The sequence below is a fragment of the Luteibacter yeojuensis genome, assembly GCF_011742875.1.
Lineage (GTDB): Bacteria > Pseudomonadota > Gammaproteobacteria > Xanthomonadales > Rhodanobacteraceae > Luteibacter > Luteibacter yeojuensis.
In genome coordinates, this window is the sequence record NZ_JAAQTL010000001.1 from 228,686 (window position 1) to 459,371 (window position 230,686).

178 protein-coding genes, 1 tRNA gene and 1 riboswitch (2 of these 180 cut by a window edge) are annotated in these 230,686 nt (G+C 66.1%); of the genes, 108 read left to right on the plus strand and 71 right to left on the minus strand.

Features of this window, described 5'->3' with window-relative positions; translation table 11 throughout:
- On the plus strand, positions 1 to 89 hold the final stretch of the coding sequence (locus tag HBF32_RS01030; protein ID WP_166697781.1) for an RluA family pseudouridine synthase. It extends 859 nt beyond the left edge of the window; the window shows 89 of its 948 coding nt (coding positions 860-948); its start codon lies beyond the left edge, outside the window; it ends in the stop codon at positions 87 to 89.
- Positions 90 to 119: 30 nt separating this feature from the next.
- Here the strand turns inward: HBF32_RS01030 and HBF32_RS01035 are convergent, their stop codons facing one another.
- Positions 120 to 1,535: a CPBP family glutamic-type intramembrane protease gene (locus HBF32_RS01035; protein ID WP_166697782.1), complete on the minus strand. Its 1,416-nt coding sequence runs from the start codon at positions 1,533 to 1,535 to the stop codon at positions 120 to 122.
- A 1-nt stretch (position 1,536) separates the two neighbouring features.
- On the minus strand, positions 1,537 to 1,878 hold the full coding sequence (locus HBF32_RS01040) for a 4a-hydroxytetrahydrobiopterin dehydratase (protein ID WP_166697783.1): 342 nt from the start codon (positions 1,876 to 1,878) through the stop codon (positions 1,537 to 1,539).
- 139 nt (positions 1,879 to 2,017) lie between these two features.
- Between HBF32_RS01040 and HBF32_RS01045 the strand changes: the two genes are divergently transcribed.
- Positions 2,018 to 2,608 carry an NfuA family Fe-S biogenesis protein gene (locus tag HBF32_RS01045; protein ID WP_166697784.1) on the plus strand — a complete coding sequence of 197 codons (591 nt, stop codon included), beginning with the start codon at positions 2,018 to 2,020 and terminating at the stop codon, positions 2,606 to 2,608.
- A 108-nt stretch (positions 2,609 to 2,716) separates the two neighbouring features.
- Here the strand turns inward: HBF32_RS01045 and HBF32_RS01050 are convergent, their stop codons facing one another.
- The 6 genes from HBF32_RS01050 to HBF32_RS01075 form a co-directional block, all read right to left on the minus strand.
- Positions 2,717 to 3,067: a c-type cytochrome gene (locus HBF32_RS01050; protein ID WP_166697785.1), complete on the minus strand. Its 351-nt coding sequence runs from the start codon at positions 3,065 to 3,067 to the stop codon at positions 2,717 to 2,719.
- 17 nt (positions 3,068 to 3,084) lie between these two features.
- Positions 3,085 to 3,405 carry a c-type cytochrome gene (locus tag HBF32_RS01055; RefSeq protein WP_166697786.1) on the minus strand — a complete coding sequence of 107 codons (321 nt, stop codon included), beginning with the start codon at positions 3,403 to 3,405 and terminating at the stop codon, positions 3,085 to 3,087.
- A gap of 86 nt (positions 3,406 to 3,491) precedes the next feature.
- Positions 3,492 to 4,724 (minus strand): TraB/GumN family protein, encoded by a 1,233-nt coding sequence (locus HBF32_RS01060; protein ID WP_166697787.1) that lies wholly within the window; start codon positions 4,722 to 4,724, stop codon positions 3,492 to 3,494.
- 22 nt (positions 4,725 to 4,746) lie between these two features.
- Positions 4,747 to 5,637 carry a carbon-nitrogen hydrolase gene (locus tag HBF32_RS01065; protein ID WP_166697788.1) on the minus strand — a complete coding sequence of 297 codons (891 nt, stop codon included), beginning with the start codon at positions 5,635 to 5,637 and terminating at the stop codon, positions 4,747 to 4,749.
- A 16-nt stretch (positions 5,638 to 5,653) separates the two neighbouring features.
- Positions 5,654 to 6,691: an agmatine deiminase family protein gene (locus tag HBF32_RS01070; RefSeq protein WP_166697789.1), complete on the minus strand. Its 1,038-nt coding sequence runs from the start codon at positions 6,689 to 6,691 to the stop codon at positions 5,654 to 5,656.
- 189 nt (positions 6,692 to 6,880) lie between these two features.
- Positions 6,881 to 7,222: a hypothetical protein gene (locus tag HBF32_RS01075; RefSeq protein WP_166697790.1), complete on the minus strand. Its 342-nt coding sequence runs from the start codon at positions 7,220 to 7,222 to the stop codon at positions 6,881 to 6,883.
- Positions 7,223 to 7,397: 175 nt separating this feature from the next.
- On the opposite strand from HBF32_RS01075, the gene HBF32_RS01080 reads away from it, so the two are divergent.
- The 6 genes from HBF32_RS01080 (at position 7,398) to HBF32_RS01105 (ending at position 16,963) form a co-directional block, all read left to right on the plus strand.
- A complete protein-coding gene (locus tag HBF32_RS01080) occupies positions 7,398 to 9,287 on the plus strand; it encodes an ATP-binding cassette domain-containing protein (protein ID WP_166700392.1) in 1,890 nt (629 codons plus the stop codon).
- A gap of 2 nt (positions 9,288 to 9,289) precedes the next feature.
- Positions 9,290 to 10,246: a phosphoglycerate mutase gene (locus HBF32_RS01085; protein WP_166697791.1), complete on the plus strand. Its 957-nt coding sequence runs from the start codon at positions 9,290 to 9,292 to the stop codon at positions 10,244 to 10,246.
- Positions 10,243 to 11,952, plus strand: coding sequence for a single-stranded-DNA-specific exonuclease RecJ (recJ, locus tag HBF32_RS01090; protein WP_166697792.1), 1,710 nt, complete (start codon positions 10,243 to 10,245; stop codon positions 11,950 to 11,952). Before HBF32_RS01085 ends, recJ begins: the two co-directional genes overlap by 4 nt.
- A 122-nt stretch (positions 11,953 to 12,074) precedes the next feature.
- Positions 12,075 to 12,530: a hypothetical protein gene (locus HBF32_RS01095; protein WP_166697793.1), complete on the plus strand. Its 456-nt coding sequence runs from the start codon at positions 12,075 to 12,077 to the stop codon at positions 12,528 to 12,530.
- A gap of 161 nt (positions 12,531 to 12,691) precedes the next feature.
- Positions 12,692 to 15,628 (plus strand): dermonecrotic toxin domain-containing protein, encoded by a 2,937-nt coding sequence (locus tag HBF32_RS01100; RefSeq protein ID WP_166697794.1) that lies wholly within the window; start codon positions 12,692 to 12,694, stop codon positions 15,626 to 15,628.
- Between the two features lie 78 nt (positions 15,629 to 15,706).
- Entirely contained in the window at positions 15,707 to 16,963 is a 1,257-nt protein-coding gene (locus tag HBF32_RS01105) for an MFS transporter (RefSeq protein ID WP_166697795.1), read from the plus strand.
- On the opposite strand, the gene HBF32_RS01110 is transcribed toward HBF32_RS01105, so the two are convergent.
- Genes HBF32_RS01110 through HBF32_RS01120 form a run of 3 tightly spaced genes read right to left on the minus strand, consistent with a single transcriptional unit; the run spans position 16,938 to position 19,298 of the window.
- Positions 16,938 to 17,825, minus strand: coding sequence for a LysR family transcriptional regulator (locus HBF32_RS01110; RefSeq protein ID WP_166697796.1), 888 nt, complete (start codon positions 17,823 to 17,825; stop codon positions 16,938 to 16,940). The genes HBF32_RS01105 and HBF32_RS01110 overlap by 26 nt on opposite strands.
- Positions 17,826 to 17,829: 4 nt before the next feature.
- Complete coding sequence (locus HBF32_RS01115; RefSeq protein ID WP_166697797.1) at positions 17,830 to 18,696, minus strand: acyl-CoA thioesterase; 867 nt, start codon at positions 18,694 to 18,696, stop codon at positions 17,830 to 17,832.
- Between the two features lie 47 nt (positions 18,697 to 18,743).
- On the minus strand, positions 18,744 to 19,298 hold the full coding sequence (locus tag HBF32_RS01120) for an N-acetylmuramoyl-L-alanine amidase (RefSeq protein ID WP_166697798.1): 555 nt from the start codon (positions 19,296 to 19,298) through the stop codon (positions 18,744 to 18,746).
- 45 nt (positions 19,299 to 19,343) lie between these two features.
- Between HBF32_RS01120 and HBF32_RS01125 the strand changes: the two genes are divergently transcribed.
- The 3 genes from HBF32_RS01125 to HBF32_RS01135 all read left to right on the plus strand — a co-directional run bounded on the left by HBF32_RS01125 (position 19,344) and on the right by HBF32_RS01135 (position 22,500).
- Complete coding sequence (locus tag HBF32_RS01125) at positions 19,344 to 19,862, plus strand: alpha/beta hydrolase (protein ID WP_166697799.1); 519 nt, start codon at positions 19,344 to 19,346, stop codon at positions 19,860 to 19,862.
- Positions 19,859 to 22,003, plus strand: a complete 2,145-nt coding sequence (gene rlmKL, locus HBF32_RS01130; RefSeq protein ID WP_166697800.1) for a bifunctional 23S rRNA (guanine(2069)-N(7))-methyltransferase RlmK/23S rRNA (guanine(2445)-N(2))-methyltransferase RlmL — start codon at positions 19,859 to 19,861, stop codon at positions 22,001 to 22,003. The genes HBF32_RS01125 and rlmKL overlap by 4 nt, the downstream gene beginning before the upstream one ends.
- Positions 22,004 to 22,080: 77 nt before the next feature.
- Complete coding sequence (locus HBF32_RS01135; RefSeq protein ID WP_166697801.1) at positions 22,081 to 22,500, plus strand: hypothetical protein; 420 nt, start codon at positions 22,081 to 22,083, stop codon at positions 22,498 to 22,500.
- Positions 22,501 to 22,584: 84 nt separating this feature from the next.
- On the opposite strand, the gene pdxR is transcribed toward HBF32_RS01135, so the two are convergent.
- On the minus strand, positions 22,585 to 24,015 hold the full coding sequence (gene pdxR / locus HBF32_RS01140) for a MocR-like pyridoxine biosynthesis transcription factor PdxR (protein WP_166697802.1): 1,431 nt from the start codon (positions 24,013 to 24,015) through the stop codon (positions 22,585 to 22,587).
- Positions 24,016 to 24,100: 85 nt separating this feature from the next.
- On the opposite strand from pdxR, the gene HBF32_RS01145 reads away from it, so the two are divergent.
- Both HBF32_RS01145 and HBF32_RS01150 read left to right on the plus strand, forming a co-directional pair.
- Complete coding sequence (locus HBF32_RS01145) at positions 24,101 to 24,754, plus strand: pyridoxamine 5'-phosphate oxidase family protein (RefSeq protein WP_205287676.1); 654 nt, start codon at positions 24,101 to 24,103, stop codon at positions 24,752 to 24,754.
- Positions 24,751 to 25,296 (plus strand): hypothetical protein, encoded by a 546-nt coding sequence (locus HBF32_RS01150; protein WP_166697804.1) that lies wholly within the window; start codon positions 24,751 to 24,753, stop codon positions 25,294 to 25,296. Before HBF32_RS01145 ends, HBF32_RS01150 begins: the two co-directional genes overlap by 4 nt.
- 61 nt (positions 25,297 to 25,357) lie before the next feature.
- Here the strand turns inward: HBF32_RS01150 and HBF32_RS01155 are convergent, their stop codons facing one another.
- The gene (locus HBF32_RS01155; RefSeq protein ID WP_166697805.1) at positions 25,358 to 25,795 is read right to left on the minus strand and encodes a DUF6491 family protein; all 438 of its coding nucleotides are present in this window, start codon (positions 25,793 to 25,795) and stop codon (positions 25,358 to 25,360) included.
- A gap of 181 nt (positions 25,796 to 25,976) precedes the next feature.
- Between HBF32_RS01155 and egtB the strand changes: the two genes are divergently transcribed.
- On the plus strand, positions 25,977 to 27,245 hold the full coding sequence (egtB, locus tag HBF32_RS01160) for an ergothioneine biosynthesis protein EgtB (RefSeq protein WP_166697806.1): 1,269 nt from the start codon (positions 25,977 to 25,979) through the stop codon (positions 27,243 to 27,245).
- Entirely contained in the window at positions 27,242 to 28,222 is a 981-nt protein-coding gene (gene egtD, locus HBF32_RS01165) for an L-histidine N(alpha)-methyltransferase (protein WP_166697807.1), read from the plus strand. The genes egtB and egtD overlap by 4 nt, the downstream gene beginning before the upstream one ends.
- 132 nt (positions 28,223 to 28,354) lie before the next feature.
- Here the strand turns inward: egtD and mfd are convergent, their stop codons facing one another.
- The 5 genes from mfd to HBF32_RS01190 form a co-directional block, all read right to left on the minus strand.
- Positions 28,355 to 31,804, minus strand: a complete 3,450-nt coding sequence (gene mfd, locus HBF32_RS01170; RefSeq protein ID WP_166700393.1) for a transcription-repair coupling factor — start codon at positions 31,802 to 31,804, stop codon at positions 28,355 to 28,357.
- A gap of 149 nt (positions 31,805 to 31,953) precedes the next feature.
- On the minus strand, positions 31,954 to 32,862 hold the full coding sequence (locus tag HBF32_RS01175) for a cation diffusion facilitator family transporter (RefSeq protein WP_166697808.1): 909 nt from the start codon (positions 32,860 to 32,862) through the stop codon (positions 31,954 to 31,956).
- A gap of 148 nt (positions 32,863 to 33,010) precedes the next feature.
- A complete protein-coding gene (locus tag HBF32_RS01180) occupies positions 33,011 to 33,517 on the minus strand; it encodes a Slp family lipoprotein (RefSeq protein ID WP_166697809.1) in 507 nt (168 codons plus the stop codon).
- A 28-nt stretch (positions 33,518 to 33,545) separates the two neighbouring features.
- Complete coding sequence (locus tag HBF32_RS01185; RefSeq protein ID WP_166697810.1) at positions 33,546 to 34,448, minus strand: 23S rRNA (adenine(2030)-N(6))-methyltransferase RlmJ; 903 nt, start codon at positions 34,446 to 34,448, stop codon at positions 33,546 to 33,548.
- Positions 34,449 to 34,462: 14 nt separating this feature from the next.
- Positions 34,463 to 34,993 carry a DUF6630 family protein gene (locus tag HBF32_RS01190; RefSeq protein ID WP_166697811.1) on the minus strand — a complete coding sequence of 177 codons (531 nt, stop codon included), beginning with the start codon at positions 34,991 to 34,993 and terminating at the stop codon, positions 34,463 to 34,465.
- A 193-nt stretch (positions 34,994 to 35,186) separates the two neighbouring features.
- Between HBF32_RS01190 and HBF32_RS01195 the strand changes: the two genes are divergently transcribed.
- The 11 genes from HBF32_RS01195 (at position 35,187) to HBF32_RS01245 (ending at position 50,428) form a co-directional block, all read left to right on the plus strand.
- The gene (locus HBF32_RS01195; protein WP_166697812.1) at positions 35,187 to 35,606 is read left to right on the plus strand and encodes a hypothetical protein; all 420 of its coding nucleotides are present in this window, start codon (positions 35,187 to 35,189) and stop codon (positions 35,604 to 35,606) included.
- A 126-nt stretch (positions 35,607 to 35,732) separates the two neighbouring features.
- Positions 35,733 to 37,010, plus strand: coding sequence for a Vi polysaccharide biosynthesis UDP-N-acetylglucosamine C-6 dehydrogenase TviB (gene tviB, locus HBF32_RS01200; protein WP_166697813.1), 1,278 nt, complete (start codon positions 35,733 to 35,735; stop codon positions 37,008 to 37,010).
- A 10-nt stretch (positions 37,011 to 37,020) separates the two neighbouring features.
- Entirely contained in the window at positions 37,021 to 38,031 is a 1,011-nt protein-coding gene (locus tag HBF32_RS01205; protein ID WP_166697814.1) for an NAD-dependent epimerase, read from the plus strand.
- 42 nt (positions 38,032 to 38,073) lie between these two features.
- Positions 38,074 to 38,253, plus strand: a complete 180-nt coding sequence (locus HBF32_RS01210; protein ID WP_166697815.1) for an SRPBCC family protein — start codon at positions 38,074 to 38,076, stop codon at positions 38,251 to 38,253.
- A gap of 402 nt (positions 38,254 to 38,655) precedes the next feature.
- Positions 38,656 to 40,809: a CHAT domain-containing protein gene (locus HBF32_RS01215; RefSeq protein ID WP_166697816.1), complete on the plus strand. Its 2,154-nt coding sequence runs from the start codon at positions 38,656 to 38,658 to the stop codon at positions 40,807 to 40,809.
- Positions 40,806 to 44,498 carry a WD40 repeat domain-containing protein gene (locus tag HBF32_RS01220; protein WP_166697817.1) on the plus strand — a complete coding sequence of 1,231 codons (3,693 nt, stop codon included), beginning with the start codon at positions 40,806 to 40,808 and terminating at the stop codon, positions 44,496 to 44,498. The genes HBF32_RS01215 and HBF32_RS01220 overlap by 4 nt, the downstream gene beginning before the upstream one ends.
- Positions 44,495 to 45,895, plus strand: a complete 1,401-nt coding sequence (locus HBF32_RS01225; RefSeq protein ID WP_166697818.1) for a C25 family cysteine peptidase — start codon at positions 44,495 to 44,497, stop codon at positions 45,893 to 45,895. Before HBF32_RS01220 ends, HBF32_RS01225 begins: the two co-directional genes overlap by 4 nt.
- A 23-nt stretch (positions 45,896 to 45,918) precedes the next feature.
- Positions 45,919 to 47,223, plus strand: coding sequence for an alpha/beta hydrolase (locus HBF32_RS01230; protein WP_166697819.1), 1,305 nt, complete (start codon positions 45,919 to 45,921; stop codon positions 47,221 to 47,223).
- A 190-nt stretch (positions 47,224 to 47,413) separates the two neighbouring features.
- The gene (locus HBF32_RS01235) at positions 47,414 to 48,259 is read left to right on the plus strand and encodes an SAM-dependent methyltransferase (protein WP_193570311.1); all 846 of its coding nucleotides are present in this window, start codon (positions 47,414 to 47,416) and stop codon (positions 48,257 to 48,259) included.
- 71 nt (positions 48,260 to 48,330) lie between these two features.
- Complete coding sequence (locus tag HBF32_RS01240) at positions 48,331 to 48,618, plus strand: hypothetical protein (protein WP_166697820.1); 288 nt, start codon at positions 48,331 to 48,333, stop codon at positions 48,616 to 48,618.
- Between the two features lie 10 nt (positions 48,619 to 48,628).
- Complete coding sequence (locus HBF32_RS01245; RefSeq protein ID WP_166697821.1) at positions 48,629 to 50,428, plus strand: GGDEF domain-containing protein; 1,800 nt, start codon at positions 48,629 to 48,631, stop codon at positions 50,426 to 50,428.
- Here HBF32_RS01245 and HBF32_RS01250 read toward each other — a convergent pair.
- From HBF32_RS01250 to HBF32_RS01260, 3 genes are all read right to left on the minus strand, one after another.
- On the minus strand, positions 50,394 to 52,235 hold the full coding sequence (locus HBF32_RS01250; protein ID WP_166697822.1) for a glycoside hydrolase family 2 protein: 1,842 nt from the start codon (positions 52,233 to 52,235) through the stop codon (positions 50,394 to 50,396). The genes HBF32_RS01245 and HBF32_RS01250 overlap by 35 nt on opposite strands.
- Positions 52,236 to 52,238: 3 nt before the next feature.
- Positions 52,239 to 54,602, minus strand: coding sequence for a GH92 family glycosyl hydrolase (locus tag HBF32_RS01255; protein WP_166697823.1), 2,364 nt, complete (start codon positions 54,600 to 54,602; stop codon positions 52,239 to 52,241).
- A gap of 63 nt (positions 54,603 to 54,665) precedes the next feature.
- On the minus strand, positions 54,666 to 57,839 hold the full coding sequence (locus tag HBF32_RS01260; protein WP_166697824.1) for a TonB-dependent receptor: 3,174 nt from the start codon (positions 57,837 to 57,839) through the stop codon (positions 54,666 to 54,668).
- A 623-nt stretch (positions 57,840 to 58,462) separates the two neighbouring features.
- Here HBF32_RS01260 and HBF32_RS01265 point away from each other — a divergent pair.
- The 5 genes from HBF32_RS01265 (at position 58,463) to HBF32_RS01285 (ending at position 72,205) form a co-directional block, all read left to right on the plus strand.
- Positions 58,463 to 60,652, plus strand: a complete 2,190-nt coding sequence (locus HBF32_RS01265; protein WP_166697825.1) for a type I secretion system permease/ATPase — start codon at positions 58,463 to 58,465, stop codon at positions 60,650 to 60,652.
- 4 nt (positions 60,653 to 60,656) lie between these two features.
- Positions 60,657 to 62,078 (plus strand): HlyD family type I secretion periplasmic adaptor subunit, encoded by a 1,422-nt coding sequence (locus tag HBF32_RS01270; protein ID WP_166697826.1) that lies wholly within the window; start codon positions 60,657 to 60,659, stop codon positions 62,076 to 62,078.
- A 51-nt stretch (positions 62,079 to 62,129) separates the two neighbouring features.
- Positions 62,130 to 62,483: a hypothetical protein gene (locus HBF32_RS01275; protein ID WP_166697827.1), complete on the plus strand. Its 354-nt coding sequence runs from the start codon at positions 62,130 to 62,132 to the stop codon at positions 62,481 to 62,483.
- Positions 62,484 to 62,596: 113 nt separating this feature from the next.
- A complete protein-coding gene (locus HBF32_RS01280; protein ID WP_166697828.1) occupies positions 62,597 to 71,275 on the plus strand; it encodes a beta strand repeat-containing protein in 8,679 nt (2,892 codons plus the stop codon).
- Between the two features lie 258 nt (positions 71,276 to 71,533).
- Positions 71,534 to 72,205: a hypothetical protein gene (locus tag HBF32_RS01285; protein ID WP_166697829.1), complete on the plus strand. Its 672-nt coding sequence runs from the start codon at positions 71,534 to 71,536 to the stop codon at positions 72,203 to 72,205.
- A 42-nt stretch (positions 72,206 to 72,247) separates the two neighbouring features.
- Here HBF32_RS01285 and HBF32_RS01290 read toward each other — a convergent pair whose 3' ends face one another.
- Entirely contained in the window at positions 72,248 to 72,928 is a 681-nt protein-coding gene (locus HBF32_RS01290) for a YoaK family protein (protein ID WP_240147773.1), read from the minus strand.
- A 136-nt stretch (positions 72,929 to 73,064) separates the two neighbouring features.
- On the opposite strand from HBF32_RS01290, the gene HBF32_RS01295 reads away from it, so the two are divergent.
- Together HBF32_RS01295 and HBF32_RS01300 are read left to right on the plus strand one after the other, a co-directional pair.
- The gene (locus HBF32_RS01295) at positions 73,065 to 73,481 is read left to right on the plus strand and encodes a heavy metal-responsive transcriptional regulator (protein WP_166697831.1); all 417 of its coding nucleotides are present in this window, start codon (positions 73,065 to 73,067) and stop codon (positions 73,479 to 73,481) included.
- Positions 73,478 to 75,646, plus strand: coding sequence for a copper-transporting P-type ATPase (locus HBF32_RS01300; RefSeq protein ID WP_166697832.1), 2,169 nt, complete (start codon positions 73,478 to 73,480; stop codon positions 75,644 to 75,646). Before HBF32_RS01295 ends, HBF32_RS01300 begins: the two co-directional genes overlap by 4 nt.
- Positions 75,647 to 75,830: 184 nt before the next feature.
- Here the strand turns inward: HBF32_RS01300 and HBF32_RS01305 are convergent, their stop codons facing one another.
- The 4 genes from HBF32_RS01305 to gcvP form a co-directional block, all read right to left on the minus strand.
- The gene (locus HBF32_RS01305; RefSeq protein ID WP_166697833.1) at positions 75,831 to 78,236 is read right to left on the minus strand and encodes a GH92 family glycosyl hydrolase; all 2,406 of its coding nucleotides are present in this window, start codon (positions 78,234 to 78,236) and stop codon (positions 75,831 to 75,833) included.
- 82 nt (positions 78,237 to 78,318) lie between these two features.
- Positions 78,319 to 79,194: a bestrophin family protein gene (locus HBF32_RS01310; RefSeq protein ID WP_166697834.1), complete on the minus strand. Its 876-nt coding sequence runs from the start codon at positions 79,192 to 79,194 to the stop codon at positions 78,319 to 78,321.
- A complete protein-coding gene (locus tag HBF32_RS01315) occupies positions 79,191 to 79,856 on the minus strand; it encodes a carbonic anhydrase (protein WP_166697835.1) in 666 nt (221 codons plus the stop codon). The genes HBF32_RS01310 and HBF32_RS01315 overlap by 4 nt, the downstream gene beginning before the upstream one ends.
- 223 nt (positions 79,857 to 80,079) lie before the next feature.
- Positions 80,080 to 82,944 (minus strand): aminomethyl-transferring glycine dehydrogenase, encoded by a 2,865-nt coding sequence (gene gcvP, locus HBF32_RS01320; protein ID WP_166697836.1) that lies wholly within the window; start codon positions 82,942 to 82,944, stop codon positions 80,080 to 80,082.
- A 43-nt stretch (positions 82,945 to 82,987) separates the two neighbouring features.
- Positions 82,988 to 83,082, minus strand: a riboswitch (glycine riboswitch).
- Between the two features lie 520 nt (positions 83,083 to 83,602).
- Between gcvP and HBF32_RS01325 the strand changes: the two genes are divergently transcribed.
- Positions 83,603 to 83,869: a hypothetical protein gene (locus HBF32_RS01325; RefSeq protein WP_166697837.1), complete on the plus strand. Its 267-nt coding sequence runs from the start codon at positions 83,603 to 83,605 to the stop codon at positions 83,867 to 83,869.
- A 135-nt stretch (positions 83,870 to 84,004) separates the two neighbouring features.
- The gene (locus HBF32_RS01330) at positions 84,005 to 84,547 is read left to right on the plus strand and encodes a hypothetical protein (RefSeq protein WP_166697838.1); all 543 of its coding nucleotides are present in this window, start codon (positions 84,005 to 84,007) and stop codon (positions 84,545 to 84,547) included.
- 258 nt (positions 84,548 to 84,805) lie between these two features.
- On the opposite strand, the gene HBF32_RS01335 is transcribed toward HBF32_RS01330, so the two are convergent.
- A complete protein-coding gene (locus HBF32_RS01335; protein ID WP_166697839.1) occupies positions 84,806 to 85,162 on the minus strand; it encodes a hypothetical protein in 357 nt (118 codons plus the stop codon).
- Between the two features lie 187 nt (positions 85,163 to 85,349).
- Here HBF32_RS01335 and HBF32_RS01340 point away from each other — a divergent pair, with 187 nt between their 5' ends.
- From HBF32_RS01340 to HBF32_RS01360, 5 genes are all read left to right on the plus strand, one after another.
- On the plus strand, positions 85,350 to 86,456 hold the full coding sequence (locus HBF32_RS01340) for a hypothetical protein (RefSeq protein WP_166697840.1): 1,107 nt from the start codon (positions 85,350 to 85,352) through the stop codon (positions 86,454 to 86,456).
- 77 nt (positions 86,457 to 86,533) lie between these two features.
- Positions 86,534 to 86,725 (plus strand): hypothetical protein, encoded by a 192-nt coding sequence (locus HBF32_RS01345; protein ID WP_166697841.1) that lies wholly within the window; start codon positions 86,534 to 86,536, stop codon positions 86,723 to 86,725.
- 157 nt (positions 86,726 to 86,882) lie between these two features.
- Positions 86,883 to 88,262 (plus strand): AAA family ATPase, encoded by a 1,380-nt coding sequence (locus HBF32_RS01350; protein WP_166697842.1) that lies wholly within the window; start codon positions 86,883 to 86,885, stop codon positions 88,260 to 88,262.
- On the plus strand, positions 88,259 to 89,098 hold the full coding sequence (locus HBF32_RS01355) for a hypothetical protein (RefSeq protein WP_166697843.1): 840 nt from the start codon (positions 88,259 to 88,261) through the stop codon (positions 89,096 to 89,098). Before HBF32_RS01350 ends, HBF32_RS01355 begins: the two co-directional genes overlap by 4 nt.
- Positions 89,099 to 89,167: 69 nt before the next feature.
- Positions 89,168 to 89,851: a recombinase family protein gene (locus tag HBF32_RS01360; protein ID WP_166697844.1), complete on the plus strand. Its 684-nt coding sequence runs from the start codon at positions 89,168 to 89,170 to the stop codon at positions 89,849 to 89,851.
- 1,198 nt (positions 89,852 to 91,049) lie between these two features.
- Here HBF32_RS01360 and HBF32_RS01365 read toward each other — a convergent pair.
- Both HBF32_RS01365 and HBF32_RS01370 read right to left on the minus strand, forming a co-directional pair.
- Entirely contained in the window at positions 91,050 to 92,972 is a 1,923-nt protein-coding gene (locus tag HBF32_RS01365) for a DUF6538 domain-containing protein (protein ID WP_205287677.1), read from the minus strand.
- A 94-nt stretch (positions 92,973 to 93,066) separates the two neighbouring features.
- Positions 93,067 to 93,151 (minus strand) — tRNA-Leu (locus HBF32_RS01370).
- 123 nt (positions 93,152 to 93,274) lie between these two features.
- Here HBF32_RS01370 and rnr point away from each other — a divergent pair.
- The 4 genes from rnr to sugE all read left to right on the plus strand — a co-directional run bounded on the left by rnr (position 93,275) and on the right by sugE (position 97,622).
- Positions 93,275 to 95,989, plus strand: coding sequence for a ribonuclease R (rnr, locus tag HBF32_RS01375; protein WP_425482167.1), 2,715 nt, complete (start codon positions 93,275 to 93,277; stop codon positions 95,987 to 95,989).
- Positions 95,986 to 96,732 (plus strand): 23S rRNA (guanosine(2251)-2'-O)-methyltransferase RlmB, encoded by a 747-nt coding sequence (gene rlmB, locus HBF32_RS01380; RefSeq protein WP_166697846.1) that lies wholly within the window; start codon positions 95,986 to 95,988, stop codon positions 96,730 to 96,732. Before rnr ends, rlmB begins: the two co-directional genes overlap by 4 nt.
- On the plus strand, positions 96,729 to 97,001 hold the full coding sequence (locus HBF32_RS01385) for a CBU_0592 family membrane protein (RefSeq protein WP_166697847.1): 273 nt from the start codon (positions 96,729 to 96,731) through the stop codon (positions 96,999 to 97,001). The genes rlmB and HBF32_RS01385 overlap by 4 nt, the downstream gene beginning before the upstream one ends.
- 306 nt (positions 97,002 to 97,307) lie before the next feature.
- Positions 97,308 to 97,622: a quaternary ammonium compound efflux SMR transporter SugE gene (gene sugE / locus HBF32_RS01390; protein WP_166697848.1), complete on the plus strand. Its 315-nt coding sequence runs from the start codon at positions 97,308 to 97,310 to the stop codon at positions 97,620 to 97,622.
- 86 nt (positions 97,623 to 97,708) lie between these two features.
- On the opposite strand, the gene phoU is transcribed toward sugE, so the two are convergent.
- The 6 genes from phoU to rnt form a co-directional block, all read right to left on the minus strand.
- Entirely contained in the window at positions 97,709 to 98,422 is a 714-nt protein-coding gene (gene phoU, locus HBF32_RS01395; protein WP_166697849.1) for a phosphate signaling complex protein PhoU, read from the minus strand.
- A gap of 22 nt (positions 98,423 to 98,444) precedes the next feature.
- Positions 98,445 to 99,188 (minus strand): phosphate ABC transporter ATP-binding protein PstB, encoded by a 744-nt coding sequence (gene pstB / locus HBF32_RS01400; protein ID WP_240147865.1) that lies wholly within the window; start codon positions 99,186 to 99,188, stop codon positions 98,445 to 98,447.
- Between the two features lie 82 nt (positions 99,189 to 99,270).
- Entirely contained in the window at positions 99,271 to 100,137 is an 867-nt protein-coding gene (gene pstA, locus HBF32_RS01405; protein WP_166697851.1) for a phosphate ABC transporter permease PstA, read from the minus strand.
- Positions 100,137 to 101,168 (minus strand): phosphate ABC transporter permease subunit PstC, encoded by a 1,032-nt coding sequence (pstC, locus tag HBF32_RS01410; RefSeq protein ID WP_166697852.1) that lies wholly within the window; start codon positions 101,166 to 101,168, stop codon positions 100,137 to 100,139. Before pstC ends, pstA begins: the two co-directional genes overlap by 1 nt.
- Before the next feature lie 119 nt (positions 101,169 to 101,287).
- Positions 101,288 to 102,307 carry a phosphate ABC transporter substrate-binding protein PstS gene (pstS, locus tag HBF32_RS01415; RefSeq protein WP_338039721.1) on the minus strand — a complete coding sequence of 340 codons (1,020 nt, stop codon included), beginning with the start codon at positions 102,305 to 102,307 and terminating at the stop codon, positions 101,288 to 101,290.
- 147 nt (positions 102,308 to 102,454) lie between these two features.
- A complete protein-coding gene (gene rnt, locus HBF32_RS01420; RefSeq protein ID WP_166697854.1) occupies positions 102,455 to 103,114 on the minus strand; it encodes a ribonuclease T in 660 nt (219 codons plus the stop codon).
- Positions 103,115 to 103,347: 233 nt separating this feature from the next.
- On the opposite strand from rnt, the gene HBF32_RS01425 reads away from it, so the two are divergent.
- From HBF32_RS01425 to HBF32_RS01440, 4 genes are all read left to right on the plus strand, one after another.
- Positions 103,348 to 104,721 (plus strand): carbohydrate porin, encoded by a 1,374-nt coding sequence (locus HBF32_RS01425; RefSeq protein ID WP_166697855.1) that lies wholly within the window; start codon positions 103,348 to 103,350, stop codon positions 104,719 to 104,721.
- A gap of 264 nt (positions 104,722 to 104,985) precedes the next feature.
- On the plus strand, positions 104,986 to 105,333 hold the full coding sequence (locus HBF32_RS01430) for a hypothetical protein (protein WP_166697856.1): 348 nt from the start codon (positions 104,986 to 104,988) through the stop codon (positions 105,331 to 105,333).
- 129 nt (positions 105,334 to 105,462) lie between these two features.
- Positions 105,463 to 106,152 (plus strand): carbonic anhydrase, encoded by a 690-nt coding sequence (locus HBF32_RS01435; protein WP_166697857.1) that lies wholly within the window; start codon positions 105,463 to 105,465, stop codon positions 106,150 to 106,152.
- A gap of 9 nt (positions 106,153 to 106,161) precedes the next feature.
- Positions 106,162 to 107,679: a SulP family inorganic anion transporter gene (locus tag HBF32_RS01440; RefSeq protein WP_166697858.1), complete on the plus strand. Its 1,518-nt coding sequence runs from the start codon at positions 106,162 to 106,164 to the stop codon at positions 107,677 to 107,679.
- 178 nt (positions 107,680 to 107,857) lie between these two features.
- On the opposite strand, the gene nth is transcribed toward HBF32_RS01440, so the two are convergent.
- From nth to HBF32_RS01460, 4 genes are all read right to left on the minus strand, one after another.
- Entirely contained in the window at positions 107,858 to 108,472 is a 615-nt protein-coding gene (gene nth, locus HBF32_RS01445) for an endonuclease III (RefSeq protein WP_166700396.1), read from the minus strand.
- 20 nt (positions 108,473 to 108,492) lie between these two features.
- Positions 108,493 to 109,101: an electron transport complex subunit RsxB gene (rsxB, locus tag HBF32_RS01450; RefSeq protein WP_166697859.1), complete on the minus strand. Its 609-nt coding sequence runs from the start codon at positions 109,099 to 109,101 to the stop codon at positions 108,493 to 108,495.
- Positions 109,102 to 109,125: 24 nt separating this feature from the next.
- Complete coding sequence (metG, locus tag HBF32_RS01455) at positions 109,126 to 111,225, minus strand: methionine--tRNA ligase (RefSeq protein WP_166697860.1); 2,100 nt, start codon at positions 111,223 to 111,225, stop codon at positions 109,126 to 109,128.
- A 97-nt stretch (positions 111,226 to 111,322) separates the two neighbouring features.
- Complete coding sequence (locus tag HBF32_RS01460) at positions 111,323 to 111,769, minus strand: DUF2147 domain-containing protein (protein WP_166697861.1); 447 nt, start codon at positions 111,767 to 111,769, stop codon at positions 111,323 to 111,325.
- 236 nt (positions 111,770 to 112,005) lie between these two features.
- Here HBF32_RS01460 and apbC point away from each other — a divergent pair, with 236 nt between their 5' ends.
- The 3 genes from apbC (at position 112,006) to HBF32_RS01475 (ending at position 114,441) form a co-directional block, all read left to right on the plus strand.
- Positions 112,006 to 113,091, plus strand: coding sequence for an iron-sulfur cluster carrier protein ApbC (gene apbC, locus HBF32_RS01465; RefSeq protein WP_166697862.1), 1,086 nt, complete (start codon positions 112,006 to 112,008; stop codon positions 113,089 to 113,091).
- A gap of 67 nt (positions 113,092 to 113,158) precedes the next feature.
- A complete protein-coding gene (gene dcd, locus HBF32_RS01470; protein WP_089973877.1) occupies positions 113,159 to 113,725 on the plus strand; it encodes a dCTP deaminase in 567 nt (188 codons plus the stop codon).
- 224 nt (positions 113,726 to 113,949) lie between these two features.
- The gene (locus HBF32_RS01475; protein ID WP_166697863.1) at positions 113,950 to 114,441 is read left to right on the plus strand and encodes a hypothetical protein; all 492 of its coding nucleotides are present in this window, start codon (positions 113,950 to 113,952) and stop codon (positions 114,439 to 114,441) included.
- A gap of 138 nt (positions 114,442 to 114,579) precedes the next feature.
- Here the strand turns inward: HBF32_RS01475 and HBF32_RS01480 are convergent, their stop codons facing one another.
- Together HBF32_RS01480 and HBF32_RS01485 are read right to left on the minus strand one after the other, a co-directional pair.
- Positions 114,580 to 114,993, minus strand: a complete 414-nt coding sequence (locus tag HBF32_RS01480; protein WP_166697864.1) for an HIT domain-containing protein — start codon at positions 114,991 to 114,993, stop codon at positions 114,580 to 114,582.
- On the minus strand, positions 114,990 to 115,661 hold the full coding sequence (locus HBF32_RS01485) for a dienelactone hydrolase family protein (RefSeq protein ID WP_166697865.1): 672 nt from the start codon (positions 115,659 to 115,661) through the stop codon (positions 114,990 to 114,992). Before HBF32_RS01485 ends, HBF32_RS01480 begins: the two co-directional genes overlap by 4 nt.
- Positions 115,662 to 115,798: 137 nt before the next feature.
- On the opposite strand from HBF32_RS01485, the gene rimO reads away from it, so the two are divergent.
- A complete protein-coding gene (gene rimO / locus HBF32_RS01490) occupies positions 115,799 to 117,121 on the plus strand; it encodes a 30S ribosomal protein S12 methylthiotransferase RimO (protein WP_166697866.1) in 1,323 nt (440 codons plus the stop codon).
- A 4-nt stretch (positions 117,122 to 117,125) separates the two neighbouring features.
- Positions 117,126 to 117,914, plus strand: coding sequence for a DUF3025 domain-containing protein (locus tag HBF32_RS01495; RefSeq protein ID WP_166697867.1), 789 nt, complete (start codon positions 117,126 to 117,128; stop codon positions 117,912 to 117,914).
- A 34-nt stretch (positions 117,915 to 117,948) separates the two neighbouring features.
- On the opposite strand, the gene HBF32_RS01500 is transcribed toward HBF32_RS01495, so the two are convergent.
- The gene (locus tag HBF32_RS01500) at positions 117,949 to 118,584 is read right to left on the minus strand and encodes a response regulator (RefSeq protein ID WP_166697868.1); all 636 of its coding nucleotides are present in this window, start codon (positions 118,582 to 118,584) and stop codon (positions 117,949 to 117,951) included.
- Positions 118,585 to 118,668: 84 nt separating this feature from the next.
- On the opposite strand from HBF32_RS01500, the gene HBF32_RS01505 reads away from it, so the two are divergent.
- Entirely contained in the window at positions 118,669 to 122,217 is a 3,549-nt protein-coding gene (locus tag HBF32_RS01505) for an ATP-binding protein (protein WP_166697869.1), read from the plus strand.
- Here HBF32_RS01505 and greB read toward each other — a convergent pair.
- From greB to HBF32_RS01520, 3 genes are read right to left on the minus strand one after another with little or no spacing between them, the layout of a single operon-like run.
- On the minus strand, positions 122,208 to 122,708 hold the full coding sequence (gene greB / locus HBF32_RS01510; protein WP_166697870.1) for a transcription elongation factor GreB: 501 nt from the start codon (positions 122,706 to 122,708) through the stop codon (positions 122,208 to 122,210). The two genes, HBF32_RS01505 and greB, sit on opposite strands and share 10 nt — an antisense overlap.
- Positions 122,705 to 123,967: a hypothetical protein gene (locus HBF32_RS01515; protein ID WP_166697871.1), complete on the minus strand. Its 1,263-nt coding sequence runs from the start codon at positions 123,965 to 123,967 to the stop codon at positions 122,705 to 122,707. Before HBF32_RS01515 ends, greB begins: the two co-directional genes overlap by 4 nt.
- A gap of 2 nt (positions 123,968 to 123,969) precedes the next feature.
- Positions 123,970 to 125,469: a helicase HerA-like domain-containing protein gene (locus HBF32_RS01520; protein ID WP_166697872.1), complete on the minus strand. Its 1,500-nt coding sequence runs from the start codon at positions 125,467 to 125,469 to the stop codon at positions 123,970 to 123,972.
- A 149-nt stretch (positions 125,470 to 125,618) separates the two neighbouring features.
- Between HBF32_RS01520 and HBF32_RS01525 the strand changes: the two genes are divergently transcribed.
- The gene (locus HBF32_RS01525) at positions 125,619 to 127,145 is read left to right on the plus strand and encodes a transglycosylase SLT domain-containing protein (protein ID WP_166697873.1); all 1,527 of its coding nucleotides are present in this window, start codon (positions 125,619 to 125,621) and stop codon (positions 127,143 to 127,145) included.
- A 51-nt stretch (positions 127,146 to 127,196) separates the two neighbouring features.
- Here the strand turns inward: HBF32_RS01525 and HBF32_RS01530 are convergent, their stop codons facing one another.
- The 3 genes from HBF32_RS01530 to HBF32_RS01540 all read right to left on the minus strand — a co-directional run bounded on the left by HBF32_RS01530 (position 127,197) and on the right by HBF32_RS01540 (position 129,567).
- The gene (locus HBF32_RS01530) at positions 127,197 to 127,643 is read right to left on the minus strand and encodes a hypothetical protein (RefSeq protein ID WP_193570313.1); all 447 of its coding nucleotides are present in this window, start codon (positions 127,641 to 127,643) and stop codon (positions 127,197 to 127,199) included.
- Between the two features lie 131 nt (positions 127,644 to 127,774).
- A complete protein-coding gene (gene asd / locus HBF32_RS01535; RefSeq protein ID WP_166697874.1) occupies positions 127,775 to 128,632 on the minus strand; it encodes an archaetidylserine decarboxylase in 858 nt (285 codons plus the stop codon).
- Positions 128,629 to 129,567, minus strand: a complete 939-nt coding sequence (locus tag HBF32_RS01540; protein ID WP_166697875.1) for a LysR family transcriptional regulator — start codon at positions 129,565 to 129,567, stop codon at positions 128,629 to 128,631. The genes asd and HBF32_RS01540 overlap by 4 nt, the downstream gene beginning before the upstream one ends.
- A 121-nt stretch (positions 129,568 to 129,688) precedes the next feature.
- On the opposite strand from HBF32_RS01540, the gene HBF32_RS01545 reads away from it, so the two are divergent.
- The 4 genes from HBF32_RS01545 (at position 129,689) to HBF32_RS01560 (ending at position 136,911) form a co-directional block, all read left to right on the plus strand.
- On the plus strand, positions 129,689 to 130,423 hold the full coding sequence (locus HBF32_RS01545) for an SDR family NAD(P)-dependent oxidoreductase (RefSeq protein ID WP_166697876.1): 735 nt from the start codon (positions 129,689 to 129,691) through the stop codon (positions 130,421 to 130,423).
- 7 nt (positions 130,424 to 130,430) lie between these two features.
- The gene (locus HBF32_RS01550; RefSeq protein WP_166697877.1) at positions 130,431 to 130,643 is read left to right on the plus strand and encodes a tautomerase family protein; all 213 of its coding nucleotides are present in this window, start codon (positions 130,431 to 130,433) and stop codon (positions 130,641 to 130,643) included.
- Between the two features lie 219 nt (positions 130,644 to 130,862).
- On the plus strand, positions 130,863 to 136,346 hold the full coding sequence (locus tag HBF32_RS01555; protein ID WP_205287678.1) for an autotransporter outer membrane beta-barrel domain-containing protein: 5,484 nt from the start codon (positions 130,863 to 130,865) through the stop codon (positions 136,344 to 136,346).
- A 4-nt stretch (positions 136,347 to 136,350) separates the two neighbouring features.
- Entirely contained in the window at positions 136,351 to 136,911 is a 561-nt protein-coding gene (locus tag HBF32_RS01560; RefSeq protein WP_166697878.1) for a hypothetical protein, read from the plus strand.
- A 94-nt stretch (positions 136,912 to 137,005) separates the two neighbouring features.
- Here the strand turns inward: HBF32_RS01560 and HBF32_RS01565 are convergent, their stop codons facing one another.
- From HBF32_RS01565 to HBF32_RS01590, 6 genes are all read right to left on the minus strand, one after another.
- Positions 137,006 to 138,940: a CocE/NonD family hydrolase gene (locus HBF32_RS01565; RefSeq protein WP_425482229.1), complete on the minus strand. Its 1,935-nt coding sequence runs from the start codon at positions 138,938 to 138,940 to the stop codon at positions 137,006 to 137,008.
- 19 nt (positions 138,941 to 138,959) lie between these two features.
- A complete protein-coding gene (locus HBF32_RS01570) occupies positions 138,960 to 141,971 on the minus strand; it encodes a TonB-dependent receptor (protein ID WP_166697880.1) in 3,012 nt (1,003 codons plus the stop codon).
- Between the two features lie 89 nt (positions 141,972 to 142,060).
- A complete protein-coding gene (locus tag HBF32_RS01575; protein ID WP_166697881.1) occupies positions 142,061 to 142,816 on the minus strand; it encodes a DeoR/GlpR family DNA-binding transcription regulator in 756 nt (251 codons plus the stop codon).
- Positions 142,806 to 144,437: an ABC transporter permease subunit gene (locus tag HBF32_RS01580; protein ID WP_166697882.1), complete on the minus strand. Its 1,632-nt coding sequence runs from the start codon at positions 144,435 to 144,437 to the stop codon at positions 142,806 to 142,808. Before HBF32_RS01580 ends, HBF32_RS01575 begins: the two co-directional genes overlap by 11 nt.
- Complete coding sequence (locus HBF32_RS01585; protein ID WP_166697883.1) at positions 144,434 to 145,435, minus strand: ABC transporter ATP-binding protein; 1,002 nt, start codon at positions 145,433 to 145,435, stop codon at positions 144,434 to 144,436. Before HBF32_RS01585 ends, HBF32_RS01580 begins: the two co-directional genes overlap by 4 nt.
- A gap of 27 nt (positions 145,436 to 145,462) precedes the next feature.
- Entirely contained in the window at positions 145,463 to 146,464 is a 1,002-nt protein-coding gene (locus HBF32_RS01590; protein WP_166697884.1) for an ABC transporter substrate-binding protein, read from the minus strand.
- Between the two features lie 152 nt (positions 146,465 to 146,616).
- Here HBF32_RS01590 and hisN point away from each other — a divergent pair, with 152 nt between their 5' ends.
- From hisN to accD, 14 genes are all read left to right on the plus strand, one after another.
- On the plus strand, positions 146,617 to 147,408 hold the full coding sequence (gene hisN / locus HBF32_RS01595) for a histidinol-phosphatase (protein WP_166697885.1): 792 nt from the start codon (positions 146,617 to 146,619) through the stop codon (positions 147,406 to 147,408).
- Positions 147,409 to 147,415: 7 nt separating this feature from the next.
- Positions 147,416 to 149,551, plus strand: a complete 2,136-nt coding sequence (locus tag HBF32_RS01600; RefSeq protein WP_166697886.1) for a phosphocholine-specific phospholipase C — start codon at positions 147,416 to 147,418, stop codon at positions 149,549 to 149,551.
- Positions 149,552 to 149,651: 100 nt separating this feature from the next.
- A complete protein-coding gene (gene prmB / locus HBF32_RS01605; protein WP_166697887.1) occupies positions 149,652 to 150,572 on the plus strand; it encodes a 50S ribosomal protein L3 N(5)-glutamine methyltransferase in 921 nt (306 codons plus the stop codon).
- Between the two features lie 13 nt (positions 150,573 to 150,585).
- The gene (aroC, locus tag HBF32_RS01610) at positions 150,586 to 151,689 is read left to right on the plus strand and encodes a chorismate synthase (protein ID WP_166697888.1); all 1,104 of its coding nucleotides are present in this window, start codon (positions 150,586 to 150,588) and stop codon (positions 151,687 to 151,689) included.
- Between the two features lie 4 nt (positions 151,690 to 151,693).
- Positions 151,694 to 152,713 carry a 2-hydroxyacid dehydrogenase gene (locus HBF32_RS01615; RefSeq protein ID WP_166697889.1) on the plus strand — a complete coding sequence of 340 codons (1,020 nt, stop codon included), beginning with the start codon at positions 151,694 to 151,696 and terminating at the stop codon, positions 152,711 to 152,713.
- 11 nt (positions 152,714 to 152,724) lie between these two features.
- A complete protein-coding gene (locus tag HBF32_RS01620; protein ID WP_166697890.1) occupies positions 152,725 to 153,753 on the plus strand; it encodes an aspartate-semialdehyde dehydrogenase in 1,029 nt (342 codons plus the stop codon).
- Positions 153,753 to 154,043, plus strand: coding sequence for a hypothetical protein (locus tag HBF32_RS01625; RefSeq protein ID WP_166697891.1), 291 nt, complete (start codon positions 153,753 to 153,755; stop codon positions 154,041 to 154,043). Before HBF32_RS01620 ends, HBF32_RS01625 begins: the two co-directional genes overlap by 1 nt.
- Before the next feature lie 186 nt (positions 154,044 to 154,229).
- Entirely contained in the window at positions 154,230 to 156,602 is a 2,373-nt protein-coding gene (locus HBF32_RS01630; protein ID WP_166697892.1) for a motility hub landmark protein FimV, read from the plus strand.
- A 35-nt stretch (positions 156,603 to 156,637) separates the two neighbouring features.
- A complete protein-coding gene (gene aqpZ, locus HBF32_RS01635) occupies positions 156,638 to 157,348 on the plus strand; it encodes an aquaporin Z (RefSeq protein ID WP_166697893.1) in 711 nt (236 codons plus the stop codon).
- Between the two features lie 89 nt (positions 157,349 to 157,437).
- On the plus strand, positions 157,438 to 158,205 hold the full coding sequence (gene truA, locus HBF32_RS01640; protein ID WP_166697894.1) for a tRNA pseudouridine(38-40) synthase TruA: 768 nt from the start codon (positions 157,438 to 157,440) through the stop codon (positions 158,203 to 158,205).
- The gene (locus HBF32_RS01645; RefSeq protein ID WP_166697895.1) at positions 158,202 to 158,825 is read left to right on the plus strand and encodes a phosphoribosylanthranilate isomerase; all 624 of its coding nucleotides are present in this window, start codon (positions 158,202 to 158,204) and stop codon (positions 158,823 to 158,825) included. Before truA ends, HBF32_RS01645 begins: the two co-directional genes overlap by 4 nt.
- Before the next feature lie 23 nt (positions 158,826 to 158,848).
- Positions 158,849 to 160,060, plus strand: coding sequence for a tryptophan synthase subunit beta (gene trpB, locus HBF32_RS01650; protein ID WP_166697896.1), 1,212 nt, complete (start codon positions 158,849 to 158,851; stop codon positions 160,058 to 160,060).
- On the plus strand, positions 160,060 to 160,884 hold the full coding sequence (gene trpA / locus HBF32_RS01655; protein WP_166697897.1) for a tryptophan synthase subunit alpha: 825 nt from the start codon (positions 160,060 to 160,062) through the stop codon (positions 160,882 to 160,884). Before trpB ends, trpA begins: the two co-directional genes overlap by 1 nt.
- 18 nt (positions 160,885 to 160,902) lie before the next feature.
- On the plus strand, positions 160,903 to 161,775 hold the full coding sequence (accD, locus tag HBF32_RS01660; RefSeq protein ID WP_166697898.1) for an acetyl-CoA carboxylase, carboxyltransferase subunit beta: 873 nt from the start codon (positions 160,903 to 160,905) through the stop codon (positions 161,773 to 161,775).
- 139 nt (positions 161,776 to 161,914) lie between these two features.
- Here accD and HBF32_RS01665 read toward each other — a convergent pair whose 3' ends face one another.
- The gene (locus tag HBF32_RS01665; protein WP_240147774.1) at positions 161,915 to 162,457 is read right to left on the minus strand and encodes a phosphatase PAP2 family protein; all 543 of its coding nucleotides are present in this window, start codon (positions 162,455 to 162,457) and stop codon (positions 161,915 to 161,917) included.
- Positions 162,429 to 163,589: a glycosyltransferase family 4 protein gene (locus tag HBF32_RS01670; RefSeq protein ID WP_166697900.1), complete on the minus strand. Its 1,161-nt coding sequence runs from the start codon at positions 163,587 to 163,589 to the stop codon at positions 162,429 to 162,431. The genes HBF32_RS01665 and HBF32_RS01670 overlap by 29 nt, the downstream gene beginning before the upstream one ends.
- 218 nt (positions 163,590 to 163,807) lie before the next feature.
- On the opposite strand from HBF32_RS01670, the gene gltX reads away from it, so the two are divergent.
- The 3 genes from gltX to HBF32_RS01685 are packed head-to-tail and all read left to right on the plus strand — an operon-like array spanning position 163,808 to position 166,077.
- The gene (gltX, locus tag HBF32_RS01675; RefSeq protein ID WP_166697901.1) at positions 163,808 to 165,211 is read left to right on the plus strand and encodes a glutamate--tRNA ligase; all 1,404 of its coding nucleotides are present in this window, start codon (positions 163,808 to 163,810) and stop codon (positions 165,209 to 165,211) included.
- A 28-nt stretch (positions 165,212 to 165,239) separates the two neighbouring features.
- A complete protein-coding gene (locus HBF32_RS01680; protein ID WP_166697902.1) occupies positions 165,240 to 165,560 on the plus strand; it encodes a hypothetical protein in 321 nt (106 codons plus the stop codon).
- 40 nt (positions 165,561 to 165,600) lie between these two features.
- Positions 165,601 to 166,077: a transcriptional repressor gene (locus tag HBF32_RS01685; protein WP_166697903.1), complete on the plus strand. Its 477-nt coding sequence runs from the start codon at positions 165,601 to 165,603 to the stop codon at positions 166,075 to 166,077.
- 96 nt (positions 166,078 to 166,173) lie between these two features.
- On the opposite strand, the gene HBF32_RS01690 is transcribed toward HBF32_RS01685, so the two are convergent.
- The gene (locus HBF32_RS01690) at positions 166,174 to 168,189 is read right to left on the minus strand and encodes a TonB-dependent receptor (RefSeq protein ID WP_166697904.1); all 2,016 of its coding nucleotides are present in this window, start codon (positions 168,187 to 168,189) and stop codon (positions 166,174 to 166,176) included.
- An 87-nt stretch (positions 168,190 to 168,276) separates the two neighbouring features.
- Here HBF32_RS01690 and HBF32_RS01695 point away from each other — a divergent pair, with 87 nt between their 5' ends.
- The 3 genes from HBF32_RS01695 to HBF32_RS01705 all read left to right on the plus strand — a co-directional run bounded on the left by HBF32_RS01695 (position 168,277) and on the right by HBF32_RS01705 (position 169,963).
- Entirely contained in the window at positions 168,277 to 168,723 is a 447-nt protein-coding gene (locus tag HBF32_RS01695) for a MerC domain-containing protein (RefSeq protein ID WP_166697905.1), read from the plus strand.
- Between the two features lie 37 nt (positions 168,724 to 168,760).
- A complete protein-coding gene (locus tag HBF32_RS01700; RefSeq protein ID WP_166697906.1) occupies positions 168,761 to 169,720 on the plus strand; it encodes a cation diffusion facilitator family transporter in 960 nt (319 codons plus the stop codon).
- Between the two features lie 81 nt (positions 169,721 to 169,801).
- Positions 169,802 to 169,963: a 30S ribosomal protein THX gene (locus HBF32_RS01705; RefSeq protein WP_166697907.1), complete on the plus strand. Its 162-nt coding sequence runs from the start codon at positions 169,802 to 169,804 to the stop codon at positions 169,961 to 169,963.
- A gap of 826 nt (positions 169,964 to 170,789) precedes the next feature.
- Here the strand turns inward: HBF32_RS01705 and HBF32_RS01710 are convergent.
- The 5 genes from HBF32_RS01710 to HBF32_RS01730 form a co-directional block, all read right to left on the minus strand.
- Entirely contained in the window at positions 170,790 to 171,536 is a 747-nt protein-coding gene (locus HBF32_RS01710; protein ID WP_166697908.1) for a class I SAM-dependent methyltransferase, read from the minus strand.
- A gap of 23 nt (positions 171,537 to 171,559) precedes the next feature.
- Positions 171,560 to 172,960, minus strand: coding sequence for a hypothetical protein (locus HBF32_RS01715; protein ID WP_166697909.1), 1,401 nt, complete (start codon positions 172,958 to 172,960; stop codon positions 171,560 to 171,562).
- Between the two features lie 95 nt (positions 172,961 to 173,055).
- The gene (hutI, locus tag HBF32_RS01720; protein ID WP_166697910.1) at positions 173,056 to 174,300 is read right to left on the minus strand and encodes an imidazolonepropionase; all 1,245 of its coding nucleotides are present in this window, start codon (positions 174,298 to 174,300) and stop codon (positions 173,056 to 173,058) included.
- Complete coding sequence (locus HBF32_RS01725; protein WP_166697911.1) at positions 174,297 to 175,676, minus strand: chloride channel protein; 1,380 nt, start codon at positions 175,674 to 175,676, stop codon at positions 174,297 to 174,299. Before HBF32_RS01725 ends, hutI begins: the two co-directional genes overlap by 4 nt.
- Positions 175,673 to 177,244 carry a bifunctional GNAT family N-acetyltransferase/carbon-nitrogen hydrolase family protein gene (locus HBF32_RS01730; RefSeq protein WP_166697912.1) on the minus strand — a complete coding sequence of 524 codons (1,572 nt, stop codon included), beginning with the start codon at positions 177,242 to 177,244 and terminating at the stop codon, positions 175,673 to 175,675. Before HBF32_RS01730 ends, HBF32_RS01725 begins: the two co-directional genes overlap by 4 nt.
- Positions 177,245 to 177,378: 134 nt before the next feature.
- Here HBF32_RS01730 and HBF32_RS01735 point away from each other — a divergent pair, with 134 nt between their 5' ends.
- From HBF32_RS01735 to HBF32_RS01775, 9 genes are all read left to right on the plus strand, one after another.
- Complete coding sequence (locus HBF32_RS01735) at positions 177,379 to 178,734, plus strand: formimidoylglutamate deiminase (protein WP_166697913.1); 1,356 nt, start codon at positions 177,379 to 177,381, stop codon at positions 178,732 to 178,734.
- A 274-nt stretch (positions 178,735 to 179,008) separates the two neighbouring features.
- Positions 179,009 to 180,679, plus strand: coding sequence for an asparagine synthase B (gene asnB / locus HBF32_RS01740; protein WP_166697914.1), 1,671 nt, complete (start codon positions 179,009 to 179,011; stop codon positions 180,677 to 180,679).
- A 103-nt stretch (positions 180,680 to 180,782) separates the two neighbouring features.
- Positions 180,783 to 181,908, plus strand: a protein-coding gene (gene prfB, locus HBF32_RS01745) for a peptide chain release factor 2 (protein ID WP_166697915.1) whose coding sequence is annotated in 2 segments (ribosomal slippage) — positions 180,783 to 180,857 and positions 180,859 to 181,908 — 1,125 coding nt in all. Because the reading frame shifts where the segments join, the coding sequence is not laid out codon by codon here.
- A gap of 57 nt (positions 181,909 to 181,965) precedes the next feature.
- Positions 181,966 to 183,498, plus strand: coding sequence for a lysine--tRNA ligase (gene lysS, locus HBF32_RS01750; RefSeq protein ID WP_166697916.1), 1,533 nt, complete (start codon positions 181,966 to 181,968; stop codon positions 183,496 to 183,498).
- A gap of 26 nt (positions 183,499 to 183,524) precedes the next feature.
- On the plus strand, positions 183,525 to 183,824 hold the full coding sequence (locus tag HBF32_RS01755) for a YciI family protein (RefSeq protein WP_166697917.1): 300 nt from the start codon (positions 183,525 to 183,527) through the stop codon (positions 183,822 to 183,824).
- Positions 183,821 to 184,084 carry a BolA/IbaG family iron-sulfur metabolism protein gene (locus tag HBF32_RS01760; protein ID WP_166697918.1) on the plus strand — a complete coding sequence of 88 codons (264 nt, stop codon included), beginning with the start codon at positions 183,821 to 183,823 and terminating at the stop codon, positions 184,082 to 184,084. The genes HBF32_RS01755 and HBF32_RS01760 overlap by 4 nt, the downstream gene beginning before the upstream one ends.
- Positions 184,085 to 184,217: 133 nt before the next feature.
- A complete protein-coding gene (smc, locus tag HBF32_RS01765) occupies positions 184,218 to 187,718 on the plus strand; it encodes a chromosome segregation protein SMC (RefSeq protein WP_166697919.1) in 3,501 nt (1,166 codons plus the stop codon).
- Positions 187,719 to 187,740: 22 nt separating this feature from the next.
- Complete coding sequence (gene zipA, locus HBF32_RS01770; protein ID WP_166697920.1) at positions 187,741 to 188,736, plus strand: cell division protein ZipA; 996 nt, start codon at positions 187,741 to 187,743, stop codon at positions 188,734 to 188,736.
- Between the two features lie 4 nt (positions 188,737 to 188,740).
- Entirely contained in the window at positions 188,741 to 189,370 is a 630-nt protein-coding gene (locus tag HBF32_RS01775) for an FMN-binding negative transcriptional regulator (RefSeq protein WP_166697921.1), read from the plus strand.
- A 1,069-nt stretch (positions 189,371 to 190,439) separates the two neighbouring features.
- Here the strand turns inward: HBF32_RS01775 and HBF32_RS01780 are convergent.
- Entirely contained in the window at positions 190,440 to 190,601 is a 162-nt protein-coding gene (locus tag HBF32_RS01780) for a hypothetical protein (RefSeq protein WP_166697922.1), read from the minus strand.
- A 702-nt stretch (positions 190,602 to 191,303) separates the two neighbouring features.
- On the opposite strand from HBF32_RS01780, the gene HBF32_RS01785 reads away from it, so the two are divergent.
- The 7 genes from HBF32_RS01785 to treY are packed head-to-tail and all read left to right on the plus strand — an operon-like array spanning position 191,304 to position 208,631.
- The gene (locus HBF32_RS01785; RefSeq protein ID WP_166697923.1) at positions 191,304 to 194,573 is read left to right on the plus strand and encodes a maltotransferase domain-containing protein; all 3,270 of its coding nucleotides are present in this window, start codon (positions 191,304 to 191,306) and stop codon (positions 194,571 to 194,573) included.
- A gap of 3 nt (positions 194,574 to 194,576) precedes the next feature.
- On the plus strand, positions 194,577 to 197,888 hold the full coding sequence (gene treS, locus HBF32_RS01790) for a maltose alpha-D-glucosyltransferase (RefSeq protein ID WP_166697924.1): 3,312 nt from the start codon (positions 194,577 to 194,579) through the stop codon (positions 197,886 to 197,888).
- Entirely contained in the window at positions 197,885 to 200,071 is a 2,187-nt protein-coding gene (gene glgB, locus HBF32_RS01795; RefSeq protein ID WP_425482168.1) for a 1,4-alpha-glucan branching protein GlgB, read from the plus strand. The genes treS and glgB overlap by 4 nt, the downstream gene beginning before the upstream one ends.
- A gap of 12 nt (positions 200,072 to 200,083) precedes the next feature.
- On the plus strand, positions 200,084 to 202,192 hold the full coding sequence (gene glgX, locus HBF32_RS01800) for a glycogen debranching protein GlgX (RefSeq protein ID WP_166697925.1): 2,109 nt from the start codon (positions 200,084 to 200,086) through the stop codon (positions 202,190 to 202,192).
- Positions 202,189 to 203,937 carry a malto-oligosyltrehalose trehalohydrolase gene (treZ, locus tag HBF32_RS01805; RefSeq protein WP_166697926.1) on the plus strand — a complete coding sequence of 583 codons (1,749 nt, stop codon included), beginning with the start codon at positions 202,189 to 202,191 and terminating at the stop codon, positions 203,935 to 203,937. The genes glgX and treZ overlap by 4 nt, the downstream gene beginning before the upstream one ends.
- Before the next feature lie 3 nt (positions 203,938 to 203,940).
- On the plus strand, positions 203,941 to 206,022 hold the full coding sequence (malQ, locus tag HBF32_RS01810; protein WP_205287679.1) for a 4-alpha-glucanotransferase: 2,082 nt from the start codon (positions 203,941 to 203,943) through the stop codon (positions 206,020 to 206,022).
- On the plus strand, positions 206,019 to 208,631 hold the full coding sequence (treY, locus tag HBF32_RS01815; protein WP_166697927.1) for a malto-oligosyltrehalose synthase: 2,613 nt from the start codon (positions 206,019 to 206,021) through the stop codon (positions 208,629 to 208,631). The genes malQ and treY overlap by 4 nt, the downstream gene beginning before the upstream one ends.
- Before the next feature lie 62 nt (positions 208,632 to 208,693).
- Here treY and HBF32_RS01820 read toward each other — a convergent pair whose 3' ends face one another.
- On the minus strand, positions 208,694 to 208,954 hold the full coding sequence (locus tag HBF32_RS01820; protein ID WP_166697928.1) for an acyl-CoA-binding protein: 261 nt from the start codon (positions 208,952 to 208,954) through the stop codon (positions 208,694 to 208,696).
- Positions 208,955 to 209,077: 123 nt separating this feature from the next.
- Between HBF32_RS01820 and cmk the strand changes: the two genes are divergently transcribed.
- From cmk to galU, 8 genes are all read left to right on the plus strand, one after another.
- Positions 209,078 to 209,758 carry a (d)CMP kinase gene (gene cmk / locus HBF32_RS01825; protein WP_166697929.1) on the plus strand — a complete coding sequence of 227 codons (681 nt, stop codon included), beginning with the start codon at positions 209,078 to 209,080 and terminating at the stop codon, positions 209,756 to 209,758.
- A 169-nt stretch (positions 209,759 to 209,927) separates the two neighbouring features.
- Positions 209,928 to 211,601, plus strand: coding sequence for a 30S ribosomal protein S1 (gene rpsA / locus HBF32_RS01830; protein WP_166697930.1), 1,674 nt, complete (start codon positions 209,928 to 209,930; stop codon positions 211,599 to 211,601).
- 83 nt (positions 211,602 to 211,684) lie between these two features.
- Entirely contained in the window at positions 211,685 to 211,987 is a 303-nt protein-coding gene (locus HBF32_RS01835) for an integration host factor subunit beta (RefSeq protein ID WP_166697931.1), read from the plus strand.
- A gap of 308 nt (positions 211,988 to 212,295) precedes the next feature.
- Positions 212,296 to 212,547, plus strand: a complete 252-nt coding sequence (locus tag HBF32_RS01840; RefSeq protein WP_166697932.1) for a lipopolysaccharide assembly protein LapA domain-containing protein — start codon at positions 212,296 to 212,298, stop codon at positions 212,545 to 212,547.
- A complete protein-coding gene (gene lapB, locus HBF32_RS01845) occupies positions 212,544 to 213,716 on the plus strand; it encodes a lipopolysaccharide assembly protein LapB (RefSeq protein ID WP_166697933.1) in 1,173 nt (390 codons plus the stop codon). The genes HBF32_RS01840 and lapB overlap by 4 nt, the downstream gene beginning before the upstream one ends.
- The gene (locus HBF32_RS01850) at positions 213,713 to 214,750 is read left to right on the plus strand and encodes an MraY family glycosyltransferase (protein WP_240147775.1); all 1,038 of its coding nucleotides are present in this window, start codon (positions 213,713 to 213,715) and stop codon (positions 214,748 to 214,750) included. Before lapB ends, HBF32_RS01850 begins: the two co-directional genes overlap by 4 nt.
- The gene (locus HBF32_RS01855) at positions 214,737 to 216,635 is read left to right on the plus strand and encodes a polysaccharide biosynthesis protein (protein ID WP_166697934.1); all 1,899 of its coding nucleotides are present in this window, start codon (positions 214,737 to 214,739) and stop codon (positions 216,633 to 216,635) included. Before HBF32_RS01850 ends, HBF32_RS01855 begins: the two co-directional genes overlap by 14 nt.
- Positions 216,632 to 217,519, plus strand: coding sequence for a UTP--glucose-1-phosphate uridylyltransferase GalU (galU, locus tag HBF32_RS01860; protein WP_166697935.1), 888 nt, complete (start codon positions 216,632 to 216,634; stop codon positions 217,517 to 217,519). Before HBF32_RS01855 ends, galU begins: the two co-directional genes overlap by 4 nt.
- Before the next feature lie 98 nt (positions 217,520 to 217,617).
- Here galU and HBF32_RS01865 read toward each other — a convergent pair whose 3' ends face one another.
- Entirely contained in the window at positions 217,618 to 218,487 is an 870-nt protein-coding gene (locus tag HBF32_RS01865) for an amidase family protein (protein WP_338039722.1), read from the minus strand.
- A gap of 19 nt (positions 218,488 to 218,506) precedes the next feature.
- Entirely contained in the window at positions 218,507 to 218,632 is a 126-nt protein-coding gene (locus tag HBF32_RS19440; protein WP_275690407.1) for a hypothetical protein, read from the minus strand.
- Positions 218,633 to 218,794: 162 nt separating this feature from the next.
- On the opposite strand from HBF32_RS19440, the gene HBF32_RS01870 reads away from it, so the two are divergent.
- From HBF32_RS01870 to HBF32_RS01880, 3 genes are all read left to right on the plus strand, one after another.
- The gene (locus HBF32_RS01870; protein ID WP_166697937.1) at positions 218,795 to 220,009 is read left to right on the plus strand and encodes an HlyD family secretion protein; all 1,215 of its coding nucleotides are present in this window, start codon (positions 218,795 to 218,797) and stop codon (positions 220,007 to 220,009) included.
- An 8-nt stretch (positions 220,010 to 220,017) separates the two neighbouring features.
- A complete protein-coding gene (locus tag HBF32_RS01875; RefSeq protein ID WP_166697938.1) occupies positions 220,018 to 221,172 on the plus strand; it encodes a cupin domain-containing protein in 1,155 nt (384 codons plus the stop codon).
- Positions 221,173 to 221,780: 608 nt separating this feature from the next.
- Positions 221,781 to 223,844 (plus strand): peptidase domain-containing ABC transporter, encoded by a 2,064-nt coding sequence (locus HBF32_RS01880; RefSeq protein WP_425482230.1) that lies wholly within the window; start codon positions 221,781 to 221,783, stop codon positions 223,842 to 223,844.
- A gap of 55 nt (positions 223,845 to 223,899) precedes the next feature.
- Here the strand turns inward: HBF32_RS01880 and HBF32_RS01885 are convergent, their stop codons facing one another.
- A complete protein-coding gene (locus HBF32_RS01885) occupies positions 223,900 to 225,486 on the minus strand; it encodes an amidase (protein WP_240147776.1) in 1,587 nt (528 codons plus the stop codon).
- 133 nt (positions 225,487 to 225,619) lie between these two features.
- Between HBF32_RS01885 and HBF32_RS01890 the strand changes: the two genes are divergently transcribed.
- Complete coding sequence (locus HBF32_RS01890; protein ID WP_166697940.1) at positions 225,620 to 226,324, plus strand: c-type cytochrome; 705 nt, start codon at positions 225,620 to 225,622, stop codon at positions 226,322 to 226,324.
- A gap of 3 nt (positions 226,325 to 226,327) precedes the next feature.
- A complete protein-coding gene (locus HBF32_RS01895; protein ID WP_166697941.1) occupies positions 226,328 to 227,548 on the plus strand; it encodes a cytochrome c in 1,221 nt (406 codons plus the stop codon).
- On the opposite strand, the gene HBF32_RS01900 is transcribed toward HBF32_RS01895, so the two are convergent.
- From HBF32_RS01900 to HBF32_RS01915, 4 genes are all read right to left on the minus strand, one after another.
- Complete coding sequence (locus HBF32_RS01900) at positions 227,524 to 228,084, minus strand: Fic family protein (protein ID WP_166697942.1); 561 nt, start codon at positions 228,082 to 228,084, stop codon at positions 227,524 to 227,526. The genes HBF32_RS01895 and HBF32_RS01900 overlap by 25 nt on opposite strands.
- A gap of 290 nt (positions 228,085 to 228,374) precedes the next feature.
- Entirely contained in the window at positions 228,375 to 228,869 is a 495-nt protein-coding gene (locus HBF32_RS01905) for a hypothetical protein (protein ID WP_166697943.1), read from the minus strand.
- Complete coding sequence (locus tag HBF32_RS01910) at positions 228,869 to 229,585, minus strand: hypothetical protein (RefSeq protein ID WP_166697944.1); 717 nt, start codon at positions 229,583 to 229,585, stop codon at positions 228,869 to 228,871. Before HBF32_RS01910 ends, HBF32_RS01905 begins: the two co-directional genes overlap by 1 nt.
- Positions 229,586 to 229,632: 47 nt before the next feature.
- Positions 229,633 to 230,686, minus strand: partial view of a peptidase domain-containing ABC transporter gene (locus tag HBF32_RS01915; protein WP_338039723.1) — the 3' portion only. The gene runs 1,079 nt beyond the window's last position; 1,054 of the gene's 2,133 nt are visible here — the last part of the coding sequence; its start codon lies off the right edge, out of view; it ends in the stop codon at positions 229,633 to 229,635.

Sequence of the window (230,686 nt, forward strand, 5' to 3'; positions counted from 1 at the left end):
TGAGTTTCGACCTTGGCGGCCGGAACTACGATTTTTCCGTCCCGTTGCCGGACGATCTCAAGGTATTCCTCGACAATCTCCGCGGTTGACCCCTGGCGGTCGTAGCCAGGCCGCCACGGTCATTGCAGGAACCGAGCGCTGACTTCCAGCGAACGCAGCAGCCCGCCGGCGAGTCCGGCCTGCAGCAGCACCGCGCTCGCCGCATGCGCTACCGCCACGGGGAGCAGCGCGCGTCGATGGAAATACCACCATGCCCAGCCCAGTTCGGCCACGAAGCAAAGCTGCATCAGCAGTCCGTTGGGCGTGTGCAGCAGGGCGAAGGCCAGTGCCGTGAACAGGGCGGCCCATGAGCGGGGGAGCACCCTTGCCAGCAAGGCGCCCACGACGGCCAGGACGAGCCATTGCTGAAAGAAGGCCCAGCCGACGTAAAGCAGGATGCGCCCAGGGGATGGCCATAGCGGTGCATGGCCGAGCGTGAGGACGATGGCGAAGGCCACCGGGACGGCGAGCAGGGGCCAGGCGGCAGCCCGCCAGGTGCCGAGCCAATGCCAGCCGGGGAGGATTCGGCGCGAGGCGAGGAGGAACGCGTAGGCCGTGCCGGCCACGAACATCGCGATGCCCGCGGTAGCGGGATTGGGGCCGAGGCCGAGACCGGCGATGAACCAGAGGGGGCCGGTCAGGACGAGGACGGCGTCGATGGGGTCGGACAGGCTGCGGCCGGAGCCGCTGGGTCCCTTCCTGCGCCGGGACGAGGACAGCGCCAGGAGCGCGAGGTAGACGACGGGGGGAATCCAGCTCGACCGGGGTGGAACGGCACGCGTCGGCGTGGCCGTTCCGAAGGTAACGAGCGGATCGGCGGCGCGCTGGGTGTCGCGCCAGGCCAGGAGACCCTCGGCCGAAAGACCCGGGGGGAGGGACAGGGAGCGTGGTGCGACCGGGCTTCCATCGGCACGCAGTGCGGCCTGATCGAGCACAAGGGTGGCCCCGGCCGGGAGGGTCGCACGGAGGCGCAACATCGCGGCACGCGTGGGCGGGCTCGCCCTGTGGCCCATGTCGTCGGTCCAGGCCAGTCGTCGCAGGGAAATCGGCCGTGACAGGTCTTTGGGCCCCAGCTTGCCCAGAGGGGCCTGCAGCAAGGGCCCGTCGAGCGTCTCGCGTACGGCCAGTCCGTAGACCCCCGTGGCGGAAGCGCGGGCTCGCCATTCCAGGCTGTCGAGCCGGACGAGATCCGGCACCCGGGCCAGCGGAAGGCCGACCTCCATGGGCCTGCCGTCCGTGGCACGAAGGATCAGGCCCGCCTGGGATGCGCCGAGCGACCCGCCGCCGAAGGCGCGACCGGCGACGACGTCGTCCGCTTCACGGAAACGCCAGGACCAGGGTGAGCCGCCCGTCGCATACGCGGCGCGATCGGCCGCGCTTCGCGACTCGATGGCGGCGCGCACGACGGCCGCCGCCAGATACGGCAGCGCGACCAGCAGCGCGAGTCCCAGGAGGACCGTCGCCGGTGTCGTCCATCGGAATCCTCCGGAGGGCACCTCAGCGATTCAGCAGGGCCTCGACGCGCGCCGCGCAGATGAAATCGTTCAGCGAGAGGCCGCCCACGTCATGGGTCGACCAAAGGACCTGGCAATGCCCGTAGCCGGCCTCGAGGTCCGGATGGTGGTCCTCCTGGTTGGCCATGAAGCCCACCGCATTGATGAAGCCCAGCGTGTGGTGAAAATCCGGGAATCGGAAATCCTTGACGATGGCCTTGCCGTCATCGCTCAGCTTCCAGCCGGGCAGGCCGGCGAGGTATCCATCGACGGCGGCGCGGTCGAGGGCATGTTCCGGGCCCTTGCGCGGCTGGGAGTGCTGGGTGGCGAGCGGGGAAAGAGTCATCGTGGGGTGTCCGTCCGGGAAAGCGGGAAGCGTGGCGCGCGGCTGGTTGAATTGTCAAAAGGCGGCGCCCACGTCGAAAGCGTACTAAAATGGTGCTGTTTTCCGGCGTCCCCGGGCCAGACCCATCTTCGGAGCCATCATGATCGATATCTCGGAGCGTGCGCAGGCGCATTTCCTGCGCCTCCTCGCACAGCAGGGCGAAGACGGCCTCGGCATCCGCCTGCGCGTCGTCGCCGCGGGCACGCCGTCCGCCCAATGCGAGCTGGAGTTCTGCTCCGTTTCGGAATTGCAGGGCGACGAATGGACGGTGGAGTGCGAAGGCTTCCGTCTTTACGTCGATTCCGAAAGCATGCGTTGGCTCGATCCGGCGAACATCGACTACGAGACCACGCCCACCGGCAGCCAGCTCAACATCCGCGCCCCGCGCATCAAGGGCGACGCGCCCGGTGAGGGAGCCGGTCTCGTCGAGCGCGTGCAGTTCGTTCTCGAGACGGAAATCGGTCCGCAGATCGCATCGCACGGCGGACGCATCTCGCTGGTCGAGGTGACGGCCGATGGCATCGTGGTGCTGCGTTTCGGCGGCGGCTGCCACGGCTGTGGCATGGTCGACGTCACCCTGAAGAATGGCGTGGAAAAAACCTTGCGCGAGCGTATTCCGGAGGTCACCGAGGTGCGCGACGCCACGGACCACGAAACGGGCGAGAAGCCGTATTTCGCACGGGCTGGCTGAGCGGAATGCTGTTGTAGGAGCCGCTATGGCGGCGAGAGGACTCTACCTCGCCGCATCGTCGCTCTGTCGGCTTCTCGCCGCTATAGCGGCTCCTACAGCGACGGGCGGTTACTCGCCCTGGATATGGTTCTCGAGACCCTGCAGCTTCGTCGGCATCGTGGCGAAATACGCCGAGATATCGTTGATGTCCTGGTCCGACAAGGTAGCGGCGAAGCCTTTCATCACGAGGTTGCTGCGGCGGCCGTCCTTGTATTCGTGCAGGGCCTGCGCGAGGTAATCGGCATACTGGCCGGCAAGGCGCGGGTACTGCGGATCGACGGCGTTGCCGTCCTTGCCGTGGCAGGCCACGCAGGTGGCGGTCTTGGTCTTGCCGCGCGCCGGATCGCCGGCGGCGAAGGTCTGGGTGGCGGTCAGCGCGAGGAGCGCGCCGATGGCAATCAGGGAAAACCCACGGGTCATCGTTCGTCCTCGGCGGCTTACTTGGCGATGCTGGAAAGGTAGGCGGCGATATCCGAGATGTCCTGGTCGGACAGGCTCTGTGCCTGGGCGCTCATCGTCGGATGCTTGCGTTCGCCGCTCTTATAGGCCTTCAGCGCGTTGACGATGTATTGCTCGTTCTGGCCGACGATATGCGGCACGTGGTAGTCGGGATACACGTTGGAGTAACCCGGCACGCCATGGCAGCCGTTGCAGGTGTAGACGAGTTCCCGCCCCCTGGCTTTATCCCCTTCGGCATGCGCGGCGGACGCGGCGCACAGAGCTACAGCAATCAGACCAACCAGTTGCAGACGCTTCATTAAGAGTTCCCTGGGTGCCGGGCGGGGCCGGGGTTGAATAGCCCCGGAAGTATAGATGCCTGCCGCGACGAGGGACAACTCGGGTATCAGAACAGGCTGCGGATGATGTGGATGCCCGCGATGTATTCGCCCGCGATGGTGCCGATGCTCACCAGGAAAAAATTGAGCAGGGTGCGCGCCACGCGGTTCTTCCACCAGCCGGTCCAGTGGGTGATGTCGTCGCGCAGCCGCTCGAAATCCATCACGCGGGGTTTGCGTACCCAGGCCTCGGCCATGGCGCTGACGGCACCGGAGGGGATGCCCGGTCGGAAGGGTTTCAGGGGCGCGGCGACGAAGGCGGCCACGATGGACAGCGGGTGCGCACCGGCCAGCAGGGCGCCGAGCGCGGACAGGCCGCCGGTGAGCAGGATCCAGTTCTTCAGCGCGTCGGCGCCGAGGCTGGGGTTGCGGTAGAAGGCGAAGCCGATGGCGGCGAAGATCGCCAGCACCAGGCCCACCGCAAGAAGTTTCGGCCACTTCGCCGCCGGTGGCGTCACCGCCAGCTCGTCGGCGATGGCACCCGCGTCGCCATGCTGTTCGGCGAGCTGCGCGGTCATGCCCTTCAGGTGGCCGGCGCCGATGACCACGAGTACCTTGCGGCTGGGTGCGGATGCGTCCATCGCCGCGCCGTTCTCACGCAGTTTCGCGGCCATGAATTCGTCGCGTTCGGCGATCAGCGCGCGGTAGAGCGGCGCGGAGCCGGCCGCGAATTCGCTGAAAGCGCTCTCGAGCAGGTCGGACTGCTTCAGCTTCTCGATGTCTTCCTCGGCGATGTCCTCACGCTCGAAGACGCTGCCGAGCATGCCGGCCATGAGGCCGAAACGCTGGAAGAAGCCCACGCTGCGCCACGCCCGCTTGAGGGTGGTGCCCACTTCGCGGTCCACCAGCCAGACCGGGATGCCGCGGGCATCGGCGCCGTCCATCGCCGCCTTCATTTCCGCGCCCGGCTCGATGCCGTACTGCGCGGCGAGGCGCTTCTGGAACGAGCCGAGTACCAGGCTCGCCGCGACCATGCCGGCCTTGCCCTGGCGGATGACCTGGAACAGGTCCATCTGCTTGAACGCTTCCGGGTCGCGGATGCCGTGCGCGCGGCTCGGGCAGAGTTCGACGGCCACGGCGTCGAAGCGCTCGGTTTCCAGCAACGCGTCCACCGCCTGCACGCTGGCGCGCGATACGTGCGCCGTGCCGAGGATCGTGTATTCGACACCGTCGCGCATCATGCGCTCGATGGGCTGGCCTTCCAGGGCGGCGGGTGTGGCGACGTTCTCGGCGGGAATCATGCGGCGGGAGGTCCTTCGGGAATCAGTCGCGGAAACGCTTGGTCAGGTCGCCGTAGGCGTCGATGCGGCGGTCGCGGAGGAACGGCCAGATGCGGCGCACGTGTTCGCTGCGCTCCATGTCCACCTCGCAAACCAGCAGTTCGCGGCCATCCGTACCCGCCTGCGCAAGGAATTCGCCCTGCGGACCGGCCACGAAGCTCGAGCCCCAGAACTGGATGCCGCTGCCCACGTTGGACGGATCGGCCTCGTAGCCGGTGCGGTTGCACGAGAGCAGCGGAAGGCCGTTGGCGACGGCATGGCCGCGCTGGACGGTGATCCAGGCCTCGCGCTGGCGCGCCTTCTCCTCGTCGGAGTCGTTGGGGTCCCAGCCGATCGCCGTGGGATAGAACAGCAGGTCGGCGCCCGCCAGCGCCATCAGGCGCGCGGCTTCCGGATACCACTGGTCCCAGCACACGAGCACGCCGAGCTTGCCCACCGAGGTAGGAATCGGCTCGAAGCCGAGGTCGCCCGGCGTGAAGTAGAACTTCTCGTAGAAGGCCGGATCGTCGGGGATGTGCATCTTGCGATACTTGCCCGCGATTTCGCGCGAGCGGTCGAAGACCACCGCCGTGTTGTGATACAGGCCGGTGGCGCGCTTCTCGAAAATCGAGGCGACCACGACGAGCTTCAGTTCCTCGGCGAGCTTGCCGATGCGATCCGTGCCCGGGCCGGGGATCGTCTCGGCGAGGTCGAACACGTCGACGCTCTCGCGCTGGCAGAAATAGGGGCCGTTGTGCAGCTCCTGGAGCAGCACGAGCTCCACGCCGGCCTTCGCGGCCTCGCGCAGCCCGGCCTCGATGGCATCGAGGTTGGCGTCGCGGTTGCCACGGTCGGTTTCCTGGAGGAGGGCGACCTTGAGGGTCTTGCGGGTCATGGATGTTCCTCGAGTGTCAGGCGGCAATCGCCGCCGGCAGCTGCATGGTGATGCAGTGCAGGCTGCCGTTCTGCCAGATCAGCGGACGGCAGGGCACCTGGACCACCTCGCGGCCCGGATGGGCCATGCCGATGATCCGCGCGGCTTCCGCATCCGCTCGGTCGCCGTAGGCCGGCACCAGCACCGCGCCGTTGACGATCAGGTAGTTCGCGTAGGACGCGGCGAGCCGGCGGCCTTCGTCCAGGATCGGCCGGGCCCACGGCAGCGGATGCAGGACATAGGGTTTGCCTCCCGGCGAACGCAGCTCGGCGAGTTCCGAAGCCATCCGGCCGAGTTCCTCGAAATGCGGATCGCCGGCGTCGTCGCAGGCCTGGTACACGATGCCGCCGTCCTCGGAGAAGCGCGCCAGCGTATCGATATGGGCGTCGGTGTCGTCACCTTCAAGATAGCCGTGCTCCAGCCACAGCACGCGGTCGGCGTGCAGGGTGGTGGCCAGCGTGTCGGTCATCGTCTCGCGGGAGAGATCCGGGTGGCGCTGGTTCAGGCACTTCCAGGTGGTGAGGATGGTGCCGCGGCCGTCGCTCTCGATGCCGCCGCCTTCCAGTGCCCAGTCGATGCGCCGGTGCGGCAGCCCCGCCAGCACGCCGCGCTCGAGCAGTCCCGCGATCAGCGCGTCGTCCTGCTCGGCGCCGAACTTGCCACCCCAGCCGGTGAACCGGTAGTCGTTGAGCAAGACCCCGTCGGGGCCGGTGAGGGTGATCGGGCCGGAGTCGCGCAGCCAGGTGTCGTCATACGGCAGCTCGATGAAGTGCACGCGCGACATGTCCGCGCCGGCCCGTTCGATCGCCAGGCGCGCGTGCTCGCGCAGCTCGGTGCCGGCCACGACGATGTACAGCGGCTCGAAACGGGTCACGGCGGCGGCGAGCGCCACGTAGGTGGTTTCGACCTCGGCCAGTCGCTCGGCCCAGTCGGTGCCCGCGTGCGGCCAGGCGATCAGCACGCCGGCCTGTGGTTCCCATTCGGCGGGCAGGCGGTAGGAGGAGCGGTCGGTCATGGCGGGCGAGGGCGGCAAAGGGGAGCCCGCTATTCTAGCCGACCTTGGTACACTGAACGGAGCCCGCCTGCGCGAGCCGCAGGAAGCCTTGTAGGAGCCGCTATAGCGGCGAGGGGAACTTGCCTCGCGGCTTCATTGCTCCGTGGGCTTCTCGCCGCTATAGCGGCTCCTACAGTTTCGGCTGGCGGGTTACTTCGGATTCGCGGGATTCGTATTGTTCCCGGCCGGCGTGTTCAGCACCGTGTGGATCACGTGGCTGCGCTCGAAGTAGACGATGTAACCGGGGTACATCCAGCGGTTGATCACCGGCTGCTTGCGGCTGCCGCCGCCGCGGGCGTCGAGCTTGGAGGTGGGCGCGCCGAAGCGGCGCTCCACTTCGGCCATGCTCATGCCTTTCTTCGGCAGGTTCATCGACTGCTCCTGCTTCACGCGTTGCATGAGCAGGGTGTCGCCGGCGCGCGCGGACGGGGCCACGGAGGCCGAGACGACAGCCAGTGCGATGGCGGTGAAAACAGGCTTGAAAGTATTCATGACGGCTCCGTCGCGCTCCCCATGCGGCGCAGGACGCCGTTGTAACAGATCGCCCCGGGGCACGCCATGGGCGGCGCGTGGCGGATCGCGCGGCTGTGTGCTGCGTCGCGTTTCGGGGGACGGCAAGGCCGTAGACCGCTATCATGCGCAGTCGTCTTTCGCCCGCGTGCCCGCCATGATCTCGTTCCGCAATCTCGCCCTGCGCCGGGGCAGCCGCACCCTCCTGTCGCGGATGGACCTCACCATCCAGACCGGCTGGAGCCTCGGCGTCATCGGCCGCAACGGTTGCGGCAAGTCCACGCTGTTCGCCGCCCTGAAGGGCGAGCTGGAGCCGGAGGTGGGCGACCTCGACATGCCGTCGAAGGTGCGCCAGGCCTCGGTCGCGCAGGAAACTCCCGCCTTGCCCGATCCGGCGATCGACTATGTCCTCGGCGGCGACGTCGAGGTGGCCGCCGCGCTGAAGGCCGAGGCGGATGCGCTGGAAGCGGGCGACCTGGAAGCCGTGGCCGCCGCGCACCTGCGTATCGAGGAAGTCAGCGGATACGACGCCCGTGCCCGGGCGGGGCGGCTCATGCATGGGCTCGGCTTCGCGCCGGAGACGCACGAGCAGCCGGTGGCGTCGTTCTCGGGCGGCTGGCGCGTGCGCCTCAACCTGGCCCGTGCGCTGATGGCACCGTCGGACCTGCTGCTCCTCGACGAGCCCACCAATCACCTCGACCTCGATGCCGTGCTCTGGCTGGAAGAATGGCTGCGCCGTTACCAGGGGACGCTGCTGATCATCTCGCACGACCGCGAATTCCTCGATGGCGTGATCTCGCACACGCTGCACCTGCACGACGGTACGGCGAAGCTCTATACCGGCAACTACACCGCCTTCGAGCGGCAACGCGCCGAGCACCTGCGCCAGCAGCAGATCGCGCACGAGCGCGAGCAGACCGAGCGTGCGCACCTGCAATCCTTCATCGACCGCTTCAAGGCGAAGGCCAGCAAGGCCAAGCAGGCGCAGTCGCGTATGAAGCGCCTGGAAAAGATGGCCGGCACCGAAGCCGTGCGCGCCGAGCGGTCCTTCAGCTTTTCGTTCCCCGCCCCGGAGCGTCTGCCCACATCGATGCTCCAGCTCGATCATGTCGACGCGGGTTACGGCGATCACGTCGTCCTGCGCGACGTCGCCTTCGGCCTCGAGGCGGGCGACCGCATCGGCCTGCTCGGCCCCAACGGCGCCGGCAAATCCACGATGGTGAAATCCCTCGTCGGTGAACTCGCGCCCCTGCGCGGCGAGCGCGGGTTCCACAAGGACACGCGCATCGGCTACTTCGCCCAGCACACGGTCGAAAGCCTGCGCGAGGGTGCCAGTCCGTTCGACCACCTGCAGGAAAAGGCGCCGAATACCGGCGCGCAGGTGTTGCGCGATTACCTCGGCACCTGGAATTTTCCCGCCGAGCGGGCTTTCGAGCCGGTCGACGCGTTCTCGGGCGGCGAGCGCGCGCGCCTTGCGCTGGCGCTGATCGCCTGGGACAAGCCCAACCTCCTGCTGCTCGACGAACCGACCAACCATCTGGACCTGGATATGCGCGAGGCACTGGCCGACGCTCTCGCGGCGTTCGACGGTGCGTTGGTGCTCGTCTCGCACGATCGCCACCTCCTCGGCATGGTCTGCGACGAGTTCTGGCGTGTGGCCGATGGCAAGGTGGAACCGTTCGATGGCGACCTCGACGATTACGCGAAGTGGCTGCGCAGCCGCGCCACGACGCGCAAGACGGCGGCGGTAGCCTCCGCGCCGGCCGATGCGCCGGTGCAGGAATCCGCGAAGGAGCGCCGCCGGTCGAGCGCCGGGGAGCGGGAGAAGGAAAAGCCGCTGCGCGCCCGGGTGAAGAAGATCGAATCGCTCATCGAAAACATGGACAAGGAACTCGTGGCGATCGAGGGCAAACTCGCCGATCCCGCGGTTTACGACGGCCCGACGGCGGAACTCATGAAGCTCGGCCAGCGCCAGGCGGAACTGCGCGGCGAGAAGGAAAACCTCGAGCTGGAATGGCTTGGGATTCTTGAGCAGATCGAGGCCTGAGCGTGGGCACGCTCCTTCATGTGCTGCTGCCGGGTCGCGAAAAGCTGGCCGGCGTCCCAGGGTTTTCCGAATGGCTCGCACGCGGCAGCACGGTCCCTGCGTCCAGGCCGGGTTACCTCCTGGCGCTCGCCGAGCACTTTCGCTGGCCGCACGGCCCGTTGCCCGCCGCCGCGCTGATTCGCCAGTCCGTGGCGGGGGACGCCGGCGACGCGCTCTGGCTTTCGGTGGACCCGGCATGGGTGCAGCCCGAACTCAACGGCGCGCGCCTGCTCGCCTGTGGGAACCTCGGGCTGAGCGTGGACGACGCGCAGGGTCTCGTGGCCGCGCTGGCCGGCACGTTCGAGGCGGAAAGCATGGAACTCCGCGTCGGCGACGCGCAGCACTGGCAGTTGCGTCTGCCGCCCTATGTCGAGCTTCCGCCGTTTCCCGAGCCCGAGGAAGCCCTCGGCGCCGACCTTTTCGAGCAACTGCCGAAGGGTGGCGAAGGACGCCGCTGGCGCGCGCTGATCAACGAGGCGCAGGTGGTGCTGCACAACCATCCGGTAAACCGCAAGCGCGCCGCAGAGGGGCTGCCGCCGGTGAACAGCGTGTGGTTGTGGGGGCCGGGCACGCTGCCCGATTGGGTCGAAAGCGGGCTGACCCGCATCTATAGCGACGATCTGCTCGCGTGGGCCCTGGCTCACCGCGCCAACGTCGATATCCAGCCGCGTAGCGCCTTTGTGGGAGCCGCTTCAGCGGCGATGGGTGCTCGAGGCAACCTGGCCATCGCCGCTGAAGCGGCTCCCACATTTGGGCTGCTAGACCTTCAGGACGTTCAGCCATCGGTCTTCGCGCGCGAATGGTGGCCCGCCATCGAAGCCCGGCTGCTCGCGGGCACCGAGGTGCGCCTCGCTTTTGCCGACGGCACGCGCACGGTCCTGCGCAAGCGGCATCGCCTGCGCTTCTGGCGCAAGGCATGAGCAAGGTCTGGCGCCAGCGCGTCGTCGGCGTCGCGCCGAGCGGCTGGCCCGCCCACGTGCATCCGGTGATCCAGCGCGTGTACGCCGCGCGCGGCGTCTATACGCCGGACGGCGCGGAGCATCGCCTGGCCCGCATGCTGGCGCCCGCGTTGCTCGGTGGCATGGATCGCGCCGTGGCCCTGCTGATGCGCGCGATCCTGGACGACCGCCGCATCGTGATCGCCGGCGACTACGACTGCGACGGCGCCACGGGCACAGCGGTGGCCGAGCGCGGCCTGCGTCTGCTCGGCGCACGCCAGGTCAGCCATGTGGTACCGAACCGCTTCGTCCACGGCTACGGCCTCAGCGAGGCCCTGGTGGCTTCGCTCGATCCGGCGCCGGACCTCATCGTCACCGTCGACAACGGCGTGGCGAGCGTCGCCGGCGTCGCGGCCGCGAAGGCACGCGGCATCGGCGTGCTCGTCACCGACCACCATCTGCCTGGCGACGTCCTGCCCGATGCGGACGCGATCGTGAACCCCAATCTCGCCGGCGACGGGTTCCCGAGCAAGGCGCTGGCCGGTGTGGGCGTGATGTTCTACCTGCTGCTGGGCCTGCGCGCGGCCATGCGCGATGCGGGACATTTCCCGGATGGCGAACCCGACCTGGGGTCGCTGCTCGATCTGGTCGCCCTCGGCACGGTCGCCGACCTCGTGCCGCTGGACTTCAACAACCGCGTGCTGGTCGAAGCCGGCCTGAAGCGCATGCGCGCGGGAAAGGCTTGCGCGGGCATCGCTGCGCTCGTCGAAGCGAGCGGCCGTTCGCTGTCCACCGTCGGCGCCACGGACCTCGCCTTCGCCATCGGTCCGCGCCTCAACGCGGCAGGCCGGCTGGAGGACATGTCCCTCGGCGTCGCCTGCCTGCTCACCGACGATGCCGGTCTCGCGCGGCGTTACGCCGAGCAGCTTTCCGCCATCAACCACGAACGCCGCGAGATGCAGGCGGGCATGGTGGAGGAGGCCGAGGCGATGGTCGCGCGTGCGGCTCACGTCGACGCGGTGGGCGTGGCGTTGTTCGATCCAGGCTGGCACGCGGGCATCGTCGGGCTGGTCGCATCGAAGCTGAAGGAGAAGCTGCATCGTCCGGTGCTGGCGTTCGCCCCCGCGGGCGACGAGACCGACGAACTGCGTGGCTCCGCGCGCTCGATTCCCGGCTTCCATATTCGCGACGCGCTCGCCACGATCGATGCGCGACATCCCGGTCTCATCCTGCGTTTCGGCGGCCATGCGATGGCCGCAGGCCTGAGCTTGCGGGCTGCCGACTTCGAACGTTTCGCGATTGCCTTCGACGAGGCGGCGCGAAGGCAACTCGACGACGACCGCCTGCAGGCGGTCGTCCAGACCGACGGTGAACTCGACTACCGCGACCACACGCTCGACCTGGCGAGGCAGCTTCGCTTCGCGGGACCATGGGGGCAGGGCTTTCCGCCGCCGGTCTTCGAGGCGCGCTTCGAATGCGCGTCCTGGAAACCCATGGGCAGTCGCCACCTGCGCCTGCAACTGCGTCATGCGCAGGGCGGCGCGCCCCTGGATGCGGTGATGTTCAACGCCTTCGACGGCACACCGCCGCCATCGCGCATGCGCGTCGCCTACGAGCTTTCGGTTAACGACTGGCAGGGCAGGGAGAGCCTCCGCCTCCTGCTGGTCCATATGGAAGCCGTCTCCTGAACGCGTTCAAGCCAGGGCACGTCGCTGTCTTGAGGTGCCGACGGATCGGCGGCGACGAGGAGTTTGACGTCGTCGCGACGCCACAGGCGTAGGCTTGACGGGCGTTCAATGGAGGCCCGGCCATGAAAACCGTCGTCCTTGCCCTGATCCTGGGCCTGCCTGTCACCCCGCAGGCCACGCCGCCTCCCGGCGTTCACCGCGAAGCCGCGCCCGCCCGGGAGCCCATGAAACGCTTCTCGTGGCGCGACGAGGCGGCGGGCTACACCTTCGTGGCACCGCCGCGCTGGGCGGGCAAGGTTCGCGCCGAACCATTGAAATCCGAGGAGCTCGCGACATCCGGCGCGACCGGTGGCGTGCGATTCCTGGAAGGGTCGAAGACCCTGCTCGTGTTGTTGTCGACGGACGAGACGCGGCTGCAGGCGCTCACGCGTACGGGCGCATCGGAACTGTCGCGGAAGGGTGATCACGTCGTGGCGGTGAAGATGGCGTCCGACGTGGGCGAACTTGCCTTGACCAACGAAGAACTGGCGTCCGCCATTCAATGGGATGATGGAGCGAAGGGCACCGCCGAGCGTTGACGCCGGGCCTGTGTCGATGGTGACCTGACACGTCGCGTCGGGCGCGGCGCACGTCGCCATGTGTCGAGCGCGGGGCATATTTGGTCTCGTGGCGACAGCGTGCCCGCAGGGAGGCGAGCTACCGTGACGGCTTCTTCGCCGAACGGACAACGGGACGATATATGCACGACTTGCCTTCCATGGTGCGACGCGGGCTCGCGGCAGCTTTGTTTGCGACTGCGCCTTCACTGCCCGTCGGCGCGACGACGCAGACGAGCATGCTCGCGCAGGATGACCACAACACGCAGGTCAATGCGGTAAAGCCGGTGACGACATCCGGCAGCGACCCGGTTCCCGTCGAACCTGCGTCGTCATTCGACACACCCGCGATGCTGACGTCCCCCGCTTTCGCGCCCCTGTTCGTCACGCCGGAAGAAGCCCAGGCTTATTGGGATATGCTCGTTCGGAGCTACGGATGGTCGCCCCCCGATCCGAGAAGCGTGGCGGGGTCATTCATCAAGGAGCGGCTTGGCATCGATGGCGACGAGTACGTCGTCGCTCACTTCGCGACGACGCAGAAACGCATGGAGGGCAGTGCGGACAAGGTCATCGTGCTTACCGATGCGCTCATGAACGCGTTTCCCGAGCACTCGAGGCACACCTTTTTCGGCGCGTTCTCGGACGCCGTGGATGGCTTGAACACGGGCGGCGCGAAGAGTCCCACGGCGCTCGGGTTCCTCGGAAGCCTCTTCACCTGCGCGAATGCCGGAGAGTGCTTCTCGAGGACCGGCAGGTTCCTCTGGAGCAGGACGGGGCCGGGGTATATCTACAACACCTTCGTTGGCGAGGGGAACGTCGTCGATACCTTACGCGAGGATGCGCGCCCTCTCGACCTGGCCTTCGGCATCTATCCGAAATCCTCCACGTTCCTCCCGGAACACTGCAGCACTTTGTTGCTGTCGCAGGTCCTGGCCAAGTTCAAGGAAGAGGGGCCTTTTTCCGAACTCCCCTATATCCGGCGTCTGCAAGCGGAATTCGACAGGTACTGGGAAACGGCGAAGACCGAATGGCCACTCCTGGCCCGATATCAGTTCGTCCATGAGGCGCGGCGTGCGCTGGCCCGCGGCGTGCTCACGCAGAAACAGTACGAACTGGTCATGAAAGGTGGTGCGCCGCAGGTGCCATTGCATGGGCCGATTGCATTATCGCAATTGCGGAATACTCCCGCAGATATCTCCGTTGACGTCAGGCGCCTCGACGTCAACGGTTATGCAGCCAGCGACATACTCCGTTTTGTCGCGAAGGATTTCAGCGAGGTAGTGTACATCCCCGGCGCCCGGTCGCCCTTCGTCGCCTTCCGCAACGGACGCGTCCTTCGCGCGTGGGTAGTCCGGCAGGCGAGGAGCCGCGGAACGCTGGACGATCTGCTGTCGCATTTCTCGATCTACAACCTCCAGGACGGCACGTTCCGGACGGGCGTTGCGCAGGGATTGGCCCATCTTGCCGATGGGCGCTGGGCTCCCAACGGCCGGACGATCGACGCGAGGAATTTAAGGATCCGCGGCGACGTCTTCGAGGACATGCGGATTCAGGTCGAAGCACGACTGCGCGACGACGCACGCATGCGGACCAGCACGGCGTGGGACGCGTGGCGTACCACGCTCCAACGGACCGCTGCCGTGCTCGGTCCCGTGGGCTATGTGCCGCCATTGGCCATCCCCGTGCAGACGGGCAGCGCGCTCTTTGCGCTTGGTACGGGAATCGACGAGGGCATCAACGGAAGGACGACTGGCGAGAGGCGGAATGCCCTCGAGAATGCCGTCATGACGGTCATTACCAGTGTTGCCGCAGGCGGGGCCCTGGGCGACTTCGCCTCGGATTTGCCGGCGGCGAAGTCATCGCCATGGACTCTCGTGCCAGAGATCGAGGTCGTTCCTCCTTCCCCCTCCGTGAGTGCGATGTCGTCCGCCTCGGAGGGGGCCGGCCAGCTGACGACCGGCGGTGTGCCTTTGTCGCCTTCCTTGCGGACGACGCCTCTATCGGAGACGCCGCCCGCACCATCAACACCGACGCCGGTCAAACGGGTGTCCGCGCCAGTGCCACCGGATCCGGGTCAGGATTCGGGTCAGGATCCGGCTGAGACGCGGATCGCCCATTCGATGGGATCGATATCGTCCGATCGCCTGTCCTCGGCGGTACCCGGCATCCCGTCGCCGCCCGAGTCCAGCACGTCGGCAAGTGAAAGCATGCAAGTGCCGTCGACATCGGGGGGCGCCGGATTCCAGCCGCGCCGCGCCTTCAGTCCACAAGGCGTCGGCTTCAGGCAGCCGTTCAACCGGATCGCCGCGGAAAGACAGGCGGGCAGGCTCGGCTACCTTGTCCAGCGCGTGCCGACCGATGCCGCTGGGTGGGTCCGCAGGACGATCGATCTCAAGAAATCCGAGATCGACGAGGCGCGTTATCGCCTTGAAGATTTCAGGGCTGACTCGCTGACGACGAACCTGGCGGGGTACCAGCTTTCCTTCGATCATTCGCTCGTGTTTCGGGTGGATTCCCGCAGGCCGCGGGAGTTGTTGCGGGGCGAAGGGTTCGGGCGCTCCTCGGAGTTCAACGATCTGACGCCGATGCTCATGCAGCCCTCCACCATCGGCAGCGCGTCGCTGCGGGCGAGCAACCTGGTGTTCACCAGCTGGCAGGAAGGCTTTTCCTGCCTGCCGTGCCGGCCGAACTTCCATCAGTACGCGGTATGGACCGAGCGGCGTCCCGTGGCGACCGCATCCGACAATCACGATCCGCAGCTTTACGATTCGATCCTCGACGAGGTTCACTTTCCGGCCAATGTTTCGGCGGAGAACATCTACATCGTCGATTCGTTCGATCCGGCCTATGCGCGGGCACTGGCCGACATCTACCAGTCGCCGTACGTCTCGACGCCCTATGGCGTCCCCCTGGATGCCTTCGAGGAATACATCGCCGGCCGGCTGGATATCCGTGCCGCGAACAGGTTCACTGAACGGCGCTTGCCCGGTTCCCAGCGGTCGTCGCCATTGCCGTCGAACGGATCCCCCCCCACGCCCGCAACGATTCCGTCTTCCGACACGCCGGCAACCTTGCCCTAGACGATCATGCGTGAAACATATCGAAGATGACGTCCAGGCTTATCGATCCGACCCAATTCAGGGACTAGCCTTTCCGGCATGGTTCATTCCCTGGAGGTTCTTGTGGACGGCTCGTCGCCCGTCGCGCCGGCGGTTGTCGACCGGCGTATCCGGCATGGTACCGCCGCGTTCCGGCGTACCAACCTGGCATTGTTTTCGTCCGGTTTCGCCACCTTCGGACTGCTGTATTGCGTGCAGCCGCTCATGCCCGATTTTTCGCGCGCGTTCGGCGTGGACGCCGCGACCAGCAGTCTGTCACTGTCGCTCACCACGGGCGTCCTGGCGGTGGCCATGCTGTTCGCCGGGGCCATCTCCGACGCGTGGGGGCGGAAGCCCGTGATGCTGGCATCGCTCCTGGGTTCGTCGGTGCTGGTGCTGCTCACCGCCACGGTGCACGGTTGGTGGACGCTCCTGGTCCTGCGCACCTTGCTCGGTGTCACGCTGGCAGGCCTGCCCGCCGTGGCGATGACCTACCTGAGCGAGGAAGTCCATGGCGAATCGCTGGGTTTCGCCATGGGCCTGTACATCGGCGGTAACGCGATCGGCGGCATGGGCGGGCGGCTCATTTCCGGCTTCGCCGCCGACCACGGCTCCTGGCGGTTCGCCCTGGCACTGATCGGCATGCTGGGGCTGCTCGCAGCCGCCCTCGTCGCCAAGGGCCTGCCTCCGTCGCTGCACTTCGTGAAGCGCCGCGCGCATCCGCGGGCCTTGCTGTCGTCGTTCGGTTCGCTCTGGAAAGACAAAGGCCTGCCCTGGTTGTTCGCCGAAGGTTTCCTGTTGATGGGTGCCTTCGTCACCATCTACAACTACGTGTCGTTCCGCCTGCTGGCGCCGCCGTATTCCCTTTCGCAGTCGCACGTCGGCGCGATCTTCATGGTCTACCTTGTCGGCGTCGTCGGCTCCGCATGGATCGGGTCGATCGCGGACAGACTGGGGCGCCGTCGCGTACTTTGGGCGACACTGACGATCATGCTGGCGGGCGTGATACTCACGGCCAGTACGTCGTTGTGGGTGATCGTGGGCGGCATCGCCGTGCTCACTTTCGGCTTCTTCGGCGGGCATTCGATCGCGAGCAGTTGGGTGGGCAAGCGCGCGGCGTTCGCCCGAGCGCACGCCTCGTCGTTCTACCTGTTCTCGTACTACATGGGTTCGAGCGTCGCCGGCTCGCTGGGCGGACTGGCATGGACGCACGGGGGCTGGAATGGCGTGGTCTGCTACGCCGCCGCGCTGGTCGTCGCCGGCCTCGCGATCGCGCTGCGGCTGCGCGGGCTCACGCCTTCAGCATCAGCTTCGTGAAGGCCTTCACGAGCGGCGAATCGTCGTCGCGGCGGTGCGCGACGTAGAGCGCGCTCGCCGCGTCGGGCGAGGCGATGCCGACATAGGCTACGCCGTCCACCTGCACCTGGCGCAGGGAACGCGGAAGGATGGCGACGCCCATGCCGGCGGCGACGAGCCCGATCATGGTGGAGGATTCGCCGGCTTCCTGCGCGATGCGCGGCACGAAGCCGGCATTGCGGCACATGGTCAGCAACTGGTCGTGGATGCCGGTGCCCGCGGCACGGGTGAACACGATGAAGCTTTCTTCCGCCAGTTCCTCCATGTGGAGCGGGCGCTTGCGCCGGGCCAGCGGATGATCGGCGCGCAGCACGGCTACCAGTGGATCGTCGACCAGCTTGTGCGTGACGAGCGTGGGTGGAAGCGCGGTACCGCGCACCAGGCCAACCTGCTGGCGCCCATCGAGCAGGTATTCCAGTTGCTGCAGCGTGTTGCGCTCGAGCAGTTCGAGGCGCACGGCGGGATATGCTTCGCGGAACGCGCGTATCGCACGCGGGAAGCCCTCGCTCAGCGGGGTGCTACGGGTAAAGGCCACGCGCAATTCGCCGATCTCGCCGCGCTCGGCGCGACGCGCCATGTCGCCGGCATCGTCCACCTTCGCCACGATGTCCCTCGCCGCGTCGAGGTACACCTGTCCCGCGGCGGTGAGTGCGACACGGCGGTTGGTACGGCGCAGGAGGCGCACGCCGAGCGTGCTTTCGAGGTCGCGGATCTGCTGGCTGAGCGGGGGTTGGGAAATGCCCAGCCGTTCCGCGGCGCGACTGAAATGGAGCTCTTCGGCCACGGCGATGAAATAACGCAGGTGCCGGAGTTCGACGCTCATGGTTTCAGCCTGGGCGGACGCGGATCAGGCCTTCCTGCGCCGTGGACGCGACGAGGACGCCGTCGCGGGTGTAGATGGTGCCGCGCGCAAGGCCGCGCGAACCCTGCGAGGTGGGGCTGTCGAAGGAGTACAGCAGCCACTCGTCGATGCGGAACGGCCGGTGGAACCAGAGCGCGTGGTCCAGGCTCGCCATCTGCATGTTCCGCGTGAGATAGGAAATCCCGTGCGGCAGCGTGGCCGTGCCGATCAGGTGGAAATCGGACGCATAGGCCAGCAAGGCCTGATGCAGCGACAAAGTGTCCTCGATGGGCGCGGTGAGGCGGAACCATATGTGCTGGTAGGGCGGCCGCTTCGCCGGGCGCAGTTCGTCGCGCGGCCAGACATGGCGGAACTCGAACGGACCGTCGACACCGAGCCAGCGCTGCGTCTTCTCGGGCAGGCGGCCCAGCTGTTCGGCGGACACCGAGGGCATCGGCTCCACGTCTTCCGGTGCGGGGACCTCGGGCATGGAGATCTGGTGCTCGTAGCCGGTTTCCGGTTCCTGGAACGAGATGGAACTGTTGAGGATCGGCTGGCCGTGCTGGATCGCCACGACGCGGCGCGAGGAGAACGAACCGCCGTCGCGCGTGCGCTCGACGCTGTAGACGATGGGCGCGTCGATGTCGCCGGCGCGCAGGAAGTAGGCGTGCAGGGAATGCGCTTCGCGGCGCGGATCGACCGTGAGCTGCGCGGCCGACAGCGCCTGGCCGAGCACCTGGCCGCCGAAGACGAAGCGCGTGCCGATGTCGCGGCTCTGGCCGCGGAAGAAGTTGTCTTCCAGGCGTTCGAGTTCGAGCAGTTCGACGAGTTCGCCGACGTGGGTGTCCGACATGGTGTCCCTGGATGAGTGGTGGTGCCGAGGGCGGCAGTATACCGGGGCTACCCGGCGAGCCGGCCGAGCCGCCCCGCATCGTAGGCACGGGCCCAGGGAAACTGCGGGCCCGGATCCCGTTTGCGCGCTACCTCGTTCTCCGGATCGTCGCTGGACGGCACCATCGCCGTGTCGAGGTCCTCGTGGCCGGCGATGTGGCGCAGGGAGGGGAAACGTTCCACGAGGTGGTCGAGCAGGGCGCGCAGCCCTTCGATCTGCCGCTCGGGGTAAGGCTCGGTCATCGTCTGCCGCGCGGAGTGGAACCAGTCCGGGTAGCGGCCGGTATTCACCAGCTCGATGCCGATCGAGCGGGGGTTGTATCCGCGGGTGTGGTGAGCGACGCGCAGCGGATCGATGTAGCAGAGCACCGAACCGTCCCGGTCGATGTAGTAATGGCCGCTGTTGCCTGCGCCCGAATCGTAGAGCACGCGCTCGCCGTATTCGCGGGCCATGGCGAGGTCGGGCAGCTCGGTGCAGTGGATCACGACGAGGTCGATCTCGTCCGGCTTGCGGCCGGGCAGGAGCGATTCGTAGGGCAGGGGGGCGTCGAGGATGTCGATCATGCCGCTTTGATAACATAGGCGGTCATCCCGCGTACGGAGACCGCCATGCGCGGCCATATCATTCTTTCCCACGGTTCCGATTCCGGCCCCGACGCCACCAAGGTGAGCGCGCTCGCCGCCCTGGCCGAATCGCTCGGCTGGAGCACGGTGCGACCGGACTACCGCGAGGACGATGCCCGTGGCCACGCGGGTTCCATCGATCCCCGCCTGGCGCGGCTGTCGGCCGCCATCGCGGCCTCGCCGATGCCCCCCGTCCTCGTGGGCTCCAGCATGGGCGCCTTCGTTTCCGGCCTGGCCTCTCTGGACGCCCCCGTCGCCGGCCTGTTCCTGCTCGCGCTGCCGGCGCGCATCCCCGGTTACCCGCGGGCGTTCGCCGTCCGCCCCGATGTGCCCGCGTTCCTCGTCCACGGCTACGAGGATGACGTGTGCCCCCTGGACGAGGCGCTGGGCTTCGCCCGTCGCCACGCCATCCCCGCCCTCCTGGTGCGGGACGACCATCGCCTGGGCTCGACCCTGCCCGATATCGAGGCGGAGTTCCGCCGCTTCCTTGGCGGCCTGGCATGAGCGCCTTCTTCGCCACCTGCCCGAAAGGGCTGGAATACCTGCTGAAGGACGAACTGACCGCCCTCGGTGCCGGCGAGGTGCGCGAGGCGCTGGCCGGCGTATCGTTCACCGGCACCATGGATACGGCTTACCGGGCCTGCCTCTGGTCGCGCATGGCCAGTCGCGTGCTGCTGCCGCTGGCGGAGTTCGATGCCGCCGACCCGGAGGCGCTCTATGCCGGCGTACAGGGGATCGACTGGGCCGAGCACCTCGCGGCGCACGGCACGCTGGCCGTGGACGCCAACACCGCGCAGAGCAAGCTCACGCACAGCCAGTTCATCGCGCTGAAAACGAAGGACGGCATCGTCGACCAGTTCCGCGCCGCCAGCGGCGCGCGTCCCGATGTCGATCCCGAGGAGCCCGACCTGCGGGTGAACGTGCGCCTCCGCCGCGACCGGGCCACGGTGTCGATCGACCTGTCCGGTTCGCCCCTGCATCGCCGGGGCTGGCGCGAGCAGCAGGGCGAGGCGCCGCTGAAGGAAAACCTCGCCGCCGCCATGCTCGTCCGCGCGCAGTGGCCGCGCATCTATGCCGAAGGCGGCGCGCTGGTCGATCCGATGTGCGGCTCCGGCACGCTGCTGATCGAAGGCGCGCTCATGGCCGCCGACGTGGCGCCGGGCCTGCGCCGCGATTACTACGGCTTCCTCGGCTGGCTGAAGCACGACTACGCGCTCTGGCGCTCGATCTACGACGAGGCGAAGGCACGCGCCGACGAGGGTCTGCGTGCCCTGCGCCCCGTGTTCTTTGGCAGCGACTCCGATCCGCACATGGTGCAGACCGCCAAACGCAACGCGCAGAGCGCGGGTGTCGCGGGTTTCGTCCACCTCGACCGGCGCGACGCCGTTCATGTCGAGCCGCCGCCAGGGACGCCGCTGGGCCTCGTCATCACCAATCCGCCGTATGGCGAGCGCCTCGGCGACCGCGCCGAGCTGCCGCTGCTTTACCGCGACCTCGGCCAGGCGCTGAAAGACCGCTTCGCGGGCTGGCGCGCCGCCGTGCTGGCCGGCGACGAGGAACTGGGTCGGGCCCTGCGCCTCAGCCCGGACAAGCGCTACGCGCTGTACAACGGTGCCCTGGAAACCCCGCTGCTCACGTTCTCGCTGCGCGCCCGCGACGAGGCGCCGCGCGAGGCGAAGCCGCTTTCGGCCGGGGCGCAGATGCTGAAGAACCGGCTGGAGAAGAACGTCCGCCACTTGCGCAAGCGCCTGGCCCGCGAGGGCATCACCTGCTGGCGCGCCTACGACCAGGACCTTCCGGAATACGCCGCGGCCATCGACGTGTACGAAGACTGGCTGCACGTCCAGGAATACAAGGCCCCGCAGGATGTCCCGGCCGACGTTGCACGCATCCGCGTCCGCGAGATCGTGCGGGTGGCGGGGGAGGTCTTCGGGGTGCCGCGCGAGCGGATCGCGGTGAAGACCCGCGAACGCGGCAAGGGCGGCTCCAAGTACGGCCAGTTCGACCAGAGGGGAGAATTCGTGGAGGTCCACGAGGGCGGCCTGTCCTTCCTCATCAACCCCACCGATTACCTGGACACCGGCCTGTTCCTCGACCATCGCCTGGTGCGGGCACGGATTCGCGAACTCGCGGCAGGCAAGCACTTCCTGAACCTGTTCGCCTACACCGGCACCGCCAGCGTCTATGCGGCGGCCGGCGGCGCGCGGGACACCACCACGGTGGATCTTTCCGGTACTTACCTGGATTGGGCCTCGCGCAACCTCGCCCTGAACGGCTTCACCGGCAACCGCCACCGCCTGGTCCAGGAGGATGCGTTCACCTTCCTGCGCAATCGCTCCATGCAGTACGGGCTGATCTACGTGGATCCACCGACCTTCTCCAACTCGAAGAAGGCCGACGATTTCGACGTCCAGCGCGATCACGCCGAACTCCTGCTGCTCTGCGCGGAGCGCCTGCTGCCGGATGGGGTGATCGTCTTCTCGAACAACTTCCGCCGCTTCCAGCTTGATCGGGCGGCCCTGGAGCCCCATCTTTCCATCGAAGACTGGAGCGCACCGAGTATCCCGTTCGACTTTACCCGGCGCCACGACATCCACGGCTGCTGGCTGCTTCGGAAGCCGTTCGTGAATCCGTGGAAAACGTGAAGGAACGGTCGAGAAAACTTCAGTCCGGATTCAGCGCCGGAGCGCGAATCTGCGCTCGACACCTGGAGGTAACTGTCATGAAAGGTAAGTTCGTCAAGTCGGGTCTCGCCCTTGCCGCCGCAGGTCTGATGGCTTTCGCCCCGGGCGCGTTCGCGCGCGGCCACGGCTACTACGGCGGCTACCATGGCGGTTACCATGGTGGTTACCACGGCGGGTACGGCTATCACGGCGGCTACCACGGCGGTTACTACCGCGGTGGTCATTACGACCACGCCGGTCGCTGGATCGCCGGTGCGATCGTCGCTGGCGCGGTGGTCGGTCTCGTCGCCAATGCCACGGCGCCGCGCACCGTGGTCTACGATCGCCCGGTCTATTACAGCCGTCCGGCAACCGTCGTCTATGAGGACGCGCCGGTCGTCACCCGCCGCGTAACCACCACCACGACATACGTGGATGACGGTTATGGCACGCGTTACGTCCGTGACGACGGGTATTGATCCGTCGCTCGGGAACAGGAAGAAGAAGCCCGGCCCTCTGGCCGGGCTTTTTTGTGGTTGACCCCTCCTGACGACGGATAGGCGTCAGCGCCGCGCGTGGAGCGCGCCCGCGAGCCTGCGGATGCCTTCGCGGATATCGGCCGCGCTCATCTGCGAGTAGCCGAGGAGGAGCCCGGGTTTCCCCGGGCCCACGAAGTAACCCGACAGCGGATAGACGCCCACGTCGTTGGCGGCCGCGGTGTCGATGGCCCGCTCTTCGTCGAAGTCGCCGGCCGGCCATAACACGACGTGTGCGCCCGAAGCGGCGCCGGTCATTCGCATCGTGCCTCCAAAGGCGTCTTCGACCGCGTCGACGAGCGCGTCGCGGCGCAGGGAAAGGCTTCGGCGCACGCGGCGAAGGTAACGCTCGTAGGCTCCCGAACCGATGAATTCGGCAAGTACGCGCTGCTCGAGTCCCGCCGTATGCCGGTCGGCAAGCCACTTGGCCGTCGCGAAGGCATCGACGAGCGACTTCGGCACGATGAGGTAGCCGACGCGGAGCGCGGCGAAGATCGTGCGCGAGAACGTCCCGACATAGATGACCCGTCCGGCGGTATCCAGGCCCTGGAGGGATTGCAGTGGTTGCCCGTCGTAGCGGAACTCGCCATCGTAATCGTCCTCCACCACGACCGCATTGGATCGCCTGGCCCAGTCGAGGATCGCCAGCCGGCGCGGGATGGTCAGGACGGTTCCGGTCGGGAACTGGTGGGACGGCGTGAGGAAGAGCGCCCGCGCGGAGGAGGGCAGGTGCTCCGGATCGAGTCCCGCGTCGTCGACGTCCACGGCATGCAGGCGCGCGCCGGACATGGCGAGGACCGCGCGCGTGCCCTGGTAGTGCGGGTCCTCGATGGCGACCGTGTCGCCGGCGTCGACCAGCACGCGGACGATCAGGTCGATGGCCTGTTGGGATCCGCTGACGACCACGATCTGCGAAGGATCGCAGGCAACGCCTCGAGAGCGTGCCACGTGATCGCAGATGGCTTCCCGGAGCGCGAGGTTCCCTGCCGGTACGCCATAGTCCAGATCGCGAACCGACATCTTCCTCGCGTGCTTTGCCAGGAGTTGTCGCCACTGCGCGAATGGGAAGTCCGTCACGTCGCCCCGGCCATAGGCGAAATCGTACCGCCGGGGTCTTGCGACGGCGGCCGGAACGATGGCCGCGCTGGCTGCTTGGGCGCGCCTGCCATACGCCGAAAGGGCGATCGTTTCCTCGCGGCGATCGACAATCCGCGCAGCGATGCCAGGCAGCACGTATGTCCCCGAGCCGCGGCGGCTCCCGACATAACCTTCGGCCAGCAACTGCTCGAACGCGATCACGACGATGGTCCGCGAGACTCCCCATTGCTCGGCGAGGTCGCGCGTCGAAGGCAGTCGGTCGCCGGCGCGCAACCGGCCCGACAGGATCGCCTCGCGAAGGCCCTCGAAAATCTGGCGGCCGAGGGGGCCGTTGTCATCGAGTGGTATGGTCAGTTTCATAAAAATTGGAGCTTCTATAAGGCCACTATAGCGCGCCAGCATGGAGCCGACCAAAGCCGGTCGTCGGCCGAAGGGGAGCAGCGTCTTGGAACCGAAGGCACGAACCGAATTGCGGCAGCTGGCTGCCCGGGGCACGCACGAGTGGGAGGCGATCGCGGCCATCCTCGATGCGGGCCTCCTGGCGAGCGTGGGATTCTCGGTCGACGGCCAGCCCTTCGTCCTTCCCATGCTTTACGGGCGCGCCGGGAGGACGCTCTACCTGCACGGCGCGGCGAGCGCCCGCATCATGACGGTGCTGGGAGGCGCGATTCCTGTGTGCGTGTCGGTCACGCTGGTGGATGGCATGGTGCTGGCGCGGTCCGCGTTCAATCATTCGATGAACTACCGGTCCGTCGTCGCCTTCGGCACCGCGCGCACGATCGAGGATCCGCGGGCCAAGCTCAGCGCGCTCCGCGCCCTGTCGGAGCACATGTTGGCGGGGCGGTGGGACGACGTGCGCGGCCCGAACCGTTCCGAGCTGGCGCAGACGGCGGTGCTGGCAATGGACATCGAGGAAGCTTCCGCCAAGGTCCGGAATGGGCCGCCGATCGACGACGAGGCCGATCTTCCGCGTCCGACATGGGCGGGCGTGCTGCCGCTTTCCACGGTGGCGGCTGCGCCGGTCGCCGATCCGCAGCTGAGGCCGGGGATAGCGCTTCCTTCGTACCTCGAGAACGCTGGGGAGGCGGGGCGGTCATGAACACCCTTCTCGCAACCGTGGCCATGGCGGCCATCGGTGTTGTCGCGGTCGCGCCCGTGGCTGCGCGGGACGGCCAGCAGGATTTCGATTGGGAACGGGGGCGATGGACGACGAAGGTCCGTGTCTTACGCAACCCGCTGTCGGGCGAAGCGCCTCGCTGGGCAACGTATGAGGGCAGCAGCGTCGTCGTGCCATTGCTCGACGGCAAGGCGAATTTCGCCGAACTGTCGGTGGCCGGCAGCGCCGGGAAGATCGAGGGCGGCGCCTTGCGCCTGTACAACCCCGTCTCCCGTCAATGGAGCCTCAACTTCGCCAATCTGCGGAACGGCATGTTGACGGCGCCCGTGTTCGGTGGATTCGACGGACATGGCAAAGGCACGTTCGTCGGCTCCGACCTGCTCGACGGCAAGGCCATCCTCGTGCGCTTCGTCATCACGCAGGCATCCGCATCGTCCGCCCGGTTCGAGCAGGCTTATTCGGCCGACGGCGGCGCGACCTGGGAAACGAACTGGATCGCGACGGACACCGCCGAAACCCCGTGACAGCGAGCGCCATGTGCAGGAGCCGCTATCGCGGCTCCTGCCAAGGAAGCGCCCCCCCGATTCAACGCACCATGCCGTTGGGCTCGGCGCCCGAGCCCTTGCGCTTGGCGTTCTTCTCGAGCTTCTTGTAAGTCGCCTTGTCGATCTTCTCGACCGACGTGATCTGGCACGGCGGATCGTCGCGACGCACGATCTGCTCGTTGATGCTTCCGCAGATGCGCATGGGCGCTACCGCCTTGATGTTCTCGGCGCCACGGAAGCGAATGCCGCCGCCGAGATCCATGCGCGGACAGTCGACGTCGGTGGTGATCTTGAAGAAGTTCGGTCCATTCGCCACGACCACCGTGCGGTCGTCGACCATGGCCCAGTTGCTGATGCGATCGGTACGCATGCAATCGTTTACGGGCAGTTCGTGACGCGCCTGGGGACGGGCATCCTGTGCCTGAACGGTGGCGCAGGTGACGATTAACGAAGCTGCGAGCAGGTAACGGACGTTCATGGCACATCCTCCGTGGGTGGTATCCAACGTTAAGCCTGTTCGTGTCGAAAAACGAGGCGACCGTTGCCCCAGGTCCATCGCTCGTTAAGGTAGTGGCAGGTCCCGCTCACATTTGGTGAACGTTTGCTGAGGCATCGTCCCCCGGTGGCGCCGTCCCCACCGGCATTACCGGAAACTTCGCATGACCGTCCGCCCGCTCGGCATCCCATCCATCCCGCCTGCCGGCGTAGACATCGCACGACGCTTCCTCAGCATACGTCACCGTACCCGGGAACTGGCCGCCCCGCTGCGTCCCGAGGACACCGTGATCCAGTCCATGCCGGACGCCAGTCCCACCAAGTGGCACCTGGCCCATACGACATGGTTCTTCGAGCATTTCGTGCTCGGACGCGACGCCGCTCACGTGCCGGCGAATCCCGAGTGGCATTACCTGTTCAATTCCTACTACCAGTCGGTGGGCCCCATGCATGCGCGGCCGCGCCGCGGTCTCATCACGCGTCCCGCGCTCGACGAAGTGCTCGATTACCGCGCCCGTGTGGACGATGCGGTCGCCGAACGTATCGCGCGGGGCAGCGATGACGCGCTGCCCGCGCTCGTCGAGCTGGGACTCCAGCACGAGCAGCAACACCAGGAACTGCTGCTCACCGACATCAAGCACGCGTTCGCGCAGAACCCGCTGGAGCCCGCTTATCTCGCCGACGCTCCGCGCCCGCTCCCGGTCGCCGCGCAGCCGCTGCGTTACGTGCCCTTCGACGAAGGCGTGGTCGAGATCGGTCATGCAGGCGACGGCTTCGCCTTCGACAACGAAGGGCCGCGTCATCGCGCGTACAGGCAGGCCGGATCGCTCGCGAACCGGCCCGTGACGAATGCGGAGTACATGGCCTTCATCAACGACGGAGGTTACCGCGACCCCATGCTATGGCTTTCCGACGGATGGGCGACGGTGCAGGCGGAAGGCTGGGAGCGTCCGCTGTACTGGGACGAGGCGCTTGAAACCGAATTCACGCTGCACGGCCGCCGCACGATCGATCCGCATGCACCGGTATGCCATATCAGCTATTACGAGGCCGACGCCTTCGCGCGCTGGGCGGGCGCGCGCCTTCCGACGGAAGTCGAGTGGGAAACCCTGGCGGCGGACGTCCCGGTGCGTGGGAACCTTCAGGACGAAGGCGTGTTCCAACCCATGGCCATATCGTTCGAGGCCCCGCTCGGGCAGATGTATGGCGATGTTTGGGAATGGACGATGAGCCCCTATATCAGCTATCCGGGTTTTCGACCGCTGGTCGGCGCGCTCGGCGAGTACAACGGAAAATTCATGAACGGGCAGTGGATCCTTCGCGGTGGATCCTGCGCCACGCCCGCCGACCATATTCGTGCAACGTACCGCAACTTCTTTCCTCCCCATGCCCGTTGGCAGTTTTCGGGGATACGACTGGGAACCGATCGATGAGCGCTCAACCGAAAGACATCCGCGTGGATGACCGTCACCCGGATGTCGAGGACACCCTGGAAATCGTGCGACGCGGGCTTGCCGCGAAAACCAAGAAACTTCCCTCCCGGCTCTTCTACGACGAACGTGGTTCCGCCTTGTTCGAAGCCATCTGCGAACAGCCGGAGTATTACCTCACGCGCACCGAGATCGCGATCATGCGCGACCACGCCGCGGACATCGCGGCCACGCTCGGCCCCGATGTGCGCCTTGTGGAATACGGCAGCGGCAGCGGCATCAAGACCCGCATGCTCCTCGAACACCTCGAAACCCCGGCGGCGTACGTGCCAGTGGAGATTTCGCGCAGCGCGCTGATGGAAAGCGTGGCCGAACTCGCATCGCGCTTTCCCGATGTGCCGATGCAGCCGGTGTGCGCCGACTTCACCCTGCCGCTCAGGCTGCCGGTGGCGATACGTCCCCCGCGGCGCACGGTCATCTACTTCCCGGGTTCCACCATCGGCAACTTCGAGACGAAGGAAGCCATCCGCATCCTGCGCCAGATGCGCGCCGAAATGAGTGACGGCGGCGGCGTCCTCGTCGGCGTCGACCTGAAGAAGGATCCCGCCCGGATCGAAGCCGCCTACAACGACGCCGCGGGCGTCACGCGCGACTTCACCCTGAACATGCTGGTGCGGCTGAACCGCGAGGTGGGTGCGGATTTCGACGTGTCCGCCTTTCGTCACCGGGCGCGCTACAACGCGCTGGCCGGCCGCATCGAGACCGACCTGGTCAGCACGAAGCGGCAGGACGTGCATGTGGGTGGCGACACCTTCGCATTCCGCGAAGACGAGGCCATGCACGTGGAATACAGCTGCAAGTACTCGCTGGAAGATTTCGCCCAGATGGCCGCCAAGGCCGGCTTGTCGGTCGCCCAGGTGTGGATGGACGACGAGCGCCGCTTCAGCGTGCAATACCTCGTGCGCGCCACGCCGGCTTGAAACTGTCTCTTGTGGGAGCCGCTTCAGCGGCGATGGGTGCTCGCGGCAAGCTGGCCCGCTGCGGCGGGATCGCCGGCGTAGCCGGCTCCCACAGAGTGCGGTGAAACCGGGAACTCCGCTTCGGCCTGATCTTCAGGCCGGCCTCGGGGCCCCCAGCGAAACCAGCAGGTCCTGGGCCGTGCGGATGCGCTCCGACGAGCCGGGCAGCTCCATGATGACGCGCAGCTTGTCCTGACCGTCCATCTTGAACACGCGCGGCTGTTGCTGGATCAGCCGGATCAGCGCCATCGGGTCGATGTCCGGCTTCTCGCGGAACGTGACGCGGCCCCCGTTGGGGCCGAAATCGAGCTTGCGGATGCCTAGCGGTGTGGCCATCAGCTTCAGCTGGGCCACGGCGAAGAGGCACTTGGTCTGGTCCGGAAGCAGGCCGAAGCGGTCGATCATCTCCACCTGCAGCTCGCGCAGCCCGTCGTCGTTGCGCGCGCTGGCGATGCGCTTGTACAGCGTCAGGCGCGTATGCACGTCGGGCAGGTAATCTTCGGGAATCAGCGCCGGCAGGTGCAGCTCCACCTCGGTCTCGTGTTCGGAGGTGAGATCGAAGTCCGGCACCTTGCCCGACTTCAGCGCGCGCACGGCACGGTCCAGCAGTTCGGTGTACAGCCCGAAGCCGATTTCCTGGATCTGGCCCGACTGCTCCTCGCCCAGCATCTCGCCGGCACCTCGGATCTCGAGGTCGTGCGTGGCCAGCGTGAATCCCGCGCCGAGTTCTTCCAGGGAGGCCAGCGCTTCGAGGCGCTTCTCCGCGTCCGCGGTCATGGCCTTGCGATCGGGCACGATCAGGTAGGCGTAGGCGCGATGGTGCGAACGCCCCACGCGGCCACGCAACTGGTGGAGCTGGGCGAGGCCGAAGCGGTCGGCGCGGTTGACGACGATGGTATTCGCCGTCGGGATGTCGATGCCGGATTCGATGATGGTCGTCGACACGAGCACGTTGAAACGCTGGCGGTGGAAATCGGCCATCACTTCCTCGAGCTCGCGTTCCGGCATCTGGCCGTGGGCGATGCGGATGCGGGCCTCGGGCACCAGTTCGGCGAGTTCGCGCGCGGTGCGCTCGATCGACTGCACCTCGTTGTGCAGGAAGTAAACCTGTCCGCCGCGGGCCAGTTCGCGCTGGATCGCTTCGCGGACGAGGGCAGGCTGGTAGGTGGAGATCAGCGTACGCACCGCCGTGCGGTGTGCGGGTGGGGTCGCGATGATGGAGAGATCGCGCAGGCCGCTCATCGCCATGTTGAGCGTGCGCGGAATCGGCGTGGCGGTCAGCGTGAGCAGGTCCACTTCCGCGCGAAGCTTCTTCAGCTGCTCCTTCTGCCGAACGCCGAAGCGTTGTTCCTCGTCGACGATGACGAGGCCGAGGTTCTTGAAGCGGATGTCCGCCTGCAGCAGCTTGTGCGTGCCGACCATCACGTCGATCTGGCCGTCCGCCAGGCGTTCCAGGGCGGCGTCCACTTCCTTCTTCGACTTGAAGCGCGAAAGCACGTCGACGCGCACGGGCCAGTCGGCGAACCGGTCGGCGAAGTTGCGGTAGTGCTGCTGGGCGAGCAGGGTGGTGGGCACGAGCACGGCCACCTGCTTGCCGGCGGTGGCGGCGGCGAACGCCGCGCGCAGCGCCACCTCGGTCTTGCCGAAGCCCACGTCGCCACAGACCACGCGGTCCATCGCGCGCGGCGCGGCGAGGTCCACGATCACCGCGTCGATCGCCGCTTGCTGGTCGGCCGTTTCCTCGAAGGGGAACGTGGCGGCGAATTCCTCGATCATCTGCCGGTCGACGGGGAGCGACTCGCCCTGGCGGGCCTCGCGCTGCGCATAGATAGCCAGCAGCTCGGCGGCCACGTCGCGGACCTTCTCGGCCGCCTTCTTCCGCGCGCGCTCCCATGCATCGCCGCCCAGGGAATGCAGGGGAGCCAGTTCGGGCGCCGTTCCCGTATAGCGGCTGACAAGGCCCAACTGGGCCACGGGTACGTAGAGCTTGTCGCCCTTGGCGTATTCGATGGTCAGGAACTCGCCGGGCATGTCGCCGACATCGAGCGAAACGAGACCCTGGTAACGGCCCACGCCATGGTCGATGTGCACGATCGGCGAACCGATCGACAGTTCGGTGAGATCCTTGATGATGCTTTCGGGATCGCGCGCCGCACCCGCGCGGCGCTTGCGGTCGGTGCGGACGCGCTCGCCGAACAGCTCGCGTTCGGTGAGCACCGTGAGCGCCGGTTGCGTGAGCGCGAAGCCTTGTTCCAGCGAGGCGACGGTGATGGCCAGCGATTCCCCGCGGCCGAGGAAGTCCTTCCATCCCTCGATGTTGACGGGCTTGAGTCCGGCGGCCGCCAGCTGCTCGATCAGCGCTTCGCGGCGACCTGCCGAATCGGCGGCGATCAGCACGCGCCCGGGATAGCTCTTGAGGAAGTGCCGCAGTGCCGTCCCCGGCTCCTCGCCCTTGCGGTTGAGCGGCACCTCGGGGGCGGGCTGGGTGCCGAGGTCCACCGCGTGCTCGTGGCCTTTCGCGACCACGTCGACGCGCACCTGGCGGTTCAGCCGTTCGCGCAGCTGGTCGGGGGGGAGGTAGATCTCGGCCGGCGGCAGCACGGGCCGCTCGATGTCGTGCGCGCGCTGCTCGTAGCGTTCGGCCGTCTGTGTCCAGAACTGCTCTGAGGATTCCAGTGCGCCCTCGCCAAGCACGAACAGCGCGTCGCCGGCGATGTAGTCGAACAGCGTTTCGGTGGTCTTGAAGAAGAGGGGCAGGTAGTACTCGATGCCGCCCGGGGTCACGCCTTCCTTCATGTCCTGGTAGAGCGGGCAGCGCCGGATGTCGATCGGGAATCGTTCGCGCAGGTTGGCGCGGAAATCCTTGGCGGCGTCTTCCGTCAGCGGGAATTCGCGGGCGGGCAGCAGGTCCACGCTTTCCACCTGGTGCTGCGAACGCTGGGTCTCCGTATCGAAGGTGCGGATCGATTCCACTTCGTCGTCGAACAGCTCCACGCGGTAAGGCTCGCCGGCGCCCATGGCGTAGATGTCGATCAGCGCGCCGCGTACCGCGAAATCGCCCGGCTCGCTCACCTGCGGCACGTTGCGGTAACCGGCGGCTTCCAGGCGCCGCTGTTCCGAGGCAAGGTCGAGTTTCTGCCCCTTGCGCAGGACGAGGCCCGAGCCGGCGATATGCGTGCGCGGGGATATCCGCTGCATCAGCGTGGCCACAGGCACCACCAACACGCCACGTCGCGTGGCGGGCAGGCGGTAAAGGGTGGCGATGCGCTGCGAGACGACCTCGGGGTGCGGGCTGAAGACGTCGTAGGGCAGGGTTTCCCAGTCGGGGAAATGCAGCACGGGCAATTCGCCGGCGAACACGGCCAGTTCGCTTTCGAGGTTGTCCGCGCTGCGCGTGTCGCGCACGACGACCACCAGCAGTCCGGCGTGGGCCCGGGCCGCCTCGGCGATCTCCAGCGCCCAGGACGACCCATGCGGAACGGTCCAGTAACGGCGGGTCTTCGCGTTGACGGGGAGGGGCGGGCTGGGAAGCGCTACGGGCATGGAATCGAGGCTGGACCTGGCGGACAAGCGGCCAATTGTACTACCCCGGTGATCCTCTCTCCGTAGGAGCCGCTACAGCGGCGAGAAGCCTACGAAGCGATGACGCGGCGACGCAGGTTCCCCTCGCCGCTATAGCGGCTCCTACAGCCCTAGTCGGCGTGGTCGGGTTCGAAGAAGCTCCAGCGTACGTCCTTGAATTCGGCACGGAAATCCGCCTCGACCGCGTTGATGGCATCGATCATGGCCCGAGCCCCCGGCACGGGAGCCATCTTCGCCTTGATGGCCACCATCACGTCGGTGCCCATCTGGAGGGTGAGGACGTTGTAGACGAGTTCGATCTCGGGACGTGCCTCCAGGAAGGCGACCATCGCGGCTCGCTGCTTCGGCTCGACGCCCTGGCCAATCAGCAGGGCCTTCACTTCCCGCGCGACGGCGACGGCGACCACGATCAGCAGCACGCCGATGGCGATGGTGCCGATGGCGTCGAAGATCAGGTTGCCGGTGAACATGGTCAGCAGCACGGCCAGCAGGGCGAGGGACAGGCCGATGAGCGCGGCGAGGTCCTCGCCGAAGATCACGAGCAGCTCGCTCGCACGTGTCTCGCGGAACCACTGCCAGAGCGGACGGCCTTCGCGCGCCTTGTTCACCTCCTGCATGCAGCCATGCAGGGAAACGCCTTCGGTGACGATCGAGAACGCCAGCACTCCCACCGCCAGCCACGGCCAGCGCAGCGGTTCCGGATCGGCCAGTTTGTGCACGCCTTCGTAGACCGAGAACATGCCGCCCACGCTGAACAGCAGGATCGCGACGAGGAACGACCAGAAATACAGCGCTCGGCCCCAGCCGAGCGGATAGTCGGGGGAAGGGGGACGCTTCGCCTGGCGCATGCCCAGCAGCAGGAGGCCCTGGTTGCCGCAGTCGGCCAGCGAGTGCACGGCCTCGGCCAGCATCGCGCCGGAACCGGTGAAGGTCGCCGCGACGAGCTTGGCGATGAAGATGGCGAAGTTGGCGCCGAGCGCGAGGAAGATCGCGCGCTTCGAATCGGCATGTCCCGACATGTGGTCCCCGTCCCTAAAGGCAATCGCAAGATCTTAGCAAAGCGCAGGCAGCCAACGTCGGATCGCGTGCGCCACGACCGCATGGCCCGGATGCTCTACACGGCGACCGCGGAGGCGGACGAGCAGGTTTCGGCGTGGACCAGGACCGTTAGCGGATGACGCCGACACCCACGCCGAAGCTCACGTTCGGATGGCCGCCGGACATTTCCTTGGCCGTCCATACGTGGGACTGGTTCACCGAGACCAGCGGGAAGGTGTACTGCGCCTCGCCGACGTTGCCGGTGCGCGTGCCGTTGAGGCGTCCCGCAATGGTCACCAGCCCGCCCGAGGGGAAGTCCAGGCTTTCGACGTAGCCGGGCATGGCGGCGATGAAGCGGCCGTTACCGGTGTCGTTGGACTGCGGACGCTGCGAGCCGTCCAGCGGATAGGCGAGGATCTCGATTTCGCTGTGGTCGGCGAAGTTGCGCACGTTCACGATGCGGCCGCCCCAGATCACGTCGGCCGTGCCGTAACGTTCCGGCTCGCGCGCGACCTGCGCGGGCGGCACGGCGATGTTGTTCGCCGTTGGCTTGTAGATCGGCGCGGGCGCGCAGCCGGCGAGGGCAATGGCGAGGAAGGCGGCAGGGACGGCTAGACGGGCGATGGACGGGCGCATGGGTCGGCTCCTGGCGTATGCGGCGACTTTAACGCCGCCGCACTGAACGAAACGGCTGCGTCGCGTTGGTTGGCGTTTCATCCGGCGTGTCCTCGACGAGCCAGGTCAGCCGGTATTCGGATTCGCCGGGCGTCCCCAGCAACCTGGGCAGCAGGCGAAGCGAGTCGCGCAGTGCTTCATCCAGTTTCCACGGCGCGTTCACGATGGCCACGCCCGTGCCGTTGAGGCGCAACGGCGAGTCGTCCGGGCGCAGGAGGAGCTCGGCCACGAGGACACGCTTCGCGCCGCATTTCGTCAACCAGCGATGAAACGGTTGCACGTGGCTGCGCAGCTTGATCGGGTACCAGATCGCATAGACGCCGCCCGGCCATTTCTCCAGCGCGGCCTTCAGCGATTTCTCGATCAGGCGGAATTCGGCTTCCTGCGCCTCGAACGGTGGATCGATCAGTACCAGGCCGCGCTTTTCCTTCGGCGGCACGAGGGCCTTCATCGCCTCGTAGCCGTCGCGCTGGTGCACGTGCACCCGGGGATCGCGATGGAACAGCTGGCGCAGCGCGCCGGCTTCCTCCGCCCGCAATTCGCACAGCTGCGCGGTATCGCTTTCGCGCATCAGGTGCGCGGCGATCCACGGCGAGCCGGGATAGTGGCGCATCGCCTCGTCGCCTTCGTTGCAGGCGCGGACGGTTTCGAGCCATTTCCAGAGCAGGGGCGGCAGGCCGGTGGCGGTCTTCAGGACGCCGAAGCCCTCGTCGGATTCGGCGGTCTTCCGGGCTTCCGGCCCGCGCAGGTCGTACCGGCCGCGGCCGGCGTGCGTGTCGATGTAGCAGAAGGGCGAGGCCTTCTGCTCCAGGGCGTCGATCAGGGCCACGAGCACCATGTGCTTGAGGACATCGGCGAAGTTGCCGGCATGGTAGGCGTGGCGATAATTCATCCAGGCATTATGCCTCAGGTTACCTGGTTCCCCAGCCGCAGATTGATACCCAGCTCCGTGGCGACGATCCGCATGGACTCGTCGTCGCGCGACCGCGTGATCCACCCGGCATAGACGTCGTCGTCGGCTTCGCGCGCCCACAGGGTATACCCGTGCTGGTTCAGCTGGTCGAAGGCGCGGGAGAAGAGCTCCGGCCCGTCGACGTCCTCGTGGAATTCGTCGTCGTCGGGGTCGCCGTCCCAGTCGATGCTGAGGTTCCACCGCGCCACGAGTTCGTTGATCGCCTCGACAAAGGTCCGGGTATCGTCCGCGTCCACCTCGAAGCCCGAGCGCCAGTCGGTCACCTGGCCGACGATGCGCACCGGGTCGTCGTCGCCTTCCTCCTCGACCGCCTCCCGGTAGGCCGCGAACTGCTGCATCGCGCTGTCCTCGTCGCCCGGGTTGATGAGGGTCAGCAGGTGCCAGACCTGGGACTCGACCGAATCGTCGCCGTCCTCGTCGTCGTGCTCGTTCTCGTGGTCGTAATCGTCGTCGTAGGAAGCCATGGGGAGGGCCTTCGGGGCGGGGACGACAGTATCGCCGATCGCTTTGAGCGGGTGTCATCCAGCTGATTTGCAAGGGTGTTTTTCCCGATATGCCGAATTTTCTTATTGACCTGGGACGGCAAACGCGGTGTGCTCCATTTAGCCGTCCGCTTCGGCTCGGCCCGTCTGGGCCGGTATCAAAGGGGGAAAACCTATGAACGCGGTCACTTTCGTTCGGGCGACGGGGGTCGCCCTCAGCCTGTTACTCGCCGCCGGCACTGCCGCGGCCCGGTCCGACGATCCGCCGCCGGACACCATCTGCACGGTCCTCGGCACCGCGGCCCGCTACCTGGACACGACGGTCACCGTACGCGGCGTCGCCGCCACGGAAGGCAAGGTCACCACGCTCACCGACACGCAGTGCAAGGGCACGGTGAGCCTGAGCATGGACGACGACCTGGGACGCAAGCGCGACGTGGCCTCTTTCCGTCGTACCGTGACGGAGAAGGGCGTCCGCGCCGATGCCACGGTGTTCGGCCGCTTCAAGGCGACCGGCGACGCGCACGCGCCGTATGCGATCGATGTCTACAGCGTCCGCGACGTGAACGAGCTTCCGGCGGCCGAAGGCGGCTAGCAGCTGGCTTTTTGCGGGAGCTTGCCCGATGGCGGGCCTCTGGCGCCCTGCACCGGCGATCCGTTAGGCTTCACGGCTACCTCCGGGCTGGCCCGGACCATGCCGCACACTGTCGACGGAAGCCCGATGCAGCAGTTGGACAAGGTAAGGATCGGCATCGTCGGTCTCGGTTACGTAGGCCTTCCCTTGGCCGTCGAATTCGGCAGGACATTCCCGACTGTCGGATTCGATATCGATGCGTCGCGCATCGGGGAGCTGCGGGCTGGCACCGACCGCACGCTGGAAGTCGATGCCGACGAGCTGGCCGGGGCCCGCCGGCTCGTCTACAGCGACAGGGTCGAGGACCTTGGCGCCTGCACCGTCTTCATCGTGACCGTGCCCACGCCGATCGACAGCGCGAAGCGTCCGGACCTCACACCCTTGCTGCGCGCAAGCGAAACGCTTGGCAAGGTGCTCAAGCGCGGCGACGTCGTGGTGTACGAATCCACCGTCTATCCCGGTTGCACCGAGGAAGTGTGCGTGCCCATCCTGGAGCGCACGTCGGGCCTGGTCTTCAACGAAGACTTCTTCGCCGGATACAGCCCCGAACGGATCAACCCGGGCGACAAGCAGCACCGCGTCAACACTATCCGCAAGGTCACCTCCGGCTCGACGCCGGAAACGGCCGATTTCGTCGATGCCCTCTACGCCCGCATCATCGACGCGGGAACGTACAAGGCAAGCGCCATCAAGGTGGCGGAGGCCGCCAAGGTCATCGAGAACACCCAGCGCGACCTCAACATCGCCCTCGTCAACGACCTCGCTATCCTGTTCAACAAGCTCGGCATCGACACGCTCGAAGTACTCGAGGCCGCCGGCACCAAGTGGAACTTCCTGCCGTTCCGGCCCGGCCTCGTCGGCGGGCACTGCATCGGGGTGGATCCGTATTACCTCACCCATAAGGCGCAGGAAGTCGGGCACCACCCGGACGTCATCCTGGCGGGTCGCCGCACCAACGACGGCATGGGACCGTATATCGCGGGCGAGCTGATCCGGCTGATGGTCTGCAAGGGACTCAACCCGGTCGGCGCGCGCGTGCTGATGCTCGGTCTCGCCTTCAAGGAAAACTGTCCCGATCTGCGCAACACCCGCGTCGTCGACATCATCGCCGCACTGAAAACCTATAACGCGACGATCGACGTCTACGATCCCTGGGTCGATGCCGCGGAGGCGGAGCACGCCTACGGGTTGCACCCGGTCGAGCAGCCGGAACCCGGTGCCTACGACGCCATCGTCGTCGCCGTGGCGCATCGCCAGTTCCACGAGCTGGGGGCCGCGGGCATCCGTGCCTTCGGCAAGCCGGATGCCGTGGTTTACGACGTGAAATACGTCTTGCCGCGCGAAGCGGTGGACGGACGGCTCTGAGGGAACGGACATGAAGGTACTGGTCACGGGCACGGCCGGATTCATCGGATCGCATGTGGCGATACGGTTGCTGGAGCGCGGCGACGAGGTCGTCGGCGTGGACAACCTCAACGACTATTACGACGTGGGTCTGAAGCAGGCGCGCCTCGATCGCTTCCGGCACGATCCGCGCTACACCCATGTGCATGCCGACCTCGCCGACCGCGAAGCCATGGCGTCGTTGTTCGCCACCCATGCCCCGCGGCGCGTCGTGCATCTCGCTGCCCAGGCCGGGGTGCGCTACGCCGCGGAGAACCCGCATGTGTACGTGTCCAGCAACGTCACCGGTTTCCTCCATGTGCTCGAGGGTTGCCGCAACCATGCGGTGGAACACCTCGTCTTCGCTTCCACCAGCTCGGTATACGGCGCGAATCGTGCCATGCCGTTCTCGGAACACGATTCGGCCGAACATCCGTTGACCCTCTATGCGGCGACGAAGAAGGCCAACGAGCAGATGGCGCACAGCTACGCGCACCTCTACGGCATTCCGAGCACGGGCCTGCGTTTCTTCACCGTCTACGGGCCCTGGGGCAGGCCGGACATGGCGTTGTTCCTGTTCACCCGCGCCATCCTGCGCGGCGAGCCGATCAAGGTGTTCAACCACGGACGTCACCGGCGCAGCTTCACCTATATCGACGACATCGTCGAAGGCGTGATCCGCTGCCTCGATCGTCCGCCTGCGGCGGATGCCGCATGGGACGCCGGCGAGCCCGATCCGTCCTCGAGCGGCGTGGCACCGTTCCGCCTGTACAACATCGGCAACGAACAGCCGGTGGAGCTTCTGGACTACATCCGGCGCCTCGAACAGTGCCTCGGTCGCGAGGCGATCATGGAACTCCTGCCCTTGCAGGCCGGCGACGTGCCGGACACGGAAGCCGATGTCGGCGAACTGCGCCGCGCCGTGGGGTACGTTCCACGGATATCGGTGGAAGAGGGCGTGGTGCGATTCGTCCGCTGGTATCGCGAGTACTACCAGGCCTAAATTCAACCAAAGGGTTGACTATTAAAGACGAAGGGCGGGAACGTGCTGCTCACCCTGACCCACCACCGCATCCTCGACCGCAGCACACGGCTCAACGTCAGCGCCGGCTGGCATGCGCACCTGGATGTTCTGGTCGCGCGCATGGAAGGTACGAAGCCTGGGCCGTTCTGGGACGAATGGCTGCAACGGAAGGCCGAATACGAGAAGCGGCTGCCTGTCTGAGCCTGTCGCGGCCAGGTCCGCTTCTACAGATCTCGGTCGATCTGGTAGCGAGTACGGCGGCCAGGGCACGGGTCAGGCGGCCGTTACCGTCGCGTTCATCGACCGCCATGAGGGATGTGAGCCGATGATTCGTTCTATTCGGCTCAAGAGCCAATCATCGGCACGGGAGATGCCCTTGCCCGCATTTTCGGCACATTTCCCGCGAATCATTGCGCCGACAGGGACTCGATAGCGTGAAGCAGCTTCTCCCAAGGTCGCGCCGAGGCGGGCGAGCCGGGATCCAGGGCGCGAAACCGGCCGAACCAATGGGTTAGATCGTTAGGCGTATTGCCGGTGCGGTGCCGGGATTGGACCCTCGGGCGTCGATCGGCCGCCGGCCGCTCGCTCGGGGAGGCATCGCGCATGTCCGTTCGCGAGATCGAGATCCGTATCGAACGCGCAGACGATACGCTGTGGCGTCTCGGCATGCGCCTCACCGACCCCGACAGCGATCTCGAGAACGTCCTGGTGGACCGGGCGGAGATCGCGATCGATGTGGACGGGCTGGCGCGCGAAACGGATCGCGACGCTTATGGCCGACGGTTGTCGGACATGCTTTTCGGCGGCGCGGATGCCGATCCGGTGCGCGCGGCATTCCGCGGCGCGCGCAGCGCGGCCGGTCGCGACGAGGCGTTGCGCGTGCGGCTTTCCATCGCCGCCGATGCGTCGGCGCTGCATGCCCTTCGCTGGGAGACACTGCGCGATCCCGGCGATGGTTCGCGTCTGCTGGTACAGGACAATTTCTGGTTTTCCCGCTTCCTCGCCGCGCAGGATGTCCGTTACCGGCCGGCGACGAGGCATCGCGGTTTCGACGCTCTGGTAGTCGTGGCGAATCCGACGGATATCGAGAGCAAGTGGCGCCTTCCGGCGATCCCGCGCGACGGCGTCGTCGCGCGGGCCCGCGCCGCGGTGGCGAGCGCCGCGCGAGACTCGTCGATCGAGATGCGTTGCCATGTCCTCGAGGGGCAGGCGTCGCTGGCGAACCTTCGCGATGCGCTGACCCGGCTGGACATCGACATCCTCTACCTGGTGTGCCACGGCGCGTTCGCGCAGGGCATGCCGCGCCTCCTGCTGGAAGGAAGCGACGGCACCGGGCAGTCCGTGTCCGGTGCGACGTTCGTGGAATGCGTGCGCGATATCGAGCGTCGCCCACGGCTGGTGCTGCTCGCGTCATGCGAAGGTGCCGGCGCGATGGACGACGAGGAGCACGAGGGTGCGTTGGCCGCCGTGGGGCCCAGTCTCGCCGCCGCGGGCATTCCCGCGGTCGTCGCCATGCAGGGGGCGATCAGCATGACGTCGTCCGATCGCTTCATGCCTCGGCTTCTCGCGGAGCTTTCGCGTTCGGGCCGTATCGATCGGGCGATGTCGGTGGCACGGTCGTCGATCCGCGAGGCAAACGACTGGTGGATGCCCGTGTTGTTCATGCGCCTGAAAAGCGGACGCCTCTGGCAGGGCATGCGCAGCGACGCGGAAGACCTGGACGTCGTGGAGGCGGTGGCCGCGGACATGGAGGTCGGGCAGTGCGTGCCGGTCCTCGGCCCTGGATTGATCGAACCGTTGTTCGGCTCGTCGCGGGACATTGCCCAGCGCTGGGCCGAGCGCTACGCGTTTCCGCTCGCACCCGGCGATCGGGACGACCTGGCCCAGGTGGCCCAGTACCTCACCTATCGGCAGAACAGGAACGTCGCGCTGAGCGAGTTGCGCAGGGAGCTCGTGGCGCGCATCCGCGAGACCTATGCGGACGACCTGCGCCGCATCGAGGCCGCGACCGGCGAAAGCCTGCTCGGCGCCCCGGTGCTGCCGGGTCTCCTCGACAGCCTGGTGCGTCACGTGGGAAAGCTGGAGCGCGAACGGAATCCGCACGACCCGCACCGATTGCTCGCCTCGATGCCTTTTTCGGTGTTCATCAATGCCAACCGCGACAACCTTCTTCGCGATGCGCTCGAAGAGAAGGGCAAGAAACCACGCGTCGCCATCTGCACCTGGGTCAAGGAACGCGCCAGGGGCAACCAGGACACCCTTCGCTACGTCAGGTTCGGCGAGCCGTTGCCGCCCGACTTCGAACCCAGCGAGCAGACGCCGCTGATCTTCCACGTCTTCGGCAACCTCGCCGATCAGAACAGCATCGTGCTCACCGAGGACGATTACTTCGACTTCCTCATCGCCGTGACGGCCACCCGGGCGGTGTCGGGTCTTCGCGTTCCTTCGGTGGTCACGAACGCCTTGTCCGGCTCGGGTCTGATGCTGCTCGGGTTCCAACCCGACGACTGGGGGCTCCGCGTGCTCCTGCGTGGCGTGCTGATCCGTTCGGGCGCCCCAGCCAGCCAGGGCAGCGTACGTGTCGCCGTGCAGATGGCCTTCGACGAGGGCGTCAGCCTGGATCCCGAGCGTGCCGCGCAGTACGTAGCCACGTACTTCGACAAGAATTTCGATACCCGCGTCTTCTGGGGGTCGGCGAGCGATTTCGTCGACCGGCTCGCGGGGGTGTGGGCGAATCGCATGGCGGCCGTCGCATGAACGCGCAGGCCGGGCTGGCGATCGAGGCGGAGGTCGCCGTCGGCAATCCCTTCGTAGGGCCGATGCCCATACGCGAAGGCCAGCCCATCTATGGGCGATCCCGCGAAATACGCGAACTCGCGGAACTGCTGGTCAGCGAGCGCGTGGTGGTGCTGATGTCGCAGTCGGGCGCGGGGAAGACCTCGTTGATCCATGCCGGTCTCCTGCCGCTGTTGCGGTCGCGTCCACGGAACCGGTTTCGTCCGCTTCCCACCGTTCGCCTTGCGCATGCCGCCGCAACGGGCGAAGGAAACATCTACGTCCACACGGTGCTCCGGCAGCTCGAGGCGGAACGGCCGCCGGAGGAGCAGTGGCCCGTCCAGCGCCTTGCCAAGCACAGCCTCACCTCGTATGTCTCGGAGCGCTATGCAGGGGAGAAGGACCTGCTCCTGCTGGTGCTCGACCAGTTCGAGGAACTCTTCACGCTGCACCGGTCGGACGTCGAAGCCAAGCACGCCTTCATCCGCCAGCTGAGCGACCTTCTGGCGGGCGTGGACGACGAGGACGAACCTGCGGGAGACGAGCAGGGTGGCCCTTCGGTGCCGGTCGTCTGGACATTGATCTCGATGCGCGAGGACTTCCTTGCCGAACTCGAGCCGTTGCGCGCGCACATGCCTACCGGTCTCGCGTTTCGCTACCGTCTCCTGCCGCTGGATCGCGACGCCGCCGCCCAGGCCATCTGCGGGCCGGCCGCCGGACGCATCACCCAGACCGCGGCATATCGGCTGGCGGACGACCTGCGCGCGATGGGCGCCGGTGGCACCGCCGACGGGGCCGACACGGTACGGCGGCTCGGCCGCTACGTGGAACCGATGCTCCTGCAGGTCAGTTGCCTGCGCCTGTGGGAAAAAGTCGTCATCGGCGAATCCCGTGCCGTGGAAGTCGGGGACATCGGCGGCGACGGTGAGCAGAGCGGAAAGAGCGGCCAGGTGGATGCGGCACTCGGCACCTTCTATGCGGCAACCGTCGAGACCGCTGCGCGGATGAGCGGGGCCAGCGAGCGCACGCTGCGCGATTTCGTCGAAAGTACGCTGATCACGCCATCCGGGCTGCGTGCGCGGCCGCGGCGCGACCCCTACCTGCCGCCGGCGACGAACGCGGCGATCGACGTCCTGGAAGCACGGCACCTGCTGCGGATCGAAACGGACGAAGGCGGCCAGATCGTCGAACTCGTGCACGATCGATTGATCGCCCCCATCCGTGCCGATAACGCCGCATGGCGGGGCGAGCATCTTTCGGTCATGCAGAAAGCGGCCGCGCTCTGGAACGATGCCGGTCGCCCCCGCGAGATGCTGCTTTACGGCGACAACCTCGATCGGGGCATCGCTCAGGCGCAGGCCAGTCCCGACGGATTGAGCACGACCGAGCATGCCTTCGTCAGGGCGTCGATCGAGGAAAGGAACCGGTTGCGCCGCGACAGGGTCATGAGGCGCGCCCTGATCGGCGTTTGCGTCGCCCTTACCGCGCTATGCCTCGTGATCGCCTGGTTCTACCGGGAAGTGCAGATGGTCCGGCTCAATCACATCGCTTCCGAGCTGCGCGCTTACGGTCGCGTGGATGCCAACGACGCGCTGCTGGACATCGGAAGGAAGGGTGCGTCCGACCTGGTCGACGGCACGATGATCGAGGTGCTTGGCGGGCAGGCGCCTGCCTTGTCCACGCTGGCAAGACACGGCGGCATCGTGCGGGCCGTGGCGTTCGCTCCTGATGGCGGACAGGTGCTTTCCGGCGGGTGGGACGGGATGCTGCGGGTCGCCTCCTTCCCATATCGCGCGGGCGAACCGGGCCTCATCGCCAACAAGGCCGGCATCAATGCCATTGCGGTTCAGCCAAAGGGAAACATCGTGGTGCTCGGCGACAATGCCGGCACGGTTTCATTCTGGCGCAAGGACGGAAACACCATCTCTCTGCTCCGTCGCAATCCGTTGGCGAGCCGGGCGGTCACCGCCGTGGCGTTCAACGACGATGGTTCGATCCTCGCAACGGCGACGGGCGACAAGCGCCTCGTCATGCAGCCGGTGTCGCCCGACGGTACGCCCGGGCAGCAGGTAAGCGTCGATACGAAGGGAATGCACGATTCGGCGATCTACCGCATCGCGTTCGTTCCCGGGACGCGCGACACACTGATTTCAGGGGACTGGAACGGGCATCTCGTCGTGTGGTCGCGGGATGCGGAAACGGGAAAGGCGGTGCCGGTGCGAAGGCTTGAGATCGCGCCCGGGCAGAGAGTCGCCACGCGCTCGATGGCCATCAGTCCGGATGGTCGATGGCTGGCGGTGGGCGACGACAAGGGAACGCTACGGTTGTGGGATCTGCTCGACGCCTCGCAGGTGGAGGGCAGGCGGCCGGACAAGACGACGGACCATGTGGGCTGGATCAACGCCCTGGCGTTCTCTCCGGATGGACGAGTGCTCGTGTCGGTCGGCCTCGACGAAGTGCTCAAGCGGTACGACTTCGATGCCGCCGCCGCCACCGTCGATGCTGCCGTGGTCTCGCGGACGGATGTCGAAGGATGGGGCGAAAAGCTCTATAGCGTGGCCTTCGGTCCACGGGATGCCCGGGAGCTTGCCGTTGGCGGGAGTCGTTACGTACGCTCGGTCGCCATCGACGGCCTGAACGCCCTCGCCACGCGGATCGACATGTCCGCCATGGCTCCGCCACGCGATGTCGCGTCGTCGAAAGACTGGATCGTCGCCTTGCGTGCCGATGGCAACGCGGTGGACGTGTGGCGCCGGGACGGTGGCCTCGGTCCCGTGGCCGAGCCGGAGTGGCCGCTGGCGTCCCCGGCGCGCCGCATCGCGCTGAGCCCCGACGGGAAGCACCTCGCCATCCTTCGCGCATCGCACGACCAGGTCGACCTTGTTGCATGGCCTGCCGGCGCCGATACTGCATCCGCGCCCCCGGCACCGCCGGCACGTTGTGGAACGATGGGAAAAGGGGCAGGCACGGCGCTCGCCTTCGATCCGGCGAGCACTCATCTCGTCGCCCTCGACGGCGGGACGGTCACCGTCCGTTCCGTGAGCGACGGCAAGCCCAAGGTCTCTACCTTGTGTGGCGTCAGGGCCCTGGCCGTGGGCAACGAATGGCTGGCTTATGGCGGCACCTCGGCCGATCCGGACGCCGTCGGGCTTGCATCGCTCGCGGACCCCGAGCGGCGGTCGGAATGGACCCTCGCCAGCGATGCGCAGGTGAATGCACTGGCCTTCAGCCCGGGAGGCAAATGGCTGATCGCCGGTGCGGACGACGGCACCGTATGGGGCTGGCCACGCAAGGACCGGGGATACGCCGGCGCTGCCTATCCCGTGTCCTCGCTCCACCATAACGGCATCACCCAGCTGGCTTATCTGCCGGCCCCCGGCGGTCGATCGCTCCCCCTCATCCTGACCGCCGATCGCGACGGCGTGCTCGGCATATGCCGGGGAAATTTCGCCGGTGGAAGATCGGAGGCATCGAGGCCGCAGTGCGGCAGCGTCATGAAGCTACCGGCGGGCGTAGGTCGCCTCGACAGCGCAGGCGATCAGGTGGCCGTGAGCGCCGACCACGTCTACGCCATGGACCTGAGTCATGGGGCGATGGTCGGTCGTGTCGATCGACTGTCGTGGTGCAAAGGCAGCAACCACGGCCATTGCAGCGAGGACGACAGTCCATGACGAGTCTCTCGGTCAACGGCATCGATGGCAGCAACGGCGACTATCTCCTGCCGGACGCCACCGTGGACAGCGTCGCACGCCTTGCTCGCGGCGAACCGTCCGCGATGCCCACAGACGATCGCACCATGGCGTCGTTGCGTATGACGACGCCGCACCTCGGCCTGTCCCTGGACTTGCAGAACCTGGCCGAAGCCGGCTGGGGCGTGGTCTTCCATCGCGAGGCGGATCCGGCGGTACGCGATGCGCTGTCACCGCTGCTCGCCCTGCGGCGGTCGCAGGCCGGCGACCGATACAAGGAATACGCGGGGGACGCCGGGTTCTGGGGCGACGAAAAGGTGTCGACATGGCTGGGTCACCCTCCGCGTCAGAAAGGCCTGGGTCCGGTCGATCCCAGGAAGGTGCCTTACTACCTCCTGATCGTCGGCGGACCCGCCGCGATTCCCTTCGACTTCCAGTACGTGCTCAACCTGACCTACGCGGTCGGCAGGCTCGCCTTCGACACGCCGGCCGAGTACGCGCGCTATGCCGCGGCAGTCCTCGCGCACGAAACGGTACGTGCGCCGTCGCGTCGGCGCATGGCCTTCTTCGGAACGAGCCACCCGTTCGACACGGCCACCGAACTCAGTTCCGGCAACCTCGTCGAGCCCCTGCTCGCCGAGCTGAAAACCGATGGCGGGAAGGACTGGAACTTCGACGCCATGCTCCGCGAGGATGCGACGAAGGCCAACCTTGCGTCCTTGCTGAAAGCGGGGACCGCTCCGTCGCTGCTGTTCACCGCCACGCACGGCATGGGCTATCCCAACGGGCATGCGAACCAGCGTGCCTGGCAAGGTGCGCTGCTGTGCCAGGACTGGCCGGGCATGCTCCGATCGCGCGGCCAGGTCGATCCCGCGATGTTCTATTCCGGCGACGACGTTGGCGAGACGACCTCCGTCGAGGGCGGCGTTGTCTTCAGTTTCGCCTGCTACGGCGGTGGCACGCCGCGCATGGACGACTATCCGGCGCCGGAGGGCGTCGTGAAGCAGATCGCACCGGTGCCTTTCGTCGCCCGGCTTCCCCAGCGACTGCTCGCCGCGGCAGGCGGCCCGGCGCTTGCCATGGTGGCGCATGTCGAGAGGGCATGGAGCTGCTCGTTCACGACGACGGATGCCGGCGCGGACGTGACCGCGTTTCGCACGACGTTCGACGAGCTGATGACCGGCGCGACCCTGGGCAGCGCGATGGAAGCGTTCCGGCAACGCTTTGCCCAGGAGTCGGGCATGTTGGCGTCGCGGCTGGACGATATCCGGCTCGACGCCCACGTGCCGGACGACGACCTCGCGTCCAACTGGACGGCACAACGCGACGCCAGGAGCTTCGTCGTGTTCGGCGACCCTGCCGTCCGCCTGTATGTCTGACTTCAACCGTGGAGTACGCGGCGATGCCCATCGAGCAGGTACCGGGACACGAGGACAGCGGCTATGACCTTGTCTGCTTCGACAAACGCGGCGACGAGCGCAAGGAAAACGGACGGTTCTTCAGCGAGGAGGTCCTTCGCGCCGTCCAGCATGATGGCATCACCGACGTCTTCGTCCTGTCCCATGGCTGGAAGGGCGACGTTCCCGCGGCGCGCGACCAGTATGGCCGCTGGATCGGCGCCATGCTCGCCAATGCGGACGACATCGCGGCGATGGCGGCGAACCGGCCCGGTTTCAAACCCCTGTTCGTTGGCGTCCACTGGCCGAGCCTGCCCTGGGGTGCCGAGGACATTGCCGGGCCTGTCTCGTTCGCCTTGGGCGACGACGGCGGGCGGAGCATCATCGACGATGCGGCGGACGCTCTCGTGGATACACCGAAGGCACGCGAGGCGCTCGCGACGATCTTCGAATACGCGGCCAAACCCGGCGATCCTCCCGATATCCCGGATACGGTCCGGCAGGCCTATCTTCAGTTGAACCGCGAACTCGAACTGGGCTCCGGCGACCTGGGCGACAAGCCCGACGACGACCGTGCGCCTTTCGACCCGGACAGGGCCTATTGCCAGGCGAAGAACGATATCGTCAGTTTCGGTGCCGGCGGCGGAGTCGGAAAGGCCATTCTCAGTCCGCTGGTGCAGCTGTCGTTCTGGACCATGAAAAAGCGCGCGCGCGAGGTCGGGGAAAGCGGTGTCGCGACCTTCGTCCGCGCGATCATGAAAGCCTCGCCGCCGCAGACGAGGCTGCACCTCATGGGACACAGTTTCGGCTGCATCGTCGTGGCCGCCGCCGCCGTCGGCCGCGGCACCGACCTGCCCAGGCCGGTCAGTTCCATGGTGCTGGTGCAGGGCGCGCTGTCCTTGTGGTCTTTCGCACCGAAGATCGCCCTCGACGGAGGCCGGCCCGGATATTTCAGCGCGTTATCCGGGAAAGTGGCGGGTCCCATCGTGACGACCCAATCGAGCCACGACTCGGCGGTCGGCCGCCTTTATCCCCTCGCCGCGGGCATCGCGGACCAGGTTGCCCTTGATCTCCCCGACTTTCCCCGGTACGGCGCGGTCGGGACCTTTGGGGCCCAGGGCCTGAGCCCCGATGCCACAGGCATGGCCATGCCGACGCTCGGACAGGCCCACGACTACCGGCCGAGGTGCGTCTACAACCTCGATGCTTCCACCTACATATGCGAAGGCGACGGGCTGGGAGGCGCGCACAACGACATCGCGAAACCCGAGGTGGCCCACGCCGTCTGGCGCGCCGCCGCCGCGGGATGACGGTCCGGCACTTGCGAGGGCGGATACCGTAAGGTGTTGCTACCGAAGCGGCCTTCCGCCCAGAATGTGAAATGCGTCACATGAATTTGAAGAGGATCCGGGGGCATTGGCCGGCCATCGTTCGGGATCCGCAGGATCCCCGTCAGGGTGCGCCCTGTCCGGTCACGATCGTCCTGGCTGCTACACGCCCATGAGCACATCTATTTCGACATCCACCGACTCCCGCCGTGGCAGCATCGCCTGCGTGGGCATGGGCATCACCCTTGGCTCGCACCTGACACCCCTGGCGCGCAATTGCATCGAGACCGCCGACGTCGTCTTCGCGGCGCTTTCCGACCACGTGGTCGAACTCTGGCTGCGCCGCATGAATCCGGGCGTGCGCAGCCTCCAGCCGTACTACCGGCCAGGCAAGTCGCGGATGAAGACCTATCGCGAATGGGTCGAGTTGATGATCGCGGAAGTGCGGGCAGGCAAGCGGGTCTGCGCCGTCTTTTACGGACATCCCGGCATCTTCGCCTGGTCGCCGCACAAGGTGCTGCAGCTGGCCCGTGCCGAAGGCTACCAGGCATACATGGAGCCCGGCGTATCCGCCGAAGACTGCCTGTATGCCGACCTGGGCATCGATCCCGGTCAGGTCGGCTGCCAGCATCTCGAAGCGAGCCAGCTGCTCTTCTTCGAGCGCTACCTGGACACGACCAGCCACGTGATCCTGTGGCAGCTCGGCGTCGTCGGCGACCGCTCGCTAGGCCGCTTCCGCACGCCCGACGCCTACCGGGAACTGCTGACCGAGCGTCTGTGCGAGGACTACCCGGCCGACCATGAGGTCATCGTCTATCGTGCACCTACGCTGCCGGTCGAAAGGCCGCACATCCAGCGCATGGCGCTGCGCGATTTTCCGGCGGCGGGGTTCATCGGCCAGGAAACGCTCGTGCTGCCGCCGGCACGCGCATTGAAGCCGAACATTGTCATGCGCGCACGCCTCGATGCACTCGACGCGGTCTACGGTACGGGCAGGGAACCGACCGTCTCGGCGTAGGAACTAAAGAAGTCGGCTGGCCTGCCGTTAGGGCGTCAGCTGGTAACGTCATTACGAACCAGGGGAACAACATGCGCGATACCGTTGAATTGCTGGAAGCCATCGGCCGTGACGCAAGCCTGCGGCATGCCTCGCCGGAAGCGCTGGCGCGGGCTCTCGAAGCCGCCGACGCATCGGCCGGTTTGCTCGAACTCGCCGCGAACGGCGACGGGACGGCCCTGACGCAGGAGCTGGGCCTGACCAAGATGCAGACCGAGCACATGAGCCAGACGGGCGCGCACGAGGATGAAGAGCCCGAAGAGGGAGGCGAGGAGCCGAGCGAGCGTACCGACGAACCGGACGACGCACCCTCCGCCTGAGGGTATCGGCATGGCCTCCGGCTGCCTCGGCTACATGCGGTGCTGGACGCTCCTGGTGGGGCTCGGCTTCTGCGCGTTTGTGCCGGGCGGCCGTGCCACTCCGGCACAAACGGCGGAAGGTGCGATGGACCGCTTCAGGCAGGTCGATGCGATACGCACGAAGGACCATGCGGGCTTCGTCGACGGGCTGGGGGGGCTCCATCGCGACGAGGATGGCCTGAAGGCGGACGAAAAGCGCTACCTCCGTTTCCTCGACGGATGGGAAGCGAATTACGAAGGGCGATATGCGCAGGCCGAGGCCGCGTTCCGCGACGTGATGGCGATCGCGGACGACGACATGCTGGGCACGCGCGCCACCGCCATGTTGATGAACAACCTGACCGGGCAGGGCAAGTACGCGGAGGCGTACGCCATGGCCAGCCGCGCCGTGGACACATTGCCTGTCGTGACCGATCCCGAGGCCCGGTTCTCGCTGCTGGCCAACCTGTCGCAGATGCTCACGTTCGCAGGCCAGCCGGAGCTGGGCCTGAAGTATGCCGAGATGATGCTGAAAGCCACGCCCGCGGGCCAGTCGCCTTGCCAGGCAATGGTGCAGAAGGTCACCGCCCTCGAAGGTGCCCGCGAGCTGACGGATCGCAGTCCGGAGCTGCTCAACACGATCGATATCTGCAAGGCGGACCGCCAGCCGATCTTCGCCGACACGATGTCGCTGATCCTCGTGGATCGCCTGTTCGCGGAGCACAAGCTGGACCAGGCCCTTGCGACCGTCGAGCGCATCGAGCCCGCCATCCAGACAAGTCGCTACTTCCCGCACATCATCGACCTGGCCAGCCAGCGCGCGCGCATCTACGAGGCGATGGGCAAGCCGGAAGAGGCGCGAAAAGCCGCGCTCCAGACCGTCGCGCTGAATCATCCCGGCGACGTGAACGAAGCGCTGCGCATCGCCTACCGCGTGCTGTACTCGATCGACAAGGCGCAGGGGAACGATGCCGGCGCGCTGGACTACTACGAGCGTTACGTCATCCAGGACCAGGGCTACCTGCGCGACGCGAACGTGAGGAACGCCGCCTACGAGGCCGCCAGCCAGCATTTTCGCGCCGAGAAGCTGGAGACCGAGGGCCTCAGCAAAGAGAACCGCATCCTGCGTCTCCAGCAGGCGCTGGATGCCAAGGCGGTGGAGACGAGCCGTCTCTACATGGTGGTGATGTCGCTGGTGCTGCTCTCGATCGTCTTCTGGATGGTGCGCATCAAGCGCTCCCAGCTGCGTTTCAAGTGGTTGTCTTCCTGCGACGGACTGACGGGGATCTTCCACCACCAGCACTTCGTGGGCGAAGCCGAGCGTGCGTTGCGGGTTCTCGAGAAGCGCGGCGGCGAAGGCTGCCTGGTCTTCCTCGACCTGGATCATTTCAAGCAGGTCAACGACGCGCACGGTCATGCCGTGGGCGACGCCGTGCTGAAACACGCCGTCGCTGTCTTCAAAGGCCAGTTGCGCAAGGCCGACCTCCTCGGCCGGCTCGGTGGCGAGGAGTTCGGCATGTTGCTGATGGATACGCCACGGTTGCAGGGTTCGGTCGTGGCCGAGCGCGTCCGGCAGGCGCTCGAGTCGTCGCCGCTGGTCGTCGAGGGCGTCGTGGTGGCCTTTTCCGTCAGTATCGGCCTGGCCTGCACCGATACGACGGGTTATGGCCTGCAGGACCTGTGTCGCGCGGCGGACGCCGCGCTATACCAGGCCAAGCACCTCGGACGGAACCGCGTCGTCGTCGACGGCGACGAAATTAGTGGCCGCCTGCGCGTATCGTCGCCTCATTGATCGCGCGTACCCTGGTTTCGTCCACCTTTTCGACCTTGCGATCGTAGGTGAACAAGCCGTTGTGCTCGCCTTCGACATCGGTGATCTGGGTATAGACGCTGCCCGACACGCCCTTGGCCGGGCCCTTGTCGCGAAGCACCGCCGTGTTGGCAACATAGCCGTCGTTCAGGGCCGCGCGATCCTTCACGTCGCCGTAGGGATTGATGGCCGTGTTGGGCCACATGTGGCCGGGAACGCCGAGGGTCAGTCCGCCGTGTTCGCCATCCATGGAAGCGCGCGTGGCGTCGGGACTGGGCAGGCCCGGACCCTGGTAGTCGTGCACGTCGATGACGTCGCCGGCTTGCGGATCGCCTTTCGTGTCGCAGCAATTCAGGCCGCTGCGCGCATTGACCAGGCGGGACGGATCGAGTTGCTTGATCTGTGCCGCCAGTTCCGCGGCGGCCGGGATGCTCCACTGACCCCAGCCCTCGTTGAAGGGGATCCAGCCGATGATCGATGTCTCGCCCGCGAGCTGCTGGACGATGGCCGTGACATCGGCACGGAAACCGGCCTTGTCGGCGTCGCTGAGCTTCTCGTTGTGTCCGTTCGGCAGGGCCGGCATATCCTGCCAGACCATCAGGCCGATGCGGTCGGCCCAGTAATACCAGCGCGCCGGCTCCACCTTGATGTGTTTGCGGATGGTGTTGAAACCCAGGTCGCGGGTCTTCTGTATGTCGAATTTCAGCGCCGCATCGGTGGGTGCGGTGTAAATGCCGTCCGGCCAGTAGCCCTGGTCGAGCGTGGCAAGGAGGAACGTCGGCTTGCCATTGAGCAGGATACGGTTGACGCCTCCCGCTTTCCCGATGGCGATGCTGCGCAGACCGGCATAGCTGGTTACCTCGTCGCGTTGCCCGTCCTGCGCCAGCGTGGCCTTGAAGGTGTAAAGGAACGGGTCCTGCGGACTCCAAAGGCGTGGATGCGCGATGGGCAGGTGCAGCGGCTTGCCAGCCGGTCCGCTCGCTTCGCCCACGGCCTTGCCGTCCGCGTACGCGGTGACGTGCAGCGTGGCTCCCGCGCCGCCGCCTTGCAGTGTCGGCGTCACCGTGAAGGCATCCAGGCTTCGGGCAGGCGTGAAATCCAGCTGCGCGAGACTGCTGGCCGGCACCGGTTCCAGCCACACCGTCTGCCAGATGCCCGAAGCGGCGGTGTAGAAGATACCTTCGGGCTTCAGGCGCTGCTTGCCGACCATCACGTTCGCACCGTCCACCGGCGCGTGCACGGCGACGACGATTTCCTGGGGACCCTGCGGTCGAAGTGCCGGGGTGATGTCCGCGCCGAAGGAGGTGTAGCCGCCGGTATGCTTCGCCACCTGCTTGCCGTTGACGTAGACCGTGGCATCCTGCGCCACCGCGCCGAAGTTCAGCCGCACATGCCGGCCATGCGCGGTGAAGTCGGCGGGAACGTTCACGGTCCGTCGGTAGAACATGAAATCCGAATGCTTTTGCACGCCCGAAAGCACCGATTCGATCGGATAGGGCACGAGCACCTTGTCCTTCAACGTCTTGCCGAACGGCGGCGGCGCCTTGCCGTCGGCCGCCGCGGCGTATTGCCATAGCCCGTTGAGGTTCATCCATCGCGGGTGCTCCAGCGACGGGCGCGCCAGTTGCGGTCGCGGGTAGTCGGGCAATGCGTTGCCCGGAGATACCTCGGCTGTCCAAGGCGTCGCCAGGGGTGCGGTCTTGCCGTTCCAGACGGCCGCCTTGTCCGTCGCCGACATCGCCACCGGCACGAAGCCCATGGCCAGGGCCACGCAGATCCAGTTTCTCATCCGTTATTTCCCATCCGACATGGAAGAGGGCGCATCGTGCGGATCGCTGCCCCAGTGCTTGTTCGGCTCCGGCCCCATCGTGAGCACGAGCGTGGCGCCGTTGGCGATGTCGGCATGACTGAACCAGGGCTTGGTCCAGGGTTTGCCGTCGAGCGTGGCGGACTGGATGTACTTGTTCCGCTCCGAATTGTTGCGCGCGTCGATCTCGAAGACCTTTCCGTTCCCGAGGCGCAGGCGGACGCGATCGAAGATCGGGCTGCCGATGATGTAGTCGGGCGTGGAAGGATCGACCGGATAAAAGCCCATGGCGCTGAGTACGTACCAGGACGAGGTCGAGCCCTGGTCGTCCATGCCCGGATACCCGTAGCCGGTAGCGTCGCTGCCGTACAGTTCGGCGAGGATGCGCCGCGTCAGCGCCTGGGTCTTCCACGGCTGGCCGCTCCAGGCGTAGAGGTAGGCGGCCTGCTGGTCCGGCTGGTTGCCCTGCACGTATTGCCCGATCAGGCCGGTGCAATCGCGGCAGATGCCCTTGGCCGTGTATGGCGTGGAGAAGAAGGCGTCGAGCTTGGCGTTGAACGCATCGCGTCCGCCGAGCAGGGTCATCAGGCCGTGCACGTCGTGCGGTACCAGCCACAGCGTGGACCAGCCCGAGCCTTCCTTCATCATGAAGTTGTAATAAGGCTCGCCCGGGTCGAATGGCGAAATCCACTTGCCGTCCGCAGTACGGCCACGGAAGAAGCCCACTGACGGGTCGAAGACGTTGCGGTAGTTCGCCGCACGGCGCAGGAACATCTCGGCGTCATCGTTCTTGCCGAGCCGGCGGGCGACGTCGGCGAGCGCGTGGTCGTCCCAGGCATATTCGAGCGTGGTGGCCACACCTGCCTTGCCGCCCGCATAGGGAGGACTCGGATTGCCATCGGGAACGATGTCGGAGATCCAGCCCTGTTTGTCGTACTCGGCAAGGTAACCGCGCGGGCCTTTGGGGTCGGTGGCGTTCTTGCGCAGGTACTCGTAGACCGCGGCGTAGTCGAAATCGATGCCTCGCTGCCACGCGCCGTCGTAGAGGAACACGGCATGGTCGCCGTGGAACGACGTATTCATGTAGCCGCGTTCCCGGGCGCGGTCCAGCTCGGAGCGCATGATGTCCTGCACGACCTTCGGCTGGAGCAACATCAGCAGCGCGATCTGGTTGCGTCCCGTGTCCCAGAACGGCACCGGGCCGTAATGATCGTAGTCGGCGACCTTGTCGTGGCCCTCGGCGTCCGTGTAGTGCTCCCCCTTGCGGGCGATCATGCGCGGGCTGGCGAAGGAATGGTAAAGCGTGGAGTAGAACAGCATGCGCTGCTTCGGCGTGCCGCCGGTCACCTCCACGCGGTCGAACAGTTCCGCCCATTTCGCGCGGGCTTTTGCATGGACGCGGTCGAAGTCCGCGTCGCTGTCCTGGGCATGCAGGCGCTGGTCGGCTTCCTCGGCGCTGTGCCCGTGGGCGATGCGCACGACCACCTGGTCGCCCGCCTTGGTGTCGTAGGTGACGTAGGCGCCGGCGTAGTCGCCCGAGACCTTGCGGCGGCCGGCCTGCACGTCTTCGTGGCCCAGTCCTTCGCCCTTGTTGGTCACTTCGGAATGGAACGTGCCGAACGTCGTGAACGGCCGCGAGAACTCGGCGACGAAGTAGGGGCCATCGGTATCCCTGTCCCGGCGTCCGGTGCTGGCGACGCCGCGAATCGTGTGGTTATCCACGACCTCCACCTCGCCGCCGGCGCGCCGAAGGTTGAGGACCACGTTCGATCGGTGGCTCGCCGGGAAAGTGAAGCGTATCAGGCTCGTCCACTGCGTGGCCGTCAGCTCGGCCTTCGTGTGGAAGGTGGCCAGGTCCACGGCGTAGTAGCCGGGCGACGCTTTTTCGGTGGCCTTGTCGTAGTACGACGACATGTAATCCGGCGGTACCGTCCAGTCGCCCACCACGGGCATGACGATGGGCGCGCCGCGGGCGCCATAGGTCGAACCGCCGCCGCTGAAACCGAACATGGCGGGGCGCCGGTAGTCGTATGCCACGGGCACGCCGGTGGCGAAACCCAGGTCGGCGTTGATATTGACCGGTGCGGCTTCGGTGGCGCTCTGCGGCAGGCTGGCGCCCGGCGTGGTCATGCCGGTGTAGGTGGCCTCGCCGGGCGGCGGCGCGTTACCGAGCAGGGCCTGGTCATCGAGTGGCGCGGTGCCCACGAGGGGGTTCGCGATGTCCAGCGCTGCCGTGGCAGTCGCCGGTTTCTTGTCTTTCGCCAGCACGGTCGTCGCGGACGTCACGGCGAGCATCGACAGCGCGAGGGCGGCGGCACGATGGGGTAGGCATGCCTTGGATAGCTTCATTGGGGGCTTCCTTTGCGTGAAACGAAGACGGGGCCGGGCGATGTGCCCGGCCCCGTCGTTTTGTTACCTGTCGCTTTCACCACCGAACTTGTAGGTCACTCCCAGGTAGTACTGGCGGCCCGGGTACATCAACTGGACCAGGCGGGAGCGCGTATCGCCACCCAGGTAGGTGTGCGGCCTCGCCTTGTTGAAGTTGATGATCGATGCCGTGACCATGAAGTGCTTGTTGAACTCGTAATCGCCGTTCAGGTCGAGCTGATGGTACGGCTGAGCATAGATCGGCAGGCCCGCGGCGAGGCCTTCCATCGTGCGGCCGGTCCAGTTGTCGCTCGCACGCAGCAGCAGGCCGTTCTTTTCATAGAACAGCGAGACGTTGGCGGCGTACTTCGCGCTGCCGATCAGCTCGGCCTTGCCCACCTGCGTATCGCCCAGCGACACCGCCGTTTCGTTGGTGTGATTGAGCGTGTAGTTGGCGATGTAACCGAAGCCCGAGTTCCACGTATGCTGGGCATAGATCTCGATGCCCTTCGACGTGCCGGAGCGGCCGTTGGCGTTGGTGCTGTACTGACGGAAGTTCGTCTGGGTACCGCCGACGTTCACGTCGATGTTGTTGACGGTGACCGGGACGACGAAGTTCTTCACCTTCTTCTGGAACAGATCGATACCGACGACGCCGTGGGTCGCGTAGTACCACTCGCCCGCGAGGTCGAACTGGGTGGCCGTGAACGGCTTCAGCTCCGCGTTGGCGCCCGACCCGTACCAGCCGGGAAGCGGTGCACCGAACTGCTTGCGATCGTTGTAGTACTCCTGCGTGTTGTTGGTCAGCTGGCCCAGCTGGGCGAGATCGGTGTAGTTCGCACGGGCCATCGCCTGCGAGCCGGCGGCACGCAGCACGAAGTCGTCGGCGATCGTCCACGCGACGTTGAAGCTGGGCAGGAACTTGTTGTAACGCTTGTTGGTCGTGGAGTTGTTGAAGTTCTCGACCACCGACACTTCGCGCGGAAGGTACTGGAAGTCGCCCGGGGCACAGGCACCGCCGCCCGCGTTCACGCCCGAGGCGGGGCAGATCAGGATGTTGCCGGCCGGGTCGTGGTAGTACACCGCGTTATTGGTGGTGACCTGGTTGGCGACGGTGAGGTCCTGCTTCGTGGTGACGAAGCGCAGGCCGACGTTGCCGCGTACGGTGCCCGTGTCGAAGTTCGCCTGCACATAGGCCGCCGCGACCTTCTCGCCGATCGACGACTTGTTCTGCGGCTTGTTGTAGATCACCCGGTCGTACGTGTCGTTCAGGTGGTTGTAGTAAGCCGGGAAGTTGATGGCCGGGAAGATGCTGTCGCCATAGGCATGGTTCACGCCGTCGAGGTAATTCGGCAGCAGGAAACCGGCCGGCAGCTGGCCCGCGTTTGGATCGCAGGTCTGGAACTGCGAGGTGGTGCCTTTGCAGTACCAGCGCACTTCGTTGCTCTGCTGCTCGGCCTTGGCGTTGGTGTACTTCGCGCCGAACTGCAGCGACTGCATCCACGAGGAGTCGAACGCCCAGGTGAAGTCCGCCTGTGCGAAGTTCTGCGAGTTACGGGTGTTCACCATGTTGGAGCCGGTCGAACCGAGGTCGACCTGGCCGGCGCCGGCAAGCATGTTCTGCAGCACGGACTGGTCGGCGGTGATACCTGGCTTGCCGCTGAGGTTCCAGGCGGCGCCGGTGCTGCCGTCCACCCACTGGCCGTTCACGAAGTTGCGCGGCTTGGCGGCCATGCCCAGTTCGATCGAAGGGCCACCCTTCGCCCAGGTGCGGCCGACGTTGAACGAGCCGCTCAGGTCGCCGCCGTTATCCCACTCGCCTTCCAGGTTGAGGGTTTGCGAGGTGGCCTTCTCGACGGAGTAGTTGCCGTTGAGCCACGGAATTTCCGTGGAGCACACATCCACCGCCTGGCGGGTGGCGCCGGTAACCGGGTTCACCGTGGAATTACAGCCGACGCCGGCGGGCGGCAGCACGTAGTTCGCGCCCGTGACGATGGTGCCCGACTTGTCGAAGGTCAGGCCGTTCGGTGCAAGCAGGCGGCCGTTCTGGTCGGCGTAGTTGGTGTTGTTCGGCAGGCCCCACTCGGGAATCTCGAGGGTGTTGGTGATCTGGGTCTGCTCGCGCTGGAAGCGGAAGTAGTTACCGGTCAGCAGGAAGTGGTCGCTCGGCTTGAACTGCATCGTGGCCTGTGCGCCCTTCGTCTTCAGGCTCAGGTCGTTGCGGCTCGTCGCGAACTGCTGCGGCATCCAGAAGCCGTTGGAAACGTTCCCGGCCTGGTCGACGACGCCGTTGCCCCAGAGGTCGATGTTGTTGTTGACCGCCGAGTTGTAGGGGTTGCCGTGGATATCCACCGGCGGCTGGGTACAGGTTTCATGGTCCTTGCAGGCGTCCGACCACCAGTGCCAGCTCGAGCCATCGGCCTGGTACGTGGTGGCCTGGCGCTTCTGGTAGGCACCGGCGATGAGGACGCCGAACGTCTCGTCCTTGTTTTTCCACGACCACAGCGCGGCGCCTTGCGGTTCCGTCTTCGCGCTGGTGTCGGAGCTCGCGGCGGTGCCGGTGACGAACCCTTCGTTGGCCGCCATCTCCAGCGGACGGCGCGTGCGCAGGTCGACGTTGCCGCCGATGCCGCCTTCGTCCAGGCGCGCTTCCAGGCTCTTGTAGAGCTTGATGTCCGAGAACATGTTCGCCGGGAACAGCGTGTAGTTGAACGAACGCGTCAGGCCCGCCGAGGTGTCGGCCGAGGCGACGTAGTTACCGTTGAGCTCGGTATAGGTCAGTTCGGGCGCGAGGCCGCGGATGCTGACCGTCTTGCCTTCGCCCGACTCGCGGCTGATGACCACGCCCGGCACGTGAGCCAGTGCGTCCGCGATGTTCTTCGCGGGGAACTGCGCGATGTTCTGCGCGTTGATCACTTCGACGATCGAATTGGCGTCGCGCTTGTCCAGTACGTTCTGGTCGATCGACTGGCGATAGCTGGTGACCACGACCGTATCCAGTTTCGTGGCGTTCTTGGCGGTATTGCCCTGCCGGTCCTTGCCCGCCTTGGTGGCGGGGGGTGTCTGGGCGGGTGCCGGCGCCGTCGAAGCAGAGGCGGGCGCGGCGTCCTGCGCGAAGGCGGTCGTGGGCATTCCCACGAATCCGGCGAGCGACAGGGTCGCGGTGGCGATGGCGGCGTAGAGCGGCTTTCGCGTGAGCATGTGCGGCAAATAAGACATTGTTTTGTGATTCCCTCAGTGATGCGCGCCCATGTGTGGTTGGCGCGGTACTCCCCCATTCACTGCTGCAGATGTGCGATCTATGACTGCACGCGTCCTCCTACACCTTTGCTTGGATCGATCCAAAATTCAGGCCGCCAGCAAGCCCCCCGGCTAGCAGGCGATGGAAGCTTCAACTCTGGGAATGCGTCAGGACGACACGGGTGCCGATCGTCGATAAACCGCAGGTCGTTCTAGGTTTCATGCGCTGGCTCCCCGACTTCGAATCCCAGTCCGGCTGGTCCGTGACGGCCGCGGCACGGCGGTCTTGACCATTCTTGACTTGGATCGATCTAAATCCCCGGCGTCAAGTTAAGACGGTGTCGCGGCGGCTGTCACGCTGCACCGCAAAAACGGCAGATCGCCCCGCCGGGCGCCAATCGCGATTGTGTGACCTACATCTCCCGTCCCGTCTTGCGGTAGGCCCGCCCGGCAGGCAGACTGGCCGCAAGAAGTGGCAGTCCGGCGCAAGCATCTGCGCCTCAAGGGGGCGGTCAGGACGGTAATCGCATGGCCCGGGGTTTCAGGCCCGGCCGATGACGGCTGTCCGGCCGGGACAATCGAATAGCGGCAGGGGCTTGGGCATGGATGTGCTGGCGGAAGAGGAGACGGGGACGAATCCTGCGGCGAACGAGGACGTGTCCGTCGCCCCCGATGAGGTGTCCCCGGTATCCGATCAGCCTCTGCGCGGCCTCGTTCTGCTTGCCCAGTACCACGGCGTGGCCGCCGATGCCGAACAGATCCGTCACGAAAGCGGCCTGGGCAGCGAACCGTTCGACGATCCCGCACTGCTCCTCGCCGCGCGCAAGCTGGGCCTGAAGGCCCGGTTGCTGCGCCAGCCCGCCGAGCGCATCGGCAAACTCGCCTTGCCGGCTTTGGCGATCAACGACGACGGTACGGCCTTCGTGATCGCGCGGGTACAGGGCGAGCAATACCTCGTCCACGATATCGCCGCCGGTCGTCCGGCCGTGTGGACGTCCCAGGAGTTCATGACGCGCTACGAAGGCCGCGTGCTCGCCGTCGCGTCGCGCGCTTCACTGGTGGCGGGACTGGCCAAGTTCGACTTCACCTGGTTTATCCCGGCGGTGGTGAAGTACCGCAAGCTGCTGCTGGAAGTGCTGGCGGTCTCGCTCTTCCTGCAGTTGTTCGCGCTGGTGACGCCGTTGTTCTTCCAGGTGGTGATGGACAAGGTGCTGGTGCACCACGCCATGACCACGCTCAACGTGATCACCATTGGCCTGGTCTTCATCACGTTGTTCAATGTGGTGCTTTCGGGTCTGCGGACCTTCGTGTTCGCCCATACGACCAGTCGCATCGACGTGGAGCTGGGCGCGAAGCTGTTCCGGCATATTCTTTCTTTGCCGCTTGCTTATTTCGAAGCGCGCCGCGTGGGCGACACCGTGGCACGTGTACGCGAGCTGGAGAACATCCGCAACTTCCTTACCGGGCAGACGCTGACCTCGGTACTGGACCTGATGTTCACTTTCGTCTTCCTCGCCGTGATGTGCTTTTACAGCGGCTGGCTCACGCTGATCGTGGCAGTCTCGCTGCCGCTCTATGCCCTGTGGTCCGCCGCCATCACTCCGGTCCTTCGCCGCCGGCTCAACGAGAAGTTCACCCGCAGCGCCGACAACCAGTCGTTCCTTGTGGAGACGATCTCCGGCATCGGCACGGTGAAGGCCATGGCTGTGGCGCCACGCATGACCCGCACCTGGGACAACCAGCTCGCGGGTTACGTCGCGTCGAGCTTCCGCGTCACGCGCCTGGCCAACATTGGCCAGCAGGGTGTGCAGTTCCTGCAGAAGCTGGTGAGCGTCGCTACCTTGTACTGGGGCGCCCAGATGGTGATCGACGGCAAGCTCTCGGTCGGTCAGCTCATCGCCTTCAACATGCTGGCCGGCCAGGTGTCCACGCCGATCCTGCGCCTGGCCCAGCTATGGCAGGACTTCCAGCAGGTCGGCATCTCGGTCGAGCGCCTGGGCGACATCTTCAATACCCGTACCGAGCCGGGCGACAGCAGCGCCATCGCGCTGCCGCCGATCCGCGGCCGGGTCACCTTCGAGAAGATCGGTTTCCGCTACCGGCCCGACATGGCCGAAGTACTGTCGGACATCGACCTGGACGTGCGGCCGGGTGAAGTGATCGGCATCGTGGGCCGGTCGGGCTCGGGCAAGAGCACGCTGACCAAGCTGGTGCAGCGGCTGTATGTGCCTGAGCGCGGGCGCGTGCTGGTCGACGGCCACGACCTGGCCCTGGTCGATCCGGCATGGCTGCGACGGCAGCTTGGCGTGGTGCTCCAGGAAAACTTCCTGTTCAACCGCAGCGTGCGCGAGAACATAGCGATCGGCGATCCGGGCATGCCGATGGAACGCGTCATCCATGCCGCCAAGCTGGCCGGCGCGCACGATTTCATCGTCGACCTGCCGCAGGGCTACGACACCGTCGTCGGCGAACACGGCGCCAGCCTGTCCGGCGGGCAGAGGCAGCGCATCGCTATCGCGCGCGCCCTGGTGCTGGATCCGCGCATCCTGATCTTCGACGAAGCCACCAGCGCGCTCGACTACGAGTCCGAGCGTGCGGTGATGGACAACATGCGCGCGATCTGCCGGGACCGCACCGTGCTGATCATCGCGCACCGGCTGACCACCGTGCGCGAGGCGAACCGCATCGTCGTGATCGACAAGGGCCGGATCGTGGAAAGCGGTGCGCCGGCCGAACTGCTGGGCAGGGAAGACGGTCACTTTCGCCAGCTTCACCGGTTGCAGCAGGGCTGAGGAGATGAACTCACGCATGGAAGCGCTCGCCGCCATGGTCAACCGCTACCGCGATGTGTTCCGCGCGGCATGGTCCGAACGCCGCGCGATGGATCCGCCGCGGCGCACCGCCGATGAACTGGCGTTCCTGCCGGCGCACCTGGAACTGATCGACGCGCCGCTTTCGCCGGTGCCACGCTGGAGCATGCGCATCATCATGGCGCTGTTCGCCGTGGCGCTGGCCTGGGCCTGCTTCGGCAAGCTCGATGTGGTGGCCGTCGGTGCGGGCAAGACCGTGACCAGCGGCCGCACGCGGGTCCTGCAACCGGCCGAGACGGCGGTGGTGCGGCGCATCCTTGTGCAGGATGGGCAGCACGTGTACCAGGGTGAACTGCTGATCGAACTGGATGCCACCGGGGCCTCGGCAGACGTCGAAAAGGCACGTGAAGCCCTGCTCGCCGCGCGCCTCAACGCCATCCGTTCGAACGCAATCGCCGCCGCCATGGATCACGGCACCCTGCCGACGCTGACCAGCGACGGCAGCTTCCCGCCCGAACGCTTCGAGGCCATGCGTACGCTCGCCGCCAGCCAATGGTCTGCATTCCAGGCCCGCAAGCAGGGCATGGAAGCGATGGTGCAACAGAAGACCGCCGAACTGAACACGGTCGAGTCCGCCATCGTGCCGCTCGAGCAGTACCTTGCCATCTCCCGCGCCCGCGTCGCCGATTACGAGGCATTGCTGGAAAAGAACTACGTGCCCCGCCAGGAATACATGCTGCGCAAGCAGGAACGGATCAACGCCGAGCGCGATCTCGCCGGTCAGCGCAGCAAAGCCCAGGAGTTGCGCTCGGCCATCGCCGGGGCCCGGGAGGAGCTGGCGCTGTCGGTCACGGACCTGCGTCGCCAGACGCTCGACGAACTGCGCCAGGCGCGCGAGCAGATCGCCCAGTACGAGCCGGAGGTCGCCAAGGCGTCCCAGCGCAATGCCCAGATGGAACTGCGCTCGCCGGCCACGGGCACCGTGCAGCAACTGGCGGTGCATACCGTCGGCGGCGTCGTCACGCCCGCGCAGCCGCTGCTGTCCGTGGTGCCGGAGGACGAGTCGCTGGAAGTGGAGGTGACCATCCTCAACAAGGACATCGGCTTCATCCGCAGCGGACAGGACGCTGTCGTGAAGGTCGACAGCTTTCCCTATACCCGCTACGGACACATCGAAGGCCGCGTGGAAAACGTATCGCACGACGCGATCCAGGACGAGAAGCTAGGGCTGGTCTACCAGGGGCGCGTCGCTCTGGCGAAGAACTCGCTGCTGGTGGACGGGACGAAGGTGAAGCTGACGCCGGGCATGTCGTTGTCGGTGGAGATCAAGACCGACCAGCGGCGGGTGATCGACTACCTGTTGTCACCGTTGCAGCAGGAAACCCAGGAGGCGATGCGCGAGCGTTGATCGGCTGCCCGCAACCGTCCAACCGTATGAACCCTAGAGGCAAATCATCCCATGGCGTTATCGACAATGAGTCTTGTCGCGTTCGGCTCCTTCTGCGGCAGCATCATGATCACCATTTTCAATAAAGGCATCACCGGTGGGGCCAGGAATGGAGCGGCCCGATTGGCATGGCTTCTGATGGGAGTGGCCATCGGACTGTATGCCTACGGTGCTATGGGCGGCTTGTTGTATGCCTTCAACACGGGCGATGTCTCGGCACGAAGCAGTCGAGGCGGTAGCGTTCGATTCCATCGTGCTGAGCACCCGTTGTGGTTCTGGTTCACGTTTGTCGAGCTAAGCATCGCGACGGGATGTATTGCTTGTTTGTCGCTGGCGTGTTTTTGGAAAGCCTTCAAAAGAGGCTGATGGCTCAATCACTTCATTGGAGCTTCATGATGAATATCGGATTTGGTAGTGATCGCATTGGTTTCCAGATCGCCGAGCTTTCCACGGCACTCGTAGAATTTTACAAGCGGTCGATGGATGGGATTCAGGCCAAGGCGAAGAGCGGTGAACTGACGCCGCAGGGGTTCGCGGCAGAGCAAGCCTCGCTCTACCAGCAGTGCGCCGAGCTATCACACCTGTTTGAGGAAAAATTCCGCGATTCCGGAGACACGGGTTGGGCCGATCTTTGCAAAGCCTGGGCAGAGGGTTTCGAGCAGAAGTCGTTGACCGCGAAATCGGCCGTCGAGGACGAGAACGCGGCGATCGAGTTCGTCAAGGATACCGTAGGCGTGCTTTCGATATTTGACGACGATGCCGTGTTGTCCAGCAGCATTGGCAAGGGCGCCGGCGGCGCGCTTGGCAAGGCCCTGGGCTTGGGCGATAAAGCCTTCAATGCCTGGGACGAATGGCAGGCCTGGCTGAAGGGCGACGCCACCGACATGGCCGGCATTGCGACCGCCTTTGTGATCGGTGACCTGCTGACCGGGCTCGCGGCAGGCATCGTGATCGGGCTCGGCGGTCCCGCCTTGGTCACGGCGATCACGCTTGGCGCCGTCGGCGCAGGAATCCTGGTCGCAGGCAACGCTATTCGCAAAGGCGTCAACGATTTCCTCGAGATTTTTGGCGGCGAGGACGAGGCGGATGCCGCGGATCGCATCAAGGCGATACTCTCCTACAGCGATTCCGTCACGCTGCCTCATGTCGGCGATAAGCTGTTTTTCGGCACCTCGGGCAACGATACCTTCGTCGGCACCTCCGGCATCGCCAACGACATGGTTGGCGGACTCGGCGCGGATATCATGTACGGCGCCGACAAGAATGATTTTCTCAGTGGCGGCGCCGACAGCGATAATCTGCATGGCGACGTGGGCGACGACACGCTCAGGGGCGGCGAGGGTGATGACACCCTGGATGGCGGCGCTGGCAACGACAGGCTTGAAGGTGGCCTGGGCTTCGACACTTACAAGTTCACCACTGCCGACCTCACCGATGCCGTCACTGACGACGTGATCGTCGACGAGGACGGCCAGGGCAGGATCCTGTTCAACGACCTGGACATCAGCGGTACGGGCATCGGCTTCGACACCATCAAGCACGCTTCGCTGAGCGACTGGGAAACCTCTGACGGCAAGTTCCGCCTGTCGTGGCGCGAAGCCGAGCACACACTGGTGATCATCTACCGCCAGAACGGCGCACGCATTCTCGTCCAGAACTGGAAAAACGGCGATCTGGGCATCACCATCCCCGGTTTCGACGAAACCCATCCGAACGATTCCGCGCCACTGACCGGCGACGACGACGTGTTCGGTCACAACGGCAACAATGCCGGCGATAACCATCTCAACGCGCTGGACGGCAGCGACGGCATCTCCGTCGGTGCCGGCAACGATATCGTCGACGGCGGTGTGGGCGACGATCTGATTTTCGGAGGTGACGGCGACGATCAGCTTACCGGCGGTGACGGCAACGACTTCCTCATCGATGGCTCGGAACTAGTGGACCTCGAGGATTGGAGCGATACGATCGAGTCCGACGGTAAGAGCCAGCGCCAGCGCATCGAGGAGGAGATCGCGAACCTGGGCGCCGCCGTGCTGAGCAAGGGCAAAGGCTGGTACATCCGGACGAATGGGGACGGTTTCACCATCGTCACGTCGCAAACCGCCATCTTCCGGGACCCGAATGCATTCCGCAGCGGCGACGACTATTTCGACGGCGGTGCCGGCGATGACAATATCACCGCTGGCGAAGGCAACGATACGATTCTCGGCGGCACCGGCAGCGATGTGATCACCGGTGGTGCCGGCGACGACGTCATCAACGGAGGTGACGACAACGACTTTATCTACGGCGACGTCAGCGACAGCATCATCCCCGGCGTGCACTTCGGCGGGCTGATCTCCGACCAGGCAAAGAAGAACGGCAACGATCTCATTGACGGTGGTGCAGGGGACGACCAGATCATGGGTGGTGGCGGCAACGACATCATCTACGGCGGCCTGGGCGACGACAGCATCGGCGGACGTGGGAGCCTGCTGGCGGTGGACACAGACGATACGGACAGCGACTACATCGACGGTGGTGCCGGTAGCGACTCCATTTCGGGTGACGACGGCGACGACACGATCTTCGGCGGCGACGGCGACGACATCATGCGTGGCGACAACGAGCGCACCGATACCCGTAGCGGCAATGACGCCCTCGACGGCGGAGCGGGCAACGACTTCCTCGCTGGCGACGCGGGCAACGACATACTGCGCGGCGGCGACGGCGACGACGAACTGGACGGCGATGCATTCGACATCGATCCGGCAAAGAATGGCCGCGACTACCTCGATGGCGGCGCGGGCAACGATCAGCTCTTCGGCGGTGGCGACGACGACACGTTGCTCGGTGGCGATGGCGACGACATCCTGCTCGGCGACGCTATCGAATCTCAGGTCCCGGCCGGGTACCACGGCAACGATTACCTGTCCGGCGGTGCCGGCGCCGACGAGTTGCAGGGCAACGGCGGCAACGACGTGCTGGACGGGGGTAGCGGCAACGACCGTCTGTTCGGCGGCACCGGCGACGACGTGCTCTCCGGCGCTGCCGACAACGACATGCTGAGCGGCGAAGCCGGCAACGACGTGCTGGACGGGGGCGACGGCGACGACGAGATCTATGGTGGGGATGGCGACGACAGCCTGGGCGGCGGTAACGGTATCGATACGATGTGGGGAGGTGCCGGCAAGGACGTCCTCAATGGCGGCAAGGGCGACGACCAGCTTGCCGGCGAGGAGGGTGACGACACGCTCGATGGTGGCGCGGGCAGGAACCAGATGTGGGGTGGCGCCGGCAACGACCGGCTCACCGGCGGCGCCGACGACGACTACCTGGATGGCGACGACTCGCAGGTCGCCGCAGCCCTGCATGGCAACGACACCATCGACGCGGGCGCCGGCAACGACATCGTTCACGGCCTTGGCGGCGACGACGACATCACCGGTGGCGACGGCGACGACAACCTGTACGGCGACGACTACGAGAAGATTTTCACCGGCAACGACAAGGTCTCCGGCGGAAAGGGCAACGACTATGTCGACGGGGGCGCCGGCAACGATATACTGTCCGGCGACGAGGGCGACGATACCCTGGTAGGTGGCGACGGCGACGATCGCCTCACCGGCGGTGTGGGCGACGACGTTCTACTCGGCGGCGCCGGCAACGACACCTTCGTGTTCGAGCGTGGCTTCGGCACCGACCGCATCTTCGCTGCCATGGGGGATGACGAAGGCCAGGACATCATCCTGTTCGGTGAATCCATCGCGGCGTCCGAGCTGACCTACCAGTTGCAGGGCGACGACCTGATCATCCGCAACACCGCCACGGGCGACATACTGGGCGTGCGCGATTTCTTCAATCCCGCCGCTGCTATCGACATCCATTTCGCCAACGGCGGCGTGCTGACGCATGACCAGCTCCGTCAGCAGTTGGGCGTGATGGTGCCCACCACGGGTACCCCGGGCGACGACGTCATCGAAGGTACGGACGGCAAGGACAGCCTTTATGGCGGGGCCGGAAACGACACCCTGCGCGGCCTGGGCGGCGACGACTACCTCAACGGTGGCGACGGCGACGACCAGCTCTTCGGCGGCCTCGGTAGCAACGTGTTGGAAGGCGGCGCGGGCAACGATACCTATACCATCGGCATGACCAGCGTCGACCGGGTGGTTGGGCTGGCCGATGCCGACGCCGGCAGCGATACCATTCGCTTCGGTGTCGGCCTCTCGCCTGCCATGGTCACCAACTACCAGATCAGCGGTCCCGATCTGATGGTGTTCTTCCTGATCAACGGCAACATCACCGCCGCCATACTTGAGGGCTTTCTTGCCAAGACCAATGGCACCCATGTCATCGAGTTCAGCGATGGCACGCGCCTCACGGTGGACAACTTCCTCTCCGGCGACAACCACTGGACCGGTACCGAGGCGGACGACGTCCACGTGGGTTCGGAGGCCAACGACACGCTGGATGGCGGCGCGGGCAACGACACGTTGTCGGGCATGGGCGGTAACGACACCGTTCTGGGCAACGCAGGCGATGACGTCCTGAATGGCGACGATGGCAACGACGTGTTGCGTGGCGGTGTGGGCACCGACATAGCGAACGGCGGTGCGGGCAACGACCAGCTTTATGGCGACGGCCACGACACGCTGTCCGGCGGTGCGGGCGACGACCGTTACTACATCGTGTCCAACTCGCCCAACCACTACTACAACGGCGGTGCCGACCAGGTGGTCGAGAATGCCGACGAGGGCGTCGACACCGTTTATGTCGACAGTTACTCGTACACGCTGACCGCCAACGTCGAGAATCTGGTGGCGATCTACGACGCCAACGAGTGGGTCTTCACCAATCCGTTCTACCCCGGCTGGCTCGAGGTCATTCCCCGTACGTTCTGGGGCAACGCGCTGGACAATACTATCACCATCGACGCCGCCTCGGGCTGGCAGAGCCATAGCGGCCATACCTACGTGCTGGACGGTGGCGCCGGTGCCGATACATTGATCGGCAGCGAGGCCAACGAGACCTACGTGGTCGACCAGACGGGCGACCGTATCGTCGAATCCGGCACGAACTCGATCGACACGGTCCAGGCGAGCATTTCCTGGTCGATTGCCGACGACCTCAAGCTGGAAAACATCGTGTTGACCGGCAGCGCCGATACCTCTGCCTGGGGCAATACGCTCAACAACACGCTCGATGGCTCCCAGTCGTCGGGTGCGAACACGCTGTACGGCGGTGCGGGCAACGATCGCTACGTCGTCGATGCGCTGGATCACGTCGTGGAAGCCGCGGGCGAGGGCAGCGACACGGTCGTCATCGGCAGCTCGGCGGCGGCTATCAACGGCGATAGCACGTTCAGCCTGGACGGCTATGCCAACGTCGAGGACCTCGCGCTGGGCTCGCTGCTGCACAATTCCATCTGGGGTGGCAACCTGGTCGGCAACGACGGCGACAACACGCTCACCGGCAACGGCTACATCAATGTCCTCCATGGCGGTGGCGGCAATGACACGATCATGGGCGGCGAGGCGGATGTCCACAGCCTGGACCGCGTCAACCACGACGAACTGTACGGCGATGCCGGCGACGACAACCTCTACGCCAGCTCCGGCGGTGCCGATCTTTACGGCGGTACCGGCGACGACGGGCTTCACGGCTCGAGCGGCCTCGACGATTTCCACTACGGTCTGGGCGATGGCACCGATACGGTCTATTCGCCGCCAGGATCGGGCCTGGACCGCGTGGTGTTCTCCGCCGAGGTCACCACCGACATGGTCAGCTTCAGCCGTGAAGGCGCGACGCTGATCGTCCAGGTAGGGAGCGATCCGCACGACCAGCTGCGTATCGCCAACTACTGGACCGATGCGACGGGCGATGTGCTGAGCGGCGCCATCGACCAGTTCGTATTCGCCGACGGCACCATCCGCAAGGGTGGTCTCGATCACCTTCCTTACACCAATAATCCGCCGGTGGTGCTGATCGATAACGTCGCGCTGGAGGCAACTGGAGAGGAACCGCTCAGCTTCGCCTTGCCCAATGGCATGTTCTCCGATGCGGCCGACGACACGCTGCTGCTCAGCCTGGGCGAGGGCGCACCAAGCTGGCTCAGCATCGATCCGCATACCGGCCTGCTTACCGGCACGCCGCCCAACGGCGGCCTGGAGACCACGCTGGAGATCATCGCTACGGACAGCTGGGGCCAAACGGCCACTTCGACCGTGCGGCTGAGCGTTACCAATGTGATCCATGGCGGTACCGGCGACGACAGCCTCACCGGTACGACCTTCCGCGACGATATCTACGCGGGGGCAGGCAACGATACGCTCCAGGGCGGCGGCAACACCGACCACCTCTACGGCGGCGCGGGTGACGACACCTTCCTCATCGGCGACAGCTCCGCCGAGGTCATCGAGTTCGACGGGGAGGGCACGGATACCGTGCGCTCGACCGTCGACTACGCGCTGGGCGGCAATATCGAGCGCCTGGTGCTGGAAGCGGGTTCGCAGGCGGTCGAGGGTATCGGCAACTGGCAGGACAACGAGATCGTCGGCAACGAGAACGACAACCTGCTCGATGGCGACGCGGGCGCGGACACGCTCACCGGCGGGTTGGGCGACGACACATATGTCGTGGGCGACGCGGGCGACCTCATCGTCGAGGCGGCCGGGGAAGGCACGGATACCGTGGAGTCCTTTGTCAGCTGGCAGCTCGGCGACAACCTCGAAAACCTCTCGCTGGTTGGCGAGGCGGACGTCGACGGCACCGGCAACGCACAGGACAACGTGATCGTGGGCAACGACGGCGCCAACCGTCTCGAAGGCGGTGCGGGCAACGACAGGCTCTATGGCGGCCTGGGTGACGATTACCTCGTGCTGGAGTCGTCCGGCGACCGTGCGTTCGAATCCGATAACGAGGGCGTCGACACCATCGAGCGCCGGTACGACACCAACCTCGTGCTCAACGACAACGTCGAGAATCTCGTGCTCGGCGGTAGTGTGGTCACCGGCAACGGTAACGGACTGGACAACACCGTCACCGGCAACGCGGCCGGCAACAAGCTGGCCGGCCTGGACGGCGACGATACGCTGTATGGCCTGGACGGCGACGACCAGATGTGGGGCGGTAACGGTGACGACGCGCTGTACGGTGGTGCCGGCAACGACTACATGGACGGCGAAGCCGGTATCGACCGCCTGGAAGGTGGCGCGGGCGACGACGTCTACACGGTGGGCGATAGCGACGACGTCGTGGTCGAAGCCAGCGGCGGCGGCACCGACCAGGTGCAGGCATCCGCCTCATACGTGCTCTCGGCCAACATCGAGAACCTGTTCCTGATGGGCGCCGCCAATATCGACGGCACGGGCAACGCACTGTCCAACTACCTGGCCGGCAGCGACGGCGACAATGTGCTCAACGGCATGGGTGGCAACGACACCATCGTCGGTGGCGCGGGTAACGACAGCCTGATCGGTGGTACTGGCGACGACAGCTACGTGTGGGACGAAACCTCCGGCAGCGACACCATCGACAACACCGGCGGCGGCTTCGACGGTGTGTTCCTCGACGGCGTCGCGCGCGAACGCGTCACTTTCGCCCGCGACGGGAACGATCTGCTGATCTTCGTCGACGCCGGTAGCGAACCCGCCCTGCGTGTCGCCAACCACTTCCTGGGTGGCGACTCGGCCATCGACTTCGTGCAGCCGGACGGCGGCTCGATGCTGACCACCGCGCAGATCAACCAGATCGTGGCCGGCGGTTCCAGCGGTTACGACCAGGTGGTCGAAGGTACGTCGGCTGGCGAGCAGCTGGTCGGCGGCGGCGGCAAGGACCTGCTCAAGGGCTTGGGCGGCGACGATACGCTGTTCGGCCTTGGCGGCAACGACACGCTGCAAGGCGGCGACGGCGACGACTATCTCGCGGGCGGCAACGGCTCCGGTACCGGCTCGGGCGACGACCGCCTGGAAGGCGGCATCGGAAACGACACGCTGTCGGGCGAGGACGGTAACGACACGATGTTGGGCGGCGCGGGCAACGACCAGTACGTTTATGGTGGCGGCAACGACGTGATCGACAACACCGGCGGCGGCACCGACGGGATCTTCTTCGACGACGGCATCACCGCTTCCCAGCTCGCGTTCGCCCGCGACGGCGACGACCTGCTCATCACGGTGAATGGCAACGCCAGCAAGACCGTGCGCGTGCTCGGCCACTTCCAGGGCGGCGATGCGGCGATCGACTTCGTGCAGCCGGCCAGCGGCTCGATGCTCGACACCGCGGCGATCAACGCGCTGGCCGGCCAGGGCACGTCGCCCGGTGGCGGCGATCCGACCGAGCCCGGCAACGATGCCGACTACACCAAGACGATCACGGGCACGAGCGCGGGCGAGCAGCTTGTCGGCACCAGCGGTCGCGACCTGATTCGCGGTGTGGGAGGCAACGACACGCTGTTCGGCATGGGCGGCGACGACAAACTGGTCGGTGGCGACGGCGACGATTATCTCTCCGGCGGCAATGGCTCGTTCAGCGGCTCGGGCAACGACATCCTGGTCGGTGGGGCGGGTGTCGACACGCTGGTCGGCGAAGACGGCAACGATCTCTTGCAGGGTGGCGCGGGCGACGACAAGTACCTGTACAAGGCCGGTAACGGCAAGGACGTCATCGACAACACCGGCGGCGGCACCGACTGGCTGTTCTTCAACGACGTCGACCGCACCCGCCTCAGCTTCCACCGCAGCGGGGACGACCTGATCGTTCTCGTCGACGGCGACAGCAACCAGCAGGTGCGGGTGCAGAATCACTTCCTCGGAGGCGATCAGGCGATCAGCTACGTGCAGCCCAGCAGCGGCTTTGCGATTCCGGCCTCGCAGTTCGAGAGCTTGCTGACACCGCTGCCCGCGGGCTTCACGCCGGCAGCGATCATCGATGCGATGAATTTCAACTGGATGGATGCCGGCAGGACGCAGGCAGACGACACTATCGGGATGCCGGCACAGGCGCCCGCGAGTGCCGAGTTGCAGCAACTGATCCAGGCGATGTCGCAATTCGGTACGACCTCGACGGAGCTGGAGTTATCAGCCGATCACACCTACGACCTGGGCAACGCCTCGTTGGCAATGCCTGCCGTGGTGCCGTTGAAAGCACATGGTGGGTTGCACCCCAGCATGTAAGCCGTTGATCTCAACGAAGGGGCGGGCATCATGCCCGCCTTCTTCGCAAAACCCGAGAGAGGCCTCCTTCCTTAGACGGTCGCCGTCGATCTCGGCGCGGCTCCTGAGCCGATGGAACGCTGACCCCAAGCTAGCGCCGCACATTCAGGAAGGGACCGCCATCCGCGCGCCGCGCGCCTCGATGCCATCATGCTGACCATTCGCTAGACTCCGAGAGGGATGTTTTTTGGCGTTTCCGTCGTATCCGGAGGCCCGCCGATGCTCTTTCACCGCGCACTCATCCCGATCCTGGTCGGAATGCTGTCCCTGTACGCCTCGCAGGCGCGCGGCGGCGCCAGTCTTTTCGTCGACGACGCCGGCCTGACCCCTGCCGGGCGCTGCCAGGTCGAATCCTGGGTGCGTCTTTATCGGCCTGCCTACGAACTGGACGCCGTCCCCGCCTGCACGGTCCATGGCATCGAATGGAGTCTGGGCGTGACCCGGTCCGGCAATCCATCCCAGGGCACGAGCCTGGGTCCGGGCATCAAACGTGTGTTTCGCGACTTCGACACGCATGACTGGGGTGTCGCCATGTCCTTGGGCGCGAACTGGGACAGTCGTGGCAGGGGACTGGATGGGTGGAATGCCAACGTGCCCGCGAGCTTTGCCCTGGACGCCGGTCGTCGCGTCATCCTCAACACGAACCTTGGCTGGACGAAGACGCCTGGCAGGCGCGGCACCGTGACCGGGGGCGCAGGTCTCGAGGTGGCGCTCGGCGAGCGGTGGATCGTGCTGGCCGAGGCCTATCGCGCGAACCGGTTCGCGGGGCAGGTCGGGATACGGCGTAACCTGGGCGAGAATGTCAGCTTCGACATGCTGGCGGGAACCGGGCGCGGAACGGGACGCCCGTCGTGGATAACGTTCGGACTCAACATCCTCCTGCCCGACTGACACGCGGCCCCTGGGCTGTGAGGGCGGCGGCCTGGATGCTGTCTAGGCCCCGGCCGTGGCGTCCCGCCGCGTCCGAAGGCTCAAGCCAAGCGTCAGTGCTGCCGCCAGGGCGGCCATGGCCGAGCTGAACAGCAGGGACCGTCCTTGCCACGCGCCATACAGCATCGTTCCCACGGTCGCTCCGGCGACAAAGCACAGGACGACCGTAAGGCAGATCGTGACGCGCCTGCGATCGACAGGTCCTCCCCAGCTACGTTGGCCGAAGGCGATACCCAGATCGGTGAACATCCCGGTGAGATGCGATGTACGGATGACTGCCCCGGATGTCAGCGATGTCGATCCGTTTTGCAGCCCCATGGCGAAGGCGCAAAGCATGATGCCGACGGACGGTCTGGCGGTCATGAGCCAACTCGCCATGCAAAGCACCCCCGCGACAGCGAAGAGCAACGCCGCAGACTGGGCCGTGGGAGTCCACCGCGGGCCGCGCGAAACCAGCGCGCTGATCGCGCATCCTCCGGTGAACAGCGCTACCACGCCCATGGCATGAATGAGCAGGGAATAATCGCCCGATCCCAGTCCGATGGCTGCTTCGGTGGATATGCCCGTGAGGTGTGTGACGCCGCCATGCCGCAGCGAGAGCAAGGCGACGGCGTTCACGCTTCCCGCCACGACGGGCAACAGGGCGGCCCAGGACCATATCCAGCGGGGCAATGATGGGACCATGGTTCTCGGGATCAGGTTGGCGGTGGGCCACGAGCATACGTGGAAGTCGTTGCCTGGGCAGGGTGTGGGGCCGTTCCCGCAAGGATCGGCTCGGCCTCTTGACTCTAGACCTATATCAAGGGTCTAGACTTTGTCCATGACCACGCCATCCGCCCTCACCATCGGCCGCGTCGCGCAGAGCGCAGGCGTCGCCATCGATACGATCCGGTTCTACGAGCGGGAAGGGTTGCTTCCCGAGCCGAGGCGCCGGCCTTCCGGATACCGCGAATACGATATGGGCACCGTCGCCCGGCTCCGCTTCATCCGCCGCGCGAAGGAGCTGGGGTTCACCCTCGAGGAGATCCGCGAGCTGCTGGCGCTTTCCGCCGACCGGCACGGTGGCGTGGAAGGTGTGCGCGAACGCGCTGCCGCGCGTTTGCGGGCCATCGAGGAACGCATCGCCGAGCTCCAGCGCGTGCGCGACGGTCTCTCGGAACTCGTCGAGGCCTGTCCTGGGCACGGCGATCCGGAAGACTGCCCGATCCTGAAGGCCCTCGTGGAGCCGCGCGCATGAGCCACTCCTGCTGCTCGCATGGCGCGAGCGAACCCGTCGCGCCCGCGGCGCCGGCTCCTGCCGGCACGGTTTACACCTGCCCGATGCACCCGGAGATCCGCCAGGACGGACCGGGCTCGTGCCCGAAGTGCGGCATGGCCCTGGAGCCCGCGCTGCCTTCCCTGGACGACGACGATGGCGAAGTCCGCGCGCTCGGCCGGCGGCTGGCGCTGCTGCTCGTCCTGACCTTGCCGGTGGTCGCCGTCGCCATGGGGCCGCACCTGTTCGGATGGATGTGGCCGGAACCCTGGTCGTCCATCGCCCGCTGGGGCGAGGCACTGCTTGCCACGGGGGGGGTGCTGTGGGGCGGCGCGCCGTTCTTCGCGCGCGGTTGGCGCTCGCTCATTCCCTGGTCGCCGAACATGTACACCCTCATCGCGCTCGGTACCGGCGTGGCCTGGCTCTACAGCGCCATCGCGTTCGCGTGGCCTTCGCTGTTTCCGGCGGCGATGCGCGACATGCATGGACACGTGGCTGTCTATTTCGAGTCGGCGGCCGTGATCGTCACCCTGGTGACGCTCGGCGACTTCCTCGAGCTGCGTGCACGCCGGCGTACGGGCGAGGCGCTTCGCGGCCTGCTCGGCCTGGTGCCGAAGACCGCGCGGCGGATCGCGGAGGACGGTGCCGAGGAAGACGTTCCGCTGGAGCAGCTTCATGCCGGCGACCGCCTGCGCGTGAGGCCCGGAGAAAAAGTGCCGGCGGACGGCAGCGTGCTGGAAGGCGAAAGCCATGTGGACGAGTCGATGCTCACCGGCGAGGCCATGCCCGTGGCGAAGCGCCCCGGCGATGCGCTCACCGGCGGTACGCAGAACCAGCATGGTGCGTTGACGATGCGCGTGGAGCACGTGGGTACCGACACGGTGCTGTCGCGCATCGTGGCGATGGTCGCCGAGGCGCAGCGTACGCGTGCGCCGTTGCAGCGCATGGCCGATAAGGTCGCGGCATGGTTCGTTCCCACCGTCGTTGCGGTGGCGGCGCTAGCCTTCGCCGCCTGGTGGGTTGCCGGTCCGCAGCCTGCGTTCGCGCATGCGCTGGTCGCCGCGGTGAGCGTGCTGATCGTCGCCTGTCCCTGCGCCCTCGGCCTGGCGACGCCCATGTCGATCATGGTGGCGAGCGGGCGTGGCGCCCGCGCGGGCGTCCTGTTCCGCGACGCGGCAGCCATCGAGCGGCTGCGCGACGTCGATACGCTGGTGTTCGACAAGACGGGCACGCTTACCGAGGGGAAGCCCGTGCTGGTCGACGTCCGCACCTTCGGCTACGAACGCGCGAAGGCGCTGGCGTTCGCCGCGGCGGTGGAACGACCGAGCGAACATCCGCTGGCGGCGGCGATCGTCGCCGCGGCGGAAGCGGAGGGCATCGCGATACCGGCGGTGTCCGGCTTCCAGGTGGTCGTCGGCAGCGGTGTGAGCGGCACCGTCGACGGACACGACGTGGCCCTGGGTAACGCCCGGCTCATGGAAGCCGAGCGTGTGGAAGCCGGTGCCGCGCACGATGTCGCGGAGAAGCCGCGATCGAAGGGTGCGACGGCGATGTACCTTGCGGTCGACGGGCGGCTCGCCGCGATGCTGTCGTTGGCCGATGAGGTGAAGCCGTCGACGAAGCCGGCGCTGGACGCTCTCCATGCGGCGGGCGTGCGCTTGGTGATGGCGACCGGCGACAACGAGGCGACCGCCAGGGCACTGGCGTCGTCGCTGCCGATCGACGAGGTGCACGCTGGCGTCTCGCCGGAGGACAAGGCGCGCCTGGTCGCGGCGCTGAAGACGAAGGGCGCGACGGTGGCCATGGCCGGCGATGGCGTGAACGATGCGCCGGCCCTTGCGGCGGCGGATATCGGCATCGGCATGGGCAACGGCAGCGACATCGCCATCCAGAGCGCCTCGGTCACCTTGCTGAAAGGCGATCTCGCCGGCATCGCGCGGGCACGGGCGCTCTCCGAGGCGACAGTGCGGAACATCCGGCAGAACCTGTTCTTCGCCTTCGTCTACAACGCGGTGGGCGTGCCCGTGGCGGCCGGGGTGCTGTATCCGTTCTTCGGCATCGTGCTGTCGCCGATGCTGGCGGCTTTCGCGATGAGCCTCAGCTCCGTGTCGGTGGTAGGGAACGCGCTGAGGCTGAGGCAACCTTGAGACCGTATCGCTCGACAACCTGCTGGCCCGCTGCCGCGGGATCGCCGGCATAGCCGGCTCCCCCAAGGTTCCTTCCGGGCCTGCTCTTGTGTAGGAGCCGCTATAGCGGCGAGGGCAATCTTGCGAGGATGTCGCGAGGCTTCCTCGCCGCTATAGCGGCTCCTACAACCGGCATGACGGATCGTCAGCGCTTTACGTCGAACGAGGGCGGGGCGTCGGCTTCCTTCGTCGCCCAACCCTTGTTGGGCTTGTCCGACAGGTCGAATTCCAGTTTGCCGCCCTTCAGGGCGAACGACTCGGGCAGCCAGGCGCGGGAAGTCGTCTTGTCGTCCACTTTCAGCGCCGCGACATATGGCTTGCCGTCGCCGGCGTTGGGCGCGTCGATGACGATGTCGCCGTTTTCACGATGCACCACGGCGCGCGTGAAGAGGGGGCTGCCGACGACCATCTCGGCACGACCGGGGATCGACGGGTAGATGCCCAGCGCCGCGAACACGTACCAGGACGACATTTCGCCGAGATCGTCGTTGCCCGGAATGCCGTTCGGCGCGTTGACCCAGAGGGTATCCAGTACCCGACGGACGAGTTCCTGCGTCTTCCACGGCTGGCCCGCGTAGTTGTAAAGCCAGGGCGTGCCGATGGACGGCTCGTTGTCCAGTTCGGCGTGCAGCGGGCCGGACTTCGTGACGGCGAAGCTGCCATCCGGCTGGTAGAAGAACGCGTCCAGGCGTTTGCGTGCCTTGTCCCGGCCGCCCATGGCCTCGAACAGGCCGCCGACGTTGAACGGGACCATCCACACGTACTGCGCCGCGCTGCCCTCGACGAAACCGTCCCCGGTCGACGGCGTGAAAGCGTGCGGCGCTTCCTTGTCGTCGTCCTTCACGAGCGCCCAGCTGCCGTCCGCGTTGCGGTTGCGGATGTAGCCGCCTTCCGGCGTGGCCTTGGGATCGAACAGGTTGCGCCAGTACTGCGCGCGTTCGAGGAAGCGCGCGGAGGTGGCCTTGTCGCCGAGGCGATCGGCGAGCGAGCTGATGCCGAACTCCGCCGCGACGGTTTCCAGCGTATCCGCCGCCGGGCCCCAGGCCGGCGCACCGACCGGGATGTAATGCAGCTTCAGCCACGCATCCAGGCCGGGACGCTGGCCGACGCATTCCACCTCGCAACCGTCGTGCGAGGTATCCAGTGCCGTCGGGTTATCGGCCGCGTGGACCAGGGAGGCGAGGGCACCCTTCGCGTCGAAGTCGCGGGCACCGAAGGCGTACACGCCCGCGACGGCCGCTGCGGCCGGATCGCCGTTCATCACGTGCGTGCCGCCGTTGTTGTGCGTCCAGCGGTCCCACACACCGTTGTTCTGCTGCGCCTGGTTGTGCAGGCTCTGCGCGATGTCGCTGGCTGTCTTCGGTTCCAGCCACGCCACCAGCGGCAGCTGCGACCGGTACACGTCCCAGCCGGAGAAGTTCGCATACTGCGCCTTCTGGTTGCCGGAGACGCGGTGCACCTTGTTGTCGAAGCCGCGGTATTCGCCGTTGACGTCGCTGAAGACATTGGGATGCATCAGGGAGTGGTAGAGCGCCGTGTAGAACACGGTGCGCTGGTCCGCCGTGCCACCTTCCACGTCGATGTGCGAGAGGCGGGCGTTCCACGCCGCCACGGCCTTGTCGCGCAGCGCTTCGAACGTCGTGCCCTTGGGATTCTCGGCGTCCAGGTTGGCCTGGGCGTTCGCGGCGCTCACATAGGAAATACCGACGCGCACGTTGACCGTGCGCGTGCCCTTCGCGAAGCCCACCCACGCGCCGGAACCCTTACCTGCCTCGGGGAAGCCCTTGGGGCCGTACCCGGTGCCGCCTTCCGCCTGCGTGCCGCCCTTGTTCACAGTGGTGTCGTGCCATGCGCCGGTGGACGCGAACGGCTGGTCGAACTCGGCGACGAAGTAGAGCGTGTAATAGCTGCGGCGGTCGGCTTCGTTGATGTAACCGCAGAAGTTGCCGCTGGTGACTTCGCCCGAGATCCGGCCATGGGCCTTGTCGACGCTCACCTTCGCGCTTTCGGAGCCCACTTCGGAATCGGATGCGCGAACCAGCACGTTCACCGGCTTGCCGGCAGGGAAGGCGAAGCGTGCCGCCCCGCTGTGCAGTGCGGCGGTCAGATCGACGGCCACGCCATTGTCCAGCGCCACCCTGTAGTGCCCGGCCTTGGCGGTTTCGTTCGCGTGCGAGAACTTCGAGGCATATGCGTGGCGGAAATCCGTGGACGGCGACACGGTCACGTCCTCGGTGACCGGCATGATCGGCACGTCGCCCGAGGCGCCCCCGCAACCCCAGCCTTCGACATTGGTCAGGCTGAAACCGCGGATGGCGTCGGCGCGGTATTCGTAACCGCCCGGCGCGGCGATGGGCGCCTTCTTGCCGGGCAGCGGCGACGCCTCGGGGCTGAACTGGAGCATGCCGAACGGCACCACGGCCCCGGGGAAGACGTTGCCTCCGTTGGTGGTCCCGATCAGCGGGTTCACCAGGTCGGCGGGAGCCGTGGCAGCGGCCGCGAGGGCGGGAACAAGGGCGGCGGCGAGGGCGATCGGATGCAGGGCGCGCAAGGTGAACCTCCGTAAACCGGGATTTATCTCGATTGAAATCGCTTGCGTGACTTTTGTCCCATGCCAACGGTCACGGTCGGGGTTACCAGAGAATGCCGTCGACCGGTTGTACCGGCTGGAGCCCGTGCGTCTCGCCGAGGGTGTCGCGCAGGTCGATCTCGATGCCGCGCGTGAGGGTGGTGAGTGGTACGTCGTCTTCGCGGTTCTCGAAAGGATTCTGCATGTCGTTGCCGATCTGCAGCAGCGCGAGGAACAGGAAGCCCGCCACGGTGGAGCCCAGCGGCGTGTAGAGGCCCAGGGTCTCCACGAGGCCCAGCGGCAGCAGCAGGCAGAAGCCGTGCGTGAAGATGGCGGGGTAGGCCGAGTACTGCTGCGGCAGCGGCGTGTTCTTGATCCGCTCCATGCCGCCCTGCGCGTTGGAGATGTCGCTCATCGTGCGCGCGAAGGTCGCCAGGAGGATCGGATCCGGCCTGGCGGCAGACACCGTGGCCGCCGTGCGGGTATGGATGGCGTTGGGCACGTTCGCCACCGAGCGCAGCCGCTCGACCTCGTCGGCGGAGAGGCGGCCGGCGAGTTCGTCCCACGGCGCTTGACGACGCAGATGCAGGCGGAGGGCGTGCACATAGGCGATGTGCCGATGGATTATCGCGGTCGCGGCATCCCTGTCCGAAAGAAGCGTGAGGGCATCGCGGGCGAGGGTGCGCGAGGTGTTGACCATCGCGCCCCAAAGCGTGCGTGCTTCCCACCAACGGGCATAGGCCGTGGTGTTGCGGAAGCTCAGGTAGACCGCGACGGCGGAACCCAGGAGCGTGACCGGCAAGGCGGGGAACTCCAGCCAGACGGGATCCACGAGGTACCAGAAGGCGGTTACCGCGATATCCCAGGCCAGCAGCCAGATCAACGGCTTGCCGACGTAATGCAGGATGTGCCCGAGATGGGCCCGTCCCGGAAGGATCACACCCCGTGCTCGCGCTGGATGGCTTCGGACAGCGGGATGAAGCGGTCGCTCTCCTGATCGAGCACGGACACCTTGCCGTCGCCGATGTCGTAGACCCACCCCTGCAAGGTGATGGCATCGTTGGCGCGCGCCGCGGCCACCGCGGGGTGGGTACGCAGGTGGGCGAGCTGGAGGCGGACGTTCTCCTCGATCAGTGCCTGCATCACGGCCGATTCGTCGAGCTTGCGCGCGAACACGGCGCTCCTGGCCGCCTGCGCGTTGCGCAGCCAGGCCTCGACGGTGGGCAGGTCCTTCGTGGATTCGGGCATGAGCAGTCCCTTCATCGCACCGCAGTCCGTGTGGCCGCAGATGACGACATGGCGGACGCGCAGCACCATCACCGCGAATTCGACCACGGCGGACACGCCGCCGAGCATCTCGCCGTAGCCTGGCACGATGTTGCCGATGTTGCGGCAGACGAACAGCTCGCCCGGCTGGGTCTGGGTGAGCAGCTCCGGCACGACGCGGGAATCCGCACAGGTGATGAACAGGGTATGCGGGCTCTGGCCCTCGGCCAGCTGACTGAACAGCGCTTCGCTCTCGGGGAAGACCTTGTGGCTGAAGTCCTCGACGCCTCTGAGCAGGCCGAGCAGGCTGTCGTCGCGGGGGGTGTCCTGGGTCATTGCGCTTACCTCGGGAGATCGGGCCGCGCGAATGCGCGGCAACCGGGGAAGTTTATGACAAAGCGGGGCAGGACGGATTCGCAGCAGTATGGAGAACCTCCCTGTAGGAGCCGCTATAGCGGCGAGGGGAATGTGCCTCGCCGCTTCATCGCTCCGTGGGCTTCTCGCCGCTATAGCGGCTCCCACAAAAAAAGCCGCCCTGCGAGGCAGGGCGGCTTTGGGCTCACGCCTCCACGTCTTCCTTATACGCGTCGATCGGGATGCATGCGCACATCACGTTCTTGTCGCCATACACGTTATCCACGCGGGACACCGGCGGCCAGTACTTCGACAGCTTCAGCGACGGCAGCGGGAAGGCCGCCAGTTCGCGCGGGTAGGCGTGGGTCCACTCGCTGCCCGTGACCATGGTGGCCGTGTGCGGGGCGTTGCGCAGCGGGTTGTCCTCGCGGTCCAGGCGGCCGTCTTCCACCGCGCGGATCTCGTCGCGGATCTGGATCATGGCGTCGATGAAGCGATCCAGCTCGTGCAGCGATTCGCTCTCGGTCGGCTCGACCATGAGCGTGCCGGCGACCGGGAAGGACAGCGTCGGCGCATGGAAGCCGAAGTCGATGAGGCGCTTCGCCACGTCTTCCGCGCCAATGCCCGTGGCGTCCTTGAGCGGACGCAGGTCGAGGATGCACTCGTGCGCCACCAGCCCGTTGCGGCCCGTGTACAGCGTCTTGAAGTGCGAGGCGAGGCGCTTCGCGACGTAGTTGGCATTGAGCAGGGCCACCTGGGTGGCCTTGCGCAGGCCTTCCGTGCCCATCAGCGTGATGTACATCCACGAGATCGGCAGGATCGACGCCGAGCCGAAGGTGGCCGCGCTGACCATGCCCACGTCGCCCTCGCCGCCGAAGGCGCGCGGCAGGAACGGCGCGAGGTGCGACTTGACCGCGCACGGGCCGACGCCCGGGCCACCGCCGCCGTGCGGGATGCAGAAGGTCTTGTGCAGGTTGAGGTGGGACACGTCCGAGCCCCACTTGCCCGGCTTCGCCACACCGACCAGCGCATTCATGTTCGCGCCGTCGGTGTACACCTGGCCGCCATGCTTGTGCACGGCTTCGCAGATGGCGACCACGTCTTCCTCGAACACGCCGTGCGTGGAGGGGTAGGTGATCATGATGGCGGCGAGGCGGTCGGCATACTTCTCGGCCTTCGCGCGGATGTCGTCCACGTCGACGTTGCCGTTCGCGTCGCAGCGCGTGACCACGACGGTCATGCCGCACATCTGCGCCGAGGCCGGGTTGGTCCCGTGCGCGGATTCCGGGATCAGGCAGATGTCGCGATGCCCTTCGCCGCGCGAGCGGTGGTAGGCGCGGATCGCCAGCAGGCCGGCGTATTCGCCCTGCGCGCCCGAATTCGGTTGCAGACTCACGGCGTCGTAGCCGGTGCATTCGACGAGCATCGCTTCCAGTTCGTCGATCAGCTGCTTGTAGCCTTGCGCCTGGTCGGCCGGGGCCAGCGGATGGATGTTGGCGAACTCCGGCCACGTCACCGGGATCATCTCGGCGGTGGCGTTGAGCTTCATGGTGCACGAACCCAGCGGGATCATCGTGCGGTCCAGTGCGAGGTCCTTGTCGGCGAGGCTGCGCAGGTAACGAAGCAGTTCGTGCTCGCTATGGTGCGTGTTGAACACCGGGTGCTGGAGGAAGTCCGTGTCGCGCAGCAACGGGCGCGGCAGGGCGTCGTGCACTTCCGCATCGAGCGCGTCGATGTCGTCGATGCTGCCGCCGAAGACCCCGGCGATGGCGATCACGTCGGCGCGGGTGGTCGTCTCGTCGAGGCTGATGCCGACGCTGGAGGCGTCGATCGCGCGCAGGTTGATCCGCGCGGCCACGGCCTTCGCGTGGATCGCCTTCGCATCGATGCCCGTCACATGCAGGGTGTCGAAGAAGTCGCCGCCAACGGCGACGCCGGCGCGGCGCAGGGCCACGGCCAGGATCGTGGCGAGGCGGTGCGTGCGGCGGGCAATGCGCACGAGGCCTTCCGGACCGTGGTACACGGCGTACATGCTCGCCATGACGGCCAGCAGCACCTGCGCGGTGCAGATGTTCGACGTGGCCTTTTCGCGACGGATGTGCTGTTCGCGGGTCTGCAGGGTAAGGCGGTAGGCCGGCTTGCCCTCGGTGTCGACGGAGACGCCGATCAGACGGCCCGGCATCGAGCGCTTGTACGCGTCGCGGCAGGCGAGGTAGGCGGCATGCGGGCCCCCGAAACCGTAAGGCACGCCGAAGCGCTGCGTGTTGCCGACCACGATGTCGGCGCCCCAGGTGCCCGGCGCGGCGATCAGCGTCAGCGCGAGCAGGTCGGTGGCGACGCAGACGATGCCGCCGCGCGCATGCGTGGCGTCGGCAAGGGTCTTGTAATCGTTGATGCGGCCGTAGGTGTTCGGGTACTGCAGCAGCACGCCGAAGCTCTCGACACCGGCGGCGTCGGCATCGTCGCCCACGTGCAGCTCGATACCGATGCCGTCGGCGCGCGTGCGCAGCACTTCCAGCGTCTGCGGATGCACGTCCTTCGAGACGAAGAACACGTTCGACTTCGACTTCGCCGAGCGCTTCGCCAGCGTCATGGCCTCGGCTGCGGCCGTGCCCTCGTCGAGCAGCGACGCGTTGGAGATATCCATGCCGGTGAGGTCGGCGACCATCGTCTGGAAGTTGATAAGGGCTTCCATGCGGCCCTGCGAGATCTCCGCCTGGTACGGCGTATAAGCCGTGTACCAGGCCGGGTTCTCCAGCACGTTGCGCAGGATGACGTTCGGCGTGAGCGTGCCGTGGTAGCCCTGGCCGATGAAGCTGCGGAACACGGTGTTGCGGTCGGCGATGGCGCGGATCTTCGCCAGCGCTTCCTCTTCGGTCACGGCGCGGGGCAGGGCGAGCGGGGCGGGCGACTTGATCGAGCCGGGAACGATGGCGTCGGTCAGGGCGTCGAGCGAGGCGTGGCCGACCACGCGCAGCATCTCGGCGATCTCGGTGTCGTTCGGGCCGATGTGGCGCTCGATGAAGGCGCCGTGGTTTTCGAGGTCGCGCAGCGAAGTTTTCTGGCTCATGGGCTTTGGAGGCATCCGGAATAACGTGCCGTGCCGGCACGTGGGGCGCCCCTCTGTCCTTTTGCCTGAGAGTTTGGAGGCGTGGAGCCCCTTGCACCTTCGGCGCCGGATCGAACCGGTCTCTCCAGAGTGATGACTGCGCGGTGGTATGGGAGCCTGAGCGATTACGGGCGTTGCGCCTTCGGCAGCGGGTCCTTCCGCTTCTCCCACCGGGCCTTACCGGGCTGATTATACAGGGCTGCGGGCGCGGATGTCGGTCGTTTTCGCTCTGGACGCCGGGTTGGCGTGGGGCCGCGTAGGAAGGGACCGGCTGAGGTGTCAGGGATGCCACCCCTCCCAAGTGGGTCGGCTGGTCTTGGAGTGAGCGGCAGCATCATCGGCAATTGAGGGACAAATGGCGCCCAACGGAATCGATTTTGCGCAGGTGGCATCCGCTACCCGTCGTGCCTGCGAAGACAGGCACCCAGCGCCTTCCCGCCCCAGCGCTTCGCGAAGGCTTACGTCGTTACCTGTGAATTGCGCGGTACAGCAGGCTTGCCTGGGCGTTGTCCACCTTGTCCGGCACAAGGTGTCTGCGGACAGTGGCAATACAGGTCCAGGCCGGAAGAATGCTGGCATGGCCTTGTCCTTGCTTGGGAAGGGTAGAAGGAGCTTTCACATGGCTAACGAGACGGGTGGGCCGAGCGCTGACGATTGGAAATCGGTGCCATGGGAATTGCAGAACTATGTCTACTACTTCCTGCGCACGCGACACTTCCCAATCACGATCCGCAACACGTTGCTGATCGCGCACGTTCTTGCACGCCGCTTGGCCGACGGCCCGGTAGAACACCGCGACCTCGACATCGTGATCGAGACAAGCGCCGTTGAATACTGCCTCGATGACCAGGCGCACACGTCTCAGTCGAGGGGAAGAAACGCATGAACGCCATCACGGCCCTCGGCTACAAGAAGTAGCTGGTTCTCGCCTCTCGTGACGACCATTTTCAATGTCATGTCACGAGACTAGAATCGGCGGAAAACCGGAAGGCTGACCGATCGGACCAGGGATAACGTTACCGTGGATAAAGCAGCTTTTGAGAGTTTCTTTGACGAGGTAGTGTCCAGACCGTTGCTCGGCAGGGGATTCGTTCGATGCGGGAAGTCTCTCTTCGCCGAGATTCATGGCGTGCAGATCGGATGGGTTCGCGGAGGCGGGCGGTTCGCCTCGTCTGGAAGCGTCGCTCACTGCGTTTGTTTCCGGCACGCCTTTCTTCGCGACAAAGAGAGTCGGATTCCTGTCAAACCTCCTGGGTTCCCCGAGCAGTACCCATGGGTATTCGATCTGGAATTACTGCCCGCAAGCACACACAAGGACTGGCGATTTGACGCGGCCCGTCTCATGAACCTTCCCTACGGCCAATATACATTTGAAGGTCTCGCCGGGGCGACCGTTCGCGACGACCTGAACAGTCGACTTGCCGCCTTTCTGCGATATGCCGATTGGGCACTCAGCCTTACCGCCTCGGACGCCGTGGCACAGTTACGGGGATTCGCAGAGGATTACTGGATAGCAAGGCATTGGCTGGAGGATTACGCCGGTCGCGCCGACACTCCAATTTAAGTGCGCTGTGGGGTCGTCCCGGCGAAAGCCGGGACCCACAGCCTCGGTTGTCCTGCACTCCCTATCGCCACCTACGGAGCCAGATAACCCGCAACGCAAATCCTTGCCTCAAGTGGTTTCACCAGTGAACATGTGCGGGCGCACCTAGACGCAACCACGCGCTGGCGAAAACTGCTATCCATTGCGAATGATGCCTTTGTGTCGTCAGGTAGCAGGATCAATCAGCGAAGCAGTCCAGTGGCCGCACCGCGGACGGGTTCAGCGCGATGGGCCTTGTGCGGCTCGTTCGATGCATTCCAGCACGAACGACTCCAGGGACATGTTCGCCGGCAATAGTCCAGCCGTATGGACGAATTCCCGCGCCGCTTGCAGGAAAGCCTGTTTCGCCTGCGACGACTTGATGCGGGCCCTGGCTTGTCGTTGCCTGAGTTGCACGATGTGCGCCGAGGGCTGGCCGGGGCGTGAGAACCTGGCATAACGGCGAAGTTCATCGGCGGCTGTCGCGGTATCACGTGCTGCATCGTCAATGGCGATTCGGGACATCCTCGCCTTCTCGAGGAGCGCGATGGCTTCCGGGGAAAGATCGGTGGGTGAGGGAGCCGGATAACTGGTCATGGCGATTCAAAGCCCGAAAACAACGAAGCCCCGCATCGCTGCGGGGCTTCGTCTATAATTGGTGCCCAAGAGAGGACTCGATAGACACGCCGCTAAGTTGCTGATTCTATAGCGATCATCGTCAGCGCGCAAGCTTGCTTGTGGACCAGTACGTGGCAGACATTACGTGCTCGCGGGGGGGGGAGGGATGACGGAATTTGATTACATCGAACATGGTGGACTTCGGGCCGCGCTAGAAAGCGACTACATCGAGATGCAGCGCTGCGTTGAGGCCGAGGCGTGGAAGAGCGCGCAGGTCCTTGCAGGCAGCATCGTAGAGAGCCTCCTGATGGACTTCCTAGTATCGCGACCAAGCGATGGAGGCAAACCGGCCACACTGCGGCTGGACTTTTCTGACGCTATCAAAGAGTGCCTCAAAGAGAAAGCCATAACGGAGAGGACCGCCGACCTCTGCGCTGTGGTTCGCTCTTACAGAAATCTCATTCATCCCGCGCGCCTCGTGCGCCTGGGTGAGGCGAGCCCCACGAAAGCCTCCTGTGGAATTGCAGTGGGCCTAATTGACCTAATTACTTCAGAGGTCGGAGATTCGCGGCGCTTGGCGGTGGGCCTAACGGCGGAGCAGGTCCTTGCGAAGGTCGTTGCTGACACCAAAAGCGGTAGCTTAATGAAGCACCTGCTTTCCGGTGTGCGGGAATCTCATCTTATGAGGCTTGCGAAGGTGCTGTTGCCGGAAGCCCTTGCGGAACACGAGGCCGAATTCGACGACATAGGGCGAGTTGGGAGACTGACGGCCACGTTCAGGGCGGTCCTCGCAGCATTGCCGCCAGCCCGACAGACCGAAGTCGCCGATGAATTCGCGTTACTGGTGCGGCAGGGATCTGAGCAAGAAATTGATCGGTACCGCCGAGGGTTCTTCCGAGCCCCTGACCTCCAGACGGTCAGTCCTCAATATAGAGATATGGTCAAAGATCATCTTTTGTCTGCACTTGGAGTAGGCGTTCAGATCGCCGACATAAGAGCCGCAACTGGAATCGGACGCTTTCTTTCCACGGGAGACGCGGCGGTGTGGGTAAATAATCTCGTTCGTGCCACGGTATCCAAGAGCGGCGTGATGCCGGTTCGAAAGTGGATGCACGAGTTCGTAGTAGCAGAGCACGGGTTTGTCTCGCCTGAGTTCGAACAGGCGGCTTTTGATCGCATGGATAAATCTATCGAGCGGCTCGAAAGGAATGGGGACGCTGTCAACGCCGAGCTAATCCGATCGACCAAATTGGAGATTGAGATCCCGTTCTAACCTTGGCTGCGATCATCGCCGAAGAGCGGACTGACGTGTACACGGACTGTATTCACTAACTGCAAGAGGGATGCACGATGGCGACAAGTATCAGGAAAGCTGCAAACCGTCTGCGAGCGAAACCTGAGGATGGAGTTGAACGGAAAGCCAAGTGCGCAATGGGCTACCTTGCCGACGTCTACCTCCAGTACCGCGATCCAGAGCTGACGGGCGCGGTGATTGCTGCGCAGGTAGCGAGCACGCCGCACATCGAAGAAGCTTCACTGTAAAACTACAGATGAAGCCGGGTAGTAGGAAGCATCCGATGGGCGAAGGGAAAGCGAAAGAATGGGGCGCGACTGTCTTCGGGGCGGTCGGAATGGGGCGGCCGGATGCGAGAACTTCGCGCTGCTTTGAGAAGGTGATATCACAGTTACGACAGGGTGGATGATGACTGCGACGCTGATCACAAGGATGGAAGTAAGGGACCTCTTTGGCCTCTACGATTATGTTTTGCCTCAAGAGGAGGATCTGAATAATGCAGCCATCCTCTACGGTGATAATGGAGCGGGCAAAAGTACGGTGCTCCGGCTTGCATTTCACCTACTCTCTGCCGCGAATAACCGAGGTCATCGCACGGCGCTTTACGCTGCCGACTTCTCGTGCTTGCGTGTGGATCTTGCGAACGGCTCGGCGCTAATTGCTGAAAGGCTGACGAAGCGGGGCGTAACGTACCTTCGTCTGGCGATCCAGACGAACGGCTCTGACACTGCCGTCTGGGAATATGCACCTGACAACGAGCGATTGTTCGATGACGAATATCGAGAGGTCTACGTCTATCAAGATGCAAACGGAACCACTCGCAGGCGACTCAGAGCTTCGCGGCGTCCTGATGGCGTAGCCCATGGTCAGCAACACTATATGGAGGCACTCGGTGCCATCGTGCCAACGGTGTTTATCCTCAGCGCCGATAGAAGGCTTGATAGTGACGCGGTGTCAGATCCCTCTGATGAGATGGACGTTCGGCGCACCTTGAGCTATGGCGAGCCCAAGAAGCTAAACCAGCTTGTTGCGCGGGCGCGTGAGATCGCCCTTGCGCAGGCCATGAATAAAGCGTCGCAATGGGTTAGCCGAACTGCGGTGAGCGGAACGAATAGGGGCTCAACTAATGTCCATTCGGTCTACGCGGATGTTCTGCACAAGATCGCTCCGCCAAGGGGGCGGACTTCCGAAAGCAACGAGCAGCCTGATCTGGCGCAGCTCGTCAGGAAGCTGCGGGACATTGATGAGCGGTCGGCGGCGTTGGCTCGATATGAGTTCACCACTCATCTGCCAACGGGTGATTTTCAGAAGGCGTTGTCTACGCGAAGCGCGAAGAAGGCGGAGCTCGCTGCCAATTTATTGAAGCCTTACGTAAAGAGCGTGGAAAGTAAACTTTCCGCGCTTGAGCCACTTTTTCGGTTGATTGATCGCTTTGTTGTGATGGTCAACGAAATGCTCAGCGACAAAATTATATCGTATAAGTTGAGTCAGGGTTTCTCGATCGTAAATAGGTTGGGGAAGCCGCTCCGCGCGGAGCACCTTTCGTCCGGTGAGCAGCAGCTTCTTCTCCTGCTTTGTTATGTTCTAACGGCACGTGATGCTCCTACCGTTTTCATGATTGATGAACCGGAGCTATCGTTGAACGTGAAGTGGCAGCGTCAGCTTGTCCAGTCGCTTTTACAGATGACCGACGGCGCCTCCGTCCAATTCTTGTTTGCATCCCATTCGATGGAGCTCTTGGCTCAACATCGCCACCGCGTTGTCCGGCTGGATCGTCGCCCATGACTGGGCAAGAACGCTGGCTGATAGAAGAACTAATCGCTCGGTATGAAAATGAACCTACTCTTCGTGATGTGTTTGTTGAGGGGGTCTTCGACTGCGAGGTGTTCAATCGCGTGTATGAGGGGCAGGCAAAATGCCCGGTTTTTTACTCAATCGACTCAGTAAACGTTTCTCGCGAGGTTCTAGCTAAGTACGGACTAACGCTCGGAAATAGGCAGCGAGTGATAGCTTTAGCTAAAGAGCTCGAAGAACTCCAGGAGGGCGCGGCTGTCAGGTTTATGGCGGACCGTGACTTAGACCACTGGTTCGCGGGGCTCGAAGAGGTCGTGAGATTGAAGTGGACAATGTTCACGTGTGTGGAGGCACATTTCCTTACCCCAGAGGCTCTGCGGGAGATCGTGAGGGTCGCTGCGGCTGCCGACGTCACCGACGTCGTACGCTTCGCTAGGTCGATCGAGTGCGTTCTTCGTGATCTGTATTCCCTACGACTCGTCGATAGGCAGCTGACGCTGAATATGAGTTGGGTTGCCCTCCGTCGGTATCTTAGCCGTCGGAAAGATGAGGTGATCTTTGACGCCGAGCGGTATATCGATGCGCTGCTCAACAGCAATCAGTTGTTCCGAAGGAAGGCTGAGGTGATTGCGAGTTGGGCGGCGTGGAAGGGTGCAGACGCTCCTGACTCCCGCCAGGTAATGCAAGGCCACGATCTGACCGAGTTGCTTGCGTGGGCGGTGAGCGCTTTCGGCGGGGTGAAGACCTTCGCTAGCACCGAGGCGATTGAGAGGTTGTTCGTCGTTCTCGCGAAAGGGGTGCCGACGCTCGCTGAGGAACTCGTCTAGCGACAGCGCTTGGCATCGCCAGGCTAAAGGTACACAATGGACTAACCGTCGTTACGCCATTGTGTACCCATGAAGACTGTTGGCTACCTCCGAGTCTCGACTAAGCGTCAGGGAGCCAGCGGGCTGGGCCTTGAAGCCCAGAAGGCGGCCATCGCTGCGCATGTGACGCAGCGCGGCGCTCAGCTTGTCGATGTATTCGTGGAAGTGGAGAGCGGCGGGTCGAGCGACCGGCCGGAGCTGCTCAAGGCTCTTCATCTCGCCAAGGTCACGGGTTCCACGCTGGTGATCGCGAAGCTCGATCGTCTGTCGCGCAACGCGGCGTTTCTGCTGGCACTTCGGGACAGCGGAGTACGCTTCGTCGCGGCGGACATGCCGGATGCCAATGACCTCACGGTAGGGATCATGGCGCTGGTGGCTGAGCAGGAGCGGCAAGCCATTTCCAGCCGCACCAAAGATGCTCTGAGGGCCGCGAAGGCTCGCGGGGTGGTGCTGGGCAATCCCAACGGTGCCGAGGCGCTCAGGCGAGCGTCTAAGGGCAACGCGGCTAGTCTTGAAGCCATCAAGCGAGTTGCTGATGACCACGCACGAGACCTTCGCCCCGTCGTGGACGAACTGCGCTTGCTGGGAGTGACAGGGCTAGGCTCATTGGCGGCAGCGCTCAACGGCAAAGGCATCCTGACGCCGCGCGGGGCGAGGTGGCACAAGACAAGTGTTCGGAACCTATTGGAGCGTCAGTCGGCCTTGAGGAACTAGCTCGGAGAGCCGCACGGCCTGACGGTGACGGTGCGCGGCTCAGTGGTGATCGAGCGATGACCGCGACAATGGCCGTAGCGAAGCTCAGTGATGGCACGCTTACAACGGAACCAAGCACTCACCCGCTTGCCTTGGCTTAGCGCCTGATCGACGCGACGAGGCGTGCTGTCTCTTTGCCGAGACGGATCGAATCTGCAACCGAGGAACTGGCGTCGCGGATGTGTGTCAGCTCCGCGTTGGTCATGGCGGCATCGCCGGGCGAGAGATCGGGCCACGTATGCACCTGCGGCGAGGGCTGTGACAGGCTGGGGTACAGGGGGGGGAATGAGGTAGGTCTACCGTTCGATACCCCAGCGGAAATCTTTCCAGAATATTTTGCGTCTCCCTTGAGGTCCTACAGACTTCCAGCCATGGGAGTGGGGGGGGCAGTTGCCTCCTACGCCACCTTAGGTCGTCTCTCTAGCCACGTGAGCCACGATGGCTCCTTAGCAAACCGTGGGAGGTTTTCGGGGTGGGAACTACGGCCCCGCTAGGTTCGTGGTTATACCCACCTAGAGGGGAGGGGGTCGATGACCACTACCGGGAGAATCCTGTGGAGACCTAGCGGCCCTTAGGCTCATTAGGAGTCCCTAGGGTAGGCAACTACGTTCCCCCTAGGATCGCAGTTATACCCGCTGTGCGGGGAGAACGAGGATGAGCAGAGGGAGTGAGCCATATGGAGGCCTCATGACCCTCAAGGAACCTTTAAGGGAGGGAACTACGTTCCCCCTAGGCTTCGTGTTTTATCCGGCTGACCTGGGGAGGGCTCTGGTGCTCAGCCTTAAGTGTCGAAAGAGCCTTTACGTCTCTATAGGGGACTCTCTCAGTATCCTCTCCCACCTTCCTCCTATGCTGTGACTTATATCTACAACCCCCCTTGGTGTCCATCTTGGCTCTTCAGGTGACCTAAGGAGCCTTAAGGAGCCTTAAGGAATCCTTCGGGAGGGAACTACGTTCCTCCTATGTTCCGACTTTTATTCTCACCACCGGTTGCGGCGGTCGAGAGGTCGCAGAAGCCGGAACGGTCCCTCAGGAATCCTAAGGAGCCCTTAGCATTCCTTTGGATATCCCTCAGTGCTTCGCTCCTATGCTGCATGTTTTATTATTCCCGGCGCCGGAGCAGGCGCTTAGCTCGCTCACAGCGGGCCGCTTCCCTTAATCAGCCGACGCGAGGTTTGCGTGTCGCATACGAGCGCCCGCTGTCGTCGGTGCTCCGGCACTCGGCAAGGAGGGCGCGGAGCCCCTTGATGTCAATGCCAAAATCCAGACCGCTTAGCGCCTCGTGATGCCTGTGGCGGGGGACTTGCAACGCGTGCTCGTACACGCCGCCAGTCGCGTCAGATGTCGCGTGGCCGACAATACTGTTCAGCGCGCCGTCGTCCAGAAGCCCTCGGCATGAGGTCTTGAACGTGTGCCTGAAGGAGTGGAATACCTTCACGTTCTTGACGTAAAGGCCGAGCATTTCGGTATAGGCCTTGAAATCGTCGGTTACCTTTCCCGCCGGATCATCCTTGCGCACCGGTGTCCACAGCGCCTGCGTGGCGCCGATATCCTCTCGGCGGTGTCGAATGAGATCCCAAATCCCAAGATCGATCAGATGAGGGTGCAATGGGATCGCACGGGATGCCTGTGCCGTCTTTAGCGTCCGAAGGTGGTTTGGCTGGATCAGGATGACGGGAGTTTCATCGTCGCTGGCCGCGTGGACCGGCTCGAAGTCGGACACGAGCAGGCCGCCCAGCTCGTTGAGTCGGGCACCGGTGTAGGTTGCGAGCACGAGAAGCCAGGGGAAGTACGTATAGCGCTGCGCCTTGGACCGCCGGCCTTTCTGATTCCGACTGTCCAAGAACCTACGGAGGTTGTCCGGATGCAGCAGTGTGCGGATTTCTTCCTTGGTCCATGCTTCGCGCGGCGCCTGCGCGCCGCCCTCTGGCAGGAAGGCCCCTAGGCCCTGAGCGGGCGACTTATCAATGAGATGCTCTTCGGTGCACCAACGAAAGAAGCTCTTGATACGGTCGATGGACTCCGCCACGCGGGTCTTCGATTGCATGGCGTCCAGCGCGATGGTGGCCGAGGCTAGCTGCGCGACGGTCATCCCGCGATAGGCTGCGGTGCCTCTGCGCGGGCGCCTGTTCGCGAAGGCCTCGAACGCCGACAGGTCTTTACGCGTGAAACTCGTTAGTTGCCTCGACTCCCCGACAAGACCGCTGAAGTCCTCATAGGCGAGCCGTGCGCTATCGGGGACCGCGTTTTTCCATGCCGCTTGCCTAGCGCTCTGTGCCTTTGTGTAGCGGCTCCACGCGTCGCCTAGGGATATACCGCTGCCGCCCGCGCGAGGCTCGCTGATGAGCACTGGGGGCGCCTCAGAGACTGTCTCCGCAGTGGCTGAAGTCGACGAGCCAACAGCGGCGTGAACAGGCTTGGCGGCCGAGGGGCGCAGGTGCTCCAGCGTTCGACCAGGTTCTTCCGAGGCCACTGATTTTGCGTAGTACAGACTCGCAGCTTCGGGCAGCCAAGTCTGGATCAGGTCGCGTCCGGACACGGCGTCGAGACTGTCGTAGGTGGCACGCTCAATGAGCGGCGACCAGTCTGAGGCGTCGTCATCCGGCGCTACCTCAGTAGCGAGTTCGACGGCGCGAGCCCGAGCCCGTGTCAGTGCTTGCCCGGTGGCAGAAATGCAGTGCACATCGGTCACGGAGGGCGGCAGGATGGCCTCGGCGAGCTCGCGGTACTCGTCGCCCATTGCATCGCACCCGGCACCATAGGCCGCCAACGACATGCTCCCTAGCCCAGTCTCGATCAGCCGCCGGACCTCACCGTCCCTGTCAATCATCCTTGCCTTCCAATCACGGACAAGGCGGTCGATCTCGGTGCGGGGGAGGTGCTTCATGAGTCTGCGAACGTGCGAGAAGAACTGACGAATCTGGTAAGCGAGGTAGCCAGCCTTGAGGATCGCGGCCCGCTGACTCCCTTCGAACAGCGACAGCCGCAGCTCAGTGCATCCGATGACCTCTTTAAGCGTCAATGGAACCCTGAGGCGGAGGTGATACGTCTCGTTCCTCAGGAGCAGGTAGGAGGGGCGCATTGTGTACCAGTCTGTGTACCAAACGTGGACCAAGCGCGTCTTTCTGAATCCCAGATACAACAAAGCCCGCATCGCTGCGGGCTTCGTCTATAATTGGTGCCCAAGAGAGGACTCGAACCTCCACGGTTTTACCCGCTAGTACCTGAAACTAGTGCGTCTACCAATTCCGCCACCTGGGCAGGTGTCCCGAAGCAGCTTCGCCGCCCCGTGAGCCGCGTAGATTAGGTAGGTCGGGGAAACTTGTCAACGATTTTGCACCCCGGATGTGAAACTATTTCACGTCCCCATCCAAAGGTTACTAAGTGACGAAGAAAAAGAAAGGCTCGGGCGCGGATCGCGGCCCCCGTAAGGCCAAGGCCACCCGACCGGGGAAGGCCCTGGCCAAATACCACGACCGCACGCCCTCGCCGGCGGTGGTCGACCCCCACGCCGACCGCGAGGCCCAGCGCTACGACCAGCCGATCCCCAGCCGCGAGGCCATCCTCGCGCTGCTCGAGGAGCGCGGCGAGCTCCTGCTGGCCGAGGACATCGCCCGGGCCCTCCGCCTGTTCACCGATTACGAGATCAACGCCCTGGGCAAGCGCCTGGGGGCGATGATCCGCGACGGCCAGTTGCTGCGGAACCGCCGCGGCGGCTACGCGCCGGCGCAGAAGCTCAGCCTCATCCCCGGTCGCGTCATCGCCAACGCCGATGGCTACGGCTTCCTCCGTCCCGACGAGGGCGGGGAGGACCTCTACCTCTCGCCCTCGCAGATGCGCAGCGTGCTGCATGGCGACCGCGTGCTCGCCAGCGTGGTCGGCATCGACCGCCGCGGCCGCCGCCAGGGCGCCATTGTGGAGGTGCTGGAGCGGCGTTCGCCGCGGCTGGTGGGCCGTGTGGTGGTCGAGAACGGCGTGACCCTGGTCGAGCCGGACGACCGCCGCCTGCACCAGAACATCATGATTCCCGCCGGGCGGGACGCCGGTGCCCGTTCGGGCGAGATCGTGGTGGCCGAGATCACCGATCCGCCGACGCCGCATCGCGGCCCGTTGGGCACGATCCGCGCCGTGCTGGGCGAGCGTCTGCAGCCGTCGCTGGTCGTGGAAATGGCCATTGCTAGCCACGACCTGCCGCACGAGTGGCCGGCCCAGGTGATCCGCCAGGCCGAGGAGGTCGAGCCCAAGGTCACGGCGGACGAGCGCAAGGGCAGGGTGGACCTCCGCAAGCTGCCGCTGGTCACGATCGACGGCGAGGACGCGCGCGATTTCGACGATGCCGTGTATGCCGAGGCACTGAAGGGCGGCGGCTTCCGGCTCATCGTCGCCATCGCCGACGTCTCGCACTACGTGCCGGTGGGGACGCCGCTGGATACCGAAGCCTACGAGCGCAGCACGTCCACCTATTTCCCCGGCTTCGTCGTGCCGATGCTGCCGGAGACGCTGTCCAACGGCATCTGTTCGCTGAACCCCAGGGTCGACCGCCTGTGCATGGTGTGCGACATGGAGATCGATGCCGAAGGCGAAGTCGTCCACTCGAAGTTCTACGACGCGGTGATGTATTCGCATGCGCGCCTCACCTACAACAAGGTATGGCAGGCGGTGGGCGAGCGGAACGCCGACGTGCGCGAGGAGATCGCCCAGGTGTTGCCGCAGGTGGATACCCTGCACAAGCTCTACAAGGCGATGGCGAAAGCGCGGAAGCGCCGCGGTGCCATCGATTTCGAGACGCCGGAAGTGAAGTTCCGTCTCGCCCCCACCGGCGATGTCGTCTCCATGGGCGCCACCGATCGCAACGACGCGCACAAGCTGATCGAAGAGTGCATGATCGCCGCGAACGTGCAGGCGGCGAAGTTCCTCTCGAAGCGGAAGATCCCGGCGCTTTATCGGGTGCACGCGCCGCCGCCGGCGGAGAAGTACGACGACCTGCTGCAGTTCCTGCGCGAGTTCAAGCTGAAGATGCCGCCGGTGGACGAAGTGACGCCGGCCGACTTCTCGGCCTTGCTGAAGAAGGTGCACGATCGCCCCGAGGCCGAGCTGATCCAGTCGGTCCTGCTGCGTGCGCAGAGCATGGCCGTCTACCACCCGGAGAACCAGGGCCACTTCGGCCTGGCGCTCGATGCGTATGCGCACTTCACCTCGCCGATCCGCCGCTACCCGGATCTGCTCGTGCACCGTGCCATCCGCTACGCCCTGACCAGGGGCAAGCCGGCCGACTACCTGTACAGCGAAGGGCAGATGGCCTCGATGGCCGTGCATTGTTCGCAGCGCGAGCGCCGTGCCGAGGAGGCCGAGCGCGACGTCGACGAGCGCTTCAAGTGCGCCTGGATGGAAAAGCACGTGGGCGAGGAGTTCGCCGGCACGATCACCGGCGTCACCTCGTTCGGACTGTTCGTGGAACTGGCCGCCTCGCGTGTGTCGGGTCTTGTCCACGTATCGCAGCTGCCGAACGACTATTACAAGTTCGATCCGGTGCGCCACCTTTTGTCGGGCGAGCGCACGGGCGCGAGCTATCGCCTGGGCGACTACGTGAGCGTGCAGGTGCTGCGCGCGAGCCTCGAGGATCGCAAGATCGATTTCCGCCTCGTCGCCCGTCTGACCGCGCTGCCCAAGCCGCCGGCACCCCTGCCTGCCGCGCCGGCGCCGGCGCCGAAGAAGGGCATGGCCGCGGCCGGCAAGGCCATCGGCCGCGCCGCGAAGAAGGCGGTCGGTCGCATCTTCGGCACCAAGGCCAAGGCGCCGGTTGCCGCCGGGCCGGCGACGGAGCATCATGCGCGGCCCGCACGGCGGGGCGCGGCGGAATCCGAGGCCGTGACACCTGCGCACAAGCGCGGCTCCCGCACGGAGAGGGAGGCTTCCGTGGCGCCGAAGACGGCGTCAAGGCGCCGTGCTTCCGGCGGCCCCGTTGCGAAGAAACCGGCCGCCGGGACCAACGCCCCGAAGGCGGCGGCCAAGGCGGCGCCGGCAAAGCGCACCACCGCGAAGAAAACAGCGGCGAAGAGAACGCCGCCGCGTAAACCCAGGAGCAAGCCGCAACCATGAGTGAAACCTGGATCGTCGGCATCAATCCGGTCGAAGGCGCCCTCGCCAACGACCCGGATCGTGTCCGTGAAGTGGTGATCGAGCAGAACTCGAAGAATGCGCGTGTGAACGAGATCGCCGCGCAGGCGCGCCGGCTCGGCCTGCCGGTAAAGACGGTGGGCAAGGATCAACTGGAAAAGCTCGGTGGCGAAGCCCGCCACCAGGGCGTGATCGCGCGTTACGAAACGCCGCCGCTGCGTGGCGAGAACGACCTTCCCGCGCTGCTCGAGGCCGCCGGTTCCGATGCGCTGGTGCTGGTGCTGGACGGCGTCACCGATCCGCACAACCTCGGTGCCTGCCTGCGCAGCGCGGCGGCGGCGAAAGTCACCGCGGTGGTCGTCCCGAAGGATCGCGCGGTGGGCATCACGCCCACCGTGCGTCGCGCCTCGGCCGGAGGTGCGGACCTCGTGCCGGTGATCGCGGCGACCAACCTCGCCCGGGCATTGCGCCTGCTGAAAGATGCCGGTGTCTGGATCACCGGCCTCGACGGCGATACCGACCAGTCGATCTACGACATCGACCTGAAGGGACCGATCGCGCTGGTGATGGGCAGCGAAGGCGACGGCATGCGCCGCCTCACCCGCGAGACCTGCGATTTCGTGGCGAAGATACCGATGCCGGGAAGCATGGAGAGTCTCAACGTCTCCGTGGCGACCGGCGTCGTGCTGTTCGAGGCATTGCGTCAGCGGGGAGGTGGGCGATGAACCTGTTCTGGCATGACTGGGCCGGCCTGATCGGCGTGACGCTGGTGCTCGTGGCGTTCTTCCTGCTCCAGGCGCACAAGCTATCCGGGCAGGGTTACCTGTACCAGGGGATGAACCTGGTCGGCGCTTTCGGCATCCTGCTGTCGCTGATCTTCGGCACGTTCAATCTCTCGGCGTTCCTCCAGGAACTCGCCTGGTTTCTCATCAGCGTGTACGGCATCGTGCGCGGCGTGAAGTTGAAGAAGGCTGCGGTGGGGCCGCTTCCGTAGTTGCGGCCCAAATGCGGGAGCCGCTTCGGCGGCGATGGGTGCTCGCGGCGACCTTGCCCGCTGCCGCGGGATCGCCGGCACAGCCGGCTCCCACGGTTTGCCGGCACAGCCGGCTCCCACGGTCTGCCGGCACAGTCGGCTCCCACGGTCTGCCGGCCCCCACGCTCTGTGGTGCCGGTCAGCGGGGGGTTACGCGCGTGATGTAGGATATTGGGAGGATCGGCGCAAGGCCGGTCCGCTCGCGGGGACGACCCCGCGATGCGCATCATCTCCGCGGGGACAACCCCGCCTTTGCGGAGCTTATCCATGTACTGGACTGTTCTCGTGCTTGCCGGTCTCTTCGAGATCGCCTGGGCCGTTGGCCTGAAATACACCGAAGGTTTCACCCGCCTTGTGCCCAGCGTGCTGACGGCCGGCGCCATGGTGGTCAGCATCGTGCTGCTCGCCATCGCCACGAAGAAGCTTCCGCTGGGAACGGCCTATGCGGTGTGGACGGGCATCGGCGCGGTGGGTGCCGTGACGCTCGGTATCGTTCTGTTCGGCGAATCGGCGCAGCCGTTGCGGCTGCTGTGCGTCGGGTTGATCGTGATCGGGATCGTCGGCTTGAAAATTACTGCTTGATGTAGGAGCCGCTATAGCGGCGAGGAAAATCTCGCGACAATCCGCACGATTGCTCTCGCCGCTATAGCGGCTCCTACAACGACGCCTTACTTGTCGAAATCCGGGCTCGCCGTGTTGTCGCGCTTCGTGCGCGGCGCCACCAGCGGTTCGCCATGGACCACGAACCATACGTTCTCGGCGATATTGGTCGCGTGGTCGCCGATGCGTTCGATGTTCTTCGCCATGAACAACAGGTGCGTGCAGGGCGTGATGTTGCGCGGATCTTCCATCATGTAGGTGAGGAGGGCGCGGAACACCACCGTATAGGCCTCGTCGAGGTCCGCGTCCGACTTCCACACCTCGTAGGCGGCCTCGGCATCCTGGTCGTGGTACGCCTTGAGCACATTGCGCAGCTGTTCGGCGGCGAGTTCCGCGAGGTTTGCCAGGCCGCCGGCGGCGGTGATCGGCGCCACGCGGCTCAGCGGGATGGAGCGCTTGGCCACGTTGGCGGCGTAGTCGCCGATACGCTCGATGTCCGCGGCGATGCGCAGGGCGGCGAACACGTTGCGCAGGTCGCCGGCGATCGGCGCGCGCAGGGCCAGAAGGCGGACCACGTCCTGGCTGATTTCCTGCTCGAGCGCGTCGAGCGCATCGTCGTTGTCGACCACGCGCTGGGCGGCGCGCTCGTCGCGGCGCTCTACCACGTCGATGGCGGCCTCGAGCTGGGCGACGGCGAGTTCGCCCATCTTGACGATTTCGCCGGTAAGGCGCTTCAGTTCGTCGTCGTAGCTCTTGATGATGTGCTGGTGCGTGGTGTTCATCGCTAACCTCGGAAAGGTGGGCTCAGCCGAAACGGCCGGTGATGTAATCTTCGGTCTGCTTCTTGTCCGGCTTGGTGAAGATCTTTTCCGTCCGGTCGAACTCGATCAGCTCGCCCATGTACATGAAGGCGGTCATGTCCGAGCAGCGCGCCGCCTGCTGCATGTTGTGCGTCACGATGACGATCGTGAAATCCTTTTTCAGCTCTTCCACCAGCTGCTCGATACGGCTCGTGGCGATCGGGTCGAGCGCCGAGGTGGGTTCGTCGAGAAGCAGCACTTCGGGCTTCAGCGCGATGCCGCGGGCGATGCACAGGCGCTGCTGCTGGCCGCCGGAAAGGCCCAGCGCGCTCTGCTTCAGCTTGTCCTTCACCTCGTCCCACAGCGCGGCGCCGCGCAGGGCTTGTTCGACGCGGCTCTCCATGTCGGCTCGCGAGAGCTTCTCGTGGTGGCGGATGCCATAGGCCACGTTCTCGAAGATGGTCATCGGGAACGGCACGGGCTTCTGGAACACCATGCCCACCTTGCTGCGCAGGCGGTTCAGCGAATACTTCGGATCGAGGATGTTCTCCCCGTCGAGGATGATCTCGCCGCTGGCGCGCAGGTTCGGGTAGATGGCATAGATGCGGTTGAAGATGCGCAGCAGGGTGGACTTGCCGCAGCCGGACGGACCGATGATGGCCGTGACCTGCTTCTCCGGCACGTCCATGGCGATGTCCTTCAGCGCGTGGAACTCGCCGTAATGGAAGTTCACGTTGCGCGCGATCATCTTCGCCGGCACCTGGCCAAGGTCCACGCCCGAGGCATGGGGCGACGTGCCGAACCCGGGCTGGGAGGCGACTTCGTTCATGTTAGTCATGGGACACCTTGGAGCGGAAGGCGAGACGGGCGATCAGGCTGAGCGCCAGCACGAACATCGTGAGGACGAAGGCGCCGGCCCAGGCGAGGGTGTTGATGTCCGGGCTCGGATCCTTCGTGTACTCGTAGATGACCTGCGGCAGGCTCGGCATCTTGTCGAGAGGGTTGAAGGTCATGAAGTTGTTGCCGAAGGCGGTGAACAGCAGCGGCGCGGTTTCGCCGCTGATGCGGGCGAGGGCCAGCAGCACGCCGGTGACGATACCCGAACGGGCGGCGCGGATCAGGATCTGCGTGGTGAGCTTCCACTGGGGTACGCCGAGCGACAGCGCGGCCTCGCGCAGGGTGCCGGGCACCAGGCGCAGCATCTCGTCGGTGGTGCGGACGATGACGGGCAGGGCGATCAGGGCGAGGGCGACGCCACCGGCGATACCCGAGAAGGTGATGTTGCCGTTCGACAGGTACTTCGAAGGCAGCACCACGATGGTGTAGACAAACAATCCCAGCACGATCGACGGCGCCGACAGCAGGATGTCGTTGAGGAAGCGGATGGTCGGGCCCAGGCGCGAACGGCGCGAGTACTCCGCCAGCCACGTGCCGGCGGCGACGCCGATGGGCGTGGCGATGAGGATGCCCAGGATGTTCAGGATCAGGCTGCCGACCATGGCGTTCGCCAGACCGCCTTCCTCGCGATAGGCCGTGATCTTGGTGAACAGCTGCGGCTTCAGCGCGGTGATGCCCTGGCTCAGGGTCTCCCAGAGGATCCAGGCGAGGAACAGCAGGCCGATGCCGGTGGCGGTCACGCTGAGCACCATCGCGACGACGTTCGTGATGCGGCGCTTGGTATAGAGCGAGGCGGACATCAGTTGCCCTCCTTCGTGGCGAGGCGGCGGAGCATGAGGCGCGCGATCAGCAGCACGATGAAGGTCACCACGAAAAGCAGGAAGGCGATGGCCATCAGCGCGGAGCGCTGCAAGCCCTGGGCCTCGCCGAACTGGTTGGCGATGGTGGAGGCGATGGAGCTGCCGGTCTCGAGGAACGAGAGGGAGAACTTGAACGTGTTGCCGAGCACGAAGGCGACCGCCATGGTTTCACCCAGCGCGCGACCGAGGCCGAGGAACACGCCGCCGATGACGGCCGTGCGGGTGTAGGGCACCACGATGTCCCAGACCACTTCCCAGGTGCTCGAACCCAGGGCATAGGCCGATTCCTTGAGGCGCGTGGGTACCGTCTGGAAGACCTCGCGCATCACCGAGGAAATGAACGGGATGATCATCACCGCCAGCACCAGGCCCGCGGTGAGCACGCCGGCGCCGAAGAATGGGTATTCGCTGGAGAAGAACTTCGCGATGAAGGGCACGTGCTGCACCAGCCACGACACCTGCCCGTCGGGCGGATCCGCGCTGAAATTGTTCATCAGCCACGGCTTGATGTGCGTGGCGACGAACGGGGCGAAGATGAAGAGGCCCCACATGCCGTAGATGATCGAAGGGATGCCGGCCAGCAGTTCGATGGCCGAGGCGACCGGACCGCGTAGCCACTGCGGGGCGATCTCGGTGAGGAAGAGGGCGATGCCGAAGCTGATCGGCACGGCGAACAGGAGGGCGATGAAGGCGGTGCCGACGGTACCCATGATGGGCACGAGCGCACCGTACTGGTCGTTGCTGGGATCCCACGCGGCGCTCGTGAGGAAGCCCCAGCCGAAGGTGCGGAAGGCATCCTGGCCCAGCCACAGCGTCGAGCCCGCCGCGCCGATGAGCGAGAGCAGCACGATAAGGGCGCAGGCCTTGAGTACGCCTCCGAAGATCAGGTCGTTGCGCGCGTCCTTCGCGGCGCGGCCTGTCCCGGCGGAGCGCTCAAGAGGTGTCGCGGCGTTGCTGGCGGTGGCATGCATGGCGGAAGCGGTTTCCCGGGCCTTGGCAAACTATGGGTCGCCGCCCCTCACGGGACGGCGACCCCCTTGGACGATACGCTGGACCGCCGTGTGTCACCGGCCGGTCGGATCGCCATGTCTTACTTGTTGAAGTCCGAGTTCCAGTAGGCCTGGATCTTCTGGGTCAGCGAGGTCGGCAGGGCCACGTAGTCGAGCGAGGCGGCGTCGGCCTGGCCCTTGTCGAAGGCGAACTTGAAGAAATCGAACGCCACCTTGGTGTGCGACGGGTTCTTCGACTTCTTGTACATGATGATCCACGTGGTCGCCGTGATCGGCCAGGCCTGATCGCCAGCGGCGTTCGTCATGATCAGGTTGAAGTCCTTCGCGGAAGCCCAGTCGGCCGTGGCGGCGGCCGCACCGAAGGTCTCGGCGGTCGGCTGCACCCACTTACCCGCGGCGTTCTGCATCTGCGCGTAGGAGATCTTGTTCTTCTTCGCATAGGCGTATTCGACATAGCCGATCGAGCCCGGGATCTGGCGGACGTACTGCGAAACGCCCTCGTTACCCTTGCCGCCCACGCCGGTCGGCCAATCGACGGCGGTGCCGAACTTCACCTTCGAAGCCCACTCGTTGCTCACCTTCGACAGGTAGTTGGTGAAGTTGAACGAGGTGCCGGAACCGTCCGAACGGTGCACGACCGTGACCTTGACGTCCGGGAGCTTGACGCCCGGGTTGAGCGCGGCGATGGCCGGGTCGTTCCAGCGGGCGACCTTGCCCATGAAGATGTCGGCGAGCACGGGGCCGGTGAGCTTCAGCTGGCCGGCGGTCACGCCCTGCAGGTTCACGATCGGCACGATGCCGCCGACGACGCTCGGGAACTGGCCGAGGCCGAACTTGGTCAGGTCCTCGCTGCTGAGCGGGGCGTCGGAAGCGCCGAAATCGATGGTGCCTTCCTTGATCTGGGCGATACCCGCGCCCGAACCGACGGACTGGTAGTTGATCTTGTTACCGGTCGTTTCGGCGTACTTCGCCGACCACTTGGAGAGGACGGGATAGACGAAGCTGGAGCCGGCACCGGTGATGTCGGTGGCCTGCACGGCGGACATGCCGAAGAGCGAAGCGGCGACCAGCGCGGCAATGCGAAGTTTGCGTGTGAACACGGAGAAATCCCCTCGATGGAAAGAGTGTCGGACGAAGCCCGCCCGGGGCCGTATTCCAGCCCTGCCGTGTTGCAATGAGACGTACTGAATGTTGCAGACTGATGACACCAGCCATTTTGGTGTCATATTAGCAACTTACGAAAAGGCTCAAGCGATGAGCGGGGCCGTCTGTTCGCGCTCGGTGAGTTCGAGCCGGCGCCAGCGGTTGACGATTTCGCAGAACAGCTCGGCCGTGCGTTCGGCGTCGTAGATGGCCGAATGGGCTTCGCGGGTGTCGAAGGTGAGTCCGGCCGCCAGTACCGCCTTGCTCAACACCGTCTGGCCATAGGCCAGGCCGCCGAGGGTGGCGGTGTCGAAGCAGCTGAAGGGATGGAACGGGTTCCGCTTGTGACCGACGCGGCGGACGGCCGCGTTGAGGAAGCCGAGGTCGAAGGCCGCGTTGTGCCCCACCAGCACCGCGCGCTGGCATCCGGCGACCCGCACCGCCTCGCGCACCGCGTTGAATACATGGTCCAGCGCCTGCCGCTCGGGCAGGGCACCGCGAAACGGGTGGTCGGGGTCGATGCCTGTCACTTCCAGGGACCGCGGGTCGATATTCGCTCCCGGGAACGGTTCGACGTTCGCGGCCACCGCCGGCTGGGGAACCAGGAACCCCGAGGGCTCCATGGCGATGGGCACGACGGCGATCTCGAGCAGGGCGTCCCGCTCGGCCTCGAAGCCGCCGGTTTCGACGTCGACGATGACTGGAAGGAATCCCCTGAACCGCCCGGCCATGGTCGAAGCGGTGCTGTTGCTCGTTGTATCCATCCGCGAAGGATATCAGCCCCCGGGGGCTGAGTGCCCCTGGGCCAGGGGCATGTTCGTTAAGCGAATGTGCGCGTGTCGTCGATCTGTAACAAAAAAGGCATGGAACGGTAAAGCCGGCGGCCCATTCTTCGCGCCGTTGGCCCCTTTGAGGAATTTCGTACAGAAAAACCTCAAACGGACTCAGGGGTTCACACACGCCAACAGCCATTCCTCACTTTCAGCGGAGACATCCCATGCGTTCCAAGTTGCTCACGGTGGCCATCGCCGCCGGTCTGGGCGTGACCAGCTTCTCGGCCCTCGCCGCGACGCCGAAGTCGCAGCAGCCGGCCCGGGTCTCGGTCGACGCCGCCACCCTCCAGCAGCTGCAGGCGCAGCTCGCCGCCCTCCAGGCCAAGGTGGCCGAACTCGAGAGCAAGCAGGAAGCCCAGGCCGACGCGCAGATCGAGACGGCCAAGGCCGTGAACGAGGTCCAGGTGGCCGCAGCGAAGCCGACCGACGACCTGACCAAGAGGGTCGACAAGCTCGCCAAGATCGTGGACAACACCCACATCGGCGGCACGATGTTCTTCGACGTGACCGACATGACTCATAAGGAGAAGGTCGGCAACGGCCCGAACCAGACGAAGGACGGCCACGGCTCCACCAACGGTACCGGCTTCGACGTCAAGCGCTTCTACCTGGTCGTCGACCACACCTTCGACGATATCTGGTCGGCCAACCTGACCACCGACTTCAGCTACCAGTCGTCGCTGTCGTCCACCAGCCTGTTCGTGAAGAAAGCCTACGTGCAGGGCAAGTTCGATCCGCTCTTCACCGTCCGCTTCGGCGCGACCGACATGCCCTGGATCCCGTTCGTCGAGAAGTGGTATGGCTACCGCTACGTCGAGAACACCATCACCGACCGCTCGTTCGAAGGCGGTCGCAGTGGCGGCACCGCCACCGCCGGCGGCGTGGGCGCGTTCGGCAACTCGTCCGACTGGGGTCTGCATGCCCTCGGCGCGACGACCGGCGACAACTCGATCAACTACCAGGTGTCGGTCGTCAACGGCCGCGGCTACCGCAACCTGAGCCGCTCGAAGAGCGTGGATGCGGAAGCCCGCTTCGGCTACTCGCCGATCGAGCAGATGGTCATCGCCGTCGGCGGTTACACCGGCAAGCGTGGCAACGATGTCGAGAACGGCGCCCCGACCCGCACGGCCTCCCGCGGCGACGCCCTCGTGGCGTGGCGCGACAAGACCTTCGGTGCTGGCGTGGAGTACTTCCACTCCGAGAACTGGGACGACATCCTGAAGTACCAGGGCACGGCGCCGGCTCCGCTCTCGATCAAGGACAAGGCCGACGGTTACTCGCTCTGGGCCGACTGGCACTTCGATCCGCAGTGGGCCGTGTTCGCCCGTTACGACCGCGTCAGCTACAAGTACACGACGGTCGCCGACAGCGAGCGTGAGCTTAAGGACAAGTACTACAACGCCGGTGTGTCGTACGACATCCTGAAGAACCTGAAGCTCGCGCTGGTCTACAAGCACAACCGTCTCGATGGCCCGTACGCCACCCCGTACCACTACAAGACCGACGAAGTCGGTTTCTGGGGCCAGCTCAGCTTCTGACCGGTATCGGAAGGGAGTTCGACTCAGGGACGAAACGGACGGCGGGCGCAAGCCCGCCGTTTTTTTAAGGGTTTTACGAATCGTCTCAACCACCCGGCATGCCCTCGCGACGTCGCCCGCTGAACGAAACGACCGGGGGATTCGACGTCCACGAATCCGGAAGACCGCAAGGCATGGGGCTCCGCGCCGTTTGCGCGGAGCGAGCCTGAACCGGCGTCCCGATCCCTCTTGCATCTGTCATATCCACTCCGTAGCTTCCGGCGAATGAAGCGCTTCCCGGCCCCTTCCATTCGACGCCTCGCGAGCACGTTCCTCGTGTTCCTCGCGCTGTTCGTCGCGTGCGCCGGTGTCCAGGCGATGTCCTGCCCTGATGTGACCGACACGGTCGCCGTCGCCTTGTACGCGGATGCCGGGAGCGACCCGGCCGATCCCGGCGACGAAGGCCTGCGCTTGTCGCTCGAGGACAACAACAGCGGCCTCGACGACAGCTTCGACGTCCCGCCCGAGCATGCGGTGAACATGCCGCGGCTCCATCCGGGCCGGCCTCCTGGCCTTGTGCCTCCGCCCCACGCGCACGCACGCAGTTCCGAACTGCGTCCTCCGATCGCCTGATCCCGGCGCGCGTCTGCGCGCCCGTTTCACCCCCCACCCCTTTTCCCCGCGCTACCGGCACATCGCCGGGCGCCGGCGGCTGCCTGTGCGGCCGTCACTTCCCAACGCAAATAAAAAAAGGAACATGTCATGGAACGCCTCATCGAAGGTTTCGATCATTTCCGCCGCCACATGACCGCCGAACAGCGCGACCTCTTCGCGCGCCTCGCTTCGGGGCAGACTCCCCACACCATGTTCATTACCTGCGCCGATTCGCGCGTGATGCCCGAAATGATCTTCGGGGCACAGCCCGGCGAGCTGTTCGTCTACCGCAACGTCGGCAATATCGTTCCTCCGTATGCGCAGCACGTGAGCGGCGTCGTCGCCGCCATCGAATATGCGGTCACTGCCCTCAAGATGAAGCACATCGTCATCTGCGGTCATTCCGATTGCGGTGCCATGAAGGCGCTGCAGAACCCGGCCGCGCTCAAGGGCAAGCCTTCCGTGGAGCAGTGGCTCAAGCATGCCGACGTGGCGCGCTATGTGGTGGCCGAGAACCGGCCCACGATCCAGGGCGAGGAAGGCCTGCGCTACCTCACCGAGGAAAACGTCGTCGGCCAGCTGGAACACCTGCGTACGTTGCCGGCCGTCGCCGCCGCGATGGCGAATGGCAGCCTGCGCATCCACGGCTGGATCTACGACATCGCGAAGACGGAGATCACCGCCTTCGATCCGGCCGAAGGCCGTTTCCGTCCCCTGCTCTCAGGCGACGGAAACGTGCCGGATGCCACCCCGCACGCGCGTTTCTCGACGCCGGCGCCGGTCGCCTCCGCCGCTTAAGGATCCATCATGCGCAGCTATTTTTCTCAAGGCCTTTTTGGCCGCGACCTCCTTGGATCGGTGGTCGTCTTTCTTGTCGCCTTGCCGTTGTGCATGGGTATCGCCATCGCCTCCGGCATGCCGCCCAGCGCGGGTCTGATCACGGGCATCGTGGGCGGCCTCGTCGTGGGTGCCATTGCCGGATCGCCGCTGCAGGTCAGCGGTCCGGCGGCGGGCCTGGCCGTGCTCGTCTTCGAGCTGGTGCGCGAGCACGGCGTGGCCGCCCTCGGTCCCGTCGTGCTGCTGGCCGGCCTGATCCAGGTCGTCGCCGGCCTCTGCCGGGTGGGGGTCTGGTTCCGCATGACCTCGCCGGCCGTGGTGGCGGGCATGTTGTCGGGCATCGGCATCCTCATCGTCGCCTCGCAGTCGCATGTGCTGCTCGACGCCATTCCGAAGGCACGCGGTCTCGAGAACTTCGCCGCCCTCCCGGCGGCGGCGTGGGAGACGGTCACCGGCACGGGTGGTGGACAGACACCCGGCGCGCTCATGATCGGCCTCGGCACCATCGCGATCATGCTCGGCTGGGAGAAGCTGCGGCCGGCGAAGCTCCGCTTCATCCCCGGCGCGCTGCTCGCCGTCGTGGCGATGACGGCGGTCGCGCAGATCGGCGCCTTCGACGTGAAGCGGGTGGACGTACCGTCCAACCTGTTCTCGGCGGTGAGCCTTCCGACCGCCGGTAGCCTGTTCGGCGTGTTCGACGCCACGCTGCTGGTTGCCGCGGCCACCTTCGCCTTCATCGCCAGTGCGGAGACGCTGCTCTCGGCGGCCGCGGTGGACCGCATGCACGATGGGGCGCGTACCAACTTCGACCGCGAACTCACGGCACAAGGCGTAGGCAACCTGATCTGCGGCTTCCTCGGCGCGTTGCCGATGACCGGTGTGATCGTGCGTAGCGCGGCAAACGTGCAGGCTGGCTCGGCCACCCGCATGGCCGCCATCCTGCATGGCGGCTGGCTGCTCGGCTTCGTCATGCTGTTGCCCTGGCTGATGCGGATGACGCCGGTGTCGTGCCTTGCCGGCATCCTCGTGTACACCGGCGTGAAGATGGTCAATCCGAAGCAGATCAAGGACCTCGCCGTGTACGGCAAGGGCACCGCGGCGGTCTACGTGGCCACCACGGTCGCCATCGTCGCGACCGACCTGCTCACCGGCGTGATCGTCGGCTTCGGCATGTCGCTGCTGCGCCTGGCCTTGCTGTCGTCGAAGCTGAAGATGGATGTGACCCACCACGACGAGCCGGGCACCGCCACCTTGCGCCTCGAGGGTTCGGCCACCTTCCTCAAGGTGCCGACGATGGCGCGCACGTTGGAACGCATTCCGCCGAACACGCGCCTCTCGGTCATGCTGGACCGGCTGCACCACATCGACCAGGCGTCGCTGGAACTGCTGCGCGAATGGGGCAGGAACGCCTCGAAGCGCGGGTGCGAACTGGTGGTGGACTGGCAGGAGCTGGGAAGGCGCGTGGAGGGCTCCAGGCGCGCGGCGTGACATCGTCGATGCCGGATATGTAGGAGCCGCTATGGCGGCGAGCGGAGCTTGCGGCGGATTGGCAAGATTTTCCTCGCCGCTATAGCGGCTCCTACAGAAGAGGGGGACCGAAAGAAACCTTGTGGGGCCGGCATGGCCGATCCCCGCACGGTGGCGTTGACCGGGCCGGTTTCCCGGCTCAGTCCGGCTTCGTCTTGTGCTTGTACGCGCAGAGGTCGACGATCGCGCAGGCGGGGCAATCCGGCTTGCGCGCCTTGCAGACGTAGCGTCCGTGCAGGATCAGCCAGTGGTGCGCGTCCTGGATGAATTCCTTCGGGATCGCTTTCTCAAGCTTGTCCTCGACCTTGCGCACGTCCGGTCCCGGTGCCAGACCAGTGCGGTTCGCCACGCGGAAGATGTGCGTGTCCACGGCGATGGTGGGTTGACCGAAGGCGGTGTTGAGCACGACGTTCGCCGTCTTCCGGCCCACGCCGGGCAATTCCTCGAGCGCCTCGCGCGAGGTCGGCACCTCGCCCGCATGGCGGTCCACGAGGATCCGGCTCATGGCGATCAGGTTCTTCGCCTTGTTGTTGTAGAGGCCGATGGTGCTGATGTAACCCTTCAGCTTTTCCAGTCCCAGGTCGAGGATCTTCTGCGGCGTGTTCGCCACGGGGAAGAGCTTGCGCGTGGCCTTGTTCACGCCCACGTCGGTGGCCTGCGCCGAGAGCGCCACGGCGGTCAGCAGTTCGAAAGGCGTGGTGTATTCGAGTTCGGTCTTCGGATGCGGGTTCAGTTCGCGCAGGCGGCTGAACATCTCGACCACGTCGGCCTTTTTCACGGGTTGTCCTTTTTCCTGGCTTTCGCGCGGGCGAGTGCCTCGAGCACGGCGTTCTTCGCCGCGGGTGCCGCCACGTCCACCTTGCTGGCGGCGAGCTGGCGGTCGCGCGCGTCGCGCTCTCGGGCCAGTCGTCGCTCGCGCCGCTGGAAGCGCCGGCGTGCCGCGTCGGCATGCACGCGGTCGTCCGCCTGTGCCTGCGGCATGGGATCGAGGACGATGCAGTCCACGGGGCACGCGGGTACGCAGAGCTCGCAACCGGTGCACAGGTCGGCCACGACCGTGTGCATCTGTTTCGACGAACCGACGATGGCGTCGACCGGGCACACCTGGATGCACTTCGTGCAGCCGATGCAGTCCGCCTCCACGATGCGGGCCAGCGTGCGCGGCTTCTCGATGCCGCGCGACGCATCCAGCGGCAGCACGGGACGGTCGAGCAGGGCGGCCAGCCGTGCGATGCCGGCGGCACCGCCGGGCGGGCAGCGGTCGATCGCGGCCTCGCCGGCGGCGATGGCTTCAGCGTAGGGACGGCAGCCGTGGAAACCGCATTGCTCGCACTGCGTCTGCGGCAGCAGGTCGTCGATGCGGTCGGCGAGCGTGGGCGTCATGGCTGGCGCGGCCGGATGGCCGGATCAGCGCACGGTGGCGCCCGGCGCCGCGCCCTGGTCGGCGTCGAGCAGGAAGAGGTCCGCGCCGCCGTCGCCGGCCGAGAGGATCATCCCCTCGGAAAGGCCGAAGCGCATCTTGCGCGGCGCGAGGTTGGCGATGAAGACGACGTTGCGGCCGACGAGTTTCTCCGGCTCGCCGTAGGCGGCGCGGATGCCCGAGAAGATCTGGCGCTTGCCGAGCGGACCGGCATCGAGTTCGAAGCGCAGGAGCTTGTCCGAGCCGTCCACGAATTCGCAGGCCTCGACCTTGCCGATGCGCAGGTCGAGCTTGGCGAAGTCGTCGATGGAAATGGTGGCGGTTTCAGTGGTGGCGTCGGTCATGGCTTTCGGAGCTTCTTTGGCTTTCTTTGCGGGTTTGGCTTCCGCGGCGACGGCCTTGGCCTGTTCCGCGGGGGAGAGGGATTCCTTCGACGATTCGACCATGGCTTCGATCTTCTTCGGATCGAGGCGGCCGAAGAGCGGCGAGAATCCGTTGACGCTGTGGCCGAAGAGTTCGCGGCGGGCATCGGCGAAATGCTCCACCGGCGCACCGAGGAAATCCTCGGCCATCGCCACCGTCTTCGGCAGGATCGGCTTGATCAGGCTGGCAAGCAGGCGGAAGACGTGGATCGCCAGCGTACAGATCTGTTGCAGTTCGTCGCGGCGGCTCTCGTCCTTCGCCAGCTTCCACGGTGCCACCGCGGCGATGTAGCCATTGGCATCGTCGGCGAGCGCGACGAAGCGGCGGCACACTTCGGCCAGGTCGCCGCTGTCGTAAAGGGCGACGGTCTCGTCGTAGGCCCGGAGGAAATTCGGCCACCAGGCCGACATGGGCTCCTCGAAGCGGTCGGCCAGCTTTCCGTCGAAGTGCGAATGCAGGAAACCCGCCGTGCGGCTGGCGATGTTCACCCATTTGCCGACGAGGTGCGAGTTCACCCGCTCCTCGAACGACTTCAGGTCGAGGTCCACGTCCACCGGATTCTCGGTAAGCATGGTGGCGAAGTAGTAACGCAGCGCTTCAGGGTCCAGGCCGCTGTCCAGGTAGGTGCGCGCCTGGATGAAGGTGCCGCGCGACTTGGACATCTTCGCGCCGTTGACCGTCAGGTACCCGTTCACGTGCAGCGCGGTGGGCGTGCGCATCCCCGCCCCATGCAGCATCGCGGGCCAGAACAGGCCGTGGAAGTTGATGATGTCCTTGCCGATGAAATGGTGCATCTCGGCCGTGCTGTCGGGGCCGAGGAAGTCGTCGAAGCGCAGGTCGGTGCGCTCGCACAGGGCCTTGAACGAGGCAAGGTAACCCACGGGCGCGTCGAGCCACACGTAGAAGAACTTGCCCGGCGCGTCCGGAATCGGAAAACCGAAGTAGGGCGCGTCGCGGGAGATGTCCCAGTCGCGCAGGCCCCCATCCAGCCATTCGGCCAGTTTCGCGGCGACGCCCGCGTTGGCGACCGGCTTGCCGCCGGTGAACCTGCCGCCGAACCAGTCGCGGAGCAGGGTCTCGAACTTGCCCAGTTCGAAGAAGTAGTGCTCGGAATCGCGCAGGATCGGCGTGGCGCCCGACATGACCGAATAGGGATTCAGCAGCTCCGTCGGCGCGTAGGTGGCGCCACAGTTCTCGCAGTTGTCGCCGTACTGGTCCGGCGTGCCGCAGACGGGGCAGGTGCCCTTGATGTAGCGGTCGGGCAGGAACATGTCGCGCTCGGGATCGTACAGCTGCTGGATGTCGCGGCGGGCGATGTAGCCGCCGTCGCGCAGCCGCGTGTAGATCGCGGTCGCGAGTTCCCGGTTCTCCGGCGAGTGCGTGGTGTGGTACTGGTCGTAGCTGAAATGGAAGTCCGTGAAGTCGGCCTCGTGGCCGGCCCGGATGGCCGCGATGTAATCCTCGGGCGACTTCCCCGCCTTTTCGGCGGCGAGCATGATCGGCGTGCCGTGCGCGTCCTCGCCGGCTACGTACCATACCTCGTTGCCCTGCATTCGCTGCGCCCTCGCCCAGATGTCGGCCTGGATGTAGCCGAGCATGTGGCCCAGGTGCAGCGGGCCGTTGGCATAGGGGAGGGCGTTGGTGACGAGGATGCGGCGGGCCATGATTCGCACGGTCGGCTGTGGGACCGGGGATTATGGCATGTGACCCCGCCGCGTCATCGCTTCGTCGGCTTCTCGCCGCTATAGCGGCTCCCACAGGCTATTCCTGACGAATCCATTCCTGGCTGCGGCCGATGAGGGAGAAACCGATGTAGCCGTGCACGTCGAGCTTGCTGCCGCCGTCCATCAGCTTCAGCGTGACTTTGTAGATCTTGCCCTTGGCCGGGTCGAGGATCTGGCCGCCGGACCACTCGTCGCCGTCCTTCTTCAGGCCCCACATGATGGTCATGCCTTCGATAGGCTTGTTCTTGCGCTCGCCGTCGCATTTGGCGCAGACCGGGTGCGGACCGTGCTCCGACTTCAGCACCTGCACCACCTTGCCTTCGAGCAATCCGCCGTTTTCGCTGATTTCCACGATGGACTTCACTTCGTGGGTCTTGTCGTCGATCGTCTTCCACTTGCCCACAGGGGTGTCGTTGGCGGCCAGGACGGGAAGGGCGCTCGCGGCCAGGGCGAGGGCAAGGGTCGTGCGGATCAAGGATTTCATAGGCTTCCGGGCTTCCCATACGGTCAGGTATGGCCGAGCCTGACGAGGGCCGTGGCGGCCGTCAAGCTGCATCGCGCCAGACGGAGAGGGCGGCTGCCGGAACGTACCCGGCGCGCCGCCTCTTTTGGGGCCGGGCCTGGCGGCTCGCGCGCCGCTGAGGGGGGCGAGGCGAAAAACTGTCGGCGCAGGGCGCAGTCCTACATAATGGGAAGTCTCAGAATTTCCCCATCCCCCTTATGACCCAGGCCAGCGAAACCCTCGTCCGCGGCATCCTCGACCGCATCATCGACCCCCATTCGGGCCAGCCGCTGGGCGCGTCCGTGCGTGCCGTCGGCGTGGATGGCGACCGGATCTCGGTCGATATCCTGCTCGGCTACCCGGCGGCCGGCTACGTCGAACTCGCCGCCGCCGAGGCGAAGGCGGCGCTCGAGGCCGATCCGGCGATCTCGGCCGCGGCCGTGTCGGTGGCCTGGCGCGTGCACGCCCACAAGGTGCAGGGCCAGCTCGCCCCGTTGCCGGGCGTGAAGAACATCGTCGCGGTCGCCTCGGGCAAGGGCGGGGTGGGCAAGTCCACGGTGTCGGTGAACCTGGCGCTGGCGCTGGCCGCCGAGGGCGCGACGGTCGGCATCCTCGACGCCGATATCTACGGTCCGAGCCAGCCGCGTATGCTGGGCCTGGCCGGCAAGCCGGTCTCGCCGGACGGCAAGAGCATCGAGCCGATGCGCGCGCACGGTCTGCAGGCCATGTCGATCGGGGTCCTCATCGACGAGGACACGCCCATGATCTGGCGCGGCCCCATGGTCACCCAGGCCCTCATGCAGCTCCTGACCGACACGCGCTGGGAGGCGCTGGATTACCTCATCATCGACCTGCCGCCGGGCACGGGCGACATCCAGCTCACCTTGTCGCAGAAGGTACCCGTCTCCGGCGCGGTGATCGTCACCACCCCCCAGGACATCGCCCTGCTCGACGCACGCAAGGCCCTGGGCATGTTCCGCAAGGTGGAGGTGCCGGTCCTGGGCGTGGTGGAGAACATGGCCACCCACGTCTGCACCCAGTGCGGACACGAGGAACACATCTTCGGCCATGGCGGCGGCGCGCGAATGGCGGCCGAGGCCGGCATTCCCTACCTCGGCGACCTGCCGCTGGACATCCGCATCCGCGAACAGGCGGACGAAGGAAGGCCCACGGTGGCCGCCATGCCGGACTCGGACCTGGCCATGCGCTATCGGGCCATCGCCCGCGCCACGGCCGCCAGGCTTTCCCTGCAGGCGCGCAATAAGGCCATCGGCTTTCCCAAGATCGTCATCCAGAACACCTGAGCGGGCTCCGGTAGCGCGTTCGGCGACGTTCCTATACCTTTCCGGCTCCAGCGAGGGAGAGACAGCATTGAGCATCAAGTCCGACAAGTGGATCCGCCGCATGGCCGCGGAGCACGGCATGATCGAGCCGTTCGCTCCAGGCCAGGTCAAGGAGCGGGACGGCCACCGTCTGGTTTCCTACGGCACGTCCAGCTACGGCTACGACGTCCGTTGCGCGGATGAGTTCAAGGTCTTCACGAACATCAATTCCACGATCGTCGATCCCAAGGCGTTCGACGAGCGCAGCTTCGTCGACATCAAGTCCGACGTCTGCATCATTCCGCCGAATTCCTTCGCCCTCGCACGCACCGTCGAGTACTTCCGCATTCCGCGCAAGGTACTCACGATCTGCCTGGGCAAGAGCACCTACGCGCGCTGCGGCATCATCGTGAACGTGACGCCGCTCGAACCGGAGTGGGAGGGGCACGTCACCCTGGAGTTCTCCAACACCACGCCGTTGCCCGCGAAAATCTACGCCAACGAGGGCGTGGCGCAGATGCTGTTCCTCGAGTCCGACGAGGAATGCGAAGTGTCGTACGCCGACCGCGGCGGCAAGTACCAGGGCCAGCGCGGCGTCACCTTGCCGAGTACCTGAACACCCCCCTCATTGTGGGAGCCGCCATAGCGGCGAGAAGCCCACAGAGCGATGAAGCGGCGAGGTTCGCTCCTCGTGCGCCGAAGCGGCGAGGCCAGTTTCCCTCGCCGCTATAGCGGCTCCTACAGGGCCGCCGGCTGGCCCCGCTCACCGGTTTGTCGCCATACACCCCTTGCGCGGTAGACTTGCCTCTTCACGCCACACCCGATCCACGGAGACACCGCATGATCCGAGTTCCCACCCTGATGGCCCGCGGCGCCGCGGCGATCTTCCTCGCCAGCATGCTGGTCTTGGCCGGTTGCCATCGTGGCGCCTCGAAGTCCGACCACGTCACGGCGGAGCAGGGCCAGTTCGACTACACCATCAAGGCGTACAAGAGCGGCCAGTTCCTCGTCGACGGCGCCGTGCTCTCCGCCGCCGATACCGGTAGCCACTTCGCCTACCTGAAGGACCAGGGCAAGCTGCCGAAGACGGTGCTGGTGCTGCCCAGCGACGAGTCCAAGATCCGCGACAACCACCTGGGCTTCCTGGCTCGCATGCAGCTGGACTACGGCTTTGCCGTCTACTACGACAAGAAGGGCGAACTGGTTCGCCTGAACGCCGTGGAAGAAAAGGCCCGTCAGCTCGAAGACACCCCGCACAAGGCGGCACTGCCGGATCGCATGCAGGGCAAGGAAGCGTCCAGCGGCGCCTACGACTCGCAGACGCAGCAGTAAACCGAAACCGAAACCGATCGGCGGCTCCCTCGCCATGCGTGGGAGCCGCTTCAGTGGCGATGGATGCTTGCGGCAAGCGTGCCCGCTGTCGCGCGGGATCGCCGGCATAGCCGGCTCCCACAAGACGAGGCAGCTCCCTCAGAGAGCTAGCAGACCCTTCAAGGCTTCCAGCACTCGGGATGCTTCGCCCTCACCGTATGCCTCGGCCTGGCCATGCCCCCACACCGGCCCCGGCCACGCCGCATCGCCCTCCACGCGCGCGATCACATGCACGTGCAACTGGCGCACGATGTTTCCCAGTGCGCCGATGTTGAGCTTGTCGCACGGCGCGACGGACCGCAGCGCCGCACCCGCCAGATCTACCTCGCGCCATAGTGCCGCGCGATCGGCCTCGGCGAGATCCGCCACCTCCACCATGCCCGGTTGCCTCGGAACGAGCACCAGCCAGGGATAGCGGCGGTCCCGCATCAGCAGCACACGGCACACGGGCAGGTCGCCGACGGCAACGGTGTCGGCGGCCAGTCGCGCATCCAGCGCGAACGCGTCGCTCACTGGAGCTCCTGGGCGAAGAATGCCAGCGTGCGCTCCATGGCGAGCTTTGCACTGGGCTCGTCGTAGGTGGGCCCCACTTCGCGGTTGAAGCCGTGATCGGCCGGGTAGACCCAGGTATCCATGTCGGGCTTAAGCTCGCGGTGCTTCTCCACCACCTCGGGCGGAATCGAGTGGTCGCGTTCGCCGAAGTGGAAGATGACGTTGGCCTTCGCCGGCTCGGTGAGGAACGGTGCGTTGCGGGCGCCGTAGTAGCTTGCCGAGGGCAGGCCGAGGCGCAGCGCCGCGAGCATGGCGACGGTGCCGCCCCAGCAGTAGCCCACGGTCCCGACCTTCACCTTGTAGCGGTCGGCGATGAGCGCCGCCGCGATCCCGACGTCCTGGGTGGGGCGTAGCAGGCCCAGCTCGGCGACCATCTTCAGGCCCTTCTGTACGCCGTCCTGGTCGTATCCCAGTTCCGCGCCCTTTTCAACGGGGTCGAAGAGGGACGGTGCGATGGCGACGTAGCCCTCCCGCGCAAAGCGGTCGGCCACGCCGCGGATATGGGCGTTGACGCCGAAGATCTCCTGGATGACCACGATCCCGCCCTTGGGCGTGCCTTCGGGCTCCGCCAGGTAGGCGTCCATGCTCTCGTGCGGTCGGGAGGTATCGAGGATCAGGGTGTGGCCCATGGGTTGCATCTCCGTCATGTAGGGTGGGGGAGCGGATTGCCCATCTTAACCAGGCGCCCGTGCAGGGGGCTTGACCGGAAACCCCATTTGCCGCGAACGGCTATAATGCGCGGCTTCCTCCCCCCGGTACCCACGGCATGTCCCAGGCCGCACAGACCCAGAAGATCGGCTTCGTCAGCCTTGGCTGCCCGAAGGCGCTCGTCGACTCCGAACGCATCCTCACCCAGCTCAAGGTCGAGGGCTACGAGATCGTGCCCACCTACGATGCCGCCGACGCCGTGGTGGTGAACACCTGCGGTTTCATCGACTCCGCGGTGCAGGAATCGCTGGACGCCATCGGCGAGGCGCTGCACGAGAACGGCAAGGTCATCGTCACCGGCTGCCTGGGCAAGCGCCAGGAACTGATCCGCGAGAGCTATCCCGACGTGCTGGCCATCACCGGGCCGCAGGACTACGCGTCGGTGATGGAGGCGGTGCACCAGGCGTTGCCGCCCACCCGCAACAAATTCCTCGACCTGGTGCCCGACACGGGCGTGAAGCTCACGCCGAAGCACTACGCGTACCTCAAGATTTCCGAGGGCTGCAACCACCGTTGCAGCTTCTGCATCATCCCGTCGATGCGTGGCGACCTTGTCAGCCGGCCGGTCGACCAGGTGCTGCTCGAGGCCGAGAAGCTCGTGAAGGGCGGGGTGAAGGAGCTGCTCGTCATCTCCCAAGATACGAGCGCCTACGGCGTGGACGTTCGTTATGCCGAGCGCGAATGGCGCGGTAAGTCCTACCGCACGCGCATGACCGAACTCTGCGCAGGCCTGTCCGAACTGGGTGTGTGGACGCGCCTGCACTATGTCTATCCCTACCCGCACGTGGACGAAGTGATGCCGTTGATGGCGGAGGGCAGGATCCTTCCCTACCTCGACATCCCGTTCCAGCACGCCAGTCCGCGCATCCTCAAGCTGATGAAGCGTCCCGGTAACGTCGACAAGACGCTGGAGCGCATCCATAACTGGCGCCGACAGGTACCGGATCTCACCATCCGCAGCACCTTCATCGTGGGCTTCCCCGGCGAAACCGACGCGGAGTTCCAGGAACTGCTCGACTTCCTTCGCGAGGCCGAACTGGATCGCGTCGGCGCGTTCGCTTACTCGCCGGTGGACGGTGCGAAGGCCAACGAGCTGCCGGGACAGATCGACGAGGAACTGAAGGAAGACCGCCTCGAGCAGTTCATGGCGGTGCAGGCGGAGATCTCGGCGGCGAAACTGCAGCGGAAGATCGGCAAGACCATCAAGGTGCTGGTCGACGAGATCGATGCCGAAGGTGCCTGGGGCCGGTCCAGCGCGGATGCGCCCGAAATCGACGGCGCCGTGCGCATCGACGACGGCCAGCTGCTTAAGCCGGGCCAGTTCGTCGACGTGATCGTGGAAGAGGCGGACGCGCACGACCTCTACGGCCGCCTGGCCTGAGTCCATGCGTTATGTGGCGCCGACGCGGGAAGCGCTCGATCGGAGCGTGCTCACGTCGCCGCCGCTGTCGGATTGGGCGGATTTCGCGCCGCTTCTGCGCGCTGCGGACTGGCCGGAGGTGGACGGACTCAACACCCTCTGGCCCGACGGCGCGCGTCATCGCTTCGTCGCACAGGACAAAGCCCTGCTTGCCGATGGCCTGCATTACGAGCAGCGCATCGCCGACCGTGGCGCCATCGCCACGCGCCCCGCGAACTGGCACGACCTGTTCAATGCGTTCGTATGGCTGCGATACGGGGCGATCAAGCGCGCGCTGAATGCGCGGCAGGTGGCGGAGATAGCGATCATGGGCCCGCGCGAGCGCTCGCGTCCGCAATGCGCGCTGACCCATTTCGACGAAGCCGGCCTGGTTGTGACGCTGCACGACGGCGACATGCTCGATGCGTGGAACGCGCACGACTGGCATCGCCTGTTCTGGGTGCATCGCCATGCGTGGCTGAGCGGAGGCGCGCGCGTCGACGTCTTCGGGCACGCCTTGCTGGAGCACGCGCTGACGCCCGGCAAGCTGCTCGTCGGCAAGGCGCTTGTCGTAATGGGTAAAGACGATGCCGTTGCGCGCTGCGCGGAAGCGATCGCATCCGGTGCGATACTCAACGACCCGCTGGAACTGCGGCCACTGCCGGTATCCGGCGTGCCAGGGTGGCATGCGGATACGTCGAACGAGTCGTTCTACAAGGAATCGCCGTGCTTCCAGCCACTGCGAGAAGGCCGCACCTATCCCGCGCCGCTATAGCCTTGGCGAAGCGGCTCCCACATAAATCGGCTCGCTACACCAGCCCGTGGTCGCGCACGAAGTCGAGCAGCAGCCCGTCGTGGTCCACACCCAGCTTGCGCATCGCATCGCGCTTCTGCCGGCTGATGGTCTTCACCGATTTGCCTTCGCGCTCCGCGATCTCTTGTAGCGACATGCCGGCGACGAACAGCCGGATGACTTCCTTTTCGCGCGGCGACAGGTCGGCGCCCGGCATGGCCTCGGATACCTCGTCGGTTTCGTGGAGGATGTCGAGGAGCGTTTCGCTCAGGTAGGTTTCGCCGGCCGCCACCGCGCGTACGGCGACGGGCAGCTCTTCCATCGACGCGCGCTTGTCGACGATGCCGCGCACGCCGCGGTGGAGCATCGTCATCAGCGCGGCGGGGCGGTTGATCATGGTGAGCACCACCACGGCGCGGCCCGGATATTCCTTCATGATCGTCTCGAGGAGGGCGAATCCATCGTCCTGCCGGTCACTCGGCATGAGAAAATCCGTAACAACGACGTCGCAGGGACGGTCGGCCAGCATGGCCAGGAGCTCGTCGGCGGAGCTCGCCTCGCCCTCCACCTCGATGTGCGCGGTCCGCAGCGCCAGCGCGCCGCCAACGAGGACCAGGGGGTGGTCGTCTGCCAGAATGACCTTGAGTGGCATGTCTCGTGTTCTCCTTCCTGCATTGCGGTACGGCGGACTTCCCGTCGATTATGCCCATGAAGGTCCCTCCGACGAAGTTCACCCGTGATCTCACGCCTGCTCCTGTTAATCCTGCTTGTGCTGGCGGCCCCGGTCGCGGCGTCACCTGAGACGCCGCTTTCGCGGGAGGACGCGGACTGGCTGCGCCACCATCCGGTCGTCACGGTGGGTGCCTACCGGGAGGGGTACCCGCCCTTCGAGGAGCTGCGCGACGGCGAACTGGAGGGCCTGGGCCCCGACTACCTGCGCGAGATGGCCCGCGAACTGGGCGTGACCCTGCAGACGCGCACCTACCCGACCTGGCCGGAATTGCTCGGTGCGCTGGCCCGCGGCGAGATCGACGTCGCCACGTCGGTCACGCCGCTGGAGACGGGGATGCCGGGTATCCGCGTGGGTGCCACCTATTTCGAGTCGCTGCCGGCGCTCGTCGAGCGCGCCGACGCGCCCGTCGTCCGTCGCCCGGGCGACCTGCGCGGCAAGCGCCTGGCCGTGCATGCGGGCTATTTCGACATCGCGTCGCTGCGTCGCGAGCTTCCCGAGACGATCCTGGTCGAGACGCGTTCCACGGCGGAGGCACTGGCGCGGGTCCGCTCCGGCGACGTCACCGCCTATATCGACAATCCGTATTCGGCCAGGGAGTTCGTCTCGCGGCTGGGTCTCGAGGGCGAGTTGCGGGTCGGTGCGCCGCTCGCGTTACCCATCAGCGCGCTTGCCTTTGCCGTGCCCGCGGACCGTGCGCCGCTCGGCCGCGCGATCGATCGGGCGCTGGGCGAGTTGACGGCCGCCGACCATGGCCGGCTGCGTGCACGCTGGGTCGGCCGCGATATCGCGCCGCGCCCGCGGCAGGCCGGCATTCCTCTCAGCGAGAAGGAAAAGGCCTGGTTGAAGGCCCTTCCGCCATTGCGCCTCGGCGTGGACCCGAGCTACGCGCCCTTCAGCCTGCTCTCGGGCAAGGGCGAGGCCGAGGGCCTCGCGCTCGACTACGTGCGCGAGATCGCCGCCGAACTCGGCATCCGCCTTACGCAGGTGCCCAGCGAGAACTGGGCGGGCACGGTGGAGAAAGTGCGCCGCGGCGAGGTGGACCTTGTCGCGGCCATCAATCCCCAGAGCGCCACGTTTCCGCAACTCGAGCCCAGCGTTCCTTACCTCGACTTCCCGATCATGATCGTCACCCGCGAGGGCGCACCCACTATCGCGGGTGACGAGGACCTGGCGGGAAAGCGGGTGCTCGGCAACGTCACGCGCGAACCGGTGCGCCGCCTGCTGGCGCGCATCCCCCACGTGCAGGCGATTCCCGTCGAGACCGAGCGCGAAGGTCTCCGGCGTCTCGCGGCGGGCGAGGGCGACGCCTTCGTCGGCAATCTCGCTTCGGTGGACTACCACATTCGCGACGCGTTCCTCGGCCAGCTGAAGGTCGCCGCACCCACCGGCGACAGCGAGGCCATCGCGATCGGCGTGAGTCGCGATTTCGCGCCGCTGCTGCCCCTGGTCAATCGCGTGCTCGTGAACCTGCCGACGCATCGCCAGCAGGAGATCCGCAACACCTGGTTCGCCTCGCATTACGTCGTCGGCCCGACCTGGCACGAGATCGCAAGCCGCGTGCTGCCTTTCGTCGCCGTGCTGCTCGTGTCCCTGGTGGCGATCAGCTACGCCTACCTGAACCTGCGCCGGGAAACCCGGCGGCGCGAACGCACCGAGCGGCGCCTCGCCGAGGTCACCGCGCACGTACCCGCGGTGGTCTACGAGGCCGTGCGTGGCACCGACGGGACCTACACGATGACCTATGTCGGTGGCGATCCGCAGAGCATCCTCGGCGTGGAGCCGGCGGAACTGCTGGCGGGCGAGGCCATGATGCTCGCTCCGGTGCCGGACGAGGATCGCGAGAAGCTGCGCGCCGCCTTCGAGCGTTCGGCACGCGAACTCGTGCCGTTGCACGTCACCGTGCGTGCGTTGATCGACGCGCGGGTGCGCTACCTCAGTTCCGACGCGGTACCGCTGGCCGCGGCGGACGGCACGGTGCGCTGGAACGGTTACTGGGTGGACGTGACCGCGCAGGAACTCGCGTCGCGCGGCGTCGCGCGGGCGCGCGACGAGGCGGAGGCCGCGACGCGCGCCAAGAGCGACTTCCTCGCCACCATCAGTCACGAGATCCGCACGCCCATGAACGGCGTCATCGGCCTTCTCGACGTGCTCGAGCGCACCCCGCTGGACGCATCGCAGCGCGGCATGGTCTCCACCATCGAGCACTCGGCCGAGGCGCTCCTGCACATCCTCGACGACGTACTCGACTTCTCGAAGATCGAGGCGGGGCACCTCGAGCTGGATCCGCAACCGGCCGACGTCCGCGCCATCGTCGAAGGCGCCGTCGCGATCCTCGCGGCGCAGGCCGAGGCCAAGGGCCTGGTCTTGCGCGTGGGTGTCGACGACACGCTCGCGCCGTTGCTCGTCGTGGACGACGGCCGTCTGCGCCAGGTCCTGCTGAATCTCCTCGGCAACGCCATCAAGTTCACCAGCCAGGGCGAGGTGCGTGTGGACGTGCATGCGGACGAACGGCACGGTGCGCGGCAGCGCCTCCGCTTCGTGGTGGCCGATACCGGCATCGGTATCCATGCGGCGAAGCTGCGTCATGTGTTCGCGCCCTTCAGCCAGGCCGATTCCTCGACGAGCCGCCGTTTCGGCGGTACCGGCCTGGGCCTGAGCATCTCGCGCCGCCTCATCGAACACATGGGCGGACATATCGCCATCGACAGCGAACCCGGGCAGGGCACCGCGGTAACGGTGACGCTGGAACTGCCGGTGGCGGACGCGCCACGCCCATCCACGCATGCGCCGGAATCCGGGATGCTTCCCACGCCGGCCGCCCGGCGCGAGGCGCGCATCCTCCTCGCCGAGGATCATCCGGTGAACCAGGAGCTGGTGCGCGTACAGCTCGGCTTGCGCGGCTACGTGTGCGACGTCGTGGACGACGGTGTTGCCGCGCTGGCTGCGCTGGCGTCGGCGACGTACGACCTCCTGCTGGTCGATTGCCACATGCCGCGCATGGACGGCTACGAAGTCGCGCGCGACATTCGCCGTCGCGAGGCGGGCACGGGACGGCACCTGCCCATCGTGGCGATGACCGCCGACGCGCGTTCGGACCAGCGCGAACGCTGCCTCGCCGCGGGGATGGACGACCTGCTGCGCAAGCCGATCCGGCTGGAAGCATTCCACGCCACGATCGAACGTTGGCTGGCCGCCGCGGACGGGGCGTTGCCGTTGCTCGATATGGAACGCATGCGCCGTGCCTTCGGCAGCGACGAAAAGGTCGTTACCGTCATCCGTGCCGGCGTGGGCACGACACGCGATGCGCTGCGCAAGCTTCCTGCCTTGCTGGAGCGCGCCGATGCCGGGGAAGTGGCGGGTTGGATCCACCACGTGCTCGGCGGCGTCAATGTGTTCGGACGCTTTGCCGTGGGCGAGGAGGGCGAACGGATGGAGCTGGCCTTGCGCGAGGGCGGCGAGGTCGATCCGGTGGCGCTTGCCGCGTTCGCCGCGGACGTCGCACGCTTCGCCGACGGGCTCGAGCGGCGCGCGGTGGCGATGTCTCAGTCGTAATCGACGGAAATCACGGCGAACCGCGTGCGCCCGCCCGGCAGTTCGGCCTCGAACTCGTCGTCCACGCGCTTCTTCAGCACGGCCCGCGCCATGGGCGAATCCACGCTGATCCAGCCCTTGCGCGCATCCGTCTCGTCGGGCCCGACGATGCGATAGCGCACGGTCTCGCCGGTCTCCACGTTCTCGAGTTCCATCGTGGCGCCGAAAAAGACGGCATCGCGCTGCGTGGGCGTCGCTTCCACCACCTTCAGCACGGGGATGCGTTTGCTGAGGTAGCGTGCGCGACGGTCGATCTCGCCGAGCTGCTTCTTGCGGTAGGTGTATTCCGCGTTTTCCGAACGGTCGCCTTCCGCGGCGGCGGCCGCAAGCGCCTTCACCACTTCGGGGCGCACGGTATGCCACAGGTGGTCGAGTTCGGCCTTCAACCGCTCGAAGCCTTCGCGCGTGATGATCGCGGTAGAGGAGGGCGAAGGCGGGCGCCAGCGGCTCATGGCGACACCTTGCGCGCGGTGGCGAGAGTCGCGAGCAGGGCCTCGACGTCGGCGGCGAGCGGATGCTCCGGATAGTCGGCGAGGAGCCGCCTGCCGAGCGCGGCGGCTTCGGCGACCTGGCCCAGGCGCTCGTGCATGCGCAGCGCCAACAGACCGTGATACGGCGCGCCCATGTCGCGCGGCCAGGTGCGCAGGTAGCCCAGGGCAAGGTGCAGGGCGAGCCGTGTCATGCCCCCATGCGCCGCGGTATCGGCCAGGGGGCCGCAGGTGCCCGGATCGTCCGGCAGGAAAGCGGTATCCACGCCAAGGCAATCCTGCACCACGCCCAGCGCTCGCCGGGTCTCGTTCGCGGCGACGAGCGCGGCGATCCAGATCTGCCCGTGCACGAGCAGTTCCGGCTGGCGGTCCTGCGCGCGCAGCAGTTCGCGATAACGTGCATGCAAGGGTGCGGGCGCGAGTCCCTCGCGGAGGCGCTCGGTGAGGATGTCGGTCGCCCCCGGCACGTCGTCGCGCGCGATCAGGTTCACGTGGGCCAGCAGCGCCATGTCGTCGTCGGGCTCCGCGGCTTCGGCGATCGCCATCGATTCGGGACGGTAGCCCAGCGCTTCGTGCCGATGGTGGATGAGCGCGCCCATCAGGTGGAAGTTGTACACGGTGAGGTAGTTCGCGACGAGGTAATAACCCAGCGTACCGAAGAAGGTGGGGCCATGGTCCTTCATGGCGTACTGCGCCGCGGCCTGGAGCAGGCTGCTGGCCAGCATGACGGCGAACAGCAGCAGGTAAGGGCTGCCGAAGCGGCGTATCGCCGCTACCCAGGTAACCGGGTTCAGTGCCGCGCCCACGCCGTCGAAGGTCAGCGACATCGTGATCACCGGCAGCACGAAGGCGAACAGCAGCGATACCAGCAATCCCGGCACGCCGAGGAAGATGGGCGCCAGCACGCCGACGGCATTGCCGGTGAGCTGGATGAGGATCAGCGCGACGCTGGTCTTGTCCTCGCTGTTGATCGCCAGCTCGGGCGGATCGGCGTAACCGTCCGCGCTGTGCCTCAGGCATTCGAAGGCATAGGTGTAGATGGCCATCCAGCCAAGCCCGATGACGAGCAGCTTCAACCCCGTGATGGGGAGGAAGGCGAGCGATTCGAACAAGGTGATCGCGCCGATGGTCATCGGCGCCGCGCCGCGCATGGGATAACGCCAGCCGATGCGGGCGCGCTCGCCGAACGACATGCCGGCATCGGCGAGTTCGTGACGCGGCATGCTCAGCGCCTGCCGCCGAAGATGCCGCCCAGGATGCCGCGCACGATCTGTTGCCCGGCACGCGAGCCGGCGGTGCGCACCATGGATTTCGCCATGGTTTCCAGCATGCCCTGGCGCCGCTTCGTGCCGAACACCGCGTCGCGCACGGCGCTTCCCCAGTCCGAGCCGCCCTCGTCGTCTTTCGCGCTTCCCTTGACCGGCGGCGCATCGGGCGAGTTCTTCTCGCTGGCCCGGGCGGCAAGCCGCTCCTCGGCGGATTCCCGGTTCACCGGCGTGTCGTACTTGCCGCCCACCGGCGAGCGGGCCCGCACCGCGGCGCGTTCCTCGGCGGTGACGGCACCGATGCGGCATGCCGGTGTCGACACCAGCACCTTCTGCACCGGCGAGGGCACGCCGCCGTCGCCGAGCGTGGACGCCAGCGCCTCGCCCGTGCCGAGCGTGCCGATCGTCTGCACGACGTCCAGCTTCGGATTGCGCGCGAAGGTTTCCGCGGCGGCCTTCACCGCTTTCTGGTCGCGCGGCGTGAACGCACGCAGCGCGTGCTGCACGCGGTTGCCCAGCTGGCCGAGGATTTCGCCCGGCACGTCGTCCGGATTCTGCGAGCAGAAGTACACACCGACGCCCTTCGAGCGGATGAGCCGCACCACCTGTTCCACGCGTTGGCGCAGCGCGGCCGGCGCGTCGTCGAACAGCAGGTGCGCCTCGTCGAAGAAGAAGACCATCTTCGGCTGGTCGAGATCGCCGACCTCCGGCAACTGTTCGAACAGTTCCGACAGCAGCCAGAGCAGGAAGGTGGAATACAGGCGAGGCTTCAGGATAAGCGTGTCGGCGGCGAGCACGCTGATGACGCCGCGGCCGCTCATGTCCTGGCGCATCAGGTCGGCGAGTTCCAGTGCCGGTTCGCCGAAGAACGCATCGGCGCCGTCCTGCTCAAGCTTTAGCAGCGCGCGCTGGATCGCGGCGACGCTTTGCGAGCCGATCAGTCCGTAGCGCGCCGAAATGTCCTTGGCGTGCTCCGCGGCGAAGCCGAGCATCGCGCGCAAGTCGGCCAGGTCCAGCAGCAACAGGCCCTCGTCGTCGGCCACGCGGAAGATCACTTCCATCACGCCTTCCTGCGTGTCGTTCAGCTCGAGGATGCGCGAAAGGAGGGTGGGCCCCATTTCCGACACCGTGGCGCGCACGGGATGTCCGGCCTTGCCGTAGATATCCCAGAACACGACGGGATTGGCCTGCGGCTTCCAGTCCGCGAGGCCGAGGTTCGCCAGCCGCGCGACCAGTTTCTCGGACGGGACGCCGGCCGCCTGCGACAGGCCGGCGAGGTCGCCTTTGGCATCGGCCAGGAAGCAGGGCACGCCCATCCGGGAAAAGCCCTCGGCCAGGAGCATGAGGCTGACCGATTTGCCGGTACCGGTGGCCCCGGCGATCATGCCGTGGCGGTTGCCGTAACGGGAATCGAGGGCGACGGTGCCCTCGTCGCCCCGGCCGATGAGGATCGTTGGCATGGTTTCGTCCTTAAGGATGGCCTGAAGAATGACCTGAACAAGTCTACGCAACGGCACGCCGTTACGGAGGATTTTCCTCGCGATGGTGCTTGAGTCCAGCCGCCCCGGGGGGTAACGTTGCCGGCAATGTCTTGCCCTCGAGTCCGTGCATGTCCGTCCGTATCCCGCGACCTTTCCTGATCCTGCCGCTTGCCATCCTCGCCGGCTGCGCATCGAGCGGCGCCCCCCGTTCCGGCAAGGCGACGCCCGAGGTCAATGCGTTGTACGACCGGATGAACCAGGCGAGCAAGGGGTACGAGGCATCGATCGACCAGGCACGCCGCGGCGATACCCCCGAGGCGGACCGCACCCGCAAGCAGGCGCTCGACCAGTTGAAGGATGCCTCGGCGCGCTGCGCGCTGACCGCGGGATGCGACCAGCAGCGCTTCGCTGCCGTGTTCGACCGCTTGCTCCGCCTGAAGGACGGCAGCTTCATCGAGGGCGAAAACGCGGACGATACGGAGCAGGAAGGCGAGGCGGGCGCCCAGCCCGGCGACGTGGCCGGCTCCGTCGCCATCGGCTCGCTCCCGCAGGCCCAGCGCAGCGTCACCATGCTCAAGGGCCAGCAGTTCTCGGACCTGATGGTGATGAACGGTCCCGTGAAGGCCGCGCTGGAAATGTGGCTGACCCAGCTGCGTCCGAACCTGATGGACGCCTATGTCAACTACCAGATGATGCGTTACAAGATGTGGCCGGCCTACAAGAAGGCCGACCTGCCCGAAGCGCTGCTGTTCGGCATCATGGCGAAGGAATCCGGCGGCAAGGTGCATGCGGTGTCGCGCTCGGGCGCATCGGGCCCCTTGCAGTTCATGTATGCGACGGGCCTGCGCTTCGGCCTTTCGAACGACGGCGGCTTCGACCAGCGCTTCGATCCGACCATGGCCGCACAGGCCAATGCCGAATACATCGACGAGCAGCTGGGCGTCTTCAACAACAACCTCGAGCTGACGCTCGCCGCGTACAACGGCGGCGAAGGGCGCATGCGCCGCATCGCCGCCGCGAATCCCGGCGCCGGCTTCTACGATCCGCAGATCTACGGCCAGATGTCGGCGGAAACCCGCGACTACGTGCCGATGGTGCTCGCGGCGGCGTGGCTGTTCCTGCATCCGGACAGCTACCACCTCACCTGGCCGAAGGTCGACGGCGACGCCGGCGAGATCGTGCTGAAGCGCCCCGCCTCCATCGCCGAACTCACGGTATGCCTCGGCTCCGCGCAGGGCATGTCCGAAGGCTGGTTCCGTACCTTGCGCAACCTCAATCCGCGCCTCGATCCGCAGATGAGCCAGCCGGTCGGCGCGCGGCTGGCAGTGCCGAAACAGCTTGAAAAGGCCTATGCGACCAGCTGCACCGATGGCCCCTGGCCCATCCTTGCCAGCGACCTGCACAACGCGGTGAAGATCCTCGCGCCGGCCCCGCCGGCGGCCACGTCGGCGGCGCTGGCGAACGCGTCCACGCCGGCCTCGTCGAAGGCGTCGCCGGGCGCGTCGAAGCGTTACACGGTGCGTCGCGGCGACACGCTCGTAGCTATCGCGCGCAAGAGCAGTTGCGCCGATGTCGAGGACATCGCGCGCATGAACGGACTGAAGGGCCACCAGCTGAAAGTGGGGCAGGCGCTCAAGGTTCCTGTCTGCCGGTAATCCGGTTGCAGGTGCTCGGGCCGTGGTGCCGAGTGACGTATTGCCTGGTCCTTACGCCACCGCGTGCGGCTCGGTCATCCAGCTCGCGGTGGGCTCACGTCGTTCCGAGGCGGAAAGCTCCTTGATCTGGCGCATGAGGCGCAGGATCTGCCGGTGCAGCTCTTCCATGCCAGGACGGCGCGAATCCATGGTCTCGTGGTAGACGCAGGCGATCCAGAGGGCGACGCCGCGCGTGGCGATCAGCGGGTTTTCGGAACGGGCCTTGCCCAGGCCGATATCCGGGCCATGCCCGTATGTGCTGTAACGCTCTTCCGGCGGTGTGCCGTACAGGTGAGGGAAATCGCAGGCCGCGGCCTGTTCCATCTCGCGCCGCACCAGGTGCTGGAGGTCGGCATGGGCACGCACCGGAAGGGCGAGCACGACGCGTTCGATATCGGCGAGCTGCCGGCGAAGGCGTATTTCACGATTCACGGCAATGAGATGAGTGACCAGACGCATGGACGACTTCCCCTAGTACGGATGCTTCTCTGTGGTCCCGTGCCTCTCCCCTGGCGAGACGACGGTCGAGGGAGAATACCCCGCCGATGCGTCAAATGTAAGACGTTTTCGTCACATTGTGACGTCTTTCGTCACTGATTCGTGACGGCGGCCCCGGCCCAGCGTCCCAGCCTTTGCCCGACGATAACCTGCTGTTGCGGCTGCAAATCGTCCAGCATGTAGCCCTCCGGCAGGAGGAGGATGACGGTCGAGCCCATGTTGAACCGGGCCATTTCGGCAAAGCGCTCGAGCTTCACGTGACGGTCGCGGCAGTCGTGCCGGCGAATCTCCGAAGCGTAGGGCGGAATGGCCAGCCCGTCCCAGACGGTGGCGACGCTCGATACGAGGATCGCGCCCACCATCACCGAGACGAACGGACCATGTTCGCCCTGGAAGTGGCAGACCAGCCGTTCGTTGCGCGCGAACAGGCGGGGAATGGCTTCCACCGCGAAAGGCGCCACGCTGAAGATCCGTCCGGGCACGTGGGTGGTGCCGGTGAGATCGCCTTCCAGCGGCATGTGCACGCGATGGTAGTCGCGCGGCGAGAGATAGATGGTCACGAAGCTGCCGTTGCGGAACGGCAGGGCTGCCGCCTCGTCCCCCAGCAGTTCGGCGGCGGTGTATTCCTGCCCCTTGGCCTGGAAAATCCGCCCGTCGCGGATGCGCCCGGACTGGCTGATGCGGCCGTCGGCCGGCGACAGCAGCGTTGCCGGATCGGGGTCGGCACGGCGTGCATCCGCCTTCAGCTTGCGAGTGAAGAAGGCGTTGAAGTGCTGGTACGCGAAGGGGTCGGGCTGGGCCGCCTGGCTCATGTCGACGTCATAGCGCGTCACGATCTCCCGGATCAGGAAGTTCTTCCATGGGGCCCATTCCCAACGGGTCGCCCAGTAGACGATGCGCGAGAGAAAACGGTGCGGGAGGATGTACTGCAGCAGGACGTTGGGTTTCATTCGCGGGAGTATAGGGGACCGGGCCGCGGCGTCACCTGCGTCACGAGGAAATCGATGAAGGCCCGTACGCGTGGAGGCATGAAGCGGCTGTGCGGGTAGATGACGTTGTAGGGACGCGTGCGGCCGCCGAATCCGGCCAGCACCTCGACCAGCCGGCCGCTCGCGAGGTCGTCTTCCACTACGAAGCGATAGGCCTGGAACAGCCCGCCCCCTGCGCGGGCGAGGGTCACGCAGCCGAGCACGTCGTCGGAGAGGGTGTAGCTGCTTTCCGCCTCGTACTCGATGTCCTCGCCGCCGTCGCGGAACAGCCACGGAATCCGTCGGCCGCTGCTGGGCAGGTCGAACTGGATGCATTCGTGCGCGGGCAGATCGGCCAGCGAACGGGGGGTGCCATGCCGCTTCAGATAAGCCGGAGATGCCACGATGACGAGCGGCGCGTCCTCGAGGTGGCGTGCGATCAACAAGGAATCGGCCGGCAGGCGCACACGGATCGCCAGGTCGAAGGTCTCGTCCGCGAAACCAATGTTGCGGTTGGCAATGTGCACGTCGAGGCGGATTCCGGGATGCTCCCGGTGAAAGTCCGGCAGACGGGGCAATAACCGGTAGTGCGCGTACGTGGTGGGCACGCTGATGCGCAGTCGCCCGGAGAGCTGCGTGTCCTGGCCACTGGCCATGCGTTCCGCATCGGCGAACTGGGCGAGGGCCTGCCGGCATTGCTCCATGTAGACGCGGCCTGCGTCGGTAAGGCGGATCTGCCGGGTGCTGCGCACGAACAGGCGAACGCCCAGGCGCGCTTCCAGCCGGGCCACGGAACGGCTTACCGCCGCTGGCGTCACGCCCGCCGCGGTGGCCGCGGCGGTAAAGCCGCCGAGCTCCCCCGCAAGGCAGAACAGCTCGATGCTGCCGAGCATCAGGTCGTCGAATTGCCGGTGCATGCTTTACACCATGTAACTAGTCATTTGCTCCGGATCATATTTATCCACAGGCGGCGCATCAATAGATTGTGCATCAACCCGGCCGCGCGGCCGGTACCCCTCTATCGTCCGGAGCACACCCATGAGCACCCGAAATACCGTCATCGTCACCGGCGCCTCCAGCGGCCTCGGCTTCGCCATCGCCAAGGCCTTCCTCGACCTGGGCTACAACGTGGTCGGCAACGGCCGCAGCCAGGCCCGCCTCGACGAGGCCGCCGCCGCCCTCGGCAACAGCGATCGCTTCCTGACCGTCGCCGGCGACGTCGCGTCGCCCGAAACGGCCGAGCGTCTTTTCGACCATGCGATCGAAGCTTTCGGCCAGGTCGATGTGCTGGTGAACAACGCCGGCATCTTCATCGCCAAGCCCTTCGCCGAATATACGCCCGAGGACATCGACGCGGTCATCGACACCAATCTGCGTGGGTTCATCTACCCGTCCCAGGTTGCCGTGCGGCACATGGCGGCGCGCAAATCGGGCCACATCGTCAACATCACCGCGAACATCGGGCTACATCCGGACCGCAACGTGCCGGCCGCCCTCGCCGTGCTGATCAAGGGTGGCCTCAACGACGTCACGCGCGGCCTGGCACTGGAACTCTCTCCGCACAATGTCCGCGTGAGCGCGGTGGCGCCCGGGATCATCGAGACGCCGATGCACGCTCCGGAAACCCATGCGTTCCTCAGCGGGCTGAACCCGATGGGCCGGATGGGGCGTCCGGAAGACATCGCCGAAGCGGTCGTGTACCTCGTCCGCAGCACCTTCACCAACGGCGTCGTGCTGCCGGTCGACGGTGGCGCGAGCACCGGTCGCTGGTAACGCCGCCATGCCTTTCGTCACTGTCCGCATCACTCGCGAAGGCAATACGCCGGAGCAGAAGGCCCAGGTGATCGCCGAGATCACGGAGACGTTGGAGCGCGTGCTCGGCAAATCCCCGGAAGTGACCCACGTGGTCATCGAAGAAATAGCGATGGAGGATTGGGGCTATCGCGGCGTACCGACGTCGCGGTTGCGCGGGCCGGATCCCGGGCCTCGTTAGCTGCCGAACCGGCAGAAAAGGCGACATCTGTAGGTGATTTCGGCAAAGGAAAGCGGGTGTGCAGCTCTTGTTCACCTGACGGCTCCTACTACCTGACTGCATCGCCGCCCGCCTGCCCAACAGGCGGGCTCCGGTTCGTCAGGCGGTACGTGGTGCAGGGGCTCGTAACCGTGGTGCGTCATGCCACCAGGAACGGTGGCGTCACTCGGGATCGCCACCATGAAGCAGAAGTTGCGTGCGTCGAGCGGCCGCCGCGCAGGGGTGTGCCATGGAATGGCAGGCCCATGCAGGGTCCTTCGCCTGGCTTTCCTGGGCGCGTGGGTCGCCTTGCCTTCCGCGAAGGCACAGCAGGTCGTCCTGCAGCCTTATGACCCCGTAAACAACGACGGCAAGGTCGGGCAGACGGTCGTCGGCGCCGGTGCCGACGTCATCCTGTCGGGTCCCGAACAGTTCCAGGCGGGATCGAGCGGTGCGCAGAACACGACGCTGGGCGCACTCGATACGCTCGGGCGGCTCATGTCGGGCAAAGAATGGATCGATGCGCCGCGCCTGAATCCCGGCACGCAGAACTTCGGCGTGAGTGTGCCCGACCCCATCACCGGCGGCCGCCGTGTCGTCTCCGTTTATAACTCCGCCAACCTGTTTCCCACTCCGCCGGTCACCTATGCCACCACGGTGCCCGACGTGGTGAACGTGAACGACCAGCAATACATCGACGCGCGTGTCGCCACCGTGACCTCGGCGGGCGGCACGCTCACGGTGGACATAGGCACGCCCGGCGCGGCATCGAGCGGGGCGGCGAACGGTTGGACGATGGCCGCCAAGCAGAGTTCGCTCTTCTATGCCGACGGTACCGGAAGCGCCGTCAGCAACATCGACTGGACGTCGAACAATCGCATCACGTTCACCGGCGAAGTAGCCGATCCCACCGAGCCGCAGACGTACAGCGTCACTTATGTGGCGCATTTTGCCGGCACCTTCACTGTGACGACCAGCGATGGCGTGGCCCGCGCGCATACGGTGACCAACGACGCGCAACTGCGCGACTACAACGACTTCCTCATTGCCCAGCTGCAGGCCGGCAATCTCGATCCGGCGCGATATAGCGGGCTGTTCGCGCAGGCGTTCAACTGGACCACCGAACACATCGTGTACGGGATCAGCGCCGACAGCCCACCCGACGAAGTGGCCCAGCCGATCGGCAATCGCATTGTCATGCACCTGGTAGGCTCCAACGCGCATGGCACGGTCGCCGCCGGGGCGATGCTGGAAGTCGCCAACGCCAACCATGGCGCCCTGCGCGGCGAAGGTGGCGCGAGCGTGGTCGTCGACGGGACGCTCGCCACCACGCATACGGCGGGCGACGGCTCGGCGATGGTTCTCGTCGGGGGCAGCAGTGGCGTGAACAACGGCGTGATCAACGGGAACTTCTTCCGTAACGATGCCGGCGCGATCATCAACAGCGCCTACGGTTCCAACGTGGTCGACCTCCAGACAGGCAGCCGTTTCGACAATACGGGCATCCTGAACCTCGCCACCGGATCGACCAACGGCGCGGGCAAGTCGACCGGTATCCGCCTGGGAGCGGGAACGATCGCCACCAACAACGGCATCGTCAACATCGGCGTCACCGGCACGCGATCGAACGGGTCGATGGACGGCATCTACATGGACGCCCCCACGGCACGGTTCACCAACGCCGCCACCGGCGTCATCTACATCGGTCGCGGTCCGCAGTCCGCGCCGGGGGCGCCGGCTGCGGATCTCGCGATCAACCAGGGCACCATCACGACCGGCATCAACGTGCCCAGCGCGGCGACGGTGAGCAATCTCGGCAGCATCGTCGTCGGCACGCTCACCCAGAATGCCGCCGGTATCCTGGTGACCTCGCCGGCCGCCGTCGTGAACAACGCCGGCATCGTCGACGTGAACGGCCGCGCCGCCGCGGTGCCGCGCGAGAACGTCGGCTTGCTGGTGCAGAACGGGGGCGCGAGCGGCAGCGTCGTCAACAGCGGCACGATCAACCTCAACGGCGTGAACGGCACGGGTATCAAGGCGCTGTCCACCGCCGATGTCGCGGCCCTGGCGACCTCGACCGGCACGATCAACGTGGCCGGCGGCGCCGATCCGTCCAGCGGCACGCGCAACATCGGCGTCTGGGCCGAAGGGCAAGGCAAGGCCACCGCGAGCGCGAACGTGCGGGGCAGGGTGAACCTGCTCGGCGACGGCGCGATCGGCATCCACGCGCGCGGACGCGCGACGGTGGATGTCGCGGCGGGCGCCGCGCCGGTATTCGCGGGCGGCAACAAGCAGATCGGGTTCTTCGCCTTCGGTAACGACGCACGCATCCGGGTCAACGGCGGTTCCACGCTCGATGTGTCCACGGCGCAGTCGACCTTGTTCCGCCTGGACAGCGGCGCCGATTTCGACGGCACGGGACTGACGATGAGCGCATCCGGCCTGGAGTCCACCGGGATGCTCGGCAGCGGCACCGGCTCCGTGCTGAACACGCGCAATGCCAACATCGCCGTCTCGGGCAGCGGGGCGATGGGTGTGGTGGCCGAAGGCGGGTCGGTGGCGACCATCGACGCCGCCACGACGATGTCGCTGACCGGCAGCGGTGCCGTCGCAGGCATTGCCGACGGGCAGAAACACGGTCTCACGGGTGCCAACAGCGGTAACCCGGTAGCGGCGACCTCGCTGTCCAGTCTCGCGAGCCTCAACGCGGCGCAGCCGGGTGTCATCGGCTATATCGCGCGGAACGGCGCATCCCTGACGAACGCCGGTGCCATGCGTTTTACCGGGGCGGCGGCCACCGGTTTCATCGTCGAGACCAACGCCTCCGCGACCAACCGTGCCAGCGTCGAGTTGAGCGGGCCGGGCGCGACGGGGGCGATCCTGCGCACGGGCGGCAGGTTCGCGAACGACGGGACGATCCATGTCGGCAGCGGCACGGGTGTCCGCGTGGAGGGGAGCGGCACGCAGCGCCTGAACCCGGCGGGGACGATCGCGGTGGACGACGGTGTCGCCGGCGTGCAACTGACCGACGGCGCGGGCCTCGTCCTGGGCAGTGGCGACTCCGCCATCGTCACCCGCGGCTCGGCGCACGGCGTGCTTCTCGACAGCGGCGCCACGTCGCTGGCGGCCAACGGCACGACCATCACTTCGCTGGGCACCGGCAATGCCATCGAGAACGCGGCGGAAACCGCGAACATCACGCTGACCGGCGCCACGCTCCGGGTGGGCGACGGCGCGGGATTGCGCACGGCCACCCCGATCGATCCGGCGTCCAGCGCCACCTTCGAGGTGGATGGCGCGGGCGTCGGTTATGCGCTCCGCCGCGCCGACGGTTCGCCCGCGAGCGCGGACCTGGGTATCGGCGGCGGCTTCGTCGTGCATGGAAACGGCCCGGGAGCGATCGGTATCCAGGCCTTGACCAGCGGTGCCGTGAACAGCGCGGCCATGGTCGAGATCCGTAACGCGGCCGGTGGCCCCGCGCTGCTGGCGGGCACGGCGTCCTCGGTGGGCAACAGCGGCATGCTGACGTCCGCCAGCACGGTGTCCCCCGTGGTCGACCTTTCCAATGGCGGCGGCACCCGCTTCGCCAACAGCGGCAGCGTCCTGGCGGCGACGCCGGCAGCCCTGGCCGTGCGCGGCAGCGCCGGCGACGACACGGTAACGATGGGCGCGGGAGCGGTTCGCGGCGAGATCGCGACGGGGGGCGGCAGCGACACGTTCGCCTGGACCGGTGGCAGCCTCGATGGCGGTCTGACGATGGGCGACGGGCCAAAGAACACCGCGACCGTGGGCGCAGTGGACACCTCGTCCACCGACCACCTGCTCGCCGGTGCCGGCGGTGGGAACACGTTGACGTTCAGCGGCACGGAAGCCCGCGGCGGCTCCTTTGCCGTCGACGCGCCGGCGAAGGGCATCAACCTGGGCACGGGATGGAACACCATCGCGTTCGCCGGTGGCGCGCGATTCACGCTGACCGGTGACGTGAATCTCGCGAACAGCGAGGTCACGATCGATCCGGCATCGACGCTGTTCGCCGGAGACAATGTGCATCCGACGATCGCCGGCGGATCGCCGGGCTCGGCGAACGTCGCCAACGCGGGAACGATCGACCTGACCAACGGCGCGGGCTCGCCGGGCAATACATTGACCGTCGACGGGAACTACTCGGGCTCGCCGGGCGGTCTGCGCCTGGTCAGCCGGCTGGACCAGGGTGGGCCGCTAGGCGCGCAGGCGACGGACCGGCTGCTGGTGACGGGCGATGCCGCTGGCGAGACGATCGTCACCGTGTCGCCGGCGACCGATAGCAGCGGCGCCTTGACCGATCTCGACCGGAGCGGCTACATCGGCGCGGACGAAGGCATTTCCCTTGTGCAGGTGGCCGGCGCATCGTCGGGCGGCGCGTTCCGGCTGGACGGGGGTTACCTGGTCTTCGGGCCCTGGCAATACGGCCTGTACGCCTTTTCCCCCGATGCCGCCGACGCCTCGCAGCGCGTGGTGGGGACCGCGGGAGCGGGTTCGTTCTGGGACTATCGTCTCGCCAATGTGCTGGTATGCCAGGAGGCGTGTCCGGCAATCACCACCGCATCGCCGGCACCGACACCCATCGCGGGAGAGTCTTATGTTGTCCCGCCGGCGCCGGCCGGAGCACCGGGAACGCCACCCGACACGCCGCAAGTGCCCCTGGTGCCGCTGGCCGCTTCGGCATCGCGTCCGGCCCTGGCCCCGCAGGTGCCCGCGTACATCGCGTCGCCCTCCGCGCTGGCGCTCTATGGTTACCGCACGATCGACAACCTGCATCGTCGGTTGGGCGAGATACGCGATCAGGACGACAGTGGCGAAGGCGTCGGTGGGGAACCCTTCCTGCGCGTCATGGGAAGCGACTACCGCTATTCGACCGATCGCCCGTTCAGTGCATTCGGCGTCGATTACGACGTCGATATGCGCGCTATACAAGTCGGCGTCAACCTGGTGGCGCTCGATGCCGATCGTTCCGCGCTTCGTGCGGGGATCGCCTATACGCACGGCAGGATCCGCCTCGATCCCCGCGCGCCCGACGGATACAGCCACGCGGCATTCGATGCCAACGGGATCGCGATGTTCCTGACCTGGCAGCAGCGCAGCGGCTTCTATGTCGACCTCGTCGCCTCGGGCGACCGTTACCGGGGCGACATCGACACGGCGCGGAGCAAGGCCGTGGCGCGTCTTCGCGGTGCGGGCTGGAGCGGCTCGGTCGAAACGGGTTATCCATGGCGACTCGACGGAGGCTGGGTACTCGAGCCGCAGTTGCAACTGGTGCGCCAGCACGTGGGCCTGCGCGACCAGATCGACCGGGACGGGACGACCACGCGTTACCGCGTTTTCGAGCAGACCGTCGGGCGGGCGGGGCTGCGTTTCCATCGCACCTGGCTGACCGATGGTGGCGACGAGGCCACCCCCTACGTTCGCCTCAATTACGTCCGCGGGTGGGGCGGCAGGGCCGCCGTGACAGTGGGGGCCGATGGCTACGACGTTTCGCAGACATTTACCGGAGGAAGCTTCGGCCGGATGGCGGAGATCGGCCTCGGGGGCACATTCGCCTGGAACGATCGGCTGTCGATCTACGGCGAGGCCGACTGGCAAACCAACCTGGGGGACGCCGGGGCTCGCGGCTGGTCGGCAAATCTTGGCTTACGCTGGAATTTCTGATCCGATGAAGACGAAATTGGCCTGGCTGTCGATCCTCTCGTGCGTCATCGTCGCGGCAAGGGCACAGGAGGCGATGCCGCCGGGAACGACACGGCTCGTCGACTTCGAAACCCTGCCGTCCGGGACGATCGCCACCCCGTTCAAGGACCCGGGTGGCCGTTTTACCCTTGCGGCCTCGCGTCGCGGTCCGTTTCTTTACGGGGAGCGGGCGGAAACGGGTATGCGTCCCATGTCGGGCAGATACCTCGCCATCCGTCCCGGCACCTCCGAACGCACGAACCTCACCAGCATCCTGCTGGCACCAGGCATGAACGGGAGCGACGTGTCGTTCGATTACTGGATCCAGACGCCGGGCGAACAGGCGGTGAAGCTCGGCTGCGTCTTCAGTGGCGGGCCGGAGACGTCCGCATGGTCCGGTGCCACCGTCCGCACCGGCAACTACAGTTGCCATGCCCCTCCTGGCGCCACGGTCCGCGAGATCCACCTGAGCACGACCTTCGACGGCGGCATCCTGCGCATCGACAATCTGGTTGTCCACATGGGTAGCGCCCTGGCGAAAGACTAGGTCGTCGTCCCGCAGAAACGTTGTCCCCGCGAAGGCAGGGACCCAGCGACCTAGGCGTCGCGACGGCGTGAGGTGTTCCCACGCGGTCACGGGTTCACTGTGTCACAGGCAATTCGACGTAGGTGCCGTTTTCGCCGTCGCGCACGATCCGCTGCGTCGCCTTGCGGTAATCGCCGGGCTTCGCGTTGAAGATGTTCGGGACGAAGGTCTGCGGGTTGCGGTCGTAGAGGGGAAACCAGCTCGACTGGATCTGCACCATCACGCGGTGGCCCGGCTGGAAGACATGGTTCACCGTCGGGAGCGGAAAGCGGTATTCGAGCGGTTTGCCCGGTGTCAGCGCTTTCGGCTTGTCGTAGCCCTCCCGGTAGCGGCCGCGGAAGATTTCCATGGCGACCGGTAGCTGGTAGCCGCCCACCGACGGTTTCTCTTCCACCTCGTCGGGATACACGTCGATCAGCTTCACGACCCAGTCGCTGTCCGTGCCGCTGGTGGAGGCGAGCAGGTGAACCAGCGGTTCGCCGGCGACTCCCATGGGTTGCTCGAGCACGGGCGAGACGTAGGTGAGCACGTCGGTGCGGGTGGCGAACTGGCGCTGGTCGTCCACGAGCCATTCCGGCCAACTGTCGACCTGGTCGGGCACGCCGTGCGACCACGGTTGGATCGGGCGCAGTCTGTACGGCACGGGTTTCGCCGGGTCGGACACATACTCGTCGGCACCGGCAGCCGGCACGGCTTCGCCGAGGCCGCCATCCGCTTCCACGTACCAGCGATGCATTGTCGGCGGGCAGTCGCTGCGGCAGCTGGAAGGCCACCGGTCGAGCTTGCGCCATACGTTCTCGCCGGTGACGAAGGCATTGACCGGTGCGATGTCCGCCTTGGGTGCATCGTCTTTCAGGTACTGTGCCAGGAAGGGGCGCAGGATCCGCTGACGGAACATCGTGCCGGTATCGCTGCCCAGGTCGATCGCGCCGATGTGGTCGGCCTTCTCCCAGGTCTTCGCGTGGCGCCAGGGCCCGATCACCAGCCAGAGCTTCCGGTGGTCCGGATCGCGCGGCGCGAGGGCGCGATACACGGCCATGTCGCCATAGTTGTCTTCCTGGTCCCAGAGGCTGTGCACAAGCATCGTCGGGACCGTCATCGGCTCTTTCGCGGCGATCTTGTCCAGCGCCTGCTCCGACCAGAAGCCGTCGTAGGCCGGATGGGCGAGGATCTTCTGCCAGAAGCCGAGGGCCTCCATGCCGTAAGCGCGGCCGATGTCGCCCGCCGAGCCGATGTGCAGGTAGAGGTCGTAGTCGTCGCGGAACCCCGAGGTCCAGCCGATGTCGCTCCGGCGCGAATTCACCATGCCGTAGATGTAGGGAATCATCTGCTGGCGGAAGGCGCCGCGATGGAACCAGTCGTCGCCCATCCAGCCGTCGATCATGGGATTGATCGGCACGGCCACCTTCAGGGCGGGATGCGGCCGGATCGTGGCGATCATGGCTTCGAAACCGTCGTAGGAAATGCCGATGATGCCGACCTTCCCGTTGGATTCGGGCACGTGCTTCACCAGCCAGTCGATGGTGTCGTAGATGTCGGACGACTCGTCGACGGCGGTGGGATTGCCGTGACCGATCGGCGGCCGGTTCATCACGAAGTCGCCTTCCGATCCGTTCTTGCCGCGGATGTCCTGGATGACGCGGATGTAACCGTCCTGCACGATGACATCGGCCGGGTTGTCGTAACCCCGCAGCGTGGGGCCGAGGTGGGGGCTGTCCCCCCGATGGCCCATGCCGTCGGCGCCGTAGGGCGTGCGGGTGAGCAGCATGCCGGCATGCTTCGCGCCTTTCGGCACGAGGATCACCGTATGCAGCTTCACGCCGTCGCGCATGGGAATGTCGACGGTGCGCCGTTCGAAGTCGAAGCCCGGATTCGTGGGCGCGAAATGCGCCGGAATCTCGCTGGGCAGTTCCTTGTAGGTGTGTTCGCCGCCAGCCGCCGAGGTCGCGAGGACCCCGGCGGCGAGCGCGGCGATACCCGATCGCAGCAAAGCTTTCATGACCTCTCCATCAGAAGTCGTAGGTGACGCCGAAACGCGCGTAGCGGGGCGGGGTGTAGCTGTTGACCTGCCCGTAGCCGTCGTTGATCGAGCCGCTGCTGCCGGATACCGGATTGGTGGATTCCGGCCGCTGCTGGTTCAATACGTTGAAGACCGAGACGTTGAAGGCCAGCTTGCGGTCCGCCCAGAGCGGACGGTATTCCACGTTCAGGTCGAGCAGTTCCTCCCACGGCTGGCGGCCCTTCGCACCGTAGGCCGACGGCTGGCCGAAGCAGAAGTGGTAGTAGCTGCCGTAACCCGACGGGTCGCTTTCGTCGGCACCGTAGCGGCCGAGGCAGGACTTCGGCGTGCCCGACTGGACGGTGAGGTTGGCCGAGACCATCCATTCCGGCGCGATCTGGTACGAGCCGTAGAGCTTCAGCTGGTGCTTGCGATCGTTCGCGAGGTAGCCGTTGGCGTAGTCCATCAGCGTCGCGTAATCCCAGTCGCGCGTCGCCGCCACCGAACCCTGGTTCACGTCCGAACGCACCTGGCCCTCGGTGTTGCCGTAGCTGCGCGAGAACAGGTAGTCGATCTTGCCCGACCACTTGCCGTCGAACGGGTGGGACAGGTACATGTCCAGGCCGTAGTAGTTGCGCTTCAGGTGGCTGAAACCGAAGTCGGCATTGGTGACCGTGACGTCGTAATAGCCGCCGCCGTCCTTCGCCAACTGGTACACGTTGGCGCGGCCCGGATTGGAGAGGTAACAGCTGCCGATCGTGAGCGCGTCGATGTCGGCGCCCTGGGCGGCGGCGGCCCGGCCGATGGCACCGTTGTCGCACACGTCGTCGAGTGCGTTGCGCAGCTTGCGCACCGTGGCCTTCGCGCCCCACACCCAGTCGGCGTTGAGCTGCTGGTCCATGCCGAGGATGAACTCGTCCTGGTACTCCGAGGTGATGTTCTTGGCGCTGACGGTGCGGGGATCGGGCGGCTGGCCGTATTCGCCGTTGGGCGACACGCCGCCGCCGGTCTGCGAGGCGATATAGGAGATACCGGTCGGCAGGCCGTTCGCGTCGATGCCGGTATAGGTGAAGTACTGGTTCACCGCGAGCGAGCCGGCGGACGTACGCAGCGCGACCGAAGCGGGCATGGCGAGGAAGTAGCGGCCGGCGTTGCCGTAGATCTTCATGGTGGAATCGCCGTTCACGTCCCAGCTGAAGCCAAGGCGCGGCGCCCACTGCGGTTTGGTCAGCCGGAGGTACGGCTGGCCGGAGGGGTTGTAGTTGGTGAACTGGTCGTTGCGCAAGCCGAGCGAGAGCAGCAGGCGGTCGGTGACCTGCCAGTCATCCATGATGTACTGGGCGCGCTGCTTCACGCGCACCGAGGCCAGCGTGTTGTAGTGGCGGTAGTAGGCGAAGTAGCCGTCCTCGCCGCCGGGATAGTCGCCCGGCTTGCCCACGAACGGGTTGTCGCTGATGTTGAGGTTGGGGTCCTGCTTGCCGTACCACAGCTCGTAACCGTCGCCGCCGATGGTCGTGCCGTCGTCGATGTCGTGGGAATCCTGGTTGTCGATGCCGGCGGTGATGGAGTGGGTGCCGATCTTGTAGTTGAGGTCGATGCGCAGGTTGCGGTTGGTCGACTCGTGGTCCGGGTTGTCGACGGTGTCGAGCGTCTGGCCGTTGCTGATCGGCTTGCCGCCGTTGAGCGCGGGATTCTGCTGGTTCACGCCGCCGATGAAGGGGCCGGTGACGCCCGTGTCCGGCGGCTCGTTGTAGTAGGTGAGCTTGGACTTGCCGTACAGGGCGGTGAGGGTCAGGTCGTCGGTGATGTAACTGGTGTACTTGGCGACATACATCGTCGCCTTCGTCTTGTACGTGTAGTCGGTACCGGCATAGTCACCGATCGCCTGGTCGGTGTAATCGTAGGCGTATTTGTTACCGTTGCTGCGATGGGTCTGGTTGACGCCGGTCAGTTCGAGGATGTTGCTGTCGTTGATGTTCCAGTCGAGCTTGCCGTACCACTTGGGGTCCTTGTAGGTGTAACGCGTGTCGTAGGCATGGTTCACGTCGCCGATGGCGTTGCCCTTGCTGCGTTCCATCTCCACCGCGGCGAAGGCGTAGAGCTTGTCCTTGATCAACGGGCCGCCGGCATAGGCGCTCACGGTGGTGCTCCACTCGTGGTTGTCGTCGTTGCGCTGGAAAGTGGAGCCCGGCGGATTGGGATTGCCGTGGCCGTAGGCGATGTTGCGTGCGCTGGCGCGCGCGAAATCGGGCTCCCACAGCACCTGCGCACCGAAGTGCCATTCGTTCGTGCCGCGCTTGCCCACCTGGCTGATCACGCCGCCGTCGGAGCGGCCGTACATCGCCGAATAGCCGCCGCTCAGCACTTCCTGCTGGTCCACGGCGCCGTAGGGCAGGGTGATGCCGCCGAAGCCGCTGAGCGGGTCGGTGGTGTTCATGCCGTTGATGTAATAAGCGTTCTCCGAGACCGCGGAGCCGGCGAAGCTGACCAGGGTATTGCCGAACGCACCCTTGAAGCCGCGCGCGCCGGGCGAGGCGCCGGGTGCCAGCAGGGCGACGGCCTCGGCCGTGCGGGCCAGGGGCAGCCGGGCCATGTCGCCCGCGGTGATCACCGTACTGGAGGCCACTGTGGCGACGTCGATCTTCGGCAGGGTGGTGGCCGAGACGGTCACGCCTTCGAGTTGCTGGGCCTGGCCGGCGGTGGTGCCGTCGAAGGAAACATCGGTGGCGGCACCGACGCGCAGCGTGACGTTGTCGCGCGTGTCCACGACGTTGCCATTGGATTTCAGCGAAACCTTGTAGGTGGCCAGCGGCAGCGACTCGACCGAATATCGGCCGCGCGCATCGACCGGCACTTCGCGAACGAGGCCGTTGCTGCCTTCGATCATGACGGTCTCGCCGGCGGCGGCGGGCGCCTGGCCGGCGATGCGGCCGGTGGTGGCCTGGCCGAAGGCCACGCCGGACAGGGAGGCCGCGACGGCGGCGCACAGGAGGGTACGTCGGAGGTTGGGGCGGGAACTCATAGGATGCTCCGGAAGGCTTCTGGTATGACGGTGGAATTCAATCGATTCAAAACGAGGACGGGTGGAGGCCTTCCTGGCGCGGTCTTGTTTCAGGCGTATGCGATATCGCCCACGGCCTTACGAATGGCGGCGATCGCGCGGGACCGTTCCGAGCGACGGTCGGTGACCAGCACGTCGATACGGTCCGCGGGACACCAGGCGACGCGGCTGCGTACGCCGATCTTGGAATAGTCGGCCGCGATCACGATGCGCCGCGCATTCGCGCACATCGCCCTCGCGACCTCGGCTTCTTCCATTTCGAAACTGCTCGCGCCGGCCTTCGCCTCGATGCCCACGGGGGAAAGGATGGCGAGGTGGGGCTGGTAGCGGGCGATCTCCGCGACCGTCGCCGCACCCTGGGTGCAGCCGATCTGCGCGTTGAAGCGCCCACCGAGCAGGTGCACGTCGTTGCCGGGCCGGGCCGCGAAGCGCGCGGCCACGTCGACGGCATTGGTGACGATGGTGAGGCCACTGCGTGTGGCCAGCGCCTCCGCCACGAGGTTCATGGTGCTGCCCGCATCCATGAAGACGGTCTGGCCGCTTTCCACCAGCGAGGCCACTTTCTTGGCGATAGCCCGCTTTTCGCGTACGCGTGTGGCGTGGCGGACGTCGATCGGCGGTTCGTCGCCGGTGAGCACCGCGCCGCCGTGCACGCGGCGGATCTCGCCGCGCTCCGCCAGCTCGACGAGGTCGCGGCGAATGGTCTCGCGCGACACGCCAAGTTCCGTGACGATCCGCTCTACCGATACCTGGCCGCTGGTGCGCAGCAGGTCGCGGATGCGGGAGTGTCGTTCTTCATGCCACATGGCGTCGTTCCTTGAGGACGTGGAGGAGGAGGCGCATCGCGCCCAGCGCCAGGGCGCCGGCAAGCACGACGCACATCGCATAGGCGGCCGCCTGCGCGAGGAAACCGTTTTCGTCGAGGCGCATCACGGTGACCGAGGCGAGCCCAAGGTCCGGCGTGACCAGGAAGATCACCCCGGAAAGGGTCACCATGGAGCGCATGAACAGGTAGAAGAAGGTGGAGACCGCGGCCGGTGCCGCGAAGGGCAGCACCGCGTCGCGCAGCACGTGGAAGGTGCCTCCGCCGGACACCGCGACCGCATCGTCCAGCGCATCGGGCACCTGGCGCATGCCGGTCTGCATCGCGAGGAAGGACTGCGCGTGGTAGTGGTACAGGCTGCAGAAGGCGACGATCGCGATGCTGCCGTAGAACCAGCCGGACAACACGCCGCGATCGAAGGCCAGAACGTAACCGAGACCGAGCACCATGCCCGGCACCGCGGCGGGCAGCGACGCGAGGAATTGCACGGGACGCGCGATGGCGCGCGGTGCGTGGCGCAGGCCGGCGGCAAGCGCGAAGACCAGGATCGACCCCGCGCACGCGGCGAGCAGCGACATGCCGAGCGAAGTCGCGACCGGACCGTAGCCCTCGGGCATGCCGACATAGTTCGCCAGCGTCAGCGTGCGGTCGTAGGGCCACAGCTTCACGACGCTCACGTACGCCACGGTCGCCACGACGGCCACGAGCGGCAGCAGGGCCAGCGCGCTCAGCGCGCCGAGGGCGGCATCGCGGGCCGGGTGTCTGGCCGGTTGCAGCATGCGTCCGGGCATCGCGTCGCCGCTGTCCTGGCGGCGCCGGGCGATGCGACCGAGCCAGACCGAGAGGAGCGCGGGGGCGAGCAGCACGACCCCCAGCGTCGCACCCATGGCGAAATCGAGCTGGCCCACCACTTCGCTGTAGATCTCCATCGCGAGCACGCGATAGTTCCCGCCGACGACCACGGCGCTGCCGAAGTCCGTGAGCGTCTCGGTGAAGACGAGGAAGGCGGCGGCAAGCAGCGCGAAGCGCAGGCGCAACAGCGTCACGTCGACGAATTGCCGCCAAGGGGTGGCACCCATCGACGCGGCGGCGTCGTAATGGCGCGCGGGCGTGCGGACCAGCGCCGCCGACACGATGATCGTCACCTGCGGCAGACCGTACAGCGTGTTCGCCACGAGGAGCCCCCAGAAGCCGTAGATATCGGTCGGCAGGCCGGTGAGCCGGTGGACGAGGCCGTTGCGGCCGAGCAGGCAGACGAGGCCGAGGCCCAGCACGAGCGACGGCGCGAGCATCGGCAGGAGGAGGGTGCCGCGGATCAACGCCTTGCCCGGCAGACGGGAGCGATGCAGCGCCATCGCGAGGGCAATGCCGAGCGGCACACAGCACAGCGTCGTGGCGACACCGATGGCGAGGCTGTGCAAGGCCGCGCGCGGAAGGCCGGGATCGTCGAACAGGCGCAGGTAGTTCGCCAAGGTGAGGGCGCCGTGCGCGTCAGTGACGCTGCGCCAGAGCACCGTGGCGAGCGGCTGCACGAAGAACAGCAGCAGGGCGAGCACAGGCAGGGCCACGAGCGACACTCCCGCGCTGCGACCCGCGGAGTTCATGCGCACACCCACGCGCCGCGCATCGCGTCGACGGACACCGGCTCGCCGCGTGCGAGCACGCTGTTCCCCGGCACTTCGGCAAGCAGGCGGCGGCCGCGCCATGCCAGGGTCACGCGGGCGAGGTTGCCGAGGAAAACGGTGTCCTCGACCACGGCTTCGCCGCGCGCATCGCTTCGGATCGCCACGTCCTCCGGGCGGAGGCAGAGTTCATACGTCGTTTCCCCGCCGGGCGGCCGGCGCTCGAGGAACCCCGGCATGGTTTCGCGCACGAAGGACGTCGGCAACAGGTTGGCGCGACCCACGAACTCGGCGACGAAGCGCGAGCGCGGACGCTCGTAGAGATCGCGCGGCGTGCCGGCCTGCTCGATGCGCCCGTGGTTCATGCAGACGATGGTGTCGGCCATCGCCAGCGCTTCTTCCTGGTCGTGCGTGACCATGATGGTCGGAATGCCCAGTGCGCGCTGGAGCAGGCGGATCTCGCTGCGAAGCTGCCCACGAATGGCGGGATCGAGCGCGGAAAGCGGCTCGTCGAGCAGGAGCATCGCAGGCTCGGTGGCCAGGGCACGGGCCAGCGCCACGCGTTGCTGCTGGCCGCCGGAGAGCTCGTCCGGGAACCGCGACCCCAGTCCGCCGAGGCCGACGCGTTCCAGCAGCTCGCTGCAGCGCGCGGCGATCTTCGCCGGCGAATCGCGGCGCAGGCGCATCGGATAGCCCACGTTCGCGGCGGCGGTCATGTCCGGAAAGAGCGAATAGGCCTGGAACACGAGTCCCATGCGCCTTTCCCGCGCGGGCAGGGCGGTGATGTCGCGGCCGCCGAGGGCGATGCGTCCGGCATCGGGCGCCGTCAGTCCGGCGACGATGCGCAACAGCGTGGTCTTGCCGCAGCCACTCGGGCCGAGCAGGCAGACGAACTCGTTCTCGCGCGCGCCGAAGGACACCTGGTCGAGCACCTTGTGCCCGTCCCATGCCTTCGCGATGTCGTCGATCCGCAGATGCATACCCCAAAACTCCCCCTGGCCGCCGCGCTAGCGCGTCAGCCGCTTGTACCTGGCGATGAGCGCCGCGCGTTCGCGCGCGGCCGTGGCGAAGTCGCGCGCGGGCAGCGTCGCGACGAGGTCGGCGGGCAGCCCTTCCCGTTGCTGTTCCTCGCTCGGCACGCTGCCGGGCGCGGCGACGATTTCCTTGTAGCCGCGGTACAGCGCCGCCGCCGCGGGCGACGCGGTCCAGTCCAGGAACCGTTGGGCGTCCCCGGCGTGCGGGGACCCCTTCATCAGCGCCGACGCCTCGAGTTCGTAACCCTTCGGGCCTTCCGGTATCACCATCGTCACCGGGTAGCCTTGCCGGATCGACTGCATGGCCGAGAAGGCGAAGGAAATGCCGATGGGAAATTCGCCGATGCGCGCGAGCTTGCACGGCGCCGATCCGGACAGCGTCATCTGTCCGACATTGCGCGCGATGCCGAGGACCGTGTCCATGCCTGCCTTGTCGCGTCCCGCCTCGGAAAGCGACGAGATCAGCATGTAGCCGGTGCCGGACGACGAGGGGTCGGGCATCGCGATCTGGCCGCGGTACGCCGGCGAGGTCAGGTCTTGCCAGTGTCGCGGCATCGGCAGGCCTTGCCCGGCCAGCGCCTCCCGATTCACGCACAGCGCGGCGAGGAACCCGGTCGGGGCGAACCAGCGCCCGTCGGCGTCGCGGAACGCCGCGGGCATGCGATCGATGTTCGTCCCGTGCACGGGCGCGAGCAGGCCGGCAATGCGCGGGTCGAGCATGTCGGTCACCGCCATGCCCCAGATCGCGTCGTTGCGCGGTTGCGCCGACTCGGCGAGCAGGCGGGCGGCGAGGTCGCCGCTGGAGAGACGGAGCACGCGGATGTCGATGCCTGGGAGGGCCTTCTTCGCCGCGTCCAGGTACGTCGCGATCTCGTCGCTCTCCAGCGCCGAATACACCGTGACGGTGCCTGCATGGGCCAGGCCGCCGATGGCCAGCAGCAGGGTCGCGCTTGCAATGTGTCGATAGGGACGCATGGCCGTCTCTGGGGTCACACCCCGTGTGGCGTTTTGGGTATATTTGCAAACCTGTGGCTTGTACGTCCACCGGAATATTTTCGTTCTTGTCATCATCACGAAACGTGCGGCCGCTACACGGCGCACGCTTCGACGAACCAGGAGTGCCGTTGATGGAATCGTTGTCCGCCGCCGAGCGGAAGCAGTTCGAAGCCTTCGCCACCGGTATCGCCGACAATGCGCGCGCCTTGTCGCTGCCGCGCTTCCGGCGCCCGGTGGACGTCACGCTCAAGGGCGACATGAGTCCGGTGACGGCCGTGGACCGCGGCGTGGAATCGATGCTGCGCGAACGCATCGAGATGGCATGGCCCATGCATGGCCTGCTTGGCGAGGAATACGGCGCGACACGCGTGGACGCGGAATTCGTGTGGTCGATCGATCCCATCGACGGCACGCGCAGCTTCATTTCCGGCTGGCCCCTGTGGGGCACGTTGATCGCGCTGCTGCATCGCGGACGCCCTGTGCTGGGCGTGCTCGACATGCCCGCGCTCGACGAGCGCTGGATCGGCCACAAGGGCGCCGGCACGACGATGAACGGTGCGCCTTGCCGTACCAGCGCATGCGATCGCCTCGCCGCGGCGACGATCTATACCACTACGCCCGACATGTTCACGCCGGACGAGTGGGCGCGTTTCGACCGTACCAGCCGCGAGGCCTACGCACGCCGTTTCGGTGGCGACTGTTATGGTTACGGCATGCTCGCCTCGGGTCACATCGATGCCGTCATCGAGGCCAACCTCATGCCGTACGACTATCTCGCCATCGCGCCGGTCGTGGAGGCCGCGGGCGGCGTCATGACCGACTGGGAAGGGCGGCCCCTCGGCCTCGAAAGCGGCGCGCGCGTCGTCGCGGCCGCGACGCCCGCACTGCACGCGGCGTTGATCGAATCGCTCGCCAGGAGCTGAAACCCGCATGTTCTCCCGTGACCGCCGCCGTTTCCTGCATGCCGCCGGCGCCACCGTCGCCGCTTCGCTCGTCGCGCAAGGCTTTCCGGCGGCGATCGCGTCGGCGCTGGCGACACCGCCGGATCGCCGCACCGGCACGATTGCCGATGTCGGGCACGTGGTGGTGCTCATGCAGGAGAACCGCTCGTTCGACCACTATTTCGGCAGCCTTCGCGGCGTACGCGGCTTTGCCGATCCGCGCGTCCTCGAGCTTGGCAACGGCGACCCGGTATGGCGCCAGCCCGTGAGCGCGGCGCGTACGAAGTTCTGGAAGTCCCGCGGCGTCGGCGACGACGTCGCCTGGGTGTATCCGTTCCACCTGGACACGCATGCGTCCGGCGACCACCACGAAGGTACCGATCACGGCTGGAGCAGCGGCCACGGCGCATGGAACCTTGGCCGCAACGATCGCTGGATCGAGCAGAAGCAGGACGTGCTCACCATGGCCTACCTGCGCCGCGACGATGCCGCGTTCCATTACGCGCTGGCCGATGCGTTCACCGTCTGCGACGCGTACCACGCCTCCGCGCTGGCGGACACGGCGATCAACCGCATCTACCTGTGGAGCGGCACGTCCGACCCGTCCGGCAGGCTCGGCACGAAGGACAATGGCCCCGGCAGCGAGGAACGGCCCGAGACCAACGGCTATACGTGGACGACCTATCCCGAGCGCCTGGAGAAGGCCGGCATCAGCTGGCGCGTGTACCAGGGTGGCACCGGCGAGCCAGGGTCGCCCACCGATAACTACACGGACAACTCGCTCGAATTCTTCGCGACATACCAGGTGAAGGAAGGCGCCGATCCGGCCGGCCCGCTCGTGCGCAACGGCGTGTCCACGCACACGCTGCGCGACCTGCGCAGGGATGTCCTTCACGACAGGCTGCCGCAGGTCACGTGGATCGTCGCTCCCTACAAATACAGCGAGCATCCCAAGGCGTCGCCCGCCGATGGTGCCTTCTACATCCGCGAAGTCATCGAAGCCCTCACGGCGAATCCAAAGGTATGGAGCCGCACCGTCCTGTTCCTCAACTACGACGAGAACGACGGTTTCTTCGACCACGTGGTGCCTCCGGCGCCGCCGCTGACCAGCGGAGAGGACGGCGAGGGCATGGTTTCGCAAGATCTCGCCCCCAGCCTGCCCGATGAGATCGTCGACCTCGATCGGCACCCGCGCATCATGGCACCGGTCGTACCCGACAGCGATCCCGGCGGGCTTCAGCCGATAGGGCTGGGCAACCGCGTGCCCATGATCGTGATTTCGCCGTGGACGCGCGGCGGCTGGGTCTGCTCGGAAACCTTCGACCACACCTCGGTGCTGCGCTTCCTCGAAAAGCGTTTCGGCGTCGAAGAGCCGAACATCAGCGCATGGCGCCGCTCCGTGTGTGGCGACCTCACCAGCGCATTCGATTTCTCCGGCAAGACGGACATCGCGATGCCGAAACCCGGCGTGCCCCCCGGTTCGAAGGGCAAGACGCCCATCCTCGTCCCGCGCGAGCAGGCGATGCCCCGGCAGGAGCCGGGCACCCGACCGGCTCGCCCGTTGGGCTACGCATGGTCGATCCGGCACCGGCTTGCCAACGGCGCCAGTCACATCGCCTTCGACAATTCAGGCAAGCTCGGCGTCGCCTTCCTCGTCTACGACGGCCTCCACCGCGAAACGCCGCCGCGCCGCTACGCGGTATCGGCTGGCGATCGCATTGAGGATCGCTGGCGGCTGGCCGAGGCGGGCGACGGGTACGACCGTCGCATCCACGGACCCCATGGCTATTTCTGCGCTTTGCGCGGTTTTGCCGACGATCCGGTCGAGGCGGAGGTGCAGGGTATCCCGTCCCAACGTCGAATCAGGCTCGTGTTGAACAACCGCGGGCCGAAAGACATAACGTGCCGCATAGCGAATGCCTATGGCGACGAACCGGTGCGGCACATCGACATCCCCGCGCATGGCGGCGAAGAAGTCCTAGTCGACCTCGCCGGGAGCGCAGGGTGGTACGACGTTACCGTGACCACGCCGGACGCTCCCCGTTACCTGCGCCGCTTCGCTGGCCACCACGAGGACGGCAAGCCGTCGACGAGCGATCCCGGCGTCTCCCCTCGGTCGTCGTAGGGCGTGGTCGCGGCTTTCGCCGGGACGAAGGGAGGGGCGCTGGGTCCGGGTTCGCCCGGACGGCTATACTCGGGGGCCAGCCCCATCGACATCCCCCTCCGTGACCAGCGAACTGTCCTCCATCATCGATTTCATCCGCTATGGCGCGAGCCGCTTCTCGGCCGCCGGCCTCACGTTCGGGCATAGCCACGACAATCCGATCGACGAGGCCACCCACCTGGTCCTGGCCGCGTTGCACCTGCCGCCGGACCTGCCGCCCGCCTACGGCGCCGGCAAACTCGTGGCTGCCGAGCGGGAGGCCGTGCTCGCGCTGATCGAGAGGCGCATCTTCGAGCGCGTGCCCGTGGCCTACCTCGTGGGCGAAACCTGGTTTGCCGGGCTCAAGTTCAAGAGCGACCGTCGGGCGCTCGTGCCGCGGTCGCCCATCGCCGAACTCATCGAGAGCCGCTTCACCCCCTGGCTGGACGACCGCCGGGTGGAGCGTGCCCTCGACCTGTGCACCGGGTCAGGGTGCATCGGCATCGCCATGGCCGAATACAACCCGGACTGGCAGGTCGACCTCGTCGACGTCAGCGACGACGCGCTGTCGCTGGCGAACGAGAACATCGCGTACCAGCATGTGGAAGACCGCGTGCGGGCGCTCAAGTCCGACCTCTTCGAGGGGGTGCGAGGCGAGGTCTACGACCTCATCGTCTCCAATCCGCCTTACGTCACCAACGACGAATACGCGGCCATGCCGGCCGAATACAGCCACGAACCCGTCCTCGGCCTGACATCCGGGGATGATGGACTGGATATCACGTTGCGCATCCTCGACGAGGCGGCCGACCATCTCAGCGAGGACGGCCTGCTCATCGTCGAAGTGGGCGACAGCGAGCACGCCCTGGTGGACCTGCTGCCGCGCGTGCCGTTCGTCTGGCTGGAGTTCAAGGTGGGCCCGATGGGCATCTTCGCGCTGGAGCGGCGCGACCTCGTCGAGCACGCCGCGGACATCTCGGCCGTACGCGCCGCCAGAACCTGACCCCGGGAATACCGTGTCCTCCAATACGTTCGGCAAGCTCCTCTCCGTCACCACCTTCGGCGAAAGCCACGGCCCGGCGATCGGGTGCGTGGTGGACGGCTGCCCACCTGGCCTGCCGCTCGAGGCCGGCGAATTCCGAGCCGATCTCGAGCGCCGCGCCACCGGACGTTCGCGGCATACCTCGCAGCGCCGCGAGGCGGACGAGGTCGAGATCCTGTCGGGCGTATACGAGGGCGTGACCACGGGTACGCCGATCGCCCTGCTGATCCGCAACACCGATGCGCGCTCGAAGGATTACGGCAACATCCTCGATACCTTCCGCCCCGGACACGCCGACTACACCTATTGGCAGAAATACGGTGTCCGCGACCCACGCGGCGGCGGCCGCTCCTCCGCCCGCGAAACCACGATGCGTGTCGCGGCCGGCGTGATCGCGAAGAAATGGCTCACCCGGCGCCATGGCGTGACCGTGAGCGGCCACGTTGCCCAGATCGGCGAGATCGTGCCGCGGGGCTTCGACGCCGACGCGATCGAAGCGAATCCGTTCTTCTGGCCGGACGCCGGTCAGGTGCCCGAACTCGAGTCCTATATGGACGCGTTGCGCAAGTCGGGCGACTCGGTCGGTGCGAAGGTCACCGTCGTGGCGAACGGCGTCCCGGCCGGCTGGGGCGAACCCATCTACGGCAAGCTCGACGGCGAACTGGCCGCGGCCATGATGTCGATCAACGCCGTGAAGGGGGTCGAGATCGGCGACGGTTTCGCCGCGGTGGCGCAACGCGGCACGCAGCATCGCGACGAGATGACCGCCTCGGGTTTCCTTTCCAACCACGCGGGCGGCATCCTCGGCGGCATCGCCTCGGGCCAGCCGGTGGTGGTGTCGATGGCCTTCAAGCCCACCTCGAGCATCCTCGTCCCCGGGCGCAGTATCGACCGGGCAGGGGAACCCACCGAGGTGGTGACGAAGGGCCGCCACGATCCCTGCGTGGGCATCCGCGCCGTGCCCATCGCCGAGGCCATGCTGGCCCTCGTGCTGATGGACCAGGCCTTGCGCCATCGCGCCCAGTGCGGCGACGTGGGCGACGTGTCGCCGCGCATCCCGGGCAGGTTCGAAGGGTGAGGCGATGAGCAAGCCGAAGGTCTGGATTTCCCGTCCGTTCTTCCCGGACATCGTCGACCGCCTGCGTCCTTATTTCGAGGTGTGCGCCGAGACCGAGGACCGGAAGCATTCCGCGGACGAACTCGCCGTCTGCCTCGCGGATGCCGACGCGGCGATCATCGGCCTCGTCGAGCGCATCGACGCCGCCACGATCGCCGGCGCGCCACGCCTGCGCTTCGTCGCCAACCTGGGCGTGGGACACAACAACCTCGACCTGGATGCGCTGAGCGCGGCCGGCATCGGCGCGTCCAACACCCCCGACGTGCTCAACGAGACCGTCGCCGACTACGCCTGGGCGCTGATGCTCGCCGCCGCGCGCCGTGTCGGCGCAGCGGAGCGCTGGCTCCGCGCGGGCCATTGGCAAGGTTTCCGCTTCGAAGGCTGGCTGGGCGCCGATGTGCACGGCAAGACCATCGGCATTCTGGGCATGGGCCGCATTGGCCAGGCCATCGCCCGACGGGCATCCGGATTCCGCTCGAAGGTGCTCTACCACAACCGCTCGCGGCTGGATCCGCGGATCGAGCACGACTGCGGCGCCACCTATGTGGACAAGGCGACGCTGCTTGCCGAGTCGGACCACCTGATCCTGGTGCTGCCGTTCACCGCGCAGAACCGCCACGCCATCGGCGCCGCCGAACTGGCGGCGATGAAGCCGACCGCCACGCTGGTGAACATCGCCCGGGGCGGCATCGTGGACGAGGCGGCGCTGGCCCGCGCCCTGGCCGACGGCGTCATCGCCGCGGCTGCGCTCGACGTGTTCGAAGGCGAGCCGGCGATTCATCCGGATCTCCTGAAACTCGAAAATATCGTGCTGAGTCCGCACATCGCCAGCGCAAGTCGCGACACACGTCGCGATATGGCGGCGCTGGCTGTGGACAATGTGCTGGCGGCGTTCGGGCATGGTCCTCACGCCGGCCGGCCACCCACGATCCTCAACCCGGGTGTGCTGGCCGACGCCAGCCGACCTGTTTTTCCCAACGCCTGACGAAGCGAAGCATGAGCAAGAAGACGAGTTACAAGGTAGCCATGGTGGGGGCGACCGGCGCGGTCGGCGAAACCCTGCTGTCGATCCTCGCCGAACGGGATTTCCCCGTGAGCGAACTGGTGCCCCTGGCGAGCGAGCGTTCGGCGGGCGGTACGGTCGACTTCAATGGAAAACCTTACGTCGTCCAGGATCTCGCGACATACGACTTCGACGGCGTGGACATCGCCTTCTTCTCGGCCGGTGGCTCGGTGAGCCGCGAGCACGCGCCGCGAGCGGCGGCCGCGGGTGCCGTGGTGATCGACAACACGTCCGAGTTCCGCTACCAGGACGACATCCCCCTGGTGGTGTCCGAAGTGAATCCGCACGCCATCGCCGAATACACGGTACGCGGCATCATCGCCAACCCGAACTGCTCCACGATGCAGATGCTCGTGGCCCTGGCCCCGATCCACCGCGAGGTGGGGATCGAGCGGATCAACGTCGCCACCTACCAGTCGGTATCGGGCGCGGGACGCAGCGGCATGGAGGAGCTGGGCAGGCAGACGGCGCAGATGCTGAATTTCCAGGAAGTCGAGACGGCCAAGTTCCCGAAGCAGATCGCCTTCAACGTGATCCCGCACATCGACGAATTCCAGGCCAACGGCTACACCAAGGAAGAGATGAAGATGGTCTGGGAGACCCGGAAGATCCTCGAGGATCCCTCCATCCAGGTGAACCCGACCGCCGTTCGCGTGCCGGTGTTCTACGGCCACGCCGAGGCCGTGCACATCGAGACGCGCGACAAGATCACCGCCGAGCGCGCCCGCGAACTCCTCGAGGAGGCGCCGGGCGTGGTCGTGCAGGACGAGCGCAAGGCGGGCGGCTATCCCACGCCGGTGGGCGACGCCGCGGGCAAGGATCCGGTATTCGTCGGCCGCATCCGCGAGGACATCTCGCACGAGCGGGGCCTGGACCTGTGGATCGTCGCGGACAATATCCGCAAGGGTGCGGCGCTGAACGCCGTGCAGATCGCCGAGATCCTGATCGAGGACTACCTGTAATGCTTCCGCGCGCCGTCGTCGCCTGCCTGCTCGTCCTTTCGGCGCCTCTGGCACTGGGGAGCGAACGTCCGCAGGCGGCGCCGGTGCGGGCGGCCTCCGCGGCCGCGGACCGGGCCAGGCTGGACGCCCTGCGCGGCCAGGAAACTCACGAGGACGCCCAGGTGAAGCAGCTGAAGAAGCGCGTGGACACGCTCGAATCCGATTCGCAGGCCGCGAGCCGCGATATCGAGGAGCGCGATCGCCGGATCGCCGAGCTGCGCCGGCAGCTGGAGGCCAGCCAGGGCAAGTAGGGCGTCCAAGGGGCGGCCGATGTATGGGGAGCGTGTACGGGCCTCGCGAACGACTCAACGTTGTCGCGTAACTATCCGTACCCGCTATTGTTAGTTGTTGCTGGGGTGCACTAAAGTGGCGCCTTCGCGGCCGAACGCCCGAGAGAGGCGAGCCGTCGGCATGGGTTTAGTTCGGGGGAAGCAGTGATGAACCGTACGTTGAAGCTTTCGATCATGCTGGCGCTGGCCACCTGGGGTAGCCAGGCCCTGGCCCAGAACCTGGGTCCGGTCCAGTTACGGTCCACGATGGACCAGCCGCTGGTGGCGGAGATTCCGCTCACCGGCGTGTCGGGGAACCTCGATAACGTCCACGTGGCCCTCGCCTCGGAGGAGGCCTTCTCGCGTGCCGGCCTCAACCGCGCCGGCCTGCCGGTGCCGTTGAGTTTCGCCGTGGCGAAGAACGCCGCCGGCCAGCCGGTGATCCGTGTGACCAGTTCCGCCCCGGTCCGCGACACCTACCTCGACTTCCTCGTCGAAGTCGCGTCGGGCGGCAACAAGGTCGTCCGCGAAGTGACCATGCTGCTCGATCCGCCGGGTACGCCGCTGAACGCCGCTGCCGCCGCATCGAATCCGGCGCCCCGTCCCTCCCGCACGTCCGATGTGCCCGCGCGGGTTCCGTCCGAGGCCGCGTCGAAGTCGTCGCGCCGCGAGGCCACGCCGCGCCCCGCATCGACGGCGGCCGGCGGTACCTACGGTCCGGTCCAGCGCGGACAGACGCTGTCCTCGATCGCTCGCGATCACGCGGGCGGCGCGGACATGAATCAGATGCTCGTGGCGCTGCAGAAGGCCAATCCCGACGCTTTCTACCGCGACAACATGAACGCGCTGAAGACCGGCGCGATCCTGCGCATTCCTTCGGCCGACGAAGTCCAGGCGCAGTCCACGGCCGAGGCCCTGGCCGAAGTCCGCCGGCAGAACGAAAGCTGGCGGGCGGGCACCGCGCGTTCGCCCTCGGTCGTCGCCGATGCCGCGTCCACCCGTGCCGGCCAGGGCGAAGCGAAGCCCGCGAAGTCCGCCAAGGACCGCCTCGCGATCGTGCCGGCGAAGGAAGGCGGCGATGCCGCATCCACGCGCGCCGGCAGCAAGGGCGGTACGGGCGACGCGCAGGTCGCCGGCCTCCGCCAGGAACTGGCCAACTCGCAGGAAAGCGTCGCCTCCCTGAAGCAGCAGGGTGCCGAGCTCAAGTCGCGCATCGGCGAACTCGAGGAGATCAACTCGAAGAACCAGCGCCTGCTGAGCCTCAAGGATTCGGAAATCGCCGAGCTCCAGCGCAAGCTGGCCGAAGCGCAGAAGGGCGGCGGCACGTCCGCGGCTGGCACCCCGGCGGCGGCCTCCGCCCCGGTCGCTGCGGCGCCGGCAAAGGCGGCCACCTCGGCGCCGGCCGCGACGCCCACACCGGCAGCGGCCGCAACGGTGGCGATCACGCCGCTGAAGGAACCCGCGGCGGCAGCGGCGCCGCCCGCCGCCACGCCGGCGGCCAAGCCTCCCGTGCGGAAGCCTGTCGTGGCGCCGGCGCCGGTGGTCGAGGAAACCCCGTGGTTCATGCAGCCCTGGGCGTGGGGCGGCGGTGCCGTCGTTGTCCTTCTGCTTCTTGTGGCGGCCGTGTTCGGCCGGAAGAAGCCGAAGGCCGCGTCCGCCGTGGCGGGCGGTTCGCTGGCCGACCGTTTCGGTGAGGAGCCGAACTTCGAGCTCGGCCACCACGGCGACATGATGGACCAGGACCAGCGCGAGATCCTCGATGCCCTGGCCGAACATCCGGACGACATCGGCCTCCACCTGGAGCTGGTGAGCCTCTATTACGGCCGTCGCGACGTCGAGCACTTCGAAGCCGCCGCCGAAGCCATGTTCGCCCACGTCGCCGACCCGGACCAGCCGGAGTGGCGCGAGGTGCTGATGATGGGCGAGGACCTCGCCCCGACCCATCCGCTGTTCGGCGGCACACCGGTGGACGAGATCGAGGATCCGTACGACGACGCCTATGGCGCCGCGCAGCCGCATGCCGAGGCTCCGGCACTGGAAGAGTTCGACCTGGGCAACTACGTCACCAGCCCCGACGAAGAGATGCGCCCGCAGACGCCGGCGCCCCAGAAGCACAGCGAATACCACTTCAACTTCGACCTGACGCCGGTACAGCGCGCCGAAGCGGACCGCCGTCCGCATGCCCCGGACGTGTTCGACGCCGATGCGCCCGAATCGCCCTACTCGGAAGTGGCCGAAAGCGTGGCGGTGAGCGAAGATCGTTCTACCTGGTCGTTCGACGAGGAGCACGACGCGGCGACCACCTCCCCGACCGAACTGCCGCGTTTCGACGAGCCGTCCTTCCCGGACGAAGAGCCGATCCCGGATCACAATCCCGAAAGCTTCAGCGACGACCCGGTCGACACCAAGCTCGACCTGGCCCGCGCCTACCTCGACATGGGCGACGCCGAAGGTGCGCGCCTCATGCTCGACGAGGTGATGGCCGAGGGCTCGCAGATGCAGAAAGACACGGCAAGGCGGATCCTCGACGATATCGCCTGAGCCCGTAACGCTTCCCAAGGCGCAAGGAGTACGAGATGTCCCAGCGATTGTTCGCGGAGTTCTTCGGTACGTTCTGGCTCGTTCTTGGCGGTTGCGGTAGTGCGGTCCTTGCCGCGGCCTTCCCGGGCCTCGGCATTGGTTTCGTCGGCGTTTCACTCGCCTTCGGCCTCACGGTGCTGACGATGGCGTATGCCGTCGGCAACATCTCGGGGGCGCATTTCAACCCGGCGGTGACCATCGGCTGTTACACGGGCGGACGCATGCCGGGCAGGGAAGTGCTGCCCTACATCGTCAGCCAGGTGGTCGGCGCGATCGTGGCCGGGGGCGTGCTTTACCTCATCGCGAGCGGCAAACCCGGTTTCGACGTCACGGCGGGTTTCGCCAGCAACGGTTACGGCGAGCACTCGCCCGGCGGCTATTCGCTCGTCGCGGCGGTGGTCGCCGAGTTCGTGCTGACGATGTTCTTCCTGCTGGTGATCCTCGGCGTGACGCACAAGCGCGCGCCGGTCGGATTCGCGCCGCTGGCCATCGGCCTGGCCCTGACGCTGATCCACCTCATCAGCATCCCGGTGACCAACACCTCGGTGAACCCGGCGCGCAGCACCGGCGTGGCCGTGTTCCAGGGTGGCTGGGCGCTGGCCCAGCTGTGGGTGTTCTGGGTGGTACCGCTGCTTGGCGGTGCCGTCGGCGGCTGGGTCCACCGGGCGCTGCTCGAGAACGACCCACCCGCCCACGGCGTCCGATAGGCGGATCGCCGGGGCTTTGTGGGAAGCGCGCGCCAGCGTGCTTCCCACAAGTGGTAACCTTTCCGTTTCACCGCCCCACGAACCGCCCCATGCGCATCGCCCTTGGCGTCGAATACGACGGCACCGACTTCTTCGGCTGGCAGCGGCTCAGCCACGCGAAGACCGTGCAGGGCGCGCTGGAAGACGCCCTGAGCTATGTCGCGCACGCACCGGTCGAGGTGACCGCCGCCGGCCGCACCGACGCCGGTGTGCATGGGCGTTGCCAGGTGGTGCATTTCGATACCGACGTGGTCCGCGATATGCGCGGCTGGATACTCGGGGCCTGCTCCAACCTCCCGCACAGCGTGGCGGTCACCTGGGCGCAACCCGTGGCGGACGACTTCCACGCGCGGTTCTCGGCGCGGGCGCGACGCTACCGTTATCGCATCCTGCCGCGCTTCGTGCGTCCGGCGCTGGACGCGCGCTTCGTCGCCTGGGAGCGCCGTCAGCTCGACGCGGACGCCATGCACGCGGCGGCGCAGGCCATCGTCGGCGAGCACGATTTCTCGGCGTTTCGCGCGGTGTCCTGCCAGGCGGCGCACGCGCGGCGCAACGTGCGGTCCATCCGCGTGTTCCGCGACGACATCCACGTGGTGGTGGAGATTGAAGCGAACGCCTTCCTCCACCATATGGTCCGCAACATCGTCGGCTCGCTGCTTCCGATCGGGCGCGGCGAGCGTCCCGTGGCCTGGATGGCCGAACTCCTCCAGGGTCGCGACCGCGAGGTGGCGGGCGCCACGGCGCCCGCGGAGGGCCTGACCTTCCTCGGGCCGTTGTACGAAGCTCATTGGGGACTGCCGGAAGAGGTGACCCTGTGACCCGGATCAAGTGCTGCGGGCTTACCCGCATCGAAGACGTGCAGCTCGCGGCGCGGCTGGGTGCCGATGCGGTGGGCTTCGTGATGACACGCAAGAGCCGGCGCTTCGTCGATCCGGCCGCCGCCGCGCGTCTGCGCGACGCGGTGCCGCCCTTCATGACGACGGTGGCGCTGGTGATGGACGAGGATCCGGGCTTCATCGAGGAAGTGCTGCGCGTGCTGCGTCCGGACATGCTGCAGTTCCATGGCGCGGAAAGCGACGCCGAGTGCGCGGCGTACGGCGTGCGTTACCTCAAGGCCATCGCGATGGGCGAGGGCGCCGGCGCACTGGCCCGCCTGCGCGACTATCCGCGGGCGACGGGCCTGCTGCTCGACGGCCATGGCCTGGGCGAGCAGGGCGGCAGCGGCCGGCGCTTCGACTGGTCGCTGATGCCGACGGATCTTGCGCAACCCTTGCTGCTCGCGGGCGGGCTCACCGCCGACAACGTCGGGGAGGCCATCCGGATCGCCCGGCCCTGGGCGGTGGACGTCTCCAGCGGCATCGAATCGTCGCCGGGGATCAAGGATAGGGATAAGATGGAACGCTTCATTTCCGCCGTGCGCGCCGTCCCCAGCGTGTGACGGCTCAAGCTGACGAGAAGGCAATGACCGAGATCGCGGATTTCCACGCCTGGCCCGACGCGCACGGGCGCTTCGGCGAGTACGGCGGTATCTATGTCGCCGAGACGCTCATGGAACCGCTGGCGGAACTCACCGCCGCGTACGAGAAACTTCGCAGGGATCCGGCGTTCATCGCCGAGCTGGACCGCGACCTGAAGTACTACGTGGGCCGGCCCAGTCCGGTCTACCACGCCGAGCGCCTGTCGAAGCACATCGGCGGTGCCCGCATCGTGCTGAAGCGGGAAGACCTCAACCACACCGGCGCGCACAAGATCAACAACACCGTGGGCCAGGCGCTGGTCGCCCGGCACATGGGCAAGACACGCATCATCGCCGAGACCGGCGCGGGCCAGCATGGTGTCGCCAGCGCCACCGTGGCCGCGCGCCTGGGCCTGAAGTGCGTGGTCTACATGGGCGCGGTGGACATCGAGCGGCAGAAGATCAACGTCTACCGCATGCGCCTCCTCGGTGCCGACGTGGTACCCGTGACCTCGGGGTCGAAGACCCTGAAGGACGCGCTCAACGACGCCATGCGCGACTGGGTCACCAACGTCGCCGACACGTTCTACATCATCGGTACCGTTGCCGGCCCGCATCCGTATCCGCAGATGGTGCGCGACTTCAACGCCATCGTCGGCCGCGAGGCGCGCGAGCAGGTCCTCGAGCAGTTCGGTCGCCTGCCGGACGTGATCACCGCCGCCGTGGGCGGCGGCTCGAACGCCATCGGCATGTTCCACGCCTTCCTCAACGACCGCGGCGTGCGTCTCGTGGGCGCCGAGGCGGCGGGCGAGGGCATCGCCACCGGCCGCCACGCGGCCTCGCTCGCCGCCGGCAAGCCGGGCGTGCTGCACGGCAACCGCACCTACGTGCTGTCGGATGCGAACGGCCAGATCGTCGAGACGCATTCGGTGTCGGCCGGTCTCGATTACCCGGGCGTGGGTCCGGAGCATGCGTTCCTGAAGGACGCCGGTCGCGCCGAGTATGTCGGCATCACCGACGACGAAGCGCTGGAAGCCTTCCACCTGCTGGCGCGCACCGAGGGCATCCTTGCCGCGCTGGAATCGAGCCACGCCATCGCCCAGGCGATCAAGCTGGCCCGCGAACTGCCGAAGGACGGACTGGTCCTCGCCAATCTTTCCGGGCGTGGCGACAAGGACGTGCACACGATTGCCGCGCGTGAAGGAATCGAACTCTGATGAGCCGCATCGACCGCCGCTTCGCGGCGCTGAAGTCCGCCGGCCGCACCGGCCTGGTTCCGTTCGTCACCGCCGGCGACCCGTCGCCGGACGGCATGGTGGACCTGCTCCACGGCCTCGTCGCCGCGGGTGCGGACCTGATCGAACTCGGCGTGCCGTTTTCCGATCCGATGGCCGACGGGCCCGTGATCCAGCACGCCAGCGAGCGGGCCATCGCCAAGGGCGTGGGCCTCGCCAACGTCCTGGCCTGGGTCGCCGCCTTTCGTGAGACGGACGCGGAAACACCCATCGTCCTCATGGGTTACCTCAACCCGGTCGAGATGTACGGTTATGCGGCGTTCGCCGAAGATGCCGTCGAAGCGGGTGTGGATGGCGTCCTGATGGTGGATTGTCCGCTGGAGGAAGCGCACGTCCTGGAGCCGCTGCGCCAGGCCGGCCTCCAGCAGATCCTGCTCGCTTCGCCGACCACCGCCGAGGCCCGTCTGGCAGGGCTTTGCGAGGCCGCGGCGGGCTTCCTGTACTATGTATCGTTCGCCGGCATCACCGGCGCGGCCCAGCTGAGCACCGGCGACATCGCCGGGCGCGTCGCCGACATCCGCGCGCGGTCGAAGGCGCCGGTCGCCGTCGGCTTCGGCGTACGCGACGCCGCGAGTGCCAGCGCGATCGGCGAATTCGCCGACGCCGTGGTCATCGGCAGCGCCCTGGTCGACCGCCTTTCCGGTGCGGTCTCGGCCGAGGATGCCGTCGGCAGGGCACGGGATTTCCTTGCGCCGATCCGCGCAGCGCTCGACGCGCGCTGCATCGGCGTTGGGAGTGGGACGTAAGACTTTCGGAGAGACACGATGAACTGGCTGCAGAAGATCATGACGCCGAAGACCCGCGCACCCGCCGCGGCCGGCGGCAAGGGCAAGGTGCCCGAGGGCGTGTGGGAGAAGTGCGCCGGTTGCGGCACCGTGCTTTACAAGCCCGAACTCGAGAAGTCGCTGATGGTGTGCCCGAAGTGCGGCCACCATCACGCCATTTCCGCGCGCGCGCGTCTCGGCGCCTTCTTCGACGAAGGCAGCACGACCGAGCTGTGGCCGAAGATGGAGGCGGTGGACGCGCTGAAGTTCAAGGACCAGAAGAAATACAAGGACCGCGTCGTCGCGGCGCAGAAGAACACGGGCGAGAAGGACGCGCTGATCGCGATGTCCGGCCGCCTGCTGGAGCGTCCGGTGGTTGCCGTGGCCTTCGAGTTCGCCTTCATGGGCGGTTCGATGGGCTCGGTGGTGGGCGAGAAGTTCGCCCGTGCGGCCGAGAAGGCGCTGGCCGAGAAAAGCGCGCTGGTCTGCTTCTCCGCCACCGGTGGCGCACGCATGCAGGAAGGCCTGTTCTCGCTGATGCAGATGGCGAAGACGTCGGCCGCGCTGGCGCGCATGCGCGACGCCGGCGTACCTTACATTTCCGTGCTCACGCACCCCACCACGGGTGGCGTGTCGGCGAGCCTTGGCATGCTGGGCGACATCAATGTCGCGGAGCCGAAGGCCTTGATCGGCTTCGCCGGCCCGCGCGTCATCGAGCAGACGGTACGCGAAACGCTGCCGGAAGGCTTCCAGCGTTCGGAATTCCTCGTCGACCATGGCGCGGTGGACGTCATCGTCGACCGCCGCGAGATGCGCGACAAGCTGGGCGCGATGCTCGGCCTGCTCGAAAAGGCCCCCCGCGCGGCAGCGTAACGCCACCGCGCCTCCGCCCCGGCGCACGCCGGGGCCGGCCATCCTGGCCGGCGCCCGTGCGGGGTCTTTTCCGCCCGCCCTCGACTCCAGACATCGCGGCGAGGGGTCAGCCGGCCGATCCGCGGGCTGAGTTCATGGGTCAGAGCAGCGCACGCTCCATCCACAACGACAGGGTGCCGAGGCCGCCGCCGATGGCGGTGGCGGCGAGCACGTCGCTGGGGTAATGCAGGCCGAGGATCACGCGCGAGGCGCCGACGAGCGCGGCGAAGCCGATCAGGAACGGTGCCAGCATCGGGTAGTGCGACACGGCCACCACGGTGAACGACACCGCCTGCAAGGTATGGCCGGACGGGAAGCTGAACTCGTCCAGCGGTGGCACGTGGGCGATCACGCCGGGGCAGGTGCGGAACGGTCGCGGGCGGCGCGTCCAGCGCTTCAGCACGCGGTAGAGCATGAGTGCGGTAAGTCCGGTGATCGCCATCTGCACGGCGACGGATACGCCGCGCCAGCCGCCGACGACGGCGATGACCGTCATCAGCGAATACCAGAAGACGCCGTCGCCGAGCCGGCTGATGGCGCCGAAAAAGACGCCGATGGCGCGCCGCGCGCCCCAGCGGTTGGCGGCGACGCACATGCGGCGGTCGAGGCTCGCCCTACGCGGCGACGGCGGTGCTGCGCTCATGGACATGCTCCTCGGCGAGTGATTGCATGATCGATTCGAATTCGGAGACGACGGAATCGGGCGAGAGGCCCGCCACGGAAGCGCGTGCCGCGGTACCCATGGCCGCGCGTACCGCGCGGTCGGCGCCGAGCGCGGCGGCGCGCTCAACGAGGCCGCCCTCGTTGCCCGGTGTCACGCGAATGCCGTTCTGCCCGTTGCGGATGAATTCGCGGGCGGCGGCTTCCGCGTAGGCGACCACGGGAACACCTGAGGCCATGGCTTCGAGCACCACGTTGCCGAAGGTTTCGGTGAGGCTGGGGAAGACGAACAGATCGGCGCTCGCGTAGTGGGCGGCGAGATCGTCGCCGCGGCGCGTGCCGGCGAAGACGACATCGGGATGCGCGGCCTCGAGCCCCGCCCGGCCGGGGCCGTCGCCGACGATCACGCAGCGCGCGTCGGGCACGCGGCGGGCCAGCGCGCGGTAGGCGTCGATCGTCACGTCCAGGTTCTTCTCGGGCGCGACGCGGCCCACGCAGATCACCACCGGCGTGTCCGGACCCGCGCCCCAGGAGGCGCGCAGGCCTTCGTCGCGGCGCTCGGGATGGAAGCGCAGCGTGTCCACCGCGCGACGGAGCACGCGCACGTCGTGCACGCCCATGTCGTTGAGCTCGGTGGCGAGCTGGGCGGTGGGCACGAGGGTCGTCTGCGCGCGCTTGTGGAAGCGCCCGAGGTAATGCCGGACGAGTGGCGTGAGCGCGCCGAAGCCGTAATGGCCTACGTAGAAATCGAAGCGGGTGTGGAAGCCCGTGGCGACCGGGATGCCCAGGCGGCGTGCCGCGCTGACGGCGCTCCAGCCCAGGGGGCCTTCCGTGGCCACATAGACGGCATCCGGCCTTTCGGCGCGCCAGCGGCGCTCGATGCGGAGGCGGGAGGGAAGGCCAAAGCGGAGTTCCGCGTAACGCGGTACCGCGGCGCCTTCGACGGCCAGCACGTCCATGCCGGCGTCCGCGAGTGGCGGGGTCGACGGGTGGATCGGCCGGATGAGGTCGACCGTATGGCCGCGGCGGACCATGCCGCGGGCTAGCGACTGGACGGTGAGGGCGACGCCGTTCACGTCCGGTGCGTAGGTCTCGGTGACGATGCCGACTCGCATGGCGGTGCCCCTCTGGCCTGGCTTGACGCATGGTCGCGCGGGGGCGTGTCGCGGCGGTTATGGTCCTATGACCGCGGCATGACAGCCGACCTGTGGGAGCCGCTTCAGCGGCGATCCCGCGGCAGAGGGCCACCTTGCGGCAAGCTCCCATCGCCGCTGAAGCGGCTCCCACATAAAGCCGGTAAAATGGCTGGCTTGTCCGTTCGATGAATCCCACGATGACCGTTCGCACCCGCTTCGCCCCCAGTCCCACCGGTTACCTGCACATCGGCGGCGCCCGCACGGCGCTCTACTGCTGGCTGGAGGCCCGTCGCCTCGGCGGTACCTTCGTGCTGCGCATCGAGGACACCGACCGCGAACGTTCCACCCAGGAGGCCGTGCAGGCCATCCTGGATGGCATGGCCTGGCTGGGCCTGGCCCACGACGAGGGTCCGTACTACCAGACCCTGCGCATGGATCGTTATCGCGAGGTGGCCGACCAGCTGCTGCGCGAGGGCAAGGCGTATTACGCCTACGAGACGAAGGAAGAGATCGAGGCCATGCGCGACGCGGCGATGGCCGCGGGTGTGAAGCCGCGCTACAACGGCTACTACCGCGACCGCAACGAGCCGTACCGCGACGATCCCAACCGCGTCATCCGCTTCAGGAACCCGACCTCGGGTTCGGTGGTGTTCGACGACAAGGTGAAGGGGCGCATCGAGTGGTCGAACGAGGAACTCGACGACCTCGTCATTTTCCGTTCCGACGGTTTCCCTACCTATAACTTCGCCGTGGTGGTCGACGATATCGACATGGGCATCACCGAAGTGATCCGTGGCGACGACCACGTGAACAACACGCCGCGCCAGATCAACATCTATAAGGCGCTGGGCGCGCCCGTGCCGGCATTCGCGCACCTGCCGATGATCCTCGGTCCGGACGGCCAGAAGCTCTCGAAGCGCCATGGCGCGGTGAGCGTCATCCAGTATCGCGAAGAGGGCTTCCTGCCGCACGCGCTGCTCAACTACCTCGTGCGCCTCGGCTGGTCGCATGGCGACCAGGAAATCTTCTCGCGGGAGGAGATGACGGCGTTGTTCGACATCACCGATGTCAACAAGGCGGCCGCGCGTTTCGACCTGACCAAGCTGGCGTGGCTGAACCAGCATTACCTGAAGACGGACGATCCGGCGATGCTCGGTCCCGAGCTGGCCTGGCACCTCGGCAGGATCGGCATCGACGCGACGAAGGGCCCCAACCCCGCCGACGTCGTCGTGGCCCTGCGCGACCGCGTGCACACGTTCAAGGAAATGGCCGAGCGCGCGAAGATCTGGTACGGGCCCATCGTCGAGTGGGACGGCAAGGCCGTCGAGAAGCACCTGCGCAACGACACCGCGCCGAAGGCCCTCGAGGCTGCGAAGGTGGAGCTTGCCGCTCTGCCGGAATGGACGCCCGAAGCGGTGCATGCTGCCGTGGAGCGTGTTGCCGCCTCGTTGGAACTGGGCCTGGGCAAGGTCGCCGCGCCGTTGCGCGTGGCGATGACGGGCACCCAGGTGTCGCCGTCGATCGAGCACACCATCTATCTCGCCGGCCGCGAAGCGGCTCTCGGCCGCATCGACGAAGCGCTGGGTCGTGCCGCCGGATAACGGCTCCCTCTTTGGAAGGTAGGAGATCGTGGACGAGCTGCTTGCGAAGGCGATGCAGGGTATCGATCCCGCCGAACCGGGCGCCTTCCTGCGCATCGTCATGAATCTCATGGCGCTCGTGCCCTGGGGGCAGATGCTCGTCTGGCAGGTCGTCTTCGTGGCGGTCGGTGCGCTGTTGGGCTGGTGGCGCGGACGGTTGAAGGCCGGTATCGTCGCTTCGCTCGTCCTGGGGCCGCTGGGCTGGTTCGTGCCGTTCTTGCCGCGGCGGACACCGCCGCCCCTGCCGCCCGTCCAAACCTCCGCCGGACAGGGCCTTCCGCCGCCCTTGCCCGGGTCGAAAAAGCGCTGAACTGTCCTCATGTTAGGATGACGGGTACGAGGATATCGATGTGACCACCGCCGCTCACCGCCACCATCATCAGCATCACGACGACGCCCACGGCTTCGTCGCGGCCGTTGAGCAGGCGTCTTCCGAGCGCGGCCTGCGCCTCACGCCACTGCGTCGCGAAGTGCTCGAGCTGGTTGCCGGGGCCGGCAAGCCGGTGAAGGCGTACGACCTGCTCGACCGCCTGCGCGAAAAGCACGGCAACGCGGCGCCGCCCACGGTCTATCGCGCGCTCGATTTCCTGCTCGAGAACGGCTTCATCCACAAGCTGGAATCGATCAACGCGTACGTGTCCTGCCACCATCCCGAGGAAGCGCACCAGGTGCCTTTCCTCATCTGCGATACCTGCCATTGCGCGCAGGAAGTATGCGACGAACGCGTCGCCGAATTGATCGAGGCGCAGGCGAAAGCCTTCGGCTTCCGTCCGCAGGCGCAGACCCTCGAAGTGCACGGCACCTGCAAGAACTGCCGCGAGGCCTGAAAGCATCTTTTGTAGGAGCCGCTATAGCGGCGAGAAAACCTCGCGACGGCGCCGCAAGATTGCCCTCGCCGCTATAGCGGCTCCTACACCGTTTGCTTAGAAGTAGGCGCGAAGTCCTACCGAAACATTCCGCCCCGGCAACGGCGCCGCGTCCTTGAACAGGGACGTGGCCGGCCGTGCCGTCTGGTTGGTGAGGTTGTTGCCGTCCACGAAGGCTTCCCACTGGCTGCGGTCGTCGTTGACGAATGTCCAGGCGAAGTGCGCATTGACGAGCGTGTAGCCGGCCGTATCCGTTTCGAACGCCGCGACCTTGTCCTGCTTCATGTAACGCACGGCGCCCAGGCTGGCGCGAAGGCTGTCGGCCTTCCAGCTCAGGGTGGAACCGATGCGCCCGGCGGGAATGCGCGGCACGTTGCCGCCGCCGTCGGACAGCGTGGCGCGCACGGTGTCGCCGAACACGCGCAGGTCCCAGTTGCCCGAGGTGCCCTTCGCGAGGTGGAAAGTCGCTTCCGCCTCGGCGCCGCGGAAAGCGGCGTCGTTCTGCGACCAGATACGCACCGGCAGGTCGTCCCTGATCTCGCCCGTGTCGGCGAGATAGATGAAGTTCTTGTACTTGTTGTAATACACGGCCACCTTGCCCTCGACGATGTCGCCGTGGAAGTGCAGGCCGAGTTCCGCCTGGTTCGATTTTTCCTTCTGCAGGTCGCTGCTGCCTATTTCGAAGGTGTTCGATGCGTCGTGCGGACCGTTGGCGAAGAGTTCTTCCTCCGACGGCGCGCGTTCGGCGTGATCGAGATTGAGGGACAGGTGCCACTGTTCGGCGAAGCGCCACGCGATACCCGCCGAGAAGCTGTTGGGTGCGAAGTCGCGCTTCGGTCCGTTGTCGGGATCCACGCTCTGCGTGTCGTGGCGCGCACCAAGCTCGAGCTTCACCGGTCCGAAATCGCGCTGCTCGGTGAGGAATACGCCCACGCCGTCGGTGGCCGTGGCCGGTACGAAGGTTTCGTCCCCGACGGCGGAGAACTGGCGATGCTGGGTCTGTACGCCGAACGCGCCGTTCCATCCGGCGATCGGCTCGTGGGTGACGATGAGGCGGCCCTGGTTGCTCGTGGTCGCGAACGTGGTACCCGGCACGTCGCCGTCGAATTCGACATGCTGGTAGGCACCGTGACCGAGGCTGAACTCGATCTTGTCGATGCCGTCGAACGGCTTCACCAGTCCGCCCTTCAGCGTGTAGTTGGTCTGCGCCATCTTGATGTGGACGGGATCCTCGCCGTCTGCCGGGTCGCCCGGTTCGGCGGGGCTGCCGTAGAGGTCGAGGAAGCGCGACACCGACATGCCGAGGTAACCCCAGGTGCCGAGCAGCGACGCGCCGACCGATCCCGAGCTCGTCTTCACGGCGCTGTTCGCGAGCGTGCCGCCGGGGATGTCGTAATCCTCGTTGTCGCGGTGCATGCCGTCCACGTGGATGGCGAATCTGTCGTTGCCCGCATCGAGCCGGAGCAGGCCGGTCCTGCCGTCGGAAACGGAATCGTGGCGGACCTCCGCGCGGCCCGTGAAACCGTTGTCCGGCGCCTTCTCGGGCACGCGCCCGTCGACGACGTTGACCACGCCGCCGATGGCACCCGAGCCATAGAGCAGGGTGGCCGGGCCCTTGAGCACCTCGATCTGGTCGGCGAGGAAGGGCTCCAGCGTGACCGCGTGGTCCTGGCTCACGTTCGACACGTCCTGCGAGGAGAGTCCGTTCTCGAGCACCGCCACGCGGGGACCGTCGAGGCCGCGGATCACCGGGCGGCCCACCGCGGTACCGAGCGCCGAGGTCTGCACGCCGGGAATGGAGGAGACGGTTTCGCCGAGCGAAACGCCCTTCGCGTCGTCCAGGGCCGAACCGGCCAGGACCGCCACGGGCGCCACGATCTGGTCGGCGTTCTGGCCGAGGGGGACCGCGTTCACCACGATGGCATCGAGCTTCTCCGCGCCTTTGCGGCTCTTGCCCTGGGCATGCTTCGTGCCTGTCGCCGGGCTGCTTTCCTGGGCAAGGTCGTCGGCACTGGCGGGCTGGGCGGCGCCGAAGGTGGCGGCCAGGGCCAGGGCGATGAGGGTTCTGCGCATCGGGGTGGAACTCCATGTTGGGTTTTGCAATGTTATAAAGTATCATTGCTTGCCTCCACCCGTGCAAATAGTCACGCTATGGCCCCCATGACCGATCCCGTCCCCGATCCGGAAACGCCTCGCCGCTGGTGGCATGTCGCCGATCGGCTCGGTGCGACCGCCTCGTTCCTCTGCGCCATCCATTGCGCGGCGCTGCCGTTCGTCATCGCGCTGCTGCCCCTGGTCGGGCTGTCGTTCCTTGCCGACCATCGCTTCGAGGCGGGGTTCGTCGCCTTCGCTTCCGTGCTGGCAAGCGTGGTCCTCGTCTCGGGCTACCGCCGTCACCGCCGGCGCCTGCCGTTGCTGTTCGCCGTTCCCGGGCTGACGTTGCTGATGCTCGGCGTCACCTTCCTGCACACGCATTCGCTGCTCGTGCACAGCGTGCTGGTGACCTGCGGCGGTCTGCTCGTCGCCGCGGCGCACTTCGTCAACCTGCGTGTCGACCGCAGCGGGCATGCCGGCCATATCCACGGGCCTTCCTGCGTCCATCCGTGATTGTGTAACCGCGACGCGATTCCCTAGCCTTCGTTCCATGGCACACGACCACGCCCATTCGCACGCCCGCCCGCATCGCCACGACCACGGCCACGTGGCCGGAAGCAGCGAAAAGAAGCTGCTGTTCGCGTTCGTCCTGACCTTGCTCATGCTCGTGCTCGAGGCGGCGGGCGGCCTGGTGTCGGGTTCGCTGGCGCTGCTTGCCGACGCCGGCCACATGCTGGTCGACGCGCTGGCGCTCTTGCTGGCGTTCCTGGGTGCCCGCTTCGCGGCACGCCCGGCCGACGCCCGACGTACGTATGGCTATGGGCGCATCGAGGTGCTCGCGGGTTTCGTGAACGCGCTGACCCAGTTCGCGCTCGTCGGCTTTATCCTGTACGAAGCGGTGCAGCGCCTGTTTTCGCCGGAACCCATCCTCTCGGGCGTGATGCTGGTCGTGGCGGTGCTGGGCCTTGTCGCCAACCTGGTGGTGCTGCGTACGCTGCACGGCCACGATCCCGACGACGTCAACGTCGCGGGGGCGAGCCTGCACGTGCTTGGCGACCTGCTCGGTTCGGTGGGCGCGGTGCTGGCCGCGCTGGCGGTGCGCTGGCTGGACTGGAACTGGGCGGATCCGGTGCTTTCGATCCTGGTGTCGCTGCTGATCCTGCGCAGTGCCTGGTCGCTGGTAAGGCGCTCGGGCCACATCCTCCTCGAAGGCACGCCCGAAGGTGTCGACCTGGCCGTCGTGCAGCGCGAACTGCACGCCGCCGATGCCGGTATCGTGGACATCCACCACGTGCACGTCTGGCAGGTGACGGCCGGCTCACGCATGGCCACCCTGCATGCGGAACTGGCCCCCGGCGCCGAACAGGCCGACCAGGCCCGTGTGCTGGCCGCGATCAAGCGGATGCTGAGCGACCGATGGCGCGTCGAGCATGCCACCGTCCAGTTCGATCCGGGCCCCTGTCCCGATGAGGGAGAGGGCTGCGCAAAGGGCGGCCGGCACGTACACTGAACGGCTCCACTTGCGCTTTGCGCGGCCGCTGATACGATGGCCGGCCGTTCCTATCCATCATTACGAATCAAGGAGTTTCCCATGGGCAAGGGCGACCGCCGCACCCGTCGCGGCAAGATCAACCGTTCCAGCTATGGCAATGCCCGTCCGCACATCGACGTCGTCACCGGCGCCGCTGTCGCGAAGCCGGCCGCTGCCAAGCCGGCCGCCGCCAAGAAGGCCGCACCGCGTAAGAAGGCCTGAGTCTTCCATCGCGTGAGACGAAAAGCCCCGCTTCGAGCGGGGCTTTTCTTGGTTCATCGCGGAAGTCCGGGGACGCATGCCGCATGCATCGGTGCATTCGCCAAGGCGAATGCATGTAGCCAGCGGCTGGCGCCGCCGCTGCTCGGGCGGTAGGGCCAGAGCCTTCGGTGTCCACCCTCGCTGCTCAGACAGGTCCTCCGCGTTCGTATCGGTGGGGCCGCTTGCGCGGCCCGTTTACCTATCTGGCCTTCGGCCGCTCACTTGTGCGGAACTCGCCTCGAGGGTGGACACCGAAGACTCCCCCGATACATGAGGTGCGTGTCCGGAGAGCAGCACCGCACAAGCCGGCAGCCGCTGCTCATGCGACAGCATCGCATCGCCTCGGTCCGGTAGCGCCGGTCAGGCCTTTCGTGACGCCGGGCCACCCCTTGTCGGGCATCTTTCGCCTGAAGCCGTGCGCGTGCAGGCCACCGTCTCGAACGCCCGCCGCTCTCCCGTCACGCGCACGCGCCGCCCGGGAGGGTCCTTGGTGTCCGCCCTCGAGGCGAGTTCCGCACAAGTGAGCGGCCGCAGGCCAATAAGCACATGGGCCGCGTCAGCGGCCTTCCTTTACGAACGCGGAGGACCTGTCTGAGCAGCGAGGGTGGGCACCAAGGGCCCATGCCAAGCGCTAAGGTGCATAGCGCTTTGGCGACTCGATGCTCGTGAACGCCGGGACGAGCTCGGGGAAACCACAACCGTCGAGCCGAAACATCTGTTGCCCCCGGTAATCCGTGAAGAACCTTTTTCTTTGGGCCGGCCATCCGCACACGGTGCCGGTGCGGGGTCAGAGTTCGAGGCGCTCCGCGAATTCGAAGCGGCTGTCGGCCGGCGCTGCGACGACGTTTTGCTGGACCATGCCCGGGAAGATGTTCGTGCCGACGCCGGCGTGGTTCTCGCCGTTGAAGAGATAGGGTACGTGCGACCACGCGCGGTAGCCCTGCGCCTTGATCGCCTCGACTTCCGCCTGGGCGGCATCCATGCCGGACAGGCGCGCGTAGATCAGCGGCCGGTGCGCGCGGATCGTGTCGCCCGCACCTGCCAGGATGTCGACGAGCGCGTAAGGCTGGTTGACCTTGAGCAGGTGCAGCGCATCCAGTTTCAGGCTGTCGACGGTGGCGACACGCACTTTTTCGTCGGTGCCGGGACGGTGTCCCGGAAGCAGCGAGCCGAGCGACGAGGTGCCCTTGCCGCGGCCGAGCCAGACGGGATGGGTGAACACGTTCGCGAGCCCGTTGATCGCCACGTTCGCGCAGGCCTGCTGGAATGGTATGCGGCGCGGCTCGGCCACATGCACCTCGCCCTGCGGGCCCACCGCCTGCGCCATCCACAGCGCATGGGCCGCGAAATCGGCGCCGAATTCGAGCACGGTCTGCCCTTCCTCGATCAATCCGCTCAACAGGAGGGTCTCATGTTCGGCCCATTCGCCGTAGAGCTCCAGGGAGCGCGCCACCGCGTTGTCCGCGGCGACGGCGGCGGCGATGCCGTAACGGGTGGGCCAGAAGGGCTGGGCGGTATCGCGGGAAGGTTTCATGCGTGGGGACTCGCGTTCGTGGTTCATAGGGTGGAGCGGGCGATGGCGAGGCGGCGCAGCGATTTCATGAGCCGTTCGTCGTGTTCTTCCGTGCCGGTCCAGTGCCGGCAGGCGTTGCGCCAGAGCGCGAGGACCCGATCGTCGGCGTCGCCGTCGCGCCAGATGGATTCGCACAGGGCCGCCGCTTTCGCAGGGGCGCCGTCGCGCAGGTGCGCTTCCGCGAGGGCGACGCGCGCCGCGGGCGCGAGTGGGCCGCTGGCTTCCAGGCTGCGCCCGAGCGAGGCGGCGACCCCGTCTTGTCCGGCGTGGTCGGAGAGCGTTTCGTAGACCAGCTGGATGTCGAGCCGGCAGGCGAGGGCATCGATACGGCATGCGGCGTCCTGTTCGGCGAGGAACGCATGCATGAGGGCGTGCGCGCACGCGTCGGCCGCCTCGTCCGGTGGCAGCAACCGTGCCCGTTGCAGCGCGGTCCGTGCGACGAGCAGGGCGGTTTCCGCGTCCGCGGCCCGCGCATGCGCCGCGTCGAAGAGCGCCTGTGCGCGATCGAGTTCGGGCAGGGCGATCGACGCCTTGACCAGCTGCGCACGGCGCAGGCAGATCTCGCCCTTGCGCCGTAGCGCGCGTGCGTCCGCACCGGGTCCGGAAGCGCCGAGGCGTTCGCAAAGCCGCTCCGCTTCCGCGAGCCGCGTGGCGGCGGCGTCGCCACGCACCCATGTGGCCCACGCCAGTTGCGCATCGATGCGGGCGTCGACGACGGCGGGTGCATCCGCGTCGGGATGCCCGGCGACCTCGGACAGCAGGTCGCGCATGGCGAAGAGGCGCGAGGGGCCGGAAAGTTTTTCCACCTCCGCGAGGCGGCTCCGCAGCGATTGCGCAAGGGCGGGCACCCGCGCGTTCATGGCCGGTACCAGGAGGTCCACGGGTTCCGGTTTCATGGGCACGCCCATCGTTTCGAACGACGAACTGCGGTAGATCCATGTGGGCTGCACGGGCGCGGGCGGCTGGGCGTCGGCCGGCGGTTCGGCGAAGCAGACCGCGATGGAGGGCGGTTCGCAAACCGGCATGGCACGGCGTTTCCTCCGCCGCCAGGCGAACATGACGAGCGCGGGCATCGCGAGGCCGCCGGCCACGCCGATCGCCAGCGTCGCAAGGAGCGAATGCGACGCATCGTTGTCGGGAGGCGTTTCCCCGGCCGGTGGCATCGCGGGAGCGGCGGACGGCGCGGTCGGCATCCTCGCCGGTTTGTCCGCTTCCATGGCGTCGAGCATGCGCGACACGTCGCGCATCTGCCGCGCGCGCTTGGCGCGTTCTTCCTGCTGTTGTTCGCGTCCGCCGCAGGCGGCCAGCGCGCAGGCCAGCATCGTGCTGGCGACAAGGCGCGCGATGACGCGTCCCTGCGCGAGGGACGGCGATGAAACCTTCAACGAAATTCCTCAGCGTTTGCGACAGGCAAAGCGCCGACGATGGTACGGGGCCTATTCCGTAAGATCGATGGAAGTTTTCGGAAAGTTGCGGCGGATTACGCCGACAGCACGACGCGCTCTCCGCCGAGCCAACTCTCCCTGAGCAGGTTGCCACCGATCCAGTAGCAGAGTTCGGGGAGGTGCCGCAGGTTCCACACGGCGAGGTCGGCGCGCTTGCCCGCCGCGAGAGTGCCGCGATCGTCCTCGAGGCCGAGCGCGCGCGCGGCGTTCACCGTGGCGCCGCGCAGGGCCTCCTCCGGCGTGAGGCGGAACAGGGTGCATGCCATGCCCATGGCCATGCGCAGCGACAGCAGCGGCGACGTGCCGGGATTGAGGTCCGTCGCGACGGCCATGTCGACACCGTGCCGGCGGAAGGCTTCGATCGGCGGCGGGCGCGTATCGCGCAGCGCGTAGTAGGCACCGGGCAGCAGTACCGCCACCGTGCCCGCCTCGGCCATGGCACGCACGCCCTCGTCGCTGGTCCACTCCAGGTGGTCGGCGGAGAGGCCACCGTAACCGGCGACCAGCGCCGTGCCGCCGAGGTCGGACAGCTGTTCCGCGTGCAGCTTCACCGGAAGGCCCAGCGAAGTCGCCTTGTCGAACAGCCGCCGCGTTTCTTCCGCGGTGAAGCCGATGCCTTCGCAGAAGGCGTCCACGGCGTCGACCAGTTCTTCCTCCGCCAGGGACGGCAGCATGATGTCGCACACCAGCGCCACGTACTCGTCGCGCCGGCCGGCGTATTCCGGCGGCAGCGCGTGCAGACCGAGGAAGCTCGTGCGCACCGCCACGCCGAGTTCTTCGCCGATGCGCCGGGCGACACGCAGCATGCGCCGTTCGGTATCGGGTTCCAGGCCATAGCCGGACTTGATCTCCAGCGTGGTGACGCCGTCGGCGAGCAGGGCCTTCGCGCGCGGCAGCGATTGGCGCAGCAGTTCGTCCTCGCTCGCGGCGCGCGTGGCGCGCACGCTGGAGACGATACCGCCGCCGGCGCGCGCGATCTCCTCGTAGCTGGCGCCTTCGAGCCGCTGCTCGAACTCCTGTGCCCGCTCGCCGCCGAAGACGAGATGCGTGTGGCAGTCGATGAGTCCCGGCGTCACCCAGGCGCCCGGGAGCGATTCGACATGGCGCGCCAGCGCATGCGGCTCGCCGGCGAGTTCGGCCATCGGCCCGGCGAACGCGATGCGTCCGTCGCGCCAGCCGATGGCGCCGTGTTCGACGGCGCCGTAGGGTTTGCCGTTGTCCAGCAAGGTGGCGAGGCCGACGTCGAGCAGCAGGTGGTCCCAGCGTGGATCGGTGCTCATGCGCTTCCTTCGGGGGCGGGCGTGTTTCGCTTCGCGCACTCCTCTTCGTACTGCTTCACCAGCTGGTCGGCGAGTGCCTTGTATACCGGCACGCGGCAGACCAGCGCCGACATGGCGCGGGCGAGGAGACAGGCGGCCATGATCGGCAGCGCCATCTGCCTGTTGGCCGTGAGCTCGAGCGAAATCACGGCGGCGGTGAGCGGCGACTGGGTGACGCCGGCAAGGTACGCGGCCATGCCGAGCAGGACCACGGCGGAGCTGTCCGCGCCCGGGAGGAGGTTGGCGATGTTGCCGCCGAGGCCCGCGCCGACGGCGAGTGCCGGCGAGAAGATGCCTCCGGGGATGCCCGCCCAGGACGAGGCGATGTTGCCGAGGAACTTCAGCACGCCGAAGAAGGGTCCGGTGTTGCCGTGTCCCTGCAGGATGTCGCGCGCCTGGCCATAGCCGGTGCCGTAGAGGCCGTTGGCGCTCAGGAGGCTCAGCAGCACCAGCGCGAGGCCACAGAGGGCGGCGAAGAGGATCGGATTGCGGCCGCGCAGGCGTCCGACCAGGCCGCGGAAGCCCTTGGCCGACGGAAGGATCAGGCGCGCGAACAGCCCGCCGGCGAGTCCGCCGATGACGCCGGTGAGCAACACCGCGATCCAGGCCCTGCCCAGCGGCAGGGCGGCGGCGATCTCGCCGAAGTAGGCGTAGTTGCCCACGACGCCCAGGGAGACGACGCCGGCCATGATCACCGCCGTGAGCAGGGTTCCGCTCATGCGGTGCTCGAAGGTGCCGGACATTTCCTCGATGGCGAACACCACGCCGGCCAGCGGCGTGTTGAACGCGGCGGCGAGGCCCGCCGCCGAACCGGCGAGGATGAAGCGGCCGGCCGCCGCCGGCTCGTCGAAGCCGAAGCGCCGTCCCAGCGAATAGAGCAGGCCGGCACCGACATGCACGGTGGGTCCTTCACGGCCCACGGAGGCACCGCCGAGCAGCGCGCCGAGGGTGAGCGCCATCTTGCCCACCGAGATTTTCAGCGACATCAGGCGATTGCGGAACGTTTCGTCTTCCAGTTCCAGGGCCGCGATCGCCTGCGGAATGCCGGAACCCCGTGTGGCTTTCATGGCGCCCTGGGTGAGCCAGCAAAGAAGGGCGAACGTGGCGGGCGTTAACAGCAGCGGCACCCACCATGCACGGGAGGCGACGCCGGTGAACAGTTCGAAGGCGAAGTCCGCGGCTTTGGCGAAAAAGACGGCTGCCAGGCCGACCATCACCGCACCCGTCCAGAACAGCAGGCGTCGTCGCCATTGGGTGGGCGACAGCCAGGCGTGGCCGCGAAGGCGTTCGAGGGGCGAGGCGGTCGGTACCGGCTCCGTTTCCGGGGCGTCGCTCATTTCGCCTCCTTGCCGCGCGACCAGCGCACTTCGTAGAGGTCGTACCGGCGGTCCTTCAGGTTCTGCACGGCGCCCGAATTGCGGGCACGGGCGAGGTTCTCCAGGCGGAGGTCGGCGAACAGCACGGTTTCGATGTTCGGCGTCGAATCCGCGGCGATGCCGTCGCGGGCGAAGGGAAAGTCGCTGGGCGTGAGGATGCAGCTCTGCCCGTACTGGATATCGAAATGATTCACGCCGGGCAGGTTCCCGACATTACCGGATAGGACGACATAGCATTGGTTCTCGATGGCTCGGGCCTGGGAGCAGTAGCGCACGCGAAGGTAACCCTCGCGCACGTCGGTGCAGAAGGGGACGAAGAGTATCAGCGCGCCCTGGTCGGTGAGGTGGCGGGCCACCTCGGGGAATTCGGAGTCGTAGCAGATCATCACGCCGATCGGGCCGCAGTCGGTCTGGATCGTCGCGGCGGCATCGCCGCCGGTGATGTTCCATATGTTGCGCTCGCTCGGCGTGGGATGCAGCTTCTCGCGCTCGTGGATCGAACCGTCGCGCAGGCACACGTAGCAGACATTGTGGATGTCGCCGTTGGGCTGCCGCGTGGGGTGCGATCCGCCGATGATGTTGATGTTGTAATGCACGGCGAGACGGTGGAACAGGGCCTTGACTTCGTCGGTGTATTCGGAGAGTCGGCGGATGGAGTCGACCGGCGACAGCTCCGCGTTTTCGATGGACAGCAGCTGCAACGTGAGGAGTTCGGGGAAAGCGACGAAATCGGCGTCGTAGTCCGCGGCGATGTCCACGAAGTATTCTACCTGGGTGGCAAACTCGGCGAACGAACCGATCCGGCGCTGCTGGTATTGCACCGAGGCGACGCGCACGTTGTCGGGCAGACGGTGGCTTTGCGACACGCGCGGCACGTCGGGCTGGTCGAGGCGATGCGGGTTGCGCCAGACGAGGTGTGCGGCGTAGCCGAGGGATTCGTGATCGGACGGCACGTAGCCGCGCAGCAGGCCGACCACCTCGAAGCCATTGCGCAACTGGAAGCTGAGCGTGGGATCGCGGCGCCGGCCGTCCACGACCGCCTGCACGTAGGCCTCGGCGCTGCCGTAGCGGCCGATGGCGCGGGCGAGGCCGGGCACGCGGCCCCCGAAGACGATGCCGCGCAACTTGAGGTCGGTGCACAGCCGCTTGCGCGCCATGTACAGGCGCTGCCCGATGCGCATGCCCCGGTAATCGGGGTGGACCACCGCTTCCATGCCGTAAAGCCAGTCGCCCTCCGGGTCATGGCGCGAGGCGAAACCGCCAGCGGTGATCTGCATCCAGGTATGCGGAGCGAGGGCTGCCGCCTCGCTTATCCGGAAGGTGGCGCAAAATCCCACGATCCGGCCTTCGTATTCGACGACGAACTGTCCTTGCGGAAAGTGCGTCTGCTGGCTGTGCAGCATCTCCGCGGAATGACCCCATTCGGCCGTGTACACGCGGGCGGTCAGGGCCACGAGCTCGGCAACGTCGCCGGGACGCGCCAGGCGAAGCAGCAACTTGGGTGGCTGTGAGGCCTTGCTCTCGGTCATGCCTTCATTATGCGCCCAAGTCGGCGGGTGCCCGCCTTCGCAGGCACGACGTGGGGTTCGTCACCCCTGCGCCGGCAGGGGTCCAGCGCCTTGATGGCGGAGTACCATGGCGCACCCCTTTCTAGGACGTCCCCATGTCGAATGCCGCAGTCAACGCCGATTTCCTCTGGCAACGAGGCGCGTGGCGTGCCGACGAGACGGGGCTCGGCGTCGCCGGCACGCGCTTCGCCGCGGCGCAGGGTGTGACCGAGCGGATCGGCCGCTTCGTGTTGCCCGGCATGCCCAACCTGCATTCGCATGCGTTCCAGCGCGCGATGGCCGGGCTGGCGGAACGCCGCGGACCGGGCGAGGACAGCTTCTGGACCTGGCGCGAGACCATGTATGCCTTCGCGGAGGCGATCGATCCGGACGACCTCAAGGCGATCGCCACCCAGCTCTACGTCGAGATGGTGAAGGCGGGCTACACCCAGGTCTGCGAATTCCACTACCTGCACCATGGCCCGCGCGGCGTGCGCTATGCCGATCCGGCCGCGATGTCGCTGGCACTCATGGAGGCGGCTAGGGAGGCGGGCATCGGGCTGACGCTGTTGCCCGTGTTGTACATGAGCGGTGGCTTCGACGGGCGACCGCTGTCGGAGCGGCAGCAGCGTTTCCGCCACGACGTGGGAAGTTTCGTGAGCCTGCTGGAGCGCCTGGCGCCCCTGCAGGACGACATGTTCACCCTGGGCATCGCGCTGCATTCGCTCCGCGCCGTGCCGGAAGAGGCGATGCGCGCCTTGCTGGCGACCGGCGTCGCGAAAGGACTGCCGATCCACATCCATATCGCCGAGCAGATCGGCGAGGTGCAGGACTGCGTGGCCCTGCGCGGCGCCCGCCCCGTCGAATGGTTGCTTGACCACGCCGAGGTCGATGCACGCTGGACGCTCGTCCACGCCACGCACCTCACGGCGCAGGAGACCGATCGCGTCGCGAAGAGCGGCGCGGTGGCCGGTCTTTGCCCCACGACGGAGGCCAACCTCGGCGACGGCCTCTTCCCGCTGGCCGCTTTCATCGACGCGGGCGGCACGTTCGGCATCGGCTCGGACTCGCACATTTCCGTCTCGCCGGTGGAGGAACTGCGCTGGCTGGAGTACGGCCAGCGCCTCGTGTCGCGGCACCGCAACGTCGCCGCGCGCATGGCGGAAGAAAGCGTCGGCACGGCGTTGTGGCAGCGCGCCCTCGACGGCGGCATCCGCGCCGCGGGCAGCGACATCGGCCATCTCGCCGAGGGCTCGCGGGCCGACCTGCTCGTGCTCGACGACCGCTCGCCGCTGCTCGCCGCGCGCGGCGAGGCGGACGTGATCGACAGCTTCCTGTTCGCGGGTAACACGCCACTGGTGCGCGACGTGATGGTGGGTGGCCAGTGGCGCGTGCGCGACTTCGCACATGCGGCCGAAGGGGCCGCGGCGCGGGCTTATCGCGCCGTGGTCGAAAAGCTGGCCGCGGCCTGACCTGTGGGAGCCGCTTCAGCGGCGCCGCACGTTTGCCCGCTGCCGCGGGATCGCCGCTGAAGCGGCTGCCACAAGCTTGCGTCGGCGTCCGGATCGTGTTCTAGTCGAGGCCATGATTCGCATCGCCGCCAATAACGCCAATACCAATAATGCCCGGTACCTCGGGAGGGTCGGCGTGTAGGCGGTTGCAAGCGAAACCACCGGCATACACGAAAGGCCCGCCCTCCAGGCGGGCCTTTTTCTTTGGGTGCATTTTGATCAGGAGAATGAAGGCATGTGCTCGATCCTGGGGATATTCGGACTGACCGCCGGCGACGACCTCGGCGCCCTGCGCGCACGGGCGATGGAGCTTTCGCAGCGGCAGCGTCATCGCGGCCCGGACTGGAGCGGCGTGTACGTGGACCAGGGTGCGATCCTCGTCCACGAACGCCTCGCCATCGTCGACCCGGCCAGCGGCGCACAGCCCCTGCGCTCGGTGGACGGCGAGCTGGCGCTGGCGGTTAACGGGGAGATCTACAACCATCGCGAACTGCGCGCCGCCAGCCACTACGCCTTCACCACCGCCTCCGACTGCGAGGTCGTCAACGCCCTCTACCGCGAGCACGGCACCGACTTCCTCCCCCGGCTCAACGGCATCTTCGCCTTCGCCCTCTGGGATGCGCGACGTCGGCGTTACCTTGTCGCCCGCGATCCCCTCGGCGTCTGCCCGTTGTACTGGGGGCACGACAGGGAAGGGCGCCTCTACGTCGCTTCGGAAATGAAATCGCTTGTAGGCGTATGCGCGGACGTCGCACCGTTCCCGCCGGGACACGTCTACGACAGCGAGCGCGGCGAAGCCGTGCCCTACCGCGTGCCCATCTGGCGCGACTACGATGCGACGCGGGGGGAACCGATGGAGCCCGCGACGCTCCGCGCGGCCTTCGAAGCCGCCGTGCACAGGCAGATGATGACGGACGTGCCGTACGGCGTGCTGCTCTCCGGCGGCCTGGATTCCTCCCTCGTCGCGGCGGTGGCCGCCGGTTTCGCGCGGCGCCGGGTCGAGGACGACGACAGCGCGGAGGCCTGGTGGCCGCGACTGCATTCCTTCGCCATCGGCCTCGAAGGGTCGCCGGACCTGAAGGCCGCGGAGATCGCGGCGGCGGCGCTGGGTACGGTGCACCACGGGTTCCGCTACACGCTGGAGGAGGGACTCGACGCCTTGCCCGAGGTGATCCGGCACATCGAGACCTACGACGTCACGACCATCCGGGCCTCCACGCCGATGTTCCTGCTCGCGCGACGGATCAAGGCGATGGGCGTGAAGATGGTGCTGTCGGGCGAGGGTTCGGACGAGGTCTTCGGCGGCTACCTCTATTTCCACAAGGCGCCGTCCGCCCGCGCCTTCCACGAGGAAACCGTCCGCAAGCTGGACGCCTTGCACTATTACGACTGCCTGCGCGCGAACAAGTCCATGTCGGCCTGGGGCGTGGAGGCGCGCGTGCCGTTCCTCGACCTCGATTTCCTCGACACGGCCATGGGCTTCGATGCCGAGGCGAAGATGGTGGCCCGCAAGGGCATCGAGAAAGGCATCCTCCGCGAGGCTTTCGAAGGCGCGCTTCCCGCGGAGATCCTCTGGCGGCAGAAGGAGCAGTTCAGCGACGGCGTCGGTTACGGCTGGATCGACGGCCTGAAGGACCACGCGGCGAGGCAGGTATCCGACCGCGAGTTCGCCGCCGCGGCCTCGCGCTTCCCGCATAACACCCCGGCCACGAAGGAGGCGTATTTCTACCGCTCCCTGTTCGAGAAGCACTTCCCGGGCGAGGCCTGCGCGGCCACGGTCCCGGGGGGCAAGTCGATCGCCTGCTCGTCGCCCGCGGCCCTTGCCTGGGACCCGGCCTTCGCGGCGGCGGCCGATCCGTCGGGGCGGGCGGTGCGCGGCGTCCACCGGGAGGCCCTGGAAAGCTGAGCCTTCCCGCACAAAGCTGTCCGGTGCGGCGTCGCAGCACTTTTGCTAAGATTCAACGTTTAGCCGGCGTGCTCCAGCGCCGCCATGCCAGGCCAGCCAAATCATGATCGAGACCAATCCGATCCTTGCGCAGATCGCGGACCTCAAGGGCCGCGTCGAGTCGCTTAGGGGGTATCTTTGACTACGCCGTCAAGAAAGAACGCCTAGAAGAAGTCAATCGCGAGCTCGAGAGCCCCACCGTCTGGGACGATCCGAAGCGCGCGCAGGAGCTTGGCCGCGAACGCGCCCAGCTCGACACCATCGTCACCGGCATCGACGAGATGACCGCCGCGCTCGACGATGCGAAGGAACTGCTCGACATGGCCGCCGCCGATGGCGACGAGGCCACCGTGCAGTCCATCGTGGAGGACCTGAACAAGGTCGACGCCCGCGTGAGCAAGCTCGAATTCCAGCGCATGTTCTCCGGCAAGCTCGACGCCGCGCCGGCGTTCGTCGACATCCAGGCCGGCGCCGGCGGCACCGAGGCGCAGGACTGGGCGGAGATGCTCTTGCGCATGTACCTGCGCTGGGCCGAATCGCGCGGCTGGAAGGCCGAGCTGATGGAAGTCTCCGGCGGCGAAGTCGCGGGCATCAAGTCCGCCACGTTCCGCGTCGAGGGCGACTACGCCTACGGCTGGCTGAAGACCGAAATCGGCGTGCACCGCCTGGTGCGCAAGAGCCCGTTCGACTCCGACAACCGCCGGCATACCAGCTTCACCTCGGTGTTCGTGTCCCCGGAAGTGGACGACGACATCGAGATCGATATCAACCCCGCCGACCTCAAGACCGACGTCTACCGCTCCTCCGGCGCGGGTGGCCAGCACGTGAACAAGACCGAGTCGGCCGTGCGTATCACGCACATCCCGACGAACACGGTCGTGGCGTGCCAGACCGAGCGCAGCCAGCACGCCAACCGCGATCGCGCCATGAAGATGCTGAAGGCGAAGCTGTACGAGCTGGAGGTGCAGAAGCGCAACGCCGAAAAGGACGCGCTGGAAGCGTCCAAATCCGATATCGGCTGGGGCAGCCAGATCCGCAACTACGTGCTCGACCAGTCGCGCATCAAGGATCTCCGCACCGGCATCGAACGTTCCGACACGCAGAAAGTGCTCGACGGCGATCTCGACGAGTTCGTCGAAGCCAGCCTGAAGGCGGGCCTCGAGGCCGGTTCCAAGCGCGTCGATGCCTGATCTACCTCCGGGGCGCATCGCCGCCCCGTTTCTCTACCAGAAGCCGCCACCCACACCATGACCGAAAACGCCAACGCCACAGCCTCCGCTACCGCAGCCGACGAGAACCGCCTCATCGCCGAGCGTCGCGAGAAACTGAAAGCGCTGCGCGCGCAGGGCATCGCCTATCCGAACGACTTCAAGGTCGACAGTTTCGCGGGCGACCTGCAGGAGGAGTTCGCGGACAAGGATACCTGGACCGCCGAGGCCATCGACGCCGCGCCGCGCCGCGTGGCGGTCGCCGGCCGCATCATCCTGATGCGCGGGCAGGGCAAGGTCAGCTTCGTGCAGATGCAGGACGGCACCGGCCGCATCCAGCTCTTCGTGCACCAGGGCACCTTGGGCGAGGAGGGCTATGAGGCCTTCAAGCGCTGGGACCTCGGCGACATCGTCGGTGCGACCGGCGTCGTCATGCGCACCAAGACGGGCGAGCTTTCGATCAGGGTGGACTCGCTCCGTCTTCTGACGAAGTCGCTGCGTGGCCTGCCGGACAAGCACCATGGCCTCGCCGACGTGGAACAGCGTTACCGCCAGCGCTACGTCGACCTCATCGTCACCGAGGAATCGCGGCGCACCTTCGCGCTGCGTTCGAAGATCATCAGCCACGTGCGCCGGTGGCTCGAGGACGAGCCGCGCCGCTTCATGGAAGTGGAAACGCCGATGATGCACGTGATTCCGGGCGGCGCCACCGCACGGCCGTTCACCACGCACCATAACGCGCTCGACATACCGCTGTTCCTGCGCGTGGCGCCGGAGCTCTACCTCAAGCGCCTCGTCGTCGGCGGTTTCGACCGCGTCTACGAGATCAACCGCAATTTCCGCAACGAGGGCGTGTCCACGCGGCACAACCCCGAGTTCACGATGCTCGAGCTGTACCAGGCCTATGCCACTTACCACGAGGTCATGGACCTCACCGAGGGCATGATCCGTTCGGCCGCTGCCGACGTCGTGGGCCATACGCGGATCGAGTGGGATGGCGCCACCGTGGACCTGGGCCCGGCGTTCCGCCGCTGGCGCATGGAAGACGCGGTGCTCGAACTCAATCCCGAGATCAAGCCGGGCGAACTGCGCGACCGCGCGGCGATGGCCGGGCATGCGAAGCGGCTCGGTATCCAGGTGAAGCCGTCGTACGGCTGGGGCAAGCTGCTGCTGGAGATCTTCGAGGCCACCGTCGAACACACGCTGGTCCAGCCGACCTTCATCACCGATCACCCGGTGGAGGTTTCGCCGCTCGCGCGCGAAAGCGACACCGACAAGGGCATCACCGACCGCTTCGAGCTGTTCATCAACGGCAAGGAGATCGCCAACGGCTTCTCGGAGCTCAACGACTCCGAAGACCAGGCGGCGCGTTTCCAGGCCCAGGTGGACGCGAAGGACGCCGGCGACGATGAGGCGATGCACTACGACGCCGACTACATCCGTGCGCTGGAAGTCGGCCTGCCGCCGACCGGCGGCCTCGGCGTCGGCATCGACCGCCTCGTCATGCTGCTCACCGGCGCGTCGTCGATCCGCGACGTGCTGCTGTTCCCGACCATGCGCCCCGAGGCCTGAGCCTCGCCATTCCGGAGTCGTCTTTCATGTGGTATGCCATTGTTGCCCTCGATCATCCGAACTCGCTCGAAAAACGCATGGCTGCTCGTCCCGCCCACCTCGCGCGCCTGAAGGCGCTGCTTGAAGAGGGGCGACTGAAGCTTGCCGGCCCGTTTCCGGCCATCGACTCGGAAGATCCGGGCGAGGCCGGTTTCGACGGCAGCATGATCGTCGCCGAGTTCCCGGAACTCGCGGCCGCGCAGGCCTGGGCCGATGCGGATCCTTATGTCGAGGCGGGCGTCTACCGCGAGGTCGCCGTCCGTCCGTTCCGCGTGGTCCTGCCGTGACCGTCGAGAAGATCGAGCGCATCCGCCGTCTGCTGACGGCGGCCCTGGCCCCGGTCGAGCTGGACGTGATCGACGAGGGCCACAAGCACGCAGGCCACACGGGCGAGGGCAAGGGGCATTTCTTCGCCCGCATCGTCAGCCGCGCCTTCGCCGGGAAGAACCCGATCCAGCGACACCGCATGGTATACGACGCCCTGGCGGAGATGATGCCGGACGGCATCCATGCCCTGTCGATCGAGGCTAAAGCTCCCGGCGAATAGAAACAACAGGTTAGCGCTTTAACTTCATCCGTATTCGCGTATTGCGCGCGCAGCCCCCCTTTGGCAAAGTGACTGGTCAGCCAGGGGGAGACTCTCGAACGGAGCCCGCGGCCGCGTCCCAACGGAAACCATAATGCGTCTGACCACCATCAAGCTGGCGGGATTCAAGTCCTTCGTCGATCCCACCACGCTGCACCTGCCCACCAACATGACCGGTGTCGTCGGCCCCAACGGCTGCGGCAAGTCGAACATCATCGACGCCATTCGCTGGGTCATGGGCGAGTCGGCGGCCAGCCGCCTGCGTGGCGACTCCCTCACCGACGTCATCTTCTCCGGTTCCAGTGCGCGCAAGCCCGTGGGCCAGGCCGCGGTGGAGCTGATCTTCGACAACAGCGACGCCACGATCCAGGGCGAATACGCCAGCTTCGCCGAGATCTCGGTGAAACGCGTGGTGAGCCGCGACGGCCAGTCCGCCTATTTCCTCAACGGCGCGCGCTGCCGCCGCCGCGACATCACCGACCTGTTCCTCGGCACGGGCCTCGGCCCGCGTTCCTACTCGATCATCGAGCAGGGCATGATCAGCCAGATCATCGAGGCCGCGCCGGAGGAACTGCGCACGCACCTGGAGGAGGCCGCCGGCATCTCCAAGTACAAGGAGCGGCGCAAGGAAACCGAGAGCCGCATCAAGTCCACGCGCGAGAACCTCGACCGCGTGCGGGACGTGCGCGACGAGGTCGAGAAGCAGCTCGACCACCTGAACCGCCAGGCCCGCGCGGCCGAGCGCTGGAAAGCCTTCAAGGAAGAGCACACCCGCCGCGAGGCGGAGTTGCGCGCACTGGAATACCGCACCCTGCATCGCCAGCACGAAGGCGAAGGCTCGGGCCTGCGCGAGGCCGAACTGGAAATCGAGAAGCACCTCGCCTCGCAGCGCCAGGTGGAGGCGCAGCTCGAAAGCGTGCGCGAACGCCATCATGGGGCCAGCGAGCACCTCAACCAGGTGCAGGCCGAGGTCTACAAGGTCGGTGCCGAGATCGCCCGCGTCGAGCAGCAGGTCCGTCACAACCGCGACCTGAGCGAGCGCCTGACGCGTTCGCGCGCCGACGCCGAGCGCGAACACGAGGAACTGCAGGGGCACATCGCCGCCGACCGCGAGCAGATCGAAACCCTGCGCATGGCGCTGGCCGAAGGCGAGCCGAAACTCGAAGCCCTGCAGCAGATCCAGGACGAGACCGGCGAGGCGCAGCGCGCCACCGAGGCGCGCCTGGCCGACTGGCAGCAGCGCTGGGACGCGCACACGCGCGGCGCTTCGGAATCGAGCCGCGCCGCGGAAGTGGAACGCACGAAGCTGGCCTACCTCGATCGCCAGTCGGTCGACCTGTCGCGGCGCCGCGAGACGCTGGAAGCCGAACAGCGCGCCACCGACGTGGCCGCGCTGGATGCCGCAGCCGAGCAGCTCGACACCGAACACGAGACGCAGCGCGAGCGCGTGGAGCAGCTCGGTGGCGTGCTCGATCAGCACAAGTCCGCCTATGAGGGTGCGCTCGAGGAAGAACGCCAGGTCCAGTCCGCGCTTAACGACGCCCGCCAGCAGCTGCAGACCGCGCGTGGTCGCCAGGCCTCGCTCGAAGCGTTGCAGACCGCCGCCCTCGGGCAGGAAGAATCCGCCGCCAGCGGCTGGCTCGCCCGCCTGGGGCTCGACCGTTCCCGCCGCCTGGGCGAATCGCTCCAGGTCGACGCCGGCTTTGAATCCGCGGTGGAAACCGTGCTCGCCGGCGTGCTCGACGGCGTGCTGGTCGATGCGCCCGAAGCGCTCACGGCCGAATTCGAGTCGCTGGGCCAGGCCGACGTGGCGCTGTTCGCCGGTGCGCAGGGCGGCCCCGGCATGGCCGGTACCTTGGCCGCGCACGTGCGCGGCCCTGTCGCCGCCGTGAACCTGCTCGGCAACGTCTTCATTGCCGAATCGGTGGACGAGGCCGCCGCGCGTCTCGGCTCGCTCGCCGCGCACCAGTCGGTCATCACTCGCGACGGCGCCTGGATGGGCCCGGGCTGGGTCCGCGTGCGCCGCGCGCAGGGCAACCAGGTGGGTGTGCTCGCCCGCGAGCGCGATCTGCGCCAGCTGGCCGAGCAGGTCGAAACGCTCGAGGCCACCATCGAGGAACGCACCGAACAACTGGAAGGCCTGCGCACGCGCAAGTTCGAAACCGAACGCCAGCGCGACGACGCGCAGCGCGACCTCTACGCCGCGCACCGCCGTCTCTCGGAACTCGCCGGCCAGCTGCAGAGTCATCGCGGCAAGATGGAAACGGCGCGGGCGCGCGCCGAAAAGGTGGGCGGCGAAATCGCCACGATCGTCGACCAGCTCGACGAACTCGAAGGCCAGACCCGCGAAGCCCGCGCGCGCCTCGACGAGGCCGTGGGTCACATGGGCGATCGCGAGGACGAGCGCCGCGGACTGGAGAACGAGCGCCGCGAACTGCTCGAAGCGCGCGAGGAAGCGCGCATCAACGCCCGCGAGGCGGCCGACCAGGCGCACCAGCTCGCCTTGGGCATGGAGTCCAAGCGTGCGGCGCTGACGTCGCTCGAGCAGGCGCTCGCGCGACTCGACACCCAACTGCGCCAGGTGGTGGCGAGGCGCGACGAGATCGACCAGCAGCTTGCCGCCGGTTCCGACCCGATCGCCGAACTGGAAGCCGAACGCCAGACCTACCTCGACCAGCGCCTGCTGGTCGACCGGCAGCTGGTGGAGGCGCGCCGCGCCCTCGAGGACTGCGACGCCGAATTCCGCAAGCTCGAACAGGACCGCCAGCGCGTCGAGCACATGCTCAACCAGGTACGCGAGAGCGTGTCCGAGAAGCGCCTCGCCGCACAGGCGCTGCAACTGCGCGCCGAGCAGTTGGCCCAGGCCATCCTTGCCTCGGGTCTCGAACTGGAGGCGTTGCTGGCCGAGCTGGCGGAGGACGCCGAGCCGGAACGTTGGCAGCAGCAGCTGGTGGACCTGTCGCAGAAGATCGCACGGCTGGAGCCGGTGAACCTCGCCGCCATCCAGGAACACGCCGAGCAGTCGCAGCGCAAGGAATACCTCGACGCGCAGCTGACCGACCTCGGCGGCGCGCTCGAAACACTGGAGGGCGCGATCAAGAAGATCGACCGCGAGACCCGTCAGCGCTTCAAGGAAACCTTCGACCGCGTGAACGCCGGCGTGCAGGAGCTGTTCCCGCGCCTGTTCGGCGGAGGTCACGCCTACCTGGAACTCACCGGTGAAGACCTGCTCGATACCGGCGTGGCCATCATGGCCCGTCCTCCCGGCAAGCGCGTGTCCAACATCACCTTGCTGTCGGGCGGTGAGAAAGCGCTCACGGCGGTCTCGCTGGTGTTCGCCATCTTCGGCCTCAACCCGGCGCCGTTCTGCCTGCTCGACGAGGTGGACGCACCGCTGGACGAAGCCAACGTAGGCCGCTTCTCCGCCATGGTCCGCGAGATGAGCGAGAAGGTGCAGTTCATCTTCGTGAGCCACAACAAGGCCACGATGGAGGCCGCACACCAGCTTTGCGGCGTTACCATGCGCGAGCCGGGCGTCTCGCGCCTCGTCCAGGTGGATCTGGCCGAGGCATCCAAGCTCGCCGGCGTCGCTTGAAGCATTATTCGAGGAATCGACCATGAACCCCGCCATCGGCCTCGCCTGGAATCCCGCGGTAGGCATCCCGATGCTCTTCGTCGGCATCGTCGTGCTCGTGCTGCTCTGGCTGTTCGGCCAGCCGCGCAAGGAGCAGGGCCGACGCAAGCCCGTGCAGGAATCGCCGGAGCGCGCGCGCGAGCGCCGCGAGCCGGTGTTCGGCGACGAGGCGCAGCCCGGGGAAGACGCGATGGCATCGTTCCCCGCGCGCGACGACGAAGACGCCAACGATCCGCTGTTCAACCCGAAGCCCGCGCAGGGCGAACTCGACGTCGACCTTCGGGCGGAGCTCGAGCGCCTCGGCGCCTCGCTCGCGGGCGAACGCACCGCCTCCCCGGCACCGGCGATGCCGGAAGAGCCCGCGCCGCGTCCGGCCCGCGTGGACCCGCGCCTGGACCTGCCGTTCGAGGTCGATGAGCCCATGGCCGCCGCGCCGGCACCGGCACCCGCTCCAACGCCCGCCCCGCCACCGCCGCCGCCGCCGCGGACGCCGCCGCCGCGATCCGACCTGGGCCGCCGCCCGTCGAACGCGCCGGTCGAGCGGATCGTCAGCCTATATGTCGTGGCGCGCGAAGGTAGCCGCTTCAACGGTTCCGATCTGGTCGTCGCGGCGGAGAAGGCCGGCCTCGAATTCGGCGACATGGGCATCTACCACCGCCTGGTGGACGGTCACCCGGAACAGGGGCCGATCTTCAGCGTGGCCAACCTCGTGAAGCCGGGTAACTTCGACATGGCGCGCATCGCTTCGCTGCAGACGCCGGGTCTCTCGTTTTTCATGGCGTTGCCGGGTCCGGTCCCGGCCCTGGATGCATGGGACGCGATGCTCCCCACGGCGCAGCGCCTCGCCGAGCTCCTCGACGGTCTCGTACTCGACGAGGAGCGCAACGCGCTCGGCCGCCAGCGCATCGCGCACATCCGCGACGAACTGCGGGGCTGGGATCGCGGGCACGAGGGCGAAGAAATCAAGTTCGGGCAATAGATCCGTGTACACGCCGAAGGACTTCGTCGAAGCGCGCCTGCCGGTATTGCACGACGCCATGCGTTCGAATCCTTTCGGCACGCTGGTCACGGCGGGCGAGGGCGGCATCGAAGCCACGCACGTGCCGTTCGTGCTGGCGCGGGACGAAGGCCCGATGGGCACGCTGTATGCGCACGTGGCCCGTGGCAACGACCACATCGTGCGCCATCCGGGTGAAGTCCTGGCGATCTTCACCGGGCCGCACGCGTACATCTCACCGAACGGTTATCCAGGCAAGGCGACGCATCACCGCGAGGTGCCCACCTGGAATTACATCGCCGTGCACGCTTACGGCATGCCGGAAACGTTCACCGATGCCCCACGATTACTGGATCTGTTGACCCGCCTGACCATCCAGTCGGAGCACGACGGCGATCAGGCGCAGCCGTGGAAATTGAGTGACGCACCGGCCGATTACGTGACCCCGATGCTGCGAGGCATCGTGGGCATCCGCATCCCCCTCGCACGCATCGAGGGCAAATGGAAACTCGGCCAGAACCGGCCGGCCGAGGATCGCGAAGGTTCCGCACAGCTGCTGAACCAGCGTGCCGGCGACAACGAACAAGCCATCGCGGAAGCGATGCGCTCGATCTAATACCCCCTCACGTCGTTCCTGCGAAAGCAGGAACCCAGCGTCTTATCGCTCCTGCGCTTCGTATCGTTACCTACGTGATCGGATAACTCGCTAATCGCGAGTTCATGCCTGATGCGGCTTCGCCGCCGCATCTATGTTGCTCGTTTGCTTCGTAGGATGGGCTCGCCTTGCGGCCTCGCGCTCGGCGCCTGCGCCGCGACGAAGTGGCCAGCCGCCGTCCCCCTCGCCGCGAAGGCTTACGTCGTTCCTTGGGAAAGGAGGAGCCGCTGCGCGGCTCAATGTCTTATGGCTGACGCCCCGGCGGACCCGGGCGGTCGGGCGGGAGTCTTCGACTCGGCATCCTGCCTCGACGAAGACCGCCGGCCGTCCAGGCCGGCGCCCCTTCGGGGTCTTGTCCGCCCGACCGCCCTCGACTCCAGACATCGCGGCGAGGGGGACGGCGGCTGGCCTTGATGTGGTGAGGTGTCGTGTTGGAAAAGCGGAACCGATGGTGCGCTGTCGCTTTCTTGTGGAACGAGTCGCTGGGCACCCGCTTTCGCGGGTGCTACGGTGAGGGGGAGGAACCGTGCTTTGTGTGGGAGCCGCTTCAGCGGCGATGGGTGCTCGCGAAAACACGCCCGATTGCGAATGATCGTAAACCCGATATCAGTCGACCACGCTCATCGCCCGAGCGCGCATCCAAGCTGTTGCCACGCTTCAGTAGCGCCTACAGACAACAGGGAATTCGTTTGCTACCTTCGGGCCGTTGCCTGCGCTGTCGACACGAAAACGCTACGCAGACAACCATCGCTAGATGTGGTGAGAAGCGCGAACCGAAGGTGCTGCAAACACCCTCGGTTCGCTGACCAAAACCAACTAGGCTCAAATGGAGGATTGATTTTGGCTACCCCCGATCATACGGCACGCCCGCGCCCACCGAACCTTCCGGGCGGCACCTTCCACCTGTAAGGCTTTCTGCCAGTCAGGCAGAAGCGGTTGTAGAACCGCGGTGCTTGCCGTGCTCGTGAGATATTTCTTACCGCCGTAACCGGCGCGCTCCCTTGCGCCGGTGGAAAGCGGCCGGCACCGCTCATTCGTCAATCACGCCACCCGGTTCCCCAAGGTACCGGTGAAGCCTCGCGTTCCCTATGGTCCGCGGCGCGTCGAAGTCTGGCGCGCCGCGTTTGGCCGAGGCGCCGGCGTAAGCAAGGAGCAAAGCGATGATCTGCTCTTCGGAAAATCGCTTCTTCACGTCCAATCTCCGTCAGTTGGGGGATTGGACTCCAACTCGCCGTGCTACTCAAAACTGGGGGGCGTCGCTCTCCCAACACCACACCGCACCGTATCAAGGCCAGCCGCCGTCCCCCTCGCCGCGATGTCTGGAGTCGAGGGCGGTCGGGCGGACAAGACCCCGAAGGGGCGCCGGCCTGGACGGCCGGCGGTCTTCGTCGAGGCAGGATGCCGAGTCGAAGACTCCCGCCCGACCGCCCGGGTCCGCCGGGGCGTCAGCCATAAGACATTGAGCCGCGCAGCGGCTCCTCCTTTCCCAAGGAACGACGTAAGCCTTCGCGGCGAGGGGGACGGCGGCTGGCCACTTCGTCGCGGCGCAGGCGCCGAGCGCGAGGCCGCAAGGCGAGCCCATCCTACGAAGCAAACGAGCAACATAGATGCGGCGGCGAAGCCGCATCAGGCATGAACTCGCGATTAGCGAGTTATCCGATCACGTAGGTAACGATACGAAGCGCAGGAGCGATAAGACGCTGGGTTCCTGCTTTCGCAGGAACGACGGGTTTGGGGGGCTACGTACAAGAATGGTGGCTGGTGCCATGGCACATTCACGCTTCCGCAACACCAGGATGCGTCACTGTCGGAGCCTTCGCGTGCCCGGGTCATTGGCACGATGCATACATACGGCCCGGCATGCTTGTGTCCATTCCCCAGGATCGCGAGTCACATGCAGGCCAGCCAGAGTGCGCCCTTTCGTATCTATTACCTGCATCCGCTGCTCGCGGGGCCGCTGACCGCGTGGAATGCGTGGATCGAACATGCGGCCGGGCTTGGCTTCCGCCAGCTGCTCGTGGCGCCGCCGTTCGAAACCTCGCCGTGCGGCGACGTGTTCGTCACGCGCGATTTCGATCGCATGAACCCCGCGCTCGGCGACGGTGACGCGACGACGCGGCTGGCGCAGATCGCAAAAGCCTGCCGGGCGCACGATATCGAGTTGTGGCTCGATCTTGCGCTCGACGAACTCTCCTCGGATTCGCCAGTGCGGGCGGAGCATCCCGAATGGTTTCGCGCGGTGGCGGCGCAACACGACACCCCGGATCCACGCTGGACGCCAAGCGAGAGCGACAGCGCCCGTTGGCGCTTGAACGATCCGGACGTGGTCGAGGCGGCCAGCGACTGGTGGACGGCACGTTTACGGCAATGGATGGCGGCCGGCGTTTCCGGATTCCGCCTCGTTCATCCGCAGCGCCTTCGCGCCGGCGTGTGGAAGGCGGTGATCGATGCCGCCCGTGAGGAGGGATCGCGCGTGGCGTTCCTGGCCTGGACGCCGGGACTGACGCCCGACGAAGTGCACGCCCTTGAAGGCGCGGGTTTCGATGCGGTGGTGTCCTCGGCGAACTGGTGGGATTTCCGCGCGCCATGGTTCGCGCAGGAGGCGGAACGGCTCGCGGCCGTGGCGCCGGCGCTGGCTTGCACGGAGGAGCCGTTCGCCAGGCGCCTGGGCGACGAACTGGGCGAGGAGAACCAGCTCGATCACGCGTATCGCCGAGCCATCGCCTTCGGGGCGACGTCGCCTGCCGGCTGGATGATGCCCATGGGCTTCGAATACGCCGTGCACGACGCCCTCGACCCGCGGCGCGGCGGCGCGCTCACACCTTCCGCGCTCGCACAGGGTGGCGTGCTGGACCTTTCGGCGGCGGTGAAAGCGGCGAATGCATCCGTCAGCGAACGAATCGCGGCGCGGCCGGAGATCGTCCTTCGTCATGGCGTGGCGACGTTCCTCACCGTGGACGGTGCCGATGCGCGCACGGCGGAAAGTGCCGCGTTGACGCTGGTCAACGCATCGCTGGACCGCGAGGTCGACGTGCCGGCCGCGGATGCGTTGATCGGCGCGGCGGCGCATTTTTCGCCGTGGACCGCGCCGGATGGGCGCAAGGTCTTCGACCAGGGCGAGGGCATCGCGCTCCAGCCCGGCGAAGTGCTGGTCCTGCGCGGCACGCAGGCCGCGCCGGTGAAACGCAAGCTGGGTGCCGGCGCGCAGAAGGAGTACCTCCAGGCGGCGACGCGCGGGCCGCGTGTCATGATCGAGGCCGTGCAGCCGACGGTCGACGGCGGGCGCTTCCCGGCGAAACGTATCGTCGGCCAGGCGGTCACGGTCACGGCGGATATCTTCATGGACGGCCACGATGTGCTGGCCGCACGCCTGCGTTACCGTGCGCTCGACGAGAAGACCTGGCGCGAAACGCCCATGCTGCTCGTCAACAACGATATACACACGGCCACCTTCACGCCCACGCGCATCGGTCGCCACGAGTTCCAGGTGGAGGCGTGGCGCGATCCCTTTGCCACGTATCGTCACGAGATCGAACTGAAGCATGCGGCGAAGGTACCTATCGCGCTGGAGCTGGAAGAGGGCAGGCTGCTGGTGGAGAAGCGTGCCGCCGCGGCTACGGGGTCGAAGGCGAAGGCACTGCGTAACCTCGCCACCGCGGTGGCGAAGAGCGAGGGCGACGAACGGCTGGAGCTGCTGCTCGCCGACGCCACGCTGGACCTGATGACGGCGACCGATCCGCGCGAGCAGTCGAGTCTCACCGAGGCGTTTCCCCTGGAAGTGGATCGCCGCGAAGCCGGCTTCGCCAGCTGGTATGAACTCTTCCCGCGATCGATGACCGGATCGAAGGCGGAGCACGGCACATTCCGCAACACGATCGCGCGCCTGCCGGCGATTCGCGACATGGGCTTCGACGTCCTGTACTTCCCGCCGATCCATCCGATCGGCAAGGCCTTCCGGAAGGGGCCGAACAATACGCTGACGCCGGGGCCGGCCGATCCCGGCAGCCCCTACGCCATCGGTTCGGTCGAGGGTGGGCACACCGCCATCCATCCGCAGCTTGGCACGCTGGAGGATTTCCGCGCGTTGCGCGATGCCGCGCATGCGCACCGGCTCGAACTCGCGCTGGACTTCGCCATCCAGTGCTCGCCCGATCATCCCTGGCTGAAGGAACACCCGGAATGGTTCGACTGGCGGCCCGACGGCAGCATCAAGTACGCCGAGAACCCTCCGAAGAAATACCAGGACATCGTCAACGTCGATTTCTATGCGGACGGGGCGGTGCCCTCGCTTTGGCAGGCGCTGTGCGACGTGGTGATGTTCTGGGCCGGCGAGGGCGTGCGCACGTTCCGTGTCGACAACCCCCATACCAAGCCGTTTCCGTTCTGGGAGTGGATGATCGCGCGGGTGCGGGCGACGTATCCGGACGCGTTGTTCCTCTCCGAAGCCTTCACCCGGCCGAAGCCGATGTATCGCCTCGCAAAGGTCGGCTTCAGCCAGTCGTATACCTATTTCACCTGGCGTCATTCCAAGCAGGAATTCGTCGACTACCTGACCGAGTTGACCACCACGCCGCCGAAGGACTTCTTCCGTCCGAACTTCTTCGTCAACACGCCCGACATCAATCCGTATTTCCTCCAGACCTCCGGGCGACCGGGGTTCCTCATCCGTGCGGCGCTGGCGACGACGCTCTCGGGCCTGTGGGGCATGTATTCCGGTTTCGAGATCTGCGAGTCCGCACCCATCCCTGGCAAGGAGGAGTACCTGGACTCGGAGAAGTACGAGATACGCATCCGCGACTTCGACGCCCCCGGCAACATCGTGGCGGAGATCGCCCAGCTCAATCGCCTGCGCCGCGCCCATCCCGCCCTGCAGACGCATCTCGGCGTCCGCTTCCTCCCGGCCAGCAACGACCAGGTGCTGTTCTTCGAGAAACGCACCGGCGACGACCTCGTGCTGGTGGCGATCAGCATGGACCCGCACAACCCGCAGGCAGCGGATATCGTCCTTCCGCTCAACGACTGGGGGCTTTCGGGCCATGCCGAGCTCGATGTCCACGACCTCCTGCACGACCAACCCTTGAGCTGGCGCGGCACCACGCAGCACGTATGGCTTGGCCTCGGCCAGCCTTACGCGGTGTGGCAGGTGCGGCTACCCGGAGCCTGATCCATGGCAACCCGCACGAAAAAGAAAACGGTCGCCCCCGACTTCTCGAACGATCCGCTCTGGTACAAGGACGCGATCATCTACCAGGTGCACCTGAAGTCGTACTTCGATTCGAACGACGACGGCGTGGGCGACTTCCAGGGGCTGATCGACAAGCTCGACTACATCGCCGAACTGGGCGTTAACACGCTCTGGCTACTGCCGTTCTATCCGAGTCCGCGCCGTGACGACGGCTACGACATCGCCGAGTACAAGGCCGTGCATCCCGACTACGGCAAGCTGGCCGATGCGCGCCGCTTCATCGCCGAGGCACACGCGCGCGGCCTGCGCGTCATCACCGAGCTGGTCATCAACCACACCTCGGACCAGCACCCGTGGTTCCAGCGCGCGCGGGCCGCGAAGAAGGGCTCGGCGGCGCGCAATTTCTATGTATGGTCCGATACCGACCAGGCCTACGACGGCACCCGCATCATCTTCCTGGACACGGAGAAGTCGAACTGGACATGGGATCCGGTGGCCGGCCAGTATTTCTGGCATCGCTTCTTCTCGCACCAGCCCGACCTCAACTTCGACAATCCCGCCGTGCTGAAGGCGGTGATGGACGTGATGCGCTTCTGGCTCGACATGGGCGTGGACGGCCTGCGCCTCGATGCGGTGCCGTACCTGATCGAGCGCGAGGGAACGAACAACGAGAACCTTCCCGAGACGCACGCCATCCTGAAGCTGATGCGTGCGGAGATCGACAGGCACTACCCGGATCGCATGCTGCTGGCCGAGGCCAACCAGTGGCCGGAGGACACCCAGGACTATTTCGGCAACGGCGACGAATGCCACATGGCCTTCCACTTCCCGCTGATGCCGCGCATGTACATGGCGATCGCGCGCGAAGACCGCTTCCCGATCACCGACATCATGCGGCAGACCCCGGCGATACCGGATAACTGCCAGTGGGCGATCTTCCTGCGCAACCACGACGAGCTGACCCTCGAGATGGTGACCGACAGCGAGCGCGATTACCTGTGGCAGACCTACGCAGCGGATCGCCGCGCACGCATCAACCTGGGTATCCGCCGCCGCCTCGCGCCGCTGCTGGAGCGCGACCGTCGCCGCATCGAGCTGATGAACGCGCTGCTGCTTTCGATGCCGGGTACGCCCGTGCTGTATTACGGCGACGAAATCGGCATGGGCGACAACATCCACCTCGGCGACCGCGACGGCGTGCGCACGCCCATGCAGTGGTCGGTGGACCGGAACGGCGGTTTTTCCCGCGCCGATCCGGCGAGCCTCGTGCTCCCGCCGATCATGGACCCGCTCTACGGTTTCCAGGCCATCAATGTGGAGGCGCAGGCGCGCGACCCGCATTCGCTGCTCAACTGGACCCGGCGCATGCTGGCTGTGCGCAAGCGTTACAAGGCCTTCGGCCGCGGTACGCTGAAGTTCCTCTATCCGGGCAACCGCAAGGTCCTCGCCTATCTGCGCGAGTACGAGGACGAGCACGTGCTCTGCGTGGCGAACATGTCGCGCGCCTTGCAGGCCGTCGAACTGGACCTGGGCGGTTTCGACGGGCAGGTACCCATCGAGATCATGGGTGGATCCTCCTTCCCGCCTGTCGGCCAGCTTCCGTATCTGCTCACGGTGCCGCCTTACGGTTTCTACGCCTTCCAGATCTGCCCGAACGCCCAGATGCCTTCGTGGCACGAAGTGCCCGCGGAGCCGATGCCGGATTACGAGACCCTGGTGCTGCGTGGCGCGCTGGTCGAAGGGCCGGTGATGGCGCACCACCGTGGCGTGATCGAAAAGCAGGTGCTGCCGGGCTATCTCGCCGTGCGCCGCTGGTTCGCGGCGAAAGACCGCGGCATCGAGTCGGTGCGCATCCTTTACGCCGTGCCCTGGCCCGATCGCGGTGACGACGTGATCCTGACCGAGGTGGAAGCGACGCTTTCCGACGGCGGCAAGGAACGCTACAGCCTGCCGGTGGGCATCGTGTGGGAGGACGAGAATCCCACGGCCAGACAGCAACAGCTTGCCCTCGCACGGGTCCGCCGCGGCCGACGTATCGGCCTGCTGACCGACGGTTTCGCACTGGAAGCCTTCGGCAGCGGCCTCCTCATCGGGCTGCGGCAGGGCGCACGGTTGCCGATGCACGGCGGCACGGTGTGTTTCGAAGCGACCGCCGCGTTCGCGGACGTCGACTTCGACACCGGCGCCGAGAACCGCTGGCTGGCCGCCGAGCAATCGAACAGCTCGATGATCCTGCACGACGCCGGCATGGTGAAGCTGTTCCGGCGGACCTCCGCGGGTGTGAACCCCGAGGTGGAGATGGGTCGCTTCCTGACCGAGAACGGCTACGCGAACACCGCGCCCTTGCTCGGCGAGGTCGTGTGTGTCGGCGAGCACGGCGAACGGACCACCCTGGCCGTGCTGCAAGGCTTCCTGCGCAATCAAGGCGACGCATGGACCTGGACGCTGGATTTCCTGCGCCGCAGCTACGACGAATTCAGCCACTCCGGCGAAGACGAGCGCAAGGCGGAGCTGGAAGGCGGTTACGACGCCTTCGCGACAGCGGTCGGCACCCGCCTGGGCGAACTGCATGCGTTGCTGGCCAAGCCGAGCGAGTTGTCCGCGTTCGCGCCGGAACGGGCCACTCCGGCGACGGTGGACCAGTGGCGCGAAAGCATCCGCGTCCAGCTCGGGCGCGCGTTGATGTCGGTGGACTCGACGACGGACATGCCCGAATCGCTGGCCGCGGACGTGGAAGGCCTGCGCGGTCTGGCGGGCGTGCTCGACGAACGCATCGGCCAACTGGCCTCGGCGGGGAAGGGCGCGCTGACCACGCGCACGCATGGCGATTTCCACCTTGGCCAGGTGCTGGTGGTACAGGACGATGCATACATCATCGACTTCGAGGGCGAGCCGGCGCGGCTGCTCGAGGAGCGTCGCGGCAAGAACTCGCCGTTGCGCGACGTCGCCGGGTTCCTGCGATCGCTCGATTACGCCGCGGCGATGGCGCGGCGGGGCGAAGATGGCCTCGCACCGGTGGAGGACGAAGGGTTCGGCGGATACCTGGCACGTTTCCGTGCGCGCTCGGGGAGGGTTTTCCTGGAAGCCTACCGCGCGGTGCTCGATGCGGCGCCCGTACGCTGGATCGAGGCGGATGCACTGGCTCCGATGCTCGAGCTCTTCGTCATCGAAAAGGCCGCCTACGAGGTCGTATATGAAGCCGCCAACCGGCCGGGCTGGCTCGACGTGCCGCTGCGCGGCCTGCTGCACATCGCGCGCGGCGAAACGGTGAACGAACCCGAGGAGGCCTCGTGATCGATCCCCGAACCTACGGACTGTCCGATGTCGCGGCCGTCGATGCGCTGGTCGAGGGCCGGCACGGCGATCCTTTCGCGCTGCTGGGACCACACGATGTCGCCGGGCGGCGCGTGGTGCGCACCCTGCAGCCCGGCGCGCGCGGTGTCGAACTGATCGATGCGCAGGGTCGGGTCGTCGGTGAATTGCAACGCGTGCATGACGGCGGTCTCTTCGCGGGATTCCTGGAAGTCGATGGCGGGTATCGCCTGCGGGTGCACTGGCCGGCCGCGACCCACGACACCCACGATGCCTACGCGTTCGGCACCCTGCTCGGCGACGACGACCTGCGCCTCCTCTCCGAGGGCACGCATATCGAGTTGTTCCGCTGCCTGGGCGCCCATCCGACCGTGCTGGACGGCGTCCATGGCGTGCGCTTCGCCGTGTGGGCACCCAATGCGAAGCGGGTGAGCGTCGTCGGCGACTTCGACAGCTGGGACGGTCGCCGTCATCCGATGCGCAGGCGCGTGCCGGCTGGCGTCTGGGAGCTGTTCGTTCCGGGTCTGCTGCCGGGAGCGCGCTACAAATACGAGGTGTGGGGGGCGGACGATTCGCTCACGCAGCGCGCCGATCCCGTGGCGCTCGCCGCCGAACTGCCGCCAGCGACGGCGTCGATCGTCGCCGACCCCGCGGCCTTCCACTGGACCGACGACGAATGGCTGCGCCGCCGCGGTGCCCTGCACCATGCCGGCTCCCCCTTGTCGATCTACGAACTGCACGCCGGCTCGTGGCTGCGTGGCAACGACGGCCGCGAACTGCACTGGGACGAACTCGGCGAGCGCCTGATTCCCTACGTGGCGGGGATGGGTTTCAGCCACATCGAGCTGCTGCCGATCTCGGAGCATCCGTTCGGCGGCTCCTGGGGCTACCAGCCGCTGGGCCAGTTCGCGCCGACGTCGCGCTTCGGTACACCCGACGCCTTTGCCCGCTTCGTCGATCGTTGCCATGAGGCTGGCATCGGCGTCATCGTGGACTGGGTGCCCGCGCACTTCCCGACGGATATCCATGGTCTTGCGCATTTCGACGGCACGCCGCTTTACGAGCATGCCGATCCCCGCGAAGGCTTCCACCAGGACTGGAATACGCTGATCTTCAACCTTGGCCGCAACGAGGTGTCGGCCTACCTGATAGCGAGCGCGCTGGCCTGGCTGGAACGTTTCCATGTCGACGGCCTGCGGGTGGACGCCGTGGCCTCGATGCTATACCGCGACTACTCGCGCAAGCACGGCGAATGGGTACCGAACGTCTACGGCGGTCGAGAGAACCTCGAGTCCATCGCCTTCCTGCGCCGCGTGAACCAGCTCGTGGCCGAACGGCACCCGGACTGCATGACCATCGCCGAGGAATCCACCGCGTGGCCGGGCGTGACCCAGCCGGTGGAGCAGGGCGGCCTGGGTTTCACCTTCAAGTGGAACATGGGCTGGATGCACGATTCGCTGGAATACATGTCGCGCGATCCCATCCATCGCCGCTGGCACCATGGCGAGATGACCTTCAGCATGGTCTATGCCTATTCGGAAAAGTTCGTGTTGCCGCTCTCGCACGACGAGGTGGTGCACGGCAAGCGCTCGCTCCTGGGACGGATGCCCGGCGACGAGTGGCAGCGCTTCGCGAACCTGCGCGCCTATTACGGGTTCATGTGGGGCCATCCCGGCAAGAAGCTCCTGTTTACCGGCGGCGAGATCGCCCAGCCGCACGAGTGGAACCACGATGCGCAGATTGCCTGGGAACTGCTAGATCATCCACGGCACCTCGGCGTGCAGAAACTCGTGCGCGACCTCAACCGTGTCTATGCCTCCACCTCGGCGTTGCACGCCTGGGACGCCGATCCGCGCGGCTTCCGCTGGGTGATCGGTGACGATGCCGGCCAGAGCGTGTTCGCATGGCTGCGCTTCGCCGACGGCGGGCGCCCGGTGCTCGTCGTCAGCAACATGACGCCCGCCGTGCGGCACGGTTTCCGCATCGGCGTGCCCGAAGGCGGCCGCTGGTGCGAAGCGATCAACTCCGACGCCACCGAGTACGGCGGCTCGGGCGTTGGCAACGAGGGCGAGCGGCATGCGCAAGCGGTGCCCGCGCACGGGTTCGGGCAGTCGCTGGTATTGAGCCTGCCGCCACTGGCCACCCTCATTTTCGTCGCCGACTGACGAGGAACACGAATGCCCGCCTTACCCGAACGCATGCAGTCCGGTTCGCCGTATCCCCTCGGCGCCACGTGCGACGGCATGGGTACCAATTTCGCCGTGTTCTCGGCCCATGCCGAGCGCATGGAACTTTGCCTCTTCGATCCTTCCGGCAAGCGCGAGATCGCTCGCTACGATCTGCCCGAATGCACCGACGAGGTGTGGCACGGGTATCTTCCGCGCGTGCGCGGCGGCACGCTTTACGGGTTCCGCGCGCACGGCCCGTATGCGCCGGAGGAAGGGCACCGCTTCAATCCCAACAAGCTTCTCCTCGATCCTTACGCCCGCCTGTTGCACGGCCAGGTGCGCTGGTCCGATGCGCTGCATGGCTATCGCGTGTCGTCGCCGCGCGCGGACCTCTCGTTCGACCGGCGCGACAGTGCCGCCGCCATGCCCAAGGCCGTGGTGGTGGACGAGCCGATGCACTGGACCCACGGCAACCGCCCGCATACGCCGTGGAATGAGACGGTGATCTACGAAACGCATGTGAAAGGATTCACCCGCACGCTGAAGCGGATCCGCCAGCACGAGCGCGGGACCTTCATCGCCCTGGCCGATCCCTACGTCATCGATTACCTGGTGAAGCTGGGGGTGACCGCGGTAGAGCTCCTGCCGGTGCATGCCTTCGTCCAGGACCGCCGCCTCACCGAACTGAAACTGCGCAACTACTGGGGCTACAACACCCTGGCGTTCTTCGCGCCGGAACCGGCGTACCTCGCCGAAGGCGCGCTCAACGAAATCCGCGCCGCGGTGCAGGCGCTGCATGCCGCCGGCATCGAGGTGATCCTCGACGTGGTATACAACCATACCTGCGAGGGAAGCGAGCTGGGTACGACGATGTCGTTCCGCGGGCTCGACAACAAGAGCTACTACCGGCTGGTGGCGGACAACCCGCGCTACTGCGTCAACGACACGGGTACCGGCAACACGGTCAATACCTCGCATCCGCGCGTCCTGCAGCTGGTGATGGATTCGCTGCGCTACTGGGTCCAGACCTTCCACGTGGACGGTTTCCGCTTCGACCTGGGCGTGAGCCTCGGTCGCGAGGAATCCGGGTTCGATCCCAACTGCGGGCTGTTCGACGCCATGCGACAGGACCCCGTTCTGGCCAACGTGAAGCTCATTTCCGAACCCTGGGACATCGGTCCCGGCGGCTACCAGCTCGGCAACCATCCGCCCGGCTTCGGCGAGTGGAACGGCAAGTTCCGCGACGATGTGCGTAAGTTCTGGAAGGGCGATCCGGCGATGCGCGGCGCCCTTGCCGGGCGGTTGCAGGCATCGGGCGAACTTTTCGACCATCATCGCCGCCGTCCCTGGGCCTCGGTCAATTTCATCACGGCGCACGACGGTTTCACGCTGGACGACCTGGTCAGCTACAACGACAAGCACAACGAGGCCAACGGCGAGGAGAACCGCGACGGCGGCAACGACAACGAGAGCTACAACTACGGCGTGGAGGGCCCGACCGAGGACGAGGCCATTCGCACGGCGCGCGACCGCGTGAAGCGCGCGATGCTCGCCACGCTGTTCTTCTCGCACGGCACGCCGATGCTGCTGGGCGGGGATGAGTTCGGGCGGACGCAACAGGGCAACAACAACGCCTACTGCCAGGACAACGAGATTTCCTGGTACGACTGGAAGCTGGCCACGTCCGAGCGCGGCAGGGAACTGGCCGACTTCGTCGCGCGGCTGATCCGCCTCCGCGAGCAGCATCCGACCCTGCGCGCCGCGCATTTCCTCCGCGGCGACACCGAGGTGGCACCGGGCATGCGCGAGGTGGCGTGGTTCGACGAGAGCGGCGCCGAGATGACCCAGGCGACCTGGGATTACACCGAGGGCCGCCTGCTCGCGCTTCGTCGCGCGCAGGCCATGGGCGAGAAGCGCGCCGACGTGACGCTGGTGATGATCAACGCGACACCGGAGAAGCATGTGTTCCACCTGCCGCAGCCGGCGGCGAACTGGCGCCTGGCCTGCAACACGGCCGCGCCGACGGCCTCCGAGGTCGCGTGGAGCGAGTCCACCATCGAGGTGGAGGGTCGCAGCGTGGTCCTCCTGGCTGCCACGGTGAGGACGGAGCCCGCATGAATCGGGGCCATGCCCACGCGATGCCCTACGGATTCAAGCCGCTGGGCGACGGCCGCACACGCTTCAGGCTATGGGCACCCGACCGCGACGCGATATCGATCGAATGCGACAACGGCCATTCGGCGCCGATGCGCGCGCTCGACGATGGCTGGTTCGAGTGCGTGTGCCCGGTGGATGTGGGCACGGGCTATCGCTTCCGTCTCGAAAACGGCCTGGCCGTGCCCGATCCGGCATCGCGCCGGCAGCGCGACGGAGACGTGCACGGTTACAGCGTCGTCACCGATCCCCTCGCGTACCGCTGGCAGCATGACGGGTGGAAAGGACGCCCGTGGCGCGAGACGGTGATCTACGAACTCCACGTGGGCGCGCTCGGCGGCTTCCACGGCGTGGAGATGGTCCTGCCGCACCTGGCGTCGCTGGGCATCACCGCGGTGGAACTCATGCCGGTCGCCGAATTCCCGGGCGAGCGCAACTGGGGGTACGACGGCGTGCTGCCCTTCGCGCCGGCCGCGGCCTATGGCTCGCCGGACGACCTGAAGTCGCTGGTCGACACCGCGCACGGTCTCGGCCTGATGGTTTTCCTCGACGTGGTCTACAACCACTTCGGCCCGGATGGAAACTACCTCGGCGCGTACGCGTCGCCGTTCTTCGACGAAGCCACGCATACACCGTGGGGCGCGGCCCTCGGTGTGGCGACGCCCCAGGTGGGCGACTACTTCGTGCATAACGCGCTGTACTGGCTGGACGAGTTCCGTTTCGACGGGTTGCGCCTCGATGCAGTGCATGCCATCGGCAATCCGGGCTGGCTCGCCGCGCTGGCGGGCCGGGTTCGTGCCGCGATCGGTCCCGAACGGCAGATACACCTCGTGCTGGAGAACGAAGCCAACCAGGCACACCTCCTCGGTCGCGACCGCTTCGACGCGCAGTGGAACGACGATTTCCACAACGCGTTGCACGTCTTGCTCACCGGCGAGCAGGAAGGCTACTACGCGCATTACCGCCCGCCGATGGAAAAGCTCCTGCGCAGCCTGCGCGAGGGCTTCGCCTTCCAGGGCGAGACGATGGGTGGCCGCCGCCGCGGCGAGTCGAGCGGCGACCTCCCGCCTGCGCGCTTCGTCAACTTCCTGCAAAACCATGACCAGGTGGGCAACCGCGCGTTCGGCGACCGGTTGAGCATCCTCGTGGATGCCGAAACGATGGAGGCGGCCCTGGCGCTTCTGCTGCTGGGCCCCTTTGTCCCGATGCTGTTCATGGGCGAGGAATGGGCGAGCCGCACGCCGTTCCTGTTCTTCACCGATTTTCCCGACGAAAGACTTCGCGCCGCGGTGCGCGAGGGCCGGCGCAGGGAGTTCGAAAGCTTTGCCGGTTTCGCGGGAGACATCCCGGACCCGAACGAGTACGAGACCTTCACCGCATCCATACCCGTGCGCCACGACGCGGCCGGCGAAAGGCGACGCGTCTTCGTGCGCGAGCTGATCGCGCTGCGGCACAAGCATGTGGCGCCGCACATCGAGGAAGCGCGCAGCCTCGGTGCCGGTGCGCTGGGGGAGCGGGCGTTCTTCGCTTCGTGGTCGCTCGGCGGCGCGTCGCTTACCCTCTACGTCAACCTCGGCGACGCGGACATCGCCGTCGACCGGCCCCCGTCGCCGTCCGCGGCGTGGCTTCACGGCGATGCCGCCGACGTCGCTTCCCTTTCACGCGGCCTGCTTCCGGCTCGCCGTACCCTTGCCTGCCTGGAGTCCTGAGCTGTGAACGCACCCCCCGACGATCGCCTCGCACTGCTGGCCGAAAAGGCCGGGATCGACGTGCACTGGCGCGATGCGCTCGATCGTCCGCAGACGACGCCCGCGGATACGTTGCGCGCGGTGTTGCGGGCACTCGGCCTGCCGGCCGACTACGCGGACGAGGTCGAGGACAGCCTGCGGCGGATCGACGAGGAAGGCAGGGGCACCCGTCTGGCACGGATGCTGACCGCGGACGCGGGAACGCGCATCGAGGTTCCGCCGTCGCCGCGCGCGCGCGCGTGGACGATCGAGGCGGCCGACGCCACACGGGTGAGCGAAGGCAGCCTGCCTTCCGGCGAGAAAGGCATCGACGTCCCATCGCTGCCGGGCTACTACACGCTCTCGCTGGACGATGAACGAACGACCCTGGCGGTGGCACCGCCGCGAACGTTCGGCGTGCGCGACGTCCACAGCAATTGCCGTCGCCCCTGGGGCATGGCGGTCCAGATATCCGGATTGCGCCGGCCCGGCGACGGCGGCATCGGCGACTTCACCGCGCTGGAGATCTGCGCGAAAGCAGCGGCCGAGAAGGGTGCCGACGCGCTGGCGATCAGCCCCTTGCACGCGCTGTTCGCCGCGGCGCCGGAGCGCTACAGCCCTTATGCGCCGTCGAGCCGGCTCTTCCTCAACGGCCTGTACATCGATCCGGCCCGGAGCAACGGCGAGCACACCGTGCGCGCGGTGATCGACTCGCACAACCTGCGCCAGGAACTCGCCGAGCTGGAATGGCTGGACCTGATCGACTGGCCGCGCGCCGCGCGGGCACGCATGACCATCCTGCGCTCCATCTTCGAGGGCGCCTCCGCCGACATCGCCCATTCGGAACGCTTCATGGCCTTCCGTCGCGAGCAGGGCGAACCGCTGGAGCGTCACGCCCGCTTCGAGGCGCTGCATGCGGATTTCACGGCACATGGTCGAGCAGGCGGATGGCAGGGCTGGCCGTCGGCATTCCATGATCCGTCCGGCGCCGCGGTGGCGGCCTTCGCGCGCGAGCACTCGCGCGAGGTGGCCTTCCACGCGTGGCTGCAATGGCTGGCGAAGCAGGGGCTCGAGGGTGCGCAGAAAGCCGCCCGCGATGCCGGCATGGCCATCGGCCTGGTCGCCGACCTCGCCGTCGGCGCCGACTCGGGCGGCAGCCATGCCTGGGCGCACCAGGCCGAGATGCTGACCGGCCTTTCCGTGGGCGCACCGCCGGATGCGCTGAACCGTCTCGGCCAGGACTGGGGCCTCACGACGTTCTCGCCGCGCGGCCTGCGCGACACGGGTTTCCGTGGCTTCATCGGCATGCTGCGTGCCGCGCTCGCCCATGCGGGCGGCGTGCGCATCGACCACGTGCTCGGCTTGAAGCGCCTGTGGATGGTCCCGCACGGCGCCGGTGCCACCGAAGGCGCCTACGTGCGCTATCCACTCGTCGACATGCTCCGGCTGATCGCGCTCGAGTCGCATCTCGAACGCGCCATCGTCATCGGCGAGGACCTGGGCACGATACCTTCCGATTTCCGCGACACGATCGCGGAGAAAGGCGTGCTCGGCATCCGCGTGCTCTGGTTCGAGCGGGCCGTCGACGGTGGATTCGTCACGCCGGACGCATGGTCGGACAAGGCCATGGCGACGACGAGTACACACGACGTGCCGACGGTCGCCGGATGGTGGAGCGGACGCGACGTCGAATGGCGGAAGCGCACCGGCCTCGACGATCCGGCCGTGGACGAGGTGGCGCAGCGCGAGCGCGACCGCGTGCAGCTGTGGCATGCGCTCTTCGCCTCCGGATCGGCATGGAACGAGGATTCGCCGCCGGCGCCGGACGATATCTCGCCTGTCGTGTGGGCGGCGGCGCACCATGTCAGCCTGACCCCCGCGCCGCTGGCGATCTTCCCGGTCGAGGACATCCTCGGCCTGCACGAGCAACCGAACCTTCCCGGCCCGACGGACGCGGTGCATCCCAACTGGCGCCGGCGCATGCCGGACACCTCGTCGCGGCTGTTCGACGGGCCGATCGCCCATGCCGTCTGCGCCACCATCGACCAGACGCGGAACCGCGGATGAGTCCACCGCGTGCCCTGGCGCGCCTGCAGTTCCATGCGGGCTTCACCCTCGACGATGCCGTCGACGTCGTCGGCTATTACCACCACCTCGGCGTCAGTCATCTGTATGCCTCCCCGATCCTGCGCGCCCGCGCGGGATCCACGCACGGCTACGACGTGGTCGACTGCCACGAGGTGAATCCCGAGATCGGCGGCGAGGACGCCTTGCGCCGCCTCGTTGCCGCGCTGCGCGCGCATGGCATGGGACTGGTGCTCGACATCGTGCCGAACCACATGGGCGTCGGCGTCGAGAACGCATGGTGGATGGACGTGCTCCGGCATGGACGCGAGAGCCGTTACGCGGGTTACTTCGACATCGAATGGCAGGCACCGGATCCGCTGCTGCGGAACCGCCTGCTGTTGCCGATCCTCGGTGCGGGTTACGCGGCGACGCTGCGCGAGGGCCACCTTCGCCTCGCCCGGCGACGCGATCGGTGGATGCTGCGCGTCTACGACGACCACCTGCCGATTTCTCCCGCATCCGAAGCCGCGCTCGGGGACGATGCCGCGACCGTGCACGATCCGTCGACGGACGCGGGAAGGGCGGCGCTGCACGCGCTCGTCGAGCGGCAGCACTATCGCCTGTCGTTCTGGAAGCTCGCCAGCGACATGGTCAACTATCGCCGCTTCTTCGACATCAACGAACTCGCCGGCCTGCGCATCGAGCGCACCGCGGTGTTCGAGGACACCCACAGGACCATCTTCCGGCTGTATGCCGAGGGGCTGATCGACGGCGTGCGCTGCGACCATGTCGACGGCCTCGCCGATCCCCGCCGGTACTGCCGCCAGCTGCGCCACCGCCTGGACCGGCTACGCGTGCAGCGCCCAGCGCAAGCGCCGCGCGACACGGCTTACCTGGTGGTGGAGAAGATCCTCGCGACCGACGAGTCGTTGCGGCTCGACTGGCGCACCGACGGCACCACCGGCTACGAATTCATGGACCAGGTGTCGGCCGTGCTGCACGACGCCGCCGGCGAGGGCCCGCTGACGGAACTGTGGCGTAACCTCACGGGCGAGGGTGCGGATTTCGCGACGCAGGCGGTGCGCGCGCGCAGGCAGATCCTGGTCGACAGCTTCGAGTCGGAGCTCGACCGCACCGCGCGCGCCCTGTTCGCCGCCGCGCGCGCCGATGTCGTCACGCGCGACGTATCGCTCGCCGCCATCCGCCGTGTCCTCGTGGAATTGCTGGTGCACTTTCCCGTGTACCGCACGTACGCGGGCGGCGCGGGGCGCGATGCGTACGACGACGCCGTGTTTGCCCGCGCGGTCGAAGGCGCATTGCGTACGATTCGCCTGGAAGACGTGGATCTGCTGCACCTCGTGGCCGGGTGGCTTGGCGGCGAAGCGCCGCGGGCGCTGCCGCCGGGGCCGGTGCGACGGGCGCGGGAGCGGGCGATCGCGGTGTTCCAGCAGGCCACCTCGCCCGTGGCGGCGAAGGCGGTGGAGGACACCGCCGGCTACCGTTACGGCCGGTTGCTGTCGCGCAACGAGGTCGGCGTCGACGCGGCGTCGCTGGCGATCTCCGCGGACGCCTTCCACCGGTGTTGTGCCGAACGTGCCGCGAGCCTGCCGCATACCCTCCTGGCAACGGCCACGCATGACCACAAACGCGGCGAGGACCTGCGCGCCCGGCTGGCGGTCCTCTCGGAAGTGGCGGGTCGCTGGGTGGTGACGGTCGAGCGTTGGCGCGTGCGCCATGCCGGGTTCCGCCAGCGCACCGACGACGGGCGGATAGCACCCTCCGCGGCCGACGAGCTGATGCTCTACCAGATGCTGGTGGGCGCATGGCCCCTCGACCTCGCTCCCGACGACGAGGAGGGCGTCGAGCGCTTCGCCACGCGGATCGCCGCCTGGCAACGCAAGGCGCTGCGCGAAGCGAAACGCTGGACGCGCTGGACCTCGCCGAACGAACCCTACGAGGACGGCTGCGAGGACTTCCTGCGCAGTCTCCTGTCCAGCGCCGCCGCCGCGGAGCTTTCGGCCTTCGCCGGCTACATCGCCGTGCCCGGCGCGGCGAACGGGCTCGCCCAGACGGCGCTTCGCCTGACCACGCCAGGGGTCCCCGATCTCTACCAGGGGACCGACTACTGGGACTTCAGCCTGGTCGACCCGGACAACCGCCGGCCGGTCGATTTCCTCGCCCGGGCCGCCTCCCTGGACCGCGACGCGTCCCCCGCGGACGCGCTGGCGAGCTGGCGCGACGGCGCGGTCAAGCAGGCGGTCGTCGGCCGGCTGCTGCGCCTCCGCCGCGACCACCCGGAGCTGTTCGCCCGTGGCACCTACCGGCCGCTCGCGGCCTCCGGCCCGGCCGCGGACCATGTGCTGGCCTTCGTGCGCGAACACCGCGGGCAGAAGCTGGTCGTGGCCGTCGCCAGGCATACGGCCGAATGGCTCGGCGGGTCGGACGCCCCCTCGATCCCGGCGGATCGCTGGGCGGGCACCTCGCTCGCACTGCCGGCGGGCCATTGGCGGGACGTGTTCGGGGCCGACCGCTCGCATGGCGGGGAGTGCGCGATGGCCGGGCTGATGGGCGAATTGCCCGTGGCCGCCTGGTTTGCCGGCAAAACTTAGAAGGGACCAGGTGGGAGCCGCTGCGGCGGCGATGGGTACTCGCGGCCAGGCTGCCGTGGGCCTCAGCCGCCCAGCGACTTCACCAGCGCGACGTAATCGCGCATCGCCACCTCGCGCGGGGTGCCCTTCAGCGTGGCCCAGGCCTCGTACTTGGCCGTGCCGACGAAATCGAAGAAGCCCGGTTTTTCCCCGTGGACGTCGCCCTCGGAGCCCTGCTTGTAGAGGGCATAGATGCGCAGGAGGGTGTCGTTGTCCGGTCGGTGTCCCAGGCGGCCCAGGTCCAGGTAAGCCTGTTCGAACTGGCTCCGGAGGTCGTCGGACATGGAACGTCTCAACCGTGGCGCGTGGCAGTTGGGGGCTTGTAGCATGGCGCCCGGGGGCTGTCCATCGGCCGATACCGGGGCTCGACGCGATATCATGCGGGTTTCGCGAACGAGGTTGATCCCATGGCCCACCCGGCAGCCGTCCCCGTCCTGACCATCGACGGCCCCTCCGGCTCCGGCAAGGGAACCATCAGCCGCCTCGTCGCGGATCGCCTGGGCTGGCGCCTGCTCGATTCCGGGGCCCTTTACCGGGCTGTGGGCTACGCGGCGGGCGAGGAGGGTATCGACCTCTCCGACGCCGAGGCCGTCACCCGCTGTGCCCGGACGGTGAAGATCCGCTTCCAGCCCAGTGCCGATGGCGGGGAAACCCGGGTCCTGGTCAACGGCCACGACGCCACCGACGAGCTGCGCACGGAAACGGCCGGGGCGGCCGCCTCGGCCATCGCCGTGATTCCCTCGGTCCGGGAGGCCCTGGTGGACCTCCAGCACGGTTTCCGCAAGGCCCCGGGGCTGGTCGCGGACGGGCGGGACATGGGGACGGTGATTTTCCCCGAGGCCGCCCATAAGTTCTTCCTTACCGCCAGCGCGGCCGAGCGTGCGAAAAGACGCTATAAGCAGTTGAAGGATAAGGGGCTGAGCGTTACACTTGCTGTCCTTCAGCGAGAGATCGAGGCGCGCGACGAGCGTGACGCTTCGCGGCCGGTCGCCCCGTTGAAGCCCGCCGAAGGCGCCGTGGTCATCGATACCACCGGCATGCCGATCGACGAGGTGGTGGCAAAGGTTTTCGCCGTGGTGCGTCCGTAGGGCGCGTCGCGGCATCGGTGTCCGCGCAGTGGGCGCGGGCTCTTGGCAACGGTGCAGGGGAACCCATCCGGGTATTTCCGCGCACCCTCTACCGGCGGGTCCCCCGTCCGTCTGCGATCACGAAGGTACGCAGGCAGCGGGTACGACCTTTCATAACCCTGGAATCAACATGACTGAAAGTTTTGCCGAACTGTTTGAACAGAGCCAGCAGGCCATTTCCAAGCTGAAGCCCGGCTCCATCGTCACCGGTATCGTTGTGGAAATCCGCAACGACGTGGTGGTGATCAACGCCGGCCTGAAGAGCGAAGGCATCGTCCCGATCGAGCAGTTCAAGGACGAGTCCGGCGCGCTGGAAGTGGAAGTGGGCGACGAGGTCAAGGTCGCGCTCGACGCGCTCGAAGACGGCTTCGGCGAGACCAAGCTCTCCCGTGAGAAGGCCAAGCGTTCGATGGTGTGGGACGACCTCGAGCAGGCGTTCGACAAGGAAGAGACCATCACCGGCAAGATCTCCGGCAAGGTCAAGGGCGGCTTCACGGTCGACATCAAGGACGTCCGCGCGTTCCTGCCGGGCTCCCTGGTCGACGTGCGTCCGGTCCGCGACCCGGTCTACCTCGAGGGCAAGGACCTCGAGTTCAAGATCATCAAGCTCGACCGCAAGCGCAACAACGTCGTCGTCAGCCGCCGCGCGGTCGTCGAGACGGAGTTCTCGGAAGAGCGCGAGAAGCTGCTCGAGCGCCTGACCGAAGGCGCGGTCGTGAAGGGTGTGGTGAAGAACCTCACCGATTACGGCGCGTTCGTCGACCTCGGCGGCATCGACGGCCTGCTGCACATCACCGACATGGCGTGGAAGCGCGTGCGTCATCCGTCCGAAGTCGTCAACGTCGGCGACGAGCTGGACGTCCGCGTGCTCAAGTACGACCGCGAGCGCAACCGCGTGTCGCTCGGCCTCAAGCAGCTCGGCGACGACCCGTGGGTCGCCATCGCCCGCCGCTACCCGGTCGGCAGCCGCCTGTTCGGCAAGGTGTCCAACGTCACCGATTACGGCTGTTTCGTCGAGATCGAGCCGGGCGTCGAAGGCCTGGTGCACGTCTCCGAAATGGACTGGACCAACAAGAACGTCAACCCGGCCAAGGTGGTCCAGGTCGGCGACGAAACGGAAGTCATGGTCCTCGACGTGGATGAAGAGCGTCGTCGTATCTCCCTCGGTATCAAGCAGACCCGCTCGAACCCGTGGGAAGCCTTCGCCGCCATGCACAAGAAGGGCGACAAGGTCTCCGGCCAGATCAAGTCGATCACCGACTTCGGCATCTTCATCGGCCTGGAAGGCGGCATCGACGGTCTCGTCCACCTGTCCGACATCTCGTGGCAGGCCTCGGGTGAAGACCTCGTCCGCAACTTCAAGAAGGGCGACGAAGTCGAGGCCGTGGTCCTGGCCGTCGATCCGGAGCGCGAGCGCATCTCCCTCGGCATCAAGCAGATGGAGCAGGATCCGTTCGGCCAGTTCATGGCCACGAATCCGCGCGGCACGGTCCTGACCGGCACGGTCAAGGAAGTCGACGCCAAGGGCGCGCTGGTCGACCTCGGCGAAGGCGTCGAGGGCTACATCCGCGCGAACGACATCGCCAAGGAACGCGTCGACGACGCCACCCAGTACCTGAAGGTCGGCGATTCCGTCGAGGCGAAGTTCACCGGCATGGATCGCAAGGGCCGTCAGCTCCAGCTGTCGATCCGCGCGAAGGACGAGGAAGAGCTGGCCGACACCATGGCCGACTACCAGTCCGCCGCTGGTGGCACGACCAAGCTCGGCGCGCTCCTCAAGGAACAGATGAACAAGGCCGACTAACCGTCGGGCGAGGGGCGGCGAACCCGCCCCTCGCTGTTGTTCGATAGATCATTGCGTCAGCTTCGAGAACCACCAGGGGACCCATGACAAAGTCGGAACTGATCGAGGCGCTGGCGCGGCGCCAGACCCACCTTGCCTTCAGCGACGTGGAACTTGCCGTCAAGAGCGTGCTGGAACAGATGAGTCACGCCCTGTCGACGGGCGAGCGCATCGAGATCCGCGGCTTCGGCAGCTTCGCGCTGCACTTCCGTCCGCCGCGCATGGGCCGCAATCCCAAGACCGGCGAGGCCGTGGCTCTCCCGGGCAAGCACGTCCCGCATTTCAAACCCGGCAAGGAACTACGCGAACGCGTGAACCTTATCGAGGGAACCGACGCCGCGCAGTGACGCGGCGTTTTTTTGCCATTTGCAGGGGCCGCTATGGCGGCGAGGGGAACCTGCTTCGCCGCTTCGCCGCTTCGCCGCTTCGCGGCTCCGTCGGCTTCTCGCCGCTATAGCGGCTCCTACAGTTCGGTCCGATCCTTCGCTGCCATGGCGGCTCCTACAGTTCGGTCCGATCCTTCGCCGCCATAGGGGCTCCTGTAGTAACCGAAACCTGCCGGCCGGGGCACTTACATTGCGAACCGCCCCGCGAAGCTGTATGAAAAGCCAACCGCGAAGCACCACGCTATTCAGGATTCAGGTACAGTCGCCGGATGCGTCTGATTGCAATCATTTTCCTCTTGCTGTTCATCGCGGCCGGCATCGTTTTCGGCGCCCTGAACGCCGACCTGGCGTCGTTCGACCTGGGCTTCGCGCAGCTTTCCCTGCCCAAGGGTGGAGCCATGCTGTCCGCCGTCCTGGTGGGCTGGATCCTCGGCGGGGTCACCGCGTGGCTGGGCACCTCGCTGGGCCATCGCCGACGGCGCCGGCGCGAACGCAAGGTAGCGAACGCGACGACCGCATGAATCCGATCTGGTTGCTGGCGCTCGTTCCTCCCCTGGCTTTCGCCTGCGGCTGGTGGCTCGCCCGTCGAAGCCACGTCAGGCGCTCCGGCGAACGCGTCAACGAGCTTTCCTCCGATTACTTCCGGGGCCTGAACTACCTCCTCAACGAGGAACAGGACAAGGCGCTGGAGGTCTTCCTGCGCCTCGCCGAATACAATCGCGACACGGTGGAGACCCACCTCGCGCTGGGTAACCTGTTCCGCAAGCGCGGCGAGGTGGACAGGGCCATCCGGCTGCACCAGCACCTGGTGTCGCGGCAGGGCCTGTCCGACGAGATGAAGACCGTGGCCCTGCTCGAACTGGGCGAGGACTATATGCGCGCCGGCCTCCTGGATCGCGCGGAAACCCTGTTCTCCGATCTCGTGGCCATGGACGCCCTGGCCCCGTCCGCGCTGCGCCACCTCATCGCGATCTACCAGCACGAGCGCGAGTGGCACAAGGCCATCGATCACGCCCGTCGCCTGGAAGCGATGACCGGCGAGGACGAGTCGGCCATGATCGCCCAGTTCTACTGCGAGCTGGCCGAGCAGTCCCGCCAGCATGGCGCCCGCACCGAGGCGCGCGACTATATCCGCGACGCTTTCGCTTGCCAGGAAGACTGCGTCCGCGCGCACATGATCGCAGGCCGGCTGTCGTCGGAGGACGGCGACGTGGAGCAGGCCATCGCGTCGTACGAGGCCGCCATCGCGGCCGACATCGCCTTCGTTCCGGAAATCCTCCCGCCCCTGCTCAACTGCTACGCGCGGTCGGGGCAGATGGACAGGGCGGAAGCCTTCTTGCGCGAGATCATGGAACGCTACCACGGCATCTCGCCCGTCCTCGCGCTGACCCGTCTGTACGAGGGCAGGGACGGCGAGCGCACGGCGATCGACTTCCTCACGGGCCAGCTGCGCAAGCGTCCTTCCGTGCGCGGCCTGATGGCCCTGATCGACGCCACCATGGACAAGGTGTCGGGCGAGGCGCGCGAGAACTACCTGATCCTGCGCGACCTGACCCGCAAGCTGCTCGAAGGTCAGGCCATGTACCGCTGCAGCCGCTGCGGCTTCGGCGCCAAGGCGCACCATTGGCAGTGCCCGAGCTGCAAGAGCTGGGGCACGGTCCGGCCCATCCACGGCGTGGCGAACGAATGATGCCGCCCCTTGCCGACGCCGGCAGCTTCGCTATCGGCTGCGTGCTGGCAGCCTTTGTCGTTTCCTTCGGCAGCGTCAGGGTCGCCATCGCCTATGCGCATCGGCGCGGGATGCTCGATGCCCCGGGTCGCCGCCGCTCGCATACGCAGCCGACCCCGCGGGGCGGCGGCATCGGTATCGTCTTCGGCGCCCTCGTGGGCATGCCGGCCGGCCTGCTGCTCCTGCCCGGATCGCCGGGCGCGGGGACGGTGGGCGCCTTCACGGTCGCGACCATCGCCGTGGCCGCGATCGGTTGGCTCGACGACCATGGCTCCTTGCCGATCCGTCCGCGTCTCCTGATCCAGCTGGCCGCCACGCTGCTGCTTTGCATCGCCATCGCCTCGGGGACGTCCAGTCTGCTCTGGGCCATACCGTTGCTGCTGGCGGGTGTCTGGTGCATCAACCTGCACAATTTCATGGACGGCATCGACGGCCTGGCGGCCCAGCAGGCCATGTTCTTCGGCGCCGCCTCGGCCGCCCTGGCCTGGGCGGCAGGCAGCCCCGCCATTGCCGCCGCCGGCCTCGCCATGGCCGCGGCATCCCTCGGTTTCTGGTGGTTCAACCGTTCGCCCGCACGGATCTTCATGGGCGACGTGGGCAGCGGCACGCTGGGCCTTCTGGTTTTTGCGGTTTCCGCGATGTTGTGGGCATTCCGCACGAATTTGCTATGGCCTTCGCTGATTTTTTCGTCGGCATTCGTCGTCGACGCGACCTTGACGTTGGTCGTGCGAATGCTGCGCGGTGCGCGCTGGTACACTCCGCACCGCGAACACCTTTATCAGTGGCTCGTGAGACGGGGAGCGTCACACCGGAAGGTAGCCGCGGGCTACCTCGCCTGGAACGTACTCGTCTGTATTCCCGTCGCATGGATCGCGTTCCGCTCGCCAGCGGCGGCGCCCGCGTGCTTCGGGGTGGTGTACCTGCTGGGGGCAGCGGTCTGGCGTACTGGCAAGCGTTACGGCTTGCGTCGAAGGGAGCGACATGTTTCTGCGTAAGTTCATCGGCATTATCCATCCCCGCACGGCGGTCGTTGCGCACGACCTCGCCATGTCGGCACTGGCGTGGTGGATCGCCAAGTCGTTGCGCTATGCGTTGATGCCGGATCTTTCGCCGGTGACCTACCTGCCGATGGAATTTCCCATCGTGCTGCTGGTCCAGGGCGCGGTCTTCAACTGGACCGGCCTGTACAAGGGGGTATGGCGCTTCGCCAGCCTGCCCGACCTATGGAACATCATCCGCGCCACCGTCATCGGTGCGCTGATCATCGGCCTGGCCATGGTCATGTATTCGCGCCTGGACGGCGTGCCGCGCTCGGTGCTGCTGGTCTATCCGGTGGTGCTCGTGGTGCTGCTGGGTCTTCCGCGCCTCAGCTACCGTTTCTGGAAGGACAGCCGCATCGACCTGTTCCAGTCGGTGCCGACCAAGCGGGTGCTGATCGTCGGCGCCGATCGCGCCGGCGAGGCGTTGTCGCGCGACCTGCGTCGCGACAGCCGCTACAGCGTCATCGGCTTCGTCGACGACAACCTTGCCCTGCGCGGGGCGCAGATCGGCGGTATCCCGGTGCTCGGCACCGTGGATCAGCTGGCCGAGCTGTCTAAGGCCGTGGCGGTGCAGATGCTGCTCATCGCCGTGCCGGGGGCGACCACCGCGCAGATGCGCCGGATCGTGGCCTTCTGCGAGAGCACCGGGCTGCCGTTCCGCACCGTGCCCCGTCTGGAGGACGTCGTCGCGGGGCGGGCGCAGTTCAACGAGATCAAGGAAGTGGCCATCGAGGACCTGCTCGGCCGCGACGCGGTGGAGCTGGACTGGACGGCCATCCGCGAGAACATCAGCGGCCGCCGCGTGCTGGTCACCGGTGGCGGCGGCTCGATCGGTTCGGAACTCTGCCGCCAGGTGGCCCGTCTCGGGGCAAGCTCGCTCACCGTGGTCGAGATGTCCGAGTACAACCTCTATCGCATCGGCCAGGAACTGACCTCGGCTTACCCCGAGCTCATCTTCAACGGCGTGCTGGCGGACGCGCGCGACGCCATGGCGGTCAACCGTCTGTTCGAGGAAACGCAGCCGCAGATCGTCTTCCATGCTTCGGCCTACAAGCACGTGCCCATGCTGCAGGGCCAGTTGCGCGAAGCTTTCCGCAACAACGTGCTCGGTACGCGCATCGTGGCCGACGCCGCCGTGCGTTGCGGCGCCGAATCCTTCGTGCTCATTTCCACCGACAAGGCGGTCAACCCCACCTCGGTGATGGGCGCCTGCAAGCGCATGGCGGAAATCTGGTGCCAGAACCTCGCAGCGCATACCTCGACACGTTTCATCACGGTGCGATTCGGTAATGTGCTGGACTCCGCCGGTTCGGTGGTCCCGCTGTTCCGCCGGCAGATCCGGCAGGGCGGTCCGGTGACGATCACCCATCCGGAGATCTCGCGCTATTTCATGACCATTCCCGAGGCCTGCCAGTTGATCCTCCAGGCGGCGAGCCTCGGAAAGGGCGGCGAGATCTTCGCGCTCGACATGGGCGATCCGGTGAAAATCCGCGACCTTGCCGAGCAGATGATCCGCCTGGCGGGGAAGCGGCCTGGTTCGGACATCCAGATCGTCTATACGGGGCTGCGCTCCGGCGAGAAGTTGTTCGAGGAGCTGTTCCACCCGCTGGAGAACTACACGAGCACGACCCACGCGAAAATCTTCCAGGCCCAGCATCGCCAGGTGTCCTGGGAGCTGCTGCAGACGCAGCTCGCGCGTGCCGAAGAAGCCGTGACCGCGTTCGATGAAGAAACCCTGCGCCGGTGCGTGTCGCAGTTGCTGCCGTCCTTCCGTTGGAGCGAGCCGCAGGTCGACAACGTGCTGCCGCTACGCCGTAACGAAAGTGGAGACATTGCATGACCCAACCCCTGCGCAAGGTCGTATTTCCCGTAGCCGGCCTCGGTACGCGATTCCTCCCCGCGACGAAGGTGGTGGCCAAGGAAATGCTGCCGGTGCTGGACCGTCCGCTGATCCAGTATGCGGTGGACGAAGCCGTGGACGCGGGCGCCGATACGCTGGTGTTCGTCACCAACCGGTACAAGCACGCGATCGCCGACTACTTCGACAAGGCTTATGAACTGGAGGAGAAGCTCGCCGAGAAGAACAAGGACGAGCTGCTCTCCATCCTGCGCGGCATCCTTCCGCGCCACGTGCGCTGCGTGTTCGTCACCCAGCCGGAGGCCCTCGGCCTTGGCGACGCCGTGCTGCGCGCGGCACCGGTGGTGGGCAACGAGCGCTTCGGCGTGATGCTTCCCGACGACCTGATCTGGAACAAGGGCAAGGGCGCGCTGCGGCAGATGGCCGAGGTGGCGGAAGCCAACCAGGCCGGCGTCATCGCCGTGGAGGAAGTGCCCGAGAAGGACACCGACAAATACGGCATCGTCGATGCGAAGGAACGGCTGGGCGACCGCACCAACGTGATCACCCACATGGTGGAAAAGCCCAAGCCCGCGGACGCGCCGTCGAATCTCGCCGTGGTGGGCCGCTACGTGCTGCCGAGCGAGATCTTCGAGTACCTCAGGAACACGAAGGAAGGCGCCGGCGGCGAGATCCAGCTCACCGACGCCATCGAGAACCTGCTGAAGGACAAGGGCAGGGTGCTGGCCTACCGGTTCGAGGGCACGCGCTTCGACTGCGGCAACAAGGCAGGGCTCGTGCGCGCCACGATGGCGATGGCGCTGGAAGATCCGAAGCTGGCGCCGATCGTGCGCGAGTTCGCGAACAAGAGCGCCGTCCCGACCTGATAAGCACGACGTGTAGGAGCCGCTATAGCGGCGAGGGCAATCTTGCGACGTGATCGCGAGGTCTCCTCGCCGCTATAGCGGCTCCTACGTTTCTGCGCTCAGCGAACCGGAAGCGTCGGCAGGAACTTCGGCCGGCGGAAAGCCTTCGCCTTCTGTTCCACGCCGTAGGCGATGGCGATCAGCGTCGGTTCGCTCCACTTCGCGCCGAAGAACACCACGCCTATCGGCAACTCGTGCGCGAATTCGACGGGCAGGGTGATCGACGGATAACCCGCGATGGCGGCGGGCGCGGACACGCCACCGACGGTCGGGTCGCCGCTCACCACGTGGTCGCCGAGCACCAGGTCGTTCACGAAGGCCGGCCCCCAGCTGGGGGCAAGTAGGGCGTCCAGCTTGTCCTTGGCGAGTGCCGCATCGATGCCCTCCGGTCCGGCGAGGCGCTTGTTGCGGTCGCGCATCTCGATGTACTTCGGATCGTCGAGGCCGCCCTTGGCCTGCGCGGCAAGGAACAGCTCCTGGCCGAACCAGGGCATTTCCTTCGCCGCCTCGCGCTCGTTGAACGCGATGAGGTCGGCCAGCGTCTTCATCGGCTGGTCGGGCCGGGTGGCGAGGTAGGCGCCGATGTCGTGCTTGAATTCGTAGAGCAGCACGTCGATCTCGTGCTCGCTCAATTCCTTCAGGTGCGGGATCTCCACGTTGTCGACGACGGTTGCGCCTTGCGCCTTCAGCAGGGCAATGGTGTGCTCGAGTGCGCGATCGGCATTTGGCTCGATGCCGGCGAGCTGCCGCACGACGCCGATGCGCTTGCCGCGCAGCGCGTTAGGATCGAGGAACTTCGTGTAATCGGTGGCGTGCTTGTCGGCTTCGGCGGTGGCCGGATCGCGCGGGTCGCTGCCGGCGATGGCGCTCAGCACGGCCGCGGCGTCGGCGACGCTGCGCGCCATCGGGATGCCGATAGGCGTGCTCACATGCGCGTCTGTGCGTGGCTCAACCCGCCACTGTCGGCAAGGTCGGCAGGAACTTCGGCCGGTAGAATGTCTTGACCTTCTGTTCCACGCCATAGGCGATGGCGATCAGGATCGGTTCGCTCCATTTCGCGCCGAAGAACGCCACGCCGACCGACAGAATGGTCGTCTCCCTTACATTTCAGTGCGCCGCGAAACTACGGAACTTAGGAGGGTCGACTGAAGGACGGTCTCTCTGCGAACAATCACAATGAATCATTAGGATCCGTAATGCCCCGCACTGGTCACAAGTTGGCGGGAGTATCAATGCATGGCGAACCGTAAAGTGAATGCCGTATGTAAAGTCAGTGGGCCTAAAGGCTGGTGGTATGTGGGGTGGTCTGTAGTGTTAGCAGCATTACTGATTCTTTTTCTCTTTGCGGGCTCTTACACCAAAAGAATCGTGGTCACGGGCTTTGTTTCTACCGACGGCGGAACTATTCGAATTTTACCTCTGAGTAGCGGTGTTATCGAGCGAATCCATGTAACCGAAGGGCAGAGCGTCAAGAAAGGCGACGTTCTCTTTGATATCTCGAGCATGCGCCATCCTAGTGGGGGAAATGAGACCTATCAAGAAATCCAAAAGGGTCTGCTGGAAGCCCGCCGGGCGAGCCTTCGTGAGGATCGACGCGACGCCACCTCGCTGGCAGAGAACGAGGGCGAGGCGCTGAGGAAGAAGTTGAAGATAGTTCGCCGCGAAATTGACGAAAACAGCAATCAGCAATCGCTTGAGAGAGTTCGAATAATCATCGCGAAAGAGGCAATGCAGCGACATGTTGAACTAGAGAAAAATGGCCACGTGGCCAGAACGGTCGTTAATGCGAGACGAGATGACGTCGTCGCACGTCAATCGCAGCTGGCGGCGTTGCGAAGGGATGGATTGGCACTTGAGCGCATGCGTACGGATACGGAATCCGAGATTCAGAAGCGAAGCATATCGCTAAAAATGGAGCTGGCTGCCGAAGCCAGGCAGGACACGGAGCTGGCTCAAGATGGAGTTCGAAGAGATTCGGAAGAACGTCACACAATAGTTGCGACAGCCGATGGGATGCTTGCAGCAGTCGCCGTGAACGAAGGAGAGCAAGTTACAGAGGCGCCTCTTGCTCGACTGATTCCCACCAAAAGCCATCTTATTGTGAATCTTTACGCCGATTCGCGTTCTATCGGATTTGTAAGCAGGGGCCAAGAGGTTCGAGTCCGCCTTCAGGCGTTTCCGTATCAACATTTCGGCCAAAAAAAAGGCATTGTAACCGACGTGTCGGCGGTTCCAGTCCTGCCTAATGAGGTCAAGGGACTGGCTAGTGTTTCGCATGAGCCCCTTTATCGTGTCAAAGTGCGATTGAATGAGCGGACAGTTGACACAAAATCCGGTCGGCGCCCAATCAATTTTGGCATGACAGTCGAGGCTGATATTTTTTTGGAGAGTCGCCCCGTTATTCAGTGGTTGCTTGAGCCATTTTACGGAGCGATCCAGCGATTTTCATAGGAAAGTGAATGGATCTTGGTATATCGTCTGAAAATTTTACACGGGATTACTATGGAAAAAGTCCCTTCCTTTTTCGTGGGTCGCTGAAGAGCCATACAAATGATTGGAAGCTATTTGATGGTCTCATTTTTGCAAGCGAGATGGAGATCGACTCCATTGGATTGTTTCTCCATGGATCAGTGCCGCAATCGGCCTATGTGGAGTCGTTCCACGACGTGGGGCGGTTGCGTCGAAGATTGATAGTGCCCGCGGTTGAGGATTTGCTTAGGCGCGGCGCGTCCTTGGTCATCAATCACGCGGACTCTAAGTCTAGGCCAATTGACGCCATTTCGAAGTTCCTGGGCAATTTTGTCGGAGAAAGGACAGCAGCCAATGCATATGTTGCTTTTGGTGGTGAAGGTGCCTTCGGAAAGCATTGGGATACGCATGATGTCTTCGCCGTGCAATTGATAGGAAGGAAGCGCTGGCTTGTCTACTCGCCAACGTTCCCGATGCCTCTGGCCGTACAAAACAGCCGGAATCGAAAGCATGAATGTCCCCTTGATCCTGTAATGGACGTGGTCCTGGCGGCTGGTGACGTTTTATACCTTCCTCGTGGGTGGTGGCATCATGCAATCCCGATTGAGGGTGAGGAGAGTGCTCATGTTGCTGTTGGAATTCATCCGGCGCACATGATCGATTACGTGATCTGGTGCTGCATCAACGTGATGCCGAACGAGCCTATATTTCGAGAGTCGCTTGAAGGTGCGCGTATCAGGTCGGAACTGGCGGAAAGGTTGGGTCAAAGCGCCTTTGAGGTTTTGAGTAGCTCCGAGAATATCGTCAACTTCGAGAAATGGTTCAAAAGCATTCACAGAAATCGTGATGAGTGCAACCTTGGCTGCATAAGAAATGAGGCAGGGATAATGAATGAAAACTCTGCCATAGTCTTAAATACCGTATTTGATCCTGTTTGGGTTGAAGGTGAGACGACCATAAACGGTGTTCGCCTGCGAGCGGACGCAATTTCATCTGAGTTCATCAATAGATTGACCCGTGGGGACGCGGGTAACATGGGTGCCATACTTTCGAATTTGAGTTCGGGTGACCGGGCCAAGGCATCGGAACTGCTGCGTGATCTACTGCGAGAGCGCGTTTGCTACTTTCGTGAGAGAGATCTATGAAGCACATACTACCGATGTTTGTCGGATCATTGGCCATGGGCATTGGGACTCTGGAGTTTTTGATGACAACTTACGTACTCGTCGATCCGGAAGATCAACGGGACATTGGTCTTGTCGCCTTAAGGTGTTCAGCCTATTTCTTTATCGCATGCGCATTATGGAGGTTTTATCGATCTAACCGAGACGGGTTGAATGATTTCATTAAAGGGCCGACAGGGCGAGGCTTGATTCGCATCATCTGTGGTCGCGAGAAATAAAATTAAGGAGAGTCAATATGCGTGAGATGACAATCGAAGACATGGTGCGAGTGTCTGGGGCACGTGGAAATGTAGGCGTCGGAGATGTCGTTACGACGAGTGCGGCCGTCGGAGGAGGGGTTGGCGTCGGAATAGCTCAAGGTGCTGGTTTGGGTCTAGCCGAAACTGCAACGGCAGGAGCTGCAGGAAGCCTCGTTTTCGCCGCTGTAGCGGGTGCGGCAATTGGGGGCTATTACATAGGTACGACCATTGAAAACGCGATCGACGGTGACGAAGGATATCCCTGGCCTTGATTCGCTCTTCACCGTGACATGGATGATCAACCTTCGTAGCAGAAATTGGATTTTTGGAATGCTCAGGCGCTTGTATGATATTTCGAGACATTATCGGCAGGCTAGCCTGGGTGACTGCGGTCTGGCTTGCCTAGGTTTTGTGGCTGCGGCATTGGGTCATGAGATTCCTCTTCGCGAGCTCTGTCGTCGGTTCAACGTGACCGCCTCTGGGGTGCGAATGGCGGACCTGTCGAATCTGGCGCGAGACCTTTCGTTTCGAACGCGTGGCCTGTTCGTCAGTGCAGAAGAGGCCAAATATCTCAAGGCTCCATGCATCCTGCACTGGGATGGCGAACACTTCGCCGTACTTATAAGGATTGGGTCCCGATCCGTATCTATACACGATCCGTCGTCGGGAATTCGTACGTTGTCCTTGAGCGACTTTGGCCGGCACTTTTCGGGATCCGCGCTCGAACTATACGTCGACGAAGGATTCTCGCCTCGAAAGCGCCAGCGGCCTAAATGGCGAGATGTAATTGGCAAGATCGGAAACTTAAGGCGTGGTCTCTTTCAGATACTGGTGCTATCGGCGTCAATCCATGTCTTCGCTCTGGTTGGCCCATTGTTGACCCAGTGGGTTATCGATGAGGCTATCGCTTCGTCCAATATTGATCTGATATGGGTGTTATGTAGCGGGCTTGTTCTATCTGTTGCCATACGGACTGTATTGGACGTCACCCGAGCTTGGATGAGCTTGGCGTTGACAACAAAGGCCATGACGGACTGGTGCTCACGCATAATGGAACACCTGATGCGCCTTCCACTGTCGTGGTTTGAAGAGAGGCACGTCGGAGACGTAACATCCCGCTTCCAATCCACCCAGGCCATTCAGCAGGGAATAACGACTAAGGTAACGGAATTAGCGTTGGACGTTATTTTCTGTCTGCTACTAGTTTGCGTGATGGTGGCTTACAGCGCGGTGCTGACTTTGATTGCGATTAGTAGCGTCGCAATATATTCTCTGGCGAGGTGTGCTCCTCACGCTGCATATCATCGCGCTACTGAAGAGGCAATTATTCGTGAGGCAGGAGCCCAATCTCATTTTATTGAGAGTGTGCGGGGCATGCAGTCAGTCAAGCTTGGTCGGTTAGAGAGTGTGCGTAGTTCCCTTTGGACTGAACTGACGATGGAGGCCGTGAACAAGCGATTTCTTGCTCAGCGGATGATGCTCTTATTCGGCGGCGTTTATGCGCTCATATTTGGGTTGCAAGGCGCGGTAGTTCTTAGTGTTGGAGCCTTGCAGGTGGCTAACGGGGCGATAACGCTGGGCATGCTGATGGCATTTGTGGCGTACAAAGACGACTTCTGCGTGCGAGCGCAACGAGTGGTGGATAATATACTCGCGTTGCGTGGCCTTGAGATTCATGTGGATCGTCTTGCTGAGATAGCGTTGTCGCCTGTTGAAGATCTCGGTGGTTTCCAAGCTAGGGAGCATAATCATTCTTTTGTGCCGGCAGGTATCGAAATTAAGGGGGTAAGTTTTAGGTATGGCAGTCATCTTCCTTGGATTCTTGAGGACCTTGATCTAAGAATTTTCCCTGAGGAGCATGTCGCCATTGTGGGTGCGTCTGGCACCGGAAAATCAACTCTCGCAAAGCTAATGCTAGGCCTTTTGCATCCCCAGCGAGGGGAAATACGAACTGATGGAAAGCCGCTGTCAGTGGAGGGTTTGGGCAGATGGCGAGGACGGGTTGCCGCAGTGATGCAGGACGATAAGCTCTTGTCCGGCAGCCTTCAAGAAAATATCTGCCGGTTTGATGAAAACGTCGACGTCGAAAGGATGCGGCATGCGGCGGCGTCGGCTGACATTCTTGCCGAGATCGAAGCCATGCCGATGGGGTTCAGTACCTATGTGGGTGACATGGGTAGCACTTTGTCGGGCGGGCAGAAGCAGCGAGTTCTTCTTGCACGCGCGTTGTACAGCGAGCCGGATTTGCTTGTTCTGGACGAGGCAACAAGTCACTTGGATGTGCATGCGGAGCGGCGAGTGAATGATGCGATTGCCAAGTTGGCTATAACCAGAATCACCATCGCGCATCGCCCTGAAACTATTGCCATGGCAGATCGAGTGGTATCTCTATAGTTATTGAGGGAAGCAAGGGATAGGCGGCATCCTGCCGCGGCACGTCGTCCGAGGATCAGCGAACCGGCAAGGTCGGCAGATACTTCGGCCGGCGGAAAGCCTTCGCCTTCTGTTCCACGCCGTAGGCGATGGCGATCAGCGTCGGTTCGCTCCACTTCGCGCCGAAGAACACCACGCCTATCGGCAACTCGTGCGCGAATTCGACGGGCAGGGTGATCGACGGATAACCCGCGATGGCGGCGGGCGCGGACACGCCGCCGACGGTCGGGTCGCCGCTCACCACGTGGTCGCCGAGCACCGGGTCGTTCACGAAGGCCGGCCCCCAGCTGGGGGCAAGTAGGGCGTCCAGCTTGTCCTTGGCGAGTGCCGCATCGATGCCCTCCGGTCCGGCGAGGCGCTTGTTGCGGTCGCGCATCTCGATGTACTTCGGATCGTCGAGGCCGCCCTTGGCCTGCGCGGCAAGGAACAGCTCCTGGCCGAACCAGGGCATTTCCTTCGCCGCCTCGCGCTCGTTGAACGCGATGAGGTCGGCCAGCGTCTTCATCGGCTGGTCGGGCCGGGTGGCGAGGTAGGCGCCGATGTCGTGCTTGAATTCGTAGAGCAGCACGTCGATCTCGTGCTCGCTCAATTCCTTCAGGTGCGGGATCTCCACGTTGTCGACGACGGTTGCGCCTTGCGCCTTCAGCAGCGCAATGGTGTGCTCGAGTGCGCGATCGGCATTTGGCTCGATGCCGGCGAGCTGCCGCACGACGCCGATGCGCTTGCCGCGCAGCGCGTTAGGATCGAGGAACTTCGTGTAATCGGTGGCGTGCTTGTCGGCTTCGGCGGTGGCCGGATCGCGCGGGTCGCTGCCGGCGATGGCGCCGAGCACCGCCGCGGCATCGGCCACGCTGCGGGCCATCGGTCCCGCCGTGTCCTGGCTGTGCGAGATAGGCACGATGCCCGTGCGGCTGACCAGTCCCACGGTCGGCTTGATACCGACGAGTCCGTTCATCGACGCGGGACAGATGATCGAGCCGTCCGTCTCGCTGCCGATCGCCACCGTGGCGAGGCCGGCGGCGATCGCGGCGCCGGAGCCTGCGCTGGAACCGCAGGCATTGCGGTCGAGCACGTAGGGGTTGACGGTGAGACCGCCGCGCGCGGTCCAGCCGCTGGTCGCGTGGTTGGAGCGCATGTTCGCCCATTCGCTCAGGTTGGTCTTGCCGAGGATGACCGCGCCGGCCTTGCGCAGCCGCGCGGCCACCGCGGAGTCGTGCGGTGCGGGTTTCATCGTGAGTGCCAGCGAGCCGGCGCTGGTCATCATGCGGTCGCCGGTATCGATATTGTCCTTGAGTAGGATCGGGATGCCCGCGAGCGATCCCGAGGTGCCGCTCTTGCGCGCGATGTCCAGCGCATCGGGATTGACCTCGAGCACCGAGTTGATCGTCGGACCTGCCTTGTCGATCTTCGCGATGCGATCCAGGAAGAGCCGGGTCAGGCCCTCCGGGGTCAGCGCGCCGGAGGCATACGCGGCGCGCACGGTGGCGATGGAAGCGAAGGCATCGTCTTCGCCGGCCTCGCGGGCCGGGGCGGCGGAAGCCGCGTGGAACGACAACGCCATGGTGGCGGCGAGGGCCAAAGGCCGGGTCCAGCGATGCTGCATCGGTTTTCCCCTGGGAGCGGACGAAGCGTCGCACCCATCTTAACCGGATGGTCCGGGGCATATACTGCCGCGATGCCATGCTCGCGGCGCCGTCCGCCACGGGCCCAGTCAACGTTCTGCCAGGGAGTGCCACATGCGTCGTCTCCTTCGCCGGTTGCCCCTCGCGGCCGTCGTGCTTTGGGCCGCTTCCGCGACGGCGGCGGATTCCCCCGCCGTGCCGGACACGCTCGTCCAGCGCATCGCTGCCTGCACGAGTTGCCATGGCGAGCATGGGGAGGGCGGCGACAACGGTTTCAACCCGCGGCTGGCGGGCAAGCCGGCGGGATATCTGCATCGCCAGATGCAGGATTTCCAGCGGGGACTGCGCCACTACGAGATCATGGAATACATGGTCTCGCCGCTGACCGACGCCTACATGCAGGAGATCGCGGAGTACTTTGCCGGCCAGGACGTGCCGTACGCGAAGCATGCCGTGCCTCCGACGACGCCGGTGGCGATGGCGCGCGGCGAACAGCTGGCGACGCAAGGCGATCCGTCGCGAGGCGTTCCCGCCTGCATGGCCTGCCACGGCCCGAACCTCACCGGCGTGCAGCCGGACACGCCCGGCCTGGTGGGCCTGCCGTACGACTACATCAGCGCGCAGCTGGGTGCATGGCGCACGAATACCCGTAGCACCGTGGAGCCGGACTGCATGGCGACGATCGCGAACCGGCTGACCGCCGCGGACGTCAGTGCCGTCTCCGCGTGGCTGGCGCAACGCCCGGTACCCGCCGACGTCCATCCCGAACCGGCCGGCAGCGTCAAACCGCCGCTGCGCTGCGGCGTACTGGGAGGCTGAGCGATGAACCTGTCCTTCCGTCTCTTCGCATGGTTCGCGTTATCCCTCGCCGCCATGGCCGCGTCCGCCGCCAGCGACGCCGAACGTGGCAAATACCTTGCCACCCTCGGCGATTGTGCCGCCTGCCATACCTCGCGCAACGGCGCGCCGTTCTCGGGCGGCCGCGTCGTGCCGACGCCGTTCGGCGCGATCCCGGCCCCCAACCTCACGCCCGACCGCGAAACGGGCCTGGGCAGCTGGACCGCCGACGATTTCTATCGTGCCATGCATTCCGGCATCGGCCACGACGGTAAGTCGCTCTATCCGGCGTTCCCGTTCACCTCGTATGCGAAGACCACGCGGGCGGACACGGACGCCATCTTCGCGTACCTGCGCAGCCTTCCGGCCGTGAAGCGCGCCGACACTCCCAATACGCTGCGCTGGCCTTACCGGATGCGTTCGCTGATGGGCGCGTGGCGCGCGCTCTACTTCGACGAAGGCGAATACGTGCAGAGGGAGAGACACGGAAAGGCGTGGAACCGCGGGGCCTATCTGGTCGAAGGCCTCGGCCACTGCAACGAATGCCATGCGCGACGCAACAGCTTCGGCGCCATGGTGCAGGAGCCATTCCTCGCGGGCGGCATCGTGCCGGTCCAGAACTGGTATGCGCCCGACCTCTCGATGGGCGCGAACGGCGGTCTCGCCGGCTGGAGCGAAGCCGACGTGGTCGCGCTGCTGAAGACGGGCCGCTCGCACAAGGGAACGGCGCTTGGCCCCATGGCCGAGGTGGTGATGCGCAGTACGCAGCACCTCGATGACGTAGACCTTGCGGCGATGGCGACCTACCTCAAGTCGTTGCCCGATCGCGACCCGCCACGGCAGCGCGAATCCGCCGTCAATGCACGCGAACTCGCGCTGAAGGGCGAGAAGATCTACGCGCAGCAGTGCGCGGGCTGCCATGCCGCCGACGGTCGCGGCAAGGGCGATGCGTATCCGCCGCTGGACGGCAATGGCTCGGTCACCGATCCCACGGGCATCAACACGATCCGCATCGTCCTGTCGGGCGGCTTCGCACCCGTCACGAAGGACAATCCGCGGCCGTATTCGATGCCGCCGTTCACGCAGAAGCTCAACGACGAGGACGCGGCCGCGGTGGTGACCTACATCCGCCAGGCGTGGTCGAACAAGGCGGCTTCCGTCTCGCCGGCCGACGTGCGCGCCTATCGCTCCACGCCGGGCAGCTGAGCCATACGGTCTCGAGATAGGGTTTGCCGTTCACCCATCAAGATGACAATTCGGGCCAGAAAATTAACCAAGGAATCCCAATTGCCACGCAGCTCTGCTAATCGCAGGTAGATAACAGAGCTACCCCGGCTACGAGCAAAGAACTCATATAAAGGGAAGAAAGGGGCCGTGCAAAGCTTCTCTCTTCGGAGGATCGAGGCCCATAGCCAGCGCGCGGTACGGCCATTTCCATCTGTAAACGGATGCAGGTTGGAAACACAGCAGTAACCCACGGCAGCTTTGCAGAAGGCCGGAGATTTAGACGTTTCGAGCCAATTCCATAGCTCATATAGATTCTCGTCGATACTTCCAACTGGAGGGAATAAGATGCGAGATCCGTCCTTGCCCTCAGTGAACACCTGATTTGTCCTGCGACTGGCTAGCCCTTGAGAGACACCGGTATTGACGCGCTCGAGTATGCCGATGAAACCAGCGGCATCAGCATTTGATGGATTTAGCCGCGTCAATTCCTCGTTGGAATGAATCATGGCTTCCATGACTGTGTGGTCTTGCCATGTCTGTTGCGAATCGAGCGGGACGCAATCCATGGCAAAGGTGAGTTCATGATTGAGAAGCGACCACGATTCGGCGGAGTCACTCGGAATCCATCTTGATAGTGGATCGCTTGGCGACCATGTACCCATGTCTGGCAGGAGCCTCATCGCCTCGTCAATATTCCGCGTCGTAAGCGGTGAGAGGTCGATCGTCGTGGGTAGGGATAGTGGTTGTCGGCGCCAAAGATTCGTCATGATGATGAGTTGTCCGCTCTACGAGCGGACAACCTAATTTATCGTTCGCAGCGAAATAATTTGAACATGCCGGATCGAAGTTCATGCTTGATCGCCGCCCGGGATGCCAGGATTTCTGAAAGATCGGGAAGAAAGATTACCTCTGGCGCCGGTGATTCTGCCTTCGGCATGGTTTCAATGATCTTCATATCCTTGTTCCAGAAAAATGCGTGCATTTCTCCCAGAGGCCTTTGTCCTCCGTCGTAGGTGGGTGGTTGCCAATCTTTTTGAAGCACGTCTGTTGTGGAGATGAAGTTGATGTAACGGGAAGATCCTGCGTCGAGGAGAAACCAGAATGATGCCTTTGAAGCGGCGCTCTCCACTTGAACAGCCATGTCAGAAAGGAGAACCTGATGACCGAAGCGGTGAAAGGACATCGTCCACGCTGTGTCGGCCGTATGTAGGTACTTAGCGTGAGCGAAGGTGCACTCCGTCGCTCTCGCCGAGGAGAGAGCGAGAGGAAAAAGGATAAGCGCGCAAAGCTTGGCTTTCATCACTGCACACCGTAACCAAGCTCTTTCACTTTGTTGTAGTACTCCTGTACGAACGGCGTATTCCAATCTTGGCTATACGCGCCAGCGTGATGTTTGATCTCAACGTACGCATCAAAAGCTACATTCCATGGAATTTCCAAGCTCTGGTTATGTCCATGGGTATATCTCTGGCCGTACCATTGCAGATCGTTATAGAAGGCCTTGATCTGGTCTGCCTGGCTCCAGATATTTAGGTGTGCATGTCGATCGTTCCATGTCGAATGACTGTATTGATATAGGCCGAAGTGGGTCGGGTTGTTGTCAATGGTTCCCAGGGATGACTCAGCGAACGCCATATTGACGGCGAGCCCGGTGTATTGGCCGTAAGTGCCATAGTTGGCTATGCCGTAATCGATAATCTGCCCTGCGGTACTGATTTGGCTTGCACTCAGTGATGCGTGTGTACTGAATGAATGTCCGCTTGGACTGACGTAATGGTGAATGGCATGGCTGGCGGTAGCTGCGCCACTAACGTGACCGCCGCCACCACCAGAACTCCCCGCCGCCCCGACGGTTTCTCCCCAAGCGCCGGGAGGCCCGGGTCGTGGGAAACTACCTGGGTCGTACGGGTTGTCGGGAGCAACATTGAAGCCTTGCAAGTCGGTGATCGAGATTCCGTTGAGGGTATCAACTCCGCCAGCGACCAGTTCCAGTTCTTCAAGTGACAGTTCGCGCATGTCTTTCTCCTTTTGCATGATCGGGGAATGAACCGATTCCCCAGCGGTCAGTGCCCACTTAAGCCTTCGCTTGCCTGAGATAGCTCATGTAGTCGTTGTCCCGAGAGAAGAAGAATGCGGTCTGCGGTAGCAACCGTCTCCGGGCGGTGTGCCACGAGTACCCGAGTCATGCGGAGTTCCTTCAAAATGCCGCTGATTCTTGATTCGCTGGCTAGGTCAAGATGACTCGTCGCTTCGTCTAGAACGAGGATCTGTGGGTCGCGATAGAGGGCTCTGGCGAGGAATAGTCGCTGTTTTTGTCCGCCGGATAGGCCTGAACCCATGTCGCCTATATATGTGTGGTAACCCATTGGCATGGCGACGATTTGATCATGGATTTGCGCAAGCCGAGCCGCAGCCTCAATCCGCGACGGTGACGAGCTGCCGTCGAGAAAACAAATGTTTTCCGCAATGGTTCCGCTGAATAATCGATCATCTTGCATGACTGTGCCAAGCATGTCGCGATAGCAGGTCTTACCTAGATGAGATAGATCAACGCCTCCGATCAGGATACGCCCAGCCTGCGGCTCAAGAAGACCGAGGATTAAGCGGATCAAGGTGGTCTTGCCAGAACCGGACGCGCCGACGATAGCGATAGACTGCTGTGGCGAAACTTCAAAAGAACAGTTGAATAATATCCATGGGTAGCTCTCGCTATATCGGAAGCTGACTCCTTCGAAGCGAATGGACGCAGTTGGTCGATCGCCTATATGGCAGCCGTGGAGGTTGGGCTCCGGTGACGTTGTAACAATATCTGCCAGGCGTTCTCCTTGAAGGCGAAGAAGCTTTAGTTGCACCAGGTAGTCGGCAAAGGAGTTAGCCCTTGTGATGAACTGATCACCATACGAAGTAAATGCGATTACCATGCCGGCGGTAAATTGTCCGCGCAAAGTCAGTAGCGCACCGAGCCAGAGTAGGCCTCCACGTTGGAGCCCGCCAAGAAGATTGCTTGCGGTGGAGAATAGTAGTCCCAGGCGCTGAACCTCAATCTGGGTATTTAGTGCGTCCGCGGTGTGGTTTAGGAAGCGTGTCGAATAGTCGGAGGATCTATTGTGGAGTCGT

Coding starts and splice junctions, on each gene's coding strand:
- HBF32_RS01040 (WP_166697783.1), bottom strand. CDS start 1,878: ATGACTCTTTCCCCGCTCGCCACCCAGCACTCCCAGCCGCGCAAGGGC.
- HBF32_RS01045 (WP_166697784.1), top strand. CDS start 2,018: ATGATCGATATCTCGGAGCGTGCGCAGGCGCATTTCCTGCGCCTCCTC.
- HBF32_RS01050 (WP_166697785.1), bottom strand. CDS start 3,067: ATGACCCGTGGGTTTTCCCTGATTGCCATCGGCGCGCTCCTCGCGCTG.
- HBF32_RS01055 (WP_166697786.1), bottom strand. CDS start 3,405: ATGAAGCGTCTGCAACTGGTTGGTCTGATTGCTGTAGCTCTGTGCGCC.
- HBF32_RS01060 (WP_166697787.1), bottom strand. CDS start 4,724: ATGATTCCCGCCGAGAACGTCGCCACACCCGCCGCCCTGGAAGGCCAG.
- HBF32_RS01065 (WP_166697788.1), bottom strand. CDS start 5,637: ATGACCCGCAAGACCCTCAAGGTCGCCCTCCTCCAGGAAACCGACCGT.
- HBF32_RS01070 (WP_166697789.1), bottom strand. CDS start 6,691: ATGACCGACCGCTCCTCCTACCGCCTGCCCGCCGAATGGGAACCACAG.
- HBF32_RS01075 (WP_166697790.1), bottom strand. CDS start 7,222: ATGAATACTTTCAAGCCTGTTTTCACCGCCATCGCACTGGCTGTCGTC.
- HBF32_RS01080 (WP_166700392.1), top strand. CDS start 7,398: ATGATCTCGTTCCGCAATCTCGCCCTGCGCCGGGGCAGCCGCACCCTC.
- recJ (WP_166697792.1), top strand. CDS start 10,243: ATGAGCAAGGTCTGGCGCCAGCGCGTCGTCGGCGTCGCGCCGAGCGGC.
- HBF32_RS01095 (WP_166697793.1), top strand. CDS start 12,075: ATGAAAACCGTCGTCCTTGCCCTGATCCTGGGCCTGCCTGTCACCCCG.
- HBF32_RS01100 (WP_166697794.1), top strand. CDS start 12,692: ATGCACGACTTGCCTTCCATGGTGCGACGCGGGCTCGCGGCAGCTTTG.
- HBF32_RS01105 (WP_166697795.1), top strand. CDS start 15,707: ATGGTTCATTCCCTGGAGGTTCTTGTGGACGGCTCGTCGCCCGTCGCG.
- HBF32_RS01110 (WP_166697796.1), bottom strand. CDS start 17,825: ATGAGCGTCGAACTCCGGCACCTGCGTTATTTCATCGCCGTGGCCGAA.
- HBF32_RS01115 (WP_166697797.1), bottom strand. CDS start 18,696: ATGTCGGACACCCACGTCGGCGAACTCGTCGAACTGCTCGAACTCGAA.
- HBF32_RS01120 (WP_166697798.1), bottom strand. CDS start 19,298: ATGATCGACATCCTCGACGCCCCCCTGCCCTACGAATCGCTCCTGCCC.
- HBF32_RS01125 (WP_166697799.1), top strand. CDS start 19,344: ATGCGCGGCCATATCATTCTTTCCCACGGTTCCGATTCCGGCCCCGAC.
- rlmKL (WP_166697800.1), top strand. CDS start 19,859: ATGAGCGCCTTCTTCGCCACCTGCCCGAAAGGGCTGGAATACCTGCTG.
- HBF32_RS01135 (WP_166697801.1), top strand. CDS start 22,081: ATGAAAGGTAAGTTCGTCAAGTCGGGTCTCGCCCTTGCCGCCGCAGGT.
- pdxR (WP_166697802.1), bottom strand. CDS start 24,015: ATGAAACTGACCATACCACTCGATGACAACGGCCCCCTCGGCCGCCAG.
- HBF32_RS01150 (WP_166697804.1), top strand. CDS start 24,751: ATGAACACCCTTCTCGCAACCGTGGCCATGGCGGCCATCGGTGTTGTC.
- HBF32_RS01155 (WP_166697805.1), bottom strand. CDS start 25,795: ATGAACGTCCGTTACCTGCTCGCAGCTTCGTTAATCGTCACCTGCGCC.
- egtB (WP_166697806.1), top strand. CDS start 25,977: ATGACCGTCCGCCCGCTCGGCATCCCATCCATCCCGCCTGCCGGCGTA.
- egtD (WP_166697807.1), top strand. CDS start 27,242: ATGAGCGCTCAACCGAAAGACATCCGCGTGGATGACCGTCACCCGGAT.
- mfd (WP_166700393.1), bottom strand. CDS start 31,804: ATGCCCGTAGCGCTTCCCAGCCCGCCCCTCCCCGTCAACGCGAAGACC.
- HBF32_RS01175 (WP_166697808.1), bottom strand. CDS start 32,862: ATGTCGGGACATGCCGATTCGAAGCGCGCGATCTTCCTCGCGCTCGGC.
- HBF32_RS01180 (WP_166697809.1), bottom strand. CDS start 33,517: ATGCGCCCGTCCATCGCCCGTCTAGCCGTCCCTGCCGCCTTCCTCGCC.
- HBF32_RS01185 (WP_166697810.1), bottom strand. CDS start 34,448: ATGAATTATCGCCACGCCTACCATGCCGGCAACTTCGCCGATGTCCTC.
- HBF32_RS01190 (WP_166697811.1), bottom strand. CDS start 34,993: ATGGCTTCCTACGACGACGATTACGACCACGAGAACGAGCACGACGAC.
- HBF32_RS01195 (WP_166697812.1), top strand. CDS start 35,187: ATGAACGCGGTCACTTTCGTTCGGGCGACGGGGGTCGCCCTCAGCCTG.
- tviB (WP_166697813.1), top strand. CDS start 35,733: ATGCAGCAGTTGGACAAGGTAAGGATCGGCATCGTCGGTCTCGGTTAC.
- HBF32_RS01205 (WP_166697814.1), top strand. CDS start 37,021: ATGAAGGTACTGGTCACGGGCACGGCCGGATTCATCGGATCGCATGTG.
- HBF32_RS01215 (WP_166697816.1), top strand. CDS start 38,656: ATGTCCGTTCGCGAGATCGAGATCCGTATCGAACGCGCAGACGATACG.
- HBF32_RS01220 (WP_166697817.1), top strand. CDS start 40,806: ATGAACGCGCAGGCCGGGCTGGCGATCGAGGCGGAGGTCGCCGTCGGC.
- HBF32_RS01225 (WP_166697818.1), top strand. CDS start 44,495: ATGACGAGTCTCTCGGTCAACGGCATCGATGGCAGCAACGGCGACTAT.
- HBF32_RS01230 (WP_166697819.1), top strand. CDS start 45,919: ATGCCCATCGAGCAGGTACCGGGACACGAGGACAGCGGCTATGACCTT.
- HBF32_RS01235 (WP_193570311.1), top strand. CDS start 47,414: ATGAGCACATCTATTTCGACATCCACCGACTCCCGCCGTGGCAGCATC.
- HBF32_RS01240 (WP_166697820.1), top strand. CDS start 48,331: ATGCGCGATACCGTTGAATTGCTGGAAGCCATCGGCCGTGACGCAAGC.
- HBF32_RS01245 (WP_166697821.1), top strand. CDS start 48,629: ATGGCCTCCGGCTGCCTCGGCTACATGCGGTGCTGGACGCTCCTGGTG.
- HBF32_RS01250 (WP_166697822.1), bottom strand. CDS start 52,235: ATGAGAAACTGGATCTGCGTGGCCCTGGCCATGGGCTTCGTGCCGGTG.
- HBF32_RS01255 (WP_166697823.1), bottom strand. CDS start 54,602: ATGAAGCTATCCAAGGCATGCCTACCCCATCGTGCCGCCGCCCTCGCG.
- HBF32_RS01260 (WP_166697824.1), bottom strand. CDS start 57,839: ATGTCTTATTTGCCGCACATGCTCACGCGAAAGCCGCTCTACGCCGCC.
- HBF32_RS01265 (WP_166697825.1), top strand. CDS start 58,463: ATGGATGTGCTGGCGGAAGAGGAGACGGGGACGAATCCTGCGGCGAAC.
- HBF32_RS01270 (WP_166697826.1), top strand. CDS start 60,657: ATGAACTCACGCATGGAAGCGCTCGCCGCCATGGTCAACCGCTACCGC.
- HBF32_RS01275 (WP_166697827.1), top strand. CDS start 62,130: ATGGCGTTATCGACAATGAGTCTTGTCGCGTTCGGCTCCTTCTGCGGC.
- HBF32_RS01280 (WP_166697828.1), top strand. CDS start 62,597: ATGGATGGGATTCAGGCCAAGGCGAAGAGCGGTGAACTGACGCCGCAG.
- HBF32_RS01285 (WP_166697829.1), top strand. CDS start 71,534: ATGCTCTTTCACCGCGCACTCATCCCGATCCTGGTCGGAATGCTGTCC.
- HBF32_RS01290 (WP_240147773.1), bottom strand. CDS start 72,928: ATGGTCCCATCATTGCCCCGCTGGATATGGTCCTGGGCCGCCCTGTTG.
- HBF32_RS01295 (WP_166697831.1), top strand. CDS start 73,065: ATGACCACGCCATCCGCCCTCACCATCGGCCGCGTCGCGCAGAGCGCA.
- HBF32_RS01300 (WP_166697832.1), top strand. CDS start 73,478: ATGAGCCACTCCTGCTGCTCGCATGGCGCGAGCGAACCCGTCGCGCCC.
- HBF32_RS01315 (WP_166697835.1), bottom strand. CDS start 79,856: ATGACCCAGGACACCCCCCGCGACGACAGCCTGCTCGGCCTGCTCAGA.
- gcvP (WP_166697836.1), bottom strand. CDS start 82,944: ATGAGCCAGAAAACTTCGCTGCGCGACCTCGAAAACCACGGCGCCTTC.
- HBF32_RS01325 (WP_166697837.1), top strand. CDS start 83,603: ATGGCTAACGAGACGGGTGGGCCGAGCGCTGACGATTGGAAATCGGTG.
- HBF32_RS01335 (WP_166697839.1), bottom strand. CDS start 85,162: ATGACCAGTTATCCGGCTCCCTCACCCACCGATCTTTCCCCGGAAGCC.
- HBF32_RS01340 (WP_166697840.1), top strand. CDS start 85,350: ATGACGGAATTTGATTACATCGAACATGGTGGACTTCGGGCCGCGCTA.
- HBF32_RS01345 (WP_166697841.1), top strand. CDS start 86,534: ATGGCGACAAGTATCAGGAAAGCTGCAAACCGTCTGCGAGCGAAACCT.
- HBF32_RS01350 (WP_166697842.1), top strand. CDS start 86,883: ATGATGACTGCGACGCTGATCACAAGGATGGAAGTAAGGGACCTCTTT.
- HBF32_RS01355 (WP_166697843.1), top strand. CDS start 88,259: ATGACTGGGCAAGAACGCTGGCTGATAGAAGAACTAATCGCTCGGTAT.
- HBF32_RS01360 (WP_166697844.1), top strand. CDS start 89,168: ATGAAGACTGTTGGCTACCTCCGAGTCTCGACTAAGCGTCAGGGAGCC.
- HBF32_RS01365 (WP_205287677.1), bottom strand. CDS start 92,972: ATGCGCCCCTCCTACCTGCTCCTGAGGAACGAGACGTATCACCTCCGC.
- rlmB (WP_166697846.1), top strand. CDS start 95,986: ATGAGTGAAACCTGGATCGTCGGCATCAATCCGGTCGAAGGCGCCCTC.
- HBF32_RS01385 (WP_166697847.1), top strand. CDS start 96,729: ATGAACCTGTTCTGGCATGACTGGGCCGGCCTGATCGGCGTGACGCTG.
- sugE (WP_166697848.1), top strand. CDS start 97,308: ATGTACTGGACTGTTCTCGTGCTTGCCGGTCTCTTCGAGATCGCCTGG.
- phoU (WP_166697849.1), bottom strand. CDS start 98,422: ATGAACACCACGCACCAGCACATCATCAAGAGCTACGACGACGAACTG.
- pstB (WP_240147865.1), bottom strand. CDS start 99,188: ATGATCGCGCGCAACGTGAACTTCCATTACGGCGAGTTCCACGCGCTG.
- pstA (WP_166697851.1), bottom strand. CDS start 100,137: ATGTCCGCCTCGCTCTATACCAAGCGCCGCATCACGAACGTCGTCGCG.
- pstC (WP_166697852.1), bottom strand. CDS start 101,168: ATGCATGCCACCGCCAGCAACGCCGCGACACCTCTTGAGCGCTCCGCC.
- rnt (WP_166697854.1), bottom strand. CDS start 103,114: ATGGATACAACGAGCAACAGCACCGCTTCGACCATGGCCGGGCGGTTC.
- HBF32_RS01425 (WP_166697855.1), top strand. CDS start 103,348: ATGCGTTCCAAGTTGCTCACGGTGGCCATCGCCGCCGGTCTGGGCGTG.
- HBF32_RS01430 (WP_166697856.1), top strand. CDS start 104,986: ATGAAGCGCTTCCCGGCCCCTTCCATTCGACGCCTCGCGAGCACGTTC.
- HBF32_RS01435 (WP_166697857.1), top strand. CDS start 105,463: ATGGAACGCCTCATCGAAGGTTTCGATCATTTCCGCCGCCACATGACC.
- HBF32_RS01440 (WP_166697858.1), top strand. CDS start 106,162: ATGCGCAGCTATTTTTCTCAAGGCCTTTTTGGCCGCGACCTCCTTGGA.
- nth (WP_166700396.1), bottom strand. CDS start 108,472: ATGTTCAGCCGCCTGCGCGAACTGAACCCGCATCCGAAGACCGAACTC.
- rsxB (WP_166697859.1), bottom strand. CDS start 109,101: ATGACGCCCACGCTCGCCGACCGCATCGACGACCTGCTGCCGCAGACG.
- metG (WP_166697860.1), bottom strand. CDS start 111,225: ATGGCCCGCCGCATCCTCGTCACCAACGCCCTCCCCTATGCCAACGGC.
- HBF32_RS01460 (WP_166697861.1), bottom strand. CDS start 111,769: ATGAAATCCTTGATCCGCACGACCCTTGCCCTCGCCCTGGCCGCGAGC.
- apbC (WP_166697862.1), top strand. CDS start 112,006: ATGACCCAGGCCAGCGAAACCCTCGTCCGCGGCATCCTCGACCGCATC.
- HBF32_RS01475 (WP_166697863.1), top strand. CDS start 113,950: ATGATCCGAGTTCCCACCCTGATGGCCCGCGGCGCCGCGGCGATCTTC.
- HBF32_RS01485 (WP_166697865.1), bottom strand. CDS start 115,661: ATGGGCCACACCCTGATCCTCGATACCTCCCGACCGCACGAGAGCATG.
- rimO (WP_166697866.1), top strand. CDS start 115,799: ATGTCCCAGGCCGCACAGACCCAGAAGATCGGCTTCGTCAGCCTTGGC.
- HBF32_RS01495 (WP_166697867.1), top strand. CDS start 117,126: ATGCGTTATGTGGCGCCGACGCGGGAAGCGCTCGATCGGAGCGTGCTC.
- HBF32_RS01500 (WP_166697868.1), bottom strand. CDS start 118,584: ATGCCACTCAAGGTCATTCTGGCAGACGACCACCCCCTGGTCCTCGTT.
- greB (WP_166697870.1), bottom strand. CDS start 122,708: ATGAGCCGCTGGCGCCCGCCTTCGCCCTCCTCTACCGCGATCATCACG.
- HBF32_RS01515 (WP_166697871.1), bottom strand. CDS start 123,967: ATGCCGCGTCACGAACTCGCCGATGCCGGCATGTCGTTCGGCGAGCGC.
- HBF32_RS01520 (WP_166697872.1), bottom strand. CDS start 125,469: ATGCCAACGATCCTCATCGGCCGGGGCGACGAGGGCACCGTCGCCCTC.
- HBF32_RS01525 (WP_166697873.1), top strand. CDS start 125,619: ATGTCCGTCCGTATCCCGCGACCTTTCCTGATCCTGCCGCTTGCCATC.
- HBF32_RS01530 (WP_193570313.1), bottom strand. CDS start 127,643: ATGCGTCTGGTCACTCATCTCATTGCCGTGAATCGTGAAATACGCCTT.
- asd (WP_166697874.1), bottom strand. CDS start 128,632: ATGAAACCCAACGTCCTGCTGCAGTACATCCTCCCGCACCGTTTTCTC.
- HBF32_RS01540 (WP_166697875.1), bottom strand. CDS start 129,567: ATGCACCGGCAATTCGACGACCTGATGCTCGGCAGCATCGAGCTGTTC.
- HBF32_RS01545 (WP_166697876.1), top strand. CDS start 129,689: ATGAGCACCCGAAATACCGTCATCGTCACCGGCGCCTCCAGCGGCCTC.
- HBF32_RS01550 (WP_166697877.1), top strand. CDS start 130,431: ATGCCTTTCGTCACTGTCCGCATCACTCGCGAAGGCAATACGCCGGAG.
- HBF32_RS01555 (WP_205287678.1), top strand. CDS start 130,863: ATGAAGCAGAAGTTGCGTGCGTCGAGCGGCCGCCGCGCAGGGGTGTGC.
- HBF32_RS01560 (WP_166697878.1), top strand. CDS start 136,351: ATGAAGACGAAATTGGCCTGGCTGTCGATCCTCTCGTGCGTCATCGTC.
- HBF32_RS01570 (WP_166697880.1), bottom strand. CDS start 141,971: ATGAGTTCCCGCCCCAACCTCCGACGTACCCTCCTGTGCGCCGCCGTC.
- HBF32_RS01575 (WP_166697881.1), bottom strand. CDS start 142,816: ATGTGGCATGAAGAACGACACTCCCGCATCCGCGACCTGCTGCGCACC.
- HBF32_RS01580 (WP_166697882.1), bottom strand. CDS start 144,437: ATGAACTCCGCGGGTCGCAGCGCGGGAGTGTCGCTCGTGGCCCTGCCT.
- HBF32_RS01585 (WP_166697883.1), bottom strand. CDS start 145,435: ATGCATCTGCGGATCGACGACATCGCGAAGGCATGGGACGGGCACAAG.
- HBF32_RS01590 (WP_166697884.1), bottom strand. CDS start 146,464: ATGCGTCCCTATCGACACATTGCAAGCGCGACCCTGCTGCTGGCCATC.
- hisN (WP_166697885.1), top strand. CDS start 146,617: ATGGAATCGTTGTCCGCCGCCGAGCGGAAGCAGTTCGAAGCCTTCGCC.
- HBF32_RS01600 (WP_166697886.1), top strand. CDS start 147,416: ATGTTCTCCCGTGACCGCCGCCGTTTCCTGCATGCCGCCGGCGCCACC.
- HBF32_RS01615 (WP_166697889.1), top strand. CDS start 151,694: ATGAGCAAGCCGAAGGTCTGGATTTCCCGTCCGTTCTTCCCGGACATC.
- HBF32_RS01620 (WP_166697890.1), top strand. CDS start 152,725: ATGAGCAAGAAGACGAGTTACAAGGTAGCCATGGTGGGGGCGACCGGC.
- HBF32_RS01625 (WP_166697891.1), top strand. CDS start 153,753: ATGCTTCCGCGCGCCGTCGTCGCCTGCCTGCTCGTCCTTTCGGCGCCT.
- HBF32_RS01630 (WP_166697892.1), top strand. CDS start 154,230: ATGAACCGTACGTTGAAGCTTTCGATCATGCTGGCGCTGGCCACCTGG.
- aqpZ (WP_166697893.1), top strand. CDS start 156,638: ATGTCCCAGCGATTGTTCGCGGAGTTCTTCGGTACGTTCTGGCTCGTT.
- truA (WP_166697894.1), top strand. CDS start 157,438: ATGCGCATCGCCCTTGGCGTCGAATACGACGGCACCGACTTCTTCGGC.
- trpB (WP_166697896.1), top strand. CDS start 158,849: ATGACCGAGATCGCGGATTTCCACGCCTGGCCCGACGCGCACGGGCGC.
- trpA (WP_166697897.1), top strand. CDS start 160,060: ATGAGCCGCATCGACCGCCGCTTCGCGGCGCTGAAGTCCGCCGGCCGC.
- accD (WP_166697898.1), top strand. CDS start 160,903: ATGAACTGGCTGCAGAAGATCATGACGCCGAAGACCCGCGCACCCGCC.
- HBF32_RS01665 (WP_240147774.1), bottom strand. CDS start 162,457: ATGAGCGCAGCACCGCCGTCGCCGCGTAGGGCGAGCCTCGACCGCCGC.
- HBF32_RS01670 (WP_166697900.1), bottom strand. CDS start 163,589: ATGCGAGTCGGCATCGTCACCGAGACCTACGCACCGGACGTGAACGGC.
- gltX (WP_166697901.1), top strand. CDS start 163,808: ATGACCGTTCGCACCCGCTTCGCCCCCAGTCCCACCGGTTACCTGCAC.
- HBF32_RS01690 (WP_166697904.1), bottom strand. CDS start 168,189: ATGCGCAGAACCCTCATCGCCCTGGCCCTGGCCGCCACCTTCGGCGCC.
- HBF32_RS01695 (WP_166697905.1), top strand. CDS start 168,277: ATGACCGATCCCGTCCCCGATCCGGAAACGCCTCGCCGCTGGTGGCAT.
- HBF32_RS01700 (WP_166697906.1), top strand. CDS start 168,761: ATGGCACACGACCACGCCCATTCGCACGCCCGCCCGCATCGCCACGAC.
- HBF32_RS01705 (WP_166697907.1), top strand. CDS start 169,802: ATGGGCAAGGGCGACCGCCGCACCCGTCGCGGCAAGATCAACCGTTCC.
- HBF32_RS01710 (WP_166697908.1), bottom strand. CDS start 171,536: ATGAAACCTTCCCGCGATACCGCCCAGCCCTTCTGGCCCACCCGTTAC.
- hutI (WP_166697910.1), bottom strand. CDS start 174,300: ATGAGCACCGATCCACGCTGGGACCACCTGCTGCTCGACGTCGGCCTC.
- HBF32_RS01725 (WP_166697911.1), bottom strand. CDS start 175,676: ATGAGCGACGCCCCGGAAACGGAGCCGGTACCGACCGCCTCGCCCCTC.
- HBF32_RS01730 (WP_166697912.1), bottom strand. CDS start 177,244: ATGACCGAGAGCAAGGCCTCACAGCCACCCAAGTTGCTGCTTCGCCTG.
- HBF32_RS01735 (WP_166697913.1), top strand. CDS start 177,379: ATGTCGAATGCCGCAGTCAACGCCGATTTCCTCTGGCAACGAGGCGCG.
- asnB (WP_166697914.1), top strand. CDS start 179,009: ATGTGCTCGATCCTGGGGATATTCGGACTGACCGCCGGCGACGACCTC.
- lysS (WP_166697916.1), top strand. CDS start 181,966: ATGACCGAAAACGCCAACGCCACAGCCTCCGCTACCGCAGCCGACGAG.
- HBF32_RS01755 (WP_166697917.1), top strand. CDS start 183,525: ATGTGGTATGCCATTGTTGCCCTCGATCATCCGAACTCGCTCGAAAAA.
- smc (WP_166697919.1), top strand. CDS start 184,218: ATGCGTCTGACCACCATCAAGCTGGCGGGATTCAAGTCCTTCGTCGAT.
- zipA (WP_166697920.1), top strand. CDS start 187,741: ATGAACCCCGCCATCGGCCTCGCCTGGAATCCCGCGGTAGGCATCCCG.
- HBF32_RS01785 (WP_166697923.1), top strand. CDS start 191,304: ATGCAGGCCAGCCAGAGTGCGCCCTTTCGTATCTATTACCTGCATCCG.
- treS (WP_166697924.1), top strand. CDS start 194,577: ATGGCAACCCGCACGAAAAAGAAAACGGTCGCCCCCGACTTCTCGAAC.
- glgX (WP_166697925.1), top strand. CDS start 200,084: ATGCCCGCCTTACCCGAACGCATGCAGTCCGGTTCGCCGTATCCCCTC.
- treZ (WP_166697926.1), top strand. CDS start 202,189: ATGAATCGGGGCCATGCCCACGCGATGCCCTACGGATTCAAGCCGCTG.
- treY (WP_166697927.1), top strand. CDS start 206,019: ATGAGTCCACCGCGTGCCCTGGCGCGCCTGCAGTTCCATGCGGGCTTC.
- HBF32_RS01820 (WP_166697928.1), bottom strand. CDS start 208,954: ATGTCCGACGACCTCCGGAGCCAGTTCGAACAGGCTTACCTGGACCTG.
- cmk (WP_166697929.1), top strand. CDS start 209,078: ATGGCCCACCCGGCAGCCGTCCCCGTCCTGACCATCGACGGCCCCTCC.
- rpsA (WP_166697930.1), top strand. CDS start 209,928: ATGACTGAAAGTTTTGCCGAACTGTTTGAACAGAGCCAGCAGGCCATT.
- HBF32_RS01835 (WP_166697931.1), top strand. CDS start 211,685: ATGACAAAGTCGGAACTGATCGAGGCGCTGGCGCGGCGCCAGACCCAC.
- HBF32_RS01840 (WP_166697932.1), top strand. CDS start 212,296: ATGCGTCTGATTGCAATCATTTTCCTCTTGCTGTTCATCGCGGCCGGC.
- lapB (WP_166697933.1), top strand. CDS start 212,544: ATGAATCCGATCTGGTTGCTGGCGCTCGTTCCTCCCCTGGCTTTCGCC.
- HBF32_RS01850 (WP_240147775.1), top strand. CDS start 213,713: ATGATGCCGCCCCTTGCCGACGCCGGCAGCTTCGCTATCGGCTGCGTG.
- HBF32_RS01855 (WP_166697934.1), top strand. CDS start 214,737: ATGTTTCTGCGTAAGTTCATCGGCATTATCCATCCCCGCACGGCGGTC.
- galU (WP_166697935.1), top strand. CDS start 216,632: ATGACCCAACCCCTGCGCAAGGTCGTATTTCCCGTAGCCGGCCTCGGT.
- HBF32_RS01870 (WP_166697937.1), top strand. CDS start 218,795: ATGGCGAACCGTAAAGTGAATGCCGTATGTAAAGTCAGTGGGCCTAAA.
- HBF32_RS01875 (WP_166697938.1), top strand. CDS start 220,018: ATGGATCTTGGTATATCGTCTGAAAATTTTACACGGGATTACTATGGA.
- HBF32_RS01880 (WP_425482230.1), top strand. CDS start 221,781: ATGCTCAGGCGCTTGTATGATATTTCGAGACATTATCGGCAGGCTAGC.
- HBF32_RS01885 (WP_240147776.1), bottom strand. CDS start 225,486: ATGCAGCATCGCTGGACCCGGCCTTTGGCCCTCGCCGCCACCATGGCG.
- HBF32_RS01890 (WP_166697940.1), top strand. CDS start 225,620: ATGCGTCGTCTCCTTCGCCGGTTGCCCCTCGCGGCCGTCGTGCTTTGG.
- HBF32_RS01895 (WP_166697941.1), top strand. CDS start 226,328: ATGAACCTGTCCTTCCGTCTCTTCGCATGGTTCGCGTTATCCCTCGCC.
- HBF32_RS01900 (WP_166697942.1), bottom strand. CDS start 228,084: ATGGAAGCCATGATTCATTCCAACGAGGAATTGACGCGGCTAAATCCA.
- HBF32_RS01905 (WP_166697943.1), bottom strand. CDS start 228,869: ATGAAAGCCAAGCTTTGCGCGCTTATCCTTTTTCCTCTCGCTCTCTCC.
- HBF32_RS01910 (WP_166697944.1), bottom strand. CDS start 229,585: ATGCGCGAACTGTCACTTGAAGAACTGGAACTGGTCGCTGGCGGAGTT.